205 protein-coding genes, 1 tRNA gene and 20 pseudogenes (1 of these 226 only partly in view) are annotated in these 226,690 nt (G+C 68.5%); 124 read left to right on the plus strand and 102 right to left on the minus strand.

Annotation, left to right across the window (positions count from 1 at the left end):
- Both ACGFW6_RS06110 and ACGFW6_RS06115 read left to right on the plus strand, forming a co-directional pair.
- Window positions 1-636: the 3' portion of a ferredoxin reductase gene (locus ACGFW6_RS06110; RefSeq protein ID WP_393505211.1), read on the plus strand. The gene continues 420 nt to the left of window position 1, outside the view; 636 of the gene's 1,056 nt are visible here — the last part of the coding sequence; its start codon lies beyond the left edge, outside the window; it ends in the stop codon at window positions 634-636.
- A gap of 7 nt (window positions 637-643) precedes the next feature.
- Complete coding sequence (locus tag ACGFW6_RS06115; protein WP_393505213.1) at window positions 644-1,762, plus strand: fatty acid desaturase family protein; 1,119 nt, start codon at window positions 644-646, stop codon at window positions 1,760-1,762.
- A gap of 310 nt (window positions 1,763-2,072) precedes the next feature.
- On the opposite strand, the gene ACGFW6_RS06120 is transcribed toward ACGFW6_RS06115, so the two are convergent.
- A complete protein-coding gene (locus ACGFW6_RS06120) occupies window positions 2,073-2,678 on the minus strand; it encodes a dihydrofolate reductase family protein (protein ID WP_393505215.1) in 606 nt (201 codons plus the stop codon).
- Window positions 2,679-3,063: 385 nt separating this feature from the next.
- Between ACGFW6_RS06120 and ACGFW6_RS06125 the strand changes: the two genes are divergently transcribed.
- Window positions 3,064-3,555 carry a flavin reductase family protein gene (locus ACGFW6_RS06125; protein ID WP_393505217.1) on the plus strand — a complete coding sequence of 164 codons (492 nt, stop codon included), beginning with the start codon at window positions 3,064-3,066 and terminating at the stop codon, window positions 3,553-3,555.
- A 352-nt stretch (window positions 3,556-3,907) separates the two neighbouring features.
- On the opposite strand, the gene ACGFW6_RS06130 is transcribed toward ACGFW6_RS06125, so the two are convergent.
- Window positions 3,908-4,717, minus strand: coding sequence for a universal stress protein (locus ACGFW6_RS06130; protein WP_393505219.1), 810 nt, complete (start codon window positions 4,715-4,717; stop codon window positions 3,908-3,910).
- A gap of 246 nt (window positions 4,718-4,963) precedes the next feature.
- Here ACGFW6_RS06130 and ACGFW6_RS06135 point away from each other — a divergent pair, with 246 nt between their 5' ends.
- The 3 genes and pseudogenes from ACGFW6_RS06135 (at window position 4,964) to ACGFW6_RS06145 (ending at window position 7,486) form a co-directional block, all read left to right on the plus strand.
- The gene (locus tag ACGFW6_RS06135) at window positions 4,964-6,196 is read left to right on the plus strand and encodes a GNAT family N-acetyltransferase (RefSeq protein WP_393506922.1); all 1,233 of its coding nucleotides are present in this window, start codon (window positions 4,964-4,966) and stop codon (window positions 6,194-6,196) included.
- A gap of 7 nt (window positions 6,197-6,203) precedes the next feature.
- Window positions 6,204-6,326: pseudogene (locus ACGFW6_RS06140) on the plus strand (IS630 family transposase); the annotation flags it as partial.
- Between the two features lie 137 nt (window positions 6,327-6,463).
- Window positions 6,464-7,486: a DNA-directed RNA polymerase subunit alpha gene (locus ACGFW6_RS06145; protein WP_093747976.1), complete on the plus strand. Its 1,023-nt coding sequence runs from the start codon at window positions 6,464-6,466 to the stop codon at window positions 7,484-7,486.
- 661 nt (window positions 7,487-8,147) lie between these two features.
- Here the strand turns inward: ACGFW6_RS06145 and ACGFW6_RS06150 are convergent.
- From ACGFW6_RS06150 to ACGFW6_RS06160, 3 genes are read right to left on the minus strand one after another with little or no spacing between them, the layout of a single operon-like run.
- Window positions 8,148-8,408, minus strand: a complete 261-nt coding sequence (locus tag ACGFW6_RS06150) for a DUF1330 domain-containing protein (protein ID WP_393505221.1) — start codon at window positions 8,406-8,408, stop codon at window positions 8,148-8,150.
- A 33-nt stretch (window positions 8,409-8,441) separates the two neighbouring features.
- Window positions 8,442-9,875, minus strand: a complete 1,434-nt coding sequence (locus tag ACGFW6_RS06155; protein WP_393505223.1) for an MFS transporter — start codon at window positions 9,873-9,875, stop codon at window positions 8,442-8,444.
- Window positions 9,872-10,234 (minus strand): MarR family winged helix-turn-helix transcriptional regulator, encoded by a 363-nt coding sequence (locus tag ACGFW6_RS06160; RefSeq protein ID WP_393506924.1) that lies wholly within the window; start codon window positions 10,232-10,234, stop codon window positions 9,872-9,874. Before ACGFW6_RS06160 ends, ACGFW6_RS06155 begins: the two co-directional genes overlap by 4 nt.
- A gap of 209 nt (window positions 10,235-10,443) precedes the next feature.
- On the opposite strand from ACGFW6_RS06160, the gene ACGFW6_RS06165 reads away from it, so the two are divergent.
- The 6 genes from ACGFW6_RS06165 (at window position 10,444) to ACGFW6_RS06190 (ending at window position 15,464) form a co-directional block, all read left to right on the plus strand.
- Window positions 10,444-10,632 (plus strand): hypothetical protein, encoded by a 189-nt coding sequence (locus tag ACGFW6_RS06165; RefSeq protein ID WP_393505225.1) that lies wholly within the window; start codon window positions 10,444-10,446, stop codon window positions 10,630-10,632.
- A gap of 246 nt (window positions 10,633-10,878) precedes the next feature.
- A complete protein-coding gene (locus tag ACGFW6_RS06170) occupies window positions 10,879-11,205 on the plus strand; it encodes a PepSY domain-containing protein (RefSeq protein WP_393505227.1) in 327 nt (108 codons plus the stop codon).
- A 233-nt stretch (window positions 11,206-11,438) separates the two neighbouring features.
- Complete coding sequence (locus ACGFW6_RS06175; RefSeq protein ID WP_393505229.1) at window positions 11,439-12,116, plus strand: response regulator transcription factor; 678 nt, start codon at window positions 11,439-11,441, stop codon at window positions 12,114-12,116.
- Window positions 12,117-12,141: 25 nt separating this feature from the next.
- Complete coding sequence (locus tag ACGFW6_RS06180) at window positions 12,142-13,335, plus strand: sensor histidine kinase (protein ID WP_393505231.1); 1,194 nt, start codon at window positions 12,142-12,144, stop codon at window positions 13,333-13,335.
- 185 nt (window positions 13,336-13,520) lie between these two features.
- A complete protein-coding gene (locus tag ACGFW6_RS06185; protein ID WP_393505233.1) occupies window positions 13,521-14,873 on the plus strand; it encodes a hypothetical protein in 1,353 nt (450 codons plus the stop codon).
- A gap of 48 nt (window positions 14,874-14,921) precedes the next feature.
- Window positions 14,922-15,464: an IS5 family transposase gene (locus ACGFW6_RS06190; RefSeq protein WP_393505235.1), complete on the plus strand. Its 543-nt coding sequence runs from the start codon at window positions 14,922-14,924 to the stop codon at window positions 15,462-15,464.
- Here ACGFW6_RS06190 and ACGFW6_RS06195 read toward each other — a convergent pair.
- Window positions 15,461-16,630: a M48 family metallopeptidase gene (locus ACGFW6_RS06195; protein ID WP_393505237.1), complete on the minus strand. Its 1,170-nt coding sequence runs from the start codon at window positions 16,628-16,630 to the stop codon at window positions 15,461-15,463. The two genes, ACGFW6_RS06190 and ACGFW6_RS06195, sit on opposite strands and share 4 nt — an antisense overlap.
- 1,016 nt (window positions 16,631-17,646) lie before the next feature.
- On the opposite strand from ACGFW6_RS06195, the gene ACGFW6_RS06200 reads away from it, so the two are divergent.
- Window positions 17,647-18,201: a hypothetical protein gene (locus tag ACGFW6_RS06200; protein ID WP_393505239.1), complete on the plus strand. Its 555-nt coding sequence runs from the start codon at window positions 17,647-17,649 to the stop codon at window positions 18,199-18,201.
- 196 nt (window positions 18,202-18,397) lie between these two features.
- Here ACGFW6_RS06200 and ACGFW6_RS06205 read toward each other — a convergent pair whose 3' ends face one another.
- The 3 genes and pseudogenes from ACGFW6_RS06205 to istA form a co-directional block, all read right to left on the minus strand.
- Window positions 18,398-19,510 carry an ABC transporter substrate-binding protein gene (locus tag ACGFW6_RS06205; protein ID WP_393505241.1) on the minus strand — a complete coding sequence of 371 codons (1,113 nt, stop codon included), beginning with the start codon at window positions 19,508-19,510 and terminating at the stop codon, window positions 18,398-18,400.
- A 131-nt stretch (window positions 19,511-19,641) separates the two neighbouring features.
- Window positions 19,642-20,406 carry an IS21-like element helper ATPase IstB gene (istB, locus tag ACGFW6_RS06210; protein WP_393505243.1) on the minus strand — a complete coding sequence of 255 codons (765 nt, stop codon included), beginning with the start codon at window positions 20,404-20,406 and terminating at the stop codon, window positions 19,642-19,644.
- Window positions 20,403-22,006: pseudogene (gene istA, locus ACGFW6_RS06215) on the minus strand (IS21 family transposase). Before istA ends, istB begins: the two are co-directional and overlap by 4 nt.
- Window positions 22,007-22,236: 230 nt before the next feature.
- On the opposite strand from istA, the gene ACGFW6_RS06220 reads away from it, so the two are divergent.
- Window positions 22,237-22,782 carry a hypothetical protein gene (locus ACGFW6_RS06220; RefSeq protein WP_393505245.1) on the plus strand — a complete coding sequence of 182 codons (546 nt, stop codon included), beginning with the start codon at window positions 22,237-22,239 and terminating at the stop codon, window positions 22,780-22,782.
- Window positions 22,783-22,844: 62 nt separating this feature from the next.
- Here the strand turns inward: ACGFW6_RS06220 and ACGFW6_RS06225 are convergent, their stop codons facing one another.
- The 3 genes from ACGFW6_RS06225 to ACGFW6_RS06235 all read right to left on the minus strand — a co-directional run bounded on the left by ACGFW6_RS06225 (window position 22,845) and on the right by ACGFW6_RS06235 (window position 24,236).
- Window positions 22,845-23,027 carry a hypothetical protein gene (locus tag ACGFW6_RS06225; RefSeq protein WP_393505247.1) on the minus strand — a complete coding sequence of 61 codons (183 nt, stop codon included), beginning with the start codon at window positions 23,025-23,027 and terminating at the stop codon, window positions 22,845-22,847.
- 96 nt (window positions 23,028-23,123) lie between these two features.
- Complete coding sequence (locus tag ACGFW6_RS06230; protein WP_393505249.1) at window positions 23,124-23,561, minus strand: DUF4259 domain-containing protein; 438 nt, start codon at window positions 23,559-23,561, stop codon at window positions 23,124-23,126.
- A 57-nt stretch (window positions 23,562-23,618) separates the two neighbouring features.
- Window positions 23,619-24,236, minus strand: coding sequence for a transposase (locus ACGFW6_RS06235; protein WP_393505251.1), 618 nt, complete (start codon window positions 24,234-24,236; stop codon window positions 23,619-23,621).
- Window positions 24,237-24,265: 29 nt separating this feature from the next.
- Here ACGFW6_RS06235 and ACGFW6_RS06240 point away from each other — a divergent pair, with 29 nt between their 5' ends.
- On the plus strand, window positions 24,266-24,397 hold the full coding sequence (locus ACGFW6_RS06240) for a hypothetical protein (protein ID WP_393505253.1): 132 nt from the start codon (window positions 24,266-24,268) through the stop codon (window positions 24,395-24,397).
- A gap of 63 nt (window positions 24,398-24,460) precedes the next feature.
- Here the strand turns inward: ACGFW6_RS06240 and ACGFW6_RS06245 are convergent, their stop codons facing one another.
- The 6 genes from ACGFW6_RS06245 to ACGFW6_RS06270 all read right to left on the minus strand — a co-directional run bounded on the left by ACGFW6_RS06245 (window position 24,461) and on the right by ACGFW6_RS06270 (window position 29,795).
- On the minus strand, window positions 24,461-25,132 hold the full coding sequence (locus ACGFW6_RS06245; RefSeq protein WP_393505255.1) for an ISL3 family transposase: 672 nt from the start codon (window positions 25,130-25,132) through the stop codon (window positions 24,461-24,463).
- A gap of 128 nt (window positions 25,133-25,260) precedes the next feature.
- The gene (locus ACGFW6_RS06250) at window positions 25,261-25,596 is read right to left on the minus strand and encodes a hypothetical protein (protein ID WP_393505257.1); all 336 of its coding nucleotides are present in this window, start codon (window positions 25,594-25,596) and stop codon (window positions 25,261-25,263) included.
- A 12-nt stretch (window positions 25,597-25,608) separates the two neighbouring features.
- The gene (locus ACGFW6_RS06255) at window positions 25,609-25,818 is read right to left on the minus strand and encodes a hypothetical protein (RefSeq protein WP_393505259.1); all 210 of its coding nucleotides are present in this window, start codon (window positions 25,816-25,818) and stop codon (window positions 25,609-25,611) included.
- 52 nt (window positions 25,819-25,870) lie between these two features.
- Entirely contained in the window at window positions 25,871-26,296 is a 426-nt protein-coding gene (locus tag ACGFW6_RS06260; protein ID WP_393505261.1) for a hypothetical protein, read from the minus strand.
- Between the two features lie 1,151 nt (window positions 26,297-27,447).
- Complete coding sequence (locus ACGFW6_RS06265; protein WP_393505263.1) at window positions 27,448-28,140, minus strand: hypothetical protein; 693 nt, start codon at window positions 28,138-28,140, stop codon at window positions 27,448-27,450.
- 323 nt (window positions 28,141-28,463) lie between these two features.
- On the minus strand, window positions 28,464-29,795 hold the full coding sequence (locus ACGFW6_RS06270; protein ID WP_393505265.1) for a lanthionine synthetase LanC family protein: 1,332 nt from the start codon (window positions 29,793-29,795) through the stop codon (window positions 28,464-28,466).
- 109 nt (window positions 29,796-29,904) lie between these two features.
- On the opposite strand from ACGFW6_RS06270, the pseudogene ACGFW6_RS06275 reads away from it, so the two are divergent.
- Together ACGFW6_RS06275 and ACGFW6_RS06280 are read left to right on the plus strand one after the other, a co-directional pair.
- Window positions 29,905-30,000 (plus strand): annotated as a pseudogene (locus ACGFW6_RS06275) (TetR/AcrR family transcriptional regulator); the annotation flags it as partial.
- A 169-nt stretch (window positions 30,001-30,169) separates the two neighbouring features.
- Entirely contained in the window at window positions 30,170-30,361 is a 192-nt protein-coding gene (locus ACGFW6_RS06280; RefSeq protein ID WP_393505267.1) for a hypothetical protein, read from the plus strand.
- 13 nt (window positions 30,362-30,374) lie between these two features.
- Here the strand turns inward: ACGFW6_RS06280 and ACGFW6_RS06285 are convergent.
- Both ACGFW6_RS06285 and ACGFW6_RS06290 read right to left on the minus strand, forming a co-directional pair.
- A pseudogene (locus ACGFW6_RS06285) lies at window positions 30,375-31,254 on the minus strand (IS5 family transposase).
- 45 nt (window positions 31,255-31,299) lie between these two features.
- Window positions 31,300-31,965: a DUF4097 family beta strand repeat-containing protein gene (locus tag ACGFW6_RS06290; RefSeq protein WP_393505269.1), complete on the minus strand. Its 666-nt coding sequence runs from the start codon at window positions 31,963-31,965 to the stop codon at window positions 31,300-31,302.
- A gap of 252 nt (window positions 31,966-32,217) precedes the next feature.
- On the opposite strand from ACGFW6_RS06290, the gene ACGFW6_RS06295 reads away from it, so the two are divergent.
- A complete protein-coding gene (locus ACGFW6_RS06295) occupies window positions 32,218-32,982 on the plus strand; it encodes a helix-turn-helix domain-containing protein (protein WP_393505270.1) in 765 nt (254 codons plus the stop codon).
- 272 nt (window positions 32,983-33,254) lie between these two features.
- On the opposite strand, the gene ACGFW6_RS06300 is transcribed toward ACGFW6_RS06295, so the two are convergent.
- Complete coding sequence (locus ACGFW6_RS06300; protein WP_393505272.1) at window positions 33,255-33,731, minus strand: potassium channel family protein; 477 nt, start codon at window positions 33,729-33,731, stop codon at window positions 33,255-33,257.
- A gap of 350 nt (window positions 33,732-34,081) precedes the next feature.
- Between ACGFW6_RS06300 and ACGFW6_RS06305 the strand changes: the two genes are divergently transcribed.
- Together ACGFW6_RS06305 and ACGFW6_RS06310 are read left to right on the plus strand one after the other, a co-directional pair.
- Window positions 34,082-35,161: a glutamate--cysteine ligase gene (locus ACGFW6_RS06305; RefSeq protein ID WP_393505274.1), complete on the plus strand. Its 1,080-nt coding sequence runs from the start codon at window positions 34,082-34,084 to the stop codon at window positions 35,159-35,161.
- 110 nt (window positions 35,162-35,271) lie between these two features.
- Window positions 35,272-35,472 (plus strand): annotated as a pseudogene (locus tag ACGFW6_RS06310) (IS110 family transposase); the annotation flags it as partial.
- Here the strand turns inward: ACGFW6_RS06310 and ACGFW6_RS06315 are convergent.
- Window positions 35,465-35,950: pseudogene (locus ACGFW6_RS06315) on the minus strand (hypothetical protein). The pseudogenes ACGFW6_RS06310 and ACGFW6_RS06315 sit on opposite strands and share 8 nt — an antisense overlap.
- A 314-nt stretch (window positions 35,951-36,264) precedes the next feature.
- Between ACGFW6_RS06315 and ACGFW6_RS06320 the strand changes: the two are divergent.
- A complete protein-coding gene (locus ACGFW6_RS06320) occupies window positions 36,265-36,651 on the plus strand; it encodes a hypothetical protein (RefSeq protein ID WP_393505276.1) in 387 nt (128 codons plus the stop codon).
- 743 nt (window positions 36,652-37,394) lie between these two features.
- Here ACGFW6_RS06320 and ACGFW6_RS06325 read toward each other — a convergent pair.
- Window positions 37,395-38,060, minus strand: a complete 666-nt coding sequence (locus ACGFW6_RS06325) for an HAD family hydrolase (RefSeq protein ID WP_393505278.1) — start codon at window positions 38,058-38,060, stop codon at window positions 37,395-37,397.
- A 379-nt stretch (window positions 38,061-38,439) separates the two neighbouring features.
- Between ACGFW6_RS06325 and ACGFW6_RS06330 the strand changes: the two genes are divergently transcribed.
- The 4 genes from ACGFW6_RS06330 (at window position 38,440) to ACGFW6_RS06345 (ending at window position 42,196) form a co-directional block, all read left to right on the plus strand.
- Window positions 38,440-38,586 (plus strand): hypothetical protein, encoded by a 147-nt coding sequence (locus tag ACGFW6_RS06330; RefSeq protein ID WP_393505280.1) that lies wholly within the window; start codon window positions 38,440-38,442, stop codon window positions 38,584-38,586.
- Window positions 38,583-39,608 (plus strand): alcohol dehydrogenase, encoded by a 1,026-nt coding sequence (locus tag ACGFW6_RS06335; RefSeq protein ID WP_393505282.1) that lies wholly within the window; start codon window positions 38,583-38,585, stop codon window positions 39,606-39,608. Before ACGFW6_RS06330 ends, ACGFW6_RS06335 begins: the two co-directional genes overlap by 4 nt.
- A 967-nt stretch (window positions 39,609-40,575) precedes the next feature.
- Window positions 40,576-41,349 carry a calcium-binding protein gene (locus tag ACGFW6_RS06340; RefSeq protein WP_393505284.1) on the plus strand — a complete coding sequence of 258 codons (774 nt, stop codon included), beginning with the start codon at window positions 40,576-40,578 and terminating at the stop codon, window positions 41,347-41,349.
- A 64-nt stretch (window positions 41,350-41,413) separates the two neighbouring features.
- A complete protein-coding gene (locus ACGFW6_RS06345) occupies window positions 41,414-42,196 on the plus strand; it encodes a calcium-binding protein (protein WP_393505286.1) in 783 nt (260 codons plus the stop codon).
- Window positions 42,197-42,633: 437 nt separating this feature from the next.
- Here ACGFW6_RS06345 and ACGFW6_RS06350 read toward each other — a convergent pair.
- Window positions 42,634-43,085: pseudogene (locus ACGFW6_RS06350) on the minus strand (transposase family protein); the annotation flags it as partial.
- A gap of 100 nt (window positions 43,086-43,185) precedes the next feature.
- Here ACGFW6_RS06350 and ACGFW6_RS06355 point away from each other — a divergent pair.
- Both ACGFW6_RS06355 and ACGFW6_RS06360 read left to right on the plus strand, forming a co-directional pair.
- A complete protein-coding gene (locus tag ACGFW6_RS06355; protein WP_393505288.1) occupies window positions 43,186-43,515 on the plus strand; it encodes a DUF6422 family protein in 330 nt (109 codons plus the stop codon).
- Between the two features lie 18 nt (window positions 43,516-43,533).
- Window positions 43,534-43,863: a DUF6422 family protein gene (locus ACGFW6_RS06360; protein WP_393505290.1), complete on the plus strand. Its 330-nt coding sequence runs from the start codon at window positions 43,534-43,536 to the stop codon at window positions 43,861-43,863.
- Window positions 43,864-44,191: 328 nt separating this feature from the next.
- Here the strand turns inward: ACGFW6_RS06360 and ACGFW6_RS06365 are convergent, their stop codons facing one another.
- The 3 genes from ACGFW6_RS06365 to ACGFW6_RS06375 form a co-directional block, all read right to left on the minus strand.
- Window positions 44,192-44,854, minus strand: a complete 663-nt coding sequence (locus ACGFW6_RS06365) for an NAD(P)-dependent oxidoreductase (protein WP_393505292.1) — start codon at window positions 44,852-44,854, stop codon at window positions 44,192-44,194.
- Window positions 44,855-44,918: 64 nt separating this feature from the next.
- Window positions 44,919-45,290 (minus strand): DoxX family protein, encoded by a 372-nt coding sequence (locus tag ACGFW6_RS06370; protein WP_393505294.1) that lies wholly within the window; start codon window positions 45,288-45,290, stop codon window positions 44,919-44,921.
- 39 nt (window positions 45,291-45,329) lie between these two features.
- Window positions 45,330-45,980 carry a DsbA family protein gene (locus ACGFW6_RS06375; RefSeq protein ID WP_393505295.1) on the minus strand — a complete coding sequence of 217 codons (651 nt, stop codon included), beginning with the start codon at window positions 45,978-45,980 and terminating at the stop codon, window positions 45,330-45,332.
- Between the two features lie 143 nt (window positions 45,981-46,123).
- Here ACGFW6_RS06375 and ACGFW6_RS06380 point away from each other — a divergent pair, with 143 nt between their 5' ends.
- On the plus strand, window positions 46,124-46,570 hold the full coding sequence (locus ACGFW6_RS06380; RefSeq protein WP_393505297.1) for a winged helix-turn-helix transcriptional regulator: 447 nt from the start codon (window positions 46,124-46,126) through the stop codon (window positions 46,568-46,570).
- Between the two features lie 354 nt (window positions 46,571-46,924).
- Here the strand turns inward: ACGFW6_RS06380 and ACGFW6_RS06385 are convergent, their stop codons facing one another.
- Window positions 46,925-47,878 (minus strand): phytoene/squalene synthase family protein, encoded by a 954-nt coding sequence (locus ACGFW6_RS06385; protein WP_393505299.1) that lies wholly within the window; start codon window positions 47,876-47,878, stop codon window positions 46,925-46,927.
- A 520-nt stretch (window positions 47,879-48,398) separates the two neighbouring features.
- Between ACGFW6_RS06385 and ACGFW6_RS06390 the strand changes: the two genes are divergently transcribed.
- The 4 genes from ACGFW6_RS06390 (at window position 48,399) to ACGFW6_RS06405 (ending at window position 51,354) form a co-directional block, all read left to right on the plus strand.
- Window positions 48,399-48,833, plus strand: a complete 435-nt coding sequence (locus tag ACGFW6_RS06390) for a subtilase-type protease inhibitor (RefSeq protein ID WP_393505301.1) — start codon at window positions 48,399-48,401, stop codon at window positions 48,831-48,833.
- A gap of 496 nt (window positions 48,834-49,329) precedes the next feature.
- Entirely contained in the window at window positions 49,330-49,821 is a 492-nt protein-coding gene (locus tag ACGFW6_RS06395; protein ID WP_393505303.1) for a DUF2975 domain-containing protein, read from the plus strand.
- Window positions 49,821-50,042, plus strand: coding sequence for a helix-turn-helix domain-containing protein (locus tag ACGFW6_RS06400; protein WP_393505305.1), 222 nt, complete (start codon window positions 49,821-49,823; stop codon window positions 50,040-50,042). Before ACGFW6_RS06395 ends, ACGFW6_RS06400 begins: the two co-directional genes overlap by 1 nt.
- Before the next feature lie 337 nt (window positions 50,043-50,379).
- Entirely contained in the window at window positions 50,380-51,354 is a 975-nt protein-coding gene (locus tag ACGFW6_RS06405; protein ID WP_393505307.1) for a GNAT family N-acetyltransferase, read from the plus strand.
- Window positions 51,355-51,626: 272 nt separating this feature from the next.
- On the opposite strand, the gene ACGFW6_RS06410 is transcribed toward ACGFW6_RS06405, so the two are convergent.
- Window positions 51,627-52,004 carry an STAS domain-containing protein gene (locus tag ACGFW6_RS06410; protein WP_393505309.1) on the minus strand — a complete coding sequence of 126 codons (378 nt, stop codon included), beginning with the start codon at window positions 52,002-52,004 and terminating at the stop codon, window positions 51,627-51,629.
- 138 nt (window positions 52,005-52,142) lie between these two features.
- On the opposite strand from ACGFW6_RS06410, the gene ACGFW6_RS06415 reads away from it, so the two are divergent.
- From ACGFW6_RS06415 to ACGFW6_RS06425, 3 genes are all read left to right on the plus strand, one after another.
- Window positions 52,143-52,616 (plus strand): ATP-binding protein, encoded by a 474-nt coding sequence (locus ACGFW6_RS06415; protein ID WP_393505311.1) that lies wholly within the window; start codon window positions 52,143-52,145, stop codon window positions 52,614-52,616.
- Between the two features lie 216 nt (window positions 52,617-52,832).
- Window positions 52,833-53,057: a DUF5133 domain-containing protein gene (locus ACGFW6_RS06420; RefSeq protein WP_393505313.1), complete on the plus strand. Its 225-nt coding sequence runs from the start codon at window positions 52,833-52,835 to the stop codon at window positions 53,055-53,057.
- Window positions 53,058-53,273: 216 nt separating this feature from the next.
- The gene (locus ACGFW6_RS06425) at window positions 53,274-53,438 is read left to right on the plus strand and encodes a hypothetical protein (RefSeq protein ID WP_393505315.1); all 165 of its coding nucleotides are present in this window, start codon (window positions 53,274-53,276) and stop codon (window positions 53,436-53,438) included.
- A gap of 170 nt (window positions 53,439-53,608) precedes the next feature.
- Here the strand turns inward: ACGFW6_RS06425 and ACGFW6_RS06430 are convergent.
- A pseudogene (locus ACGFW6_RS06430) lies at window positions 53,609-54,481 on the minus strand (IS5 family transposase).
- Window positions 54,482-54,760: 279 nt separating this feature from the next.
- Between ACGFW6_RS06430 and ACGFW6_RS06435 the strand changes: the two are divergent.
- Window positions 54,761-55,738 (plus strand): DUF4344 domain-containing metallopeptidase, encoded by a 978-nt coding sequence (locus ACGFW6_RS06435; RefSeq protein WP_393505317.1) that lies wholly within the window; start codon window positions 54,761-54,763, stop codon window positions 55,736-55,738.
- A 1,266-nt stretch (window positions 55,739-57,004) separates the two neighbouring features.
- On the opposite strand, the gene ACGFW6_RS06440 is transcribed toward ACGFW6_RS06435, so the two are convergent.
- Both ACGFW6_RS06440 and ACGFW6_RS06445 read right to left on the minus strand, forming a co-directional pair.
- Entirely contained in the window at window positions 57,005-57,640 is a 636-nt protein-coding gene (locus ACGFW6_RS06440; protein ID WP_393505319.1) for a hypothetical protein, read from the minus strand.
- A gap of 714 nt (window positions 57,641-58,354) precedes the next feature.
- Entirely contained in the window at window positions 58,355-59,044 is a 690-nt protein-coding gene (locus tag ACGFW6_RS06445) for a TetR family transcriptional regulator (protein ID WP_393505321.1), read from the minus strand.
- 99 nt (window positions 59,045-59,143) lie between these two features.
- Here ACGFW6_RS06445 and ACGFW6_RS06450 point away from each other — a divergent pair, with 99 nt between their 5' ends.
- Both ACGFW6_RS06450 and ACGFW6_RS06455 read left to right on the plus strand, forming a co-directional pair.
- Window positions 59,144-60,064, plus strand: coding sequence for an SDR family oxidoreductase (locus ACGFW6_RS06450; protein ID WP_393505323.1), 921 nt, complete (start codon window positions 59,144-59,146; stop codon window positions 60,062-60,064).
- A 295-nt stretch (window positions 60,065-60,359) separates the two neighbouring features.
- Window positions 60,360-61,409: a Ku protein gene (locus ACGFW6_RS06455; protein ID WP_393505325.1), complete on the plus strand. Its 1,050-nt coding sequence runs from the start codon at window positions 60,360-60,362 to the stop codon at window positions 61,407-61,409.
- 186 nt (window positions 61,410-61,595) lie between these two features.
- Here the strand turns inward: ACGFW6_RS06455 and ACGFW6_RS06460 are convergent, their stop codons facing one another.
- Both ACGFW6_RS06460 and ACGFW6_RS06465 read right to left on the minus strand, forming a co-directional pair.
- Window positions 61,596-62,357, minus strand: a complete 762-nt coding sequence (locus tag ACGFW6_RS06460) for a maleylpyruvate isomerase family mycothiol-dependent enzyme (protein WP_393505327.1) — start codon at window positions 62,355-62,357, stop codon at window positions 61,596-61,598.
- A 282-nt stretch (window positions 62,358-62,639) separates the two neighbouring features.
- The gene (locus tag ACGFW6_RS06465) at window positions 62,640-63,335 is read right to left on the minus strand and encodes a response regulator transcription factor (protein ID WP_393505329.1); all 696 of its coding nucleotides are present in this window, start codon (window positions 63,333-63,335) and stop codon (window positions 62,640-62,642) included.
- A 346-nt stretch (window positions 63,336-63,681) separates the two neighbouring features.
- Between ACGFW6_RS06465 and ACGFW6_RS06470 the strand changes: the two genes are divergently transcribed.
- The 8 genes and pseudogenes from ACGFW6_RS06470 (at window position 63,682) to ACGFW6_RS06505 (ending at window position 68,376) form a co-directional block, all read left to right on the plus strand.
- Window positions 63,682-64,371 (plus strand): hypothetical protein, encoded by a 690-nt coding sequence (locus tag ACGFW6_RS06470; protein ID WP_393505331.1) that lies wholly within the window; start codon window positions 63,682-63,684, stop codon window positions 64,369-64,371.
- 69 nt (window positions 64,372-64,440) lie between these two features.
- A complete protein-coding gene (locus ACGFW6_RS06475; protein WP_393505333.1) occupies window positions 64,441-64,707 on the plus strand; it encodes a hypothetical protein in 267 nt (88 codons plus the stop codon).
- 252 nt (window positions 64,708-64,959) lie between these two features.
- A pseudogene (locus ACGFW6_RS06480) lies at window positions 64,960-65,094 on the plus strand (IS5/IS1182 family transposase); the annotation flags it as partial.
- A gap of 139 nt (window positions 65,095-65,233) precedes the next feature.
- Window positions 65,234-65,977: a hypothetical protein gene (locus ACGFW6_RS06485; protein WP_393505335.1), complete on the plus strand. Its 744-nt coding sequence runs from the start codon at window positions 65,234-65,236 to the stop codon at window positions 65,975-65,977.
- 137 nt (window positions 65,978-66,114) lie between these two features.
- On the plus strand, window positions 66,115-66,543 hold the full coding sequence (locus tag ACGFW6_RS06490) for a VOC family protein (protein WP_393505337.1): 429 nt from the start codon (window positions 66,115-66,117) through the stop codon (window positions 66,541-66,543).
- A gap of 69 nt (window positions 66,544-66,612) precedes the next feature.
- Window positions 66,613-67,014 carry a hypothetical protein gene (locus tag ACGFW6_RS06495; protein ID WP_393505339.1) on the plus strand — a complete coding sequence of 134 codons (402 nt, stop codon included), beginning with the start codon at window positions 66,613-66,615 and terminating at the stop codon, window positions 67,012-67,014.
- Between the two features lie 61 nt (window positions 67,015-67,075).
- Complete coding sequence (locus ACGFW6_RS06500) at window positions 67,076-67,528, plus strand: hypothetical protein (RefSeq protein ID WP_393505341.1); 453 nt, start codon at window positions 67,076-67,078, stop codon at window positions 67,526-67,528.
- An 89-nt stretch (window positions 67,529-67,617) separates the two neighbouring features.
- A complete protein-coding gene (locus ACGFW6_RS06505; protein ID WP_393505342.1) occupies window positions 67,618-68,376 on the plus strand; it encodes a nucleotidyltransferase in 759 nt (252 codons plus the stop codon).
- Window positions 68,377-68,435: 59 nt separating this feature from the next.
- On the opposite strand, the gene ACGFW6_RS06510 is transcribed toward ACGFW6_RS06505, so the two are convergent.
- Window positions 68,436-68,993: a LuxR C-terminal-related transcriptional regulator gene (locus ACGFW6_RS06510; RefSeq protein ID WP_393505344.1), complete on the minus strand. Its 558-nt coding sequence runs from the start codon at window positions 68,991-68,993 to the stop codon at window positions 68,436-68,438.
- A 745-nt stretch (window positions 68,994-69,738) separates the two neighbouring features.
- Here ACGFW6_RS06510 and ACGFW6_RS06515 point away from each other — a divergent pair.
- Window positions 69,739-70,764 (plus strand): 6-phosphofructokinase, encoded by a 1,026-nt coding sequence (locus ACGFW6_RS06515; RefSeq protein ID WP_393505346.1) that lies wholly within the window; start codon window positions 69,739-69,741, stop codon window positions 70,762-70,764.
- Window positions 70,765-70,798: 34 nt separating this feature from the next.
- Here ACGFW6_RS06515 and ACGFW6_RS06520 read toward each other — a convergent pair whose 3' ends face one another.
- Window positions 70,799-71,080, minus strand: a complete 282-nt coding sequence (locus ACGFW6_RS06520; protein WP_393505347.1) for a universal stress protein — start codon at window positions 71,078-71,080, stop codon at window positions 70,799-70,801.
- Window positions 71,077-71,688, minus strand: a complete 612-nt coding sequence (locus ACGFW6_RS06525; RefSeq protein ID WP_393505348.1) for a universal stress protein — start codon at window positions 71,686-71,688, stop codon at window positions 71,077-71,079. The genes ACGFW6_RS06520 and ACGFW6_RS06525 overlap by 4 nt, the downstream gene beginning before the upstream one ends.
- 287 nt (window positions 71,689-71,975) lie before the next feature.
- On the opposite strand from ACGFW6_RS06525, the gene ACGFW6_RS06530 reads away from it, so the two are divergent.
- A complete protein-coding gene (locus tag ACGFW6_RS06530) occupies window positions 71,976-72,311 on the plus strand; it encodes an ArsR/SmtB family transcription factor (RefSeq protein WP_393505350.1) in 336 nt (111 codons plus the stop codon).
- Window positions 72,311-73,045 carry a cation transporter gene (locus tag ACGFW6_RS06535; protein ID WP_393505352.1) on the plus strand — a complete coding sequence of 245 codons (735 nt, stop codon included), beginning with the start codon at window positions 72,311-72,313 and terminating at the stop codon, window positions 73,043-73,045. The genes ACGFW6_RS06530 and ACGFW6_RS06535 overlap by 1 nt, the downstream gene beginning before the upstream one ends.
- An 89-nt stretch (window positions 73,046-73,134) precedes the next feature.
- Here ACGFW6_RS06535 and ACGFW6_RS06540 read toward each other — a convergent pair.
- The 3 genes and pseudogenes from ACGFW6_RS06540 to ACGFW6_RS06550 all read right to left on the minus strand — a co-directional run.
- Window positions 73,135-73,371: pseudogene (locus ACGFW6_RS06540) on the minus strand (DUF5133 domain-containing protein); the annotation flags it as partial.
- Between the two features lie 224 nt (window positions 73,372-73,595).
- Window positions 73,596-74,327, minus strand: a complete 732-nt coding sequence (locus tag ACGFW6_RS06545) for a GAF and ANTAR domain-containing protein (RefSeq protein WP_393505354.1) — start codon at window positions 74,325-74,327, stop codon at window positions 73,596-73,598.
- 446 nt (window positions 74,328-74,773) lie between these two features.
- Entirely contained in the window at window positions 74,774-75,406 is a 633-nt protein-coding gene (locus ACGFW6_RS06550; RefSeq protein WP_393505356.1) for a type III effector protein, read from the minus strand.
- Window positions 75,407-75,533: 127 nt separating this feature from the next.
- Between ACGFW6_RS06550 and ACGFW6_RS06555 the strand changes: the two genes are divergently transcribed.
- The 3 genes from ACGFW6_RS06555 to ACGFW6_RS06565 all read left to right on the plus strand — a co-directional run bounded on the left by ACGFW6_RS06555 (window position 75,534) and on the right by ACGFW6_RS06565 (window position 77,371).
- Complete coding sequence (locus tag ACGFW6_RS06555) at window positions 75,534-75,965, plus strand: Hsp20/alpha crystallin family protein (RefSeq protein ID WP_393505358.1); 432 nt, start codon at window positions 75,534-75,536, stop codon at window positions 75,963-75,965.
- 410 nt (window positions 75,966-76,375) lie between these two features.
- Window positions 76,376-76,813: a DUF2267 domain-containing protein gene (locus ACGFW6_RS06560; protein ID WP_393505360.1), complete on the plus strand. Its 438-nt coding sequence runs from the start codon at window positions 76,376-76,378 to the stop codon at window positions 76,811-76,813.
- A gap of 189 nt (window positions 76,814-77,002) precedes the next feature.
- Window positions 77,003-77,371 carry a hypothetical protein gene (locus tag ACGFW6_RS06565; protein ID WP_393505362.1) on the plus strand — a complete coding sequence of 123 codons (369 nt, stop codon included), beginning with the start codon at window positions 77,003-77,005 and terminating at the stop codon, window positions 77,369-77,371.
- Between the two features lie 69 nt (window positions 77,372-77,440).
- Here ACGFW6_RS06565 and ACGFW6_RS06570 read toward each other — a convergent pair whose 3' ends face one another.
- Window positions 77,441-78,685, minus strand: coding sequence for a PucR family transcriptional regulator (locus ACGFW6_RS06570; protein WP_393506926.1), 1,245 nt, complete (start codon window positions 78,683-78,685; stop codon window positions 77,441-77,443).
- 356 nt (window positions 78,686-79,041) lie between these two features.
- Between ACGFW6_RS06570 and ACGFW6_RS06575 the strand changes: the two genes are divergently transcribed.
- Window positions 79,042-79,890: a DUF4394 domain-containing protein gene (locus ACGFW6_RS06575; RefSeq protein ID WP_393506928.1), complete on the plus strand. Its 849-nt coding sequence runs from the start codon at window positions 79,042-79,044 to the stop codon at window positions 79,888-79,890.
- Window positions 79,891-80,463: 573 nt separating this feature from the next.
- Here ACGFW6_RS06575 and ACGFW6_RS06580 read toward each other — a convergent pair.
- The gene (locus tag ACGFW6_RS06580) at window positions 80,464-80,901 is read right to left on the minus strand and encodes a hypothetical protein (protein WP_393505364.1); all 438 of its coding nucleotides are present in this window, start codon (window positions 80,899-80,901) and stop codon (window positions 80,464-80,466) included.
- A gap of 176 nt (window positions 80,902-81,077) precedes the next feature.
- Between ACGFW6_RS06580 and ACGFW6_RS06585 the strand changes: the two genes are divergently transcribed.
- From ACGFW6_RS06585 to ACGFW6_RS06605, 5 genes are all read left to right on the plus strand, one after another.
- Complete coding sequence (locus ACGFW6_RS06585) at window positions 81,078-81,524, plus strand: anthrone oxygenase family protein (protein WP_393505366.1); 447 nt, start codon at window positions 81,078-81,080, stop codon at window positions 81,522-81,524.
- A gap of 345 nt (window positions 81,525-81,869) precedes the next feature.
- Window positions 81,870-82,661, plus strand: coding sequence for a GNAT family N-acetyltransferase (locus tag ACGFW6_RS06590; RefSeq protein WP_393505368.1), 792 nt, complete (start codon window positions 81,870-81,872; stop codon window positions 82,659-82,661).
- Complete coding sequence (gene infA / locus ACGFW6_RS06595) at window positions 82,658-82,882, plus strand: translation initiation factor IF-1 (RefSeq protein ID WP_382530617.1); 225 nt, start codon at window positions 82,658-82,660, stop codon at window positions 82,880-82,882. The genes ACGFW6_RS06590 and infA overlap by 4 nt, the downstream gene beginning before the upstream one ends.
- 759 nt (window positions 82,883-83,641) lie before the next feature.
- Window positions 83,642-84,706 carry a hypothetical protein gene (locus ACGFW6_RS06600; protein WP_393505370.1) on the plus strand — a complete coding sequence of 355 codons (1,065 nt, stop codon included), beginning with the start codon at window positions 83,642-83,644 and terminating at the stop codon, window positions 84,704-84,706.
- 288 nt (window positions 84,707-84,994) lie between these two features.
- A complete protein-coding gene (locus ACGFW6_RS06605; protein ID WP_393506930.1) occupies window positions 84,995-85,321 on the plus strand; it encodes a GYD domain-containing protein in 327 nt (108 codons plus the stop codon).
- Between the two features lie 547 nt (window positions 85,322-85,868).
- Here the strand turns inward: ACGFW6_RS06605 and ACGFW6_RS06610 are convergent.
- A pseudogene (locus tag ACGFW6_RS06610) lies at window positions 85,869-86,682 on the minus strand (IS5 family transposase).
- Window positions 86,683-86,768: 86 nt separating this feature from the next.
- Here ACGFW6_RS06610 and ACGFW6_RS06615 point away from each other — a divergent pair.
- Window positions 86,769-87,580, plus strand: a protein-coding gene (locus tag ACGFW6_RS06615) for an IS5 family transposase (protein WP_393506932.1) whose coding sequence is annotated in 2 segments (ribosomal slippage) — window positions 86,769-87,105 and window positions 87,105-87,580 — 813 coding nt in all. Because the reading frame shifts where the segments join, the coding sequence is not laid out codon by codon here.
- 603 nt (window positions 87,581-88,183) lie between these two features.
- Here the strand turns inward: ACGFW6_RS06615 and ACGFW6_RS06620 are convergent.
- The 3 genes and pseudogenes from ACGFW6_RS06620 to ACGFW6_RS06630 form a co-directional block, all read right to left on the minus strand.
- Window positions 88,184-88,954, minus strand: a complete 771-nt coding sequence (locus tag ACGFW6_RS06620) for a hypothetical protein (RefSeq protein WP_393506934.1) — start codon at window positions 88,952-88,954, stop codon at window positions 88,184-88,186.
- 221 nt (window positions 88,955-89,175) lie between these two features.
- Complete coding sequence (locus tag ACGFW6_RS06625) at window positions 89,176-89,823, minus strand: tetratricopeptide repeat protein (protein WP_393505372.1); 648 nt, start codon at window positions 89,821-89,823, stop codon at window positions 89,176-89,178.
- 187 nt (window positions 89,824-90,010) lie between these two features.
- Window positions 90,011-90,575, minus strand: a pseudogene (locus tag ACGFW6_RS06630) (integrase core domain-containing protein); the annotation flags it as partial.
- A 208-nt stretch (window positions 90,576-90,783) separates the two neighbouring features.
- Here ACGFW6_RS06630 and ACGFW6_RS06635 point away from each other — a divergent pair.
- The 5 genes and pseudogenes from ACGFW6_RS06635 (at window position 90,784) to ACGFW6_RS06655 (ending at window position 94,199) form a co-directional block, all read left to right on the plus strand.
- A complete protein-coding gene (locus ACGFW6_RS06635) occupies window positions 90,784-91,911 on the plus strand; it encodes a GNAT family N-acetyltransferase (protein ID WP_393505374.1) in 1,128 nt (375 codons plus the stop codon).
- A 199-nt stretch (window positions 91,912-92,110) separates the two neighbouring features.
- Complete coding sequence (locus tag ACGFW6_RS06640) at window positions 92,111-92,575, plus strand: hypothetical protein (RefSeq protein ID WP_393505376.1); 465 nt, start codon at window positions 92,111-92,113, stop codon at window positions 92,573-92,575.
- A 309-nt stretch (window positions 92,576-92,884) separates the two neighbouring features.
- Window positions 92,885-93,178 (plus strand): hypothetical protein, encoded by a 294-nt coding sequence (locus ACGFW6_RS06645; protein ID WP_393505378.1) that lies wholly within the window; start codon window positions 92,885-92,887, stop codon window positions 93,176-93,178.
- Window positions 93,175-93,375, plus strand: coding sequence for a dehydrogenase (locus tag ACGFW6_RS06650; protein WP_393505379.1), 201 nt, complete (start codon window positions 93,175-93,177; stop codon window positions 93,373-93,375). Before ACGFW6_RS06645 ends, ACGFW6_RS06650 begins: the two co-directional genes overlap by 4 nt.
- A gap of 289 nt (window positions 93,376-93,664) precedes the next feature.
- A pseudogene (locus tag ACGFW6_RS06655) lies at window positions 93,665-94,199 on the plus strand (transposase).
- 67 nt (window positions 94,200-94,266) lie between these two features.
- Here the strand turns inward: ACGFW6_RS06655 and ACGFW6_RS06660 are convergent.
- Window positions 94,267-96,531 (minus strand): MMPL family transporter, encoded by a 2,265-nt coding sequence (locus tag ACGFW6_RS06660; RefSeq protein WP_393505381.1) that lies wholly within the window; start codon window positions 96,529-96,531, stop codon window positions 94,267-94,269.
- Between the two features lie 175 nt (window positions 96,532-96,706).
- Between ACGFW6_RS06660 and ACGFW6_RS06665 the strand changes: the two genes are divergently transcribed.
- The 3 genes and pseudogenes from ACGFW6_RS06665 to ACGFW6_RS06675 all read left to right on the plus strand — a co-directional run bounded on the left by ACGFW6_RS06665 (window position 96,707) and on the right by ACGFW6_RS06675 (window position 100,233).
- Window positions 96,707-97,879: a sensor histidine kinase gene (locus ACGFW6_RS06665; protein WP_393505383.1), complete on the plus strand. Its 1,173-nt coding sequence runs from the start codon at window positions 96,707-96,709 to the stop codon at window positions 97,877-97,879.
- Window positions 97,854-98,516 (plus strand): response regulator, encoded by a 663-nt coding sequence (locus ACGFW6_RS06670; protein WP_393505384.1) that lies wholly within the window; start codon window positions 97,854-97,856, stop codon window positions 98,514-98,516. Before ACGFW6_RS06665 ends, ACGFW6_RS06670 begins: the two co-directional genes overlap by 26 nt.
- A gap of 346 nt (window positions 98,517-98,862) precedes the next feature.
- Window positions 98,863-100,233, plus strand: a pseudogene (locus tag ACGFW6_RS06675) (IS701 family transposase).
- 191 nt (window positions 100,234-100,424) lie between these two features.
- On the opposite strand, the gene ACGFW6_RS06680 reads toward ACGFW6_RS06675, so the two are convergent.
- The gene (locus ACGFW6_RS06680; protein ID WP_393505385.1) at window positions 100,425-100,829 is read right to left on the minus strand and encodes a type II toxin-antitoxin system PemK/MazF family toxin; all 405 of its coding nucleotides are present in this window, start codon (window positions 100,827-100,829) and stop codon (window positions 100,425-100,427) included.
- Window positions 100,830-101,053: 224 nt separating this feature from the next.
- Window positions 101,054-101,563: a hypothetical protein gene (locus ACGFW6_RS06685; RefSeq protein WP_393505387.1), complete on the minus strand. Its 510-nt coding sequence runs from the start codon at window positions 101,561-101,563 to the stop codon at window positions 101,054-101,056.
- Window positions 101,564-102,039: 476 nt separating this feature from the next.
- Between ACGFW6_RS06685 and ACGFW6_RS06690 the strand changes: the two genes are divergently transcribed.
- Window positions 102,040-102,906: a GNAT family N-acetyltransferase gene (locus tag ACGFW6_RS06690; RefSeq protein WP_393505389.1), complete on the plus strand. Its 867-nt coding sequence runs from the start codon at window positions 102,040-102,042 to the stop codon at window positions 102,904-102,906.
- 286 nt (window positions 102,907-103,192) lie between these two features.
- On the opposite strand, the gene ACGFW6_RS06695 is transcribed toward ACGFW6_RS06690, so the two are convergent.
- Window positions 103,193-103,555, minus strand: a complete 363-nt coding sequence (locus ACGFW6_RS06695) for a VOC family protein (RefSeq protein ID WP_393505391.1) — start codon at window positions 103,553-103,555, stop codon at window positions 103,193-103,195.
- A gap of 654 nt (window positions 103,556-104,209) precedes the next feature.
- On the opposite strand from ACGFW6_RS06695, the gene ACGFW6_RS06700 reads away from it, so the two are divergent.
- Window positions 104,210-104,626 carry a GNAT family N-acetyltransferase gene (locus tag ACGFW6_RS06700; RefSeq protein ID WP_393505393.1) on the plus strand — a complete coding sequence of 139 codons (417 nt, stop codon included), beginning with the start codon at window positions 104,210-104,212 and terminating at the stop codon, window positions 104,624-104,626.
- Window positions 104,627-104,828: 202 nt separating this feature from the next.
- Window positions 104,829-105,392 (plus strand): cysteine hydrolase family protein, encoded by a 564-nt coding sequence (locus ACGFW6_RS06705; RefSeq protein WP_393505395.1) that lies wholly within the window; start codon window positions 104,829-104,831, stop codon window positions 105,390-105,392.
- Window positions 105,393-105,416: 24 nt separating this feature from the next.
- On the opposite strand, the gene ACGFW6_RS06710 is transcribed toward ACGFW6_RS06705, so the two are convergent.
- The 4 genes from ACGFW6_RS06710 to ACGFW6_RS06725 all read right to left on the minus strand — a co-directional run bounded on the left by ACGFW6_RS06710 (window position 105,417) and on the right by ACGFW6_RS06725 (window position 110,497).
- Window positions 105,417-105,644, minus strand: a complete 228-nt coding sequence (locus ACGFW6_RS06710) for a hypothetical protein (protein ID WP_393505396.1) — start codon at window positions 105,642-105,644, stop codon at window positions 105,417-105,419.
- A 367-nt stretch (window positions 105,645-106,011) separates the two neighbouring features.
- The gene (locus tag ACGFW6_RS06715) at window positions 106,012-107,496 is read right to left on the minus strand and encodes an alpha/beta hydrolase (protein ID WP_393505398.1); all 1,485 of its coding nucleotides are present in this window, start codon (window positions 107,494-107,496) and stop codon (window positions 106,012-106,014) included.
- Window positions 107,497-108,535: 1,039 nt separating this feature from the next.
- Window positions 108,536-109,027: a hypothetical protein gene (locus ACGFW6_RS06720; protein ID WP_393505400.1), complete on the minus strand. Its 492-nt coding sequence runs from the start codon at window positions 109,025-109,027 to the stop codon at window positions 108,536-108,538.
- A gap of 18 nt (window positions 109,028-109,045) precedes the next feature.
- On the minus strand, window positions 109,046-110,497 hold the full coding sequence (locus ACGFW6_RS06725; RefSeq protein ID WP_393505402.1) for a helix-turn-helix domain-containing protein: 1,452 nt from the start codon (window positions 110,495-110,497) through the stop codon (window positions 109,046-109,048).
- A 198-nt stretch (window positions 110,498-110,695) separates the two neighbouring features.
- Between ACGFW6_RS06725 and ACGFW6_RS06730 the strand changes: the two genes are divergently transcribed.
- The 3 genes from ACGFW6_RS06730 to ACGFW6_RS06740 all read left to right on the plus strand — a co-directional run bounded on the left by ACGFW6_RS06730 (window position 110,696) and on the right by ACGFW6_RS06740 (window position 111,684).
- Entirely contained in the window at window positions 110,696-111,106 is a 411-nt protein-coding gene (locus ACGFW6_RS06730; RefSeq protein WP_393505404.1) for a hypothetical protein, read from the plus strand.
- A gap of 93 nt (window positions 111,107-111,199) precedes the next feature.
- A complete protein-coding gene (locus ACGFW6_RS06735) occupies window positions 111,200-111,508 on the plus strand; it encodes a DUF2188 domain-containing protein (RefSeq protein ID WP_393505406.1) in 309 nt (102 codons plus the stop codon).
- 5 nt (window positions 111,509-111,513) lie between these two features.
- Window positions 111,514-111,684, plus strand: coding sequence for a hypothetical protein (locus tag ACGFW6_RS06740; RefSeq protein ID WP_393505408.1), 171 nt, complete (start codon window positions 111,514-111,516; stop codon window positions 111,682-111,684).
- Window positions 111,685-111,803: 119 nt separating this feature from the next.
- Here the strand turns inward: ACGFW6_RS06740 and ACGFW6_RS06745 are convergent.
- Window positions 111,804-111,901, minus strand: a tRNA-OTHER gene (locus ACGFW6_RS06745).
- Window positions 111,854-112,324, minus strand: coding sequence for a hypothetical protein (locus tag ACGFW6_RS06750; RefSeq protein ID WP_393505410.1), 471 nt, complete (start codon window positions 112,322-112,324; stop codon window positions 111,854-111,856). The genes ACGFW6_RS06745 and ACGFW6_RS06750 overlap by 48 nt, the downstream gene beginning before the upstream one ends.
- Window positions 112,325-112,391: 67 nt before the next feature.
- Between ACGFW6_RS06750 and ACGFW6_RS06755 the strand changes: the two are divergent.
- Window positions 112,392-112,756 (plus strand): annotated as a pseudogene (locus ACGFW6_RS06755) (cation transporter); the annotation flags it as partial.
- Between the two features lie 45 nt (window positions 112,757-112,801).
- Here ACGFW6_RS06755 and ACGFW6_RS06760 read toward each other — a convergent pair.
- The 4 genes from ACGFW6_RS06760 to ACGFW6_RS06775 are packed head-to-tail and all read right to left on the minus strand — an operon-like array spanning window position 112,802 to window position 117,733.
- Window positions 112,802-114,340 carry an ABC transporter ATP-binding protein gene (locus ACGFW6_RS06760; protein WP_393505411.1) on the minus strand — a complete coding sequence of 513 codons (1,539 nt, stop codon included), beginning with the start codon at window positions 114,338-114,340 and terminating at the stop codon, window positions 112,802-112,804.
- Entirely contained in the window at window positions 114,337-115,191 is an 855-nt protein-coding gene (locus ACGFW6_RS06765; protein WP_393505413.1) for an ABC transporter permease, read from the minus strand. Before ACGFW6_RS06765 ends, ACGFW6_RS06760 begins: the two co-directional genes overlap by 4 nt.
- Window positions 115,188-116,195, minus strand: a complete 1,008-nt coding sequence (locus ACGFW6_RS06770) for an ABC transporter permease (RefSeq protein ID WP_393505415.1) — start codon at window positions 116,193-116,195, stop codon at window positions 115,188-115,190. Before ACGFW6_RS06770 ends, ACGFW6_RS06765 begins: the two co-directional genes overlap by 4 nt.
- Window positions 116,180-117,733, minus strand: a complete 1,554-nt coding sequence (locus tag ACGFW6_RS06775) for an ABC transporter substrate-binding protein (RefSeq protein WP_393505417.1) — start codon at window positions 117,731-117,733, stop codon at window positions 116,180-116,182. Before ACGFW6_RS06775 ends, ACGFW6_RS06770 begins: the two co-directional genes overlap by 16 nt.
- Window positions 117,734-118,035: 302 nt before the next feature.
- Here ACGFW6_RS06775 and ACGFW6_RS06780 point away from each other — a divergent pair, with 302 nt between their 5' ends.
- From ACGFW6_RS06780 to ACGFW6_RS06800, 5 genes are read left to right on the plus strand one after another with little or no spacing between them, the layout of a single operon-like run.
- Window positions 118,036-119,025: a TauD/TfdA family dioxygenase gene (locus ACGFW6_RS06780; protein ID WP_393505418.1), complete on the plus strand. Its 990-nt coding sequence runs from the start codon at window positions 118,036-118,038 to the stop codon at window positions 119,023-119,025.
- 35 nt (window positions 119,026-119,060) lie between these two features.
- The gene (locus ACGFW6_RS06785) at window positions 119,061-120,101 is read left to right on the plus strand and encodes an ornithine cyclodeaminase family protein (protein WP_393505420.1); all 1,041 of its coding nucleotides are present in this window, start codon (window positions 119,061-119,063) and stop codon (window positions 120,099-120,101) included.
- Window positions 120,092-121,444, plus strand: coding sequence for an alanine racemase (locus ACGFW6_RS06790; RefSeq protein WP_393505422.1), 1,353 nt, complete (start codon window positions 120,092-120,094; stop codon window positions 121,442-121,444). Before ACGFW6_RS06785 ends, ACGFW6_RS06790 begins: the two co-directional genes overlap by 10 nt.
- Window positions 121,445-121,475: 31 nt before the next feature.
- Window positions 121,476-122,504 carry a cysteine synthase family protein gene (locus ACGFW6_RS06795; protein WP_393505424.1) on the plus strand — a complete coding sequence of 343 codons (1,029 nt, stop codon included), beginning with the start codon at window positions 121,476-121,478 and terminating at the stop codon, window positions 122,502-122,504.
- Window positions 122,505-122,509: 5 nt separating this feature from the next.
- Window positions 122,510-123,913, plus strand: coding sequence for an MATE family efflux transporter (locus ACGFW6_RS06800; RefSeq protein WP_393505426.1), 1,404 nt, complete (start codon window positions 122,510-122,512; stop codon window positions 123,911-123,913).
- Window positions 123,914-124,046: 133 nt separating this feature from the next.
- Here ACGFW6_RS06800 and ACGFW6_RS06805 read toward each other — a convergent pair whose 3' ends face one another.
- Window positions 124,047-124,286, minus strand: coding sequence for an integrase (locus ACGFW6_RS06805; protein WP_393505428.1), 240 nt, complete (start codon window positions 124,284-124,286; stop codon window positions 124,047-124,049).
- A gap of 20 nt (window positions 124,287-124,306) precedes the next feature.
- Here ACGFW6_RS06805 and ACGFW6_RS06810 point away from each other — a divergent pair, with 20 nt between their 5' ends.
- The 5 genes and pseudogenes from ACGFW6_RS06810 to ACGFW6_RS06830 all read left to right on the plus strand — a co-directional run bounded on the left by ACGFW6_RS06810 (window position 124,307) and on the right by ACGFW6_RS06830 (window position 126,839).
- Window positions 124,307-124,414, plus strand: coding sequence for a winged helix-turn-helix domain-containing protein (locus tag ACGFW6_RS06810; protein WP_393506936.1), 108 nt, complete (start codon window positions 124,307-124,309; stop codon window positions 124,412-124,414).
- 15 nt (window positions 124,415-124,429) lie between these two features.
- On the plus strand, window positions 124,430-125,041 hold the full coding sequence (locus ACGFW6_RS06815) for a transposase (RefSeq protein ID WP_393505430.1): 612 nt from the start codon (window positions 124,430-124,432) through the stop codon (window positions 125,039-125,041).
- A gap of 64 nt (window positions 125,042-125,105) precedes the next feature.
- On the plus strand, window positions 125,106-125,468 hold the full coding sequence (locus tag ACGFW6_RS06820) for a hypothetical protein (RefSeq protein ID WP_393505432.1): 363 nt from the start codon (window positions 125,106-125,108) through the stop codon (window positions 125,466-125,468).
- Window positions 125,469-125,829: 361 nt separating this feature from the next.
- Window positions 125,830-126,198 (plus strand): hypothetical protein, encoded by a 369-nt coding sequence (locus ACGFW6_RS06825; protein ID WP_393505433.1) that lies wholly within the window; start codon window positions 125,830-125,832, stop codon window positions 126,196-126,198.
- A 4-nt stretch (window positions 126,199-126,202) separates the two neighbouring features.
- Window positions 126,203-126,839, plus strand: a pseudogene (locus ACGFW6_RS06830) (hypothetical protein).
- A gap of 239 nt (window positions 126,840-127,078) precedes the next feature.
- On the opposite strand, the gene ACGFW6_RS06835 reads toward ACGFW6_RS06830, so the two are convergent.
- The 3 genes from ACGFW6_RS06835 to ACGFW6_RS06845 all read right to left on the minus strand — a co-directional run bounded on the left by ACGFW6_RS06835 (window position 127,079) and on the right by ACGFW6_RS06845 (window position 128,559).
- Window positions 127,079-127,420 carry a phosphotransferase gene (locus ACGFW6_RS06835; protein ID WP_393505435.1) on the minus strand — a complete coding sequence of 114 codons (342 nt, stop codon included), beginning with the start codon at window positions 127,418-127,420 and terminating at the stop codon, window positions 127,079-127,081.
- Window positions 127,329-127,994, minus strand: a complete 666-nt coding sequence (locus tag ACGFW6_RS06840) for a phosphotransferase (protein WP_393505437.1) — start codon at window positions 127,992-127,994, stop codon at window positions 127,329-127,331. The genes ACGFW6_RS06835 and ACGFW6_RS06840 overlap by 92 nt, the downstream gene beginning before the upstream one ends.
- A gap of 157 nt (window positions 127,995-128,151) precedes the next feature.
- A complete protein-coding gene (locus ACGFW6_RS06845; protein ID WP_393505439.1) occupies window positions 128,152-128,559 on the minus strand; it encodes a cupredoxin domain-containing protein in 408 nt (135 codons plus the stop codon).
- A gap of 263 nt (window positions 128,560-128,822) precedes the next feature.
- Between ACGFW6_RS06845 and ACGFW6_RS06850 the strand changes: the two genes are divergently transcribed.
- The 3 genes from ACGFW6_RS06850 (at window position 128,823) to efeU (ending at window position 130,944) form a co-directional block, all read left to right on the plus strand.
- On the plus strand, window positions 128,823-129,434 hold the full coding sequence (locus ACGFW6_RS06850) for an iron transporter (RefSeq protein WP_393505441.1): 612 nt from the start codon (window positions 128,823-128,825) through the stop codon (window positions 129,432-129,434).
- A 71-nt stretch (window positions 129,435-129,505) separates the two neighbouring features.
- Window positions 129,506-130,063, plus strand: coding sequence for a hypothetical protein (locus ACGFW6_RS06855; protein WP_393505443.1), 558 nt, complete (start codon window positions 129,506-129,508; stop codon window positions 130,061-130,063).
- 47 nt (window positions 130,064-130,110) lie between these two features.
- A complete protein-coding gene (efeU, locus tag ACGFW6_RS06860; RefSeq protein WP_393505445.1) occupies window positions 130,111-130,944 on the plus strand; it encodes an iron uptake transporter permease EfeU in 834 nt (277 codons plus the stop codon).
- Window positions 130,945-131,360: 416 nt separating this feature from the next.
- On the opposite strand, the gene ACGFW6_RS06865 is transcribed toward efeU, so the two are convergent.
- Window positions 131,361-131,717, minus strand: coding sequence for a hypothetical protein (locus tag ACGFW6_RS06865; RefSeq protein WP_393505447.1), 357 nt, complete (start codon window positions 131,715-131,717; stop codon window positions 131,361-131,363).
- 456 nt (window positions 131,718-132,173) lie between these two features.
- Complete coding sequence (locus ACGFW6_RS06870) at window positions 132,174-133,823, minus strand: endonuclease/exonuclease/phosphatase family protein (RefSeq protein ID WP_393505449.1); 1,650 nt, start codon at window positions 133,821-133,823, stop codon at window positions 132,174-132,176.
- A gap of 403 nt (window positions 133,824-134,226) precedes the next feature.
- Here ACGFW6_RS06870 and ACGFW6_RS06875 point away from each other — a divergent pair, with 403 nt between their 5' ends.
- The 5 genes from ACGFW6_RS06875 to ACGFW6_RS06895 all read left to right on the plus strand — a co-directional run bounded on the left by ACGFW6_RS06875 (window position 134,227) and on the right by ACGFW6_RS06895 (window position 140,243).
- Complete coding sequence (locus tag ACGFW6_RS06875; RefSeq protein ID WP_393505451.1) at window positions 134,227-134,796, plus strand: Chromate resistance protein ChrB; 570 nt, start codon at window positions 134,227-134,229, stop codon at window positions 134,794-134,796.
- 17 nt (window positions 134,797-134,813) lie between these two features.
- A complete protein-coding gene (locus ACGFW6_RS06880) occupies window positions 134,814-135,974 on the plus strand; it encodes an MFS transporter (RefSeq protein WP_393506938.1) in 1,161 nt (386 codons plus the stop codon).
- Between the two features lie 491 nt (window positions 135,975-136,465).
- On the plus strand, window positions 136,466-137,665 hold the full coding sequence (locus ACGFW6_RS06885) for a protein kinase (RefSeq protein WP_393505453.1): 1,200 nt from the start codon (window positions 136,466-136,468) through the stop codon (window positions 137,663-137,665).
- Between the two features lie 1,208 nt (window positions 137,666-138,873).
- Window positions 138,874-139,500: an RNA polymerase sigma factor gene (locus tag ACGFW6_RS06890; protein ID WP_393506940.1), complete on the plus strand. Its 627-nt coding sequence runs from the start codon at window positions 138,874-138,876 to the stop codon at window positions 139,498-139,500.
- Window positions 139,501-139,592: 92 nt separating this feature from the next.
- Entirely contained in the window at window positions 139,593-140,243 is a 651-nt protein-coding gene (locus ACGFW6_RS06895) for a hypothetical protein (RefSeq protein ID WP_393505455.1), read from the plus strand.
- Window positions 140,244-140,429: 186 nt separating this feature from the next.
- On the opposite strand, the gene ACGFW6_RS06900 is transcribed toward ACGFW6_RS06895, so the two are convergent.
- The 7 genes and pseudogenes from ACGFW6_RS06900 to ACGFW6_RS06930 form a co-directional block, all read right to left on the minus strand.
- Window positions 140,430-141,236 (minus strand): alpha/beta hydrolase, encoded by an 807-nt coding sequence (locus tag ACGFW6_RS06900; protein WP_393506942.1) that lies wholly within the window; start codon window positions 141,234-141,236, stop codon window positions 140,430-140,432.
- A gap of 329 nt (window positions 141,237-141,565) precedes the next feature.
- Window positions 141,566-141,862 (minus strand): hypothetical protein, encoded by a 297-nt coding sequence (locus tag ACGFW6_RS06905; RefSeq protein WP_393505457.1) that lies wholly within the window; start codon window positions 141,860-141,862, stop codon window positions 141,566-141,568.
- A 1,048-nt stretch (window positions 141,863-142,910) separates the two neighbouring features.
- Entirely contained in the window at window positions 142,911-143,240 is a 330-nt protein-coding gene (locus ACGFW6_RS06910) for a hypothetical protein (RefSeq protein ID WP_393505458.1), read from the minus strand.
- A gap of 170 nt (window positions 143,241-143,410) precedes the next feature.
- On the minus strand, window positions 143,411-143,668 hold the full coding sequence (locus ACGFW6_RS06915; protein ID WP_393505460.1) for a hypothetical protein: 258 nt from the start codon (window positions 143,666-143,668) through the stop codon (window positions 143,411-143,413).
- Complete coding sequence (locus ACGFW6_RS06920) at window positions 143,665-149,520, minus strand: DNRLRE domain-containing protein (RefSeq protein ID WP_393505462.1); 5,856 nt, start codon at window positions 149,518-149,520, stop codon at window positions 143,665-143,667. The genes ACGFW6_RS06915 and ACGFW6_RS06920 overlap by 4 nt, the downstream gene beginning before the upstream one ends.
- Window positions 149,521-150,501: 981 nt before the next feature.
- Window positions 150,502-151,074, minus strand: coding sequence for a S1 RNA-binding domain-containing protein (locus tag ACGFW6_RS06925; protein ID WP_393505464.1), 573 nt, complete (start codon window positions 151,072-151,074; stop codon window positions 150,502-150,504).
- 46 nt (window positions 151,075-151,120) lie between these two features.
- Window positions 151,121-152,252, minus strand: a pseudogene (locus ACGFW6_RS06930) (IS630 family transposase).
- A 395-nt stretch (window positions 152,253-152,647) separates the two neighbouring features.
- Here ACGFW6_RS06930 and ACGFW6_RS06935 point away from each other — a divergent pair.
- Together ACGFW6_RS06935 and ACGFW6_RS06940 are read left to right on the plus strand one after the other, a co-directional pair.
- Window positions 152,648-153,922 carry a M23 family metallopeptidase gene (locus tag ACGFW6_RS06935; RefSeq protein WP_393505466.1) on the plus strand — a complete coding sequence of 425 codons (1,275 nt, stop codon included), beginning with the start codon at window positions 152,648-152,650 and terminating at the stop codon, window positions 153,920-153,922.
- Between the two features lie 637 nt (window positions 153,923-154,559).
- A complete protein-coding gene (locus ACGFW6_RS06940) occupies window positions 154,560-154,886 on the plus strand; it encodes a GYD domain-containing protein (RefSeq protein ID WP_393506944.1) in 327 nt (108 codons plus the stop codon).
- Between the two features lie 602 nt (window positions 154,887-155,488).
- Here ACGFW6_RS06940 and ACGFW6_RS06945 read toward each other — a convergent pair.
- Together ACGFW6_RS06945 and ACGFW6_RS06950 are read right to left on the minus strand one after the other, a co-directional pair.
- On the minus strand, window positions 155,489-156,136 hold the full coding sequence (locus ACGFW6_RS06945; RefSeq protein ID WP_393505468.1) for a response regulator: 648 nt from the start codon (window positions 156,134-156,136) through the stop codon (window positions 155,489-155,491).
- Window positions 156,127-157,347, minus strand: a complete 1,221-nt coding sequence (locus tag ACGFW6_RS06950) for a sensor histidine kinase (protein WP_393505470.1) — start codon at window positions 157,345-157,347, stop codon at window positions 156,127-156,129. Before ACGFW6_RS06950 ends, ACGFW6_RS06945 begins: the two co-directional genes overlap by 10 nt.
- 108 nt (window positions 157,348-157,455) lie before the next feature.
- Here ACGFW6_RS06950 and ACGFW6_RS06955 point away from each other — a divergent pair, with 108 nt between their 5' ends.
- On the plus strand, window positions 157,456-159,018 hold the full coding sequence (locus tag ACGFW6_RS06955; protein ID WP_393505472.1) for a serine hydrolase domain-containing protein: 1,563 nt from the start codon (window positions 157,456-157,458) through the stop codon (window positions 159,016-159,018).
- A 21-nt stretch (window positions 159,019-159,039) separates the two neighbouring features.
- Here ACGFW6_RS06955 and ACGFW6_RS06960 read toward each other — a convergent pair whose 3' ends face one another.
- The 5 genes from ACGFW6_RS06960 to ACGFW6_RS06980 all read right to left on the minus strand — a co-directional run bounded on the left by ACGFW6_RS06960 (window position 159,040) and on the right by ACGFW6_RS06980 (window position 161,945).
- Window positions 159,040-159,306 carry a DUF4235 domain-containing protein gene (locus tag ACGFW6_RS06960; protein ID WP_393505473.1) on the minus strand — a complete coding sequence of 89 codons (267 nt, stop codon included), beginning with the start codon at window positions 159,304-159,306 and terminating at the stop codon, window positions 159,040-159,042.
- Window positions 159,303-159,773, minus strand: a complete 471-nt coding sequence (locus ACGFW6_RS06965) for a DUF3618 domain-containing protein (RefSeq protein WP_393505475.1) — start codon at window positions 159,771-159,773, stop codon at window positions 159,303-159,305. Before ACGFW6_RS06965 ends, ACGFW6_RS06960 begins: the two co-directional genes overlap by 4 nt.
- Entirely contained in the window at window positions 159,770-160,189 is a 420-nt protein-coding gene (locus ACGFW6_RS06970; RefSeq protein WP_393505477.1) for a phage holin family protein, read from the minus strand. Before ACGFW6_RS06970 ends, ACGFW6_RS06965 begins: the two co-directional genes overlap by 4 nt.
- A 245-nt stretch (window positions 160,190-160,434) precedes the next feature.
- Window positions 160,435-160,749, minus strand: a complete 315-nt coding sequence (locus ACGFW6_RS06975; RefSeq protein ID WP_393505479.1) for a phosphatase PAP2 family protein — start codon at window positions 160,747-160,749, stop codon at window positions 160,435-160,437.
- A 134-nt stretch (window positions 160,750-160,883) separates the two neighbouring features.
- The gene (locus ACGFW6_RS06980) at window positions 160,884-161,945 is read right to left on the minus strand and encodes a YihY/virulence factor BrkB family protein (protein ID WP_393505481.1); all 1,062 of its coding nucleotides are present in this window, start codon (window positions 161,943-161,945) and stop codon (window positions 160,884-160,886) included.
- A 503-nt stretch (window positions 161,946-162,448) separates the two neighbouring features.
- On the opposite strand from ACGFW6_RS06980, the gene ACGFW6_RS06985 reads away from it, so the two are divergent.
- The 4 genes from ACGFW6_RS06985 to ACGFW6_RS07000 all read left to right on the plus strand — a co-directional run bounded on the left by ACGFW6_RS06985 (window position 162,449) and on the right by ACGFW6_RS07000 (window position 164,873).
- Window positions 162,449-162,691 (plus strand): hypothetical protein, encoded by a 243-nt coding sequence (locus tag ACGFW6_RS06985; RefSeq protein ID WP_393505483.1) that lies wholly within the window; start codon window positions 162,449-162,451, stop codon window positions 162,689-162,691.
- Window positions 162,692-162,992: 301 nt separating this feature from the next.
- Window positions 162,993-163,229 carry a hypothetical protein gene (locus tag ACGFW6_RS06990; RefSeq protein ID WP_393505485.1) on the plus strand — a complete coding sequence of 79 codons (237 nt, stop codon included), beginning with the start codon at window positions 162,993-162,995 and terminating at the stop codon, window positions 163,227-163,229.
- A gap of 115 nt (window positions 163,230-163,344) precedes the next feature.
- Entirely contained in the window at window positions 163,345-164,187 is an 843-nt protein-coding gene (locus ACGFW6_RS06995; RefSeq protein ID WP_393505487.1) for a helix-turn-helix domain-containing protein, read from the plus strand.
- A 74-nt stretch (window positions 164,188-164,261) separates the two neighbouring features.
- On the plus strand, window positions 164,262-164,873 hold the full coding sequence (locus ACGFW6_RS07000; protein WP_393505489.1) for a dihydrofolate reductase family protein: 612 nt from the start codon (window positions 164,262-164,264) through the stop codon (window positions 164,871-164,873).
- A 58-nt stretch (window positions 164,874-164,931) separates the two neighbouring features.
- On the opposite strand, the gene ACGFW6_RS07005 is transcribed toward ACGFW6_RS07000, so the two are convergent.
- Window positions 164,932-165,939 carry a hypothetical protein gene (locus tag ACGFW6_RS07005; protein WP_393505491.1) on the minus strand — a complete coding sequence of 336 codons (1,008 nt, stop codon included), beginning with the start codon at window positions 165,937-165,939 and terminating at the stop codon, window positions 164,932-164,934.
- Window positions 165,940-166,516: 577 nt separating this feature from the next.
- Between ACGFW6_RS07005 and ACGFW6_RS07010 the strand changes: the two genes are divergently transcribed.
- The 6 genes from ACGFW6_RS07010 to ACGFW6_RS07035 all read left to right on the plus strand — a co-directional run bounded on the left by ACGFW6_RS07010 (window position 166,517) and on the right by ACGFW6_RS07035 (window position 171,013).
- Window positions 166,517-167,011, plus strand: a complete 495-nt coding sequence (locus ACGFW6_RS07010) for an SRPBCC family protein (RefSeq protein ID WP_393505493.1) — start codon at window positions 166,517-166,519, stop codon at window positions 167,009-167,011.
- Window positions 167,004-168,623 carry a phytoene desaturase family protein gene (locus ACGFW6_RS07015; protein ID WP_393505495.1) on the plus strand — a complete coding sequence of 540 codons (1,620 nt, stop codon included), beginning with the start codon at window positions 167,004-167,006 and terminating at the stop codon, window positions 168,621-168,623. Before ACGFW6_RS07010 ends, ACGFW6_RS07015 begins: the two co-directional genes overlap by 8 nt.
- 136 nt (window positions 168,624-168,759) lie before the next feature.
- A complete protein-coding gene (locus ACGFW6_RS07020; protein WP_393505497.1) occupies window positions 168,760-169,641 on the plus strand; it encodes an SDR family oxidoreductase in 882 nt (293 codons plus the stop codon).
- Window positions 169,642-169,673: 32 nt separating this feature from the next.
- Window positions 169,674-169,928 carry a DUF2945 domain-containing protein gene (locus tag ACGFW6_RS07025; RefSeq protein ID WP_393505499.1) on the plus strand — a complete coding sequence of 85 codons (255 nt, stop codon included), beginning with the start codon at window positions 169,674-169,676 and terminating at the stop codon, window positions 169,926-169,928.
- A gap of 11 nt (window positions 169,929-169,939) precedes the next feature.
- The gene (locus ACGFW6_RS07030) at window positions 169,940-170,428 is read left to right on the plus strand and encodes an MSMEG_6728 family protein (RefSeq protein ID WP_393505501.1); all 489 of its coding nucleotides are present in this window, start codon (window positions 169,940-169,942) and stop codon (window positions 170,426-170,428) included.
- A 228-nt stretch (window positions 170,429-170,656) separates the two neighbouring features.
- On the plus strand, window positions 170,657-171,013 hold the full coding sequence (locus tag ACGFW6_RS07035; RefSeq protein WP_393505503.1) for a hypothetical protein: 357 nt from the start codon (window positions 170,657-170,659) through the stop codon (window positions 171,011-171,013).
- A 78-nt stretch (window positions 171,014-171,091) separates the two neighbouring features.
- On the opposite strand, the gene nrfD is transcribed toward ACGFW6_RS07035, so the two are convergent.
- From nrfD to fdh, 3 genes are read right to left on the minus strand one after another with little or no spacing between them, the layout of a single operon-like run.
- On the minus strand, window positions 171,092-172,039 hold the full coding sequence (gene nrfD, locus ACGFW6_RS07040) for an NrfD/PsrC family molybdoenzyme membrane anchor subunit (protein ID WP_393505505.1): 948 nt from the start codon (window positions 172,037-172,039) through the stop codon (window positions 171,092-171,094).
- Window positions 172,036-172,998 carry a 4Fe-4S dicluster domain-containing protein gene (locus ACGFW6_RS07045; RefSeq protein ID WP_393505507.1) on the minus strand — a complete coding sequence of 321 codons (963 nt, stop codon included), beginning with the start codon at window positions 172,996-172,998 and terminating at the stop codon, window positions 172,036-172,038. The genes nrfD and ACGFW6_RS07045 overlap by 4 nt, the downstream gene beginning before the upstream one ends.
- The gene (fdh, locus tag ACGFW6_RS07050; RefSeq protein WP_393505509.1) at window positions 172,995-176,252 is read right to left on the minus strand and encodes a formate dehydrogenase; all 3,258 of its coding nucleotides are present in this window, start codon (window positions 176,250-176,252) and stop codon (window positions 172,995-172,997) included. Before fdh ends, ACGFW6_RS07045 begins: the two co-directional genes overlap by 4 nt.
- 392 nt (window positions 176,253-176,644) lie before the next feature.
- Between fdh and ACGFW6_RS07055 the strand changes: the two genes are divergently transcribed.
- Entirely contained in the window at window positions 176,645-177,433 is a 789-nt protein-coding gene (locus tag ACGFW6_RS07055) for an SAM-dependent methyltransferase (RefSeq protein WP_393505511.1), read from the plus strand.
- A 329-nt stretch (window positions 177,434-177,762) separates the two neighbouring features.
- The gene (locus tag ACGFW6_RS07060; RefSeq protein WP_393505513.1) at window positions 177,763-181,050 is read left to right on the plus strand and encodes a GH92 family glycosyl hydrolase; all 3,288 of its coding nucleotides are present in this window, start codon (window positions 177,763-177,765) and stop codon (window positions 181,048-181,050) included.
- 179 nt (window positions 181,051-181,229) lie between these two features.
- Here the strand turns inward: ACGFW6_RS07060 and ACGFW6_RS07065 are convergent, their stop codons facing one another.
- The gene (locus ACGFW6_RS07065) at window positions 181,230-184,427 is read right to left on the minus strand and encodes a PQQ-binding-like beta-propeller repeat protein (protein ID WP_393505515.1); all 3,198 of its coding nucleotides are present in this window, start codon (window positions 184,425-184,427) and stop codon (window positions 181,230-181,232) included.
- Window positions 184,428-184,728: 301 nt separating this feature from the next.
- Window positions 184,729-185,625: a LysR substrate-binding domain-containing protein gene (locus ACGFW6_RS07070; protein WP_393505516.1), complete on the minus strand. Its 897-nt coding sequence runs from the start codon at window positions 185,623-185,625 to the stop codon at window positions 184,729-184,731.
- 90 nt (window positions 185,626-185,715) lie between these two features.
- On the opposite strand from ACGFW6_RS07070, the gene ACGFW6_RS07075 reads away from it, so the two are divergent.
- The gene (locus ACGFW6_RS07075) at window positions 185,716-187,056 is read left to right on the plus strand and encodes an aspartate aminotransferase family protein (protein ID WP_393505518.1); all 1,341 of its coding nucleotides are present in this window, start codon (window positions 185,716-185,718) and stop codon (window positions 187,054-187,056) included.
- Between the two features lie 100 nt (window positions 187,057-187,156).
- Here the strand turns inward: ACGFW6_RS07075 and ACGFW6_RS07080 are convergent, their stop codons facing one another.
- The 5 genes from ACGFW6_RS07080 to rox all read right to left on the minus strand — a co-directional run bounded on the left by ACGFW6_RS07080 (window position 187,157) and on the right by rox (window position 196,114).
- Entirely contained in the window at window positions 187,157-188,395 is a 1,239-nt protein-coding gene (locus ACGFW6_RS07080) for an alpha/beta hydrolase family protein (RefSeq protein ID WP_393505520.1), read from the minus strand.
- Window positions 188,392-189,231 carry an NAD(P)H-binding protein gene (locus ACGFW6_RS07085; RefSeq protein WP_393505522.1) on the minus strand — a complete coding sequence of 280 codons (840 nt, stop codon included), beginning with the start codon at window positions 189,229-189,231 and terminating at the stop codon, window positions 188,392-188,394. The genes ACGFW6_RS07080 and ACGFW6_RS07085 overlap by 4 nt, the downstream gene beginning before the upstream one ends.
- A 502-nt stretch (window positions 189,232-189,733) precedes the next feature.
- Entirely contained in the window at window positions 189,734-192,823 is a 3,090-nt protein-coding gene (locus ACGFW6_RS07090) for a family 78 glycoside hydrolase catalytic domain (protein WP_393505524.1), read from the minus strand.
- 780 nt (window positions 192,824-193,603) lie between these two features.
- Complete coding sequence (locus tag ACGFW6_RS07095) at window positions 193,604-194,341, minus strand: GNAT family N-acetyltransferase (RefSeq protein WP_393505526.1); 738 nt, start codon at window positions 194,339-194,341, stop codon at window positions 193,604-193,606.
- A 225-nt stretch (window positions 194,342-194,566) separates the two neighbouring features.
- Entirely contained in the window at window positions 194,567-196,114 is a 1,548-nt protein-coding gene (gene rox / locus ACGFW6_RS07100; RefSeq protein ID WP_393505528.1) for a rifampin monooxygenase, read from the minus strand.
- A 255-nt stretch (window positions 196,115-196,369) separates the two neighbouring features.
- Between rox and ACGFW6_RS07105 the strand changes: the two genes are divergently transcribed.
- The 6 genes from ACGFW6_RS07105 (at window position 196,370) to ACGFW6_RS07130 (ending at window position 201,119) form a co-directional block, all read left to right on the plus strand.
- Window positions 196,370-196,732, plus strand: a complete 363-nt coding sequence (locus tag ACGFW6_RS07105; RefSeq protein ID WP_393505530.1) for an ArsR/SmtB family transcription factor — start codon at window positions 196,370-196,372, stop codon at window positions 196,730-196,732.
- Window positions 196,716-197,267 (plus strand): SRPBCC family protein, encoded by a 552-nt coding sequence (locus ACGFW6_RS07110; RefSeq protein WP_393505532.1) that lies wholly within the window; start codon window positions 196,716-196,718, stop codon window positions 197,265-197,267. The genes ACGFW6_RS07105 and ACGFW6_RS07110 overlap by 17 nt, the downstream gene beginning before the upstream one ends.
- Window positions 197,267-197,932: a dihydrofolate reductase family protein gene (locus tag ACGFW6_RS07115; protein ID WP_393505534.1), complete on the plus strand. Its 666-nt coding sequence runs from the start codon at window positions 197,267-197,269 to the stop codon at window positions 197,930-197,932. Before ACGFW6_RS07110 ends, ACGFW6_RS07115 begins: the two co-directional genes overlap by 1 nt.
- Before the next feature lie 338 nt (window positions 197,933-198,270).
- Window positions 198,271-199,239, plus strand: a complete 969-nt coding sequence (locus ACGFW6_RS07120) for an SGNH/GDSL hydrolase family protein (RefSeq protein WP_393505535.1) — start codon at window positions 198,271-198,273, stop codon at window positions 199,237-199,239.
- 408 nt (window positions 199,240-199,647) lie between these two features.
- Window positions 199,648-200,418, plus strand: coding sequence for a tetratricopeptide repeat protein (locus ACGFW6_RS07125; RefSeq protein WP_393505537.1), 771 nt, complete (start codon window positions 199,648-199,650; stop codon window positions 200,416-200,418).
- Window positions 200,419-200,519: 101 nt separating this feature from the next.
- Window positions 200,520-201,119: a hypothetical protein gene (locus ACGFW6_RS07130; protein WP_393505539.1), complete on the plus strand. Its 600-nt coding sequence runs from the start codon at window positions 200,520-200,522 to the stop codon at window positions 201,117-201,119.
- A 30-nt stretch (window positions 201,120-201,149) separates the two neighbouring features.
- On the opposite strand, the gene ACGFW6_RS07135 is transcribed toward ACGFW6_RS07130, so the two are convergent.
- Window positions 201,150-202,796, minus strand: coding sequence for a serine/threonine-protein kinase (locus ACGFW6_RS07135; RefSeq protein WP_393505541.1), 1,647 nt, complete (start codon window positions 202,794-202,796; stop codon window positions 201,150-201,152).
- Between the two features lie 317 nt (window positions 202,797-203,113).
- Here ACGFW6_RS07135 and ACGFW6_RS07140 point away from each other — a divergent pair, with 317 nt between their 5' ends.
- A complete protein-coding gene (locus ACGFW6_RS07140) occupies window positions 203,114-203,632 on the plus strand; it encodes a hypothetical protein (RefSeq protein WP_393505543.1) in 519 nt (172 codons plus the stop codon).
- Window positions 203,633-203,734: 102 nt separating this feature from the next.
- Here the strand turns inward: ACGFW6_RS07140 and ACGFW6_RS07145 are convergent.
- Window positions 203,735-203,901: pseudogene (locus tag ACGFW6_RS07145) on the minus strand (type I restriction endonuclease subunit M); the annotation flags it as partial.
- Window positions 203,902-204,315: 414 nt separating this feature from the next.
- Here ACGFW6_RS07145 and ACGFW6_RS07150 point away from each other — a divergent pair.
- Window positions 204,316-205,257: a GNAT family N-acetyltransferase gene (locus ACGFW6_RS07150; protein WP_393505545.1), complete on the plus strand. Its 942-nt coding sequence runs from the start codon at window positions 204,316-204,318 to the stop codon at window positions 205,255-205,257.
- 116 nt (window positions 205,258-205,373) lie between these two features.
- Here the strand turns inward: ACGFW6_RS07150 and ACGFW6_RS07155 are convergent, their stop codons facing one another.
- Window positions 205,374-205,949 carry a CGNR zinc finger domain-containing protein gene (locus ACGFW6_RS07155; RefSeq protein WP_393505547.1) on the minus strand — a complete coding sequence of 192 codons (576 nt, stop codon included), beginning with the start codon at window positions 205,947-205,949 and terminating at the stop codon, window positions 205,374-205,376.
- A 193-nt stretch (window positions 205,950-206,142) separates the two neighbouring features.
- Between ACGFW6_RS07155 and ACGFW6_RS07160 the strand changes: the two genes are divergently transcribed.
- Window positions 206,143-207,321 carry an epoxide hydrolase family protein gene (locus tag ACGFW6_RS07160; protein ID WP_393505549.1) on the plus strand — a complete coding sequence of 393 codons (1,179 nt, stop codon included), beginning with the start codon at window positions 206,143-206,145 and terminating at the stop codon, window positions 207,319-207,321.
- 116 nt (window positions 207,322-207,437) lie between these two features.
- Here the strand turns inward: ACGFW6_RS07160 and ACGFW6_RS07165 are convergent, their stop codons facing one another.
- Window positions 207,438-207,692 carry a hypothetical protein gene (locus ACGFW6_RS07165; RefSeq protein WP_393505551.1) on the minus strand — a complete coding sequence of 85 codons (255 nt, stop codon included), beginning with the start codon at window positions 207,690-207,692 and terminating at the stop codon, window positions 207,438-207,440.
- A gap of 557 nt (window positions 207,693-208,249) precedes the next feature.
- On the opposite strand from ACGFW6_RS07165, the gene ACGFW6_RS07170 reads away from it, so the two are divergent.
- The 4 genes from ACGFW6_RS07170 to ACGFW6_RS07185 all read left to right on the plus strand — a co-directional run bounded on the left by ACGFW6_RS07170 (window position 208,250) and on the right by ACGFW6_RS07185 (window position 216,454).
- On the plus strand, window positions 208,250-208,375 hold the full coding sequence (locus tag ACGFW6_RS07170) for a hypothetical protein (protein WP_393505553.1): 126 nt from the start codon (window positions 208,250-208,252) through the stop codon (window positions 208,373-208,375).
- A 3-nt stretch (window positions 208,376-208,378) separates the two neighbouring features.
- Complete coding sequence (locus ACGFW6_RS07175) at window positions 208,379-208,555, plus strand: ROK family protein (protein ID WP_393506946.1); 177 nt, start codon at window positions 208,379-208,381, stop codon at window positions 208,553-208,555.
- 519 nt (window positions 208,556-209,074) lie between these two features.
- Complete coding sequence (locus ACGFW6_RS07180; RefSeq protein WP_393505556.1) at window positions 209,075-215,347, plus strand: DNRLRE domain-containing protein; 6,273 nt, start codon at window positions 209,075-209,077, stop codon at window positions 215,345-215,347.
- Between the two features lie 504 nt (window positions 215,348-215,851).
- Entirely contained in the window at window positions 215,852-216,454 is a 603-nt protein-coding gene (locus tag ACGFW6_RS07185; protein ID WP_393505558.1) for a hypothetical protein, read from the plus strand.
- Between the two features lie 386 nt (window positions 216,455-216,840).
- Here ACGFW6_RS07185 and ACGFW6_RS07190 read toward each other — a convergent pair whose 3' ends face one another.
- The 3 genes from ACGFW6_RS07190 to ACGFW6_RS07200 form a co-directional block, all read right to left on the minus strand.
- Complete coding sequence (locus ACGFW6_RS07190) at window positions 216,841-217,431, minus strand: hypothetical protein (RefSeq protein WP_393505560.1); 591 nt, start codon at window positions 217,429-217,431, stop codon at window positions 216,841-216,843.
- Between the two features lie 237 nt (window positions 217,432-217,668).
- Window positions 217,669-218,445, minus strand: a complete 777-nt coding sequence (locus ACGFW6_RS07195; RefSeq protein ID WP_393505562.1) for a hypothetical protein — start codon at window positions 218,443-218,445, stop codon at window positions 217,669-217,671.
- 971 nt (window positions 218,446-219,416) lie between these two features.
- Window positions 219,417-219,713, minus strand: coding sequence for a hypothetical protein (locus ACGFW6_RS07200; RefSeq protein WP_393505563.1), 297 nt, complete (start codon window positions 219,711-219,713; stop codon window positions 219,417-219,419).
- Here ACGFW6_RS07200 and ACGFW6_RS07205 point away from each other — a divergent pair.
- Window positions 219,707-220,069 (plus strand): annotated as a pseudogene (locus ACGFW6_RS07205) (VOC family protein); the annotation flags it as partial. The gene ACGFW6_RS07200 and the pseudogene ACGFW6_RS07205 sit on opposite strands and share 7 nt — an antisense overlap.
- A 150-nt stretch (window positions 220,070-220,219) precedes the next feature.
- Complete coding sequence (locus ACGFW6_RS07210; RefSeq protein ID WP_393505565.1) at window positions 220,220-220,597, plus strand: transposase family protein; 378 nt, start codon at window positions 220,220-220,222, stop codon at window positions 220,595-220,597.
- 163 nt (window positions 220,598-220,760) lie between these two features.
- On the opposite strand, the gene ACGFW6_RS07215 is transcribed toward ACGFW6_RS07210, so the two are convergent.
- Window positions 220,761-221,318 (minus strand): YcxB family protein, encoded by a 558-nt coding sequence (locus ACGFW6_RS07215; protein WP_393505567.1) that lies wholly within the window; start codon window positions 221,316-221,318, stop codon window positions 220,761-220,763.
- A gap of 197 nt (window positions 221,319-221,515) precedes the next feature.
- Window positions 221,516-222,109, minus strand: a complete 594-nt coding sequence (locus tag ACGFW6_RS07220; protein ID WP_393505569.1) for a hypothetical protein — start codon at window positions 222,107-222,109, stop codon at window positions 221,516-221,518.
- Window positions 222,110-222,355: 246 nt separating this feature from the next.
- Here ACGFW6_RS07220 and ACGFW6_RS07225 point away from each other — a divergent pair, with 246 nt between their 5' ends.
- Window positions 222,356-223,810, plus strand: coding sequence for a DUF1996 domain-containing protein (locus ACGFW6_RS07225; RefSeq protein ID WP_393505571.1), 1,455 nt, complete (start codon window positions 222,356-222,358; stop codon window positions 223,808-223,810).
- 1,150 nt (window positions 223,811-224,960) lie between these two features.
- On the opposite strand, the pseudogene ACGFW6_RS07230 reads toward ACGFW6_RS07225, so the two are convergent.
- Window positions 224,961-225,173 (minus strand): annotated as a pseudogene (locus tag ACGFW6_RS07230) (IS5/IS1182 family transposase); the annotation flags it as partial.
- A gap of 875 nt (window positions 225,174-226,048) precedes the next feature.
- On the minus strand, window positions 226,049-226,345 hold the full coding sequence (locus tag ACGFW6_RS07235; protein ID WP_393505573.1) for a hypothetical protein: 297 nt from the start codon (window positions 226,343-226,345) through the stop codon (window positions 226,049-226,051).
- Window positions 226,346-226,690: the final 345 nt, after the last annotated feature.

Raw genomic sequence — 226,690 nt, forward strand, 5'->3', positions numbered from 1 at the left:
GCCAAGCCCGCCAAAGTGCTCTACCTGACGGCCGGCAGCGGCATCACGCCCGTCATGGGCATGCTGCGCGACACCGTCTTCGACGACGTCGTCATGGTCCACTGCGCGCCACAGCCGCAGGACGTGATCTTCCGCAACGAACTGCACGACCTGGTCGCGAACAAGAAGCTGCAGCTCACCGAGGTGCACACCGACACGGACGGCATGCTCGACATCGCCCGTCTCGACGCACTCGTACCCGACTGGGCCGAGCGCGAGACCTGGGCGTGCGGGCCCGCGGGCCTGCTCGACGCCGCCGAAGGGCACTGGACCGAGCACGGCATCCCGGAGCGCCTGCACACCGAACGCTTCCGCCCCAGCGTCGTCGTCGCCGGCGACGGCGGCGAGGTCACTTTCAGCGCCACCGGCAAGACCGTCGACGCGGACGGCGCCACGCCGTTGCTGGACGTCGGCGAAGAGGCCGGCGTGCTCATGCCCTCCGGGTGCCGTATGGGCATCTGCTTCGGCTGCACCTCGCCGCTCAAGGCCGGCGCCGTCCGCGACCTGCGCACCGGCGAGATCACCGAGGCGGAGCCCGGCGTCCTCATCCAGACCTGCGTGTCCGCCGCCGCGGGCCCCTGCGACATCGAACGGTAGGAGCACCTTGACCGCCATCGACCCCACCGCCCACCTGACCGCGGAGCAGATCGAGGAGCTCGGCCGCGAGCTGGACGCGATCCGCGACGAGGTGATCGCCAGCCGCGGCGAGAAGGACGCCGCCTACATCCGCAAGGTGATCTCGGCGCAGCGCAAGCTCGAGCTGGCCAGCAGGGGCGTACTGCTGTTCTCGTTCTTCCCGCCCGCGTGGCTGATCGGCACCGCCGGGCTGTCCGTGGCGAAGATCATGGACAACATGGAGATCGGTCACAACATCCTGCACGGCCAGTGGGACTGGATGCGGGACCCGAAGATCCACTCCACCACCTGGGATTGGGATCACGTCTCGCCGGCCGACCAGTGGAAGCACTCGCACAACGAGCTGCACCACAAGTACACCAACGTGATCGGCAAGGACAACGACCTCGGTTACGGCATCATGCGCGTCGACGAGGACCAGAAGTGGCACCCGATCCACCTGGGCCAGCCGCTGTGGAACTTCATCAACGCCTGCTTCTTCGAGTACGGCATCGCAGCGTACGACCTGGAGCTCGGCAAGAACCTGCACAAGCGACGCCGCAAGAACCCGGAGTTCCGCGCTCGGGCCAGGGCCGTGGGCCGCAAGATCCGCAAGCAGGTCCTCAAGGACTACGTGATCCACCCTCTGCTGTCGGGCCCGTCGTTCCTCACCACGCTCGCCGCCACGTTCACCGCCAACCTGGTCCGCAACATCTGGTCCCACTCGGTGATCATGTGCGGGCACTTCCCCGAAGGTGTGCAGGTCTTCGAGCGCCGGTCGATCAAGGGCGAGACGCGCGGCCAGTGGTACCTGCGCCAGATGATGGGCTCGGCGAACATCAGCGGCAGCAAGGCCATGCACTTCATGACCGGCAACCTCTCGCACCAGATCGAACACCACCTGTTCCCGGACCTGCCGAGCAACCGGTACGCCGAGGTCGCGGTGAAGGTGCGCGCCCTGTTCGAAAAGTACGAGCTGGACTACGTCACCGGCCCGCTGCCCAAGCAGGTGTTCTCCGCGTGGCACAAGGTCTTCCGGCTCTCACTGCCGAACAAGAAGCCCAAGGTCAACACGCCGGACCGCGACCGCGAGCTCGTCGCGGCCTGATTCCAGGTCTTGGTCAAGATCTTTCGGCCGTACCTGCGGCACCGACGGGTGTCACCACCGGGCCGTACTGCTGCACCGCGGGTGGTGACATCCGTCGCGCATCGTGGGCGGCCGCGAGATCAGACCGTACGACATGGCAGCCGGGCACCCCGGTGTCCGGCTGCACTGCCTGGACGTGCGCCAAGAGGTCAAGAGTGACTTCCTCCCGCCGCACGGCTTCCCGCCCGGCCGCCACGCCGTGAGGTTGGATCTTGCTCCGCGCCCCGCCGGCGCCTTCGGGGCGGCGTCCAGACCGGCGGACGGGGCAACGTCACGCAGGGACGGCGAGCGGCGGGTGCTCCAGCACCCGGGGCTTGTACTCGACCAGCTGGATGCGGCCGTCGAAGGTGCGGTGCTCGATCATCTCGAGGGCAACGTCCGGATAACCGTCGTAGATGCGTTCCTCGCCCGTGGCCCCGGTGATCACCGGGAACATCACGACCCGGAAGCGGTCGACCAGGCCGGCTCGCAGCAGGGAGCGGCACAGGCTGAGGCTGCCGATCGTGCTGAGGAGCCCCGAGCCGGTCGACTTCATGGCGCGGACCGCCTCGACGGCGTCGTCGCGGACGAGCGTGCAGTTGGGCCAGGTCAGGGGCTCCTCGAGTGAGGAGGAGAACACCACCTTGGACGCTTGCGTGAGCTCGTCGACGGACGCCTCTTCCTCGGGCCTGAACTCGTCCTGGCCATCCGGGACCTCGCCTGCGGCGAAGCCCGACATCAGGCGGTAGGTGTTCGCTCCCATCAGGTAGGTGACCTCGGGCTGCTTGCCGAGCCAGGCGAGGTACTCCGGTCCTTCGAGGCCCCAGAACCCGGGCCATCCCTCGCCCGATGCGTGGCCGTCGAGGGAGGTGATGAAGTCGACGAGAAGCTCCGACATGGCAGTGTCCTTTCCTGAGGTGTCACGAGCTTGGACCGGCCGGGAGCCACAAACTCATCGGCCGCGCGGTGGAGAAGCTAAAAACCCATGACACTGCAGCCGATCAGGCCGGCGCAGCCACACTGCTTCGAATGGCCGGAGGACCGCCGGCACGGTTGTGCCGACGGCCGTCTTACTGAGGAAGCCTCTGCCGTCGGGCCAGGTAGACGCTTCGCTGCCGCGGGATCTTCCGAAGAGGTGAGGTCGTGACGCGTGGCGGTCTGGCCGTAACGTCCTTCGTGGTCAGACCACCACACGCTGCACCGGCCGGAGATCACACCTCTCTTTCGACGCGGCGAAAAGCGACTCGATCAAACGCCCACTGGGCGTCCCCGCATGCGCCAACATGGCGGTCATGGACGCGTTCACCGACCGACTCAATCCCGACGTGTACGTCGTCACGGCCACCGCAGGCGGCGAGCGTGCCGGCTGCCTCGTCGGGTTCGCCTCACAGTGCTCCATTCAACCGGTGCGGTTCATGGTCTGGCTGTCGAAGGTGAACCGGACCTACGAGGTCGCCTGTGAAGCCGAGTTCCTCGCTGTGCATCTGCTCACCCGGGACGAGCACGAATTGGCTGAGCTGTTCGGTGGCGAGACCGGCCACCAGGTGGACAAGTTCGCCCGCGCGGCGTGGATCCGGGGTCGCGGAGGGGCCGCGTTGCTTCGGGACGCGTGCGCATGGTTCGTCGGCAGGGTGGAGCGGCAGGTCGACGGGGGCGACCACGTCGGCTTCGTCCTGGACCCCGTGGAAAGCGGCGAGCGGGACAGGGCCGACGGTCGGCCGATCCTGCGACTCGGCGATGTGCGCTCGATCAGCCCCGGCCATCCGGTCGAATAGGCGTCGCGGCCGTACGCCCCGTTTCCTGAGCCTTCCAAGCCCGTGGCGCCATCACCGCGTCCACCGGTACCTCCGTGCCTTCGTCGCCTCCGGCCCTCGCACCGGCCACGGCGACGCCCAGCATCTCGGCGACCTCGACCCCGGGCACGCGGGACTCGATGCATGCGCTCTCCGCCCCGGCCAGGAAGGGGCAACCGCGGTCGAGCGAGCGGGCCGATACGGTGCGCCGCCCCGGCACACGGCGTCCTGGTGGGATCCGTCGTACGACGGGGACTTGCGGCGCCTGCCCCTGCCGACGGTGATGACCATCTGAATCGGTGCCCACGCGGTCGGGCGTGGCGAGATGCGCTGGTCACGCCTCGCTGCGGACGACGGTCACCGGGCAGTGTGCGTGGTGGAGAACGGCTTGGCTCACCGAGCCCAGGAGCAGTCCGGCGAATCCGCCACGTCCCCTGGCTCCGACGACCATGAGCTGGGCATTCTTGCTCGCTTCGATCAGCGTCTCGCGGGGCTCGCCGCTCAGCACTTGCTGACTGACCACGACGTCCGGGTACTTTTCCGTGTGGCCGGCGAGCGCCTGGGCCAGCAGACGCTCCACGCTCTCCACACCTGTCCCGGCCGGTGCGTAGTCCGGCAGCCATGCGTGCACGGCGAGGATCGGTGCCTTGCGCAAGGCCGCCTCGGCGAAGGCGAACGTCACTGCCCTCTCGCCCATGGGTGAGCCGTCGACAGCAAGCACGACGCGGCCGGTATCGGTTGGCTCCCCATGGACCACCATCACTGGACACTGCGTGTGGGCGGCCAAGGACACGGCCGTTGAGCCGGGGAGCATCCCGACGATTCCGCCGCTACCTCGTGCACCCACGACGACCAGGTCCGCGGTTTGTGACTCGGCGCTGAGCACGCTGACCGCGCTGCCTGTCACGACTGCCTCGGTGACTTCCACGTCCGGCGCCACGGTACGGGCGTGGTCTGCCGCGTCATGGGTCAGATCATCGAGCGGGGCGGTATCCGTGTGCGTGTACCTGGGCCTGGCCGGCCAGCTGAAGGCGTGCACCACACGCAGCCTCGCTCCACGCCACTGTGCCTCCCGGGCAGCTGCTTCCACCGCGGCCTGGCATGACGACGAGCCGTCCACTCCGACGACGACCTGCTTGCCCACCGGACCTCCTCCGTGACCGCATCCCGACCACACGCGTGTCCAAGCCTCGCCCCGGCAGCCGCCCGCTGCCACTTGGCCGCGCCTCCACTTGCTGATCTTCCGGGCGGTGTGGGACCGCCCGCAGTCGGGGCGCTGTGGTCGGCTGCGGAAGCGGGTCGTAATTCGTTTGCCCTGGCTATCGGTGACGGTTGCACTGGGAGCGGATTGCACGTGTGGTGGTGCTGGTATGCCGAGGGGGCAGCAGTGGTGACGGAGATTCGTTCAGCGACTGATGGGGACCGTGACGTTTTCGTCGACACGGTTCATGCCGCGTTCGGGCGCTTTGCGGAGACCCCGGTCGAGGGTGGCGGGCTGTGGTGGTCGGCGCTGGAGATGGACCGGTGTCTGCTCGCGGCAGCGGCCGGGCGGCCTGTGGGGACGGCTGCTGCGCATTCATTCGAGCTGACCCTGCCGGGTGGCGCGCTCGTTCCGGTCTCCGGGGTGACTGCTGTCGGAGTTCTGCCCTCTCATCGGCGGCAGGGGGTGCTCAGCGCGTTGATGCGGCATCAGCTTGCTGAGCTGCGGGCTCGTGGGGAGGCGTTGTCCGTGCTGCTGGCTTCCGAAGCGCCGATCTATGGCAGGTTCGGCTACGGGCCGGCGACGTATACGGCGCGGTTGACGGTGCCGCGCCACCAGGGTGGCTTCGCCGTTCCCCGGGCGGGTCAGGTAGCCGGCGGGGTGGCGGATGGCGGGGACGGGGGGTCTGTCGAGGTGCTGCGGCGTGCCGAGTGCGGCGAGATCCTTGAGGGGGTCTACGACCGTTATCGGCGTGTCCAGCCCGGCGCGCTGTCGCGGCCGCGTCGCTGGTGGGCGTTGCGCGCGGGTCAACCTCCCCTCTCGCCGGCGCCGCGCTATGTCGCTGTTCACCGTGGCGCGGACGGTGAACCGGACGGGTATGCGAGTTATTCGATCGGTGAGGGCAACACGTTGACGGTTGATGAGACCGTCGCTGTCGACGATGTCGTCTTCACGGCGTTGGCAGGGTTCGTGCTGGGGCACGATCTGGTGTCTCGGGTGGTGTTCAAGCATGTGCCGGCCGGGCATCCGCTGCGCTGGCAGTTCGCGGACTTTCGTGCCGCAGAGGTGAGCGGTGACACCGATTGGCTGTGGGTGCGGCTGCTGGACGTGCCGGCTGCTTTGACGGCGCGTCGCTGGTTCGTGGACGGTGAGCTGGTCCTCGATGTCGAGGACCCTTTCCTGGGCGAGCGCCATCGGTATCAGCTGACCGTCCGGGACGGTAAGGCTGAGTGTGTCCTGACTGACCGGGAGCCTGATCTGTCCTTGGATGTGCGTGATCTCGGTTCGGTCTACCTCGGGGGCACGGCCCCGAGCACGCTCGTGCGTGCGGGCCATGTCCGGGTGCACCGTGCCGGTGTGGACTCCCTTGCTGACGGGCTCTTCCGTGCCGAGCGTGCGCCGCACTGCCTGCACTGGTTCTGAACAATGCGCCGCGAACACACTTGCCGCGCTGAAGCCGATCCGCGCCGCCCGACCCGACGGCGCACCGATCTACGTCATCCTGGACAACCTGTCGGCCGACGAAAACGCCGACATCCGCCGCCGGGCGAAAGCGAGTGGGCCCGAGGCCTACTCGCCGGATGGAGTGTGGCGATTCGGTCTCTTAAAGGCCTTATCGCCACGATCCCCGTACCCTCGTGTACCTACGGCGTCACATAGCGGGCGCCAAACCACTGGAGGCAACACCTCGTGCTGATCGCTCAGCGTCCCTCGTTGACCGAAGAGGTCGTCGACGAGTTCCGCTCCCGGTTCGTGATCGAGCCGCTGGAGCCGGGCTTCGGTTACACCCTCGGCAACTCCCTTCGCCGGACTCTCCTCTCCTCGATTCCGGGTGCGGCGGTCACGTCCATCCGTGTCGACGGCGTGCTGCACGAGTTCACCACCGTGCCGGGCGTCAAGGAGGACGTCACCGACCTGATCCTCAACATCAAGCAGCTGGTCGTCTCCTCGGAGCACGACGAGCCGGTCGTGATGTACCTGCGCAAGCAGGGCCCGGGTCTGGTCACCGCCGCCGACATCGCGCCCCCGGCCGGTGTCGAGGTGCACAACCCCGACCTCGTCCTGGCCACGCTCAACGGCAAGGGCAAGCTGGAGATGGAGCTGACGGTCGAGCGTGGCCGTGGTTACGTCTCCGCCGTGCAGAACAAGCAGGTGGGCCAGGAGATCGGCCGTATCCCGGTCGACTCGATCTACTCGCCGGTTCTGAAGGTCACGTACAAGGTCGAGGCCACGCGTGTCGAGCAGCGCACCGACTTCGACAAGCTGATCGTCGACGTCGAGACCAAGCAGGCGATGCGTCCGCGTGACGCCATGGCCTCCGCCGGTAAGACGCTGGTCGAGCTGTTCGGTCTGGCTCGTGAGCTGAACATCGACGCCGAGGGCATCGACATGGGCCCGTCCCCCACGGACGCCGCCCTTGCCGCTGATCTGGTGCTGCCGATCGAGGAGCTGGAGCTCACCGTTCGGTCGTACAACTGCCTCAAGCGTGAGGGCATCCACTCCGTGGGTGAGCTCGTGGCGCGTTCCGAGGCCGATCTGCTCGACATTCGTAACTTCGGTGCGAAGTCGATCGACGAGGTCAAGGCGAAGCTGGCCGGCATGGGCCTGGCCTTCAAGGACAGCCCGCCCGGATTCGACCCGACGGCGGCGGCCGACGCCTTCGGCGCCGACGACGACGCGGACGCCGGTTTCGTGGAGACCGAACAGTACTGAACGCCGCGCCACGGCGAGGTCAGGCGAGAGCCTGCGCAGCAGAGGGCCACACCCCCTTCTTTCCAGGAAGGGGGATGGTAGACGTGGCGTGCTCAAGCCGGCATCGCGTATAGGCAGGGGCCAGCCGCGTTGACCTCCGCCTGTGCCTCCCCGCCGCTGGGCCTGGCCTTCAGGTTCGGCATGAGCAGGCCGTCACCCCTCCACCACGGCGGGCGAAGCAAGGCCGCCGCCATGTGCGGTTGCCGGACCTGACCGTGGTGGCGGCCTGCGGTCCGCCGCGTAGAGACCAACCCGGTGGTCCGCGGGAGTGTCGCGGGACGGGCGGGGAGGACAGGTCAGCCATGTTGGGGCAGGGCGGCATCCGTTCTGGCATGCCGACGACCAGGCCGTTCGTGCCGTGCGTCAGGAAGCCGCCGCCCCCGTTGGGTTCACCCTCCGGGGGCGTGCGTGCCTCGGCAGCACGCCGAAGATCGCAACGCGACGACGGTCAGGCGGCCCAGGCCGTGTCTTAAGGATCACCGCACAAGTAGTGAGGTGTCGGTGGTGCGCGGGGCACGGCCCCGAGCACGCTCGTGGGGTTCGGGCTGCGTCGCAGAGAGCCATCAGTGAAGATCCGACTGGACCTCGGTCAGTCGATGCCTTCGACGATGCGGAAGTCGCGCTAGACGCCATCGGAGAGGGCGACCAGCGCCTCCTGGGAGGCCGCACTCTCGTACGCCGCGACGGCCTGCTCGAAGCTGTCGAACTCGATCAGGACGGTGCGCTCGGCGATTCCGGCGTCATGCGCCACGACCCGACCGCCACGGACGAAGACCCGGCCGCCCCCGGCCTGGACGGCTGGAGCGGCCAGCTTGTTGTAGGCAGCCAGCTTCTCCGGGTCTGAAATGGTGCGGTAGACGCTGACCCAGTAGCCCTTGGGCATGAAACCTCCAGTGTGGGTATGAGTGCATCCGACTTACGAGCTGGTCTCGGACGAGCGTCGGCGGGCGAGAGCGAGGCTTGTCAGCGTCGTGATCGTCATGGCGCCGATGCCGACCAGCGCCGCGGTGGTGTAGGCACTGTCGTCGGGGAAGAGGTGGCCGGGGCGGGTGCCCGCGGCGAGGATCATGCCGCCGATGGCGCTGCCCAGGGAGTACCCGACGCTGCGGACGACGTAGTTGAGGCTCATGGCGCTCGACGTCTCGCTCTTGGGGGTGACGGCCAGGATGACGCCGGGCATCGCGGCCGAGAAGCCGCCGACGCCGAAGCCGAGCACGCCCATCGCCGCGAACAGTTCGGCCAGGTTCGACCGGGCCGCCGCGAACAGGGCGAACCCGCCGCCGACCACGACGGCGCTGCCGGCCAGGAGCAGGGGGTCGGCGATCCGCGTCCGGACCCGCGGCGTCAGCTTGCCGGCGACGAACCCCAGCACCGAGAACGGGATGAGGACCAGCCCGGCGACAGAGGTCGTCAGCCCGAAGCCGTAGCCGGCGCCCTGCGGCGTCTGCGCGTACCGGGTGATGAGCGTGAGCAGGAGGTACATGCCGATCCCGCCGACGAACATGGCGAGGTTCGCCCCGGCGACCTCCGGGTGCCGCACCGCCCGCACACCGACCAAAGGCGTCGTGCTGCGCAGCTCGATGACGGCCCAGACGCTGAGCAGCGCCACCGCGACGACGGCGAGGCCCGCCGCCACGGCGAGGTGGCGGCTCCACAGACTCCGTTCGCCGGCCAGAAACAGCACCAGGAGCAGCGCAGCGGCCAGGACGACCGCGCCTGCCACGTCGACGCGGGCGGAGCGGCCTTCGGGGGCTTCGGGCATGGAGCGCCACGCGATCAGGAGGGCGGCGGCGGTGACTACCAGGCCGAGGCCGTAGGCGGCCCGTACCCCGCCGAGCTCGGCGAGCAGTGCGGCCAGCGGGTAGCCGACGCCGGCCCCGATGATCGAGACCACCGAGATCAGGGCGATCACGGCGGCGCTGCGCTCCTCGGGGAGGTGGTCCCGGGCCACGCCCATCATCAGCGCCGTCAGCCCGAGCCCGACGCCCTGGGCAGCCCTGCCGGCCAGCAGCCACGCGAACGGCAGCGGCAGCACGGTGAGGGTGCTGCCGGCGACGACGACCGCCAGCGTGGCGAGGATCGTGGTGCGCCGGTGTGGGCCGGCTCCGAGCCGGCCCAGGACCGGCGTGGCGACGGCGCCGCTGAGCAGCGCGACGGTCAGCGTCCACTGGGCGCTGCCGAGCGAGACGTGGAACGAGGTCGCCACGCTGGTGATGAGCGGCGTCCCGAGGCTGGCGACCGCCGCCACGACCAGAGCGATGAACATCAGGGCGGGAACCAGCAGCCGCCCCTCGGAACGCGCCACCGGTAACGCCTTCACCGCGCCCCCGCCGACCGGCTGCCTGGTCACTGCTTCGGCCCCTCGCGGTCCTGGCTTTCTAGCTCCGCCAGATGCTTCAGCGCCGGAAGGGCCGCCAGCAGCGCTTCGACCTCGTCGCCGGTGAGCTCGCCGATCAACCGCTCGAACGCGTACACGCCCGCCTGGCGCCGCGTCCGGACATAGGAGGCGCCGGCCTCGGTCAGGCACACCAGCGTGACCCGCTTGTCGGACGGGTCGCCTCGCCGCTCGACCAGGCCGGACTCCTCCATCACCCGGACCAGGGCGGTCATCGCGGGCTGGGTGACGCCCTCGACCGCGGCCAGATCGGTGATGCGCCGCGGGCCGGTCCGGTCCAGGGTGGCCAGGGTGGCGGCTGACGTCAGGCTCATGTCCCGGGGCAGGCGTCTCGCGGCCCTGGTGGCCAGGCCGTAGAGGGCTGCTCCGATGGCAGCGGACGCGCCAGGAGTGGTGTCTTGACGACTCATGCTTGAAGCATAGCGACTTTATATTCACAGTTTATGGAAATGCCTCGACTGACGCGGAGTGGCCACGACCGCTGCGAGCCGGCGACGTCACGGTGCGCGGCCGAGACGTCGCGGTGCGCGGCCGAATCGACTTCACATACGCCCTCTCCCTGGGGCAGGAAGCCCTCGGCTTCCACCACAGCGTCCTGTCCGACTTCCGCCACCGGCCCGCCGAGCGCGACCGCGCCGGCCGGCTGCGGGGCCTCGCGCTCACCCTGATCCGGCAGGCTGGCTTGCTCAAGGGCCCCGGCACCCCGCGGTGATGCCCAGCTGGCTCAACCCGACGGGCCCGCGCTGTCCGAGGTCAGCCATCTGACCGCGTACCTGACCCGCTTCCCGTGCCGGTGCAACCCGGCATGCTGGTCCGGCAGCACAAGGCGTTCCCACAGGCCACGGATGCTGACAGCTCGTTCAGATTCATTCAGCTTCTGTTCAGCGGGCCTGGCGCACCCTGAAGCAATCAGCTCGGCCGCGCCCGGTGGCCGGGGGTTACGGCGAGGAGGTCCGGCATGAAGCGCAAAGGCAAATGGATCATGGGGGCCGCCCTGTCGGCCGCCCTCATCGGCGGTGGTACCAGCCTCGCTGTGGCCACCACCGGCGGTGAGGACAACGAGACGCCCATCTCGGGACCCGCTCTGGAGAAGGCGAGCGCCGCGGCACTCGCGCACACCGGAGAAGGCAAGGTGACGGACACCGAGGTCGGCGACGAGGAGGGCTACTACGAGGTCGAGGTCACGCTCGACAACGGCAAGCAGGCCGACGTACACCTCGACAAGGACTTCAAGGTCCTCGGCACCGAGGTGGACGGCGGAGACAAGCCGAGCGACAAGGACTGATCCCGGCGCGCCCTGTCGGACCGCACCCATTGCGCGGTGCCGGCGCCAAGCAGGGTTCCGGTCGTGACCACGGCCAAAGTGACCGTGGGGGCTTGGCGGGCTGTGTGAAGTCGAGAGTCATGACGGACTCGGACGGCTATGCCATTCGGGCTCCGCAGCAGGGGCGCCACGGTGCTCCGGCTGTACTACGACATCCGATTGTCCCTGCCCGCGGCTCCCGTAGCGTGGACGGTATGCGCGTGCTGATCATCGAGGACGAGGAGCGGTTCGCGGCCGGGCTCAGGGACGGGTTGGCGGCGGAGGGTTTCGCCGTGGACGTTGCGCTCGACGGGGTGGACGGCCTGTGGCTGGCGCGTGAGCACGCCTACGACGCGATCGTCCTCGACATCATGCTGCCGCGCCTCAACGGCTACCGGGTCTGCCGGACTCTGCGCGGCGAGGGCAACTGGACGCCGATCCTCATGCTCACCGCCAAGGAAGGCGAGTGGGACGAGATCGAGGGTCTCGACACCGGCGCCGACGATTACCTCACCAAGCCCGTCTCGTACGCGGTGCTGCTCGCCCGGCTGCGGGCGCTGCTGCGGCGCGAGGCCCGCGAGCGTCCGGCGGTGGTTGCGGTGGGCGACCTGCGGCTGGATCCGGCGGCGCGCACGGTGACCCGGTCGGGGCGTCAGGTCGAGGTGACAGCACGGGAACTGGCCGTACTGGAGTTCCTGATGCGGCGCACGGGCGAGACCGTGAGCAAGCGGACAATCCTTGACCATGTGTGGGGCGACGATTTCGAGGGCGATCCGAACATCGTCGAGGTGTATGTGCGGCGCCTGCGCAACAAGATCGATCGTCCCTTCGGGCGGGACTCGCTGCGCACCGCCCGCGGGCACGGGTATCGGTTGGTGCCCGATGGCGAGTGAGCGGCGGCGTCTGCGGACGGTGCGCGTGCGAGCCACGGTGATCGCCGCACTGGCCGTGGGGCTCGCGCTGATCGCCGGAGGCACCGCCCTCGTGCTGGGGCTGCGGGTCGAGCTGAGCAACGACGTCCGGGACGCCGCGCGGGGCCGCGCCCAGGAGGTGGCCCAGGTGATCGAGGAGGGGCGGGGCGTGCCCCAGATGAGCGTGGCCGACCCCGCGGAGGAGTTCCTTCAGGTTGTCGACGAGCGGGGGACGGTCGTCGCGGCGAGCTCGAACATCGAGGGACTGCCCGCACTGACCCGGCTCCGGCCCGGCGGCAGCACCCAGATCGACACTCCTATCGACGAGGAAGCGTTCCTGGTGGTGGCGGTCGGGGCGCGGGACGGCGACCGGCGTCTGACCGTCCTGGACGGCCGTGCTCCCGCCGGGGTCGCCGAGGCCACTTCCACGGTCACCCGGATGCTGCTCGTCGGCGTACCCGTGCTGGTGATCGTGGCGTCCGCCGCGACCTGGGTGGCCGTGGGACGCACGCTACGGCGGGTTGCACGGGCCGAGGCGGCGCAACGACGGTTCGTATCGGATGCCTCGCACGAACTGCGCTCACCCGTCGCCACGGTCCGGCAGCACGCCGAAGTGGCCCTCGCCCATCCGGCAGGCGCCGATGCAGGGGTGCTGGCTGGGACGGTCCTGGACGAAGCCGTCCGCATGCAGCGCCTCGTGGACGACCTCCTTCTCCTCGCCCGCGCCGACGAAGACGCGATCCGGCCCCCGCGGCACCCCATCGACCTGGACGACCTGGTCTTCGAGGAGGCCCGACGGCTGCGGGAACAGCCGAAGGGCCCGAGCGTCGACAGCCACGGGGTCTCGGCCGGACGAGTCCGGGGCGATGAGGACGCCCTGCGCCGCGTGGTCCGCAACCTCGGCGAGAACGCCGCCCGCCACGCCCGCTCCCAGGTCGCCCTGACCCTCGGCGAAGTCGGCGGAACCGTACGGCTGGACGTGGACGACGACGGTCCCGGGGTGCCGGAGAATGAGCGGGCCCGGATCTTCGACCGCTTCGTGCGTCTGGACGAGGCACGCGCGAGGAGAGAGGGCGGAGCCGGCCTGGGTCTCGCGATCGTGGCTGAGCTGGTGGCGGCGCACGGGGGGACCGTGGCCGTAGGGACGGCGCCGGAACTGGGCGGGGCGCGCTTCACGGTGAGGCTGCCGACCAGCCACTGAGGAGGGCGGGGCTGTGGCGTTGTGCTGCTTCGCCGCCTGGGCGCGAGACGCACCGCGAACACGCAGCCGCTCACGAACCGAATGCCCCATCCCACGGCCGCCTGACAGCACATTCAGGTGCGTTCAGCGTCCGTTCAGGGGGACGGCGGGACACTCATCGCAGGCCACGTCTCAAGGAGGCCGCCATGAGCACCAACGGCCACATCCTGCTCACCGGGGCAGCCGTAACCGCCGCCGCACTCCTGGCCGGAGGGTGTTCCGGTACCGCCAGCACCGCTGACCGCCCAACTGAACCGAGCGCCTGCGTTCACGTCGTCGACGAGGACACGGGCAAGACCGGCGACGCCTGCCTGCCCACGGCGCCCGCAGCGGACCGCGCCGACCTCACCAAGCCGCGCTTCACTCACCCCACAAAGATCACGAACCCGCTGCACCCCACCAGCGAAGTCACCCAGACGATTTACGGCGGTCAAGTGGACGGCAAACCCTTCCGTACCGAGGTCAGCCTGCTGCCCGGCACCAAGACCATCGAGGTCGACGGAAAACCGGTCGAAGCCCGCATCAGCCAGTACGCGGCCTTCTCCAACGGCCGGATCCAGGAGGTCGCCCTCGACTGGTACGCGCAGGCCGACGACGGTTCCGTGTGGTACCTCGGCGAAGACGTCTTCAACTACGAGAACGGGGTGGTCGCCGACACCGAGGGCACGTGGCAGGCAGGCCGCCGCAACGCACCCCCCGCCATGATCATGCCCTCGGCACCCGAGAAGGGCGATGTCTACCGTCCCGAGAACCTGCCGGGGATCGTCTTCGAGGAAGTCACCGTACGCACCGTGGACCAGACGGTCGACGGGCCGTACGGCAAGATCGACGGTGCGATCACGGTCCGTGAGCTGCACATGGACGGCTCGACCGAGGACAAGGTGTTCGCGCCGGGATACGGGGAGTTCTCGACCGGAACCGAGGGCGGCGACCTGGAGGCGGTGTCGCTCGCGGTGCCCACCGACGCGAAGGCGGGCCCCTTGCCGGCCCCGCTGACCGCCCTGGACCGAGCGGCTGTTGCCGCCCACAAGTCGTCCGGGCCCGCCACCGTCCGCGAGGTCCGCGCCGCGTGGGACGCCTACCGCGCATCCGACGCCGTACCGGAGCTGCTGGAGCGGCAGATGGAACGTGACCTCGCAGCCTTGGAGAAGGCCGGGAGTAATGCGCAGGCGGCGGACCCCGCCCTGCGCGTCGCGCAGAACGTGACGGACCTGCGACTGCGCTACGAACCCGTGCCGTCGGTCGACAGGGACCGACTCGCCCTGTGGACACGCCAGTTGACCATCGACGGGAAGGCCGGAAACGAGGGCGCCGTCGCGGGCGACGTGACAGCTCTGGAGCTTGCATGGGAGCGGTTGCGGCACGAAATCCCGGACGCCGTGCACGTGGACACGGATCTGAAGAAACTCCGTTCGGCAGCCGATCGCAAGGACCTGGCCGAGATACAGCGAATCGCGCCCGAACTCATCCAGCACATTACGCAGGCGGAGGGTGCCTAGGCCGTTCCGTTTGGATCAGCCGGTCGTTGGTCGGGGTGCCGTCGACTGATGCGCAGTGGGCGCGGATCGACCGTTACTCCCGGACCGCACGCCGAAACGGGTGGCCGGTGGAGGGATCACCGGGAGGTGATCGACGCAATCGCGTTCAGGTTCCTGGCCGGAGTGCAGTGGGTCAACCTGCCGGAGAAGTACGGCAACTGGAAAGGCGTCTACAACCGGCTGCGGATGTGGGCTGTCGACGGCACCTGGGAGCGGGTTTTCACCGCGCTGATGGCACAGGCAGACGCGGACGAGGATCTGGACTGGGCCGTCTCGGTGGACTCCACGATCGTGCGTGCTCACCAGCATGCGGCCGGGGCCCACAAACAAGGGGCTCCTGCCGGCGAACCCGCCGACCATGCCATCGGCCGGTCGCGCGGCGGACTGACCACAAAGATCCACCTCGCCGCCGACGGCCACTGCCGCCCCCTGGGGTTGAAGCAGTGGCGAGGGGTTGCCACCCGCTACGAGAAGACCGCAACCATCTACCTGGCCGGACTCCACATCGCAGGCACATTTCTGTGGTCCGCCCGGTGCCGAAGAAGCCACTAGGGGAGGTTCTCTGCGAGTGACACCGCGGCCGCGTGATCGCCTTGGAGAATGGACTCGGTCAGGACATGGGCTGCTTGGCGGAGTTCACCCTGTATGGCGTCTGCTGCGGCCCGGTCAAGGAGCAGCACCCCGGTCTCGGCATCGGGGCCAAGGGACTCGGTTTGTCCCGGCTGCTGGGTCTTTGCGTACCGGCCGACTGCTTCCCAGTAGCCCTCCACGGCATTGTGGCCGTCACGGGGAGGACGGAACGTGCGGAGGGTGACGGCCAGGCGATGCATCTCAGCGGCGACCTTGCGGGCAGGTTCACGGTCCGGCACCGCCGCCATGGCCGCTGAGGGGGAGACGATGCGGCCAGCGAGAACGTCAGCCCGACACTCGGCATCGCGAACCGCAGATCGTGTGGCCTTCAGAAGGAGCCACTTCGTGCCACGAGCGATGAGGCCAGGCACCCACAGCGTCCAGTCCACCACCCGGGTACGAGAGGTGAACTGGCCGGCAGCGGTGGTCATTTCGTCGCCATAGCGAGACAGCGCCGAGGGTCTCAGCAGTTGATCGGCGGCATCGTCCGATGCGGATGGCCTGCTGGCCAGATGCGATGCTCTCCATAGGGTGTCAACGGCAGTGTCGATCACCGCATCGCTACGGATGTCGTGGGCCTGGCGCACCAGGGCGTGTGCGATGGCTGCGACCCGCTGTTGCCATCCGTACACCACCCACAGCGGATAGCCCAGGAATAGCACCCGCCTGCGCCTGACACCGAAGGCGGCGACTCGTAGCGAGAAATGCGTGTCGAGCTGAACGACGTCAATGCGCCGCACACCGGCTGCGTCGGCTATCCGGTCCAGCAGATCGAACAGTTCTGCTGCCTGCTTCCGTTCCAAGACGAGTCGGGTGGCTGCCAGTTTGGCCGGGCGGGGCCACAGGTAGCCGGCGAGAGCAAGCAGGACCACGCCGACCACGGGTTGCACTACGGAGCCCCAGCCAAGGACGATGAAGAGTGCTCCCCCGGCCGCCAGGCCTGCGACTCCGAGGTGCACCCCGGCCGCGATGACGTATGCCGCGGCTGACGCCGCCCGGCGGCGAGCACCCCGAACAGTGAGCAGGGCCACTGCACCCCCTATTGCGAGCACGATCGCCACACCGACGACCGCAAGTACCAGGGCCATGTGCCTCTCCTTGATCGCACCGGTGCAGACGCTCTCACTGGTCCGCCACGCGTCACGATGCCTGGCACCGGCAAAGTGTGCGCACTCAATTTGCCGCAACAGCGCAGGCTGGCGTAGGCATGCGCGCAAACAGTGCAGAACATGGAGCGGTGCATCAACCTCTCGAAGCGTCATGTGGTGACGCCCCGCTACGACGAGACCGCGACCATTCACCTGGCTGTTTGCGGCAGCGGGGGCGCTTTCTGGCGATCCAAACGAAAGGCCCTAGCCGCCTGCGGAAGGTGGAGCCGGCTTGACCGTGGACCGCTGATCCCACAGAGGTGGCCGCCGGGAGTCCCGGCGGCTGCTTCTGCTTCGTGCGGTAGCCGCGCCATGCCCAGTGATCCCCGCCCCAATCACGCCGACCAAGCAACCGACACTGCGGCTGCGACGATCGTGACGGCGGCCAGCGCGACCATCACAGTCCTTACTGCCGTCACCGATCGGCCTCGGCGGGAGTCATGGTCAGCCGATACCACCATCCCGGTGCCGGCCTTTGTTCCTCCGCTGGTGTCGGCGCCTGACGCGCCACGGCGTCCAGCCCTCACAGTTGCCCACACCACGCGGAGGGTGTCCTCTCCTGAGTGGCCGATCGGACGCCGAGGGACGGGGTACGCGCGATTTCCGAAGACCCTCATGCCCGCTCAACGACCCAAGGGCGCTCCGGCAGTCGACATGTCACCCGTTTGCACACCGCTCGGGCACCGCGAGGGCCGGGCACGAAACGGAGTGGAGCCAAGTCCCGTTGCGCCGGGAATGCCCACGCATCACTCGGCCGGCTGGTCCGCCCTCTGGCCCGCGCGAGGTTGCCCGCTGCACCGAGGCGGGGAGAATGGCCTGTCGAACGGGTTGCGCAAGCTGGCTGCGATTTCGTGGTCGCATTGTGTCTGCCGGGGTTGGTCCCGTCGGAGCAGCCGGGTGCAGAGAACGATCGGTGGCTACGCTTCGGTGCGCAGCCGGTGGGGGGCCGGGGGATTATGAGCCGACCGTTGTTGTTCCTTGACGTGGACGGGCCGCTGAACCCGTATGCGGCCAAGCCGGAGAGGCTGCCCGAGGGTTACACCACGCTGAGAGTGCCGCAGAGTGGAGGGGCTGCGGGTGAGGACGGGGTGTTGTCGTCGCGGCGGCGGCCTTTGCGGGTCTGGCTCAATCCGGAGCATGGGCGGTCCCTGCTTCGGCTCGGCTATGAACTGTGTTGGGCCACGACCTGGATGGACGATGCCAACCGGTGGCTTGCTCCGGTGCTGGGCCTTCCCGAACTCCCCTTTGTCGACTTCGGTGAGGCGTTGCTGCAGGAGCGTCCGGACGGGGTGCACTGGAAGACCGGGCCGCTGGTGGAGTACGCCCAGGGGCGGGCGTTTGCGTGGGTGGATGACGAACAGAGCGATCTGGACCGGGCGTATGTGGGCGCCTGCCACCGCGGGGCTGCGCTGTTGCACCATGTCAACCCGCGCATCGGGTTGCGCGAGGACGACTTCGGTGACCTGGCCGGCTTCGCCCGGTTGCTGGACGCTCCCCGAGCCACCGGCTGAACTCGTCGCCCGTCCCGGGTCTCCCGGGGGGGTGTGCGCTCGGTTGTGTGATCGGTGCGGGTCGTGTCGTTGACGGCTGGTGTGCGGTGGTCTCCCGGAGGGCTGTCCGGGCCCGGCCGTGTGCTGGGGGTCTGTGGTGACGTGTGGTCAGGGGGACGGGTTCGGGCCGGGCCGGGTGGTTGGGGTGTGTGTTCCTTCAGCCGGTGTGCAGGATCCGGAAGCTGTCGGGTTGTGCGGGGTCGCGGTCGGCGATCTGGACTGGCGGCCAGGCCCATTGCCAGACGCTGTTGCCCGGTGTGCGGGAGAACCGGATCTGTCCGCGCGTTCCTTTCGCGGTGACGTACTGCCAGGGCGGAGTGGTGTGGGCCCCGTTCTGGTTGTCAGGGTGCAGCAGTTCGGCGAGGACGGTGATCGTGTCGTAGCCCTCGAAGGCGACGAAGGACGGTGCCCGGGCAAGGCGTTCGTGCAGGGTCTTCTCGACGCGTGCGCCGAGGGGGGTGAGGCTGTCGGGCAGGTACCGCAGGAAGGGGATCGCGGTGCCGGCGTCGCCCAGTTGGGTGGCCCAGTCGGTGAACTCGGGTTGGCCGGCCGGAGCGCCGATCAGGATGCCGGTGAGGCGGTGGTCGCGGCGGACGGCGGTGACGATGGGTATGGCCGGGTCCGGGTGGCCGGCCAGGATAAGGAGGGCTGTGGCGCGGCTGTCGGCGAGGGCGTCGCATAGGGCGTGGGGGGTGAGGGTGCGTGCGTCGAGTTCGGTGACGGTGGCGCCGTGGGGGGTGAGGTGGTCGCGCAGGATGCGGGTGCCGCAGGCCCAGTAGAGGCTCGGTTCGGCGGCTACGGCGATGCGGGTGTGCCCGGCGGCCAGGAGGAAGTCGGCGTAGATGCGCCAGCCGTGGGACTGTGCGGGGGCGAGGCGCGCGACCCACGTGGCCGTGTCGTCGGTGAGCGTGTCCAGGACCGCCGAGGAACACAGGAACGGCAGACCCAGGGCCTCGGCTCTGGTGGCGGCGGCGCGGGCGACGACGCTGTGGTACTCCCCCGCCAGAGCTTGCACGCCGAGGCCGGCCAGTTCGTCCACGGCCGCTGCGGCTCGGTGCGGGTCGGCCGCGGTGTCCCGGACGAGCAGTTCGAGGGGGCTACCAGCGGGCCGACGGGTGTCGTTGATGTCGGCGACGGCCAGTTCGAGCCCGGCGAGCAGGTGCCGGCCGGCTTCGGTCCAGCCGGGCCGGGTGAGCGGCACGAGAGCACCGATCCGGATGGGCGTTGCGTCAGCGGGGGTCTGCTGAGGGGGCGTTGAGGACGTGGTCATGCGTGGGTGTCTCCCGTGCCGGGGGTTCGGGTGTGGTCCATCCGGATCGCAGAGGGGGCCGGTGGTGTGGACGATCACGTAATTCCCCAGGGGTTGTGGTCACGTAATTCCCCAACCCCTGGGTGCCGTGATCAGTTGGCTGTCGGCTTGTCGACGGGGTTCCTCGGGCGCTTGTTCGGGCGGTAGCTGGGTCCGTTCATGATGACTTGGTGGCTGGTGTTGATGAGCCGGTCCAGTAGCGACTCGGCGACGACGGGGTTCGGGAAGAGGGGATACCAGTCGCTGGGCGCCCGGTTGCTGGTAATGATCAGCGAGCGTCCCTGACGTTCGGAGACGAGTTCGTAGAGGTCGTCGGCCTGGGCCGCGGTCAGCTGGCGCATGGCGAAGTCGTCGAGGATCAGGACGTCGGGGCGGATCAGCTCGCGCATGCGCTTGTCCCACGTGCGGTCCGCGTGGCCGCCGGCGAGCTCGGCCAGGATCCGGCTGGTCTTCGCAAACCGGACGTTGGCGCCCTGACGGACGGCGAGGTGACCGAGGGCCTGGGCGACGTGTGTCTTGCCGACCACGACCGGACCGAACGAGATCACCGACTCTCCGGCGTGGAGCCAACGCAATGCGGCCAGGTCGCGGATCTGGGCAGCGGGAAGTTTCGACGATGCGGTGAAGTCGAACTCCTCCAGAGTGACCTGTTGCTCGAACTTCGCCCGGGTCAGACGTCGTTGGAAGGCGACGGTCTCGCGGCGGGTGATCTCGTCCTGGCAGAGGACCTGGAGGAAGTCCAGGTGCCCGAGCTCGCCGCCGTGGGCCTGGGCCAGGCGGGCATCCAGGGTCTCCAGCATCCCCGACAGCCGGAGCGTTTTGAGCGATTCACGCAGGGCGGTGTCCAGCACGCTCATCGAGTGGCCTCCTCGGCGGCGTCGGTGTCATCGTGGCCGGGGTCGTCGTGGAGTTCGTCCGAGATCTGGGAGGGGATCCTGGCTGCGAACAAGCTCTCGGGGCCATGCAGGAAGGCCGCGGCGCCGGCGTCGCCGGTCTCCGGCTCGGGATCGGTCTCGGTGCTGGCGATCAGGATGCCCTTGATAGTGCGGTAGGACGGGTCGCCGACCGTGATCGCCTTGGTGCAGGCAGCCTCCAGGCGATGGTCGCCGTACTTCTTCCGCAGGCCGAGGATTCCCTGGGCCTGCGGAGCCGGTAGAGCGCGTTGACCTCCAGCAGCTGGTCGATCACCTCTCGGCAGGCATCGCCGATCTCGGACGCCTGGCAAGGGCACCACATCGGCGTCTTCATCTGGAACGCGATCTTCTCCGGCGGGTAGTCGGCTGGATCGGTGCGTTTCCCCTGGTCAATGGCGGCGTGGGTCTTGACGAGCTCGCCGTCGTGGAAGACCTGGACCATGGTCGCGGTGGAGCGGACGTCGACCTTGCGGCCGATCAGTTTCCAGGGCACCGAGTAGAGGGTGCGGCCGACCTTGATGTGGATGTCCGGGCCCACGGTCGCGCTCGACCAGCGGGCCAGCACGAACGGCTTGTCCGGCAGCGGCAGCAGGGCCACCGACTCGACCGCCTCGAACACTGCCAGCGGCGAGGCCCCTCCCAGCGGCCGGCACCGCCTGCGACCGGCTGTCCCGCTCGCCCAGGTCAGGGCCTCGGACTGCATCTGCTCGACCGAGGTGAACTGCCGCCCGCTCCAGAACGAGTCTCGAACGTAAGGCATCGGTCGTTCGACCCTGGGCTTGTCCTTCGGCTTCGCCGCGCGGGCCGGGTCGACCAGCGTGCCGTAGTAGGTCGCGAGCTCGGCATACGACTTGTTCATCTTCGGGTCGTAGAGGTCCGGCCGATCCACCGCCGTGCGCAGGTTATCCGGCACGAGCCGGCGCGGGACGCCCCCGAAAAACCGAAACGCTTCGATGTGGGCCTGGGTCCAGGCGTGCTGGTCCATGTGAATGACCGGCCGCACGAACATGTGCCGTGAGCTGGGCAGCACCATCACGAACGCCCAGATCCGGTGCCTTTTCCCGGTGGCCGGGTTGATCCATTGGCCAAGGAAGCCGTAATCGATCTGAGCCTCCGAGCCTGGCTCCACGTCGTCACGAAGCACCGTCACCCGGGACCGAGTGGACTCATCTGGCAGGTTCTCGGTCACCCACCGGCGGAACGTCGAGAGCGAGACCGTCAGCTTCCCCCCATCCCGCAGGCGTTGGTGGATCGTGGTAACCGTCGTGGTCCCCAGCAGGCCCTTGACGTACTCGCGGTGCGGCTCGATCTCCGCCCATGTCACCTGGTTCAACCGGCGGCTCGCCAGCTCCGGAAACCAGACCTTGAGCAGCTTTGCCCAGTCCGCCTCGCTCATCGGCGGCCCGCCTGGGATGATCCCGGCCTCCTCCGCCGGCGCCAGATACTTCCTGACCGTCTTGCGGTCCACCCCCAGCGAGGCCGCGAGCTGGTTCTTCGAACGGCCCGCATATCAATGGACGTAGATCTCGACGACGTCGACCACCTTGAATGTTCTCCTTGCCATCCGGAATGTCCGCCGATCTCTCGGCCTTCCGGTCGAGGGACGTGACGCCTCCGCGATGGTCAGGACCCTCAACCCGGCGCGGACATGCCCAAGGGGATCCTGAACGACTCGGGCGGAGGCCTCATTGGTGTTCAAACCACCCAATGCGGGAACGTCCTCGCCGTGAAACAGGGCTGACCAGGGAAGTTGGCTGTGGCATGCTCGCTCGCGTGACTCATGACGCTGATGACGGCTGGTCCTTCGCGACCGCACGGGAGGCAGCCAGCTTCGGCGCCGGCGAGCTGACCAACGTTCCTGGCATCGACCACGCGATGGCCGAGAGCGGGACGCTTTGCGGCATTCCGGAGCAGCAGGTCACCCGCTATATGCACCTCTTCGAACCAGCAGAAGCGCAGGCTTGTCTGGATTGCCGCCAGCAAGCCCAAGCGGCTCCGACAAAGCCGTGCGCTCAGGAGCGACTTCACGACAGGCTCCAGGACGCCGACCCGGGACAGACCCGCGACGACCTCCTCGCCGCCTTGCGCAAAGGGGCGAAAGTGGGCCTGTGGCTCCGAGGTCCTGCCTCTCAGCTGGCCAGACACTACGCAGGCCTGGACTCGCTGACTGAGGGGACCGAGGCCGCCGTCGAGGCCTTCAACACCGCCATGAGCATCGGCCTTGCCCGCGTGGAGGACGGCGCCTGGCGATTTCTCGCTGTCCTGCCCGAAGACGACAGCCGCCCGCTCGTCGCACGTGGGCCCCGCACGCTCAGCTGACAACTCTCAGGTGCCGCGAGACCAGCGTCCCCTTGGGGAAACGTGACCGCGCGGGTGGGGAATTACCTGACGCGAAAGCGGTCACCGATGGGGAAAACGCTGACCGTCGACACCTGCAAGGCGTCATCGTATTGGTGGCGGTCGAACTGGAACGGACCGAATACCACGTAGTCGCGGGTCTTGCGGTGGGGTTGCTCGAAGGCTTCCCAGGTTACGAGAGCCGCTGTCGCGGCGATGCGGGCCATGAGCGGCCAGCAGCCCCACTCACCGCATTCACAACCGAGGACGGGGGTCTTCGGGGTCTGGCTCAGTTCTTGTGGTTGGTGACTGTGCGCTATCGGTCAGATGTCAAAGAGAATTTCCTTCTGTGGCGGGATCCGAGGGGCGAGGACATCGCGCAGGTGTGTGATCACCTGCCGCCATTGGGGGCCTTTCGGAGCTTCGTCCCACTGCTCGGCAAGTTCGGAGGACTCCGCGACGACCTGGTCCAGGGCGTCGACGGTCAGCTTCTTGAAGTCGGCGGGGAACTCCGGCATTGCTTCTGAAGGGCCGTAGTTCGGACAGGCTGGTTCACCACCCGGGTATTGGGCGACGACCAGGGCCGCGGCAGCCACGGCCAGCTCGGCGTCGGGTGTGCTGAGGTAGCCCGTGGCGTTGGCAGCGCGTGTGAGCACGCTGCGGACCAGACTTTCGCGTTCGTCCACGGCGGCCTCGTCCAAGGCAATGGCGAAGTCCGCGGCGTCGTCGTTGTCGAAGGGGCCGACGTCCCAGGTCCCCAAGGTGATCTCCTCCCGTGTGCTGCCCCGGGATCGTCGCATGCGCCACTGACGACGCGCTCAGGAGGTGAGCAAGACCCGTTTGCGGAGGAGGCCGAAGCCGGCGCGGCCGAACATCTGCCGCTTGAGCATCTTGATCCGGTTGACCGCTCCTTCGACCGGACCGGAGTTCCAGTCGGTGGTCAGCCCGGCGGTCACGGCATCGAAGTCAGCGCGTAGGCCGACGGCGAAGCTGCTGATGCCAGGCAGGTTCGCGTCGGACGCCCGGGCGATCCAGCCGGGCAGGCGCGTGCCGCTGAGCGTGGTGAGCATCTCGGCGAACGAACTGGTCAGGTCCGCCGCGGTCGCCAGTTCGGGGCAGCGGTCGAGCACGGCCTTGCGGTGCAGTCTCTCCTCCTCAGTGAGGGTGGCCGGATGCCGGGTGAGCCAGCCGGTCACCTGCCGCACCGACGGCGGTGGCGGGGCGGGCGTGAAGCCCTCCTGCCGGGGCAGGTCACGCCGGGCCCAGTCGCGGACAGTGGAGTAGTGGCCGCGGAAGCCACGGGTGGTGATCTCGCGGTAGAGGTCGAGGATCGTCTCATTCCCGTCGGTTTCGGCCCAGCGTTGTTCGAGGTAAGGCTTGAAGGGTCGAGCTTGCTGGGGCGTTGGCGCTTGCGGCCCTTGACCATGTCCTGCCATTGTGCGGCGCGGGCGTACCGCTGGACGGTGTGCCGTCCCCAGCCCAGGTGGCGGGCGATGTGCCGGAGGCCCATGCCCTGGTCCAGGAGTTCATGGACGAGGGCGTGGTGGACGCGGGCTCGCCCGCGAACTTGCCGACCGGGTCTCCGTCGTCCTCCTGACTGGGGCCGAGCGAGGCGGGTGTCTCCCACGCCGGTTCCGGTTCCGGGGCGGCCGGTCGCAGGTCACGCAGGCTGGAGCGGTGTCGCGGCGACGGTCTTTTCGACCGCGGTGGTGAGGTTCTGCCACAGATGGAATCGGTCGGCGACCTGGAGAGCCTGGGGCGCGGCGGTGGCGGCCGCGTCCGCGTAGGCGCCTGAGCGGTCACGGCAGATGACCTCGATGCCCGGATGGGCCTTCAGCCACGGGGCCAGGGTGGCGGCGTCGCGCTCGGGCAGCAGATCGAGGACCCGGTGGGTCTCGGCGTCGACCACGAGGGTTCCGTAGACATGGCCACGCAGCAGGGCAAAGTCGTCCACCCCGACCGCCCTCGGCTCCGTCGCGGGCGGGTCGGGCAGGTCCACCACTCGGCGCAGCAGCGTACTGCGGCTCGTCATGATCCCCATCAGCTTTGCAAGCCGAGCCCCGGCCCGGCCGGCCAGCGCCAGCCCGATCGTGCCCATCGCCGCACGCAGCCGCGCGGTGACTCGGCCATGACGACGGGTCAGCCCTGGCACCTGCTCCACAAACGTCCTGCGTGGACACGATCGCGTGCTGCAGACGAACCGCCGGACACGCAGGGCCAGGACGACGTGCTGGCCTGCGCTGGGCAGGTCCGCCGAAACCGCAGATAGGAGCTGTGCACCTTCTCCGACCAGCCGCCGCACACCGGGCAGGCCGCACCAGCCACTGTGCACCGGGCCTCGATGCGCATCGATTCGCCGTCCGCGTCGACCGACACCACCGCGACTCCGGAGACCTTCGGGAGCAGCACCTCTTGCAGCTTGCGCGACACCTCGTTCACGGCGACCGAATGTCGGCCCCGTCAGCCGAACGAGGAGCAAATCAAGGCGACTTCCGAATCACGTGACACAAGATCAACAGTGACAACGCGTTGTCGTCGCACGGAACTTGCGCCAGACCCGGTCTTCGGCCCCATCGCGCTAGTGGACAGTCCGAGGAAGTGGTCCTGCATCGGGCCGAACCGGAAGAGCTCCGGAATCAGACCACCGTAGGCATCACCTGCAGGCTGCATCCCGGCCGCGATCTCGTACTCATCGATCAGCTCGGTGAGTGGTGCTCCGTCGATGTGAGGGACGACCACGAGCGGACCCCTGTCGCCACGGTGCTGGCAATCGAACCGGATCTCATTGCTGATCATCCCGCGATTGTCTCAGCGACCCTGCTCCCTCCTTCTGGGCGGGTTGGCCGGGGCCTTGCACGACATGCCGAGGTTGATCGCCACGCTGCCGGGCGCGAAGTCGATCTGGTCGATTCTGGATTCGGCGCCGGCGAGGCTGACGCGCAGGCCCTCGATTTTGCCGAGCCAACCCTCTTTCTCGGCTTCGGCGATCCGGTCGAGGAGGTTGTCGCGGATCTCCACCAGGCGGCCGCGCTGGGCGGGGTCGGGGCGCAGGAGGGAGCGGCGGACAGAGTCAGGAGCGCCCGTGCTCGCGGTTGAGCTCGTGGTAGCCGCGGAAGTCGAAGAACCGCAGGCCGTCGATCACCGCTCCACACAGGATTTCCGGCAAGGTCCAAGGGTGGGGGGTGTAGTCGTCCGTTGCCACGCCTCCATGCTCAAGCAGCAGCGCGATCATTCGGTGAACCTCTGCGGTGCCGTCGATCCGCCCGGAGATGTCGATCCGCACCGCCCAAGTGGGGTGATGTCCGACGGCCGCTTCGAGGATCGCCACATCCTCGGGATCCCAATCGGAGAAGAGGTAGCCGGTCTGCTCATCGTCGATGTCGATGTAGAGGTTGCCGTCCAGAGTCCATGGTTTGCGCTGCTCGGGCAGATGCCGATTGAGCGAGGCGACGGTCGCAGCTCGCTCACCTGCGGGAAACACGAAGACAGTTCGCATGGGTTGGAGCGTAGGCAGTTCAGCTTCGTGGCGACCATGGATTCCAGGGACGGTGCTGGTCCGTCGACGTAGTGGTGGTGCGGATGGCGACGTCGGCGAAGGTCGGCATGCCGAGACGGCCCGGCGGCGGCCAGCTGGCGCAGGCGCGCGAATCCATGCGGGTCCCGGGTCTCGTCCATCACAGAAGCGAGATATCGGTGCGAGCGGGTGAGCATCCACGGCAGAGCCGGACGAATGACGTCTCCGCAGACAAGCATGAGCAGCCCAGAGGCCAGGTCCTCCCGGTCATGCGACGATGAGGGCCCGTGCTCGCTCAGCCACCGCTTGGGGATCTCCACCCAGGCGGCTCCGGACAACTCCTCGGCTCCCGTGGCCATCCAGCGCTGCTGCCAGGTATCCCCGGGCCGGCTCGACAGCCAGCGCAGCAACTTGATCACCCCGCGGCGGCGTCCCGCTCGGGTGCCGTTCGCCACCGGAAGGAACGGCGCCATCGTCAGGTGTCGCAACGTCTCCTCAGACGCCTGCGCGGTCTGGGGCCACCACCGTTGTGACGCCCGAGCCGGGAACTGCTCCCGCAGTCGGCTGTTTCGCGCCTTGGCCTGCTCCGCGCTCGGGTTCGTGATCTCCAACGGCTTGCGCGTCGTGTGCTTGACGACGGCCGTCATGACGAGCGCCCGAACAAGACCTCCAGCGACGCCGGATCGTAGCTTGGTGCTGGCGGCGGTGGCACCGGCTGGATGCTCGGTGCGGGCCTGGCGTGCGTGATGCGCCAGCACGCCGGCCACGACCTCGTCCTTGTGCGGCGTCAGATAGACCTCCGTGGCGGACAGGTGAGCGTGTCCGAGCACCCACTGCACGTCTGACAGCGTCAGCTTCGGGTCGCGCACCATCCGGGCGGCCGCACTGTGCCGCAGGTCATGAAGGGTCCAGTCGGCGCCGAGCGAGGCGTTGACACGCTCGACCATCCAGTGGGCGCCGTGCTAGGTCAGGGGTCGGATCGGATCTCGCCGTGTCCACCACACCGGCTGGGTGCGGCCTCGCACAACCTGGCCTTGTACCTCCTGCTGGTAGAGGCGCAGCCATACGAAAGCCTCCGCAGATGCTGGCACCTGCTGGACCGCCCGCGAGCCCTTGCGCCCCACGCTGATCAACTACTGGCCAGGGTCGACATCGCGCTGACGCATGCCGATCAGTTCCGAAGCCCGTACGCCGGTGGTGATCCAGAAGGCGACCAAGGCCCGGTCGCGGTTGGAGGGCAGCGCCGCGAACAGCTTGTTGAACCATGCTTCCGGAATCGAACGCGGGATTCGCCGCGGCAGGCTCGGCCAGTACCAGCCCACGCGCTCAGGCTTCCAGCCGGCCATCGGATTGTGGTGCGCGTGAGCCCGTCCAGAGCGGCGGGCAAGATCCAGCGGGAACGGGTTGAGCAGCGGGCCGGTCCCCGCATCGCGGTGTACGTCGTAGAACCGGCGCGGGACCGTCTCGCTGTGCACGACGGTGGCCGGAGCGTACCCGGATCCGGCCGACGGCTTCCCGGGCACCGGGTTCGCGGCACCGGCTTCCCCTACCGCCCGCGGCCCCTGGGCCTTGACCTTCCTGGGTTTGACGGTCTGCTGGATCCAGCAGCTCAAATCCCGGGCTTCCCGGCGGGTCGCCCGATCCCAGGGAACATCCACGGCCCGCAGGAACCGCCACCACCGCAACAGATCCATCCCGTAGGAGCGAACCGTTGACGACGCTTTCCCTGCCGCCAGCAACTCCTGGAAGTAGACGGCGACCGGCTCGACGGCCGCTCCGTCGGGATCGATCAGCCGGTACGGCTCGTACCGGTTGCCGGTCTCCATCAGCCGACCCCACTGGGGAACCGCCAGGGCTGCCAAATCTCGTCGGGGAGCATCCTTCATCACGACCGGTGAACGTAGTGCCCAATGACTCCATCCGCCCACTGAACTGGGCAATCTCCAGGCTTCGTTCAGTCAACGGGGCATGGGGGGGCGGACAGGCGCGTGGGCGCGTGAGGCTGGTCGGGGAGAAGTGAGACGGCTGGGTCGCCGGTGTTCGGCGGCCCGGCCGTCTCGGTCGTGGCAGGCCCGCGGGATGGTCCTGGCGCTGCGGGGATGGGGGCGCGCATCGTCGCTTCCAGGCCGTGTGTCGGAAGTGAATCCGCTCATGAGTCCGTGCGAGTACTCCGCAGGTGCGCCGGCACGGCCCACCACTGGTCCGGGCGGTCCACGACCGGGGCGTCGGGGCCGCTCTCGCCGTACCGGGCGAGGCGCAGAAGGTAGGCCGCGATGCCTGCCGCGCCCTGCATCCACGTCGTCTGGGGCGGCAGCAGCGGCGGGTCCTCGCGGTGTTCCAGAAAGCGCCAACGGGCGCCCGCATCATCCATGATGACCCGGTCGACCAGCGCATCGCCCATCCGGTGCGCGGCCCGCAGCAGGGTCTGCCTCCGCTGCGGCGCCCGGCAGTCCTGGGCGGCGTCCAGCAGGACGTCTCCGACGCCTGCCGTTCCGCAGCAGCGGCCGTCGTTGTCCCAGAAGCCGGGACGGAGGCGTTGCGGCAGGCCCGAGGTGAGGATCGAGGTCATACAGCGGTGCCGCAGTTCGTCGACGTCATGGCCCGCCACCTCGGCGACCCCTGCGTGCGCCAGTGCGGTGAACAGGTGCGAGGTGCCCGCCGGGCCGTGGCACCACGTGTACGTCACCGGTTCCACCTCCCGTTTCGACGGCGGGATCGTGTGCGGGACGACGAAACCGACGTCCTCCAAGGACCCCACCGAGAGGACGTGCCGGGCACCTTCCACCGCGGCCTCGATGAAGTCCTGACGGTCCAGGGCGGTGCCCGCGACCGCCAGTGCGGCAGCGATGCCAGCGGTTCCGTGCGAGTAGTTCGGTGCCCTCGACGGCCTCCCCGGCGTCATGCCCCAGTCGAGGCCCGCTTCCGTACGGTCCGCCGCCCGCAGCAGCGCCTCGCCTCCCGTCGTCGCGATCGCCTCTGCGAACTCGCTCTTCGCCCAGACCGCCGTCATCACGACCCCCGCGGTCCCCATGATGACGTCGGTGAGGGGCGCGTCGGAGCCCGGCTCGAAATCGAGGGTGGTCTTCCATCCGTCGCCGGTCGCCAGGGCGGCCAGCCGCCGCAGTGCCACCGCTTCCTCGCCCGGGGCGAGCAGTCTGAGCGCCATCGCGTCGCCTGCGAGGCCGTCGTACAGAGAGGGTTCCGTTCGCTGCCCGGCCTGTGCCGACAGCCTGGTCACGATGCCGGTCGCCAGTGCCGCTTCCCGCGCGCTCAGTTCCCGGTACCGCGCGATCTCGGCCAGCACCGGGGCCAAGCCGGCGATCCCCGCGTACAGCGAATCGCGGTCCTGTGGCGGCGACACGGTATCCGGACCGCCCTCCACCACCGCCTGCACGAGCCATGGGCCCTCGGCCTCGCGCACGTGGTCCAGCACCCACGACCAGGCGGCCTCGCCCACGTCCCGATATACGTCGCTCCTCATCCGGTCACGCTACAACCCCCCGGATGAGCAGGCCCGTTCGGCGGGGTGTCGCTGGTCTGTCGGTTCCGGCGGCCCTGGGTACCGGCTTCCGCGGCCGGTGTGCCCGCGCGCTCTCAACGCGGTCGCCCAACAGACGGGTAGGAGCGGGCACGCGCTCTACCGCTACTTCGCCGGCCGCGACGAGTTGATCACCGAACTCGTTCGACCTAAGGAGGGATGCTGGAGGGCCACCCGTGCAAGCCCGACAATGACATGAAGGTCAGGAGTCTCCAGCGGCAGGCTGAACTGCGTTCCCCTCCACGCCGGTCCATGCGGTTCCCCCCTCCCGCGAGTACCCGGACCAGGCTGCCGGCGCCTTCGGCCCCGTTGAGGTGATGCCTTCCGTGGCCTGCATCGGCGCCTTCCTCTCGACAGCGGTCGCCCCTGAGCTCAACCCGGTCCTGCACCGTTCCGCTCTCACCGCGGTCTGGTTCCAGACCGGCTTGGATGTCCCGTCGGGCATGGACGCCGACCTTGTGCTGCGCAGCATTCGCTGGGAAGAGCCGGCCCAGGACGACGAGCTCTAGCAACGGGTGCCGATCACAGCCACTCGTTGATAGCAGCGATCAGGACGGTCGCCTCGTAGCGGACCGCCAGCTTGTCGTAGCGCGTGGCGACGGCGCGGTGCCACTTGAGGCGGTTGATCCCGCACTCGACCGCGTGGCGCTTGCGGTAGTCGGCCGGGTCGAAACGTGGTGGTCGGCCGCCGCGGGAGCCGAGCTTCTGGCGGTTGCGTGCCTGGTCGGCCTTGTCGGGGTTGGTGCAGCGGATTCCGCGGCGCCGCAGGAAAGCGCGGTTTCTGCGGGAGGCGTACGCCTTGTCGGCGCGCACCCGACGGGGACGGACACGTGGCCGGCCCGGCCCTATGCGAGGCACGCGGACTTTCTCCAGTACGGTTCGAACTGCGGCGAGTCCCCGTGTCTCCCTGCCCGGCCGTGATCACGATCGACATGGGCTTTTGGCCCTGTTCGACGGCGAGGTGCAGCTTGGTGGTGAACCCGCCGCGTGAGCGTCCCAGTCCATGGTCTCCGGGCTCGGCGAAGACACCGCCCGGTGGTTCCTTCCGCAGGCCGCCCTGCCACCGGGCTCCGGCCGCGTGCTGGTGGGCGCGGCAGACCGTGGAGTCGACGCTCAGGTCCCAGGTGATCGCACCCTTCGCGTCGGCCAGGGACTGGAGCCCGGTAAGGATCTGCTGCCAGGTTCCGTTCCGCTGCCACCTGCGGAAGAGGTCACAGACCCGGCCCCACGGTCCGTACTCGACGGGGACGTCCCTCCACGGAACCCCGGTCCGAACTCGGAAGCGTATGCCGTCGATCAACTGCCGCCGGGACCAGACGGGCGGCCGCCCCGCCCTCATCCCCTTCGGTAGCAACGGCTCCAACACCGCCCGCTGCCCGTCCGTGAGATCACCCCGACCCATGAACTGTGATCATTCACATCACGAGATCCACTTTCGATACACGGCCTAGAGGCTGCGGGCGGTGATGTCGCCGTGGGCGGTGGTGGCGTGGATGTCGAGTGCGGTGGTGCCGTCGTTCTTCAGGGAGTTGCTGACGCGGCCGTAGCCGGTGCTGGCATCCAGTGCGGTCGAGACGCCGGTGGCGGCGCCGACGGTGATGTCGCCGGACTGGGTGCGCAGCACGAGGGTGCCGCGTACGGCTTCGGTGATCCGTATGTCGCCGCGGGCGGTGCTGATCTCCGCGGGACCGGTCAGGCGGCCGATCTCGACGTCGCCGTCGGTCGCGGTGAGGCGGACGCCCGACGCTTCGTCGATCTTGATCTGGCGGTAGGCACCGTCGAAGGCGATGTCGCCCAGGCGACCCACGCCGCGCAGTTCGGCTGCGGCGGCCTTCGCCTCGACGCGGGATCCGGCGGGCAGCTGGACGGTGATCTCCACGGATCCGGAGGAGCCGAAGAGCTGATTGCCGGGCTCGGGGGCCTCGATACGCAGGACGCCGTCGACGTAGGCGACCGACGTCCCCTCGGCCGTCTTGACGTCGCCGCTCTTGGAGGGATTGGCGGGCAGGACCTCGACGGTGGTGTCGGCGCGGTCGGCGGCGATGATCTGGAGTCGTCCGGCCGGGATGTTCACAACGGCGGCGATCGGGGCGGGGGTGCTGAACGTCTGCATCGTTTTCTCCTGCACTCACTCGTTGTTTCTGACATTGGAAACGCTACGTTGCTTTCCATTTCATGGCAACGAGTTCGTTGCATAGAGCCACCATTTACACTGCTCAGAGAGCACTTTTCGTTGCAACGGATGTCGGAGCAACGCAACGTCCACCGATCCGATCATTGCAATGAGCGCGTAGTGAACGCTACAGTCAGAGCGGCCAGGAGCCACGGGCCCTCACAACGAACGACGAACCATCAGGAGACGCAGATGCCGGGAGGCAGGCTCACCCAGTCCGAACGCCGGCAGATCGCGCTGGGGCTGGCCGACAGCCTCCCCTACGCCGAGATCGCCCGGCGCCTCGAACGTCCCACCTCGACCATCACACGCGAGGTCATGCGCAACGGCGGCCCCACCGCCTACCGCGCCGACCTCGCCCACCGCGCCACCGAGCAACGCGCCCGCCGACGCCGCGCTACGGCCCCTCGAGGACCGCAGTCAGCGCCCCAGCCGCACGGACGCGACGCCGAAGCCGTGGCCGCATACGAGGAGACACTCACCACCGTCCTCATGGCCTCCGGCCTGCCCAGGATGACCGCCCGCGTACTGACCTGCCTGTTCACCACCGACGCGGGCAGCCTCACCGCATCTCAGCTCGCCCGGCACCTCCAGGTCAGCCCCGCCTCCATCTCCAAGGCCATCACCTTCCTGGAAAGCCAGAGCCTCGTCCGCAGAGAACGGGACGAACACCGCCGCGACCGCTACATCGTCGACGACGAACTCTTCTACCAAGCCACCCTCGCCAGCGCCCGCGCGAACGACCAACTCGTCGCCACCGCACGCCAGGGCGTCACCCTCCTCGGCCCCCACACCCCTGCCGCCACCCGCCTCGAAAACATCGCCCGCTTCCTCGACTTCATCAGCGACAGCATCACCCGCGCCGCCGAGCAAGCCCGCCAGGTCCTCCACACCCCACCCCACCCCTCGACCGGCCCCGACCACACCACCCAGCCACCCCACCCCGACCACGCCTGAACACCCCCAACGAAGTCCCGGCCTCTGGGTCCAAAGGCCGCCATCGAGCGCGCTCACCAGCACGCTGCGAGCACCCGCGAACAGAGGTCCACAGCCGTCGAACCGGACCTGCGCACCCGTCTCGGACGACGTGCGCTCCCTGACGTGATTCAGATCCCGGTCGGCCTGACAGCCCGCCACACGCGACGCGGCAGCAGCAGGACACCTACTGAGTCCGAATCTGCCCCCGTCACGAGAACGCGATGGCACATGCGTCCTGTCTCACGCGTGCGTCACGGCGCCCTGCCGCCCTCGAGCATGCGCTCAAGGCGATCGAAACGCTCGTGCACCGTATGAGCCACCTCCGCGTACGCCTGCTCCACCGCCTGCTCCGCCTGGTGCAGGCGCCGGTGCCGGCGCTCCTCGTCCCGCCCCACGAACCACGTCGCCAGTGCGGCAGTGACCATCCCATAGGCCGTGATTCCCACGACCATCACCACCACCGCGATCAGCCGGCCCCACAACGTCACCGGATAGAAATCGCCGTACCCCACCGTCGTGGCGGTCTCCACCGACCACCACAACGCACGCGGATACGAAGTCAACCGAGCCCCCGGCGCTCCACGCTCGGCGGAGACGACGAGAGCCGAACCCGCCAGGATCACCACCACGAGGACGACCGTCGCCGCTCCAGCCGCCTTCACGTGCAGCGAACGCCCCTGACGGCCCAACAACCGCCCGACCACCCGAGCAAGGAAACCGGGAACCATCCCCCCATCCTGCTCCCCCGCCCAAGCCGGCCCCGCCAGAACGCGCCGCGCGACGTACGAACCCCGACCCGAACAGCCGCCCCCGGCCGACGCACCGCCGCGGTTTCGCCGCATACTGCACCGGCTCTCCGCACACGCCGCCGACGCCACCGCCCCGACAAGAGCATCTCGCCGCTGAGCAGGAGGCGGCGCCGGATACCCAGCCGGTGACCGGATCGGGTGTGTGCGTCCCGGCACCCGTTTCTTCCGCGCCTTCCGCGGCACTCGGTACATGTGAGCGCGCCCCGTCCGCGGGGGCAGCCACGGTGACATCGGGACCCTCGGCGACGGGGCACAACAGAAAGCGATCGATGACGACGATCGGTGTGGAAGAGGAGTACCTGTTGCTCGACCCGGTCACGGGCCTGCCCGTACCTCTGGCCGACAAGGTGCGTGCCTCGGCTGGTCTGACGCCCTTCGTGGCCGACCAGGAAGTGCAGAACGAGCTGCTCCAGGCGCAGGTCGAGGTGGCCACGCCGGTGTGCGACACCCTGGAGGAGGCCAGCGGCCATCTGCTGCGGCTGCGGCACGCCGTCGCGACAGCGGCCGAACGCCACGGATGCCGGCCGGCGCCGTGTGGCACGTCGCCGCAGCGTCACAGCCGCCCCGTGGCCGTGACGGACAAGGCCCGCTACCGGGCGATGCGCTCACAGGCGCCACAACTGGTGGCGGAGCAGCTGGTCAACGGCATGCACGTCCACGTCGGCGTGCCCAGCCGCGAAGAAGGCCTGCAGGTCATGAACCGGGTGCTGGTCTGGTTGCCGACGTTGACGGCCATGTCGGCGAACTCACCACTCTGGGACGGTCACGACACCGGTTTCGCCAGCTGGCGCACGGTGGTCTTCAGCCGCTGGCCGGTCAGCGGCATGCCTCCCTACTTCCACGACGTCGCCGACTACGACCGGCGCGTCCAGCGGCTCCTCAAGAGCGGCCTTATCTCCGACATCGGGCAGCTCTACTGGATGATCCGCCTGTCCGCCCGCTACCCCACCGTCGAAGTGCGCTGCCTGGACGTGCAGTTGCACGCCGACACCGCGGCGAAGTTCGCGGGCCTCATCCGCGCCCTAGTCACCACGGAACTCAGGGCGCTGAACGCCGGCACCCCAGCCCCCGAATCCGCCCCTGAACTGCTGCGGGCCAGCCTGTGGCACGCCGCCCGGCACGGACTCAGTGACACGCTCGTCGACCTTGAGGGCAACACCCGCCCAGCCGCGGACGTGGTGTCCGAACTCCTCCACCACATCACCCCCGCACTCGACGCAGCCGGCGACACCCCACACGTGACAGCCCTCACCCACCAGCTCCTCGACAAGGGAACCGGCGCCGACCAGCAGCGCGCCGCACTCGCCGATGGGGGGCTCCAAGCGGTGACCGACCTCATCGCCGGCTGAAACCCCAACCCAACAGGCCTGCCACCGGGACGCGGCGCGGCCGCCGGGGCGCGCATGCGGCGAAACCACTCACAGCAGCCACCAGGGGGCGGGCCGCACCAACCCAACCACTGCAGCGGGCCTTCTCCCTCTCCGCGTTCGCGGCGCTCGGTGACCCGACCGCGCAGGCCTACTACGACAAGAAGATCGCCCAAGGCAAGCACCACGCCCAAGCCCTGCTCTGCCCGGCCAGACGCCGAGGCGACGTCCTCGTCGCAATGCTCCGCGACAGCACCTTCCATGAATCGCGGCCGTCAGCCCCCGTCACCTGACCAGCGGGTCTGCCAGGAGAACGACTCGATCAGCCTCGACATCGAAGCCGAGAACCGGATGACAGTACTCACCCTCCGGATCCATCAGCACCGGCTTACCCAACCGCCGCCCGATCTCCCGAAGGAAGCCACAGAACACATCAAGTCGATCCTGGCCCTGCAACTCCCGCAGGTCGACGTCGAAGTCGACTTCGTCGGCGGCATGGAAACTGAAGATCGCCTACACATCGGCCGTCGGCCAGACCCGCAGGTCCGGGCACTCAGCGTCCACCGCACGGGACAGCACGGCCTCCGCCCGGGGCACGGGAAGCACCGTCTCCCCCTCGGAGTAGTGGCACTTCCAGCCCTTCTCCGCCACGAGGTCCAGGATCGCCTGCCAATCTTCCACCGAGGTATTCGGGACACGTACGTCGGGCAACGACCCCATCAAGTCCAGGTCGAAGAAACACTTCACGTCATCCCACAGCAGGTCACTCACCCCGTCATACTGCCCGGACCGCCGACCCGACGCCCAACCGATTCCCTTGACCCATGGCATAGGGGCCCCGCGATGCGCTGCGCCGCGTCAGGCTGCTGAGCAGAACAAGAGAGTGCTGACACCTCACACAAGGTCAACAGGAAGGGACCGTGATCCGCAACGCCTCGTCGTAGTCGAGCATGCGCAAAGCGTCCCAGCACACGAACTTTCAATATACGGGCATATCGCTCATATCGTCGGGCACTCGGCGGCGAGGAACAAGCAAAGGCGGATGCCTACATCGACACCGCCTCTCGTCGAAGGCAGGTCACCCCATGGCGAAGAAACCACGCGCATCAGAGCCGACCCATGGTCAGGGCCCCAGCCGCCACCGGGGCACCGGGCAGCACGGCTGGGCCACTGACGTGGACGAGACCCGTCAGCAGGACAACCCGAGCGCCGAGCGCTCATTCCGCACCGCCGAATACGGTGGCGGAAAGGGCCCGGGCCGGACGAAATCCAAGGAAGAGACGAAGCCCGTACCGGGCGACACGGTCAAGAGCAGCAGCACGAGGGGCGAGGAGCACGCCGACGGGGACGAGAAGGGCCGTCGGGACATGGGACGGCGCGGCCGCTCCCAACGCCCCAGCGGTACCAAGGACGCCTCAGCAGTAACCGGCGTCGACCCCCAGGACCCACCCTCCCGGCGCCGCCCCGGTTAGATCCCGACGAAGTCGGCAATCACCCCGACCCGCGACGACCGGCACCGATACCACCTGCTGAGACAACGCATTGAGCACCGCAGGCCCGCCACCACTAGGAGCGCGGTTCCTGCGATGGTCGTCCGCCGAAGTTCGACTGGGAGGACCACGAAGCCAGGCACCCGGTCGAGTGCCGCATCAACCCTCCTCAAGAGTCACCGGGCCGTTGCCACCAGGTACGACAAACTCGACGCCGCTATGAAGCGAGACAGTCCTCATAGCCGCGATCAACTACTGGCTGTGAGCGGCACCGTCGGACCCGGCGCTCGCCGTGATGCTTCGTGTGGTTTGCCAGCAACCACTGCCGCAGCTACTCCGGCAGCCTTAGGCAGCCCATGCGCAATTCGGCTGCGCAGATGGCTGCCTGACTCCCCGGACCGCCGAGAGCAGCGACAGCGTCAGGGGCATGCTGTTCAAGCCATGCCGTCACCCGGCCCCACGCTTGCCGTACGTCTCCAGGCCCCTCATGATCCATGGGAAGACTGTACTCAGCGGCACTGACAGCGCATGGTTTCCACCTGGGCTGTTGTAGGCCGGCCGCGACGCACAGCGCTCCGGCCGCTTCCGATACCCGCTCCCGAGCCGGGGTCCCTCGACCGTCAATCCCATGGACGGGGTCGCTGCCCCTCTCCCGGAATGAACCTGCGGAGGCGGGGGCGTCGACTCACCACGGCCACGCCCCTGCCCGAGAGCCCTTCGGCGGCCTACGCGAGTGGCGTATCGCCGAGCACCTTCGCAAGATCGCCCGGCGTGTCGTAGATGGCGATGGCGCCGGCCTCCCGCAACTCATCGTCGCCGAAGCCGCCGGAACGGACGGCGATCGCCGGCATCCCGGCCCTCTTGGCCGCCTCCACGTCCCAGACCGAGTCACCGACCATCACACTCGCCGCGTCCGGCGGAGCACCCAGCTTCTTCAGCGCCACCTGCAGCAGATCAGGCGCCGGTTTGGAGGACTCGACATCCGCGCTGCTGGTCCAGTCGTCGGCGATGCCACGAGCATCCAGCTTGTCCAGGAAAGCGTCCACATGACGCTGCTGACCGGAGCTGGCCAGTACCAGCCTGTGACCGCGCTCCTTCACGGCCACCAGCAGGTCACGAGCACCGGGCAACGGCGCCATCTCCTCCAGCAGCGCATCGGCCTCCTTGCCCTGCCGCTCGCGCGCCTGCTCGCCCACCCGACGCTCCAGATCCTCCCCTCCCACAGCCGTGACCAGCTGATCCCCGCCCATCCCGATCAGCCGGTGCAGCTGCCACACCGGAAAAGTCTCGCCCAGTGAGCGCAGTGCGCGATACCAAGCGAGCGCATGCTGGTAATTCGAGTCGATGAGCGTGCCATCGATATCGAGGACGGCGATCACGGATTTGGTCACGCCCACCGGCTACCCACCAACGAGGTGCGCACACGGCGTGACCTGAAGGAGTCCCCGGGCGTGATCGGGCAGACTTCCAGGCCCCACTCAGGATGGCGGCCCTGGGCCGTCACCTGGACACGGGCCGCCATCATTGAGACCGTCGCCCCGTTCGACGATGACGGCAGCCGTACGCATTCCTGGCACCTGGCGCAGTCCGAGAAGCCCGGCACCCGCCTGAGTCACCAAGATCCCCACCCGGCCGCTGACTAGTGACCTCTCCCGGTGCGTGCATGTCGTAGCCGCCTGATACTTGTTTCAGGCCCGTCGCGGAGCCGGGCCAGGCTCAGACGGGCGCTGGGAACCCTGTCAGGGCGGCACAACAGACCCCATCACCGCGGTGACGAATGCTGAAGGCATCCGGCCTGCTGCGGTGGCGATGATCAGCCCCGTCACCCGGCTGGTGTTCCGCAACCCCCTCCATGAAGCGCTGCACATCACCGCACTGCCGACGATCGCCGCCGTCACCCATCGGAGAAGCGCATGAACACCTATCGAGCTGCCCAGGTCGACACCGCGAACGGGCCCTTTCACATCGTCGAACGCGAGATACCGCGACCCGGCCCCCGCCACGTACGAATTGCCATCGAGGCATGCGGAATCTGCCACAGTGACGCCGTCTTCGTCAGCGCCGGCATGCCCGGCGTACAGTTCCCGCTCGTTCCGGGCCACGAGGCCGCCGGGCGCATCGAAGAACTCGGCGAAGGAGCCGAGGCACACAACTGGAACGTAGGAGACCGGGTCACCGTGGGCTGGTTCGGAGGAAGCTGCGGCCACTGCACAGCCTGCCGCCAGGGCGACTTCATCGTCTGCGACACCCTCAAGATCCCCGGCTACACCTACGACGGCGGCTTCGCCGAGACCATGATCGCGCCAATCGACGCCCTGGCCAGGATCCCCCAAGGCCTCACAGCGTCCGACGCCGGCCCCATGGCCTGCGCGGGCGTCACGACGTACAACGGCCTGCGGCGCAGCTCCGCCCGGCCCGGCGATCTCGTGGCCGTGCTGGGCATCGGCGGTCTCGGTCACCTCGGGGTGCAATACGCGGCTGCCATGGGGTTCGAAACCGTGGCCATCGCCCGAGGTCAGGAGAAGGCCGAGCTCGCCAAGCAACTGGGAGCCCACCACTACATCGACAGCACGGAGGCGACACCGGTCGCCGAGGCCCTGCAGTCCCTGGGCGGCGCCAAGGCCGTACTGGCCACAGCCGGAAGCTCCGACGCCATCGCCGCAACGGTCGACGGCATGACGCACCGCGGCGAACTCGTCGTCATCGGAGTGAGCACCGACGCCCTGGGAATCAGCCCACTCCAGCTGATCATGCCCGGCAAGATCGTACGTGGCCACCCGTCCGGCACCGCGCAGGATGTGCAGGACACCATGGCCTTCAGCGCTCTGCACGGCATTCGCCCGATGGTGGAGACGCTGCCGCTGGCAGAGGCCGACGGGGCCTACCAGAAGATGCTGTCGGGTGCCGCGCGCTTCCGGATGGTACTCACCACCGGCTAAGCCTGGGGCCGCGGTTGCTGTGATCCACGGCTTCCCGACCGATCCTGCACGCCTGTTGACCCGCTGGAGCAAGTTGCTGCCATAGACCCTCGAACAACCTCACCGGCGCCACGGATGCTTCGGACGTTGGGTGACGCCGCGACCATCTGGAACTTCGGGCCGCCTCATCCCGCCCCTCCTCCCCCACGTCAGGGGGTGCGCTCCTCTCCGTGGCGGGCGGCTTGATCAGACGCTCACCGCACGTCCCGCAGGCGGAGTCCTCGACGGCCCCATTGGCCGGTTGAACCGATCGACCGATCCAAGTCATACCTCGTCGGAGCCGGCGGCAGGCCCAGGATTCCCAGCCCTCACTGGCGGAGTCCGACGCCGCTGGGACACGCCGGCGGAACGCCCTGCTCACGGCCCTTTCAGATCGACTGTGCGGGCCGAATCAGGTTTACCCAGCTGCTAATTGAATGCGGTAAGGGTGAATCGTAAATCGATGCAGCCGGGTAATTTCCACTCAAGGCGGCGATCCACGCGCGGAGACCGCGTATTCGGCAATGGCGCTAATTCGGCTTCAGCACGGCTTCACATCCCGGCATGCTCTGGGTGCCCAGGCGCCGCCAGAGCCAATCAGCGGTCGATCAGGCGTCGGCCATAGCGGGAGGGAAAGGGTCGTTCGAGGACTGAGGACTGTTGAAAGCAGGAAGGGCATCCTCGTCGCGTCGGATGGGCCCAAGCTGGAGGTTCCGCGCTTGCGTCACTTCCCTGCAGTAGGCAGGGGCCGGCTAATTGAGTCCGAGCTGCGGTCGGCAGACCACGCGCCGGAGCCGTCAGTACCCATCTCATCCGGTTGATCCGGCAACCGAGCAAAAGACGCAGTCCTTTTGAGCGAACGCCGGCCGTCACGGCCGAAAAGCATTGCGCACAACCGCGCGATCGAAATTCAGCGCCCTATTGACAGGAGCAGGTCATGAAGCAGGTCATGAAGAGAACGCATCATCGCACCCTGGCACTTCTGGCCACGGTGTGCGGTTTCACTCTGTGCCTCCCGGGCGTGACCGGCGCCGCCGGCGCAGCGACGCCCCACTTTCTCGCCACGACGCTGGTGAACAAGACCGGCACCACCATCACGGTCACCGCCGGAGTCGGACGGGGCAACACGATCAGTGTCTGGCAGTCAGGCAACAGCATCAGAATCAGAGACACCGGAGACACAGTCGCACCATCCGGCGACTGCACCGCCATCAGCACGACCGAAGTCGCCTGCAGGGCCGCCGGCACCACCGAACTCGTGGTCAACGCCGGCGACCAGGACGACAACGTCACCTCCGCGCTGGCTGCCGTCGGCGCCACCCTCATCGGCGGTGCGGGCAACGACAGCCTCTACGGAGGATCCGCCAACGACACCCTCGAAGGCGACGAGGGATCCGACTTCCTCTCGGGCGGCGCAGGCAACGACACGCTGACCGGCGGAGCCGAGGCGGACAGAATCTTCGGCGGCTCCGGCAATGACTCCATAGAGGGACGCGGCGGCTCGGACATCGTGGACGGCGGTACCGGCAACGACGTGATCTACGGCGGCAGCGGCAACGAGCAGATCGTCGCCGGCGCCGGCAATGACTACGCCGACGGCGGCAACGGCCGGGACACGATCGACGCCGTGGACAACATCAGCGGCAACGACTACGTCGAAGGCGGCGCCGACGCGGACGACTGCCGCGCCGACTTGGGTGACAACGTCAGCGGATGCCCCTGACCAGCGCGAGTGAGCAGCACGCAAATACCCGTACACGGCGAGACAACCCGAAAGGCGGGCACCCATGAGAACTCGAACACGAAGTATCTGCGCCACGCTGGTGGCGATCGGCGCACTCGTCTGCGCCCCGCTGACTGCCGCCTCCGCCGCGCCGAACGCGGCCCCCGGCGGAAGCCAGGCCGGCACCACGGTCGTGCAGGAGGTGGGCGACACCCTGGTGGTCACAGCCGACCAGGGTGTGGCCAACGACATCACCATCCGGCGTCAGGGCAACGTCGTCGTGGTGTCGGACGCAGGGGACACCGTGGCTGCCGTCGTTCCGTGTCAGTCGACGGGGACGCACACGGCAGAGTGTCCGCTGCCCGTCACATCGATACGGGTCAACGCGAACGACGCCGATGACGACGTCACCATCTCCCCGAATCTGGAGGCCGCCGGAACGGTGATCGGCGGCGCCGGTGACGACCACCTCAACGGTGGCCCCCGGGCGGACCGACTCATCGGCGACGACCCGGCTGCCACCGGACTGCGGGCCACGCCGGGCAACGACACCATCAACGGCGGTCCCGGCAACGACACGATCTCCGGGCTGGCCGGCAACGACACCATCAACGGCAATGCCGGCAACGACACCCTCAACGGCGACGAGGGCAACGACACTCTCAGGGGTGACCAGGGCAACGACACCCTCACCGGAGGCAGCGGCAACGACACGCACATCGGCGGCGAGGGCAACGACACCCTCAACGCCGTGGACAACATGATCGCCAACGACAGCCTCGACGGCGGCCTCGGCTTCGACACCTGCAACCGTGACACCGGCGACACGGCCATCAACTGCCCCTGATCAACCACCCTTCATACGGCCGGACCTGAAACTCAAGAGGCCACAGGTTCGACTCCCCTGGCCCCGGCAGTTCCTCGGCACTGCGCTGGTTGGGGAAGCGCGGGCGCCCCTGGCGTTAGACCGGGCCTCGCACTACGAGGAAGGCCTCGGTAGAGACCGCCGTGGTGACTCCGGCCGCTGGAACAGAACAGCACCCTATTGATCGCGATTCGCACGGACTTCTCGAACCGCTCGCCCCTCACGCGCTCGTACAGCAATCCAAAGGGACCGATCGGGTCGGAGGCGTCGCCGGACAGCCGTAACAGCTGTCCGGCGGCTGGACGACAGACGGAAGGCACGGCTGAGTAGGTCGTGCACCCCCGAACGGCCCGCACAGCACACGCATCCCTGCAGGGATGCGTGTGCTGTGCCGGTGGATCACTGACTCCGTCTTCCGAGTCCCGGAGTTCGCTCTGGCCGCGCTCCCGGCGGTGCGGGATCACAAGTCCGGTACCCGGATAGCCACCGTCGGCGATCGTGAGATCTTGCAAACGGGGCGGCCCGGGCGCCCGTCTCGTCCCACACTTTGCAGTCGTGGCGGCTGCCGGCGAACGGTCGGCCGACCACAACGACCGGGCGGGTGTCGGCGTCGATGGCGACCTGGTGGTTGGTGGAGCACCGGTAGTTCTTCGACCGCTCGGCGATGGTGTGATCCCGGCTAGCTACTAGGGTGCCGCCCACGATGAGCACGGTGTCCCTGGCGAACCGCTTGCGGGGCTGAAGCGCGAGCATCGGCCCCCAGCTCGTCGGTGATCCGGCCCATCGCCGACTTCGACACCCGGCGCAGTGGCGCGAGCTGCCGCATCGTCAGGTTCGTCCGCCAGTAGGCCGCGACCAGCAGGGCACGGTCCGCTTGCTGTTCGTTCTCTTGGCCCCTTACGGACGGGCCGGAGGAGCCGCGCGGGCGTGCCGCAAGGGCTCGGTCCGCGATCCCTGGTAGGACGGCAGCCGTGAACTGGAATGACAGAACGGAAGCCCAGAACCGGACCCTTGCCGAGGTGGGGGCTCTGCTCGTCGAAGCCCGCCGCAAGGCCGCCGAACTCGTCCGCGCCTCGGGCGCGGACCTGTCCTCTGAGGAACGTGACTGGGTCGGCCGCCCCTGCCTGGCCGAACTGGACCCCCCGCCCACCCCGCACTTCTGCGGCTGCGGCGACTACGGCGGCTCGGGCGGCGAAGAACCCTGCCTCAACACCTGGACCGACTTCACCGGCCCGGACTTCGGCACAGGATCGCCCACCAGGACCTGCGAGCACACGGAATCCGAGCACGCCCAGATCTGACCCACCAGGAGAACGCAGATGTCCGAGTCGAAACGGAACGACAGGACCGACGCGCAGTCACGGATGCTGGCTGAGGCCGCTGCGCTGCTCATCGAAGCGCAGGACAAGGCCGCGGCGATGATCCACGAGTCGGGGTTGGAACTGAGCCCCGCGGAGCGTAATTCGCTCGAATTCAGCTGCTCCGGAGAGCTGCCGCCTCCGCCGACACCGCACTGGTGCCGCTGCCGACGCTACAGGGGCTCGGGAGGCGACGATCCCTGCCGGACGGAGTTCCCCGACCACGGCGGTGTGGGCGGAGACCAGTGGGTGAGATGCGGGCATCTCAAGGAGACCCACGGCGTGTTCTAAGTGGTTTGTCTACGGAAACGCCGACGGCTCCGGGGGCGACTTAGCGCCGGCGCCAGTGACCGGCGCGGCTCCGCTTGGCCGGCCAGCCGGTGGGCGACCTCGATGTGCTGCTGGGGGAGCTGATCGCCGCCTTCCTTGGCGCGGCCGCCGACTCGGCCGATCAACCGCCGGAGATGGTGGTCTGCTCGACGTGTCTCTCAAGCAGCGCGCAGCAGTTGCGGGATCCGCCAGCAGGGCCGGGGACATAGCCCTCCTCGCCCCGGCGACAACCGACCGGGTGGCAAGGGCGGTTCCGTCTTCAGCGACAACCACAAGGGTTCGAGGTGGGTCAGCCCCGGCCGTTCCACACCAGCGGGGCGCGGCGGATCCAGGTCTCCTCGTCGACGGCGTCGAGGAGGAAGCGGGCGAGGTCGGCCCGGTTGATCCAGCGCCCGGGGGCGGTGGTGCCGGGGGCGGCGGCGTGCAGGGGGCCGGTGGCGGGTCTGTCGGTGAGTGCGACGGCGCGGGCGAGGGTCCAGTCGGTGTCGGAGGCGCGCACGACTTGGTCGACGCCGGTGTGGTCGGTGAAGCCGGCCTTGATGTTCGACAGGTTGATGAACGCCTTCACCAGGGGGTTGAGGCAGGCCCAGTCGTCGCCGACGCCCTGTGAGGACGTCAGGGCGATCCGGCGGATGCCCTGTTCGGCCATGACGGTCAGGGTGTTGCGGGCGGCGTCGGTCATGAACATCGGCGGGCTGACCGGCTTGGCCCAGGGGTTGTCGGAGGCGCGGGCGTTGTTCAGCACGCTGATCACCGCCTCGGTGCCCTGGGCGGCCCGGCGGATGTCGTCGATGTTCGCGGGCGTGCCCTGGATCAGCTCGACACCGGCCGGAGCGTGGACGGCGGAGGGATCGCGGACCAGGGCGCGGACGCGGTGGCCGCGTTCGGCGGCCTGTGCCAGGACGTGGATGCCGGTGCGGCCACTGCCGCCGAGGACGAGCAGGTCGGTCATGGGAAGTTATCGCCTTTCGCGGGCGGAGGGCCGACAGCGCCGGCTGGGAATGGATTCGGAAGGGTCAGAAGTAGTACGGGCCGAAGCGGCCCCAGGCCACCACGACGGACAGGGCCAGCAGCACGCCGTTCATGCCGATTGCGCTGTACTCCCGGCGGCGGAGGTGGAAGGTGCCGGCCAGCGCCATCACCACCGCGAGGCCGAGTGCGGCGAGCGGTGTGAGGACCATTGCGATGCCAGCAGTAGCGGGCAGGACCAGTCCGAGTGCGGCGGCCAGCTCGACAGCCCCGATCAGCCGCACCGTGCCCGGCGTGAGGTCCTTGGCGTAGGGGAGGGTGCCGACGAGCTTGTGGATCGGCTGGGTCGTCTTCATGACGCCGGCCATCGCGAACACTGCGGCCAGCAGTCCCTGCAGTACCCACAGCAGGACGTTCATCGGACTCCTGGTTTCTGGATAACGGGGGCTGTGGGGGGATCAGCCGTCCGGGCCGCAGGCCGGGGCGTCGCCACCGGCGGGGGCGAGGGGGTGGGTGTCGTCCCAAGCGGTGCGGAGCAGGTCCAGCAGGGTGTCGCTGTCCTGGGCACCGGGGACGCCGTAGCGGCCGTCGATGACGATGAACGGGGCACCCGTCGCGCCGAGGCGCCGAGCGCGGGCCGCGTCATCGCGGACATGCTCGCGGTAGCGGTGCTGGGCGAGGGCCTGTCGGGTCTGCTCGCGCTCCAGGCCCAGGGCGTCGGTGAGGGCGAGCAGGTCGTCCAGGGAGAAGACGGGCTTGCCCTCGCCGAAGTAGGTGTCGAAGATCGCGTCCCACGCTTCACGGTTCTTGCCCTGGGCGGAGGCGTGGGCGAGGAACTCGTGGGCCAGGTCGGTGTTGCCGACCTGGTTGTCCAGCACCCGGTAGGGGCTCAGACCCTCGCCTGCGGCCAGTGCCTCGACCCGCCGGGTCGACGCCTCGGCCTGACCGCCGCCCACACCGTGCCGTCGCAGCAGAGCCTCGCGGACGGAGAAGGTGCGGTCCTCGGGGAAGCTGCTGCTGAGCGGGAACGAGTGGTGGACCACCTCCACCTCGCCCGCGTGCTCGAACCGCTCGACGGCCCGCTGCCCCGGTGATGGCCCAGCCCGCACCAGGGGCACGTCACCTCGGACCAGATGTCCGCCTTCACCACGAACCTCCAATTCTTACGACTTGTTCGTAACGCCATGGTGGACCAGTATGGAAGGCGATACAAAAGGCACATCCGTGTGCGTGCCGGAGAGGAATGTGCGTCATGGAACAGACCCGCGAAGCGAAGGCGCCCGGTGGGGCGAAGGCGGTTGGGGCGGCGGCGATCGGGCCGTGCGCGGCGATCCCCGCCGAGCACATGACCTTCATCCGCGAGGTCCTGGACCGCGTCGGCGACAAGTGGAGCCTGCTGCTGATCGCCGTCCTGGAGCCGGGCCCGCTGCGCTACACCGACCTGCAGCGCCAAATTCCCGGGATCTCCCAGCGCATGCTCACCCTCACCCTGCGCCAACTCCAGCAGGACGGCCTGATCTCCCGCACCGCCTACGCCGAAGTGCCCCCGCGCGTCGAGTACACCCTGACCCCGCTCGGCCGTGGCCTCCACGAGATCGCCACGTCCCTCGTCGGCTGGGCCGCCGCCCACCATGACGAGATCCGTGAGAACCGGGCCCGCACGACCTCAGCGCAGCCGAGTACGACTGCACGCGCCTGAGCCACCCGAGACCGTCACCGCCTGCAGCGAAACACACGGGCACCCGACTCTCCACCGGTGGCCGCGGCTGGAGGATTCCCACTGACACCGACATGGTGATCAGGGACTCGACACCTCATGACCACTCGGAGGCTGTGCCTGCCTCCGTTCAAACCCGGTCCGCGAATCCCACAGTTACGTCAGCGGCCTGAATCGGCATCAAGAGAGACACATCGCCTGAACGACGCCGCCCTGGTCCGACGCTCTGCATGTGCGACTCGGGCAGAAGGATGCTTCTGTCCGGAAGGGGCGCTCCGGAGCAAAAATCGACCGCTGTCTCGCGAGTCAGAACTGCACGACAATGCTGCGGACGCGCTAGCGCCGCGTTCGGCGTTGCCGGGTCTTCGCGGCGACGTACTGCCTCGCCAGCACCAAGAGGGTGGCTGCGATCGGAGGTCGCGCCTCCTCGTGCAGGAGTGATCCTCCTTTGCCTCGGACGGCCCGGAGTTGCAGCTCCTGTACGGAGATCAAGGCCCGGAGAAAGGGTCGGTACGGCGGCTCGACCATGGCAGGCAGCCCCCGGCACGCCCGGAGCGCGGCCTCGGCGAGATCGGCCTGTGTGCTGACCAACCGTCCCAGAGCGGGAGTGCACTTCTCCGACTTGGTGTGCAGGTCCAAGAGGGTGAGGCCGTGTCGTTCCAGTTCGTCCCGCGCGATGCCGATACGGCCCTGCTCGGCGTCCTCGGACAGGTCAGCGAGGAAGTCGGACCGCTGCCACCCTTCGATCAATGCTCGACATCCTTGATGGAAGCCCTCCTCCTGGCCGCTCTCCGGCCCCGGCGCCATCAGGGACGCGGTGAGCATCAGGGCCGGCAGTGAGTAGCTGTCGATATAGGCCTGGAAGTCGGCCTCGGTCTCGAAGCCGGTCCAGTTCGCCTCGGTTGGCGCCCCGTTCAGGAAGTCGTGCACGCGGACAGCCAGGTGCGGGTGGTGTCGGCGAACGGTGTCGGCGAGGGCCAGGAGCAAGGAGTTGTCGCAAGTGCCGGCACCAGAGGCGACGTCGAGTGCCTCTCTCACCTGTCGGTCCCACTCGCTCAGCGCCTTGCTCCGGATGTCGGGGTCCCCGGTGTCGATCCGGTCGTCGGTCTCGTGCATGAAGGCGACCATGGCGACAACGGGCGGGAGAAGCCGCGCAGGGAGCAACAGCCGGGCGGCGAGGTACTGCGGGAACGCGAATTTCCGCACCAGCTCTCGCTGTGAGTCGTAGGCGCGCCTCAAGGTCTGATCAGTGATGCCGGCCTCGGTCAGGGCGGCGGTCCAACGGGGCACTGTTCTCCTTGAGTTGATCGTCCTGGGACGGACTCGACGACGCCTGGCGAAACGCAGCGGCTGAAGGGCGGGTCCAACGGACCCCCGGCCGCCGACGCCGGCCAAGCTCATTGCCACAGCATGGAACTCACTCCCCTGACCAGTCAAAACTCTGCAGTAGCTCTAGCAGTCGGCACGAGAAGGATCGGGCCTGCCGCAAGCCCGGTAGCTGACCCGTGCCTCATGGTCCTGCGCTCTACGGAGCGCATTACGGCACCCCAGCCACGCTCACCCCATTCAGGCCGTTTCGCACCCTCGGCACCCCGGGTTCCTCGGCCACACCGGCAACCGGCCGAAAGCACCAAAGGCTGCTCACCTCCCCAACTGCGAAGACTGCCCCGCCGATCAAGCCACTGATTGAATGGGCAATTTGGTCTGAATTGCAGCGGTGAGGCCGGTTCATTCTTGTCCGCCCTGAAAGGGAGGTAATAGGACGGGTACTTCGAAGCCTTCAGCACCACCGAGAGAAGGGAGACACACCATGCGACGAATGGCACGCTGGGCACTGTCAGGAGCTCTGCTCACCGCAGCCGTAGCGGGACCCCTGAGCACACCCGCGCACAGCGCCCCCGCCTCGCTGTACGCCCCCTCGGCCCTGGTCTTCACCACGGGCCACGGCGAGACGGCCATGACCGCGACACCGGAGCGCGCGGTGACCCTGAACTGCGCCTACACCACCTCGGGGACGCACCCCGACCCGCGGCAGGCCTGTGCGGAATTGGATCGCGTGAACGGGGACCTCGGACGCCTGGCCACACTCCGCGGAAACGAGGCGGGGCGGCCCTGCACGAAGGAGTACCGGCCCGTCGTCGTCACCATCCAAGGTGCATGGCGAGGGACCCGCGTGAATTACGAGCACACGTTCGCCAATTCATGCATCAAGGAAACTCAGGGAGCGGCGGCATTCGCCTTCTGAGCGTGACGGCCCCGTAGACCCCTATCGGGCGGGACCTGGTGGCCGGCCGCTATCGCCAGGCGCAGCCTCTGCGCCAGGCGACGGAACCGGCCACAAGGTCCCCTCGCTCGCTCCTGCGTCACAGCTCGACCGGCGCCATGCGACACAAACCCCCACACCGGCCGCGCAGTCCGAATACCTCGGCGACGCCCCTTCCGGCGGCGGATCTGTCGCCATGATCGTCGGCACACTGGTGGATGCAGACCACGCTCCAGCCACCGGCCGCACCACCACGCGGTCCGGGCCAGCCCCACTCCGACCGAAGGAGCCGTTCGACACGCGAAGCCAACATCCGCATGAAGGCGGCCCGGCCGCGCGACGCGCAACCGCCACGACAGGGACAGCGGCGGACCAGTCCCACCACTCCCGTGCAGAATTGCTGCCCCCTACAGCCCTCACTTGCCCTGGCTATCGATTTTCGATAGATTCCCATCGCGATTCGATGGAAGGGTGAGGTATGGGAAAGTTGACCGTGCGTGCACTGCGCGCCGTACTCGTGATCGTGCTCGCCGGCACCGCGGGCTTGCAGGTACTGATGCTCTGGACACTGATCAGCGGCAACGACCCCGAGGACGGGACTCTCCCGCTGACCGCACTGCGCCTGATCACGATTTTCGGCATGGTGTCGGTCCAGGTCGCCCTGGTCTGCGTATGGCGGCTGGTGACGATGGTGCGACGCAGAACCGTGTTCTCCCACGCCGCCTTCCGGTACGTGGACGGCGTGATCGGCGCGATCGTGACCGCTGCCCTCCTGTGGTTCACCGTCACGGCCATCAACGCTCCGAGCCAACGGGACGACCCGGGCGTCACCGTCATCATGGGCGGGGTCGGCCTGGCCATCCTGGGAGTCGCCCTCATCGTGCTCGTACTGCGGATGCTGCTCGCCCAAGCCGTCGACCGTGACGTCGAAGCCACCCAGATGCAGGCCGAGTTGGACGAGGTGATCTGATGCCGATCGCCGTCGACATCGACGTCATGCTCGCCAAACGGAAGATGTCCGTGGGTGAACTCGCCGAACGCGTGGGGATCACTCCCGCCAACCTCGCCGTACTCAAGAATGGCCGCGCCAAAGCCGTACGCTTCACCACACTCGCCGCGCTCTGCGAAGTCCTCGAATGTCAGCCCGGGGACCTGCTGCGCTGGGAGACGGAGAACACCGCAGCCTTGTGACAGGAGCGCACACCACTCCGGCGGGCGATGGATGCCGTCCAGGCTCAGTTCCGGGTGGCAGCCGCCACGAAGGCGCAGCAAGGCGGCATGAGCGGGGATTCATTTCCGCCGGGTGGCCGCAACGGCCGTTGCCAGGGAAGGGCTGCCGAGCCTCGGGAGGTCGAAGCAGCCCTTCCCTTTCCTTTGCCCCGCCGGCCGTCGGCGTGACGGGCTCGTGGCGCGTGCGGGCCATCAGGAAACGCGGCGGCTCGAGTCCTGAGATACCGCAGGACCGGTCGCTTCGACTGCGGCGCACGGCCGTGGTGCGATGGAAGTGGGGGCGGAAAGGAGAACGATCATGCCCGCAGCGAAGCGACCGAGTGTCGCCACCTCGGTGTCGGTCCGCCCGCTGGTCGAGTCGGACCTGGATCGGGCCGACGAGATCTTCCGGGTCGCCTTCGGGACCTTCCTCGGTATCCCTGAGCCGGCGACGTTCTTCGAGACCGCCGACTACGTCCGCACGCGCTGGGCGGCAGATCCACACGCGGCCTTCGCGGCGACCGTCGACGGCGACGTCGTCGGATCGAACTTCGCCGCGAACTGGGGCAGCGTCGGGTACTTCGGTCCGCTGACCGTGCATCCGGACCTGTGGGACCAGGGCATCGGCAGGCGGCTCATGGACCCGGTCATGGCATGCTTCGACACCTGGCAGAACCGCCACCTCGGCCTGTTCACCTTCTCGCACAGTCCCAAGCACCTCGAGCTCTACCGCCGGTACGGTTTCTGGCCCCGCTTCCTGACAGCCATCATGAAGAAGCGGGTCGCCGCCAGTGCCGCAGTCCCCGGCCGAGTGCTGTACAGCGAGATCACCGCCGGCGAGCGGCCCGACGCACTGAGGCTCAGTCGCGCGCTGACGGGGACCGTGTACGAGGGCCTGAGCTTGGAGCGCGAGATCACGGCCACCCAGGCGCAAGGGCTCGGTGACACCATCCTCCTCAAGGGCGACGACGCCGACCTCGACGGTCTGGCTGTCTGCCACTGCGGAGCGGGGTCGGAGGCCGGTGAGGACGTCTGCTTCGTCAAATTCGGTGCCGTACGCCCCGGCCCGGGCGCCGCCGACCGGTTCGAACGTCTACTGACCGCCTGCGAACAGTTGGCCGCCGAGAAGGGACTGGAGCACCTGGATGCCGGAATGAACCTGGCCCGCCAGGATGCCTACCGGCGCATGATCGACCGCGGTTTCCGTACCTGGCTTCAAGGCGTGACCATGCACAGCCCCAGCGAACCTGGCTACAGCCACCCGGACGCCTACGTGATCGACGACTGGCGATGAGTCCACCGTCAAACCGGACCTTCGTGAAGAATCAATGATGCCGTCAGGAAAGGACTGACACATCCGAACCGATCGACACCGGAAGGTGGTTTCGCCCGTACGGTCTGCCGTGGCCCTGTTGCGGCCGGGGACCGGCACAGCATCCAGGAGGGGAAAGGGACCCGGCACAGCTACCGGGCCCCTCTTCCCGCGGTGCGATCTGAGAGGCCTCGCCGCAGATCGATCAGAAGGCCAGGCTCCAGGCGGACGCGAGGAGCCGCTGACTGCGGACCTCAGGCGTTGAGCGCTTGGTCAAGGGTTTCGTAGCAATCGATGACGGTGTCGAGGCCGACGAGCTGCAGGGCGCGCTTGGCAGCGCCCGTGGGTCCGGCCAGGCGCAACCAGCCGCCGGCCGTGCTGTGGGTGCGGTAGGCGGCGAGGAGGACGTTGATGCCACTGGAGTCCATGAACGTGACCTGGTGCATGTCGACGACCACACGCGCAGGCCCAGGGGTGGAGGGTTCGAGGTTCTGCTGGAGCTCTTCGCAGGTGTCGTAGTCGATCTCCCCGGCTACGGTGAGCACGCGAATGCCGTCGCTGACGGTCGCGTCGACGGACAGCCGTCCCGGCAGCCCAGCTCGTTCGCTGTGTTTTTCTCGTCCGTCAGTCATGCTGGTGATCCTGGCACACCCGGCCGCTCGCCCGTAGAGGCGAGCCACTGGATGGCCGGTGCAACAAGAACAAGGAGTGCCTGACCGGTTGCCGGGGCGGGCGTCGGAGTCCAAGACGGGGAATGGGGACACACCGCGATGGGACCAGAGGCGAGAGGAAACGACACTGCGGCGGCAGGCTGTCGTGCCTGGCAGACTTCCCTGGCCTTGGAGGGGACCGGCACCAGCATCGCCCAAGCCCGCCTCCGGGCCACGGAGTTCCTCACCCACGCGCAGGACCAGTACGGCCTGCCGGTCTCACAACAGGTCCTGGAGATCACCCAGTTGGTGGTGAGTGAGCTGGTCACCAATGCCCGCAAGTACGCGCCCGGGCCGGTATTGATGGAGCTGCGCATCACCGCTCACGCCATCGACATCGTGGTGTGGGACAGCGACCCCACCTTCCCCGCCGCTCGGGCCGCGGATCCCGGCAGGATCGGCGAGCACGGCCTGGAGATCGTCCAGGCCGTGACCCAGGACCTGTCCATGGACCCCGAGCCGGTCGGCAAACGCATTACCGCCCGCATCGCGCTCCGCGAGAACTGCGACGCGTCCGGACGCGACCTTCAGTAGAAGGCTCGTTGCTCTCTGCGGTTCCTGACCTTGGTGACCGGTGGGCCTCTCCGACCTGACGACCGCGGCTGACAGCACGGCCAAGCGACCGCTCAGGCGACGAAAGGCCAGGTCACAGCCGGGGACGCTCCTGCTCAGGATGCGACGGGACCCAAGGGCTGCCACCGTATGGGTGAACCGGAGGCCGTCCACTCGGGAGGATGCAGGGAGGAAGCCATGCTGACGGCAAGCCCCTCACTCCTGCGGGAGCTCATCGAACGGTGCGAGACACTCCAGCGCCGGTTAGCGACCCAGCACACCGCCGACATCGCCCGCCAGCTCGACAACGCGACCTACACACTGTGTGTGATCACAGGCACCCGCCAGCTGGACACGGCACTGTTCGTCGCCCGCCGGCAGGTGGCCGAAGCCATGCGAAGACAGCAGCCGCTGCGCCGCTGAAAACACCATCCACCCGTTGCCCTGGGCGCTGGGGCAACGGGGCCCCAAAAAGGCCGACCCTGCTGGCGCCGAGCACACGGCAGGGTCCGGCCTATCGACCTGCAGGCACTGGCTTTACGCCACATCTACGCGCGTGGACGTAACGTTGATATTAACCGAGCGCTGTTAGCGATCTAGCGGCCACGCAAGACAGGGCCAGCGAAGTGAGATCGGATCATGGACGAAACAACATGCCGGCGCCTGGTCGCCCGTGAGGTGGAGATGCCCGGCGGCGAGCGGGAGTGGATGCACGGCGTCGTATGCGGCAAACCATCGCTGGTGCACTGGGCCGGCCACGACGCTTGCGCCGATCACGTCCCGATGGCCTGGCCCCTGCCCTGACCCGACACAAGGGACCAGGACACGTCGGCCAACCTGGCGCCCCCGGGCTGCCGCGGCTGGCCAGGAGGCACCTCGCTCCCCCGCGGCGCATGGCCGACCAGCCCGCCGGACAGTGGCCCATGCAGGTTCAGCCCCCGTGAACGGCACTGGGTCTGTTGCGAAAGTGCTGGTCAGAGCCATTCGTTGATGGCCGCGACGAGCACGGTCGCTTCGTAGCGGACGGCCAGTTTGTCGTACCTCGTGGCTACTGCGCGGTGCCTCTTGAGGCGGTTGATACCGCACTCGACGGCGTGTCGTTGTTTGTAGTCTTCCTTGTCGAACTTCGGTGGTCTGCCGCCGCGGGAGCCGAGGTCTTTGCGGTTGCGGATCTGGTCCGCCTTCTGCGGGATGGTGCAGCGATCCCGCGCTTCCGCATGTAGGCGCGGTTCGCGCGGGAACCGTAAGCCTTGTCGCCCCGGACCTTGCCGGGTCTCGTGCGCGGCCGGCCGGGTCCTTGGCGGGGCACTCGAATCTTCTCCAGGACCAGCCGGAAGTAGGGACTGTCGTGCCGGTGGCCGGCGGTGATGTTCAGGGACAGGGCTTTTTGGCCCTGCTCGGTGGCCAGGTGGATTTTCGTGGTCAGGCCGCCGCGGGAGCGTCCGAGTCCGTGGTCGTCGGGTTCGGCTGTGTTGCCGCCGGGCGGTTCCTTTTGCAGCTCCCCTTTTACGTGCTCCCGCGGCGTGCTGGTGGGCACGGCGGACGGTGGAATCCACGCTGACGTCCCAGGTGATCAGGCCTTTCGCATCGGCGTCAGCCTGCACCTGCTCCAGGATCCGGTGGCAGGCGCCGTTGCGCTGCCACCTGCGGACGAGGTCGTAGATCCGGTCCCACGGTCCGTACCGCTCGGGCACATCCCGCCACGGCGTCCCTGCCCACGTCCGCCACCGAATCCCGTCTATCAGCTGCCGCCTGGACCAGCTCGGAGGTCTCCCCGGCTCCCTCCCCTTGGGCAGCAGAGGCTCAAGCCGGACCCATTGCGCATCTGCCAGATCTCCACGCATCACAACGCGTGATCATCACCGATCAAGATCCCCTTTGCGACACGCCCTCTGGCGCAAAACCGGCATAAATGGGTCATTGCGGACACCGGGTCCGTTGGGCATAATCCGCGTGTCAGGTTCGAGTCCTGCCTCCGGCCGTCGGCACGATCGAACATGCGATACCGCTAGCCGTCCCGGCTCGCTACGTTCGTGTCCCCCTCCCGCAACGCGAAGTGGCACCGGAGACCACGAAAGTGCAACCGCCGGCCCCAACACCTCAACCAAGGAAGAGAGCTGACCAGGGTGCTGAGCAATGGTGGGCACTGGGCCATGTTGAGGACTGCTGCTATCGCGGGGGCGTTGCTCGTCGCCGGCTTCGCAGTCGCCTCGTGCAACGGCAACGGCAACGGCAACGGCAACGGCAGCAAGGCTGACGCAAACGGCAAGGTCACGGTCGTCTACGAGGCCAACACCATCAAGCCGGAGGACCGGCAGGCCGTAACGGTGATCCGGAAGTCCCGTGTGCTCGAGCAGGCCGCCGACTGGGTGAACAAGTCGGTCGCCCTCCCGCATGACCTGGTCGTGAAAGTCACCGACAAGGTCCCACCGGGGGTTACGGATGCGGTCACCCAGCCCGACGGCAGGACGATTTTCGTGCCCCCGCCGTTCCTGACTCAGATCCAAGAGGCCCTCAGTAATGTGGTCAAGACCGTCAAGCGTCCCGCCCTGTTCCCCCAGTCCAGCTACAACGCCGACGACCTGACCGCGTTGTCGACCCAGTTCATCTTCGGTCACGAGATGGGCCATGCTCTGCAACGTCAGCTTCTACTTCCGAACCTCGGCCTTGAGGAGGACGCCGCCGACGGTTTCGCGTCGTTCTACACCGTCAACGAGGTTGGTCCGGGTCCGTCGTTGGCAGCCGCCATCCTTTTCGACGAGATCGCCCGCAAGGAAGGCAAGCTGACGCTGGAAGGGCTCTCGAGCGATCACCCCGTCACCCAGCAACGGGTCTTCAACTTCCTTTGCTACCTGGAGGGGAGCGACCAGAAAAGGTTCTACGAGTCCCTGGTCGGTGCGGGCTACCTGCCGAAAACCCGCGCCCCGTTGTGTCCGCAAGCATGGGCGATGCTGAACTACGGCTGGTGGAGCCAACTCCAGCCACATTTCAGCAGGGAATTCAAGGACCAGGGCGACAAGGCACAGGAGAGTGCACGCGACCAGCTGATCGCGGAGACGAAGGCCTTCGAGGAGAATCTCGACGAGATCCGCAGTGGGCAATGAGCCTTGGGCAGCAGAGACACAAGCCGGCCACGGTGCATCCGTCAGACCTCCACGCACCACAACGCGTGATCATGACCGATCGAGATCCACTTTCGGCAGCGTGCGCTCGAGGTACCGGACGTCCAGGGCACGTACTCGGTTCCTGAGCTCGGCCAGTAGCCTGGATGGCAGTTGCCGCAAGACTTCCTCAAGTACGTCGCGGGCGTGTCGAACGTCCTCGAAGGAACACCCACGGCATGAACACCCCGTTTCCTGCGGATACAGGGGTCGTCTGCCCGGTGGCTCCAGGAACGCTCCATATCGCCTCAGCGCGCGGTCGGTGGCACCGGGGTAGAGGTAATAGTCGTCCGAGAGTCGCTCCACCCGGTCAATCGCAACGCTGGTTCGCGACGAGAGACCGTGGATGCGGTCGGGAGGCAGACTCCAAGGAACTCGAGGAGATCGTTCAGCGCGTAGCGCGCCAGGCCGTCTACGCGGCATTGGCCTTTCGGGACAAGGTCATTTGCATCATCATGCCAGCATCTGCTGCCCGATGAAGGCGAGAAATGCGCGTACGAGATCGGGGCCCATCGCGCCGCGCTTCCATCCCCTTCCTGCCCAGGAGCGGCCGGCCACCCTTCACGCGACGCCGCACCGCTCACCAAGCCCGAAATGCGAGTTGTGTGAGAACCGCGGGGTAGGGAACTCGGCCGAAATGCCTGTTGCTCACGCTGACCCAGTACGAGCCCGCGGCTGCGACGTGTGCCGTGGCTGGGGAAGTGTGATCAGTGCCCGGGGCAAGTACGAACTGTGCCCGCAGTGCCAGACAGGCACGGACGAGGATGCGATGTTCCGGGCGCAACAAAAGCGGCCTGCCTCGCACTGAGAACGCGTCGCGACGCCCCACCACTCGCCAGGAGGGCCCGAAGCCCGGCCAGCCCAGGCACTCACTTCGCCCTGCGGCAGGCCGAGCCGTCCTTGCGTCCCCGCAGAGATCGCCCCGGACATCGACTGTCTAGACGCGAGAGCGCGCGGACCCAGGCAAAGTACTCCCGTCCAGAGGGGTCCGAACAGGAGCATGGCTGGGACAGTGGAAGGAAGCGGCCGCGCCGCGCCTGAGGTCGGCGCTCGCCAGCAAGCCTCCCGCGCGAGGACACACGCTTCCCCCGGCGTGACGGCCTCGCGCGGGCTCCTGGCGGCCGAGGACCGCGGGCACGCCGGCAGATCTCCGGTGCGACCTGGCCAACCCTCCGGCCGGGACACGCCAAGGCCAAGAACGACGGATGCTCAGTAACGCTGGGCCTTGGCCAGCCGGGGCGTTAGTTCGGCATCCTGAGGCTGTCGGCTGAAGGCAATGGGCTGCTCCATCTTGCCCGGCTCGAGATCCTCCGCACCCACGAATCTCGTCTCCACTACTTTGCCACTGCTGTCTTCGAAATCGACCTGTGCCGCGTACGAAGCCGTGGTGTCGGTCTTGTTGGTGATCGTGACAAGGACGGCGAGCAGACCACTGGTCTCGTTCCTGGGCAGGCCCTTCATGCCGACCTCCGATAGGGCGTTCCCACGTCCCTGGACGTTCTTCAGCTCCTTCTCGGCCGCACTGCTGGCGCGGGCGGCCTCCGCCTCGACGGAGGCTTCGAACTCCGAGGCGCGGGCCGATGCGGAGGATGCGGCTGCCGAAGCGGAAGCGTGCGCGGAGGCGATCGCTGAAGCTGCACGTGAGGCCAGCGCAGATGGCGGCACTCCGGAGAACGACGCAGCATCGGGACTACTGGGCGTGGGCTGGGGCGACGGGCCGGCGTCCTGGTCGCTGTCGCTGTCGCTGCAGCCAACGAGTACGCAGGCACCCAGGGTCAGACCGAGTGTGGCGATGATCGCGCGGTGACGGGACGCGATGGTCCGGCCGGCGGGCCTTCGGGGCATCTACCTATCCTTTGCGCCTTGCCTTGTCAGTCGTGTCCATGGTCCGCGTCGAGTTCAAGATCCGCGAGTTGGCTGTGGGCCGTTCGGACGGACGCCCCTGGTGGGGAGTAGTTCATGGGCGCAGTCAGCTGTGGACGACCAGGCGCAGGTTGTCGTCATGCCCGGAGCGTTCGGCAGGGCGACGCGACGTGTTCCACCTTCGGGCACCGGAGGAAGGAGGTGTCAGCACACCGCGCGGGCCATCTGGTCGCGGCCGCGCGGCCGTTGCAGAGGCGGATCGCGCCGTCGCGCAGGGCGGCCACTGGGCGAGCATGCGGCAGAGGGCCCGGTGATCCTTCGCCCCGCGAATGCCGGACGCTCGTAGCGGGTCGCCTCCCCACCGGATCAGGGTCTTGGGCAGTGTCGTTGTCGCGGGCTGGCCTGCGCGATGCTCGGGCGGCTCCTTGGCGGGGCGATCCCTCGCCGAGCCGCACGCGTCGTGGTGGTGCTGACGTGGACGGGCTTGAGCGGCGTCAACCTCGTCGTCGAGGCGGACCGGCCTCGCCGCAGGCCGAGACGGCGTACTCCTGTTGATGACTGCCGGCTTCAGCTCGCTCTCGGCACAGTCCCCCGTACCTACAAGCATCGGCCCATCGAATCCGCCCGCTCGTTGCCGCGCCCGCCGCGCCCGTCGTGTGCGGCGCCACGTCCCGTGCGGTGCGAAGCGGTCGTCGTTCAGCTGGCGGCGTCGGTGCCGGCCGGTGCTGTCTGTCGGGCCAGCAGACCAGAGGCCGTGACTGCCGTAGTGCGGCGGACCAGGTCGGTGAAGTCCAGGCGCATGGCTTCCAGGGTGGGGTCAGAGGCGTAGGCGGCGAGCATCGCCTCCGAAGGGCGACTGCACTGCCAGGCCGACATGGCCATGAGCAGGTTCGACTCCATGAGGGCGGCAGCGCCGTCGGGGCCGAGTTCGGGCAGGTGGCGCAAGGTGAGCTGGACCAGGGTGTGGAGTGACTGGCGGGCGGCGTGTTTGTGCCGGATGGCGGCCTCGGTGGAGATGTTCTGCTCCAGGACCGCGCCTTGGGCGCTGAACAGGTCGCACAGCACCGGACGTCTCGCCAGCGAGGAGGCCAGGACGTCGGCCAGGCGGTCTCCGCGCTGTCGGGCCATGGCCCCGTCGGACGGCTGCGCCTGCTCCAGTTCGGCGATCCAGTCCTGGATCTCGGCGTCGAGCAGTTCGAGCAGGACCGCCTCACGCGACTCGAAGTAGCGCAGCACGTTCGCCTTCGCCAGGCCGACGCGTCGGCTCAGTTCGTTCAGGCTCAGCTTGGCGACCGGCATCTCGGTCAGCATCGCCGCCGCGGTGTCGAGGATCTGGCGTCGTCGCTGGCTGCGTTGCTCGTCGGTTCGGGCGCGCTGGAAGGTCACACGGACATATTACAAACCGGCGGTACTTTGATAAGTGACCGGTGGTACGTTACCGTGGAAACGGAGACAAGATACCGGCAGTACTTAATGAGGTTCGACATGTACCAGGTCCCTGATCAGCACGGAAAGCTCGCCGTCGTGACCGGCGCGAACAGCGGCACCGGCAAGGAGGCCGCCAAACGACTCGCCGGAGCCGGAGCCCATGTCGTGCTCGCCGTGCGCACCCCCGCCAAGGGCGAGCAGGCCCGCTCCGAGATCCTCGCCGCGCACCCCACAGCCCAGGTCGAGGTCCGCCGCCTGGACCTCGCCGACCTGGCCTCGGTCCGTGAGTTCGTCGACGGCCTCCACTCCGACGGCACACCCCTCGACCTGCTGCTGAACAACGCCGGAGTGATGAACGTGCCCCAGCGCACGGAAACCGCCGATGGCTTCGAGCTCCAGCTGGGCAGCAACTTCCTCGGCCCCTTCGCCCTCACCGTCCAACTGCTGCCACTGCTGCTGGCCGCCCCCGCACCTCGGGTGGCGACGATGAGCAGCGGCACCGCCAACCGGGCCCGCATCGACTTCGACGACCTCCAGGCCACCCGCAACTACAGCCCCACCCGGGTCTACGGCCAGTCCAAGCTCGCCGACATGCTCATGATGCTGCACCTGGCCGAACTCGCCGCCGACCGCGGCTGGCCCCTGCTGTCCGCCGGCGCCCACCCCGGCTACACCCGCACCAACCTCATGACCTCCGGGCCGACCCTGAACGGCGGCCGCCCCGGCATGCTGGAATCACTCCTGTACAAGATCGTGCCGTCGCAGGGACCGGAACAGGGCACCGAACCGCTGCTGTACGCAGCCACCAGCCCCCAAGCCGTGGCCGGCGGCTACTACGGCCCCCGTTGGGCAGTGGTCGGCCCCACCACAACCACGCGGCTGCCGCGCAGCGCCCATAACAAGGACGTCGCGGCACGGCTCTGGACCAAAGCCGAGCGCCTCACCAACGTCTCCTTGCCGACCCGAGACCTGACCTGACCGGACCTGATCGGGTCGTCCCGGCACGGTTCCACGGAGGCCGGTGGGCCTTCCGCCGGTCGGACTGGGCATCCGACGAACGCTGAGCGGGCACCCCGGGGCGCTCACTACCCAGTGGCAGGCGCGCACACCACGCCGACCAGGCGATACCGCGCGGACCGTCCGCGCCGCTACCTGTACTCGCCCCAGCGCTCGCAGCCCCGACCACGCCCGGCGCGTTACGCGCCCCCGTGCCAGCATGGGTACTTGTCTCGGGTGCGCCGATGCAGCACAGGCGGGATGGGAGTGGTCGGTCATGGCACGTGCGATATGGACCGGCGTCATCACCTTCGGCATGGTCAGCGTCCCGGTCGGCCTGTTCACCGCGGTCAAGGAGCACACGATCCACTTTCACCAGCTCCAGCGCGGCACCGCCGACCGGATCCGCAACCGGCGGGTCAACGAGCGCACCGGCAAGGAGGTGACCGGCAAGAACATCGTCAAGGCATACGAGGCCGCCGACGGCGAATACATCGTCGTGGAGCCCGATGAACTGGACGAGATCGCACCGGGCCGGTCCCGGACCATCGACATCAGCGACTTCGTCGACCTCGCCGACATCGAACAGGCCTTTTTCGATCGCACCTACTACATCGGCCCGCGAGGCAAGGAGTACACCAAGGTCTACGAGCTGCTGCGGGCGGCCCTGGCCGACGCGGGCAAGGTCGGGATCGCCACGTTCGTGATGCGCGGCAAGCAGTACCTGACCGCGCTGCGCGCGCAGGAGAAGGTCCTCGTGCTCCAGACGCTCCACTGGGCCGACGAGGTCCGCGACCCCAGCAAGGAACTGCCGGACCTGCCTTCCGGCCGCTCGGCCAAGGGCAGGGGCAGGGGCAAGGAGCTGGACACCGCGGTCCAGCTCATCGACGCCCTCAGCACCTCCTGGGACCCGGCCCGCTACCGCGACACCTACCAGGACAGCGTCCGGAAACTCGTCAAGGCGAAGGCCAAGGGCAAGGAAATCGCCCACGCCGATGAGGCGCCGCAGGCCACCAACGTCATCGACCTGATGTCAGTGCTGGAGACGAGTCTCGAACAGGCCGGCAGCGCCGGCCGTACGAAGCGTGCCAGCAAGCGGAGCCAGTCCACACGCGAGACACAGTCGAAGCAGTCCGCCGCCAAGAAGTCCCCGCCGAAGCCGGAGCACGGCCGCGCCGGCAAGAGTGAACTACGGCGACTGAGCAAGTCAGAACTCTATGAACAGGCCACCGAACAGAACATCTCCGGCCGCTCCAAGATGAGCCGAGACGAACTGGTCGACGCCCTCCGCCGCGCAGGCCGCCGCCGCAAGAAGAGCGCTGCCTGAGAGCACCCGACAGAAGGCTTGGCCGTAGCCATGTCCCCTTCCAGGCTGAGTCGGCGGTACTGCGGTAGGCACTTGAACCCGAGCTGTACGAGGCCGTACCGGCCGTCCGCCGCGCGGAGGCGGAGCCGCTCACGATGTTCACTGACGCGGACGTCATCCAGACCGTCCGCCGGGGGTATCGACTGGCTATTCCTCGGGCTCCCAGGCGATCAGCTGCTCGAACACCCGCTGGTCGCCCTCGATCTCCAGGTCGCTCAGCGTGAGGCGGCCCCAGACGAAGAGGAGCAGTTGCTCGGCCGTGCCCGTGGCCGAAGCGGAGGCGGGCGCGGCGTCGTCCGTGAGGGGTGCGGGCCAGGCGCCGGTGCCGTCCAGCGCGAGGAGCCAGGAGCGGCCCTCGGTGGCGTGGTAGTGGATGGTGGCGGCCTCGTGCGGCCAGGCCGCCGGGGTGGAGTTGCAGGTGTCGAGAAACTCGGCCACGCCGTCGATCGCGATGTCCGCCAGCATCGGCTGCACGGCGCCTGCGGCGAGCTGGGCGTCGTAGGTGTGCACCAGTACCTCGTGCACCCGTCGCCGGGCAACGCCCCAGGCATTCGCCGGCGAAACGCCGGCCGCCCACCACGTCCAGCACTCGCGCTCCGGACCGGCCTCACGCAGCGCACTCAGCAGCAGTTCGTTCGACTCGGCGTACCAGGCCAGCAGCGCCTCGAGGTCGCGCGGCACCTCTGCGGCGTCCTTGGCCGGCGGCGCCTCGGCCGGGCCCGCGGCGACGATCGCGGCCCACCAGCGCTGGCCCGTACCCAGGTGCTGCACCAGATCGAACAAGGTCCACTCGGGGCAGGACGGCACCGGGGCGTCAAGGCTGGGCGCGGCGGCAACCGCACTCCGGAACGCGGCCGACCGCTCGTCGATCAGTTGCAGCAGGGCGGAAAACTCAAGACTCTTCGTCACATCGCTTAGCTATCACTCCAGCTCAGCCGACCGCACCGTATTTTCCCGGCCGTCCGCTGCGGGAGTGGGAGCACGTGATGGAAAGCCTGATCGTAGTCATATCCCGTTCCTGGCTGGCTTATTGAGTGTCTTCCAGTTGGCCACCGATCGGGTGATGGCCCGTGAAGCGCAACGAGCGAGGCCTCCCGACTGTTGATCGAGATGTCTGACGTCTCAATCACCTTGCTCGGAGGCCTCGTTGGTCATTCATCCTGCCGCATACGCTCGTGGAGCTGACGACGCTCACCGATCAGGCGATACCGACCGGTGAGCGCGAGGCGGACCCGTGGGCACCAACCCCAGTTCCTGAGCCACCAGCACGGTGGTGATCCGATCGTGGGAGCCGAGCTTGCGGTACAGGTTCTCCCGATGCTTGGTCACCGTATGCACACTGATGTTCAGCCGGCGTGCCGTGGCAACGGCGGTCAGCCCCTCGGTCAGCAAGCCCAGCACAGTCAGTTCCCGTGGCGTGATCCCGTATTCGGCTGCTCGCTGTTGAGGTGTCAGGTCCGGCACCGAGGCCGGGGCGGGCAGCGCCGCGCGGAGAGAATCCAACTCCCGCAAGTGGCAGTCGAGCCCTACGAGCAGAGGCTGGACGCGTCGTGCGAAGGCACGGTCCCGGTCATTGAAGTCATGGCCGTCACGTCCGATGACGAAAGTGCGGATGACACCGGCCGGGGCGCGCAGCGGGAGCGCGAGCTGTCGGGTGACCCCGAGGGCTTCTCGTCCGGCCTGGTAGGCAGTGCTGCGCCGCCAGGTCTCATCAGCGATGTCGTCGAGTGTCAGCGGCGAGCGGTCACCGTGTGCCGCGTACAGTCGCATGAGTGGATGGGCTCGCATATGCGTGCAGATCAACGAGTCCATACGCTCCTGGCCAAGCCAGTCCGGGGCACCTGCGAGCATCTGGCCCACGCGTGTCTCCCACTGCAGGACGGCCATGACACTCATGGTGCCGTGAAGTGACTCGACAAGTCCGTCAACGATTTGCGACCAAGGCGACGCGGAGTCCGAGCTGTTCAGCAGAGTGGTGGCAAGGTCAAGCATGTGCTCGTAGTCCCTCGCTGACAGAGTCCCCATGACTACAGCTTCCACCGCCAAGAAGATCGATTCTACTGAGTTCTTCTAATATCGCCCTTTGCCTCGTGGCGCGACTATCTCCTTGCGAGCCAATCAGGAATCACCCGCTAGTGCCTTGCGGGTGATCTCCCGAAAGGAGATTACGTTGAAAAGGCGAACGGTTTTCCGATGTCTGGCTGGGATAGCAGTGACGGCAGCGACCGCGAGCATGGCACGCGGACAGGAAACGGCCGTTGCCGCGTCCGAACTCAACAGCCCTGCTCTGCCGTACAGGGAGGGGCCGTTCGTCGAATGGCGCCCTGCCGTGCAGATCGTGGGTCAGTCCGTACTGCTGGGTCCGTCGAGGCGGCTCAGGGTGGTGCCGCCAGGCCCAGGTTCGGCTGGATGGCCGGCCTACGGTGTCTTCGACAAGCCCGCGACCTCTGAACTCCTCTGTCAGCCGGTGGGTTTCGCAACCCTCACGGGCTCGGGGCCCGCCCTGGGCGGGGCGGGGTTCAGCCAAACGGGATCCCTCGGCATCGCCCTCGCCGTCCTGCAACCACATACCCCGGGATACGCCGGCAACATCCTCTTCCGCTTCGCGGCACTACCCTCACCTGCCACGCAGTCGACAGACGTCGAGGGATTCCTCACCACGCCGAATTCGACCGTCAGCCCGCGCATTTGGCTCGATCCGGCAGAGCGACTCGCCGTGGTCGTGGACGCCAACCGTTTCGGAGGCCACGTCGCGAACCCCGGCCGCGCTCGACTGCTCGATCTTTCACGCGGTGCGCGCGTCTTGGCAGCCTTCGAATTCGACGGAAAGACGGTCTTCGCGGCGATCGCCAAGAGTGCCGCCGGTTTCGAAGCGGTCGTCACAACGAACGTCGAGAGCCGCCGAGTGAGGCTTCCTCTCTGACGGACGAACTACAGCACCGCTACAAGTGCGATCCGCACACCACGCCCCACACCACAAAGGAGGTTCAACATGAAAACAGCACTGATCCGGACCATTTTGGCAGTGGTCGCCGCAACCACGATGGCCACGGTCGTCGGTTCGAACTCCGCATCCGCCACTCCCGCAGTCAAGCCAAGCACGGCTCTCGCCGACGCGCCGGTCACCCCAGCAAGCTGGACTCCCATCGCGTCCTTCGCCACGCGGCGCGAGTGCGAGGCAGCCAGGAGCCAGGTTCCTTATCCGAGCTTCTGCGTAGGCGCGATCACGGGCGGCTACGTTCTGTGGGCCGACATCTGAGTCGCAGTCGTCCTCCGAGGGCCGGATCTCATCCGGCCCTCGGGTTTGTGCTGCCGACAGAACCTGGACCGGCGGAGCGGACAGGTATCCACGGCCTGCTGCGGAAGTGCTCGGCGGATGCCCGGTCACGCCTCCCTCCCCGACGATGGGACAGCACCGGCATCGACCGCCACGGCCATCGAGACCAGGTGATACACTGATCAATCCGGCCTGGGCCGCGTTCAGGAACGGCCCTGTACACGGCGTGGCTCGGCTACGGCACGGGCACCGGTCGAGTGCGGCGTCGCACGCTTGAAGTCCTGGCGGAACTTCCGCAGGTCTCGGTGCAGTCCGAACCTCATGACGTCGATCGCGAAAGCCGTCCTCACCCAGGAGCTGCAACGCTGAAGAAGCTCATTGAACGAGTCATGGGGAAGAGGAACGGTCATCTATGGATGGTGCCGAAGGACCTGTGGGGGTGGATCGAGCCGTTGCTGGCGCCTGAAGCACGCGGCTCATGTACGCGGCGTCCTGATGAGATCCCTCGGTGACCTCAGCTCTCACCACCTCTATGATCACGGCCGGGGGTGGGACGTTGAAGCTGCGATGGGGACGATTTGCGAGGGCCGCCGTTCTCGCAACGATAGTGATATCGACGTGCGGGTGCAGCACTGCGGTGCCAGTCGCCAAGGAGGCCGATCTGACACCCGGCACGACAGCCACACCGCAGATCACGAAGGCAGCGCCGCCGACCGGGCCAGGCGTGCCGGAGGAGTCGGCGCGAATCACCGCGGAGGACGGCAAGCTGCTCGAACGGTTCCGTGAGAACGAGCTGCCCCGTGGCTACGAAGAGCCGTCTGTGGACGTCCTCGCGGTGATCCACCGCGAGGCCGACGGCGTCGGCCACCTGGGCTGGATGCCGGATGAGCAGACGTACTGCTCCGCTTCAGTCCGCCCCAGGACCTTCTCCACCAGGTGTGAGCCGCTCCCTGCCCGGCACGCCCCACACATCGCGGCCGGCCCGCTCCTCGACGGCACCGGCATCGGGGAGGAGTACAGCTACGGGTTCGCACTCGTCCTCGACGGGCAGGGTCGATTCTCCTTCACCGGCCCCAGCCGAGGCTTCGGACCGGTGCAGCAGGCCACACTCGTCTTTCCCTCGGGTAGGACTGCCACCCTCCTCGTCTACGAGGTCGTCGGCCAGAACCTCGACGACGCCGAGATCTGCGACGAAGGGCGCGCTCACTGCTTCAAGGCGACGGCCATGATGCAGGACCCGGACACTCCTTGACCGCGCATAGCCGTGTCCGCTCCTACCGAGAGATCCTTTACGCGACAGCCTCCAAGGTCGTCCCGCAACCCGTCGCGGCCTGAAAGACGTTGATCCGCCAGGGGAAACGAACCACAGGGTCCTGCTAAGGTGCGCCGATGTCAGCGATCAAGAAGTTCCAAGTCACCTTTGACTGCGCAGAACCCGAGCGTCTGGCTCGCTTCTGGTGCGAGGTGTTGGGGTACGTCGTACCGCCGCCACCGGAAGGGTTTGCTACTTGGGACGACTTCCATCGTTCGCAGCCGGCTGAGCAGCGCGATTCATGGTTCGCCTGCGTGGACCCCTCGGGAGTGGGTCCGCGGCTGTACTTCCAGCGCGTCCCCGAGGGCAAGGCCGCAAAGAACCGGGTGCATCTTGATGTGCGGGTCGGCACCGGACTCGTAGGCGAAGAGCGCCTCGCCGCGCTAGAGGCCGAGTGCGCGCGACTGGTCCCGCTCGGCGCCGTACACGTGCGGACGCTGTACGACGGCGAAGATGCGTGCATCCCGATGCTCGACATCGAAGGCAATGAGTTCTGTATCGACTGAGCTTGCTCGGACAGTCTCCTAAGTTTCGACGGGATCGGCAGGTAGTGCTGTTCACGTCAGAGGAGGGGCATGAGCGTTACTTGGGCGGCGACGGCACTTGAATCAGGCCGGTTCTCGGCCCTGGAGAGAAGTTCCACCGTCAGCGAGTTGACGGCTCACTTCAACGAACTACGCTCCCGCGGCAGAGGCCACCTCGAAGTCCGTCTGACAGACCGTGAGTTTCCTTGGCTTGCCATGGGCTTCCAAGGAAATCAGGCCGTCATCCATCTGTTCGATGAGGCTGGTGGGTCCGCACTGCTCGCAGGAGACGACTCCAGCGCGGTGGATGCCATCGTCGACGTCCCGGTCATGGACGACCTGGCTTCGTTCAGTGGTGACTTCGTCCTGAATGTCGATCGCGCCTGGGCCCTCATGCTTGCCTTCATACAGACAAGGACGCATGACGGACTGGGCGAGTGGTGTGAGCTATAGCCGCACTCGGTTGAGTATCGGTACTCAGGCCCCTGGCCAACCATCAGGGAAGGCTGTAGGCGTGAGCACCTCCCGTCCAGAACCACGTCCTGTTATTCCGCAACTGTCTGCAGTGGCCGTGATCGGTGCGGTTCTGGCCGCCGGTGCCGCGTACTTCGTGGCCTGGGTCAAGCGGCAGAGCGACCAGGCATGCAGTCAGACGGACGGCCTCTGCTGGACCTGGTGGGAGTGGGCGGCCGTACCTCTCACCTTTACAACTGCCCTGATCACCCTGACCATCGCCTACAAGCGGCTGGACATCAAGCCGCTGCTCGTGGTCGTCCCACTGACGATTCTTCTGGCGCCGCTCCCTGTACTCGCCTCGCAAGGGACTGGCGGCTGGTGGGCTGCCGCCATCACGGGTGGGGCTTGGTCGTGCTCCGTCGCGCTGATCGCTCGGCGCCGCTATCGGAGCCTGGGGGTCGCAGCTTCAGCCACGCTCCTGCTTGCGTCCCTCGTCGTTCTCTACCACTGAGATCGTGGGGGGCACCCCTCTTCACTCCCCGCGAGTTTCGCCCACTCACGCCACCTTGATAGCTGTCACTGTTTGGACAGACTGTCCCCATGGCCGATCAGATCACGCAACAGCTTCTCGACCGCTTCGTCAGTGCCCTTCAGCCGGCCGTGCCGCTGATCGCAGCATGGGCACACGGGTCGTTGGCCGGCGGCGACTACCAGCCGGGGCGTAGCGACCTCGATCTCATCGCCGTTCTCGGCCGACCGTGCACGGCAGCGGAGGAACAGCAACTCGGTGAGGTGCACGAGTCCCTGGGCAGGGTCTTCCCGCTCGCGTCGAAGCTGCACTGCAGTTATCCGGCAGTGACCCAACTAGATGATCCCGAACGCTCCCACCTCACATGGGCTCACGAGGAGTTGATGCGTCGACCGATCACACCCGTGACCCGGCGGGAACTGCACGGCTTCGGACTCGTCCTGTACGGCCGGACACCCGCGGACCTCCTTCCACCGGTGACCGGCAGGCAGCTCGTGGATTTCATCGTCCGGGACCTGCAGACCTTTTGGCGGCCGGCCTTGGACCATCCGGAGCGGTGGACGCGCGACATCTGGGTCGACCTCGGCTTACTGACGATGGCCAGAGCAGCCGCGACCTTGCAGGAAGGCAAACTGATCACCAAGGCCGAAGCTCTCGACGCACTCGCTCGCATGGGAGCCCCTATGGACGTCGTGGACGACATAAGGCAGCGCCGCTATGGCACCCCCGGTCCTGCCAACGAACAGTGGATCAATCGACGGGCGGAACTGACACTCGCCTTTCTCAGGCCCTCGATCGACAAGGTTGTCACTTCCGCTCTGTCGGACTGACGGCGCGGGATGCGACTCGAAGTGCCTTTGCTAAGGCCGCCACATCACCCGCTTCATCTTCACCGACCGACTGCGCACCGCGAGCGACGCCTGCCCGATGCCGCAGCTGCAAGCTTGGTGAAGACCTTCTGTAGGTCGTACTGCACGGTGCGGGCACTGATGAACAAGCGCGTGCCGATCTCAGGGTTGGACAGCCCGTCCCGCGACATGTGTGCAATCTGGGCTTCCTGGGCGGTCAGCTCCTCGTGCCGCCCTGCGGCGCCACGGGCGCCGACTGTGCCGCCGGCGGCCCGTAGTTCGCGGCCTGCCCGTTCTGCGAGCCTCGTCATGCCGTTCTTCCGCCCTCCGTGCTGGCCGAGGCCTTCCGGGACGGACACGGCGAGCGCGCCGCCGTCGTCCTTCACGGCACCGCCTTCTGTCTCCTGGCCGTTCTGTTCAACCTCATCTGGGGTGCGTGTGCCGTGGCCGACGGCTTCTCGCCCCGACCATCGATCCGGCAGGGGTCGCTCGCGGCGATCACTCGGCGCTTCCGGTTCGCCGTAGCCTGGCTCGCTACGGGGACCGCCCTCGGCGTCCTGCTCCCCCGTCGCGGGAACGGCCTTGATCGCCGCCTTCATCGCCTTCTACTGCCCTCCGATCACGGGCGAGCTCGCCGGTGCGGGACGTCGGCACCGACTCAACCATCGGAACCGCGCGTGCGCGGAGGCACCGCCGACGCCGAGTTCGGTGTAACCGCGTGAGAGCAGCCGCGTTCTGCCATGTGCATGCCCCGGCCCGTCGGCACCGGCGCGAGGCACGGCCCCGGCAACGCCGGGAGGCGACCACCCGCTCCAGCGTGCTTTTGAGGCGCCTGAGCCCGTTCTCGAACAGGTTCGTACAGATCGCCCAGCAACTCGGTCACCCGCGACGGAAGACCTTGCCGCGCTCCGGCAGACCTACGCCCCCACCGTCGGCACACACCAGACCAGGGTCGTCCCGACACTCCCGGGACATGTGGCCTGTTATGGGCCGCTGGCCCTCGGCCACAGAGCCGCGGGGCGGGTCGCCGACGGGGCCGCCGTCGCTCATGCTGGAAGGAGAGTCGCACGGCTCTTCGAGTTCACGTCCGCGGAGGTGAGCCGATAACTCTGCCCTTCGACATGGGCCGGAATCCCTGCCGGATCGGTCCCCCTCCCCCGTATGAGCCGATCACCGCCGAGTGCGGCGAACTTTTGGAGTGGTTGAACCGTCGCCTTGAGTCTGCCTCGCTGTCGTGGACCGGGTGATGCCGCAGCACGCGCCGTATCGGGCGCTGCTGCCCGTCTGAGCGAGGGCCTGGCGCAGGTCGGCCGATGGCAGATCCGCAGAAGGGAGGAAGTCATCATGAAGGTCGGTGTGCTGACCGGCGGCGGCGACTGCCCCGGCCTCAACGCCGTGATCCGCAGTGTCGTCCGCAAGGGTGTCCAGGAGTACGGCTTCGACTTCGTCGGCCTCCGGGACGGCTGGCTCGGGGCGCTGCAGGGCAAGGTCGTGCCCTTGGACATCTCCAGCGTGCGGGGCATCCTCCCGCGCGGCGGGACCATCCTCGGTTCCTCCCGCACCAATCCGTTCAAACACGAGGACGGAGTGCGGCGCATCCGGGACACCCTTGCCACGCATGAGGTGGACGCTCTCGTCGTCATCGGCGGCGAGGACACGCTAGGGGTGGCCACCGAGTTGAGCCGTCAGGGGGTCGATCTGGTCGGCGTGCCGAAAACCATCGACAACGACGTGTCCGGCACCGACTACACCTTCGGCTTCGACACAGCCGTAGGCATCGCGACGGAGGCCATCGACCGCCTCCACACCACCGCGGAGTCGCACATGCGCACCCTGGTGGTGGAGGTGATGGGGCGGCACTCGGGATGGATCGCCCTGCACGCCGGCGTTGCGGGCGGCGCCAACGTGATCCTGATCCCGGAGCGGCCGTTCGACATCGATCAGGTCTGTGCGTGGGTGAAGGGCCGGTTCAAGATCCATTACGCGCCGATCGTCGTCGCCGCCGAGGGAGCGGTCCCGCTGGAGGGGCAGATGGTTCTCAAGGACCGGACGCTGGACGAGTTCGGTCACGTGCGGCTCTCAGGTATCGGCGAATGGCTCGCCCAGGAGATCGAGGAACGCACGGGGACGGATGCCCGTACGACCGTTCTCGGACACGTCCAGCGCGGTGGCACTCCGAGCGCCTTCGACCGTTGGCTGGCCACGCGCTTCGGGCTGCACGCCGTCGACGCGGTCAAGGATGGCGACTACGGCAAGATGGTGGCCCTGCGCGGCACGCAGATCATCCGTATCCCTCTCGACGGCACCAGGGAGAAGACCAAGCTGGTGGATCCGTCGCTGTACGACGAGTTCGAGGTGTTCTTCGGCTGACCACTCCGCCGTCAGCCTTCAGGGGGAACGACTGTCAGCCTCCATGGGGCACGACCGCCACGGGACAGCGGACGTGGTGCAGCACGGCGTGGGTCACCGGTCCCAGCCGGCCCTCGGCCGCCCGCGGGTCGGCGCGGCGGCCCACGACCAACAGCTCCGCTGCTCTGGATGTGTTCAGGAGCGCTTGCGCGGGGTGGAGCAGCACGACATCGGTCCGTGTGGTCACCTCGGGATACTCGGCCTGCCGGGCGCGCAGGGCGTCGGACAGTTGCAGGACCTCCTGGTCCTCCCAGGTGGCCCGGTCCTCCTCGGTCACGAACGGCTTCTGGGGAGAGACCGCCTCGGCGGGGAGGGCCCAAGCCTGGACCCCCGCAGTCGCGCCCCGCGCGCCTGAGCCGCTGAGAACGCGAATTCCACCACCTCCTCGACCGGACGGTGCGCGTCGAACCCGACCACCACCTGGGCCGCATCGCCTGCCGCCCGGGACGCGCCTCCGAAGCCCTCGACCGGGCGTTCGGGCACGACCACAACGGGGCAATCGGCGGCCGCTGAGACACGAAGCGCCACTGAACCGACCGCGAGTCCGTCGAAGCCGCCCGAGCCCCGTGCTCCGACCACGACAAGACCGGCGTCCCGTGCCGCGGCGAGGAGGGCGATGGCCGGGGCGTCTTCCGCTTGCTCGCCTCCCACTTCGAGGTCCGGGTGGCGGGCGCCGAGTTCGGCGAGCGCCCGATGGACAATGTGCTCACCCAAGTGATGCAGCGTTTCCGTGGCCGGGGCCGGGACGGCACCTCCCGGAAGCGGTGGCAGGGCGCGCACGAGAAGCAGTGGAACGCCGCGCAGCAGTGCCTCCCGCGCGGCCCAGTCGGCCGCGGCCAGGCTGCGTTCGGATCCGTCGATACCCGCCACCACAGGGTGAGTCATCGCGTCCTCCTCGGCCCGCCGTGCGCCTCCGCGGGCGCGGCACGTCCCGCGACTCCTTCGCCCCTTTCCCACTGTTCCACGGCAGGTCCCGACGGTCCCGGCGAAAGGCCGCCCGGCCCGCTCCGGTGCGCGCCGCGTCGGCCGACGCCGACCGAACCTGCGCAAGCCGGGGTGCCAGGTCGACCGTGACCGTCGCGCCGTTCAACCTGCGCTCGACAGTGCGGCCGACGACCCGCTCACATCAGTTCACTATTCCATGAATTCAGGGATTACTGTACTGTCCTGCCATGCTGACCGTTGCCTCCGACGTCGAGGTGCTCGCCCGGTTCGGTCGTGCGCTCGCCGATCCGATCCGCTGCCGCATCCTGCTCGCTCTGCGCGACGCCCCCGCCTACCCGGCCGATCTCGCCGACAGGCTCGAGATTTCACGGACCCGGCTGTCGAACCACCTGGCATGCCTGCGTGACTGCGGTCTCGTCATCACCGTGCCCGACGGCCGCCGCACCCGCTATGAGCTGGCCGACCCCCGTCTGGGCCACGCCCTGGACGACCTGCGCTCGGCCGTAGTCGCGGTCGAGACCGACCGGACCTGCCCGGACGCGGAGACGAAGGACTGCTGCTGATGACCACAGGGATACCCCTCGCCCTCGGCCCCAGCCCGGCCCGGCGCGAGGCACTGGCCCGCCGTATACGCCTGCTGGTCGCCGCGACCATCGCCTACAACGTCATCGAGGCCGTCGTCGCCATCACCGCAGGGAGACTGGCCTCCTCGGCCGCGCTGATCGGCTTCGGCCTGGACTCGGTCATCGAGGTCTCCTCGGCCGCCGCGGTGGCCTGGCAGTTCTCCGCCCGCGAGCAGGCCGTGCGCGATTCCCGCGAGCGGACGGCCCTGCGGTTCATCGCCATCTCCTTCTTCGTACTCGCCGTCTACGTCACCTTCGACGCCGTCCGTGCCCTGACCGGAACCGGTGAAGCCGAACGTTCCCTCCCTGGCATCGTGCTGGCCGCCCTGTCACTCGCCGTGATGCCGTTCCTGTCCGCCGCCCAGCGCCGCGCCGGCCGCGAACTCGGATCCGCCTCCGCGGTCGCGGACTCCAAGCAGACCCTGCTGTGCACGTACCTCTCCGCCGTACTGCTGGTCGGACTGGTGCTGAACGCCACCCTCGGCTGGTCCTGGGCCGACCCGATCGCCGCCCTCGCCATCGCCGGCATCGCCGTCAAGGAAGGACGCGACGCCTGGCTCGGTAAGGGCTGCTGCGCCACCCCGGCCACCCCAGCCACCCCGAGGGTGCCCTCGCCCGGCCGGGAAAGCGGCGTCGGATGCGACTGCCGACCGGGGTGCGACTGCTGCGACTGAATCCGCGCTGCGCCTCACATGGGGGACGAATCCAGCCGCGAGGCGTACTCGGGCCGCTCGGCAGGACGCCCGATTCCCGCCGCGTCCACGAGCGTCTCGTCCCGCTGCGCGGGGGTCTCACGGTCGGCGCAGTACCGCTGCAGCAATGCATCCGCTGCGAGCAGAGCTTCCTGGGCGTTACGGGACGAGGTCATCACACAGAGCGTGTATGTAGCGTCTTCCAGAGCACGGCTCGTACTACCCGTGGGGCGTACGTCGTGATCGATGCGCGCGGAAGCGAACCGGGCCAGCGCGGCACGCAGTTCCTTCTCAGCCGGAAGGATCATGGCGATTCCTCTTTCCCGAAGCACAGCTCGTCCCCGACAGGTGCGACCGCGAGGAGGGCTGCAAGCACAATTCCCAACGTCGCTGCTTTCTGCCGAACAACGACGAGCAGAGCTCCAAGTGCCCCAAGTTGACGGGTCTACGCCTGCAGGCGGCAGTGCTCAGCGGTGCGTGCGGGTGAAGGGGAGCCACCCTCGGCCGCCCGCGCAGGACGCGCGGCGCCGCCTCAAGGGTGCCGCGCCAAGTCAGGCGCGGTCGGGCGCCGGCCCGAAATCCCGGTGACCAGTTCGATGCACACGTCACGGAGTTTGATGTTGCGGTGCTGGGAGAGTGAACGCAAAATCCCGAACGCCTCCTCAGCTGTGCAGCGGCGTTGCCCCATCAGCACCCCGATGGCCTGGTCGATGACGCTACGGGACTGCATGGCCGCCTTCATCTGTCCGGCGAATTCCTCCGCCTCGATGATGCGCTGCGCCAGGGCTATTCCTCCCGTGGCCTGTGCCGCCAGTGATCGCAAGGCGGCGAGATCGGTATGCGTGAAGGCGCCGGACGGCCCGGCATACAGGTTGAGTGCCCCGGCCGTACGGCTGTGCGCAGCCCCGATCGGCAAAGACACAGAGGAGCGGATCCCGCAGGCCGCCGCGTAGGCGGGATAGTCGCCCCAGCGGGTCTCGTCCAGCATGTCCTCGACATGGACTTCCTCGCCGTTGCGGGCCGACTGCAGACAGGGGCCGTCGTCCTGGCCATACTGCTTCTCATCGAGTTCCGGCGCCGCACGACCGGCGCTGGCCACCGTCAAGGGGCGTTCCTCGCGTTCCAGGGTCACCCCCGCGCCCTCGGCGTGGGACACCTCCAGCGCGGCATCGGCCAGGGTCTGCAGGAATTCTTCCAGCGTCCTGGTTTCCAGCAGCCACTGTGTGATGGGAGGGCTGCCGCCCCAGGCATATCCAGCACTCATCGCGTGTTCCTTCGCAGGGCACAGGCCCCAGATCTCGGCAACATGTCGTGCCACTGGGGCGACGGAGCTCCAGATCCGAGGGAACATCTCCAGCGAAGCCAACACCTGACGCCGAGAAAGCGACGGCGCGGTACGGCCCATCACTGCCACCCTACGCCCGGCCACGCCACGCAGACCGCAACGATCCGGAATGCTTACAGGAGCGGCCGAGCACCTCGTTCGACGTCGGCGCCTGGGCATGCCTGACACCCACCCGGTAGAGCCTTCACCTCAACGCCGCCGTTGTTTCCAAGTCACCGTCCGACCGACTGTGCCGCGCCGGTCGATACCACGGGCGAATTGAGGACAGGCGCCCCGCTCTCCGAGTACTCGTGCGTAGCGCACGAGCGCAGAGTTGCGTGACGTGACCGCAAGAGGGTCTCGCGTCGTTCGGTCGACAGGTGGGTTCAGGGGGGTGTGAGTTTGTCGAGTTGGGCGACGAGGTCAGGGTGGGTCTTGGTCAGGTGGGGGCGCGTGGCGCTGAGGGGGCGGATGAGTTCGGTGGGGTCGTCGTGGGCGAGGGCCGCGCGCAGTTGGCTGAGCGGGAAGCGGGCGTCGGTGGGCAGGTCGGTGAGTGCGGTGATCCGGCCGGCGATGCCACGCAGGTCGGCGGCGTGGCGACGGGCCCAGGAAGCGGTGGTGCGTTCGGCGGCGCGGCGCTCACGGGTGGCCTGGACCCGCTGCTCGCCGGTGGTTCCGGCGGGGCCCGGGCGGTTGCGCAGGTAGCGGCGTTCGGCGGCCTGACGACTGGCGACACCGAGGGGGTGGGCGAGATCGGCCCAGCTGGCACCAGCCTGGCGGGCGGTTTCAATGAGGCCGGATTCCCATCCGGCGAGCTGCTCGCGCACGTGCCGCAGCAGGAGAAGCGAGGCCAGGGCCTGTTCCGAGCCGACGTCGTCGGCCTCGGCAGCGCCGGGGGCGTCCTGACGCGCGGCATGCAAGGCGTCGTCTATGGCCTGCAGGGCTGCCGCGGCGGCGAGAAAGGACGCCGGGCTCTGGCTCTCGGCGCTGGACGACGCCGGTTGGTCAGCAAAGGTCATGAGCACCTGCCTCTCGTTGTCATCGCTTGGACGACACAGTGTTTGTCATCCATTGGATGACATGCTACAACGGTTCCAGTGAGGCGCATTGGCAGCCACTGCCCAAACCTTCTGGAGGTGTTTCACGATGTTGATGCGCACTGACCCCTTCCGTGAGCTCGACCGACTGGCGCAGCAGCTGATGGGCCCGGGTACCTGGTCACGGCCGTCCCCGATGCCGATGGACGCCTACCGCCAGGGCGACATGTACGTGGTCGCCCTCGACCTCCCCGGCGTCAGCGCGGACGCGATCGACATCGACGTCGAGCGGAACATGCTGACCGTCAAGGCCGAGCGCCGGCCGGCGGCGAAGGCCGACGACGTACAGATGGAGCTCTCGGAAAGGCCGCTCGGAGTCTTCTCCCGCCAGATCGTGCTCGCCGACACTCTGGACACCGAGCACATCCAGGCCGACTACGACGCAGGCGTGCTCACCCTGCGCATCCCGATCGCCGAGCGCGCCAAGCCTCGCAAGATCGCCATCGGCGTCGGATCCGGCCGCCAGGAGATCTCCGGCTGAGCCGCACGGAGGAGAGCAGAACGGCGGCGGAGGACGGGCATCCGATCTCCCCCTCACCCGTCCTCCCCGCGCCGTGACCCGAGGAAGACCGGCGGTCACCACGCCTGCGTACTGACCCGCGGTCACCACGCATGCGTACTGAACCGCCGCCACCGGTGCTGCTCGTACGCGCCAAGGCTGCTGGGCCAGGAGCCGAACAGGCTACGGCCGGGGCACCATTCCCGGCGGCGGCCCGCCTCGGGCACCGTCGACGGCACCTTCGGCAAGATCCTCTTCAAGCTGATCCCGCTCCAGCAGACTGCCGGCCGCCCTCCCCCGTCGGGCGTCCCCCGGCCCACTCGACCACACCCACTCGCGGCCACACCCCCGGCCGCCACAACCCTGGTGACAGAAAGGCAATCACCGCAGTGATGTCCGACCAGAGCGCACCGCTTCCGCAGCAGCCCTGCGACAGGGCGTACGAACAGATGCTGGAGCAGGTCCGCTACGACGGCGCCTATCCAACCCGCGAGGAGGCCGAGAAGGCCGTCCGCCTCGTCCTCTCGGGACTTGGACGCCAGCTGACCGGCGACGAACGCGTCGAACTGGCCGCCTGTCTCCCCCACGAAGCCGCCCGCATCCTCAGCTCGCAAATCCCCGAGAACCAGCGGCTGACCGGCTGGGCCTTCGTCAAGGACCTCGCCGGCCGCACCGGCGCCTCCCTCGCCACCACTCGCTGGCACACCGGATCTGTCTTCTCCGCCGTGGCGGCCTACGCCGGCCCCGACCTCCTGACCCGCATCCTCCGGCAACTCCCCTCCGGATACGCGCTCCTGTTCGGCCGCGCCGAACTCACCTCCGCCGCGTAGACAGCCGGCGGCACAAGGAGCCCGAGAACCTGAGACGCGGACACGGATGACACTCATCAAGTCCCGATCCGACAGGCCGACGCTGCCCCACGGGCCGCACGCCGCTGACGTGGGCGCGCGGCCGTGGTGCTGGTCGTACGGCGAGGAAACCCATGGCGCTGCTCGTTCGTGATCGCCAGTATCTGAATCGTGCATGAGCAATCGAAGTGGGCGACCGACAAGTTGACCGCGCTGCGCCTGGGGCGCCGTCTGGTCGCCGAGGTTTCGGCCTCGCGACCCGATCGGCGGGCCTTCGTGGACATCACTCCCGATCGCGACCCGCGTGATGCTCAGGCAGCACGGGAGGGCTGGGTACGTGGTGCCGGGTCACGTAACTTCCGCCTGGAGCACTGGGAGTACGACGCCAGTCGGATCGACGGCTTCGACTACGACATCGGAGCTGTGCTGGTGCGCGCTGCCTCGGCAGCGGGTGAGTCGGCGCTGGAGGGCGTGATCACCCTCTGGGGGCTGCGGCCGGACTGCTTCGGCTACGCGTGGGAAAGCGATGATCCCAGGTAGAGCGAGGTACCCCCGGTACCTCGCAGGCCCGGCCCCATGACTGTCACCGCTCCGGCGCGCACGACGCGTTCAGCGCCACGCTCCGGACTGGCGCCGTGTGACGACCGCACTGAGTGTGCGTACGCCCCGTGTCGAGCCCGGGTCGATACCCGTGAGTTCGCGGACCCGGCGCAGACGGTAGTCCAGAGTACGGGTGTGGACGTTGAGCGCCGTCGCCGTGGCACCGCGGTGCATGTCGTGGCGGTAGTACGCGTCAAGGGTGGCGAGGAGATCGGGGCCCTTCTCCAGGCGACGGGCCACCGAGTGGAGCCAGTCGTCGAGGAACGGCACGTCTGATATGGCGAGTTCGACGAACACATCCGCCAAGGTGTGTGGCCGGAGCCGGGCGGACGCCCGCTGCAGCGGGGCTGCCCGGCTGACCCGTCGGGCGCGCTCCAGGGCTTCGGCCAGCTCCGGCAGCGCCGCGATGGACGTGCCGACCGCGCAAGGGCGGCTGAGGGCGTGCCCGAAGTCCCGTACAAGTGCGGGTAGGTGGCCAGGGATGAGGTCGGGTAAGAGGTCGGGAACCACTGGCGGCGGAGCGTTTTCCGCCGCCTTGGCATTGTTGAACAGAGGAAGCAGCGCGATCAGCTCACCGCTTCCGTCGCCACCTTCCGGTCCCCACATGACCGGGGACTGGTGGCTTTTGGCCAGTGCTCCGATCTCGTTCTCCAGGAATCGATCGACGTCGGGCCGGCCTGGAAGCCGGAATACCGTCACCGCGTACCGATAGGGAAGTTCCATGTCGACGGATTCAGCGAGCTCTGCCGAGATCGGATCTGCGTTCACCAGTGACCGGGCCAGCAGGGCGACCTGTTCGGAATACGGAATTCGGCGGCGCAGTACGCGCACGAACCCCTGACGGTAGGCACTGATGCCGCGTTCGCCCTGCGGGGCGAACCAGGTCATCATCCGCATGATTTCGTCGACACCTCCCCCGCGCTGGGCCTCGGTGGCCTCGTTGATCTCACGCAGCATGAGGGCGGTGTGCACGCGCAGGACCCGCTGCCGCGCGTCGAGCGACAGCCCGGCGCCTGCCCGCAGCTCCCCCATGGACGCGATGTATCCGAGATCGGCATGAGTCAACTCGTCGTTGTCCGGCGACAGTTCGACGGTACGACGCCGGAACCACATCGAGTGTTCCAGCGTCTCGGCCCGCGCCCGGGGGTCCTTGTCCAGGAACCCGAACTCGGGGATGTCTCGCGTGTATGTCTCGACCTCACGGCGGGCGTTGGTCGACGCCTGCCGGGCCAGCTCGGCGAAGAGGCTCCCCATGAACGCGAGCATGCCATTGGGGTCGAATGCCTGACAGAGGGGATCCGGACGGCGTTCATCACTTCACGCAAAGGGCGTTAAGCACGCCGACAGCCCATTTGTCACTGTGCGCAAAATTCCCGGATCAGGGCGTTCTCGTCAACCCTTCGACTTGTGGAGGAGCTGTGAAGCGGCCTTAATGAGAACCGCATACCCGCCCGCAAGAACATCGCCACCGGAGTCATTCCCGCGCAACGCCGACATGACTCCGGTAATCAGTGCGGGCGGTGTAGGGGGATTCTCAGCCAGGCGCCTCGAATGGCGCTCACCCAAACGGGAGGGAAACTTCGATGAAAGCAGGCACGCGCAAGAGAATCATGGCGGCGGTCGCGGTCGTGACCACGTCGACGGCGCTCATGCTGGGCACGCCGGGCACCGGCTCGGCCGCCCCCGCCGCCACACCCAGCCTGCGCGCGTTCGGGATCAGCGGCGACGGCACCCTGATGGCCACATTCACCACGGACCGGCCGCAAGTCCTCGACTGGGTCAGGGTCGTCACCGGCCTCAGCGGCGACACGGGCCTGATCGGGATCGACTTCCGTGTGCAGGACGGCCTGATGTACGGCGTCGGCAACAAGGGCGGCATCTACACGATCAAGACCCCGCCGGCCACCACGGACGTCGTGGTCACCAAGGTGTCCCAGCTCCAGTACGCACTCAACGGAGCGAACTTCGGCGTCGACTTCAACCCCGCGGCCGACCGCCTGCGCGTGATCAGCGACAACGGCCAGAACCTGCGACACAACCTCAACGACCACAGCACGATCCAGGACCTGAACCTGACCACCCCGCCCACCGAGGGCACCACCAAGGGAGTCTCCGCAGCCGCCTACACGAACAACGATCTCAACGCGGCCACGGCAACCACGCTGGTCGACATCAACACGACCACCGACCAGGTCGTCCTCCAGTCCCCGGCGAACAACGGCACCCTCGCCCCGACAGGCAGCCTCGGCATCGACGCCGGGATCAACGCCGGCATGGACATCTACAGCACTCTGTCCGGCGGGAAGACGGTCGACAACGCCGCCTTCGCCTCCCTCACTCCGTATGGCGCCAGCACACCCTCGCTGTACAGCATCAACGTCTTCACCGGCCAGGCCACCTCCATCGGCCAGTTCCCGCTGAACATCACGGACCTGGCCATCTCCCTCACCGGGTCCTGATCTCCGGCCGTCGGCAGGTTCGCCGCGACCCGGCCACCGCCGGACCGCGGCGAACCTGCGCCACCGCGGACGGAACTGTCCAGACCTCCCCGGACAGTGAGCTTCTGCCACCTGCCGGAGGCTGACGTCAAACCACAGGCGATGAGCCGCCGCTCTCCCCGCTGGCCAGGCGCGCTACACGAGCGCGTGCCCGCGAGGTACCACCGCCCAACAGCTCCCGAGACACCGACCGGTCGTCAACGCGGCCTTGAAGACCGCGTCAGTGGGTTGCGACCATCCCCGCATGGACTCGCGTGTCATCGGAATACCCGATGTGGACGGCACCGAGCACGCGGCCGCCGTGATCGATGTGACGTGGGCATTCACCACCGCCGCATGGACTTTCCACCGCGGCGCAGACAAGATCGTTCTCGCTGGCGACGAGGGCGAGGCACTGGCGATCAAATCGGGTCACCCAGGCTGGCTCTCTGCGGCCGCTCCGGACTCGACCGGATGCCGTACGCCGCACAGGCCCGCGGTGACTCGTCGGCCCTTCCCGCCTGACGACGGGACGCGTTTGCCGGGAGCCGGCAGTCAGTCTGCGGCAAGGATGTCGGAGAGGCTGACGGCGGGGCGGTCAAGCATTGCAGTCAGCACGCGCCGCTGCCGTTCGGTCAAGAGGGCTACGAAGATCACCGCGTCAGCATCGGCCTGGTCGCACGCCTCAGCCACCTCGCGAACCTTTCCGTAGCTCAGCAGCGTCCGCGAGGAGTAGGGCAGTCCCATCTTCCGGGCTCCGCCGTCCGAGACACCTCGCCGCTGCACCTTCTGATCGACAACCCGAACGCCGCGCGCTGCGAGTTCCGCGGCTGCCGACGCCATGAGCGCTTCGAAGTCCTTCTGTTTGGCCGAGAAGTAGCCGACCAGAAGCACATCAGCCCCGGCGGCCGTGAACTGCAAAGGCTGGCGACGATCCGGTGCCAGCGGGACGCGCCGAGCGACGCGCCGGTCGCGCCTTCGGGACTGATGCATGGCCCACAGGCTAGGAGACCGCCCGCCTGCAGCGATACGGGGTTTCTCGGAGGCCGGGGTCGGCCGGGGAGATCAGAGCCCTCTTGCCTCACGCCTAGCACTGCTAGACAATCGAGCAGCAGTAGAGCTAGCGTTGACTCGTCGACTAGCAGCGCTAGATCCCAGGAGAGGTCACCATGCTCAACGCACTCGAGATCTTCACCACCGTGGTCGTCGGCGTGATGGTGGGGGTGGAGTTCTCCGTCGCCTTCTTCGTCAAAGCGATCCTCGACGGCCTCCCCGACGACAGTGCTCAACGCGGCCGTAGCCACGGAGGCCGACTGCTCGGCGCCGTGATGCCGGTCTGGTACTTCACCTCGCTCGCCCTCGTCGCGGTCTGGGCCGTCGCCGGATGGCAGGACCATGGCGCCGGCCTCGTCGTCACCGCCGCGGCGCTGCTGATCCTCAGCGTGATCATGTCGATCGTGCTGCTCGTCCCGATCAACAACCGGGGCAAGACGTGGACCGTCGACAACCGGCCCGCCGACTGGAAGCAGCAGATGAACCGCTGGGACCGCTTCCACTACGTCCGCGTCGCCGTCATCATCGCCGCCTTCGCCCTGCTGGTCGCCGCCCTCACCTGAGCCTGTGGACGGATGCCGCGCCGGTGGCGGACACCCCACTCCCCGAGCGGCAGTGGCAGCCGCCGCCGAAACCCGGGCATCTTCGAATAGGGCTGCCGCCAGGTGCCCACAACTGCGAACTCGCCCCCGACCACCTGCGCGGCCCTCGGCTCCGGTTCGGAAAAAGATTTGAGCTAGGCGGAGCCCCGCTGCTACGTTCCTGACGGATCGTGAAATCGTCGTATGGAGGTGAGCCCCGTGAACACAGTTACCCGTGGGTGCTCCCGCAATCCGTCACGGTCCGGCGGCTGACATTCGGTGTCGCCAGGAGCGCCTGAGATCGAGGCACTCCTGAAGGAGACTCCGATGAACATGAAGCCTTTCCCATCTGGCCTGGGCGAGAACGCCGTGATGATCACGCGTGTCGCAGACAGGCAATGGCATGCACTGGAAGACGACTTGGTGGTCGGCCGCGGGCATGCGCAGCACCGGCCCGACGGACGCCTGTTCGTCAGCATCGACGCCTGGCACGACGCCACGTTCAACCGACTCGCCGAGGCAATGCTGACGGAACTACCCGCGCCGCTGTACACGGTGGTCGACGAAGCCGATGTCGAGTTGACGGCCGCCTGGCAGGGGGCCGGTTTAACGATCCGGCGGCGCGAGTGGGAGTACGTCGTACCGACCGATCCACAAGTCACCGGCATCGAGAAAGTGGTGCCACCCTCGGGCGTGACGATCGTTCCCGCAGGCGAGGCGGACGAGGGCCTCCTGCGGACGGTGGACCGCGAGATCCGTGACGAGGTCCGGGCGACCGTCGGGTGGGAGTCGATGCCCGCCGAGGTGATTCGCCTCCCCGAAGGCGACACCATCGTCGACCCGTCGAAGTACGCGGTCGCAGCGGCGCCGGACCGCTACCTGGGCCTGATCCGGGTGGTGACGGTGAACCGCCCGCGGATCGGGCTGATCGCGGTCCGAGCCGGCGAGCAGCGCCGCGGCATCGCTCGGGCGCTACTGACCCACGCCCTCGGAGCGCTGCACCACTCCGGGTTCACCACGGCCTGGGCCGAAGTCCAGGAGTCCAATCAAGCGGCCACGGCACTCTTCGAGAGCTTTGGCGCCCGGCCGATGAGCAGCAACCTGGAGCTGGTGCGATGACCAAGCACAAGAACGTCATCGAGGTCGAGGGCAAGGTCGTCGAGTGCCTGCGCAGCGCCATGTTCACCGTGGAACTCGAGAACGGCCACCACGTGCTCGCGCACATCAGCGGGAAGATCCGCAAGAACTACATCAAGATCATGCTGGAAGACCGGGTACTGGTGGAGCTCCCGCCGTACGACCTGACGCGCGGCCGGATCGTCTTCCGGTACCGGAACTAGCGGCGGTCGGCACCTTCCGCGGAAGGTGATCGCGGGCCCCGGTCGCGGCGCTATACGTGACCGGGGCCCCAGCCCCATGACGAAGGACGCAGCACCAACCTCCTTCAGTGGTGCCCTCACGGGCGGCCTGCAGGGCCCAGTGCGTCCAGCGAGGTTGCGGAGCCGCAGCAGGGAAGCGTCACGGCGAGGGTGGCGAAGCCGTCATCGCAGTGGGCTTCGAGTAGGTTCGCGAGCGGGCCGGCTTGGGCTCCAGGCTGCTGCACTTCAACACCCTCCGACCTGCGCGATCGTGTTAAAGAGCGGGGGCGGCCGGCCCTATGCGAATCTTCGCGCCGTCACTCTCGAGTGCCCGGGCAAGCTGCGTGCCAGTTGCCGGTGAACGACGATGGAGAGACCGACAGGGGCTGGCCGGCTCTGTAGCTTCCGCCCCCTGTGCGCAAACCGCCGTAGCGCGCCAAGGATCGCGGCGGAGGGAGGTTCGCTGTGGACCCACCCTCTGGCCCGCAGGAACATGGCCGGCGTAACCAGAGCGGCCCGTTGGACAATGCCGAACGAGCGGAGTACGAGCGACTCCGGCGCACCCTCGGCGTACGTCACCGTCGTCTGCGACTCTGCGGAGCTTCCCTGCTCCTCACCCTGGCTGTTCTGCTTGCACCCATCAGCGTTGTCGCCACATGGGTGAATTCCCAGGTCACCGATGTTGATCGGTATGTACAAACCGTGTCGCCTCTCGCCAGGGACCCCGCAGTCCAAAATCTGGTGATCGATCGTGTCACCGCCGGACTGGTCGAGAAGTTTGACGCTCGCGAGATCAGCGACGCGCTCGCCGACACTCTGGCCGACCGTGATGCCCCCCGCTTCCTTGTCGACGCGGCCAGGTCGCTGGACGAAGAGCTCGAGGGCGGACTGACGACCGGCGTGCGCTTCGCGGTCGAGAAGGTGGTGACGAGCGACGCCTTTGCCAAAGCCTGGGACAGCATCAACCGCGGCGCGCACACCGTAGCGACGAATATCCTCACTGGGGAGGGAGGCGGAGCCCTCGAGGTCAAGGGCGACACCATCACGCTGAACGTGGGCACGGTGATTGCAGATTTGCAGAAGCAGCTGATCGGCGTGACGCTTGTCAAGGCAGAGGACATTCCCGGGGCGGACAAGCCCATAGTGCTTGTCCGGCAGGAAAATCTTAGTGAGGCCCGGGATGGTGCCCGCTGGCTTGGTGCTGTCGGCCCGTGGTTGCCCCTGGCGGTGGTTGTGCTCGGCGGGCTGGGTATCTGGGCGGCACCGTCACGCCGGGTTGCACTGATGGCCGGCGGCATCGGCGCCGGCAGCATGATGTGCGGCCTTCTCGTCGGACTCGTCATCATGCGCCAGATCTATCTGGATGCGGTAACCCAGGTATCCCAGTCGCAGGATGCCGCACCAGCCGTCTTCGACACCCTGGTGAGGTTCCTCCGGCAGAGCATCATCACAGCGCTCCTCACGGCCCTGCTCACCGTGATCGCGGGATATCTGTACGGTCAAGGCCGTGGTGCGGTCGCTGTGCGCGCGGCCGCGGCCCGAAGTACCGAAGCCGCCGGGCACGCGCTAGCCCGGACGGGGGTGACGACAGGGGCCGTCGGACAGTGGCTGCGCGCGCACCAGCCCCTGACTACAGGCGCCGTCGTCGGCGCCGGGGGCCTCACCCTCTTCCTGTGGGACTACCCCACGCCCGCCACCGTGGCCCTTCTCCTCCTGCTCGTCGTGGTTGTCCTGGTGCTCCTGGGCGTCCTGGCGGCTGCGGACGACTCGGAGCAACGCCCTACAGACGCCACGCCGCCGCGATAGCAGGGCATCCGAAACCCGGCGGCCGGTTCCGCCTCGGCTTCAGTGACCCGAGTCGCGGGCGAAGGCAGGGTTCGCGCGTGCCTGGCCTGCAAACTACAGCGTGTACACCACACACGATCGCAGCTTCCCAAGCTGAGGCTTGAGGCCTTAGTTCCGAGGCGGGTTGGGCCACTCGCCGGCAGTGGCGAGGCCTGGCATCATCCGGGCCGTTCGGGGGATACGAGGGCGGCCTCGGAGACGTATCCCACCCCGCGGGGGCATCCCTTGCTGGGACGAAAGGGAGACATGATGCCGCTCTATCTATCGAGGTTCAGCTACACGCCGGAGACCTGGGCGAGACTGATCGGCCACCCCGAGGACCGCGCAAAGGCCGCTCAGTCGTACATCGAGTCCGTCGGCGGCAAGCTCCACGGCTTCTGGTACGCGTTCGGCACCCGCGACGGCTACAACTTGTGGGAAGCCCCCAATAACGTCTCCATGGCAGCTGTCGCCCTGGCGATCAGCGGCGGCGGCGCACTCAGCTCGTTTGAGACGACCGTTCTCCTGACCGTCGACGAAACCATGGATGCCCTGCGTGAAGCCGGGCAAATCCAGTACCGGGCTCCCGGCGCATAGCCGTCTGTGTGGCCTACAGCGACCGGGTTCAGGCATCGGGCAGCAGTACAGCAGCGAGGTGCAGCCACCCCAGCAACCCTCCGCGCCCAGTGGTGATCGCTGAAGACCGCATAGCGTCCTGTATGACCGACCGCAATGGACCGGTCTCTGTCGGGTTACGGATCAGACATTCCCCGCGCCGCACCCGTGCTCCCTTGTTGAGGCTTCACGCACGTGTCACACAGTTGATAGGCGTGGTGACTGAGAGGGGCTCTGCCTGTCCGTGCTGGGTGGCAACCGCGGTGAGCCGTCGGACTGGGCCGTGGAGCGGTGTGGGCGTCATGCCGCAAGCTCGTCCCAGCGATTCCGGAGCAACTGGCTAGGGTCCACGCACGGGCTCATGCGGGTCACCTCACCGCGAGGCTGAAGAAGCACAGTCCGTACGGCGCCACCCTGGCCGAGGCAGTGCGCGAGAACCTCGCGGATAGGGCTCGCGAGTTGGACGAAGCCGCGCGGGACGTGCGCGGGTACGAGTACGCCGTCTTCAACGACCACGCGCACTTCCCTTTTAGACGTCATCGCATTTGGTAAGTCTGCGGTAGCAGATGAGGGTGCACGCGATGCTGGTAAAGGCCAGGAAGTGCTCGGCTTTGCGCTCGTAGCGGCGGTGCAGTCGGCGGCATCCGCCGAGCCAGGACATCGTGCGCTCTACGGTCCAGCGGTGGCGGCCCAGCCGGGTTGAGGACTCGACGCCCTTGCGGGCGATGCGATGCCTGATGCCGCGGCCACGTAACCATCGCCGCAGGTGGTCATAGTCGTATCCCTTGTCGGCGTGGAGCTTTGCCGGTCTGCGCCGCCGGCGTCCACGCCGGGAGCGGATGGGCGGTATGCCCTTCACCAGCGGGATCAGCGCCTGGCTGTCGTGAAGATTCGCTCCCGAGATTCCGACGGACAGGGGCAGACCGGTCCGCTCGGTGATCAGGTGGATCTTCGAGCCGTACTTGCCCCGGTCCACAGGATTCGGACCTGTCAGCTCCCCCTTTTCAGGGCCCGCATGTTCACCGAGTCGATCGCGCAGCGGGACCAGTCCAGCTCACCGCGGGCGCCGAGCTCGTCGAGGACCAGGCGGTGGAGCTTGGCCCACACCCTTGCCTTCGACCACTCGGCAAAGCGCCGGTGGGCCGTCGCTCCCGACGGGCCGAACGACGCGGCCGGCAACTGCTGCCACGTGCAGCCCGACGTTGCCACGAACACGATCGCAGCCAGCACCTCCCGGTCACCGTGCCTGCGCGTCGGCCGCCGCCCTGAGGCCGCGACGGAGCCTCCGGAACCACCCGCTGGAACAGCTCCCACAACTCATCCGGCACCAGACGCTCAACGATCGAAGCCACGACCGACAGCCTACCGAGCCAAATGAGATGGCTTCTAAGACCGTGTCCTACGTGGTCAGGTGGTCGTTGACTTCGCTATGGGGCGGGGTACTTGGAGTTGGATTGTTCCTGACGGGCTGTGGGAGATCGCAAAGCCGCTGATCGTGCCGCCGAGAGTGCGGCCGCAGGGCGGCGGAACGCCGGATACACCTGATGAGACGTTGTTCGCAGCGATCGTCTACGTCCTGGTCAGCGGCTGCGCCTGGCGCGCTCTGCCGCCTTGCTTCGGCATATCGAAGTCGACCGCCCACCGCCGGTTCCTGATCTGGTCGAGAGCCGGCGTCTGGGGCCGCCTGCACGAAGCGGTCCTGCATCGCCTCGACGATGCCATCGACGTCACCCGCGTCGTGCTCGACACCGCCCACGTCCGGGCTAAAAAGGGGGCGAACACACAGGTCCGAGCCCCGTGGACCGGGGCAAGCCGGGTTCCAAGATACACGTCCTGTCGGACGCGAACGGACTGCCCCTTCTCGTCGGCATCTCGGCTGGCAACGTCCACGACAGCGAAGGGCTGAAGCCCATGATCGAGGGCCACCAATCGAAACACGACCCTCACTGCGGCCGGTACTTCAAGCCCCAGCGCCTACACGCAGACAAAGCCTACGACCGCGCCGACCTGCGTAGATGGCTCCGATGGAAGCGAATCGGAGTACGCATCGCCCGGAAAGGCATCGAATCCAGCGAGCGATTAGGGCGCCGAAGGTGGGTGATCGAGCGCACGATGTCGTGGCTCTCCGGCTACCGCAGACTCAGTCCCCGCTACGAACGCCATCCCCGCAACTACCTGGCATTTCTCGGACTTGCTGCCGCCCTCTGCTGCTACAAGCGACTCGTCCGCCTGACCACGTAGGACACGGTCTAAGTACGCCGACCGCCCCAAGCCCCTCGAACGTGCGCGGCTGGCAGCCAACGCTTCCCATACGCGTGGGCGAATGCTCGTGAGCCACGGGCCGGAGCTGCAAGACGGCCTCTCCCCCGGACGATGAGCTCACGACCGAGGAGTACGAGGAAACTGCACGAGACCTTCGAGACTCTCGACGGAACAGCGGGGACCAGGCCACAGATCCGCCGAGGCTGGAAGGCCCTTCCGCCGCTCGTCAAGCCGTCAATGCCGCCCTGAAGAACCCAAGCTTCCGTGCTAAGAGCGCGAGTTCGATTCTCGTCACCCGCTCCATGCGAAACCCCCGGGCCAGAGGCCCGGGGGTTCTTTGTAGTGCCGTACCGGGTCGGGCACGAGCCCGGTGAACACCCGGAGCTCGTGGGCTCGTTGTCGGACCAGCCCCAGGGCAGCGGCTCGCGCAGCCGTCGCGTCAGCTCCTCCTCCAGCAGCGGCAGCATCTCGCGTGGCCCCGGTGGCCGGCCGGTCTCTGCAGCTCAGCCATGGCGCGGACCGGCGCCGAGGTCGCGTCGGAGCCGGACGTGCAGCCCCGGGAGCCGTCGCGCCCGCTCGTCGTCAGTAGCGGTGGCCTGGCCAGTGCGGATCCGTCCAGCGGGCCTCGTCGGCGAGTCCGAGCAGCCGTATCCGGTGCTGCAGCTCCGCCGATGCGCCCGACTCGCGGAGCCGCACCGCGGCGTGGCCGAGGAGCCAGGCGACCAGTTCGGCGCGCATCTCCTCCTCGTCGTGCTCGTACCAGCCGACGTGCCACGGCAGGCTGTCTCCCAGGAGCTCGTACTCCCATTCCGCCGCTGCCTCGGTGAGACGGCGGTCGCTGAGGTGCCCGGTCTGCTTCTCCCATTCGGCAAGCCAGGGGCCGACCGATCCGGATGCCTCGGCACACATCACGAAGACCTGATGCGCGGGGACGACCGCATCCGGATCGGTGAGGCTGTTCTCCCACCAGGCATGCAGGAACTCGCGTACCGCACCGGCGCGATGGTCGGGCCACTGCTGCCAGCGGCCGCGGGCGAAGGAGGAACCGGCCTCTTCCAGGCCGCCGAACAGGGGTTCCGCGCGACCGGCGACCAGGACCTGGGCGAACTGCGGCAGGACGCGCCGCAGCACGGCCGCGTGATCGGTCCAGTCGGTGGCCTGCCACGCCCGGCGCAGGAGATCCGGATCCAGCTCCACGTCCGGTGTCTTCAGAAGGGACAGCTCCTCCGCGCTGCCCCAGTGGCATGCGCAGTTGTGCTCGTCCGGACGCGCGGTCATGCCGCGGAAAGTGACGGCGAGATTGCCCAGGGCGGCGCTGAGGCGGCGGCGTGCCGGATGGTCGGCGAGATGCATCATGTGCCCGGCCTTCGATGACTCCGTACGGCTTCCGCCGGCCGAAGATCGCCACCTTACCGGGTGACGCGGACCTGTGGACGGCCGCCCCGGGACGGGTGCGGTCTCAAGCGCCACCGGGCCGTGGCCACGAGGTACGGCAAGCTCGCCGTCTGCTACGGGGCGCCGTGCTGGTCGCAGGCCTCAACGAATGGTTGTGCCCGGCACTTCCGAGTCAGAGCCTAGGAGCGGATGTGCGTGCGGGCTTGCTCGATCCACCCCAGCACGGCCTTGGCACCGCAGCTCTCGGCGACTGACTGCGCCTCGTCAAGGTGGTGGAACGCCGCCGCTGGGTCGCCGGTTTCGGCGGCGAGGTAGGCCAGTGCCACCAGGCCGGCCGCTTCGCCGGGCCTGAAGCCGATCTCACGGCGCAGAGTCACCGATTCGGTCAACCTCTCGCGGGCCTGATCGCAGCGGCCTGCATCCTTGTCGGTGAAGCCGAGATGCCGAATCGCATAGGACATCGTCATCCGATCGTCGACGGTCTTCGCCAGCGCGTACGACCGCTCGAAGTACGGCCTGCCGGCGACGCCGTCGCCCTTGACCACCTGGTGCCAGCAGCCGACCCAGAACAACGCGTCCGCCTCGCCCGAGGTATCCCCCAGCCGCTCGTACAACTCGGCCGCGCGCTCGAACAGCACCAGTTCCTGGGGGTTCTCTTCGCGGTCGTTCAGGAAGCGGACGTGCAGCACCTTGCCCCGCGCCATGGCAAGCGGCGCCTCGACCGAGTCCAGCACCTCGTCGGACCGATCCAGCGCGGCCGCGTCCCCGCCGAACATCGCCGCTTCGAACAGCTCCCCCGCACGTTCAATCCAGTCCTGCCCTGCCATACCCCTACCCCTCCCCGTCGGACGATGACAGCGCCGAGGCTATCCCCGCGCTGCCGGCGGAACGCGGGAATTGTGGGACGGCGACTCTCGAACACCCCAGTCGCCTGCGAGCTGGGAGTGCCAGCAGGCCGACCTCAGCCCGTCAGCTCCTCCAAGAAAGCCTGGCCTGGGCGGTCGAGCCAGGCGCCTACGGCTTTCGCAACAGGCCGTAGGTGTATTGACCCGCAGGGTTGTTGACTCGGGTGCTGGGTGGCTGGCCTCCGAGTGCGGTGTGGCAGCGATGGTAGTTGTAGGCGTGCAGGAAGTCGGTCAGGCCTCCGGTGCGCTCGTGGTTGCTGGTGAAGGGCCTTAGGCAGGCCCACTCGTCGAGCAGGGTGCGGTGGAAGCGTTCGACCTTGCCGTTGGTCTGAGGGCGGTAGATGCGGGTCAGCTTGCCGGTGGCGCCGATCTCGGCGAGGGCTTGCTTCCAGGCCAGGCCCTTGCGGTAGGCCCAGGCGTTGTCGGTCAGAATGCGTTCGATGCGGGTGATGCCGTGGGCGTGGAAGAAGGCGGCTGCGCGGGTGAGGAAGCCGGCGCAGGTGGCGACCTTCTCGTCCGCGTAGATCTCGCTGTAGGCGAGGCGGGAGTGGTCGTCGAGGGGGCCGGCTGGAGCGGTCGTGCAGCCCCGGCTCGCCCTCCGCCCGCCAGCGGCGCATCCATTTGTGGGCCGTGACGCGCGAGATGCCCACTTCCGCTGCGACGTGCGCGACGGGCGTGTATCGGAATTAAATCTCGATGCCTGTGGGACGACAACGAATCCTGAGGCCTCGTTTCTGTGCGCCGTGCTGCGGGTGAGCCCAGGCGAGCACGGCCTGGAGCAGGTTTCAGCGGCGGCGAGCAGGTAAGAGTCTCGCCTGGGCTCCGCGGCGAACAACGCGGCGCCACCCGATGCTGTGCGACCAGGAGCGCCGAGGAACACCCGTGTCGGAACATGAGCCAGCCATCCGCTACAGCGAGGTCGCGGACCAGGATGTGCGCAGCCTGCGGACGCGCTACTGCCGGTTGCGCACCGAGGCAGGCGCACCGGTCGCCGAACTCGAAGCGGTCTCCTTCCGCGTCCGCTTCGGCGCGGTAGCCGTCGCCGCGGAGGGCATCGGCGGCGTGGAGACCGAGCCCGAGTTCCGGCGGCGGGGACACATGAGCCGGCTCCTGCGCCAGGCGCTGGCCGGCGTGGCACAGCGGGTGGATGTCGCGTTCGTGTCCGACGGTGTCGAGGGAGTGTACGAGAAATTCGGTTTTGTCGGCGCTGTGGCAGAAGGGGCTCTGATCGTCCCCGTGCGCAACGTGGAACGCGCAGCTGGGGACGATCCGAGGGCTGCCGTCCCGGGTGTCCGCAGCGGCTCGGCGGCGGATCTGCCGGCGATGGTCCGTCTGTACAACACCGCACACGCTCAGCGGCCCTGGACCCATGAACGGCACGTCGGCTGGAACCGGCTCGTTCCCCAGGCCACGTGGAAGCCCGGGTCACAGACCCTGGTCCTGCACACTCACGGCACTCTCGCGGGCTATGCCGTGCTGGAGGGCCGGGCCTTCGGTGACCCCGTGGGGTCGGTGGTCGTGGACGAGTTGGTGGCCGAGGACGCGGCTGCGACGGCCCTGCTGCTCACGGCCCTCGCCCGGCTGTGCTGGCAGAGGCGCTTGAGCGAGTTCACGGTCCGGGAGCCGGCCGACAGCCTGGTGGGCCGCGTGGCACGTCACATGGGCTGCACCGATCAGCGCGGGTTTCGGCCCAGCGGCGGGATGATGGCGGCCGTTCTGAATCGGTCGGCGCTGGTGCGCAAGCTCGAGCCCGAACTGCGCCGCCGGGCCGACGGACAGCAGCCGGACCAGGTTTACGACACGGCGCTGGCCGCACTGCGGCGCGGCGATCTGATCCCCGATGACACGGCGCTCGTCCGGCTCCTTCTCGGCCACTGGTCGACCGGTGACGCCGATGCGGCGAGCGCGGCGATGCCCGACCAGTACCGCGACCTTTGCGCAGCTTGGTTTCCCGGAGGAGGCACTCCGTCCCTGCCGACCCCGTACGCCCACCGCCTGGACCGCTACTAGCGCAGCATCGAATGTACTGGTCATAGCCACTCAGACGTGACCAGAAGCCCACTCCTGCGCCGGCCACCGGACCATGGACGCAGATGAGCGCTCTTGAACAATGCCCATCACCCCACCGCACGGTTGGAGATGGTGTGGGGTTGGCCTCGGAGTCGGCGCACGGCCCACGGAGGACAGCGATGCATGATCAACTTGGGGCGTGGAGACCATAATCGCCAGCGGCATAGCCGTCCTGGGAACGCTGCTTGGTTCGGGGATCACCCTGGCGTTCCAGCAGCGCACCGCCGACAGGAGCCACCAGTTCACCCGCCAGGAGAAACTGCGGCAGGAACGACTCGATGCCTACTCCGCCTACGCCGGCGCATTGGTCAACTACCGCCGCTGCCTGGTCCACCTCTGGTTCTGCGAACACGAACAGCCACCACCGGAAGACCCCGACACGGTACGGATCCGCGCCTACGACCTACGCTCCAACGCCCAAGAGGCGCTGTTCCGGGTACAGATGCTCACCGATGACGAAACGCTGAGCCAGGCCGCGGAGGACGTGCTCGCAGACATTACGACGCTGTCCAAGACAGACGGCCGGACCGAACTCGACGGTGCCAGAGTTCGGACCCGTGACGACATCAGCCAACTGGTCCGAGCAGCCAAGCAACACCTCTGAGCCACGTGCCGACGCACTGGTGACGCGTCTGCCGGTCAAAGCCGCAGCACGGTGGCATGACGCACATGATGAGGTACGAGCCATGAGGCGAGGGCCTGGGGTGGATGGTCCGCCTGTGGGCCGTGCAAGCTGCCCGAGGCGCACCGACGGTGACCGACGGAGGCAGTCGCACGCCTGGCCCTCACGGTGCCCCCGCCCAGATCAAAGGCCCCCAGGTATACGGGTTACCAACCAAGGGTGGACCTCAGGCAAGATGGGCTGCTTCTTTACGCTTGGCCGCGGTTGTGGCAGGCACCTTGGGGGGTTTCAGTGATCATCGCGGTATCGGACGGCCATGACCCCGTCTCCCAGCTCCAGACGAGCGTGCTCACCCTGATCTTTGGCATAGCCCTCATCAGCGCCGGACGGATGCTTCAGCGGAACGGCCGGTTGCCCGGTCCCCTGGATCTCGGGCAAAAGATCTCAGGCTCGCTGGTAGCGGAAGAGGGCAAGAGCGCCGGTGTCGTCAGGCTGGGGGCCGTCATGATCGGCTTCGGCTGTTTCTTCCTCTTCGGCACGGCGTGCCTCGTACTCGGCGCGATGGGTGTTTTGGCTCCGGCATGACCAGCAGTTCCGTGATCTGTCCCGAGTGCAACCAGCTCATGAAGCAGGGCGGCCTCGTGCTCTCCCGGCGGGAGGACGACGGCAAACGGGGCTGCCGATCGCTGTGGGGGTGCACCAGTGGGCATGTCTGGTGGAAGTGGGCGGACCGGCCAGGCGAGCCCGTGGAGGCATGCCCGGTGCCGGAGCTGTTCCGCTGACATCCAACGCCGCCATCGCTGTTGCGAATGCTCGTCGTCACCGGCCAACAGGTTCTCCAGCGCACGCCGTTCCCATGGCCAGTCCCGCCGGGAACTGCGGTACAGCAGCCAGGTACAGAACCCCAGCAATCGTCGCGGCTGCAGCTCACCCAATTCCCGCGCATCTCGCTCTAGGCCCCTGGCGTTCTATGGCGAGTTCGCCGGAGCGATGACCGAGTGCAGAAGATGCCAGTACGGCCGATGGGGCGGTGATCACTCAGCGACCGATGACAACCAACGACTGGCGTGCATCCGACCCGACGACGTCCCTCGAGGCGTGCGAGTGCAACTGACCGATCCGGATGGGGAGTTCATCGGGCCGTACCCGCCGATCGGCAAGTACGGCCCGTACCCGGAGCGACTGCGGCAGCAGTTCGAGGGCGTGATCTGGCGGTTCAAGACCGGCGGGCAGTGGCGGGAGATGCCGACGGAGTTCGGCGCCTGGTCGACCGTACACAACCGCTTCCGGCAGTGGCGTGACGCCAGCGTCTTCGAGGCCTTGCTGGAGGGCCTGATCACGGAAGCCGCGAAGCGGGGTGAGGTGGGCCGGTCCCTGGTCAGCGTCGCCCAACCGGAAGAAGAAGGGCTCCAGAGGTGGCCGACCCGTCAGCCACGACACCGATCTCTACAAGGAGCCGAACACCGCCGAACGCCTGATCAACAAGCTCAGAGCATGGCGAGGCATCGCCACCCGATACGACAGGACTCCCGCCAGCTACCTCGCCGGTCTCCACCTGCGCGCCTCGATGATCTGGATCAAGGACCTCACCAGCGCCACCCGATGATCACGACTCGATATGCCCATACGTGACGCGCTGAGGTGCCGGACGCCAAGGGCGGGCAGGAGTTGAGTCAACGGTCAACCAGCCGTGGACGCGGGGCTTCACCCACGGATTCGGCGTCGTCGGTGCCGACCGGGCCGCGGGGAAGCATCCGGTCCAGCCACTTCGGCAGCCACCAGTTGGTCCGGCCGAGGAGTGTCATGGTCGCCGGTACCAGCACCATGCGGACGACCGTCGCGTCGATGAAGATCGCGGTGGCCAGGCCCAGCCCGAACATCTTGGTGGACGGGTCCTCGGCGACGGCGAAGGACAGGAAGACCGCCACCATGATGAGCGCGGCCGAGGTGATGATGCGGGCGGTGCCCGAGACGCCCTGGACGATCGCCTTGCCGTTGTCGCCGGTGCGCACGTATTCCTCGCGCACGCGGGACAGGAGGAACACCTCGTAGTCCATCGACAGGCCGAAGAGGATGGCGAAGAGGAACATCGGGATGAACGACACGATCGGAACCGTCGCTTCCAGACCGATGAGTGCCCCTCCCCAGCCCCACTGGAACACCGCGACCATGATGCCGTAGGCCGCGCCGATGCTCAGCAGGTTCAGCAGCACCGCCTTGAGCGGTACGAGTATCGAGCGGAAGACCAGCATCAGCAGCAGGAACGACATCGCCAGCACGGCGGCGACGAACAACGGCAGGCGTTCGCTGGTGCGTCGTCCCACATCGGACAGGCTCGCGGCCGCGCCGCCGACGTGAGCCCTGGCCGGGCCGTGCCCGATCGCCGTGGGCAGCACGTCGGTGCGCAGCCGGGCGATGGTGTCGGCCGTGGCCTTCTCCTGCGGGCTGGTGGTCGGGAACACCACGAGGGTCGCGATGCCCGTGGCTCGATCGATCTGCGTCGGCGCGACGGATGCGATGCCCGGGTCCGCCGCGACCGCCCCGACGAGCCGGTCCAGCACTCCCTGATCGCCGGCGGGGTCCGCGGCGATGACGAGGGGACCGTTGGTGCCCGGACCGAACCCCTCGGCGACGAGGTCGTAGGCGCGGCGCTCGGTGCGGCTGGGGGGAAGTGAGCCGTCGTCGGGCAGACCGACGCGTAGGCCGAGCACCGGCAGTGTCGCGGTCAGCAACAGCCCGGCCGCGCCGATCGCGTACGGCACCGGGTGCCGGCTGACGTGCCCGATCCAACGCCGCCACCCGGCGGCGTCGGCGGCGCCGGCCGCCGTGACCCGCCGTCGTGCAAGTCGGCCCAGCTTCCGCCTCTGAAGAGCCCTGCCGATCCGACCGGCCCGGGCCAGGCGCATGCCGGCGACGCCGAGAAAGGCCGGCAACAATGTCACCGATGCGACCACCATGATCAGGACGACGATCGAGACGGCGACCCCGCCCACCGTCATGAACGGCACGTTCGCGACCGCCAGTCCGAGGATCGACACGACGACGGTGCCGCCGGCGAAGACCACCGGCCGCCCCGCCGTTGCCACCGCTCGTCCGGCCGCCGCCTGCGGATCGAGCCCGCACGCGAGGTACTCCCGGTGGCGGGCCAACACGAACAGCGCGTAGTCGATGCCCACTCCGAGCCCGACCATGCTGCCCAGGACCGGTGCGAAGGTCGGGACGTCCGTCATCCCCGCGAGCACCGTCATCGTGGCGACTCCCACGGTCAGCCCGAAGATCGCCATGCCGATCGGCAGTGCGGCGGCGACGAGCGAACCGAACGCCAGGAACAGGATCGCGGCCGCGGCGAGAAGGCCGATCAGCTCGCTCACGCCGCCGTTGGGGTCGGAGAAGGCGTAGAAGAGGTTCCCGCCCATCTCGATGCGCAGGGGCAGTTCGGCGCGCAGCCGGTCGCCGAGATCGACGAGGGCGTCGAGGTCTTCGGCCGACAACCGGCTCTGGTCGGGGTACTGCACCCGGACGACCGCGATCCGCCCGTCGGCCGAGACGAGGCCGCCGCGCACGGCGGTGTCCCGGCCTGCGTCGAGTGCCCCCGCCGGGTCGCTCGTGCCGAGCACGTGCGGCAGCCGCTTCACCTCGGTCTGCAGCCGCGTGAGGGCGGTGCGCGCGCTGTCGTCGTCGAAGAACGTCGCACCGTCGTCGAGCGGAGTGACGACCACTTGGGCGGTCATCCCGTCCTGGCCGGTGCCGGCCCGCTCGATCAGTTCCGCGGCCCGCTGGGAGTCCAGTCCCGGAGCGGTCATCGAGTCCGCGGTACGCCCGCCGAAGGCGACGGCGGCGAGGACGGCGAGCGTGGCGGCGATCAGCCATGCCGCGATCACCCGCCAGGGATGGCGGGCGGCGCTTGTGCCCAGGCGCAACAGGGCTTTCGAGAGCATCGGGTCCTCCAACCACCTCGTCGGCCGTCCTTGTACGGCCTCCGGTGCCGAGGCTCGTCGCCACGGCGTTCCGCGGCATCGGCCCGCGGGCCGCGGATCGGTCGGCCCCGGGGCGGAGTGACGAACCGTCCTTTCGGCCGATGCGCGGCACGCCGCGGTCCCTAGGCTGAGAAGCGTGCTCCAAGACGACCTGCGAACCCTGTGGACCGAACCCCGGCCGCCCGACGCGCCCGCCCGGGTGTGGCGGGACGGGGCGCTGCTCGCCGCGGGCCTTGCGGGTGTGGCGCTGGAGGCCACCCTGCGCGAGAACGTCGTGTGGCGGCCGGTGGCGGTGGTGTTCGCCGTATGGCTGTGCCTGCTGCCCCTGTGGCGCCGGACCCGCCCGCTGGCGGTGGTGACGCTGGCGTTCGGCTCGGTGACCCTGCTTCAGGTGGCCTCGCTCGTCGCCGCACCGCGCGAGTCCGTCGGGCTGTACACCGGCGCGGTCGTGCTCGTGCTGGTGTACGCGCTGCCCCGGTGGGGATCGGGGCGCGAGATCGTGCTGGGCGGCGCGGTGATCCTCGCGACCGGCGCGCTGTGTGTCGTCGCGGACGAGACCCCGGTCGTCGAAAAGGTCGTGGGCCTCGTCTTCCTGCTGCTGCCCGGCGTGGTCGGGGCAGCCGTGCGGTTCTGGGTGACCGCTCGCGAGCGGCAGTTGGAGCAGGTGCGCTCCCGCGAGCGCGAGCAGCTCGCCCGGGAACTGCACGACACGGTGGCCCACCACGTGTCGGCCATGGTGATCATCGCCCAGGCGGGCCGGGTGCTCGCGGGCGCCGACCCGTCCGCCGCCGTCGAGGCGCTGGAGGGGGTCGAGGAGGAAGGGGCGCGCACGCTGGAGGAAATGCGCGCCATGGTCGCCACGCTGCGCGACCGCGGGGTCGGCGCCGAGCTGGCGCCCCCTGCCGGAGTCGCGGATCTGGAGCGCCTGGTGCGTACCCCGGGTGGTCGCCTCAGGGTCGACCTGGGGCTCGACGGCGAACTGGACGCGCTGCCGCCGGCCGTGGACGCGGCCGTCTACCGGATCGTGCAGGAGTCGGTGACCAACGCGCTGCGCCATGCGGTCGACGCGACCAAGCTCGTCGTTCGGGTCGCCGCGGATCGGCACACGGTACGAGTGAGCGTGCGCGACAACGGCCGGCGCATCGGCCGGGGTCGCGACGGATACGGACTGACCGGACTGCGCGAGCGTGCGACCCTGCTCGGCGGCACACTACGGGCCGGCCCGGGTACTGACCGGGGCTGGCATGTCGAAGCCGAACTGCCGAGAGCGAGGAGCGAGAGCGTTGTCCATTCGCGTCCTCGTCGCTGACGACCAGACGATCATCCGCACCGGGTTGCGGATCATGCTGAACGCCCAGCCCGGCATCGAGGTGGTCGGCGAGGCCGCCGACGGACAGGAAGCGGTACGTCTGGCCCACGAACTGCGTCCCGACGTCTGCCTGTTCGACATCCGCATGCCTGGGCTCGACGGGCTCGAGGCCACCCGGCTGGTCGCCGGCCCCGGCGTCGCCGACCCGCTGGCCGTGGTCGTCATCACCACGTTCGACCTCGACGAGTACGTCTATGGCTCACTGCGTGCCGGCGCCCGCGGATTCCTGCTCAAGGACACGGGACCGGACCTTCTGGCGCAGGCCGTACGGTCGGCGTCCGACGGTGAGGCGCTCATCGCGCCCAGCGTCACTGTCCGTCTGCTGCAGACATTCGCGGACCTTCCCGCCGGCCGGCCCGCCGCCCAGCCCGTCTCCCCCGTCACCGCCCGCGAGGAGCAGGTGCTCCTCGCGGTCGCGCGCGGGCTGACCAACACCGAAATCGCCGATGCACTGCACATCAGCCTGAGCACGGTGAAAACGCACCTGGCCAGCCTGATGGCCAAACTCGGCGCCCGCAACCGGGTCGAGATCGCGATGTGGGCCTACGAAACGCGCCGTATCCTCCCCGGCACCTGAGCCAGGTGCAGGCCATGTCCCATGAGTCCCCGCCCGGACATCAGTGCACCGGTCGGCTCACGTCGGCTCCACGTACCTCACCCGCCCCAGAGGGTGACGTACCAGGAGGCCGGAACTGGAACGGTGAGACACCCGATAGGACAAGACTCCCGACAGCTACCTCGCCAGTCTCCACCTGCACGCCTCGATGATCTGGATCAAAGACCTCACCAGGACCACCCGATGATCACGACTCGATACGCGCCCTAGTACTCCAGTCGCATTTCGCTATTCCTGCTGGTCAGAAGCGTGTTCCTGAGTGTACTTGGCTGATGTGCCGTCAGGCGGCGGGAGTTCGTGACTTCGGATGCGGCGAGCCGTTGTGCTTGTTGTGCAAGATGATGTGCGGCCTGATGTCTGGTCGGCGGAACTGGAAGAGCTGCTGGTGCGGATCGGTCACCGCTTCAGGCGGGTGGATCTGCGACGGCGGATGCGGGCCTACGTGCACGGCCTGCTCGGAGCGGTGGGCCGCAAGAACAGCTGGCAGCTGGCAGCTGGCAGCTGGCCGAGCATGCTGGTCACCACACCCCCGCAGGGCTGCAGCACCTGCTGAGCCGAGCCTGCTGGAACCCCGACGAGGTCCGCGACGACCTGCAGGAATACGTCGCCGAGAAGCTCGGTGACCCGGCGGGTGTGCTGATCATCGACGACACCGGGTTCATCAAGAAGGGCACCGTCTCGGCCGGGGTGCAACGGCAGTACTCCGGCACCGCCGGCCGCACCGAGAACTGCCAGATCGGCGTGTTCGCCGCCTATACCTCTTCCAGAGGCCGCGCGCTGGTGGACCGGGAGCTGTATCTGCCCAAGTCCTGGACCACCGATCCGGCCCGCTGCGCCCAGGCGAAGATTCCCGGCGAGCGCGCGTTCGCCACCAAGGGCGATCTTGCGAAGACCGTCATCATGCGAGCCCTGGCCTCACCGCTGCCGATCGCCTGGGTGACCGCGGACTCGGCCTACGGCCAGGAGTGGCGGCTACGCCGCATGCTGGAGGAGGCCGGCGTCAGCTACGTCCTGGCGGTGCCGAAGTCCCAGCACGTGCACACCATCGGCCGCATCGACTTCGCCATCACCCAGGCACCCGAGGACGCCTGGGAACGCTACTCCTGCGGCAACGGCGCGAAAGGGCCGCGCGTCTACGACTGGGCCGCCGCCCGACTGCCCGCGATCGACGACTTCGACGGCGATGCGCGCACCCACGAGCGGTGGGTGCTGGCCCGCCGCAGCCTCGCCCGCCCGGACGAGATCGCCTACTACCTCGCCTATGCGCCAGGCGGCACCGATGTCGCCGAACTAGTACGGATCGCCGGGACCCGCTGGGCGATCGAGGAAGCCTTCCAGGCTGCGAAGAACGAGTGCGGCCTGGATCAGTACGAGGTCCGCCGGTATCCGGGCTGGTACCGGCACATCACCCTGGCCATGCTCGCCCACGCCTTCCTCGCCGCCATGGCCGCCGCCGCGGGGACGCAAAGGGGGGCCGCAGAATCGGTTCCGACGCTCTCGCCCCGCTCACCGTGGCGGAAATCCGGCGACTCCTGGCAGCTGGCCGCCCGACGCTGACACACATACGGCGCACCCGCCACGCACTGAACTGGTCCCGCTGGCGCCGCCGTCACCAGGCCACCGCACGCCGCTGTCACTATCGGCGCCGCATCCGAAGTCACGAACTCCCGCCGCCTGACGGCACATCAGCGAAGTACACTCAGGAACACGCTTCTGACCAGCAGGAATAGCGAACTGCGACTGGAGTACTAGTACTCCACCCGTAGATCGTGATCTCGATGGTGAGGGGCGTCGAGGCGACAGGTGTCCAGCGTGGATCATCTCGCCCGAGATCGACCGTGCCCTCGAGGGCGTCGTCTCCTTCTCCGTCTACCCGAGTTCACCGCGACGGAGGGCGTCCCTTATCTCGCTGAGCTTCGCGGTCGCTGCCGGGGTCCGCTCCTGTGCTTGTTCAGCGAGTCGCAGGGCATCGTCGATCTCGCTGAGCTTCCCGGAGGACAGGACGGCCGCCCGCTCTATCAGGTCGTCCCGGGACACGGTGGTCAACCACGTGCACGGCGTAAAGCCTGGACGCGGGAACGCGAGCCGCAGCACGCCTTCGAACGGCAGCCCTTCACCGGCGCCGACCGTCACTTCGATGCCCAGACCGCTGATGTCGACGCCCGCCGGAGCGACGACCTGCATTACCTGGAACCCGGACGCGTCGTCGCCTGACAGCAGTACGACCAACCTCCGCTCGTCGAACTGGACCCACCAGACTTCGCCACGTTGCACAAGCCCTCCGATACACAGGGACGGCAGGCAGACGCTGCGCGACCTGACGCGGTGTGGAGACGGGTGCGGCCACCGTTGATCATCGGCGTGTTAAGACGAACGATACTCGGAACGGCGGTCACCTGTCCCCAGCACTCCATCAGGTCATGAGTCTGCTCCGCAGCAAGTCACCAAGCCGATCGATCCTGTAGAACCCCAGGTTCCCAAGCTGAAAACGCGCGCGCTCAGGTAGCGCTGTCAGCGTGGTGTCCTGCCCGCATGCTCTTGCCTATCGTCAGGTCCGAGCGGGCCGCCTTCTGGAGTTCGCACAGTGTCTCAATGATCGAAAGGCTCAGATCCCGGCGCACATCAGCCGAAGCGCCGGCCGGGTCCCGAGCACATCGGAGCAGAGCCCACAGCCGCTCGTTCACAACATCCGCAGTCTGAGTGGCTGCCTCATCTCCCAGCAGCATGAGGCCCTCGAAGAGGATGGAGCGCCGAGCCTCTGCGGCTTCCATCTCCTCCAGCAGTCCGGCGGTGTCCTCGCCACGCTCACGTGCCTCCAACGTCTGCCTGGCTGCGCGATTCGCCTCTTTCACGCTGGAGATGTACTCGATATACGTGTCGAGCTTCCGTTCGTCCCACCGCGTGGCCAGGGTCTGCCTGAACTTGGCACGCTCCGCCAGGCTCGTGGCGAAGAACGAAGTCATGGCGCCCAGCAAGACGCCCACAAGAGTGATGGCCTGACTGGCCATGAGGGCCCCCCGTCTCAGTTTCCGTTTCATTCGGCAGCGTTCATCGTCGTGCCGACAGAGCCCCGAGCGGTGATGGTCCCGCCGGCCGCGGAATCATGAACGCAGGTGAACTCTCCCGTACACAGCCCACCACCCCACCACCACAGTTGGACAGCGTGCGTTCGTCTTCGGCGGACAACGGAGGCTTGCTAGGTCTCGGATGCCGACCAGCCGTCCAAGAGCCCAACCATGGTGGACAGCCTGCCCAGCTCTGACATCCACGTTCCGTCGCCCCGGACGCGGCGAGGGTGTTGCCCGTGTCCGCCTGATCACCGCTGTCAGCCGAGGAATACGCCGGCTCCGGTACCGCCATGACGTCCTCCCCGGCTTGCTCGCCGGGACTGGACTCGCGATCCGCCTCCCGCCACCATCGCCCTGAAGCGCTTGGTCAGTTAATCGGTTGCACGCCACCGAGACGGGGATGTCAGATCCCGGCTATGACGATTGTGCTGAGTAGGCCGAGGCCCGACGAGGTATGCGAGGCTGTTGCGGCACTGCGGGAGTGGCAGCACGACGAAGCGCCGATGCAGTTGCATCCCGGGGACATCGGCTGGAACTACCGGTTCGGAACGGCCGAGACGGCCGCCGCGGTTCGGACCTGGAGCCGGAACGGACGGATCATCGCTGTCGGGATGCTGGATTCGCCGACGCTGGTGCGGATGACCGTCGCTCCCGACGCTGTCCAGGACGAGGGCTTGGCGCGGCGGCTCGTCGAGGACTTCTCGCTGCCTGAGCGCGGTGTGCTGCCTCAAGGAGCGGTATCCATCGAGGCGCCGCAGGGTCTTCTGCTCCACGACCTGTTGACCAAGGAGGGCTGGGGTGTCGACGAGCCGTGGACACCCCTCTTCCGCGACCTCACCGAGGCCGTGGAGGACCCCGGGGTGCAGATCAGGGCGATCGGCCTGGAGCAGGCACAGGACTTCGCCGATGTCCTGCGGTCCGCGTTCAACACCACGAAGCCCACGCGCGAGTACCGGCACGAGATGTCCGCGGCACCGTTCTACGCCGAGGCCCGATGCCTGGGCGTCTACGACGACCAGGGCAACCCCGCGGCAGTGGTGACGGTCTGGTCGGCCGGCCCGGGGAAGCCGGGACTGGTCGAGCCGATGGGCGTCCACGCGGACCATCGCGGCCGCGGCTATGGCAGGGCGATCACCGTCGCCGGGGCGGCCGCACTACGGACGATGGGCTCGTCGAGCGTGCGCGTGTGCACGCCGAGCTCCAACGTCGGCGGCGTCGCGACGTACAAGGCGGCCGGGTTCGCGGCGAGGCCGGAGATCGCCGACCGGATCCGGAAGGTCTGACGTCGGGGTCGCCGGACCTTCTGCACCGTCATGACAGTCTCGTGAAAGAGCGCCTGCGCTGACATCAACCGCCGACGCCAACAGGGGCGAACGCCGGCTGTCGGCAGCGAATGTCGATGGACGACCGATAGAGGCAGGAAGCGGGCTGACCAACGTCCACGAAGCCACGTGATCGACCCGATAAGGATGAGGTTCGAACCTGCGCTGGGCGTGGCGCTGCTCTCAAACGATGGGCGGCGCCACGCTAGCTCGACTCGGCCATCAACGCTCCACGGCCGCGTGGGTACTAGACCGGCCGCTTGGTCAGGCAGAAGGGATGGCCGGCTGGGTCATTGAGCACCCGCCACCTTCCTCCACCCGGCTGATATTCTGGCTTGGTCGCGCCCAACTCCAGCAACAGAGCTTCCGCCTCATCAAGGTCGTCGACCGCGAAGTCGAGGTGGAGTTGTTGCGGTACGGCTCGATCGGGCCAACACGGAGCCCGATGGTCATCGACCCGCTGGAAGCCGATGAGGAGCCCATCGTCGCCGCTGATGCCAGCGAAGTCACTGTTGGACTTGGGGTGAACCTCAAGCCCGGTTGCCTGCCGATAGAACGCGGCAAGCGCCTCAGGATCAGAGCAGTCGAGCGTTATCGCGGTCAGTTTCATACGCAGGGGCATAACATTAGACCCTAGCGATCAACTCCCACACACCACGGCCTGAAACGCACCGGCCACTCACCTCGAAGGGCCGCCTCGGATCCATGAGAGGGCGCCCAACGACCCCACACTTTTTCACTACTGACCGCACGTCGACGTTGCTTGAGTCGCTCATCCACCGGCCCAAATGAGGCGCGATCACCGTACGAGGCTGAATCGCTACCTACTGCGATCCAGTCAGATTGACGCACACTCGAACACATGGGGGCATTGAGGGATCAAGAGTGGTTATGCCATCACTGCGGTGAGGCACGCCCAACCGTGTGCGATCGAGGCCGAATCGACCTCTGAGTTCAGCTGAGTCGGTCTCTGAGGTGCCCAGTGGCGTTCGGGCAGCGCTAGTGGGCGAACCAGCGAGTTCGCTGAATCTGAACGTTGAAGCAGCGGGAATCTGCTGGCCGGGTAGGTGTCCAGCGTTGGGATGGCTGTGGGTTCGTTATCGGCAATTGCGTTGTCGATTTAGTGAGGCTGAGGCAGCATCCCGGTCATGGGACACCCTGCTGATGTGCTTCGCTTTGATCAGGTCGAACTGCGCCGATGGCGTGGCGACGACATCGAGACCCTGCATCGGGTAATCACTGAGTCGCCTGATCACCTGCTGCCGTGGATGCCCTTTGCGGCCACCCACGACCGGAAGCAGGGGGAGGGTTTCTGGCCCACTCCGCGGAGGCGTGGGCCTCGGGGCAGGAATACAACTACGCGATCACCTCGGGTGGGATAGTGGTTGGCAGCTGCGGACTGCATCGCCGGATCGGACCTGGCGGTCTGGACATCGGGTACTGGCTCCACCACGCGTGGACTGGGAAGGGGCTGGCAACGATGGCCGCGGCTGCCCTCGCGCAGGCGGGGCGGGAGCTGCCGGGCATCGACCGCATCGAAATCCACCACGACGAGGCCAATTCCGCGAGTGGCGCCATCGCCCGCCGCTTGGGCTTCAGGAAGTTTGACCGCGTGCGGGTGCCGGATGGACCCGAAGCCCCCGGCGAGACAGGCATCCATGTGATACGGCGCCTTCAGTGACTTCGCAACTGACAGGTGACACCGCTTGTCACGGAGCTGGGCCAGCTCTTGGCGATCACAGGGCAAGAGGTGTCCAAGAGAACTGCCACCGGTCATGGGCGCACTGCGGCACGACGCTGATAAGGATCTCCGAAACCTCCACCGCGGCTTGGCTGCCCCACCAGACTTGCTTCTATTTCCCAATGGAGAAGGGACGGCACGCATGGCGAACAGCGCACTTCTGGTGATGGACGTCCAACGGGACGTCGTGGCCATCGCCGACGATGGTTCCGGATATCTGCCGCGCTTGCGCAGGGCGATCGACGGTGCCCGGGCTGCCGGCATCCCCGTGATCTACGTGGTGATGGGGTTACGGCCGGGTGATCCAGTAGTCAGCCCTCGCAACAAGGTGATCACGAACGCGGTGCGGGCCGGCCTGTTCACCGAGGGCGCGCCTGGCACCGAGATCCATGACGACGTTGCGCCCCAGCAGGGCGACATCGTGGTTACCAAGAGGCGGGGGAGCGCGTTCTCGGGCAGCGACCTCGACTTGGTACTCAGGGCTCGCGATATCAACAGCCTCGTTCTCACCGGCATCGCCACCAGCGCTGTAGTGCTGTCCACCCTGTGGCACGCCATCGACCTGGACTTCGGCCTCACCGTCCTGGCGGATGCCTGCCTCGACACCGACCTCGAGGTGCACCAGGTCCTCACCGAAAGACTGTTCCCGCAGTGGGCAGATGTCGTCACCATCGAGGACTGGCTCAAAGCCATCGCACCGCAATAGCGGGAGGCCGTCCTTTCGCGGTCCCTATGCCTGGGTGGGATCGATGATGAAGTGCTCGGGATGGGCGGAGCCGACGTAGTGGATCGCGGTGTGCGAGGTGATGCCGAACAAGCACATCAGCCGGACCGGGTCCGCGGTCTCTCGTGCCTCATCGAGGAACCGGTCCCGCCGAAGCTGCGTGGCGTTGATCCCGACCCGGTCGTGCATCGCCTGGAAGTTGGAGATGCCGACCTCCGGGCGATCGACGTGCATGGCGGTGATGGGGCTGACGATCAGGGTCTGTGCAAACAGCTCGCCGCTGAAGCACCTGGACATCGGCCGGGCCGCTGTCTTCAGGCTCGTCGGCGCCGCGTGCACCGCCGTCGTCGCGCTGACCGGTGAGCAACGTCAGATCGGGTTCGACTCCCCTAGGCCCTAGGTGTCCTGTCCGGCGAGTCAGGTCGTCGCGCGAGTGGCGACCGGCCGACCAGGGCTTCCAAGCGAATGGTGCGGCAGTCGATGTGGAGAGTGCGGGCCTTCGCCTGCCACGCCGGCATGGCGGCGAACCGCGAGGAAGTGCGGGCCCATCAGTCTTGCCGATCCGGGTCCGTACGGGGGGTGGATCCGGATCGGCACGCTGTCAGAACGGCATGGCGGGGCAGCTGGTGCCCTCTGGTGGGACTGCCAGGTCGGTGAGATAGCTATCCACGGCGCCCTCCATACACGGGCCCCTGGTGACGCTGCCGTGCCCGTGGCCCTTATAGGTGAGGAGCACGCCGCTGCGGCCGAGCTGCCGGGTCACCGAGACCGCCCACGGGTAGCCGGTGGCGGGGTCGTGCAGTGCGTTGGACAGCAGGATCGGCGGGGCGCCGTCTGCGTCCAGGCGGTGCTGCGGGTTGGCGGTCGGCGCGCCCAGGCACGCCGCTGCCATGTGGATCGGCAGCAGGTATGGCAGGTCGGGCGCGGTCTTGTCCAGCATCGCGACGAGCGAGGCGTACTCCTGGTAGTCGCGCACCGGCAAGAGCCAGTCCGAGCAGAAGACCGGGGTGGCCGGATGCAGCGGTGCTATCGAGGTGGGCGACGCGGGCAGCGGCTTGCTCGCGTCCATCCCCGCGATCGCCATGGCCAGGCCTGCGTAGTCGGCCACGTAGAACTTCTTGAACGCGATCTTGTTGACCAGGTCCGAAGACGGCAGCGAGGTGCCCAGCTTCTTCGGGTCCTCCAGCTCGCCGCGCCCGGCCCGGGCCAACAGGCTCTGCCAGACGGCGCGGACGTCGCGGCCGTGCAGCGCGCAGTCCGCGGCGCCGGCGCACCACTTCACGAACTCCTGGAATGAATCCTGTGCCGTGGCCGCCTCGGACTGCAGGAAGTCCCGGGTGGTCGGGACGCTGTGGTCCATGACGCTCTCCAGCACCATCGCACGCACGCGGCGCGGGTAGGTCTCGGCGTACTGAGCCCCGAGCAGCGTGCCGTACGAGCTGCCGTGGAAGGTCAGTTTCCGCTCGCCGAGGGCGGCCCGGAGGGCGTCCAGGTCCCGAACCGTCTGGGCGATGTCGAGATGGTCGAACACGGGGCCGGTACGGGCCCGGCAGTCGGCACGGAGCCGCTTGTTGTACGCCGTAGTGGCCTCGAAGTCCGCCTGGCCCTTCAGCTCCGGTGACGGCCGCTCAGCAAGCAGGTCGCCAGAGCAGGTCACCGGGTTGCTGTTGCCCACGCCGCGCGGGTCGAAGCTGACGATGTCGAACCTGCGGTGGACCTCGGGGCTGAACCGGCTGATACGGCCCACCACCATCTCCACACCCGAGTCGCCCGGCCCGCCCGGGCCGAATACCATCGAGCCAACGCGTGCGCCGGACTCGGTGGCCTTGCGGCGGGCCACGGCCAGGTCGAGTCTCGGCCCCTCCGGGTGGGCCCAGTCGACCGGCACCGAAAGAGTGGCGCACTCGGCTCCCGGCTTCACCGGGTCGTCACACGGCGCCCACCGCAGGGCTCCGGTAGAAGACGCCGACGCGTGGACCGCGGGAGCGGCGGCCAGGCCGGTGATGACGGCCATGGCGGCTCCCACGGCCATGGCCCTGCCCCGCGCCGCGATGCGCCGCAGTGCAGATCTACCCCTTAACGGCATGGATCCTCCTCGTGGAGAGAGCGGTTGTGTCAGGCGTGCGGACCCGGCCGAGGCACCGTCGTCACGTTAGGGGCACTGTCGCCCATGGGTCGCCCTTGTCAGGGGCTTTCCGGGTCGGGTCGGGGACCACTCAGGGGCGACCCGGGCGCAGAGCGAGAAATGGTCAGGGTCGGGTCAGGGGCCACACCTGTCGTGTGTGCAGGCGCATGCGGAATTCCGGAAGTAGGGCTCTGTCTGGATTCAGCGCGCATCGAACTCGGCATACAAGCGTTCTTCGAAGACGAGTCGCTACGCGAGGAGATCAACCGTCGAGCCGCGCGCATGAGGGCGTCAGTCACCGTTGAACCAGTGCGGGCCGCGACGGCGGTCGTCTCACTTGAGGGCCCTGAGCACCATTGCCGATCTTGCTGAGACAATCGCCTTCCGCGCTGATCAGACCCGTAGGCAACCGATTGGCACCAGTCTCCTTGAGCTCATCGCCGGGGGAGCCGCTCCCTTCGACTCCTCCTGCACGTGCCCAACTGCTGGATACTATTGATGAGTTCACGCGGGCGGCTCGCTCCCATCTGAATGGCCATGCCCCGCGTGCGGATTGACCTGCGATCTGACCGGACGCGGCAGCTGCCGGTACTACCAGATGCCATGGAAGCCCTGCCCGCCGACAGCCGGGGTTGGCCCTCGATGGCCGTCAAAGAGAAGGCGGCCTGTCGTGCTCGCCGAGGTATCTCAGCTCCTCGCGGCGCCCCCTCCCGACCCGCAGGAATCCGCTCCCCAGCGGTTGCAGTTCTGGTTGCATTCACCGCCGTTCAGCACCGTCCGCCAGCTACCACCGGCACCGCTCCATCGCGGGTCAGGACACTCCTGATCACCCTCGAACCCTCAGACGAACATTTGGAAAGCGTGCGTCTGCTTTCGCGCGGCGCCCTGCTCGGTGCGCGGCTGGCGTTGGCAGGCCTCTCCTTAGAGGTCGTTTTCACCCGTTGCTTCACCCCGTAATATGGCTTTGATTCGGTGACACTTCGAACATCACCCTCAGAGCTCAGCCCCTGCGAGCCGCCCCCTCAGGCCAGACCACGTCTACGGGGAGACCTGCGGCCTGCGCTTCGACGACGGTGTCGGCCGTGCCACCACCCTTGCCGGTGGGTGGTTCGCCGTTCCATACGGCGACGAGGCGATCGGCGCGTTCGATGAGGACGGCGTTGGCAGCTTCGTACGCCTGCCTGTTGGCGGTCTCGTGGGGTAGGACCAAGACCTCGTGGGCGGCTTCTGCGAGACGGTCGAATAGGGCGGCGTGGTCGGGCTTGACCTTGTTCTCGCGGTAGTCCTGGGAGGGGATGACGACGGTCAAGCGTCCGCCTGCAGCAAGGACGGCTTCGGCGAAGAGTGAGTCGGATCCCTTGGCGATGCAGGAGACGCCGACGAGATCGCTGTCTTCGGCGTATTGCTTGAGCAGGTCGTCCAGGGCGGTGCGGACCAGAGGGATGCTGTCCTCGGTCAGGTCCATGTGCCCGGTCACCGCGATGGTCGTCACGGTCCTCGTTCTCCTCTTTCAGGTCGACAGCAGGTCGCGGATCCTATCGCGAGCCTCGCGCACGGGTCGCGCCGTGTTGTTGCCCACGGTGTACGTGTAGAGCTCGCCGAGCTGGGCGCGCACGCGGCTGGAGCGTGTGGCACGCGCGGCGTCCACGGCGCGCTGGGTTTCCTCCACCGCCGCGTTCACGTCGCCGAGCAGGAAGTGGCACTGGGCCAGGCCGATGCGGTCCAGGGCGTGGCTGCGGCTGGCTTCGGGGCCGCGTCGGTCGAGGGCCTGACGGATCTCCGTGGCTGCGGCTTCGGCGTGTCGTTTGGGGTCCTGGCGGGCCAGGTCGAGGAGTCGGCCGCCGGTGGTGCCGGCGAGCTCGGCCTCGTTGAAGTAGGCGATCCAGTACGGCTCTTCGCCCGGCTGGGCATCCACCAGTGCTTCGGCTGCCTGGGTGGTGGCTCGTTGGAAGGCGGCGGTGCGGGACATTCCCGCGTACGCCCACGCCTCGCGGGTGTGGAGCATGGACCGCACTCTGGGCCCCGCGACATGCCGAGCACCGTCCTGTGCGAGGCGGATGAGTTCGAGGGCATCCTGGGGCTGGTCGCGGTAGAGCATCTGGCGTGCCATACCCGCCAGGACATTGGCTCCGAAGACCATGTCACCGCCGGCGTGGGCCGCGCGCAGGGCCAGCAGGTAGTACTTCTGGGCGCGGTGCTGGAGACCCGTGTCCCAGGCCATGGTGGCTGCCGTGCCCGCGAGCTGGGCCATGACCTGGTAGAGACGCTGTTCGACCCGGGGTGCCTGGTGTTCGTCGAGGTGGGCGGCCACTTCGCTGAGCTGGCCCAACACGGCCTTGCGGCGCAGGCCGCCGCCGTACTTGTGGTCCCAGGCGCGAAACGCGCGGGCAGTGGACTCCAGCTCCTCGACCTCGCGTGCGCCGAGTCGGCCGCGTCGACGCGGTCGTGCGGCGGATGCTGCGGGCTGGAGCCACCCCTCCAGCGGGTCGAGCAGGGCGGCGCCGGTGATGGCGGCCCCGGCCAGTGCGCGGGTCGCCGCGCGTCGGTCCATCACGAGATCGCTCCTCGTCAGGTTCGCGGCCAGGTCCACGGTGGCATCGGGCCGCCAGGGGACCTCATCAGTGCTGGGCCGCTCGCCCTCAGGCTCCGGCGAGGGATCGGCCTGGACCGGCCGGGTTTCCCAGGCACGCGGACCGAGTCCAAGAAGATGGCCCGGGATCCGGAGCCCGTCGGCGATACGGCAGATGACCTCGAAGCTGGTGACCTGCTGCTGACCGCTGATGATCGTGGAGATCTTGCCGGGGGTGAGGTGGCAGGCCGAGGCGATGCGGTTCTGCGACAGGCCGCCGTATTTCTTGATCAGGGCGAAGGCGGCTGCGAAGTCGTGCTCTGCCAGGGCTTGGCGGACATCCTCGCGTTCGAGGATGTCGCGAGCGAGCGTGCCGGGGGTGGTGGCGTCCATGTGGCCAACTTCCGGATTCGATCCTAGGCGCGATCAAGCTTCGTACGAAGCCGGAAACGAGTGTATTCCCGCCTCGGTAACACCCACTGGTCATACCGCAGTTGCCCATGGCCGACCACGCTTGGTGAGCGCCCGACCCCCACCGGTGACCGACCCCGAGGGACAGGGCGGCCTGACCCCAGCGGACGGAGGAGAGCCATGACCACGCACTCGCATCAGTCCCGCCTGCCTCAGGCGACATGGGCCCGGTGCCTGAACGAGCCGCGGCTCTTCGCCGCCGGCCAGGAATGGGACGCCATCCGTGTCGAAGCCGGCATGGGAGTACGGGCGGTGCGCTTCCTAGAAGCCGCAGGCACTCCTGTGGGACCGGTTCTGCACGACCAGGGCAGCGGCCAGGCGTACTTCCTCACCCCACCCGGCACCGCACAGAGATGGCGGCGGGAGCGGACGCGTGCGCTTGGCGAGGGATCGTGGGTGGTTCTCGCTCCGCCGGGCTGGGAGAGCGGGCTGCTGCGCTGGGTGGTTGATCCCACCGACGGCCCTGCTCACACGGCAGTCACCGACCTCACGATCGCGCTCACTGTCGCCGCGCTCGGGGAGGCCAGCTGATGAACCCGCGTATCCGGCACGCCTGGAAGCGGCCGTGATGGGCCGGGCGGTGGAGACTGGCTGGCCCGTTTCACAGGGCCGCTCCTGATCGTGATGGTCTCCGCGTCGTGCCGCTTCTCCAAGGTGCGGGGTCAGGCGGTCCGCCTCGGAAACGGAGATTTAATATCCGGACAGGCGAACTCCCGGGACGTGACGCAGCGGGACGATGGATGGGCAGTCACCAAGCCCGGCTCCGATCGCGCAAGCGCCGTACTCCCCACACAGGCCGAGGCCATCACTCGGGCCACGGAGATCCTGACCAACGACGGAGGCGGCGAATTGCGCGTCCACGGCAGGAACGGCCAGTTGCGGGATCAGCGCACGATCGCTCCCGGCAACGACCCGCACCCGCCGAAGGGCTGATCAACATGGCCCACTTCTGGATCAACCGTGATGTGTCCGGCAGCACAGAGCGCCAGGTACACGCCGACTCCTACAAGGCCCAGGACGAGTACACCCACTTCCTCAACGAGGAAGGGCGCATCGTGATGAGCATCCGTAAGGAGATCACGTTCCTCATCGAGCGCAGCGACGGATGACCCTCATGCCCCATGCGTGCCCGATCGAACGGGAAACGGCGGGGAACAGCGGTAATTGACAGGCAACGCCCATCGCAACGGCCCCTGACCGATTTACCTGGTCAGGGGCCGTTCACAAGCGGTGGGTGTGGGATTTGAACCCACGGTGACATCGCTGCCACGACGGTTTTCAAGACCGTGTACGGATCGAATTCCCCAAGGCGTCGAGTGCACCCACGGCCGCGTGGATATGAGCCGGGCCGCGATGCAACCGTTCCCCCGCGCACCACCAGGACAATTGCCCCTCTGCATCGCTTGGATGCATGCCCAGGCCATGCTCGGGACACAGGGGCCACGCCTGCCACAGACGCTCGATGACGGTCTCCTGCACGGCATCGGCAACGCTCGCCAGCGCAAAGCCAAGGCCGTCCTGCGAGTTCGGGTCCAGGTGATTGCCGTGCCACTCGCCGTTGGCCAGGGCGACGTAGACATTCTCCGGCTCATCCGCATCGTAAGGCGGAAGGGCCAGCAGTTGCAGGGGTCCCAGGTGGGGAAGTGTCACCGCCACGTCCCGGTTCAGAAGGGCGAGAGCCTGGTCCCACAATGGGTACTCGCCCGGCGCGACGTGGCGGGGCTCGGGAGGGTCGAAAAGAGCGCACATGAGCACCATCCTCCGCCACGCCAGGGACAGCCCTTATCGCATAACAGCGTCTCCCCTCCCGGTAAGCTCCATCCCCGGCATCGTGCTCGCCGCCCTGTCGCTGGCCGTGATGCCGTTCCTGTCCGCCGCCCAGCGCCGCGCCGGACGCGAACTCGGCTCCGCCTCCGCGGTCGCGGACTCCAAGCAGACCCCCTGTTGTGCACCTATCTCTCGGCCGTGCTCCTGATCGGTCTGGTCCTCAATGCCACCCTCGGCTGGTCCTGGGCCGACTCGATCGCTGGCCTGGTCATCGCCGCGATCGCCGTCAAGGAAGGCCGCGATGCCTGGCGGGGTGAAGGCTGCTGCGCCCCAACTGCCGCTTCAGCAGGGCCGTCGGACAAGACGGATGATGACGCGTGCGGGTGCCGCCCCGGATGCGACTGCTGCGGCTGACGAACCGGGAGCGCGAGCACCAGGTACCTCGCGGAGGACAGTTCATCAGCCACCGAGCGGAATGCCCGTCGCCAGCGCGGCCGTCACCGGATGCGTCGGTGAGCTGAACAACTGTGCGGTGGGGCCCGACTCGACCACGTGCCCCTCGGACATCACGATCAGCGAGTCTGTCCGGTCGGCGACGAGGCGCAGGTCGTGGCTGACGAGGACGAGGGACAGGCCGCGGCGGTCGCGGAGGTCTGTCAGTAGGTCCATGACGGCTACGGCGGTGTCTGCGTCGAGTGCGGAGGTGAGCTCGTCGCAGAACAGCACGTCGGGGTCGGCCGCCAACGCGCGGGCGATCGCCACGCGTTGGCGCTGTCCGCCGGACAGTTCGTGGGGGTAGCGGTCGGCTGACGCGGCAGGTAGGCCGACCTGTTCCAGGAGTTCCAGGACGCGGGCGGGGGCCTCGGCGCGTGCGGTCCGGTGGTGCAGCAGGAGAGGGCGGCGCAGTGCGGTGCCGACCGTGCGGCTGGGGTTGAGGGTGCCGAGCGGGTCCTGCGGCACGAGTTGGAGGCGGCGACGCTGGTTGCGGGAGCGGCGGTGCGCGGCGGGGGCGAGGCGTGCGCCGTCCAGCCCGATGCTGCCGTCAGTGGGGCGGTGCAGGCCGACGAGGGTGCGCAGCAGGGTGGTCTTGCCGGAGCCCGAGGCGCCGACGATGCCCAGGCTGCTTCCGGTGGCGAGGGTGAGGTCGATGCCGTGGAGCACGGGGAGGCGTCGGCCCCGGTGGGTGTGGGCGGCGTGCAGGCCGGATGCCGTGAGGGTGGGCGGGCTGTCCGACGCGGTGCGGGCGGGTTCCCCCGCGGTGCGCGGGCTGGCCAGGGTTGCCTTGGGGCGCGGGCCGGTCAGGTCCACGACCTCGTCGGCGAGGCGGGCGACCAGGTCGGTGTCGTGGCAGGACAGAGCGATGGCTATTCGGTGGTGCTCTGCGAGGTGCCGCAGGAGGTCGGCGATCTCGTCGCGTAGCGCCGGGTCGAGTCCGGCGGTGGGCTCGTCGAGGAGGAGGACGGCGGGGCGGCGGGCCAGGGCGCGGGCGAGTGCGACTCGTCGCTGCTGGCCGCCCGACAGCCCGCCGATACGGCGGTCGGGCAGGCCGTCGTCGATGGGCAGCCGCACTTCGGCGAGCTGTGCCTGGATCGCGTCCCGGCTCGGGTCCACTGCGACTTCGGCGAGCAGGCGCCGCACGCTCATGCGCGGGTTGAGCCCGGAGCCGGGGTCCTGGCCGACGTAGGCGAGGCGGTGTCGGCGTAGAGCGCGCAGGTTGGGGGCGGGCAGGGTGAGGGGGTCCTGGCCGAGGACGGTGATGGTGCCGGTGGTGCGTTCGGTGCCCGGGGGGAGGGCGCCCGTCACGGCCCGCAGCAGGGTGGTCTTGCCGCAGCCGGAGGGGCCCACTACGGCGGTGACGCGGCCAGGGGCCAGTTCCAGGTCGGCCCCCTCCAGCAGGAGGCGGCCGTTCGGGGCGGTGACGGTCAGGCCCTCGACCCGGACCGCCATCTCCCCTTCCGCTGCCTGGCTGTCGGAGTACCAGTCGGGCATGTGGTTCACAGTGCGGGTACCGCCTTCCGGCCGGTTGTGGGGACCAGGGCGGCTGCCGCCAGGTTGACGCTCATGGCGAGCAGGCCGATGGCGATGCTGGGGGCGAGGACGGCCCAGGGGTTGAGGAGGATGCCGGCGGAGTTCTCGCGGATCATCAACGCCCAGTCGGCGGCGGGCGGTTGGGGACCGACCTGGAGGAAGCCGGCGGTGGCGACGAGGTATACGGCGGCGACGAAACGTAGTCCGAAGAGCGCGAGGAGGGTGGCCCGTAGGTTGGGGAGCACCTCCCGTACGACGAGGTACCCGAGGCGTTCGCCGCCGACGGCCGCCGCTTCCACGTATCCGGAGGCGGCAACGGGCGCGGCTGCGCTCGCGACCAGGCGGACCGCGTAGGGGACGCCCAGGACGACGGACGCGGTGACGACGGCGAGCCGTCCGCCGTCCGGCCAGGACAGGGTGACGAGGAGGATGCCGAGGACGGCCGGCAGCAGCATCAGGACGTCTGCGGTGCGTTCGACGATCCGTCCGACGGCCGGGCGCAGGGCGCTGACCGCGCCCAGCGCAGCGGCCGCCGCCGTGACCAGGACGGCTACGAGCAGGGAAGTGACGACGAGTTCGCGCCCTCCGGCCAGTACCCGGCTGAGCACGTCACGGCCCAGCTGGTCGCCGCCGAGGGGTGCGTCGCCGCCGGGTTCGGCGTAGGGGACGGTGAGCGGGGCGTCGATGGCGTGCGGGGCGAGCCATGGTCCGGCCAGGGCGAGGGCGGTGAGCAGCAGGGCCGGGAGCACACGGAGTGCGACCCGGCGGCGAGAGCGGCGCGCGGACGGAGCCGGTTTCACGGTGGCTGTGGTCACGGTCATGTCCGGCCTCCGGAGGCCCAGGCGCGTACGAGATCGGCGAGCAGCAGGACGCCGGTGATGACGGCCCCGGTGACGGCGACGACGCCGGCGATGACGGGGCTGTCCCGGTCGGTGACCGCTCCGGCGAGGACGGAGCCGATGCCGGGGTAGTTGAAGATGGTCTCCACGACGACCGCGCCGCCCAGCAGCATGCCAGTGGAGGTGGCGATCCCGGCCGCGATGGTCGGCAGTGCGCCGGGCAGCAGATGGTGGGTGAGGATCCGGTGCCGCGGGAGACCGTCGAGCACGGCGGTCTCGATGTGCGGCGCCTTCGCCTCGTCGGCGAGCGCGGCCCGCACGATGCGGGTGTTCCAGCCGATCTGCGGGATCGCCAGCGCGAGCACCGGCAGCACGAGCATGTCCCAGGAGGCGGGCGAGCCGTCGGCGTCGGTGAGGGTGACGGCGGGCAACCAGTCCGTCCACAGGGCGAAGACCAGGACGAGGGCGACGGCGACCACGAACTCGGGCAGGGCGAGTACGCCGGTGGCGCTCGCCGACACGGCCCGGTCGGCCCTTCCTCCGGACCGGGCCGCGGCCCAGCAGCCGAGGGCGACGGAGGCGACGAGCGTCACCAGCAGGGCGAGCCCGCCGAGCAGCAGGGTGTTGGGGAAGGGCCGGTCGAGCAGGTCGGCGACCGGCTCTCCGTGTGCGGAGGTACCGAGGTCTCCGGTGGGCAGCCCGGTCATCCACTCCCAGAAGCGTTCCAGGACCGGCCGGTCCAGGCCGAGCAGCCGTCGCCGCTCGGCGATGTCGGCCGCACTCTCCCCTCGCTCGGAGGTGGCGGTGGCCGCGTCGCCCGGCAGCAGCTCCACGGCGGCGAACACGAACGCGAGCAGTACGGCCAGCAGCAGGACCCGGCGCGTGAGCACACCGGCCGCGTGAGCGGCCGTACGTACGACGGCCGGAACCGGCCGGGGCGAGTCGATGCCCCCGGCCGGTTCCTCCTTGGTCAGCGAGCCAGCCATGCCGTCTCAAGCTGGACGCGCCCATAGCCCGGCAGGGTGGGCAGATCGCGCACGGCGGCGCCGGCCAGGTCGATGCCGTCAGCCATGCCCCACAGCAGGTAGCCGGACTCGTCGTACTCGATCTGCTGGAGCTCGTGCAGCACCTTGGCGCGCTCCGCCGCGTCCTTGGTCGCCATCGCCTTCTTGTACGCGGCGTCGAACTCGGTGTTCTTCCAACCGGCCTCGTTCTGACCGGAGTCGGAGACCAGGGTCTTGCTGGCGAAGAACACCACGGAGTCGTTGGTGCCCCAGTAGGTGGTGTACAGGTCGCCCTTGAGCCAGGTCTTCTCCCAGAAGGTGGCCGACTCCTGCTTGACCACCTCGACCTTCACCCCGGCCTCGCGGACCTGGGAGGCGAACAGGGTGGCCGACTCGGCGAGGCCCGCGATGTCCTCGGTGGTCAGCAGCTTGTACGTCTTCGACAGGTCGAACTTGGCTTCCTTCAGCAGCGACTTGGCCTTGGCCAGATCCCGCTTACGCTGCGCGATGTCCTTGGCGTAGGCGGGGTCGCCGGTGCCGAGGATGTCGTTGCCGACCGTGCCGTAGCCGGACAGCACCTGCTTGACCATGGCCTCGCGGTCCACGGCCAGCCGCAGCGCCTCCCGCACCTTCGCGTCCGCGAACGGTCCGTCGGTGGTGCGCATGACGATCGGCATCGCCATGTCGTTGGGGCGGCGCACGATCTGGATGTCCTCGCGCTTCTCGGCCGTACGGGCCGCCACCGCACCGACATTGGAGGCCACGTCGATCTGCCCGGCGAGCAACGCGTTGGCCATCGCCTGCGGGCTTTCGAAGATCTTGACCTCGATGGCGTCGAGGTACACGTCACCGCCGTACCAGTCCTCGTTGCGCACCAGGCGAGCATTGCCCGAGCGGAACCAGTCCAGCTTGAACGGGCCCGTGCCGGGAGCCTTGCCAAGGTCCTTCTCCGCCGTGTCCTTCTTCAGCACGAAGGTCGTCAGGCGGGTCAGCTGCGGCAGTTCGGCATTGGCGTAGTCGGACACCAGCACCACAGTGTCGTCGCCGTCGGCCTTGATGTTCTCCGGCTTGATGCCCGGCAGGCGGGAAGCGCCCGAGGGAGTGTTGCGCAGCCGCTTCAGCGACCAGACGACATCCTCGGCGGTGACCGGAGTACCGTCGTGGAATTTCGCTCCCTTGGCGAGAGTGAAGCTCCAGGTCTTCAGGTCGTCCGATGCCTTCCAGGAGGCGGCCAGGCGGGGGACGGTGTTGGGCTTGGTGCCGGGGACGGTGAGCGTGTCGTACACCAGCGAGATGACCAGGTAGTCGCTCTCGTTCGCTTGGGTGCCGTGCGGGTCACGGGTGATGGCCGAGGCGCGGCCCAGCGCGCCGACCCGGAGGGTGCCCCCGGGCCGCGGCTTCTCGCCCGCCTTCGCCGGCGACTTGGACGAGGTCTCGTCACCGCCGCCGCAGGCGGCCAGGAGCCCGGCCGCGCCTATCGCGCCGCCGGCCCACAGTACTTGCCGTCTGTTCCAGTTCACGTACGACCTCGTTCCACTCACACGGGGCAGATTGCTTAGGTGTGCCTACCCTAAGAAGATCCCTATGCGCAAGCTGTGAAGCGGCTTTTCCGCGTTTCTGTCGGTGCGTCATATCGGCGCACGGAAGCACGGGTCGGCGCGTGAAACGCGACATCGACCCAATGGGAGCACAGCACTCCAGTAAGGATTGCCTTACCTAATCTCTGCTGTTACGTTCGGCGGGCCGAGGCACAGCAAGTCCACAGGAAACGCGTCCTGTCGCACCCGCACCCCACACCCGGACCCGAACGGATGACTCCGCCATGCCCACGGGAGCCGCACCCATACGGCAGCTCGCCCCGCACGCCGTCGACGAGCTGACCACCACCGCCCAGAAGATCCTTGCCGACTTCGGCAGTTCGGCCGCGCGCCCCGAACTGCTCCGCAAGATCGCCGCCTCCGCCACTCATCTAGGCGAAACGATTCGCCACGACTGTCGCCCGGTCGACACCGACGACGGCCTGTTCGTCCTGCGCGGCCTGCCCATCGACGACGGCGGCATCGGCCCCACCCCCGCCAGCTGGGCCACGGCGGGAGACGACGCGGCCGAGTGGGACGTGATCCTGCTGCTGCTCGCCATGGCCATGGGCCACCCGATAGCCTGGGAGGGGCAGCAGGAGGGCCGGTTCGTGCACAACATCGTGCCCTCGCCCGGCCACGAGGTGGAGCAGACCGGCGCGAGCAGCACGGTGCTCCTCAGCCCGCACACCGAGGACGCCTTCCACCCCGGCCGCGCCCACCTGCTGCTGCTCGCCTGCATGCGCAACCACGACGCCGTCGCCACCACCGCCGCAAGCATCCGCAAGGTCCGGCTCGACGCGGACGACGCGGCGCTGCTGTCCCGCCCCGTGCTGCCGATCCTCCCCGACGACGCCTACGCCGAGGCGCAGGGGTTCGCGGGTGAGCCGCCGAAGGTCCCCGTCCTGTGGCATACCGGCAACGGGCCGACCCTGCGCTACGACCCCGCCTACACCCCGCTCGACGAGGCGCCCGCCGACCACCGCGCCGCCTACGACCGGCTGACCGCCGAACTGGAACGCGTGTCGGTCGCCGTCGCCCTGGAGCCCGGCGACGTCCTGGTAGTCGACAACGACCTGGTCGTCCACGGCCGGGTGCCCTTCAAGGCCCGCTACGACGGCACCGACCGCTGGCTCAAGCGCGCCTCGGTGCGCGTCCCCGGCCGCCGCAGCCGCCCGCTCGCCGAGGCAGACGAACACGGCTACGGCCAGGCCGCCCTCGTGGCCCACCTCTGATCCCCTCCCATCACCTTCGTACGAAGGGACCAGCCGTGACCGGCACCCCCGCAAGCACGGACAACACCCCGGGCGACATACCCGCCATATCCGCGGACGACAAGACCCTGCGCATCCTCAGCACCAGCGACGTCGCGGGCCTCGACATCTCCCTCGCCGACGTGGTCGACGTGGTCGAACAGGCGTACCGCACCCTGGCCGACGGCAAGTCGGCCAACCCGCGCAAACTCACCGTGAAGCCCGAGGACGGCCACTCCGTCTCGTACGCCATGCTCGGCCGCGACGGCGTCCGCAACGTCGTCGCGATCAAGACGTCGTACAAGCACGGCCTGGACAAGGGCCGCGACGAGCAGCACTACTACACGACCCTCACCATCTACGACGACGTCACCGGCCTGCCGGTCGCGATGATGGACTGCTCTCGCGTGGGTTCGCTGCGCACCCCGGCCGTCTCGGCGCTGCTCGCCCGTGAGCTGGCGGCGCCCGACAGTCGCAGTGCGCTGGTCATCGGTACCGGAACCCAGGGCCGGCTCGCCCTGCCGTTCCTGCTCACCACCCTCCCGGATCTCGAACGGCTCATGGTCTACGGCACCCACCCCGACGGCCTCGCGGCGGTCCGCGAGCGGCTCCACCACTACTTCCCCGACCGCGAGTTGGAGGTCGCCGACGACGTACGGGCCGCCGCGGCCGAAGCCGACTTGGTGGTCGCCACCGCCGGCCAGCACACCCCGGCCGCCGTGGAGTCCGACGACCTGAAGCCGGGCGCCGTGTCGATCCTGGTCGGCCACGGCATCGCGCCCTCCACGCTCCAGCGGGCGGACCGGGTGATCGCCACCAGCGAGGCGCAGATGAAGGTCACCGGCACGGACATGGCCGACGCGGACGGCAACTTCCCCGCTGTGGACGCCGAGTTCCCGGAGGTAGTGGCGGGACGCGCGCGTGGGCGTCTTGCGCCGGACGAGCGGATCTTCGCGTACAACAGCGGCCTGGTCGTCACCGATATCGCCCTCGGGCACCGGTTCGCGCAGCTGGCCGTCGAACAGGGCCTGGGAACACGGGTGTCGCTGTGGCAGTGACCCACACCCCCGCGGCTGCCCCGCCGCTGCCCGCCCACCCGGATCCACAGCTCGACGCGATCCTGAGCAGCGGGCTGCCGCACGAGCTGTCGTACGCGTTCGACGGCCCGTTCCACCTGCTGCTGCCGGACCGCTTCGACGCCAATGTGGCCTCATTCACCCAGGTGTTGAACGAGGCCGGTGTCGAAGGCCGGGTGTACTACGCGAAGAAGGCCAACAAGGCTGCCGCCTGGATGGATTGCTGCGCGCTGTCCGGTACGGGCGTGGACGTGGCCAGCGCCGGGGAGCTGCGCGACGCGCTCAGTCACGGGGTACGCGGCGAGCACGTCGTGGTCACCGGGCCCGCCAAGACCGACGGCCTGCTCCGGGTCGCCGTCCTGCAGGGCTGCCTGATCGCCGTGGACGCGCTCGACGAACTCGAACGCATCCTCGCACAGGCGCGCGCCGCGACCCGCCCGGCGCGCATTCTGCTGCGGCGGCTTCCGGCGGCCCAGCCGCACAGCCGCTTCGGCCTCGACGATACGGAACTGGAGGCCGCCCTCGCCCGGTGCGCGCAGGCCCAGGACGCCGTCGTGATGGAGGGTTTCTCCTTCCACCTGTCCGGCTACGATCCTTTGTTGCGTGCCGAGTTGGCGGGCGAACTCGTCGAGCTCTGTCTGAAGGCCCGGGCCCTGGGGCTGCAGGCCGACCGGATCAGCATCGGCGGCGGCTTCGCCGTCGACTACACCGACGCGGAGCACTGGGAACGCTTCCTACGCGAGCAACGGCCCGAGCACTATCACGCGGGCAAGTCCTTCAACCCGGGCGACTTCTACCCGTACCACTCGCCGGTGGCGGGCCCCGACGCCCTGCGCACGATCCTCACCACGGACGGTCTCGCCGGGCGACTGCGTGAGGCGGGCGTGAAGCTCTTGTTGGAGCCGGGCCGCGCATTGCTGGACCGCGCCGGCTGCACGGTCTTCCGCGTGCAGGGGGTCAAGGACCGTAGCGGCTACGGCATCGTCACCGTGGACGGCAGCAGCCTGAGCCTGTCCGAGCAGTGGTTCAACAGCGAGTACCTCCCGGATCCGGTGCTGCTGCCCGCCCACGAGCCGCAAGGTGAGCCGTACGCCGCCTGCGTCGGCGGTGCCACCTGCCTGGAGTCCGACATGGTCACCTGGCGCAAGGTACGGTTCCCCACCCGCCCGGCCGTCGGCGACCTGCTCGTCTACCCCAACACCGCCGGATACCAGATGGACTCCAACGAGTCCCCCTTCCACGACCTTCCGCTCCCCCCGAAGGTCGTCCTCGACACCGCCGGCGGTACGACCCACTGGCGGCTCGACCGCCATCCACTCGCCTGACTCTCTCCCCTCCCCAAACTGGAGCCATCCGATGGACAAGGCGCTTTCGCGTCCCGCCGTGGTCAGCCGTGTCTCCGACCTGATAGGTCACACCCCGCTCTTCGAACTGTGTCGCACCGACACCGGCAGCCGACTGCTGCTCAAACTGGAGCAGTTCAACCCGACCGGCACCGCGAAGATCCGCATGGCCCGGCAAATGGTCCTCGACGCCGAGGACCGCGGACTGCTGCGCCCCGGCGGCCGTGTCGTCGAGTCCACCTCCGGCAACACCGGACTTGGCCTCGCCGTCATCGCGGCCGAGCGCGGCTACACCTTCACCGCGGTCGTCGACCACCACGCCGCCGCCGACAAACTACGCGGCATGAAGGCGCTCGGCGCCGAACTCATCTACGTCGCCGAGGAGGGCGACGAGGAGCTGGCCACCGCCGCCCGCGAGGAGTTCGCCGAGAAGCTGGCGGCCGAGAGCGACAACGCCTACTTCACCGAACAGCACAACAACATGGCGAACGGGGACGGATACCGGCCCGTGGCACATGAACTCGACGCGGCCCTGGACGGCCGTATCGACATCCTGATCGGTGCCGTAGGGACCGGCGGTGGGCTCTTCGGAACCGGCGGGGAACTACGCAAGACCGTGCCGGACGTGCAGATCGTCGGGGTCGAGCCGAAGGGGTCGATCGCCTTCGGGCCGCCCGCCCACGACTACTACCAGTCCGGCACCGGCACGCCCGAGGGCGCCACCATCGGCGCCATGGTCGACTATGGCCTGCTGGACGAGGGCGCCAAGGTCGGCGACGTCGAGGCGTTCGCCACCGCGCGGGTGCTGGCCCGCCGTCTCGGCCTCCTCATCGGCGGCTCCGCGGGCGGGGTGGTGTACGAGGCGCTGACCCGGATGTCCTCCCTCGCACCGGGCACGACTATGGTCGCGCTGATCAACGACGGAGGCGAGAAGTACATGGACACCGTCTTCGACGACGACTGGATGAACGCCCGCAACCTGATCGATCCGGCCGTCGAGCGTGAGATCGACGAGCTGCTGACCAAACTCCGCGAGAACTGACACCGATGCCGATACCGTTCACCACCCTGCTCCGCGACAGCCGCGCCCTGGCGACCCTGGCCGTCCCCCTCGCCCTGACCCAGCTCGCCCAGGTCGCCCTCACCACCACCGACACGGTGATGATGGGCCTCATGGGCGCCGAGGCACTGGCCGGCGGCGGCCTGGCGCTGGTCATCTTCAATCAGCTGCGCACCATGGGCGTCGGTATGGTCACGGCCGTGGGCAACCAGGTCTCCGCCGCCTCCGCCCGCGCCGACGAGGACGACGAACTCACCGATGAGGCACGCGAGGAGGTCCGGGACATCGTCCGCGCCGCGCTGGCGCTGGCCACCCTGTCCGGCATCGTCGGCGCGATCGTCATCCTGCTGATCGGACAGGCCGTCGCCTTCCTCGGCCAGGACCCGGAGGTGGTGGACACAGCCTGGCCGGTGCTGCTCGCGCTCGCGCCCGGCCTGATCCCCTGCCTCTGGTTCCAGGCGATACGGCAGTTCACGGTCGGTATGCGTCGCCCGCAGGCTCTACTGCAGATCACGATCGCTTCGGTGGCCGTGAATGCCGCCCTCAACTGGGGCCTGATCCACGGCACATGGGTCCTGCCGGAGCTGGGGCTGCCCGGCATCGGCGTCTCCACCTCGCTGGTGTACACACTCACCTGCGTGGCTCTCTACGTCTCGGCCCGCCGTGATCCCCGGCTGGCCCCACTGCTGGACGTTCGGATCTGGAAAGCCCGGCCGGCCCTCCTGCGTCGACTCAACGGCCTCGGCCTCCCCATCGCCGCAACCTATGGCTCCGAGGCCGGCTTCTTCTCCGTCGTCGCCCTGATCATCGGTACCTTCGGCAGCGCCGCCCTGGCCGCGCACACCGCCGTCAACCAGCTCATCTACATCGTCTTCCAGATCGCCGTCGGCCTGTCCCACGCCGCCTCCCTCAACGTCAGCAGGGAACTCGCCCTGGACCGGATCGCGGCGGCCCGGCGCATCAAGAACACGGCGCTGGCGTGCGCGGCGGCAGTGATGGCGGTGGTCGGCATCGTCTACCTGACCGTCCCCAGCCTGGTGCTGCGTCCCTTCCTGGACCCGTCGACCCACGAGGGGTCCAACGCGACGGACATTGCCACGAACCTCCTGCTGGTCGCCGCAGTGCTGCAGTTCTTCGACTGCGCCCAGAACATCGGCGTCGGCCTGCTGCGCGGCCTGGACGACACCAAGAGCGGCTTCCGCATCACCCTCATCGGCTACTGGCTGATCGGCCTCCCCGCCGCCTGGCTGCTCGGCAGCCTCGCCGACCTGCAGACCACCGGCGTCTGGCTCGGCCTCCTCACCGGCCTCGCTGCCACTGCCGTGCTCCTGCTGCGCCGCTACAACCAGGGACTTTCCCATCCCCCTGCTGAGAAGGCGGCCGTTGCTTGAGCTCCTCCGGCTGAGACCTTCAGCGGGCCGGTACACCACCAGAGGGCCGGCTGACGGGACTGCCACCGCACGATGACTGCATGGCGGACCCGACCGGCATGGCCGCCGGCCGGGTCCGAACGCCAAGGCGCCGTCATGCCTCCGTGGCTCGCCGCTGCACGGGAGCCGACTCGCGTAGTTGCTGCCGGACCTCGGCGTCGATGCCTTGAGCCAGTCGGCGCTGATGCTTCACCGTCGAGTGCTGATGGAGCAGCTGGGCTCGCTCGGAGGACTGGCCGGCGCGGACCATGAGGTCCTTCAGCTTGGCGCCGGTGTCGGCTGCGAGGGTGTTGCCGGTGTGCCGGAGGTCGTAGAAGCGGAAGTTGTCCGGCATCCCGACCTTCGCAGACGCTGATCGGGCGGCTCTTCCACGTCTCCTACACGGTCGAGGGCACCTGGCGGCGCCTGAAGCGCCACGGCTGGAGCTGGCAGCAGCCCACCAGGCGCGATCGAGCGCGATGAAGACGCGGTCGAGGTGTGGAAGAAGGAGACCTGGCCGCGGGTAAGAGCACCGCGGCGGAGCGCAACGCCTGGATCGTCTTCGAGGACGAGGCCGGGCAGTCGATGACTCCGCGCGCCAGGACCTGGGGCCGGATCGGCCAGACCCCGGTCGTGAGGGTGAGGGGCCGAGGCTCGGGCCGCGTGTCGATGGCGGGGATGGCCTGCTACAAGCAAGGCCAGCGGTCCCGGCTGATCTACGCGATCCGCGAGTACCGGGGCCGCAAGGACGAGCCGAAGGGCTTTGGCTGGCGCGACTTCCGCGACCTGATCGTCCGCGCTCGCATCCAGCTCGGCGGACCGATCGTGCTGGTCTGGGACAACGTCCGCCTGCACCTGACGGCCGGCATACGCGAGTTCATCGACGCGAACGCCGAGTGGCTCACCGTGTTCCAGCTGCCCACCTACGCCCCGGACCTCAACCCGACCGAGGGCGTCTGGTCGCTGGTCAAGCGGGACATCGGCAACCTCGCCGCGGCCGACCTCGGCCAGATCACCCGCGCCGTGAAGCGCAAACTGAAGATGCTGCAGTACCGACCGGAGGCCATCGACGGCTGCTTCGCCGACACCAACCTGGCCCTGGACCTGTGAGCGTGGGGTCGACCGACCCGAAATTGGTCGAAGCCCAAAGCTGCTGGTCAGCTACGGTGGCGGCATGACTGACACCCTGCCCGAGGACGTAGCCGACGTGCTTGACCTCGTCCTGAACCCGGACGAGCCCGTTCACGTCGCCCTCCGACGACAGGTGCCCCAACTCAGGGTGCAATCCCGCTGTGAGTGCGGTTGCGGCACTGCCTACTTCGACCTTGACGCCGACGCGGTGGAGCCCGCGTCAACGGGCCCCGGCACCGTCGTGGTTGCCGACGTGCAGCTGTTCACCGAAACCGGCGAGTGCCCTGGCGAGGTCCTGGTCTTCGCGCAAGGCGGCTACCTCTCATGGCTGGAGGTCTGCTCTTGGAGCGATGACGTCGAGGTGAATCTCGCCGCGGCGCGGCGCTGGCTACAGCCATCGTCCTGAACCCGAGCGGGTAACAGCCGGCGGTCTCGGACCCTGACGCCGTCACCACGAGTCGACCGACATCACGAGTTCAAGTTCAGTAGTGCAGCTCGCCGACCGCAAAGGGCCGCGGGGAGAGACGTACTACTGCCTCCCGGTCGCCGCCCGGTTCCTCGCCGAACCAGCGACGGAGGGGGACCGGACTCCGGCCCCAGAGGGGGGTCACGTTCCGACCCTCGGGGGGTCGGAATCCGACTCTGCCGAGCACTTCGAGGGGGGATCGGAATCCGACCCCGGGGAACGGAATCCGGCCCCCAGGGGGGTCAGATTCCGACCCGAAGGGGGTACGGATTCCGACCCCCAGAACAGAAATAAACCGAAGGTGAACGGTAAGAGCAGCAGCAGCAGCTCTGCCCCGCTCATCTCCGCCACCGAGTGGCAGATCGACGACGACGCCCGTGCCTGGCTCCAGCACCACGGCCACCTCGACCGACTGGGCGAGCACGCCCTGCAGGCCGCAGACGAGAAGTGGCGCACCTACCGGGCCGCATGGGCGCCCCGCAACGCTGCCGCCTGGGGCGCCGACTGGCGTGCGTGGATCGCCCGGGAGCACACCCCCACCCCTGGCCGCCCCAACCTCTACGCCCTGCCCGGCGGCACGCCCGCCCCGCCGACGCCCGGCATGACCCGCACCGAGGCACATACGGCCGCTCTGCTCGCTGCCCTCGACGAACCGACCGGAACGGAATAGCCCCCTGGAACGAAACGAAGTCGCCGCCGTCCTGGCCTGCATCGGCCGTCTCGACCCCCGCACCATCGGCACCGGCACGGGCGAGGCCCGTGACCAGATCGCCCAGTGGCACGAGCTGCTCCACGACGTGCCCTTCGCCACCGCCCACGGCTGGGACGTCCGGGAAGCGATACGGGTTCACGTCCTGGACTCTCCGTACCCGATCCTCACCGTGGACATCGCCCGCAAGTGGCGCGCCTACCGACGCGACCGCCTCGATCGGCACACCGACCCCACGCCGACTGCCGACCCGGACGATCCGGTCGCCTGGCGAACCGAGCTGCTCCGTGCCCGGAACGCGGTCGCCTCGGGTGTGGCTGCGCCTTCGACACACCGGCAGATCACCAAGGGTGGCCCATCTCGCCACGTCGAGGAGCGCCTGCGTGCGATCGGTTCATCCATCCCGCCGGCCGTCAGCGCCGAGCCGGCCCCACTACCGTCCGACCCGCGCCGCGCGGTGCCACGCACCCGTGGGTACCCCGTGCCGTCAGCGGAGGGCGACCCCTGACGGTGCCGCCAGGGGAAATGCCGTACGTGCCACTCCCCATCCGTCGCGCGTCGACTTGGCCACTGCCCGGGTGGGTCGACGCTGGCCGGCGTGACGCCGCCCGGTCGTTGCTCCTCGTCGTAGCTGCGTAGTCCTACGAGCGTCGGTCCCCAACCACGTCGTATACACCGGAGGGGACGGTCCCAACGACCACCTTGGGGACCGCGTCCCGGGGGCCGGTCCCCGCTGAAACCGCAGCTCAAGTGGCCTTTTGTGCCGGTCCCCGAAGCGTCTCCGGTATCGAGGACCGTCCCTGCAACAGCCCGTCCCGGTCCCCCCGTCCAAGATCACACCTCACAGCCGCTGCATCGCTCCGACCACTGCCCGAGCGCCATCCAGCAGCGCGGATGACTCCAATGGCACGACAGACCGGTACCCGCCGACGAAGGCCGACACCCTGGCAAGGTCGAATTCCCCGTTCACACCGAACGGCACCTGGGCCGTCCGTACAACCTCTTCCGCGTACGGGCGAACCCCGACCCGGTCCCAGTCCAGGACGGCGGCAAGCTCCCCGCCTTGCCAGAGCACATTCCGGTACTGCACATCACCATGGGTCCACCCGTAGCCTCCGACGGGCGTCGCAGATCGCGGACGACGATCGGCGCACTCGAAGACGAGGCTCCGCCGGTGATCCAAGGCTGCAATGGCCGCCTGGTCGAAGCCGCTGCCTGTGCCCTTGCCGAGCCGCAGCCGCAGACAGCCGCTCGGCCTTCTCCAGCGCGCGTTCCGGCGACGTGATCTCTGCCATGATCATCTCAGGAAGACCTGGCAGCAGGCTTTGACCGCAAGCCCGGCCGAGGCCCAGGTGCAGGCGTCCAAGATGCGCGCCCAGCGAGGCCACCTGGGACAGGCCGAGGTCGACACCCCGGACGTGGGAGCCCTCGACCCAGGGGAACAGGCACCAGGCGCCACCACCGACCCTCGCTACGAGCGGCCCGGAGGTGGTGGGGGTGGGTGCGCTCACCGGGACGCCATCGGCGGCAAGGGCCGCCAGCATCCCGAGATTGCGCTGCAGTCGATCAAGCGAGACGTCCGTGACCCGCTTCAGAGCAAACCTCCCCGCGGGGGTGTCCAATCTCCAGTTCGCATTCATCAGCCCGTCAGCGAGATAGCGGCGCTCCTGCACTTCTCGAAGGTCAAAGACGTCGATCAGCTCAGCGAGGATCCGATCGGCGATGGCACTCCGGGCAGCCACGGTCGCATCAATCACCCCCCCGGACGATACGTGAGCGCACCGCACCCCGGCGCGAGGATCACTTTTGGGCCCAGGGCTGATCGTCTTCGCGGCGCAGGAGCAGGAGGCGCCCAAAGCCCGCACAGGTACTGCTCTGCCCTCCTGACACCTGACTCGTTACCCCCTCAGATCGCTACTGCTTGGCCTTGGCCACCGCCACCGTGAACTCGCCGCGGATCCCGTCGCCCACCATGCCCGGCTTGCAGGCGGTCGTGTATGCACCGGGCTCGGTGACCTTCACTGTCATGGTGCGCGAGGTGGCGGGGCCGATGCCCTCGACCTCGCTGACGACCTTCTTGCCCGGGCTGTAGAGGTAGAACTCCGTGATCTTGCTGCCTTCGTTGGCGACCTCGAAGGCGATGGAACCAGCGGGCGCGGAGGTCCGGGAAAGCTCGCAGGCGTCGTCGGTCGCGCGGACCTCGATGGCCCCCGACGCGCCGTCGCCGTTGCTGCTGCCCTTCTGGGTGCACGCGGTCAAGAGGGTGACCGGGGTGACGGCGAGCAGGGCGAGGGCGGCGGGGCGGATCAGGGGAGAGAACACAACAGGCTCCTGAGGGCGATACGGGCGGGGCGCCAGGCAGGCCAGGTGATGACAGCCCATGCGATGTCCAGATAGTGAGCATCCAGGTGCCGGTTCCTGCACTCGTCATGACAGTTGACGGCACATCAACTTTCCTGCGTTCCAGCGCAATCCGCTGCGTCCGCCCGATATGTCACGTGCGTCTGCATTGTGAGATGTCTTGACGGGCACACAGCGAACTCTTAGGTTCGCCTTACCTTACCTCCGACCGAAAGATTTCGGCCATGCCCAGGCTCTCGCTGCGCCCGCTCCTCCTGACCGCCCCGCTCGCTCTCGCCCTGACGGCGTGCGGCGGCGCCGACGCCGACAGCGACGGCAAAGCGCCTGCCGCTGCTCAGGCGAAGGAAACCGCACCGGCTGGCGTGGCGCACCAGCACACCGTGCTCGAGGCGGAGATAGCGGCCCGGGGCGGGGAGACCAAGGCCGGGGAGTACCGCATCGGCTACATCGTCGAGGCCGCCGAGCCGTGGTTCCAGTCCGAGCACGGCGCCCACGGGAAGCTGGTCAACCGTGAGCCGGCGAAGAACGAGACGCATCACATCGAGATCATTCCGATGGAGGCCAAGACCGGCCGCATCGTGCCGAACGTTCCGATCAAGCTTGAGGTCGTCGACGCCAAGGGCAAGGTCGTCCAGGCCCAGGAGCTGAACTTCTACCACGCCGAGTTCTTCCACTACGCGAACAACTTCTCCATCCCCGAGGCCGGCAAGTACACCCTGCGCGCCACGCTGCAGCCTCCGACCTTCCTGCGGCACGGCGCCAGTGGCGAGAAGCCAGCGCTGAGTGAGACAGTCACCGCCACGTTCAACGACGTGACCCTGAAGGCCGAGAGCTGACGATGACCGCCACCCCGGGCAGAGCCATGGCCGCTCCGGCATCCCCGCGCGCCGGGGCCACGGAGCGGCCGATGGCCACCGACCGCGACGCCCTCCAGTCCACGGAACACGCGTACACGCCGCTGTGGGTCCTTGTCGCTACGGGGCTGCTGAGCTCCGTAGTCCTGGCCTCCGCGTGCTGGACGGCCGGTCACGTCCACGCCGATGCGACGCTGCAGACCGTGGCCCGTTTCCTGCACGTCGCCGCCCTCGTCGTCGGCCTGGGCGCCGTACTCGCCGTCGACTGGTTCGCCCTGCTGTGGCTGCTCGGACGCCGCCGCCTGGCCGACATCCTGAACACGGCCTGCGCTCTGCAGGTCCCGATCTGGATCGGGCTCGCCGGGCTGGTCGTCACCGGCATGTTCCTGCGGCCCGATCTGACCTCGACGCTGACCCTCGTCAAGCTCGGACTCATCCTGGCCATCACCCTCAACGGCCTGTACGCCCACCGGCTCGGCGAACACCTCGACCGCTACCGAGACGAGCGGGTGCCCCGCAGCCTCCTCGTCCAGTCGGGTGTGGCCGCCGCCGTCAGCCAGCTCGGCTGGTGGGGCGCCAGCCTGATCGGCTTCCTCAACAGCCAGTCCTGAGCCAGTGCCCTGAGCCTGCTCCGGAGCCAGTCCCCCAAGGAGACCGTGTGTTCGCCAATTACCTCATCGGCCTGCGCGAGGGCCTGGAGGCCAGCCTCGTCGTGTGCATCCTGGTCGCGTACCTGGTCAAGACCGACAACCGGAGCAAGCTGCCGCCGATCTGGCTCGGCGTGGGCATCGCAGTCGCCCTCAGCCTGGGCGTGGGCGCGGCGCTGCAGTTCGGCTCCACCCAACTGACCTTCGAGGCCCAGGAGATACTCGGCGGCAGCCTGTCCATCCTCGCCGTGGCCCTGGTGACCTGGATGATCTTCTGGATGCGCCGCACCGCCCGGCACCTCAAGGCCGAACTGCACGGCAAACTCGACCAGGCCCTCGCCATCGGCACCGGTGCACTTGTGGCGACCGCCTTCCTCGCCGTCGGGCGGGAGGGACTGGAAACCGCCCTCTTCGTCTGGTCCGCCGTACAAGCCACGGACGACGGAGCCCGCCCGCTCACCGGCGCCGTCCTCGGCCTGCTCACGGCCGTCGCGCTCGGCTGGCTGTTCTACCGCGGGGTGCTGCGGATCAACCTCGCGAAGTTCTTCACCTGGACCGGTGCCCTGCTCGTCGTGGTCGCAGCGGGCGTACTCGCCTACGGCATCCACGATCTCCAGGAGGCCGACATCCTGCCCGGCCTGGACAACCGGCTCTTCGACATCAGCGCGACCATCCCACCGGACAGCTGGTACGGCACCCTGCTGAAGGGCATCTTCAACTTCCAGCCCAACCCCAGCGTGCTGCAAGCCCTCTTCTGGGCCCTCTACCTCACCCCCGTCCTGCTTCTCTTCCTGCGCCCGGCTCGGGTCGAGCCAGCAGCAACGGCGGCGTCACCGAAGCCTTGATCATTCTAATCGCCTCGGCTCGGCGGGGCCCCGATCGGCCCGTTCACAGGCCGCTCCTTCTGGTGGGTCCAGCTAACATCCCTCGCAGGGAACGTGGCCATGCAGTTCTCGCTCCCAGCTGCCCGAAGCAGTCCCGACGTTGTTATCCGAATCCTGGCCCTGGCTGCCCCGCATCGTGTCTGCTCAACAGTTCAGCCGCCTGGTGCTGCATGCGTTCCGCCGCTGTCCGGGCTTCTGCTACGGCGTCACCGCGTTCACGTACCAAGTCCTCATAGATCGGCGGGTGATCGTTCTCGGTGGCAGCGTGTGTCACAGTGCCGGTTCCCTCCGTAAAGTTCTTGCCCGCACCCGGGAACAGCGCAAAGCCGCTGGCCACAGCTGAACTCCGGGCTTATGGGCAGGTGCGCGGAATACTGTCAGGACCGATTGAGGCGGGCGGCGATCCCGTGGCCGATCAGCAAATACATAACGGCCGGCAGACCGTAATTGAGGACAACGCGTAGGCCCTCTGTGTCCATCGTGGAAATATCCTGTGACCACCACGCCAGCCAGTCCGCCAACCCCTGCACGAACTCGACGAATACATTGGCCCGGTTCGCATCGAGCAGGAAGAGCAAGATCCAGAGGCCCAGCGAAGCAGCCGCGATGTCGGCGATCGTACAGATCGCAAGGGCTACCCGCCGTGCACCGGCCTGGCTGCGCACGGACCGCTCGGGCCTGGAAGGCTGCTGGTCGTACGTCGGATATCCGGAAACCGGGTCGATGTTGCTCACGAGAAATCCAATCTGACGCATTCCGCTGTCGATGGGTTGCCCGGGCTATGCGATTCGACCTCGGAGACAACCCCGCTTCTCCCTGCTTCTGCGTCGTGCACTCACCCGCGCGTTACACCCCGTCTGCGTTATCCCAAACATGGTCGCCATTTGGGTATTTACCCAGTTGTTTTCCCTGTCTGGGTACATCGACGGATGATGTGGATGAGGCGCCGTATGGCCAACTGGAAGGGGAGAAGGCTCGTATTTCACACCCATGGTCAACGCGTGGGCCGCTACTGAAGGCCGAGTCGCCGCACAGCCGGTTGAGGATTGGCATGGAGATCCTGCGGGCAGCGCCGACCGGCCGCACGGGGCGGCCCACAGCGAGCGTCTTACCTCCCGGCCGGGACATGGCGGACGCCTCGGCCCGCACAGGCGCGGGCCGAGGCGTCGGTGGTGTCGGAACAGGGGCCGTCAGGGGATGAGGCGGACGACCTGCGGGTCGTGATCGCTGGCCTGGTCGGCGAACTCAGCGTTGGTGTGGACGATCTCGTAGTCGTACCAAGTCAGGGAGGGGCTGGTCAGGATGTGGTCCAGGACCTGGGAGTTGCCCTGGTAGACGTACGTGTAGCGCTCGGGCGCGGGCAGCGTGTTCACGAGCGGCGTCAGGACGCTTCCGCTGGTGAGTGTGGAGAGGGTGTTCGAGAACTCGAAGTCGTTGAGGTCTCCGAGGACGACCACGCGTGCGCTGGGCTGCACGTTCAGCAGTTGCTTGACGAACGTGTTGACCTGAGTGGCCTGCTGGCCGCGCTGGGTCTCCGAGCTGCGCGTCGGCGGCTGGAAGCGGGCGTGCAGGGGCTGGTCGCCGCCCTTGGAGGTGAAGTGGTTGGCGATGACGAACACCGTCTTGCCCTGGAAGGTGAACTCACCGGCGAGCGGCTTGCGGCTGCTGTTCCAGGCCGAGTTGATGGGGTTGATGCGGCCGGGCGAGGCGGACAGGGCGGCGGTGCCGCTGTTGTTGATCACGGAGACGGCCGTCGTGGAAGTGCCGCCGGGGCGGTCCGTGAAGCCGACGCGGGCCGGGTTGTAGAGGAAGCCGACGCGGATGTTGCCGCCGGGCTCGCCGCCGTCCTGGTCGTCGACGGGGTTGATCTGGCGGTATGCGTACGTGGGGCCGCCGGCCGCCGTGATGGCGTTGATCAGCTTGGTGTACGTCTGGTCGGCGGCGACCGCGGTGTTGTTGGTGGCGCCGTTGTTGTCCTGGACCTCCTCCAGGGCGACGACGTCCGGTGACGCGAGGTTGGTGACGATCCCGGCGGCGAGCCGGTCGAACTTGGACTGCGGGTCGGTCGGGTCCAGGTTCTCCACGTTGTACGTGGCGACCGCGAGTTCACCTGCGTTCTGCGCACGCGTGGTCTCGGCGGCGAGCGTGTTGCCGGTGAGGGTGCCGAGGGTGGTGGCCTGGATGCCGTAGCCGCCGAACTCGTCGTAGTCGAGCGGGCCGGCGGTGGCGCCGGAAAGCGTCGCGCCGACGTCGGCGACGGGGAAGTTGGTTCCGGTCAGCGACTCCACCTTGATGCGGCCACCGTTCTGGGAGGCGTACGAGCCGTAGACGGCGCCGCCGCGCAGACTGGGGTTCTCGTTGGGCTTGGCGGTGACGAAGAGTTCGTCGTACTGGTTGGAGGCGCCAACCACGCGGGCGTCGGCAACCTGGACACGCATGCCCTCCAGGGACTCGTAGAGGTCGAGGGCGTAGGTGGTGGGCTTGAGGGTCAGGCCCTCGATGCTGCCGCCGCCCGCCTCGGGGGTGTACGCGGCCGGTATGGAGGAGGCGTTCAGGGCGAACGCGGCGGGCAGCGGGTTGCCGGTGGAGACGGTGGCAGTGATCTCCGCGTTGGTGAGCTCGGTGACCGACTGACCGCCGTCCGCCGAGCCGCCCGGGTAGTACTCGCTGACCTTGCCCTTGACCGTCACCTTGTTGCCGACCTTGGTGGACGGGGTGCTCCCGGTGTAGACGAAGAGCGCGTCACTGGTGGCGGCGTTGCCGTCGCCGGCCGCGTCCTGGATCCAGAAGCCATCGGACGAGGCGGTGCGGATGCCGGTGACGATGCCGGTGACCGTCACTTCCTACCCGTTGTACGGGGACTTGCGGGTGCTGCCCTGGACGGCGGAGACGTTGACCGTGGCCGCGGCCGCCGGGTTGGGGGCGGCGATCAGCCCCGCCGTCAGTGTTCCGGTGAGGAGTGCGGCGGCGAGCAGGCCGCTGCGGGAGACCCCGTGGCGTACCGATTACATGCGGAGGCCCCTTTCCGGGGTGGTGGAGGGATGGGCAGTGGGGGGTGGCTGAGCGTGAACGCACCTTGTGAGCAGGGCTGTTGTAGTGGCGGCAGGTTTCCGGCGGGAGGCTGAGAGGTGTTCGAGGCATGTCATCTACGCGGGTGGTGAGCCCTGGACGGGATGCCCCTGCCATGACGGGCTCCCTCGCCCGCCATTCCGCTCGGATGTAACAGATGTTACTCTCGCCGCCGTGACAATCGATTCATCCGATGACATACGCTGGCTCGTCCTCGTCATCAAGATCGCAGCCGAACCCTCCCGGCACCGCGTCGCCGTCTGGCGGGAGTTGCGCAAGCTCGGTGCCCTCTCCCTGGGACAGGCCGTCTGGGCCGTACCGGATCTGCCCGTGTTCGCCGACGGCATCGCCCGCGCGCTGACGCTGACGGAGCGGGCTGACGGTGAGTCCCTCGCGCTGGCCGCCGACGGGCGCGGCGCACAGGACAGCGAGCGGCTGCAGGCGCTGTTCACGGCTGCGCGCTCCGCGGACTGGAACGAATTCCTCGCCGACTGCGGCAAGTTCGAGGAGGAACTGGCGAAGGAGATCCGGATCGGCAAGTTCACGCTTGCCGAACTGGAGGAAGAGGAGCAGAGCCTGGAGCGGCTGCGGCGCTGGCACCGGGACCTGACGGCGCGGGATGTGTTCGGGGCGCCGGAGGCGGCCGAGGCCGGTCAGCGGCTCAAGGGCTGTGGGGCGGCTTGTGAGGACTACGCGGAGCGGGTGTTCGCCGCGCTGCACCAGCCCGAGGGAGAGACCAAGTGACCGCACCGCGCAGGCAGATGTGGCCGCTGTACGCGGCCGGCTTCACCACCGCGTTCGGCGCGCACGGCATCGCCGCCAACCTCGGCGGCTTCTCCGAGGACGCGGTGACGTCACTGCTGGTCCTGGGCGGGCTGCTCGCACTCTACGACGGAGCGGAGGTGCTGCTCAAGCCGCTCTTCGGGACGCTGGCAGACCGGATCGGGGCCAAGCCGGTCCTGTTGGGCGGACTGGTCGCGTTCGCCGCCGCCTCCGCGCTGTACGTCATCGCGGACAGCCCCGGCTGGGTATGGGCCGCCCGACTCGGGCAAGGCGCGGCGGCGTCCGCGTTCTCGCCGTCCGCCTCGGCTCTCGTCTCACGGCTGAATCCGGCGGCCAAGCAGGGGCGGGCGTTTGGCAGTTACGGCTTCTACAAGTCCATCGGCTACACGCTCGGACCGCTGCTCGGCGGTGTGCTGGTGTGGGCCGGTGACCTGCGGCTGCTGTTCGCCGTGCTGGCCCTGCTCGGGGCCGCGGTGGCGGTGTGGGCGGCGGTTGCGGTTCCGCGCGTACCGCCGCTGCCCAAGCGGCGCCAGACGGTGCTCGACCTGGCTCGGCGGCTGGCCGACCCCGCGTTCCTCGCCCCGACGGCGGCACTCGCCGGAGCGACGGCGGCGCTGTCGGTGGGCGTGGGCTTCCTGCCGGTGTCGGGAGCGGCGGCCGGCCTGGGCACGGTGGCCACGGGAGCCGCGGTGTCGGTGCTGGCCGCCTGCGCGGCATTCGTCCAGCCGACAGCCGGGCGGGCACTGGACGGCGGCCGTCTCACCGTACGCTCCGGTCTGATCGCAGGGCTGCTGATCACTGCGGTGGGGCTTGCGGCCGCCATGCTTCCCGGCGTGCTGGGCGTCCTGACGGCTGCCGCTCTCATCGGCGTCGGCACCGGCCTGATCACCCCCCTCGGCTTCGCCGCCCTCGCCGCCTCCACCCCGCCCGAACGCCTGGGCCAGACCATGGGATCCGCCGAACTGGGCCGCGAACTCGGCGACGCGGGGGGACCATTGCTCGTCGCAGGTGTGGCCACGCTCGCCACACTGACGTACGGCTTCGCCGCCCTCGCGCTCCTCCTGGCCGCAGGTCCCCTGCTCGCGTTTGCCGCAAGCCGTCGTAGGGCGCCCGTGGAGGAGGATTCGACAGCGCGGTGACCGGTACCGCGTCGTTTCTCCGATTGGGCGTCGGCTTAGGGATCCCTCGACCGCGCGCCGAAGGATCGCGTAACGGGGCCCGGTTCCGCCTCGCTCAGATCATGGGCCTGACCACGCGCGTCCGGTGGCTGCGGTGCTGTACACCGGCGCCTTGTTAGTCGATGCCCGTTGACTTGCTGCGCAGCGCTCGGATCGATCTCCTGGCTCGGGCGCTGCTCCGTCACGGGTGTGACATTCGCGGGTCGCGGCGCGCTGTATCCGGTGGACCGCCATGGTCCCGTGGCGTTCGCTTCCCGCCGTAAGCGAGCACGCACGCTGGGGCGGGCAGGTGCACTCCCTCGTCATCTGCCCGCTCCGCGCGAATCCGCCTGCGGACCGGCACAGCCTTTACCGCTTCGGTAGGCTCGCCCGGAAGCATCACAATTGCGCCGAAAACCACAGGCATTGAGCGCAATGGTGAGGGCTGTTCGGGTTTAAGGGTGGGCGTGCCAGTGCTTCTGACTGATCGCTACCACTTGGAGGAGCCACTGGGGCGCGGAGCCATGGGTGAGGTCTGGCGTGCCACGGACCAGGCTCTCGATCGCGCGGTGGCCGTGAAGCTCCTGCGGGCGGACGAGACGGCGGATGCCGATCGCTTCCGGCTGGAGGCGCAAACGGCCGCCCGCCTCAATCACCCGCACTTGGTGAGCGTTTACGACTTCGGGTCGCACCACGACTGGCTCTACCTGGTCATGGAGCTCATCGACGGCTGGACTCTGGCCCAGGAGCGCTCCCTGCGCCGAGCTCTGCCTACGCACGAGGCGACCGGCATCGCGGCGCAGATGGCTGCGGGCCTGGCCGCGGCGCACAGCGAAGGCGTGGTCCACCGGGACATCAAACCTGCCAACGTCATGCTCACCGCCGACCGCACGGTGAAGGTCACCGACTTCAGCATTGCCCGTTTCGCCGATACGGCCGCTAGTACGCTCACCGCCTCGGGCAAGATCCTCGGTTCCGCCGACTACCTGGCCCCGGAACGCGCCTTGGGGCGCCCCGCGCACACCGCCTCCGACGTCTATTCGCTGGGTTGCGTCCTGTACGAACTGCTCACCGGCCGACCGCCGTTCCTCGGCGCGACCACGCTGGCTGTGGTGAAGCAGCATGTCGACGCCGCCCAGGTTCCACCCACCCGGCTGCGCCCCGAGATACAAGGCCCGCTGGGCGACTACCTCATGCGCCTGCTGGCAAAGGACCCCGCGCAGCGGCCCACTGCTGGGGAGGCCGCCGCCTGGCTGACGGGGCCGTTGCCCGAGGAGCGGCCGTCCGGCACCACCTTCGTTCCCCCGCACCCCGCACCGCGGTCGTCCCCGACTCACCTCGCAGGAGGGCGAGCAGCGCACTCCCGGCCTCGCGGTCGCCGCCTGGCCGCGTCGAAGGCCGCGTTGGGCGGCTCGGGAATCCTGCTGTTCGCGGCAGCAGCAGCTCTCGGTGCTTCGCTGAACTCCGGCGGCGACCCTTCCGCCCCTGCTACGGACGGCACTGCCCCCTCCCCTTCCGCACCCGCCCGTGAGGCTCCTCCCTCCGGCGCACCGTCGGTGACGCCGCCGCCTTCTTTGCCCTCGCCGACGCTTGAGGACCCCCGGGACGACCCCGAGGAGCAGTGGTCCGGCGAGCACCAGAGGAAAGGAAAGGGACAGCAGGAACACGACTGAGGAACCACGCGTGAACACGCAACGCACACGCCAGGCCCAGCCGATCCACACGGGAGCATCACGTCGGATGCGCACAGCCTTTCCAAAGCCTCGTTAGCGTTGCTCGCCGTTCGATCCCCCAGGCGAACGGGACCAGGCCGCGGCCGAACAGGACCGATGGCGCAGTCAACCCAGGAAGACCACCGATGGACTACTGCTCGTCGTGCCGTCGGCATCTCAACGGTGCCCCGGTGTGTCCCGGGTGCGGCGCCTGCTCCCCGGACATCGCTCCGTCCCTCGCCGGCGATCGCATCAGGCGGGCCCGATCCGCCGTCGCGACCCCGATGAGCGACGCACCCGGCGCCATGGTTACCACCGGGGACTCCACCGCCCCGCGCGCATGGCATGACGACGCGGTGACGGGCGAGGAAGCATTCGGGGCCGTCCCGGGCGAGGAGCCGTTGGTCGGCCCCTCCGACGAACTCGACGGCGTACCCCTGTCGCGGGACGGGCGGGCGGCACGCCGTCGCCAGCGGGCCCGTTGGAAGAAGACCCAGCGCCGGGCCGTGGTCGCGACCGCCGTCGCCTTCGTCGGAGGCGGCCTGACCATTGCCACGATGGACCGGCACTCCACCGACCGTACACGCGCGCAGCCACGGCTCCGGACGACAGGACCATGGGCGCTTTCGCGGATCCATCGACAGAGCCCACCCACCCGGCGTCGAGACCGCGCAACACTGACCGGCCGTTGCGCACCGCCACTCGCCCGTCGCAGCCGCCGGAGGCCAACGCCCCACGCCAGCAGTCCCTCACGGCCGTACCCCAGGCGACGCCGCCGGTCGCCCGACCGGAAGCCGCTGCCTCTCCCTCACCGACTACGTCGTCGGCCCCGAAGTCACAGACCCCTGCCTCTGACTCCGGCGATGTCGTACCCGAGGCCCCCGCACCCACCGCAGAGCAGCCGTCCGCTCCCGCAACCGCTGACAGCGCGAACTCGGACACGTCCCAGACCAGCACCGCTCCCGCTCCGACGTCGCCGACGGAGATCTGCCTGCTCGTGGTGTGCCTCAGCTGACCGCCACTCAGTCCCCGTCCGTGAATTCGAGCACGGGACTTCCCTATACCTTGAGCGGGGAGCCTGTGAGCGGTGTTTTGTCGGTCATGTCGAGTGGCCACCGCATACTTAGGAGGCTGGTGTCGTGTCTTACGCTGCCAGGCGTGACCGACCCATGGGGGGATGCATCGTGGAGTGGGGATGGCGTGATCAGCGCGTTCCGGCCGACGATCTTGCCCTGAGCTCGGCGGTCGCTCGGGCCCAGGACGGGGACGAGGCAGCGTTCGCCGCGCTGTATCGGCATGTCCAGCCCGGTCTGCTCGGCTACCTTCGCGGGACCGTGAGGGAGAGTGCCGAGGACGTTGCCGCCGCCGTCTGGGGGGAAATCGCCCGCGACCTGCCACGGTTTCGCGGCGACGGGCACGGCTTCCGCGGCTGGACGGCGGACATTGCCCGGCGGCACGCACTCGACTGTCTCAAGCGTCGCCGCGCATCGACCCGTCCGCCCAACAGGCTCGGCCATGCGCCGCTCCTGGACGGCACCGACCTCACCGCGTCAGCAGAAGCTCTGTCCGTGGCGACTGCCCAGGCCCTGATCGCCCGGCTTCCACGAGCCCAGGCTGAGGCGGTACTCCTGCGCCATGTCGTGCGCCTCGACGAGGCCGCGACCGCCCGAGTGATGCGCCGGCCCGGCACCGTCGTACGGGTCCTGGCCCGTCGCGGCCTGAGCGGTCTGGACCGCTTGCTGGCTCCCCACGATCTGACCCATGATGTCGTGCGCGTGCTGGGGGAACCAGGATGAGCACCCACCGAAACGGAGGCGAACGGTCCAGCGGCGAGGGCAGACAGCCCAAAGCCGCTCCGAGCCGCGGAGTACTCCAGGAGGCCCGCGCTGTGAGCGACTTTGACGACACATCCGCCCTGGGCAGGACGGCCGAGCGGATCGGCGAGGCCCTGCGGCAGGAGCCCGTGGGCGACAGCGGAGAGCAAGGAGCCATCGCCGCCTTCCGCGGCGCGCGCACGGTTGGTGACCAGGCCCTGCGCACCCGCCGTCGGGACGACTGGCGCCCCAGAACCCAGAAGCAACGCTGGGTGCGGGGCGGAGCAGTCGCCCTCGCTACGAGTACGCTGTTCGGAGGCATCGCCTTCGCCTCCATCGGCGTGGTGGACCGCCACACGCCCAACACCCCGGATACCGGCACCAGCCACAGCACGCGCCAGCCACCGTCGCATACGCCCCGCGACCAGACCCCTGCGCCTGCCGAGCCCAGCGCCGAACCGACCGAGCCTGCCGAACACCCCGACACGGCAAAGAACGTTCAAGCACACTGCCGCGCCTACGAACAGATCAAGAATCGTGGCAACGCCGTGAACGCCACGGCATGGCACCGTCTCGTCGAGGCCGCGGGCGGCAAGGAGCATGTGGCTGCCTACTGCGCCCAGGTGACCACCTCAGAGGTCAACGCCACCCCGGCGCCGACGAAGGCGAAAAAGACCCCTAATGGCCAGGCCAGGGCAAGCGCAACGGCCAAGCCGTCGAAGTAGCGTTCGAGCCGGAGCCAGGGCACGGCCGCCAAGACTCCGGCGGCCGCTTCTGCTTCGTACGGTGGCCGCTCGATGCCCGGTCGTCCCCGGTTCGATCACCTCGCCCACACCGCGAAGCAGGGTCATGCACCATTGCACCGGGCGGGCCGGCTGATCCGCGGGCCCAGGACACCGTGCAGCGCACAGTCACCGGGGTGCCGTGTGCCGTGCGTAGGCCGCGCATTCCTCAGTGAATGCCAGGGCCTTGAGGTGGTAGGCGCGCGCGGTCCAGCCGAGGCTGATGTTGTGGCCGGCGTGAGGCAGGCGGTCGACGACGATGCGTGGAGCCGCGGACAGCCGCGCGGTCAGATCCGCGATCGCGTCATCGTCGTGACGCCACCAAGCCTCATGCTCGGCGAAAGTCAGCCGCACGGGGACTTGGACGCGCGGCAGGATCACGGCCGAGAGCCGCGCCCAGCCCTCCACCGTGCCGACTTCACGCTCGGGCATCGGCGCCACGACTGTACGACTCACCTGGAATGTCTCCATTGGGTACAAGCCCAATGGCCCCCAGTTCAACCGCCGCAGGGCCCGCCCCGCGCCCCGGTCGGCAGCTCCGGGATTCATCGCGAGCCTGCGTCCGCAACCCGAGACATCCACGCCCAGCAACTCCCGCACGCCGCTGTCCGCGGCGACAGCGAGGGCGACCTTGGCCCCGAAGGAGTGCCCCAGCAGCAAGGTGCCGGCACCGGGTGCGTGGCGGGCAGTGAAGGCGGCCACTGCGGCGCGCACGGTCGCGGCCTGCGCGGCAAGTCCCTGCCCGCGGGGAAAGCAGCCCAGCGACGCACCGTAGCCGGGGCGGTCGAGCGCCAGCACCGTGTAGCCGAGGCGCGCGCCTAACGCCAACAACGACACGTCCGGGTGCGCCTGGCCATCGAAGTACCCGGCATTCATCCCCGCGCCGTGCAGCGCGACGATCACCGCGCGAACGGAGCCGTCCGCTGGCTCACTCATCAGACCGGACAGCGTGACACCGTCCGCATCGACGCTGACAGGCCGTACTCCCAGGGAGAGCTTCCTGTCGCGCACTTCCAGGACAGCCCCTGTTTGGCCGTTCGTCTGCAGCGGGGCATCACCCACGGCGCAACACCCGACCCGAGCGAGACAGGGAAGGCAACCACGCCGCCCCGCAAGCCGCACACAGCACGTAGACCGCTCCGCAATTCTCCCAAGTCGAACGCATGGGCAGCGCCCCGCTCCTCACCCTCCAATGCGCGCCCAATCCCGCCACGACAGCCGGCCTCTCGAGCTTGGCTGTCACGGCGGGACCGGTCGCTGTCGCCCTAGTGGCCGCCGACGCTGTTGTCGCAGCCCATCGTCGAGCCCACGTGGGTGCCCTGCGCGCCCGGGTCGCCCTCGCCGTTGAGCGCGCTGCCCAACAGGCCATTGAGCACGCCGACCTGGCCGAGGACGTCGACGTTCAGGTCGTGCGATCTGCACTTGGAGCTCTGCAGGGCGCTGAAGTCGCCCCCGTCCTTGCCGCCGTGACCGCCCTGGTAGGCGGTGGCGGTGCCGGTGCTCAGGAGTCCTGCGCTGCCGAGGGCGACGACCAGGAAGGCAGCCTTGCAAAGCTTGTGCATGTCATCTCCGATGGAGTGAAGGGTGCGATCTGTGAGGGTTCACCTTCATACGATTACGTGACATTAATATATATACATTCTGTTATGTCCTGATGACGCGCCGAGGTTCGTGATCTCGCAGCGCAAGCACTACGGCACGCCACCTACAAGGGGTCGCCGGCCCGCAGTCTCTGGCGCGCTCAAGCAGGTAGCCGGACTCGATACGTGTGGGCAACCGCGCCTCAGGCGTGGCGCGCTAAGCCGCCATCAGATCGTTTCGACCCGCGAGACATGATCAGCGCCCGACCGGCAGCGCGGTCTTAGGGAGAAGCGTCGGCCCCCGGGTCCACACGATCTGGTCACCCCTCAGCGTGCTGCACATCCCGGCGACCTCTGATACGCGCAACGGAATGCAGACACAAGGCGGTGCTGCCGGGGCAGGGGCGACGGACTCGTCGTCGATCCGCGGCTCGAAACGTCCCGCGCGGGCACCTCAGCCCGTCCGTTCACACGAGGACTGATGCGGTAGAGCACGAGTGGCTGGCCGCGTGGATGCAGCGCACGCGACTCGCGGCGAACCTACGCATCACTCTGCACAGATGTATGGGCCTCGTGAGGATGGATAGCCGCCCGTGACGCCTGAAGATCACTGTGCGCTGGAGAGAGTGCCCCTGGCGAGGTCAGGTCGCCTGCTCTCCGGGGGGAGGTACGCGGGCAACCTCGTGCAGGGGCAGGCTCGTTTACTCTCCGTGGCGGGCCTGCCTCTGCTCATGTCTCAGCAGTTCGCCGGGTCGATCGAGATCAGCTACCAGCCGGACGTCAAGGATGCGCACCCGGAATGGCCCGACACCATCCCGCGGCACCGGAATCAGGGCACAGCCCTCCCCACCGAGACTGCCGTTTGCACCGCCCCTATGGCGTCGTGGCCGTAGAAGCGCGCTTCGCCCACGGTGCCGGTGACCGCGGCGGATGGCCCGAAGCCGAGACCGCGGCGGTCAGCCATCCGTGAGCGCTCACCTGGGCAGGAGCAACCGCTCGTCCGGTCGCCTCCGTCTGAATTCCATCTCATTCAGCGCCGTTCGCGGAGATTCAGGCGAGACCAGAGGCCCACTTCCTGCACACCGACCAGCCGCTCATGAACCCAGGTGAACGCCCCCGAACGCACCCCACCACCACAGTTGGAAAGCGTGTGGGGGCAACCCCTCACGAGTTCGAATCTCGCATCCTCCGCCAGTGCCTCACCGGGCACGTTGCCAAAGGCGAGGACTCGGTCGTCGATGCGGCTGGACAGGTGCAGTTCGGCACCTGACTCCGGCGCCCTCCGCCCGGAGCGGCGCGCCGCCGGATTAGAGCTTGCCCTGATCCGGCGAACGTCGCCTTCATCGTGATCAAACATCACGGCATGACGGTATGGAGGGCCAACGGCCCCCGGGGTGACTGTGAAACGGGCTGTCTCGGCGCAGGGCAAGGAGACGAGGTGTGCCGGCCTCCGGGTAGCCGACGCCTCGTTTCCGGGTGACGTCAAAGGGCCGGAACCTGGTGGTTCCGGCCCTTTGTCATACCGGTGCGTCAGGGGCGCCGATGGCGCAGCACGCGTCTGCGGGTGTATGTCGCGGCGGCGACACCGACGGCCCCGGCCCCGGCGAGCAGGAGGACGCTGTACGTCGTGTCGATCACCACCGGAGACTTCACCAGTAGGACGCCGGCCAGAACGAGCGCGGTCACGGCCACGGTGACGGCGAGGAACACGGCGATCTCCAGCGGGAGCATCCAGGACGGCACGCTGTCCGGACCGACGGTCTCGCCGCGGCCTTCGTCGTCGCTCACCTGATGATGTTGATGCATGTCACTTCCCTTCGCTTGCCCGCGACGAACAGGTGCGCACACGCCTTTCCGTAGTGCGGCAGAGTGTGGTCCGTCTCCCGCTTGCGGATCAGGTCGCCGTAAGCGCACGTGTTGTGCATGGCCCCCTTGTTGATCGAGTAGGTGCGCCCGTTGGTGTCGGCGTAGTGGAAGTCGACCCGCCAGTTGCAGAACTTGGTGTAGATGGAGGCGGGCGGATAGCAGTCGGCGCTGCCGTCCTGGTAAGTGATCTTCCGGCCGCTGCCCTTGATCAGTTGGCTCCAGAAGCACCCGGTGGGAATCCTGATGGTGGCCCCGCCGACCGCGTATTCGAAGGTGCTGACCGGGGTGGCGCTCACCGCGGTCATGGGTGAGACGCTCAGGTCGTCACCGGACCCACCGTCGACCACCGGCGGCTGCGACGTGTCGAGCGGCAGCTGTACGGCGGCCACGCCGTCGAGGTCGTTGAGGGACAGGACCACCGCGCCGTCGGCCGAGGTGGTGGCCAGGAACTCCTGGGTGAGGTCCCTGACATGCCGGGTGACGGAGGTGTTCTCCTCCCAGGCGACCTGGCCGCTCTGGCCGTTGTAGTGGTACTCGGTGGTGCCCCCTGCGGTCCACGCGCCGTCCTTCAGGGTCTCCTGCTGTACGGAGGCGGCCCGGGAGGCGGCGTCGTAGGTGAAGGTCCGCCGGCTGTCGGCGACCGTGCGGCGGCGCACGGTGCTGTCCGCGAAGTAGGCGAAGGACGTGCCGTCCGCGAGGGCGGTGGAGCGGCCCAGGGCGTCGTAGGCGTAGCCGGTGCCGGTGGTGCGCCCCGCGCTGTCGTAGGTGCGCGTCGTGGTCGTGGTCGTCCGCTCTGTGGAAAGGCAGGAGCCGGTCGCGGTGGTGACCTTCTTCAGGCTGCTGTTGTCGTCGTAGTCGTAGGACTCGTCGACGCACCGGAACCAGTTGCTCGAGTGCATGGCGGCCGAGCGGCCGAGGGCGTCGAAGCTGTAGTCGGCGCTGACCGTTGATCCCTTCGTCTGGCTTCGGGTCGCGTTCTGGTGGTGAATGTTGACGTCGGCGTTGTCGGCGAACGCCACCACGCCCGAGCTGTCGGTGTAGGTCTTGGACAGGGTGTTGCCGGCCGTGTCACGGTCCCAGTCGACGGTGACGCCGCCCGGCAGTAGCTCGCTCGCGATCGCACCGTCGGCGTCGTAGACCGCAGTGACCTCGCCGGCCACGGAGTCGGTGACGGCGGTCGCCAGTCCTCGGGCGTCCTTGGCGCTGTCGTAGGTGTACGTCGTCGTCGACGGTACCGAGTCGGTGACCTTGACCGGGCGGTCCAGGGTGTCGTACAGGGTGGCCGTCGTGTTGCCCGTCCCGTCCTTGACCGCGGTCTGGCGGCCCAGCTTGTCGCGGGTGTAGGTGATCGTGCCGCTGTCGGAGGCGACCGTGGCCGGCTTGCCGTCGGACAAGTCGTACGTCCGGGTGACGGTCGGCACCGTCTGGTCGCCGTTTCCGGTGACGACCGTCTTGAGGGCCCGGCCTGCATCGTCGGCGGTGACCGTGGTGGTGCGGGTCTCAGAGCCGCCGGTGACGACGGTCTTCGCCGTCTGGCCCAGACGGTCGTACTCGACGGTCGTGGTGCTGCCCGCGTCGGCGGGGCCGGAGGAGCAGAGCAGGTCGGCCCATTCGGGGCGGCCCTGGCAGGTGCCCGAGCCGGTGGCGGTCCAGTAGCGGCGGGTCGTCGTACCGGCATCGGATCCGGTCGACAGCGGCTCGGGCTCGGAGATCACCCGGCCCTGTGCGTCGTAGCCGGTGGTGCGGCTGATGTTCTTGCCACTCGGGTCCTCGGTCTCCTTGGTGGACAGTCCCTTCACCCAGTCGTAGCTCGTCCTGGTCGTGCGGGCGTCGGCACCTGCCGGGTAGCCATCGACGTATCCGCTGGTGACGGTGGTGGTGAGCTTGCGGGCCACGGTCGCGGTGCCGTCGGCCGGGCGGCCCTCGTCATAGGTGTTGGCGATGTGCTGACGTGCGGGAACCTGCGAACCCGCGGCCAGATCGGTGCCACCGGTGCCTCCCTTCAGCGCGTTCTGGAGGGTCACCAGGTGCAGCGGACCGTACTCGTCGAGCAGCGAGCCGTCGGCGGAGTAGGTGGACACGGTGGACAGCTGCTGGGCACGGTCGGCCGTGGACAGTCCGTCGATGCCGAGGACGGTGAGCCGGTCGAGACCGTCGCCTCCGGTGGCGAAGGCCAGTTCACGGTTGGCGGCGGTGAGTTCGCGCACCACGTCGCCGTTCTCGCCGTACTCGGTGGTCGAGATGTGACCGCCCGGCTCGGCGGTGTCGACCTCTCTGCCGGACGCGGAGAAATAGGTGACGGTCGCCCGGGTGAAGTCACCACTCGCTGCGTCGGCGCCGTCGTTGGACGAGGGCGCCTTGGTGGCGGCGTCGGCCGGGAAGACCGCGGTGCCCCGTACCGGGAGCTGGGTCTGGCCCCATGCGGCCACGCCGGAGGCGGACAGATCGTAGGGGGCATGGCTGCCGGTGACGGCCACGTTGTAGACGACATTGGTGACCGCTGTGCCGTCGGTCTCCGTGTTGCTGCCCGGCTTCAGCGTCGGCCGCGAGACCGAGAGCAGCATGCCGGGGCCCGCGGGAACGGCGGTGCCGACCTGACCGTAGGTGTAGGTCCACGGCAGTTCACCGGGCGGGGCGAGGGCGGTGATCCGGCCTGCGCTGGTATAGGTGTATTCCGTCTTCAGCGCCGGAGAGATCCGCGGGTCCCATGCCTCGCGCAGGCGGCCGTCCGTGTCGTAGACGTACGAGGCGACCACCGTGGCGGTGGCCTCGTCGGCGCCAGGATCGGTGGCCCAGAGCCTGATCTGCTTTACCTGGCCGGTGAAGTCGCCGAGGGTGCCGCTCGCCGCCGTCGTGGTGTCGGCGTAGACGTACTCCAGCGCCCGGCAGCCCCTGGTCGCCGGGGTCGTCTGACAGGTGTCGGCGGAGACGGCGGTGGTGGGGGCGATCAGGTACTTCGGGCGGGCAAGCGTCTTGCCCGCCGCCGTCGTCTTCTCCCACAGGTAGGTGGTGGTCGAGTTGTCGGTCGGCATCGCCGTGGACGTCACCTGCCAGGCGGTCGCGTCCGAAGCGACCTTGGCGAACTTCGTCAGCGAGCCGTCGCTGTGCTTCAGCGTGAAGCTCGTGGTGAGCGACCCGCTCAAGGTGAGGCCCTGCGCACCGGGTTCGGCGTTCCAGCCGCCCACGGCGGTGGCTGTGAAACCGACAGCCGAACCGTCCCCTCGTACCGCGGCCACCGAGGTCGCGGACGTCTTGTACAAGTACACCCAGCTGGTGCCAGTGCGGTCGGCGCTGAAGCCCGCGCTCCACTGAGGACCGTAGACCGGCGCCTGACCGTCCTGCTCCTTGCCCAGGTCGGGACGGCGAGAGGAGGCCGTACGCGTCGCGCTCAGGCCGAAGACGGTGGCGTCGGTGGCGCTGAAAGTCTGGTCGCCGGTGACGGCGTTCACGCCGCCCGGCGCGATGTCCTCGCCGATGTCAGCACCGCCCCACCGGTCCACGGTGACGGTGTTGACCGGGGAGTACACGGTGGCACTGCCGGTGAACTTGGCGCGGAGGTCGACCGGACCGTCTGCCGTCAGGGTCTTGGTGATGTCCCAGGTGAGGCTGGCAGGGGTCACGTCGCTCATCGTCAGCGGCCAGGCCGCGAGCGCCGAGGCGTCTGCTGACTTGGTGACGTCGGAGACGGGAACGTCCTGCCAGGTGTCCGTCTCGCCGCGCCGATACTGGTAGGTCACACCGGTGCTGCCGCTGCCGCCGCGCGAGGTCAGCGAGACGGACGAATGGGGCCGGTCGCCCTGGGCCGGCGTCAGCAGCGCGGCGCCGCCGACACCGAAGGCGTACTCGGTAGCGCCGGTGGAGACGTTCCCGCCGGAGTCGACGGTCTTGGCGTACAGCGTGTGCCAGCCGGCGGCGGGCTTGACGGTGACGGACAGCGGGTCACCGCCCGTGCCGTTGGTCGTGTCGTCGATCCGCTGCGGGGTGTTGGGGTCGTCCAGACCCCAGTAGTAGCCCTGGCCGTCGCTGGAGGAGGTGTCGAGCACACAGGTCGCACCCGCGTCGGCCTTGTCGGTCCAAACCTCTTTGGTGTACGGCGTGCAGGTCACGGCTGGTGCGGCGGGCTTAGCCGTGTTGAGGGTGAAGTTCGTGTACGCCGACCAGGTGCCGTAGTCGGTGCCGTCGTAGGCACGCACGCGTACCCGCAGGTGGGAGCCGGCCGGGAAGGCACTGGCCGACGGAACGGTGAGCTTGGCCGTGGCGCCGGAGGCCACGCCCGCGCTGGTGCCGGTGTATGTGTAGGTGCCGGCGTCGTTGTAGGTCGGGTTCGGGGTCACCTCGAACTGCGCCTTGACGGTGCTGCCGTCGGTGTCCGTCACCTTGGCGCTCAGCAACGGGGTGAGCGAGGTGACGTAGCGGGAGCCGTTGTAGGCGTTGACCGTCGACGGGGAGACCGCGAGGGCCGAAGCCGTGCCGTAGGAGTTGTACGTCACCTGCAGATGCGGCTCGGAGGTCTCGTCACCCGAGGCGTGGTTGGCGGAGCGGAAACGTCGCCAGGTGAGCGAGTCCGTCTCGTTGGCGCCCCGGACCTGGACACCGTAGTTGGCCGAGCCGTCGGCCCACGCCTGCACGATCCCGTCGACATCGAAGTTCATGTACCCGGCCGGGCAGGACGAGCTGTAACCGAGCGCGGCCGTGTTCGTCTTGGCATCGGTCGTGGTGGTCGCGGGCTGGGCGCTCCAGGCCACCGTGTCCGGATCCCAGTCGGCGGTGATCCGGCGGACCTGCACGCCCGCACCCGTGGTGGCGCAGGTCGAGGAGTAATTCGAGTACAGCGCCAGATTGGTGTCGGTGATGTGCTTGCCCTTGAACCTGGACACATCGAACTTCACATAGCTGCGGGCCACCGTGCCACCGGCGTCGTACGTGCCGGCCTTCAGTTCGGTCGAACCACGCTGTGAGTCCGGGTAGTTGGTCGCGACCCAGGTGTCGGTCGACGCCGCGAGCGTCGAGACCGGGTCGACCGTCAGGGGGTACGACACGTCCGGGTCGGCCAGGAATTCCGTATCCGGCTTGAGCACCAGGACGGTGCCGCCGTCGGCGTCGTGCTCGATCGCAGTGTCCACCTCAGCGATGTGCGCCGGGTCGCCGGACGCCTTGTCCTTGTCCGCGCCCCACATCGTCGGGGCGGACGCCTCGGCGACCACGTCACCACCGGCGGACTTCAGGAACAGGTGGCCGTTGTCGGCCTTGGAGAGCTGCAGCCCCTTCAGGTCGAGGGGGATGCGATACGACACCCCGCCCTCGGGTCGCTCGCTGAGCACGACCGACTGCTCGAAGCCCTGCGGCAGCGCCTGCACCGTGAGGTCGGCGCCGTCGCCCAGCGCGTAGGTGGCGGTGCCGCCCTTCAGGGTCGGCGCGGGGAGGCTGGTGGACCAGCCCATCGCGAACAGGTGCTTGCCCTGCTGGACCGAGGCGAGTGTCCCCGCCCCGCCGTCGGAGAGGGTGACCTCGGCCGCTGTCGCCTTTGGCGTCACAGCCGAGCCCGTGTCGGACAGGGTGGTGTCGATGTCGTGCCAGTCGTCGTCGGCGTCCTGGACGCGAACGGGCCCGGAGAACGCGTCCGTGGTGAGCGAGCCGTCCGGGTTCGCCCACGTCGTCGAGTCCTCCGTGCGTTCGGAAAGGATCTCGATCTTTCGGTCCTGGAGCCGCGCCATCAGCCGTGCAGACGCCTCGTCCTCCGCTTGTGCCGGTCCGCTGCGCTCATCGCTCACCACGGACGCCCCCACGTCCCTCGCGGCTTCGGCCGACGCCGGGCCTGCCCCTGCCGCGACCAGCGCGGACTGTGTGACGAGCGTGAGCGACACGGCTATGGCCGCAGCTCTGAACCGCTGCGACCGGCTCTGCGGCCGCACGGCTTCCGGCACCCCTGGAGGTGCCCCCACCCCTTGCTTTCTCAATTCACTCTCCGTGACAGGCCCCCGAAAATCGGGAGGCAGGGAGGAGAGATGTATCAACAGAGAAGACACGTGATCTTCACAGGGGGTTCAGATACGAGCTCGAGCTCACTGATTCAGGGGGGTTGGATGCCCGATTAATGGATACATAAGATCATCAGGGGCGCACTTTTACGCCTCGCGGGAGAGGGTTCCGGTATCGAGATTTCGTGACAGAAACGTAATGAGAGCGTCCGCTTCTCTGACTAAGGGTCACGTTGCCGATCGAAGCCGCCTACGGGTGTGGGTATATGACGGTTCGTTGAAAGATCGGCGCAGGTTCGGCGTCGGAAGGACGCTGCCGTGCGCAGCGGCACTCTCAGCTCTAACCGCTCCAGGCTGCCGGGTCTGCGACCAGAGGACGGACATCTGGAGATCACACCTGGGTGGGCCAACGGCGGCAGGTCCGTGTCGTCGGCGCCACGCAGAAGAAGATGATCGCCGTCGCGATTCACCGCCACGGGGTATCGGGGACCACGACAACCTGGGCTGTGAGGCTGTCAGCGCCATGATCGCCCCCTCTGCTCGCTGAGCTGCGTCATGGCCCCGGGGCCCTCGGCAGGCATCGTGGGACTGGGGAACACGGTCACCGCCGCCGCCAACGGCTACGGGCGTTCCGCTTTCGCGGACACCACCACAACCGTCGCTAGTCCTCTGACCGCATAGGTTCGCGGGGTTGGAGCGGTGCTTCCCTTGCGCCGAGCGGGCGCTCAGGCGTTCAGGAACTCGCGCGCGAGGAGCCGTCGCGGGAGCGTAGAGGAGTCACCGGTGGTCAGATGAGCCTTGTCGTCGAGAGAGAACGAGCCTGCGTCGCTCCCGGTCGATCTCAGTGACGACGACCGTGACCTCGTCGCCGGCCTGGACGACATCTGACGGACTTTCCACAGGCGTCGCTGTGAGCTCTCGCAGGTGGACCAGTCCCTCGATCCCGTCGGTGACCTGGACGAAGGCGCCGAACGGGACCAGCTTGGTGACCCGTCCGTGCAGTTTCTGCCCCACCGCAGTGCGGTCGGCGAATGTTTGAAAGGGGTCTGGCTGTGTCGCCCGCAAGGACAGTCTGGCCTCCAGGTTCCATGTGTCGAACTGAAGGAACTCGGCTGAGACGCGCTGTCCGACCTGCACAACGTCGAAGGCGGATTCGATGCGCCGCCAGGGCAGTTCGGGGATCGTGATGAACCCAACGCCGGGGAAGACCGGGTGGTCGGGGCCGTCGTCCAGCGCCACGAACACGCCAAACCGCTCAATCGCCGTGACGGTGCCGGAAAGGATCTCGCCGCAGTGCAGTGATTCCAAGAACGCCCAGAGTTCTGGGTTCTCGGACGGTCCGCCCATCATGCTCCCAGCCTTTCATGAGGAGTTGCGCACTCGGCGGGAAGGGCGGTCACGCTGCAGTCTTGAGGGGACGGCCGCCCCAGCGGATGCCCTTCTCGCTTCGGATGCGGGCGCATTCCTTGCGTTCGGCGGCCAGGACGTCGCGGTGGCGGGCGTTGGCGTTGCGCCACCGCAGGTACGCGTGCAGGGCCCGGGTCTGGACGGTGTGGTTGGGGTGGTTGGAGTTGGCGATGGTGAACTGCCTCAGCGGTCCGAAGTGGGCCTCGATGGGGTTCGCCCACGAGGCGTAGGTCGGGGTGAAGCACAGCTCGACCTTGTGTTTCTTTGCCCAGCGGCGGATGTCGGCGCTCTTGTGGGCGGACAGGTTGTCCAGGATGACGTAGATCGGGGCGCCGTCGGGCCGGGCAGCGCGGATCGATTTCAGCCCGGCCAGCGTGTTCGCGGCCCCTTTCTTGCGGCGGTTGACGCCCCAGAGGGTGTCGTCGCCGACCGAGTAGCGGCCGTGGAAGTAGCGCACTCCGTGGGTGCGGTGGTAGGTGGCCGGTACTCGGTCGGGATGTTTGCGTTGCGCCCAGCCCGAGCCTGCGGTGGGACGGATTCCGAGCGGTCCGAACTCGTCGAAGGCGAACACCCGGTCGGGGAAGCGGTCAAGGACCTCCTCGATCCGGTCCAGCTTCGCCTCGCGGTCCGGGTCGGGGGATTCCTTCCATGTCTTGGTGCGCTGGAAGGTGACACCGCGGCGGGCGAGTAGGCTGCGTAACGCCTCGCGGCCGATGCGAATCACTCGGCCGTGGACTCTCCGCAGGTAGGCGACGAGTTTTGCGCAGTGACCAGCGGGTGAAGGGCTGTCCGAGCTTGGTGGGGCGGGTGATGGCCGTCTGGACGACGAAGTCCTCGTCGTCAGGTTTGAGCAGGCGGGGACGGCCTCCCGCCCACCGAGGGTCCAAGCAGGCCAGGCCGATCTCGTTGAACCGGTGGATCACATGGATCACACCGCGCACGGTGTCCTCGTCGGCCTGCACCAGCTGGGCGATCACCGGCACCCGATTCCCGCCGGCCGAGGCCAACAGCATCATCGCGCGCCGGTAGCGCACCGAGTTGGTGCTGCCACGACGCACGATCTGCTGCAGTTTTTGCCCCTCCTGGTCGGTCAGTCTGCGCACACGCACAGGCTCGGCCACCGCGCCTCCAGTGGTCGGATCGGATGTCACCCACATCCAACCGCCGCGACCACCGACCCGGCGAACCTATGCGGTCAGAGCAACTAGGGCGTCGGCAACTACGCCGACACGAAGTCGCCGGTAGAACACCGGCAGTGGAAACGGCAGCCACACCAGGACGGCTGCCGGGCACCGGCAGTGAGACGGCTTGCGGAGGGCAGTGGCCGAGGTGGCGCAGGCCCTCTTCGAGGGTGGCGTGGGCTCGGGGGCGATGCGGCTGGACGGGTGCAGTTCGGCACCTGACTCCGGCGCCCTCCGCCCGGAGAGGCGCGCCGCCGGATTACATGGGCCTGCGCCTCGGCGCGGGGCGTGCCGACGTCCTTCACGGCCCCGGATCCGACGAATGGAAGAGCGCAATGACAGAGCGCGACCCTCGCAACCGCACAGGCCGCAGCCCGCTACTTCGCGGGCTCGCCGCTGCCGTGCTAGCGGCCGGCATGCTGGTGGCCTCAGCGGGAGCCGGACACGGAACCGGCGCGGCCACTCCGGCGCCCGGCGCACAGTTCACGCCGTTGACGGCGGCCGTGATGACCCACCCGACGCCGTTCGTCGCCACGGACGGCAAGACGCACCTCTCGTACGAACTGCTCACCACGAGCTCACTGCCCAGCAGTACGCCGCTGCGGCTCGACCGTGTCGATGTCCGGGACGCCCGCACGCACCGGGTCATCGGCTCGCTGCGCGGGCGGGCGCTGGCCGAGGCCGCCAATCCGGTGGGCGACCCCCTGCCGGGTGCGGACGGGTACACCCCGGCGCCCCCGGCGCCGACGCCGACCGTCATCCAGGGCTCCCAGAAGTGGATCATCTGGCTCGACCTGGTCCTCGGTCGCGGTCAGCCGGTGCCCCAAGTCCTCGAACACCATCTCTCGGGTGCCGTCCTGGCCCCCTCCGGCCCCTCCTCCTTCGAGGAGACGGTGCAGGCCACGCGGACCGCCGATACCCCGCCGTTGAACCTGAGCCCGCCGGTCCGCCCCGGCACCTGGTACTCCAGCGAGTCGTGCTGCGGCAACACCCACCACCGGCGCGGCCTCGCCCCGGTCAACGGTCGCTTCGATGTGCCGCAGCGCTTCGGGATCGACTGGTACCGGGTCGGCGAGCGAGGGCAGGCGTGGGAAGGCGACCCCACACGGCTCTCCAGCTACCTGAGCTACCGTCATCCGGTAGTGGCCTCAGCCGGCGGCAGAGTGGTGGAAGTCCAGGACGGACTCCCGGACAACCCGCCGCCCATCACGCCGCCTGTCCCGCCGATCGAGAACACTGTCGGCAACCACGTCACCGTGCAAGTCGCGCCGGGCCGCTATCTGCTCTACGCCCACCTGAAGCCCGGCTCGCTCAGGGTCCGGGAGGGCGACCGCGTCGAAGCCGGCCAAGTCCTCGGGCTGATCGGCAACAGCGGCTACTCCAGCACGCCACACCTGCACTTCTCCGTGATGACCACACCCGAGTTCTTCCCGACCGACAGCCCGCCGTTCACCTTCCGGCACTTCCGCGTCCTCGGACAGGTCGAACCCCGGCTCTGGGACGACAACTTGGGTCGGCAGCCGACCGGCGTCCTGCCGATCACACGCTCGCCGTACGCGGGTCCTCACCGTGCACGGTATCCGCTCGACCGCGAGGTGCTGAGGTTCTGACCGGACTCCGGTCAGGCCGACGGCCGGGCGCGGCGTCAAGCATCAGCCGGTCGAAGGGGTGATCAGGCCCTGCCGTCCTCCCAGTCCCCTTTGTCCGGGGCACGGTCAGGTCCTCGGTCAGGTCCTCGTTGGGGCACCCACCATCGCATCCCCATCCACCGATGCCCCGGCTTCCGCAAGTCCATTGCAGAAGCCGGGGCATTGCGCCCCCGGTGCGCAGGGGACCAGGCACTTTCACGACATCGATGTGTGCAGTCGCGATGACGCCGCTCAGCCGACCCCCAAGTCGAGACGTCCCCAGCCTGGAGGACGCCTACCCAACCGCCGTCGGCGTTCCATCTCGGCACCGTGCCCAAAGCGTGCCCTTAAGAGCGGACAGCAACGGTCAACAGCGGTGCGAACCCGCTCTTGAGTAGTCGGCTATGAGCCACATAAGCACAGGTCACAAGCCATGTAGCCTTTCAAGCGCCGTCACTTCCCAAACTGAGGGCTTCGATGCCGCTGTTCCGGGGTGACCTGGGTCGCTCACCGGCAGCCACGCGGTCACCATCCCGGCCGTTCGGGGAATACGCAGGCGGTCTCGGGGGCGCACCCCACCCATCGGTGGCATCCCTTGATGGGACGAAAGGAAGACTTGATGCCGCTCTATCTATCAAGGTTCAGCTACACGCCGGAGACCTGGGCGAGACCCATCGGCCACCCCGAGGACCGCGCACATGCCGCTCAGTCGTACATCGAGTCCGTCGGCGGCAAGCTCCACGGCTTCTGGTACGCGTTCGGTACCCGCGACGGCTACAACCTCTGGGAAGCCCCCGACAATGTCTCCATGGCCGCGGTCGCCGTGGCGATCAGCGGAGGCGGCGCACTCAGCTCGTTCGAGACGACCGTGCTCCTCACCGTCGACGAAACCATGGATGCCCTGCGCAAAGCCGGGCAAGTCCAGTACCGAACTCCCGGCGCGTAGCGGTCCAGGCGGCACGCAGCTACCAGGTTCAGGCATCAGGCTGCACAGCAGCGAGGTACAGCAAGCACAGCAACGGTCCTCGTCGGGTAGCGGTCGTTGAAGCCCTCATAGCGTCCTGCCTGCCCGCAATCGACCGACCTCTGTAGGGCTATGGATCAGGAGGCTTCTGACATCCACGACTGACATCAACGACGCCTGACAGGGACACACACTCGCGGCTCCGTCCGGCCGTCGCATCAGCCGACGGCAGCAGCCGGAGCGAACTTGGATCGAACTCCTAAAGCGGTGTTCCCACAAGCCTCGTCCAGCCCCGTCCTCGAGCTGCGGAAGGGCGTTCAATAGCGGCCGAAGCTGCCGACTGCCGACAGGTCAGTAGCAGGGCAGCGCATCGATCGAGCCGGCGGCTGCAGGTCACGGCTGCGGGTGATCAGTGCAGGACGCACGAGGTTGTGTAGGCAGACGCTTCGGGCATGGATCTGGCCGGTGGCGCCCCGCGCCAAGGGGGCGAGGAACCACTTGCCGGGTGAGCAGTGCCAAGGAGGGGGTCGGATCGCCGAGGCTCGGAACGTCGCCGTTGCCTGCGGCCCGGATCGGTCCAGTGGTCATGCACGGAGGTAGGTGAGGACGGCGAGGACGCGGCGGTGTCCCTCGCCGTCGATGTGCAGGTCCAGTTTCTGCAGGATGTTGCTGACGTGCTTGTTCACCGCTGCCCCGGTGACGTACAGCTTGCCGGCGATCTCGTTGTTGCTACGGCCCTCGGCCATCAGAGCGAGAACCTCGCGCTCGCGTGGAGTGAGGCGCTGCAGGGGGTCGTGGCGGCGGTTGAGGAGTTGGCGGACCACTTCGGGGTCCACGACCGTCGCGCCCGCGGCGACCTGGGCGACCGCGTCGACGAACTCGCTGACGGCGCTGACCCGGTCCTTGAGGAGGTAGCCGATCCCGGCGTCGCTGCCCAGGTCGAGCAGGTGGGCGGCGTAGGACTGCTCGATGTACTGGCTGAGGACCAGGATCGGCAGGGTGGGGTGCTCCTGGCGTAGGGCCACGGCGGCGCGCAGGCCGTCGTCGGTGTTCTCCGGTGGCATGCGGACGTCGGTGACGACGATGTCGGGACGATGCTTTCGTACGGCGGTGATCAGGTCGCCCGCGTCGCCCACGGCGGCGAGCACCTGGTGGCCGAAGCGAGTGAGCACCCCGACGAGGCCGTCCCGCATCAGCGGGGAGTCCTCGGCGACTACGACGGTCAGCGGCATGGCAGCTCCACGTGCAGCAGCGTAGGCCCGCCGTTCGGGCTGGAGATCCGGAGTCGGCCATCCGCAGCGGCGACGCGGTCGGCCAGGCCGGTCAGGCCGGTTCCCCCCTCCGGTGTGGCGCCGCCGACGCCGTTGTCTCCGACGGACAGCGTGAGCAGGTCGGTGTGCAGGCGGGCGTGCACCTCCACCCGCGTCGCCTCGCTGTGCTTGGTGGCATTCGTCAGCGCTTCGGCGATCACGAAGTACGCCGTGGTCTCAGCGGAGATGGGCACACGGTGGGGCAGGCTGATGTCGACCGTCACCGGCAGAACCGAGCGGCCCGCGAGGTTTTCGACCGCCGCGGCCAGGCCGTGATCGGTGAGGGCCTTCGGGTGCACGCCACGACTGAGTTCACGCAACTCGTCGACGGCGAGGGCGACTTGCTCCTGGGCCTTTTCAAGTTGCCCGACCAGAGCGGAGTCCGGCTCGGCGTCGAGGCGGGCCAGCCCGAGCATCACGTTGAGGGAGACCAACCGCTGCTGCGCCCCGTCGTGCAGATCCCGCTCGATACGGCGGCGTTCCGCGTCGAAGGCGTCGACCAGACGGGCTCTGGAGGCCCGCACGTCGGTGAGCCGACGGCCGAGTTCGCTGTCGCGCGGGGCCAGCATGAGGCGCGTGATCGCAGCCCTGGCGCCCGCCCATGCGGTGATGGTGTACGGCGCGGCGGCGAGCAGGCAGAGTCCGACGAACACCAGTGGCCAGGCGCCGGGATCGTCCAGGGGCGACATCATCACCAGTACGGGGACGGCCAGGGCGAAGCCCAGGACGAGGAGATCCATCCACCACAGTGCGGTCACGGACACGGCCGTGAAGCCGAGTTCGCGCCAGGTCGCCGGCTCCCGCAGCCGGGTCCGAAGCCAACCGACGAGTCCCGGGCGCTCAGCGGCCCGGTGCGGGTCCGGCACCGGGTCCAGGTCCACCAACCGCAGACGCCACCGTTCGAGGCGCGTGACCACGACGCCGGACAGTGCGACGCCGAGAAGAATCACCGCCCCCACCAGTACGACCAGCGAGACGATCCCCGCGACCAGCGCTGCCACCAGAACGGCACTGGTGACCGCACCGAAGACGACGCCGGACAGCAGATAGGCGAGGGACCTCCAGGGCCAGCTGGAACCGAGCACTTTCAGCGGGTTCTGGCCGAGCGCCTGCCAGGCGGTTCGATGTCGCATCCTTCGACCGTAGCGAGCTCAGGATCTTGAAGCAGTAGTGCCCGCACTACCTTGCGACTCCCGTGCACGCCAGTGCGTCGGCGGGGGACGGACCGGTGCACTGTCCCCATGAAGCTGTTCACCGTCAGCACCCGCCTCCGTCGTGGATTGGCTGCCCTCACGGTCGCGCTCGGTCTCGCCGTGGCGGCCGTGCCCACCTCCACGGCCGCGCAGTCCACCGCCACCTTGAATCCGGCCTCGATCGACCGTTTCGTGCACGACTACCTGCAGCAGACCCGCCTGCCGGGTGCGGTGGTCGCCGTGACCAAGGGTGACCGGGTCGTGCACACCGCGGGGTACGGGCACACCGCGTCCGGCCAGGCCATGACACCGAGGACGCGTCTGCCCGTGGCGTCGCTGTCGAAGTCCATGACCGCGCTCGCCGTCATGCAGCTGGTCGAGACGGGCAAGGTCGACCTCGATCAGCCCGTGCACCGCTACCTGCCCGAATTCACCATGGCCGACCGTCGCTTCGAGGAGATCACCGTCCGGCAGCTGCTGACCCAGACCTCCGGCATGGCCGACTCCGCTTACCCGGATCTGACCCGCGCCCAACCGCACACCCTTGAACAGGCGGTCGCCGCGATGCGCCAGGCGCACCTCGCCTCCACGCCGGGTTCCAAGTACAGCTACCACAACCCCAATTACTTTGTTGCGGCTCGGCTGGTCGAGGTCGTGAGCGGCCGCCCCTTCGCCGACTACATGTCCGCCCATCTCTTCGAACCGCTGCGGATGACGCGCACCACCTCCGTCAACTCCACCACCGAGATGCCCGACCAGGCGCGCGGGTATGTCCGCGCCTACGGCGGGACGTTCGCCCGGCCACACCCTCGCTGGTTCGCCGCGGGCGGACACGGTGTCGTGACCACCGCCGACGACTTCGCCCAGTGGCTGATCGCCCAGAACCACCAGGGCGTGTCCGCCAACGGTCGACGTATCGCCACCGCGCAGACCATCAAGCTCACGCACACCCCGCCGACGGCGCCGAAGGACAGCGACTACGCAATGGGCTGGCGGGTGACCCCGGCCGAGGAAGGGCGCCCTGACGGGCCCCAGGAGATCCAGCACACGGGACAGCTTCTGACCCACAACTCGATGGCGGTTCTACTGCCCGACAGCGAGATCGGGATCGCAGTCGTCACCAACACCGGCCTGATTGCCGGAGACGACGCCCCTCAGATCGCGCAGGGTCTCATCGACCTGGCCCAGGGCACAAGCCCCGAGGTGGCCAAGCCCTTTTCGATGACAGCCGACTGGGTTCTGGCGGCCTTCACACTGCTGGCGGTGGGCCTCGGCATCCGCGGCGTGCTCCGCGCAGGACGCTGGGCGCGGCACACCGTACGGCGACGCTGGTGGAGTGTGGCGCTACGACTGCTGCCCCACGCCCTTCCGATCCTCTTCCTGGTGCAACTCGCCTCGCTCCTGGGCCTGCTGATGAACCGCTCCGGAACCCTTGTCCAGACCGCCTACGCCTGGCCCGCCCTGGTCATCTTCGCGGGCGCCGGCGCACTCGCCTCCACCGCGGTCGTCACCGCACGGGCCCTCGCTCTGCTTCGGCACCGCATCGGCCATCGCGCCCGGCACGAAGCGCCTAGTGCAAAGGACGAGTACCAGACCACCCAGCCCGGCTGACAGAACGAGGAGGAAGAGCGGTCAACCGGGCCACGTGCCGGTCAGGCGTCGGGTCGCGACGGCCCCTCCCCGGTCGACTGCTGCTTTCACGCCCGCGAATATCGCGCCTTGGAGCACCGCTGCCGACAGGATCTCGCGCCATGTGCGCTCCTCGTCGGTGGCATCAGGGGCGTCCTCGTCGTGACCGAGCTTTTTCCAGACCTGTTTGAAGACTCCGCCGGCCACGACACCGCTGACGGCTCCGAGGGCCAGACCGATCGGTTTGTAGGCGACCTTCGAGGCTTTCATCGCTGCCTCCTGACACGCCGTACGAGCAGCAGCGCGAGCAGCGCGCCACCCGCGGCGATCAGCGGTGTCCGGTTGGCGCGCGCCAACCGCCTGCCCTGGTCGGCCTTCTCACGCACCGGCTCCGGAGCCTTCTCACGGGCCAGCTCTGCGGCGTGCGCAGCCGTGTCACGGACCTGCCCGGTGGCAGCGGCGGCCTTGGTGCGTACCGGCTCAGGGGTCCTGTCCTGCACCGCGTGAGCGGCGTGCGTCGCCTTGTCCCGCAGCTGAGTCCGGAGGTGGCCGGCCTGCTCGGTGACCTGCTGCCTGACGGCCGTCGTCTTCTCCTGGGCTCGGGTCTTCACATCGGCCTTCGCCGCGAGCGCTTCCACGGTCTCGCCGAGCTCCTCGCGCGTGGCCTCGACCTGCTCGCGCATTTGCTCGGGGGTCGGTGTTGTGTCATCACCGGTGCGCTGCTTGTCCTGGGTCATCGCTGCGCCTTCTCCTTGATCTCGACCACATCAGCCCTGACGCTGTCCAGCGTCTGCTCGGGTTTCGGCGGGGTCGCCTTGCGGATCTGCTGCTTGCCGAAAGCGGCCATCAGGGCGGTAATGACGGCCAGCGCGCCGGTGACGATCAGTGCCGCCACCCACACGTCCAGGGTCAGGGCCAGCGCGGCGATCACAGTGGCCACGAGCGCCTGCAGGGTGAGGACACCCACCAGGCCGGCGCCGCCGAACAGTCCGCCGCCCTTGCCGAACCTCTTGCCCTTCTCGGTCATCTCCGCCTGCGCCAGCCGCATTTCGTCGCGCACCAGCTGCGACAGTTGCTGCGACGCACGCTGAACCAGGTCACCGACCGGTTCCTGCGCCTTGTCGCCGGTGCGGGTGGAACCGTCCGCTGTCATGAGTCCTCACCATTCCTTCGTCGGTGTTGAGGGGATTGACGGGATTGACGGGATGTTCGGTGGCATTCGCGAACGATCCGCTCGCCGAGAACGACCAGCAGCGATCTCTCCTTCCCACGTCGGATTCCCTATCCGGAACCCGGGTCTCAGCACTCGGGTCTCAGGACCGGGTCCGAGGGCTCGGGTCTCAGGACTTCGGGTCCAGGTCCCGGCCCCAAGTACCCCATGACGGCTCATCACCACCGTCAGAGCACCCGTCTCCCCAGCAGATGCGGTGCAGCCCGTACGAGGGCGGCCGCAGCAAGACCGAGCACTGCGCCGGCGGCCACGTCAGAGGGGTAGTGGGCACCGCTGTGCACCCGCTCCCCCGCCACCAGCACCGCCCACGCCCCGCAGACGACTCCGGCGGCGGGCCAACCCGGCGCCACGGCGCCTGGGAAGGCGAAGGCCGCGACCGTGTGCCTGAGGGGAAGGCCGAACTGTGCCCACACCGGCCCTCGGGCGATCGCCTTCCTGGCCAGTCGGCGGTCCCCTTCACGCAGACTCGCTATCGTGCCCATGCCCAGTCGACTTTCCGTCCGCAGTCCTGGCGGACCTGACCCGTCCATACGTCGGCCTCAGGTGGCGCTGAGCCGCTGAGTCGCTGCGAGGCGCCCTGGAACGAAGCCGGAACGCGAGCGGTGTTCCCGTGCCCTCAGGACTCAAGACGGCGACGGTCCTCCTCGTCCCACTTCTTGGTGTCACGCGGCTCGACGTAGGGCTCCTCGTCGGCAGGATGTCCGCCTGCGACGGCGCGCTGGCGTGCCAACTCCGCGTCAAACTCCAGACCGAGCAGGATCGCCAGGTTGGTGATCCACAGCCACACCAGGAAAATGATCACGCCGGCGAAGGTGCCGTAGGTCTTGTTGTAGGAAGCGAAGTTCGCCACGTACAAGGCGAATCCCGCCGAGGCGATCAGCCAGATCACCAACGCCAGGAAACTGCCCGGCGTGATCCAGCGGAAGCCACGGACCTTGGCGTTCGGCGTCGCCCAGTACAGGATCGCGATCATGATCGTGACCAGAACCACCAGCACCGGCCACTTCGCGATCGCCCACACCGTCAAAGCCGTGTCGCCGACGCCGAGCGTCTCGCCCACCTGTTGAGCCAGCCCGCCCGTGAAAACGACGATCACTGCGCTGACCACGGCCAGGACCATCAGGACGACGGTCACGCCGACGCGGACCGGCAGCACCTTCCACACCGAGCGGCCCTCGGGAACGTCGTAGACAGCGTTCGCGGTCCGGATGAACGCGGCGACATAGCCGGAGGCCGACCACACCGCCAACACCAGTCCCACGATCGCCATGATCGAGCCGATCCCGGCCTTGCCCTGCATCTGCTGTACCGCGCTGCGCAGGACGTCCTGGGCCGCACCCGGGGCGAGCTTCTGGATGTTGTCCAGCACCTGCTGCGTCGCCGACTGCCCGACGACCCCGAGCAACGAGATCAGCGCCAGCAGCGCCGGGAACATCGCCAGGATCGAGTAGTACGTCAACGCCGCAGCCCGGTCGGTGAGCTCGTCCTTCTTGAACTCCTTCAGGGTGCCTTTCAGTGCCGTCCCCCAGGAGCGCTTGGGCAGATCCGTCGGAGTGTCCGGCGCCCGCTGCTCCACCTTCTCGTCCGGCCCGGCCTCGGGTTCGTCCACGGCCTGCTCGTTCCGAGCAACCGCTGCGCGCCCGCCGTGCCTACCATTCAGTTTCAACGTCCGTACCATTCCGGCCGGGTAACCGACTCGCGTCGACCTATGCCCGCATAAGCGACAAAACGGTCTGCGTTGTCGATTCGCCGTGCCGACGGACGTGAGCATCGGTGTCCACGGAGGCGCGCAGACCACGACGCGCCCGGTCGGCCGGACGCCGGCCCGGCCGAACCCTCATCACAGCATCGGGCCGATCGACCGAGTGAGGGAACGCCGGGGGCGCTGACCACTCGCATAGGGTCCCCCATCCAAAAGGCGCTCTGACCTGGGCAGAGCCGCGTGGCGATCACTTGGCGGGATGCGCGGCCGAGGGAGCCGCGGCAGTGTGCCTGATCAGCACACTTGATCACGGCAGAGCACGAAGATGATCCGGCGCTCGCAACTGCACTGAGGAGAAATGAGACGACATGTCCACCATACGGCCCACCGTTTGACATGCCTCAGGGGCACTACAAGCGTTGCCGAGGACAAGCGATGGAGGACTCTATCGCGCAGCCAAAAGGGGAGGCTGAGTCAAGATGTCGAGCACCCTGACAGCCAAGCGGCTGGGAGCTGCACTCGCCGCGGCCGCCGCAGCGTTCGCGCTGGGTATCGGCGGGGCAGGTGTCGCTGACGCCAAGATCCAGCCGGTTGACACCCAGTGCACCAATAACGGCGGTCAGCAGCCGGGCGGCCAGCAGCCGAGCTGCACGGGTGGCGGGCTCACGCAGGAGAGCGAGAACCAGAACCCGGCCGGCCACGCCCCGCGCGGTCAGAACTGAGATCACACGACAGAGGAGGGGAATACCCTCCGTGGCAGCGGGTCTCGACGACCCGCTGCTTCTTTTTACGCGCCTGAAGCTCGCTGAGGGGGCACATCGGCGGCATCATCCTCCTCCTCAACCCACCTCTCGCCCCCACTCCCCTCCCGTCCGCCGTCGACCCACACACCGTGGAACGGACGTAGTTCCTGGCGTCCAGGTGGGGCGCGCCGCTGTACGAAGGCCGAGCAGGATCTCCTCCCCTCCTGGAAGTCACCCGAACCGGTGACGATAGGCGCTCGCAGAGCGGGTACGCGATGGCATGCGCAGACAGCCAGCAGTACCACTCGTCGACAGTCACCCCGTCCAGGAACCGGCACGCGCCCTCATCGATGACATCGTGATCGCCGTGCGTACCGGGGACGACACCGTGATCCCGGGACTCCTGACGCGGCTGGCGCCTCTCGCCGACACCACCGCCCTGCTCCTGCTGCGATACCGCCTCGGACTGACTCCGGACCTGCGCGAGGCCGCGCCTTCCGATCCGGAGACCGAATAGCCTCGCAGCGGCGTTGCTCGCGATTTTCAACGGCACAGGTCACGGCGGAGAGGTGACCGACGGCAGGGTCGGCGACCCCCTCGCACACCGAATCCGCGTCGGCCACACTGAACCCATGGAATACGTCGGCCGGGTGCCCGCCCCGCCGCTCGACCGCTTCATCGACGACATCTACTGCCTGACGGGTGTGCCGCGCCACCGGCGGATGAACGTCCCGCCAATGCCGTCGGCACATCTGTTCCTCAATCTGGGTGACCCTGTCCGCCTGTGGGATTCGATCCCTTCGGTGCCGCCGGCCGTCTTCACCGACGGGTGGTTCATGGGTGTATGGACCAGGCGTTTCGTCGTCGAGTACCCCGCATGTGTGCGCGTCGTCGGCGTGCATTTCAAGCCCTGGGGGATATCGCCGTTCGTCGAGATGCCGGCGACCGAGCTGCGGGACCGATGGGTGCCGGTCGACGCCGTCTGGCGAGGGTCGGTGGATCGGATCCGAAATCAGGTCGGCGGCATCGCATCGGCCGATGAAATGCTGCAGGCATTGGAAGAGGAGCTGCGAGCGCGGCTCCCCGACGCACCGGCTCGCGGTCTCGATCTGGTCCAGTACACAGGTGGGCGTTTGGAGACCACCTACGGCGCGGTCCCGGTCGGTGCGCTGACCGATGCCGCCGGAGTGAGTGGCAATCACCTGGCCACGCAGTTCAAGTCTCACGTCGGGGTCACCCCGAAACGCGTGGCACGGATCTACCGCTTCGCACGCCTGATCCTTTCCGTGGACGCCCCGCACCCGGTCGACTGGGCCGGCCTCGCGCAAACGGCGGGCTACTTCGACCAGGCCCACTTCACCAGGGAATTCAAGGACTTCACCGGCCACACCCCCACGCAATACCTGGCTCTGCGGCGCCGATTCCCCGCCGATCCGGGGTTCCCGCCGGACAGCGGTCCGATGCCCGCCGATTGATTTTTTACAAGCCCGATCGCCGTTGCGACGGCACGATCCGGGAGTAACCGCGCGAGAAGACTCGAGGAGAACCCGTGAGCACCGTGATCATGCACAGCGTCGTATCGGTGGACGGCTTCATCGCCGACGAGAACGACCAGGTCGGGCCACTCCACGACTGGTACTTCAACGGTGACACTCCGATCACCGAAGACATGAGCCAGAAATACGATCATTCAGGCGCTCAAAGCGGCTTCAAAGTCTCGAGTGCCTCGGCGGAGTATGTCCGGCCGATGTGGAAGGCGATCGGCGCCATTGTGATGGGCCGCAATCTGTTCGACCTGGTGAACGGTTGGGAGGGTCAGCCACCCGCGGGCGACCACGTGGTTGTGGTGTCCCACCGGCCCAAGCCCGAGGGCTGGCATCCCGAGGCGTCGTACCACTTCGTCGATGACGTGACAGCTGCGATCGCCCAAGCCCAGAAGCTCGCCGGGGACCGAACCGTCGGCGTGAATGCCGGTGACGTGGGCGGACAGATCTTCGCGGCCGGTCTCGTGGACGAGGTGGCGATGGACGTGGTGCCGGTGGTGTTCGGGGCGGGTAAACGCTATTTCGGCGGCATCGACGGGCAGCAGCTGCTGGAGGATCCCCACGTGGTCCTCCAGGGCGACGGAGTCCTTCACCTGAGGTTCAAGGTGCGCCGCTAGAGATCCTTCATCTCCGCTTGTGTTCACGGCCGTTGGAGGTCGAACCGGGTCACTTGTGTCATGAGGCCCGGCGGAAGACCGCGGCGGGGCCGATGACGCGGGCACCGAACTTGTCCCGGACGCGGTCGGCGACTTCCTCGGCCACCAGCCGGGCTTCGCGGGCGTCGTCGAGGGTGATCTGCTGGGCGACCTGGTCGGCGCCGATGAGGTCCTCTCCCTTCAGCGTCAGCGCCGTCAGACGGCCGCGTTGGAGACCGGCGGCGTCCATCATCCGGTAGGCGACCAGGCGCAGGTCGTCGTCGTGTGCGGACGGCTCGGCGAGGCGGCGGGTCTTCTCCCACGTGCCGCCGCCGGCGAAGGCCAGCTTCAGGGTCAGGGCGCGAGCCGCCTGGTCGCGGCCGCGGAGCAGCAGCCCGAGCCGGACCACGACTTCGAGCAGGGCCGCTCGGGCCTCGGCACCGTCCAGGGTGTGCCGGGGGAAGGTGTGGCGGACGGTCGCGGCGGCGGGCAGGTCCCGCGGGACGACGGGGCGGGGGTCGATGCCGCGGGCCCGGTCGACGGCCGTGCGGCCGGCGCGCCCGCCCAGCAGGCGCTGCACGGTCGCGGGCGGGACAGCCGCGAGCAGGCCCACGCTGTGGATGCCGTAGTCGGTCAGGACCGCGGTCTGGGCGTGCCCGATGCCGTGCAGGGCGTCGACCGGCAGGGCGCTCAGCCAGGCCGTGACCTGGTCGGGGGCGATGGCAAGGACGCCGCCGGGCTCCTCGACCTGGGCGGAGGCCGTTGCCGCGACCGTGATCGACGTTCCGATGCCGATCCGTACGTCGACCCCGAGGCGGGAGAGGGTGCGTACCCGCAGCATCTCCCCCAGGTGTCGGGCGTCGGTGCCGTGGTAGCGCAACGCGCCCTTCAGCTCCACCAGCGCGGCGCTCGGTGGCAGGGCCTGCACGACCGGTGAAAGCTCCGCGAGCAGGTCGAGGACCTGTCGGTAGGTCTCCTCTGGCAGCCGGTCCGGGCAGCGCACATGCATCACCGTGGCCCTCTGGCGCACAGGCATGTCCTCGGTCATCAGCCTCACCTCCCACACCCCACATTATCGAACGATAATTCGAACACGCGAGGGAGGTGGGCGTAGATCACGGCGCTGGTTCACATCTCACTGGGGGCGACAGGTGGGCCGCAGCTTGGCCTCCCGGGGCATCCACGTCACGACCGGCTGCGCGGTCGCGATCACGCCGCGGGCGCGGTGACCTGCGGTGACGGGCCATGACGCGGTCCTGGCATGTCCAGCAGCGCCGCCTACCCCGGCTTCCGGACTCCGGATCCCGCACTCCCCTGCGCACCGCGCGCCGTCACGTGGAGTTCGGTCGCCGCGGTGCTCCAGGGTCTGCGCATACGCCGAGTTCGCTTCCGTCGCCGCAGTGCGGCGTATGCAGCGTCAGCGTCGACGGCCGCCCACTGCGGGAGCCGTACGCGCACTGGCTGGCGGAGCAGGCGGGTCTCACGGTCATCGGGTCCGGGCAGCGGTGCTGCAGCCCTCGATCGAGCGACCCGATCGGGGCCAGTGGTGCTGGTTGGGCCCGTGAGGTGCGGGCACTCGGCTCGGGGCCGACGGACAAAACCGGACGAGGCACCTGGAGGTCTCCGTGGCCGTTCGTCATCGTCTGATACACGCCAGCCCCAGCACCGTATGGGCCGTCCTCGCCGACGGCCGGCGGTATGCGCAGTGGGTGGTGGGAACCTCGCGGTCCCGCCCGGCGCGCGGGCAATGGCCGCACCTCGACTCGGCGATCCGTTACGAAGTGCGGATCGGTCCGTTCCAGCTGGTCAACGAGACGGTCGTGCGCCGCCATGAGGAAGGCGTCTGCCTGGAGCTGGAGGCCCATGCCGGCGCGCTGGGCACGGCACGGATCTTCATCGAGTTGCGGCCGTGGGGCGAGCAGTGCCTGGTGATCGTGGACGAACACCCCCTCCAGGGGGCGGGCGGCCGACTGCACAACGTCGGTTTCGAACCGCTGATCCACCTGCGCCACCGCGCCATGCTCGCCCGCCTCGCCCGGCTGTGTGAGAACGAGGAGCAGGGCGAGAGGTCGGCGGTCGCGGATGCCGTGCGGCGCGCGGAGGGAGCCGGCCATGCCTGACGCCGTGGTGATCGGCGCCGGCCCCAACGGCCTGGTGGCCGCCAACCTGCTCGCGGACGCCGGATGGAGCGTCGACGTACTGGAGGAACAGCCGGAACCGGGCGGCGCCGTGCGCCACGACCGCGGTGTCGACCCTGCCTTCGTCAACGACCTCTTCAGCTCCTTCTACCCGCTCGCGGCCGCCTCGCCGGTCCTGGCGGCGCTGCGCCTGTCCGACCACGGGCTGCGGTGGAGCCACGCGCCCAGCGTGCTGGCACACCCCCTGACCGACGGCAGTTGTGCCGTGCTGGACCGGGACGTCGACATCACCGCGGCCTCCCTCGACGCCTTCGCACCGGGCGACGGAGCCGCCTGGCGTCGGCTCCACGGCCTGTGGCAGCGCCTGCACCCGGACCTGCTGAACTCCCTGTTCACCCCGTTCCCGCCGGTCCGCTCGGCGGCGCGGCTGCTCTTCCGGCTGCGGGCCGCGGGCGGACTGCGCATGGCTCGCTCCCTTGTGCTACCGGTGCGCCGACTGGGAGAGGAGGAGTTCCGCGGCCAGGGCGGACGCCTGCTGCTGGCCGGGAACGCCCTGCATGCCGACCTCGCCCCCGAGGCGGCGGGCAGCGGCGGCTTCGGCTGGCTGATGTCCATGCTGGGGCAGACGTACGGCTTCCCGGTCCCCGTCGGCGGCTCCGGGGCACTGACCCAGGCACTGGCCCTGCGCCTGAGGACGCGGGGCGGGCACATTCGCTGCGGGCAGCGCGTCGAGCGGATCGACGTCCGCGGCGGGCGGGCTGTCGGTGTGAGGACAGCGGCCGGCGACACGGTGCGGGCCCGCCGGGCGGTCCTGGCCGACGTGTCCGTGCCCGCCCTGTACGGCGAACTCCTCGACCGGGAGCACGTGCCGGCCCAGTTCCTGGACGATCTGCGCCGCTTCCAGTGGGACTTCGCCACCTTCAAGGTGGACTGGGCGCTCGACGGCCCGGTGCCCTGGCAGGCGGACCAGGCCTCGCGGGCGGGGACCGTGCACCTCGCCGACGGCATGGACGAACTCACGCGCTTCGCCGCGCAGATCGCGATGCGGCAGGTGCCGGATCGCCCGTTCCTGCTGTTCGGCCAGATGACCACCGCCGACACCACCCGCTCCCCGCTGGGCACGGAGTCGGCGTGGGCCTACACCCACGTGCCCCGGGAGACCGCCGCCGACGCCGCGGAAGAGGGCATCACCGGCCGCTGGGACACCAGGGACCAGGAAGTCATGGCCGACCGGGTCGAGCGTCAGGTGGAACGCTTCGCCCCCGGCTTCCGCTCGCTGATCCGCGCCCGCCGCGTCCTGGCACCCCCCACCCTCGAAGCGCTCGACGCCAATCTGTGCGGCGGTGCCATCAACGGGGGCACGACCGCCATCCACCAGCAACTCGTCTTCCGCCCCGTGCCCGGCACCGGACGCCCGGAGACTCCCGTACCGGGTCTCTTCCTGGCTTCCGCAGGGGCCCACCCGGGCGGCGGCGTGCACGGCGCGCCGGGCGCCAACGCCGCACGAGCCGCGTTGCACCGTCACCGGCCTCCGGGCCTCGCCCGCGCCCAGCAGCTCCTGACCCACCGCGACCGCACCGGAGCCAGGCGGTGACGACCCAGACAACGCACCCGGGCAGGGACGGCCCGCGCAATCGCCGACACAGTCGGAGCGACCCGCAACCGAACAGCACCCTCACAGGGAAGTGACTGACAGGACGGCCGCTCGAACCGGAAGGAAGGGGCAGCAGGTGCGTATCAGTCCGCTGGCCGACCGTACGGTCGTCGTCACCGGGGCCGCCCGCGGCCTGGGCGCGGCGCTGGCCCACGAAATCGCCCGACGGGGCGCCCGAGTGGCCCTGCTCGGCCACGAGCGTGCCGCCCTGGAGGCGGTGGCCGCATCCCTGCCGGGCCCGGCTCTGGCCGTCGAGGTCGACGTCACCGACCCCACCGCACTGGACACCGCGGCCCGTACGGTGCGGGCAGAACTGGGCAGGCCCTCCGCGGTGGTGGCGAACGCGGGCATCGCGGAAGGCGGCCCGTTCCTCATCTCGGACCCGGCCTCCTGGAGCCGCGTCATCGACGTCAACCTCACCGGCAGCGCCCACACGGCCCGCGCCTTCCTCCCGGACCTCCTCGACACCGCCGGGTACTTCCTCCAGATCGCCTCGCTGGCGTCGATCGGGGCCTCCCCCTTGATGAGCGCCTACTGCGCCTCCAAGGCGGGCGTGGAGTCCTTCGCGCACGCGATGCGGGCAGAGGTGGCGCATCGAGGGGTCGGCGTGGGCATCGCCTACATCAACTGGACGGACACCGACATGATCCGCGACGCCGACCAGTACCCGGTCCTGCGCGAACTGCGCGCCCACATGCCCCCGCCGGCGCGTCGGGTGTACCCGGTGGACACGGTTGCCGCCCGCCTGGTGCGGGGCCTGGAGTGCCGTCGTACGGCCGTGTACGCCCCGGCGTGGCTGCGTCTGATCCAGCCGGTGCGCGCGGCTCTGCCATCCGTGGTGCTGCGCGTGTCACGCCGCGCACTCCCTCGCATGGAGGCCCAGCAGGCATGCCAGTACACCGGACCACTCGGCGCCGGTGGCCTGGCCGACCGTGCGGCATCCGCCGGCAATCGGTGAAGCCGCCGAAACCGAGAGAGTGAGCGATCACGATGACGAAGAAGGCCAAGAAGGCAAAGGGAACGAGCGGACAGGACAAGGGCCGACGGCTCACCCAAGGGGACGAGGTCACCTGGAACAGCCACGGCAGCACCACCGAAGGCACGGTGGAGCGGAAGATCACCCGACGCACCGAGGCCGCGGGCCGCACCGTGGACGCCTCGCCCGATGACCCGCAGTACCAGGTACGCAGCGACCGCTCCGGCAGGTCGGCGGTGCACAAGCCGTCCGCGCTGCGCAAGAAGTGAGCGGGCGACCGATGCAGACGTTCCTGCCCCATCCCGACTTCCGGGAGACCGCCCTGCTCCTCGACCGGCGCCGACTGGGCAAACAGCGGGTCGAGGCCCTGCAGGTCCTGCGCGGACTGACCGTCCCTGGCTACGGGTGGCGCCGGCACCCGGCGGTACGGATGTGGACCGGGTACGAGGAGGCACTCGTACGCTACGGCCTGGACATCTGCCGGGTCTGGCGGGACCAAGGACACCAGGACAGTTGCGCGGCCTCCCTGGTCGCCGGATTCGCCGCGCATCGGCCGGGCGCCGTGGTCCGCGACCAGGCGGAGCTGGCGGCCGTCGGCGAACTGCCGCCCTGGCTCGGCGACGAGCCCTTCCACGAGAGCCACCGCTCCGCACTGGTCCGCAAGGACCGCGACGTGTACGCCGCCCTCTTTCCCGGCGTCCCCGACGACCTGCCCTACGTGTGGCCGGCATCGGACCGCGAACCAGGCCACGTGCCCGCCGAGAGGTGAAACGTGCGGGCGTCGCGAGCCTTGAGCGACAAGAGAGGCAGACGTGCCTCCACAAGCAGCACCTGCCGCCTCATGATGCAGCGTCAGCTGGCTCCAGCCTGCGCACGTCGTCGCCGAGGTGGCACGCCGTTCCCCAAGTCCCGCCGTCGCGATGGCCGCGTCGCATTCAATGCCGAATACCGGGTAGTTCGCTTATGGGCGGGTACCGTATGGAAAGGACCGAACGTGATGATGTCTCACACGATCGAGCGAGGTGTGCTCGTCATCACGATGCACGGCAACCCCGGCATCGCCATGCGAGCCACCCTGCTTGCTCGGATCAACGATCTCGTGCATGTGCACAAGCCGGCGTCCGTTGTCGTCGTCCTCGACCAGCCCTCGCCCACCCCGACGGCGCTCAGTTTGGTGCTCCGCACCCACCACCTCTGCAGTCACCTCGGCCTGGTGATGTCCGTGGCCGCTCGTAGCGCCCCCGTACGGCGCCTCCTCGCCGCCGGCACCGACGCCACAGACATCGGGCTGGTCATCCCTGCCCGCGCCGACACGGCCATCGCGACGGCCACCGCACTGACCACGGCGGCTTGAGGAACGGCCGGCGCCACGGTACTCAGCCGGAATCCGTACGCCGACTTGTGAAGCATCGACGTCCTTCACACGGAACGGCTATCGCTCCTGCGGCCGGTCACCCGCGTCCAAGCGGGCGCGTTGCGGTACGACGACGTACTTGGGGTCCTGGGCCGAGGCGACGCCGGCGGCGAAGACGCCGAAGCGGGTGCAGGCGGAAGCCGCGAGGAGGGTGAGGCCGGACGCCACGGCGGCGGGACGGCCGCGTCCGGCGAGGAGCGCGGCGCCCGCTCCACCGGCCAGGGTCAGCACGCGTGCGGCCCGCAGCAGCCGGCCCGCGCGTCCCTGTCGCCAGGTCTCCGCGACCAGCGGTCCCAGGTCGCGCTCGGCCGCCATGGCCGCGAGCGTGTCCCCCGCGGCCGCGAGGACGGCAGCCCACCGCGCGGGCGCGTTCTCTGCGCGCGGTGCGGCGACCAGTGCCATGCCGGAGGCGGCCGCGGTCGCGGACGCGGCGAACAGGTACGGCAGTTGCCGGTGGGCGCCGTGCCAGGCGGGAACGGCGGTGTCGGCGGCCAGCACGGCGGTGTACGCGGCGACGGCCGGGCCCAGGGCCGCCGCGAGCCCCGTGGCGGCGGCTCCCGTCCTGGGCGCGCGACCGGTCACCGCGCTCAGGGCGGCGGCCCCCGCGGCGGGTCCGTACGCGGCGAGCAGCCAGGACCCCACGCTCATCGGGGACGTCGGTTTGACGACCCGGAGCATGTGGGAGAAGCGGGCCGGGCGTCCCAGGTCGTGCACCAGGGCCGCCGCGGAGAGGGACACCGCGGTCACCGACGACAGTTTCATCGCGGCGGCGGTCCTACGGCGGCCGGTGAGCTGGGCCCCGGCGGCCAGCACCGAGCCGGCGCCGGCGAGTCCGCCGAGGAAGAAGTAGCCGGCGATGTCCCGTGCCGACCAGGACGGGGCCTTGATGACCGGGCGGCCGTAGTACGAGGTGAACTCGGCCCGGTCCACCATCAGTTGTTCGCCGCTTCGCTTGCGGGGGCTCATCGGCCGCGCCCCTTCCGGGCCAGGGCGGGCAGCACGAAGGAGGCCGCGCAGCCGGCAGTGAGGGACAGGGCCGCCAGGGCGGCGTGCTTCCACATGGCGGGCAGGTCGCGCGTGGTGACCTGCGCGTCGGGCGGCAGGCCGTAGGCCTCGGGTTCGGCGAGAAGGAGAAAGAACGCTCCCGCACCGCCCACACCGTCGTCGGGGTCGGCGCCGTAGAGGCGGGCACCGGGCACTCCGTCGGCCTTGAGCTGTTCGACGCGGGCGGCGGCCCGCTCCCGCAGTTCGTCCAGGGGGCCGTACTGGATGGATTCGGTGGGGCATGCCTTGGCGCAGGCAGGTTCCTGCCCGGCGCCCAGCCGGTCGTAGCACAGGGTGCACTTGAACGCCCTGCCGTCATCGGGGCGTTGTTCGATGACGCCGTAGGGGCAGGCGGGGACGCAGTAACCGCAGCCGTTGCAGATGTCCTCCTGGACGACGACCGTGCCGAACTCCGTGCGGAAGAGGGAGCCGGTCGGGCAGACGTCGAGGCAGGCGGCGTGGGTGCAGTGCTTGCACACGTCGGACGACATCAGCCAGCGCAGTTCGCCGGTGTCCGAGCCGGCCGGTCCGGCGCCGGACGCGTCGGCCAGGGGCAACTCGGTGCGGCCGTCGGGCGCGGGCGGCGCCGGTTCCGGCGCCCGCTCCACCTTCTCCTCGATGAAGGCCACATGCCGCCACGTGGACGCGCCGAGTTCTTGCGTGTTGTCGTACGACATCCCGGTCAGGGCCATTCCGTCGTCGGGGATGGCGTTCCACTCCTTGCAGGCGACCTCGCACGCCTTGCAGCCGATGCAGACGGACGTGTCGGTGAAGAAGCCGACGCGGGGCGGGGGGTCAAGGTGGCCGGCGTCGGCCGCCGGATCGGGTTCCGGACCGCTGAGCTGGTGGCCGGTGTACAGATCTCGGTCGAAGAGGTTCATCGTCCCCGCTCCGTTCCGGTGGCGGCGGTGATGCCGGCGCGGCGCCGGTAGTCGGCGACCAGCGCGGGCAGCGCGGGTCCCCTCGGGCGGCGGCCGGGGCGGATATCGGCGGTGAGCGCCTTGTCCTCCTGGATGTGGGAGTCGGGGTCGAGTGCGATGGCGACGAGCTCGTTGGCGGCGTCGCCGGGGGCGACCCCGTTGGGCCCCCAGTGGAAGGGCAGCCCGATCTGGTGGACGGTGCGGCCCTGCACGGTCAGCGGGACGATCCGCTCGGTGACCAGGACCCGGGCCTCGACGGCGTTGCGGGCGGTGATGACGGTCGCCCAGCCGCCGTGTTCCAGGCCGCGTTCGGCGGCGAGGGCCGGGGAGACCTCGCAGAAGAACTCCGGTTGGAGTTCGGACAGATACGTCGACCAGCGGCTCATCCCACCCGCCGTGAAGTGCTCGGTGAGCCGGTGCGTGGTGACGAGGTAGGGGTAGACGTCGGCGCCGGGTTCGTCGCCGCTGGGGTGGTACCGGTTGCCCTCGCGCGGCAGCAACTGCCGTACCGGGGAGCGGGAGCGGGCCGGGTACAGGGCGTTGGTGAAGGGTGAGTCCTGCGGCTCGTAGTGCGTCGGCAGCGGGCCGTCCTCCAGGACGGCCGGAGCGTACAGCCAGCCCTTGCCGTCGGCCTGCATGATGAACGGGTCATCGCCGCGCAGGGCGTCCGGCCCGGTGGCGTCGTCGGCGGGCACATGACCCGGCGGGCGGTCGGGGATGAAGTCGGGGATGTCGTGCCCGGTCCATTTCCCGGCGTCGGAGTCCCACCACACATATGCCTTGCGGGGGCTCCAGGGAGTTCCGTCGGGTGCGGCGGATGCCCGGTTGTAGAGGATGCGCCGGTTGGCGGGCCAGGCCCAGGCCCAGTCCGCGGCGACCCAGTCCTGCTCCGTGTGCGGGGTGCGGCGGGCGGCATGGTTGACGCCGTCGGCGTAGACACCGCAGTAGATCCAGCAGCCGCAGCGGGTGGAGCCGTCGTCCTTCAGCTCGGTGTAGGCGGTCAGGGGGGCGCCGTCGGGGCCGTGGCCGTTGATCTCGGCGAGGACGGCGGCGGCGATCGGCTCGGCCAGCGGGCCGTCCACCGGATAGTCCCAGGTCAGGTCCTGTACGGGGCGGTCCATCGGGTCGGTGGAGGCGGCGAGGCGCTCCTTCAGGCGGCGGCCGAGGTGATACATGAACCACAGGTCGCTGCGGGCGTCGCCCTCGGGTTCGACGGCGGCGTGGTGCCACTGGAGCCAGCGGTTGGTGTTGGTGAAGGAGCCGGACTTCTCGGTGTGCGCGGCGGCGGGGAAGAAGAACACTTCCGTGCCGATCTCCTCGGTGCGCAGTTCGCCGGTCTCTATCTCGGGGCCGTCCTGCCACCAGGTCGCGGACTCGATCAGGGAGAAGTCGCGGACGACCAGCCAGTCCAGGTGGGCCATGGCCAGGCGTTGCAGGCGGGTGTTGGCGGAGCCGACGGCGGGGTTCTCCCCCATCAGGAAGTAGCCCTTGCACACGTCGTCGAGCTGGGCCATGACGGTGTCGTACGTGCTGTGGGAGCCGGTGAGACGGGGCAGGTGGTCGAAGCAGTAGTCGTTGGCGGCGGTGGCGGCGTCGCCGTAGTAGGCCTTGAGCAGGGACACGAAGTAGGCGCGCATGTCGCCCCAGAAGCCCTTGCCCGTGCGGCTGGCGGCCATGAAGTCGTCGAACGTCTCATGAGCGTGGGCGTGTGGCATCGGCAGGTAGCCGGGCAGCAGGTTGAACAGGGTGGGGATGTCGCTCGAGCCCTGGATGGAGGCGTGTCCGCGCAGGGCCTGGATGCCGCCGCCGGGCCGGCCGATGTTGCCCAGGAGCAGCTGGAGGACGCTCGCGGCACGGATGTACTGCGAACCGGTGGAGTGCTGGGTCCAGCCGACCGCGTAGACGAAGGCGCTGGTGCGGTCGCGGCCGGAGTTGGACGTGAGGGCGTCGCAGACCCGGCGGAAGGTCTCCTTGGGGACGCCGCAGACCTGTTCCACGAGGTCGGGGGTGTAGCGGGCGTAGTGCCGTTTGAGGATCTGGTACACGCAGCGAGGGTGTTGGAGCGTCTCGTCGCGATCGGGCGCCGGATGGGCCTGCGCGCCGCCGGAGCCGTGGGTCTCCGAGCCCCCGGGGGTGTGGGCATCGCGGCCGACGCGTTCCTCGTACTGCTCGTCCACCTCGCCCGTCGGCTGCTGGAGCAGCTCGCCTTCGTAGCGCCAGCTCGACGGGTCGTAGTGCCGGTTCTCCTCGTCGAGGCCGGAGAAGACGCCGTCCAGGTCCTCGGTGTCGCGGAAGTCCTCGCTGACGATCGTGGCCGCGTTGGTGTAGGCGACGACGTACTCGCGGAAGTCCTTCTCCTCGTTCAGGACGTGGTGGATGATCCCGCCGAGGAAGGCGATGTCGCTTCCGGCGCGGAGGGGGACGTGCAGGTCGGCGAGGGCGCTGGTGCGCGTGTAGCGCGGGTCGACGTGGATGACGGTGGCGCCGCGCGTCTTGGCCTCCATCACCCACTGGAAGCCGACGGGGTGGGCCTCGGCGAAGTTGGAGCCCTGGATGACGATGCAGTCGGCGTGCTGGAGGTCCTGCATGAACGTGGTCGCGCCGCCGCGTCCGAAGCTGGTGCCGAGCCCGGCGACGGTCGAGCTGTGGCAGACCCGGGCCTGGTTCTCCACCTGCACCACGCCGAGCCCCGTGAGCAGCTTCTTGATGAGGTAGTTCTCCTCGTTGTCGAGGGTCGCGCCGCCCAGGCTGGCGATGCCGAGGGTGCGGGCGGTGCGCAGCCCTTCGTGCTCCCACTCCCAGGTGCGCCGCCGGGTCTCGATCACCCGGTCGGCGACCATGTCCATCGCCGTCTCGAGGTCGAGCGGCTCCCACTCCCTGCCGTACGGGCGCCGGTACAGGACCTGGTGGCGGCGGCCGGAGCCGGTGGTGAGCTGGAGCGTCGCCGACCCCTTGGGGCACAGCCGTCCCCGGCTGATGGGGGAGTCGGGGTCGCCCTCGATCTGTACGACCCGGTCGTCCTTGACGTAGACCTGCTGTCCGCAGCCGACCGCGCAGTAGGGGCAGACGGACTTCACCACCCGGTCGGCGTCGGCCGTGCGAGGGCGGAGCGACTCGGTGCGCCGGGACGAGGCGGCCCGGCCGCGCCCCAGCGGGTCACCGCCGGTGAGCTGACGGTAGACAGGCCAGCGACGCAACGGTTCGAAGGCGTTCATGGCTCGAGGTCCTGTCCCTTTCTCGCTCCCGCGTGTGGCGGGTGTCGCGGCTCTCGCCGTGACGGCGGGCGTCCGGGCAGACGCCGACGGTCAGCGCCCTCCACCTGGGCAATCGTTCAGAGCGCTTCGCGGGTATCCCCGGCCTGTGCCCGTCAAACGCCGGTCTCCCCGGTCCCCTCGGAGGCCACGGCGGGCAGGACCCTCGGGAGCCTGTCCCTCGGGATGGCCACTGAGCGGCCGAGGCCGGCCCGGTTGCGTGCGGGGCGCCCTGCGACCACTGAGGCGAGCCGGCTTCCTCGCCCCGTCGCGAGCCCAAGTCGCCCTGCACGCAGGGCAGATGTCGAACCCGAGTACGATCATCGAACCTCCCCCACCGGCGCGATGGAGCTGCGATGACGACCAACCCCCAGCCGTCCCTGCCGATCGACACCAGCAAGGCACACCCTGCGCGGGTCTACGACTGGCTGCTCGGCGGCAAGGACAACTACCCGGTCGACGAGGCGGTCGGCGAGATGCTGCCGCCCGAGGCCCGAGCCGCCGCTCGGCAGAACCGGCAGTTCATGCACCGGGCAGCCGCATGGCTCGCGGCGCAGGGCATCGACCAGTTCCTGGACATAGGCACGGGAATTCCGACGGAGCCGAATCTCCACCAGATCGTGCAGAACGTCGTGCCGTCGGCCAAGGTCGTCTACACCGACAACGACCCGATCGTGCTGCGTCACGCCGAGGCGCTGCTGATCAGCCACCCCTCCGGAGCGACCGACTACATCCAGGCCGATGTGCGTGACCCGGAAGCCATCGTGCGGCATGCCCGGCACGTTCTGGAGTTCGACCGCCCCATCGCGCTGTCACTCATCGCGCTGATGCACTTCATCCCCGATGAACAGGACGCCCACGGCATCGTCCGTGCCCTGGTCGACACGCTGCCGTCGGGCAGCTATCTGATCCTGTCGCACGCCGCGTCCGACCTGTTTCCGGAACTCGTCGAACTGGTCGTCGCCGAGTACGCCAAGGGCGGCATCCAGCTCGCCTTCCGCCCGCGCGGAGAAGTCGAGCGCTTCTTCGACGGCCTGGACCTCGTGGCACCCGGCCTGGTGACGGCGACGGACTGGTTCGCCTCCGCCCCGGCCAACGTGTCGGAGGAAAGCGGCATCTACGCGGGTGTGGCTCGCATCCGCTGAACCGCTCTCTCCCGGAGCCGAGCACGATGTGCGCGGATCAGTGCGCGAACTGCGTGGCCGGCGCCGCGTGTTGCCTCAGGAGGGTCCGTCCCTGGCAACCGGCGGCGCCGGCTCGTTCCTTCTCGGTGACTATCGGCCATGCGGCTTCCGCCCACTCCTGCCAGAAGCATTGACAACGATGTCAGGCGCGTGATCTAGTCCGCTTCCATCCAGGCCCCGACCCCTGGCCCGCACGTGCGGCCGAGCGAACGCGGCCGCGGTGCCGGCCACTTGGAGATCACCTCTCATGCCCGCAGTACAGGACGGCTGAGGAAGAGGAGACCGCTTCCATGCACAGACCCCTGCACCGACTACGCAGCCGCGCATCGACCGTGCTGGCCGCACTGCTCGTCGCCGGCGGGGCCCTGAGCCCGGCGCCGGCCGTCGCCCAGGGCACCACGACCCCCGACGACCAACTCACCTCCCTGGTCAACCCGTTCATCGGAACCCAGAACTTCGGCAACACGTTTCCCGGCGCGAGTGCCCCGTTCGGCATGGTCCAGGTCAGCCCGGACACCGGCGGCCAGGGAGGCTACGACTACCAGCAGGACAAGATCCACGGTTTCAGCCAGACCCACCTCTCCGGCGTCGGCTGCTCCGTCATGGGCGAGCTGCCGATCATGCCGACGACCGGAGCCGTCGACAGCGTCGACCCCGACGTCTACCGCTCGGCCTACTCGCACGACGACGAGGACGCCGAACCCGGCTACTACCGCGTCGGGTTGAAAACGTACGGCATCGACGCCGAGCTGACCGCCACACCCCGCACGGGATGGCAGCGCTACACCTTCCCCTCGACCGACCGGGCCAACGTCCTGTTCAACACGGGCAAGGCCAACCAGAAGGTGTACGGCTCGGAGGTGCACGTCGTCGGTGACCGTACCGTCGAGGGCCGTGTCGAGGCGGGCAACTTCTGCGCGGGCAAGGACCGGCACACCGTCTACTTCACGGCGACCTTCGACAGGCCCTTCACCTCGCACGGCACCTGGCGCGGGACCAATCCCACCCCCGGTGAGCGCGACGCGGCCGGCGAGGGCGGCAACGGCGCCTGGGTGACGTTCGACGCCGGCACCGACCGCCATGTCGTCGTCAAGGTGGGTCTCTCCTACACGGGCGTCGAGGGCGCCCGGAAGAACCTGAAGGCGGAGACGGACGACTCCTACGACTTCGACGCCACCCGCGCGGCCCTGCACGCGACCTGGGAGCGGCAGCTCGGCACCGTCCGGATCGGCGGCGGGCAGACCGAGCGCCGACGCGCGTTCTACAGCGCCCTCTATCACGCTCAGCTGCACCCGAACCTCGCCGGGGACGTCGACGGCCGGTACGCGGGCTTCGACGGGAAGACCCATCTCGCCTCGGACTTCACGCCGTATCAGAACCTGTCGCTGTGGGACACCCACCGGCCGCAGAACCAGCTGCTCCAGATGCTGCAGCCGAAGGTCGCCCGTGATGTCGCGTTGTCGGTCGTCGCGATCGGGCGGGACGGCGGCTGGCTGCCGCGCTGGTCGCTCGCCAACAGCGAGACGAACATCATGACCGGCGACCCGGTCACTCCCTTCCTGGTCGAGGCGTGGTCCAAGGGCCTCCTCGCGGGCTACGAGAAGGAGGCGTACGCGCTCCTGCGGAAGAACGCGCTCAGCACGCCGCCGGACGACTCCCCCTACAACGGCCGTGCGGGGGTGGCCGCCTACCAGGAACGCGGCTACATCCCCAGCGGGCTCGAACCGGGCAAGGACTGTGCGGACAAGGGCGGCGACAACGACTGCCGTCACCCCGCATCGGCGACCCTGGAATACGCGGCGGCGGACGCCTCACTGGCGCTGATGGCCAAGGCACTGGGGCACACCGCGGACGCCCGCGTCTTCGCGGCACGCGGCCAGTGGTACCGCAACCTGTGGGATTCGTCCATCCAGCAGTTCCGTCCGCGCACGGCCGACGGCACCTGGCTGACGCCCTATGACCCCGTCGAAGCGGGCCACCAGTTCCATGAGGGCGGCGCCTACCAGTACCAGTGGCTGGTGCCCCAGGACCCGGCCGGGCTCGTCTCCCTGATGGGCGGCAAGCGTGAGACGGAGAAGCGGCTCGACGCCTTCTTCGCCTACGACAAGCTCCTCGCGGACCCGGCCGGGGCCGCTCGCGAGGACTGGATCTCGGCACCGTACGACTATTACGGGAAGCCCACCTACAACCCGAACAACGAACCCGATCTGCACTCCCCGTACATGTACTTGTGGGCCGGCGCACCCGCCAAGGCCGCCACCGTCGTCCGTGCCGCGATGACGCTCTTCACCGACGGGCCCGACGGCATGACCGGCAACGACGACCTGGGCACCATGTCGGCCTGGTACGTCTTCTCCTCGCTCGGTCTGTACCCGACGACGAACGGCGGCGACTTCCTGGCCGTCTCCAGTCCGCAGTTCCCCTCCGCGGTCATCCGCATCGGCGCCTACGGCAAGCTGCAGGGCGGCACGCTGACCGTCACGGCACCGGGCACCAGCGACACCCAACGCCATGTGCGGCAGGCGAAGTTCGACGGAAGGGACCTGCGGGCCACCTGGCTGGACTGGGACGCCGTTGCCAAGGGCGGGAACCTCGCCTTCCAGATGGCCGACAACCCCTCGGCCTGGGGCACGGGCAAGGGCGCCGAGCCCCCGTCCGTCAACCGCGCGGCAGCCGATTCCCGCCGCCACCTCGACGCCTCGCTGCGCACCGCCTCCGACGTCCTGCCCACGGCTGACAGCACTCAGAGCGTCCGTCTGCAGCTGGACGTACTGGGCCAGTCCCCCGGCACGCTGCGGGTGAACGTCGCAGCGAAGGCTCCCAGCGGCTGGAGTACGAAGGCGTCCGCGCCGTTCTCGCTCACCTCCCATCGGCTGCCCACCCAGCGGACCGCGACGGTGGACGTGAGCGTGCCGGCCAACACCCCGCCGGGGTCGTACCCCGTGAGCGTCACGGCGAGCGCGAAGGGAGTGAAACCCGTGGAACGCCTCGCGACCATCGAGGTGCGCGCCGCGGCCCGCTGCGCGGCCGGCGCCGGTGAGCAGTGCGCCGTCGCCCTGGGCAGTCAGGTCAACCACGACGGAACCGCAACGGTCGCGGCGTCCGGCGAGGGCGACTTCGACGGCTCGGGATGGAGCTTCGACGCCGATCTGCTGCCCCCGGCGGGCCCGGTCGTCTGGGACGGCGTGACGTACGAGGCCCCCGATCCGTCCGGGACGGCCCTCAACTTCGTCGAGGCCCGCGGCCAGGCCCTGCTGCTCCCGGCCGGGTCGTACAGCACGCTGCGCCTGGTCGCTGTCGCCCACCACGGTCCGGTGACGACCGCACTCACGGTCCGCTACACCGACGGAACCACCGCCGAGGTGCCGGTGACCGTGGGCGACTGGGCAGGGTCGGCCCCACAGGGCAGCTCCGTGGCCCTGGAGATGCCGCACCGGATCAAGCGCGGACAGGGCGTGGACGGCCCGCCGGTACGGCTGTTCGGGGCGTCCGCAGACCTCGACGCGTCGAAGACGGTCCGGTCGGTCGGCCTGCAGAACGACCCTCGGGTACAGATCTACGCGATCACGCTCCAGTAGGACGAGGCGGGCCCCCAGGGTCTCGCGTCCCCACGGTGGTGCCCACCGCCTGCGCGTTCAGGAGCGACGGAGCCCCGAAGGGGTGCGCCCGCGCCGTCCCCGCGCTGCCGAGCGGCAGCGCGGGGACGGCCGCCAGGAGCATCACCGGGTGGGCGGTGCTCGCACGGTGTCGCTTCGCCTCAGTGCCGGCGTGCGGCGAGCGCGTGGACGGTGCCGTCGTCGGTGAGGGCGAAGACCCAGTCACCGCTCACGGACAGGGCCGAAGTCACACCGGCGCCCAGGTCGTACGAGGTGACCTGCGCGCCGGTCGCCCGGTCGAGGACGAGCAGGCGGCCGTCCCAGGTCCCCACGTACACATGGGACTTGGTGACCAGCGGGTGCATGGTCGGCGAACCGGCACCCGCCGTGCAGCCCATGGCCACCCGCCACGCGTCGTCCAGCGGGCTCTCCCCCGCCAGGTAGCCGGACTTCGACTCCCACACGGGCTTGGACGGATCGGCCGCGCCGGTGTCATACGCGCGTACGACACCGTCCCGGCCCGCGACGTACGCGGTGCCGCCCCACACGGCCGGGCTGGTGAGCGGTGCGCGACCCGGCTCGCAGACGCTGCCGCCGCCCAGCTTGGACTCCCAGGCCACCGCACCGGTCCTCGGGTCGTGCCCGCGGACGCCGTACGCCGTGAACGTCACCAGCTTCGCCTCACCCGTGGCCGGGTGGGTCAGCACGGGCGACGAGTGGCTGTCGATGTCGCCCGCGGTGTCCTTCACCCACAGCTGCTTGCAGGTCGCGAGGTCCATCGCGATGACGGTGTTGCTGGACATGGAGTGCAGATAGGCGGTGTCGGTGCCGGGCTGACGAATCGCGGTGCTGTGGGCCTGGCCCCAGGAGAAGGCCGCTGCGAAGCCGCCGGGGAGCAGGCCGCCGGTCTCGGCGTCACGGCAGCGGATCGTACTCGCGTCCTGGTAGACGGCGACCGTACGGTCGTTCCCGCCCGCGAGGGCGAAGACGCTGACGGGTCCGCCCGCGCGGCCGTAGCGGCGCACGGTGTACCCGTGCGTCTCCTCGCGGTCGATCGACTGCCAGGCGATACGGCCGGTTTCGGCGTCCAGTGCGTAGATCCGGCCCACACCGGTGGTCAGATAGACCTTGCCGTCGTGGAGCGTGGGCGCCGATTCGGCGTCGCCGTCCAGGTAGGTGCGCCAGAGCTCGCGGCCGGTGGCTATGTCGTAGGCGAGCATCATGCTGTACGGCGAGTCGAAGGCGCGGGAGGAGACGATGAGCCTGCCGCCCGCGACGACCGAGCCGTTGAGGTTGAACTGCTCGCCGGTGTGCCGGGCCCACTTGAGGTCGAGCTCGGCGCCCGGCTCGTCGCCGCTTGCGGACCGGCCTGTCTCGTCGCCGCCCTGCCGGAGCCAGTCCCGGCCGGTGCTCGGCCGCGCGAGTTCCGCGTCCCGGACGACCTCGAAGGTGTTCCTGATCTGCGGGAACGCCCTGCCCCGGGTGTCGTACGCGACCGATTGGGCGGTGTACGTCCCGGGCCGCAGCCGGTTCAGCCGCTCGCTCGCCCGGGTCCACGCGCCGCGCGCGTCGGGACAGGGCTCGGGCGTGCCGCCGGGCGGGGTGTAGCAGTTCTCGGTGCCGGGCCGGGCCGCCCTCTTCGCGAAGCGGACGTCCTTGCGCTGCACCAGGTGCCCGCGGCGGTCGCGGACGGTGAGCACCGCCCGTGCGGGGGTGCGGCCGTCGTCCTCCGCGTACACCTCGACGGGCACTCCGGCCTTCGCGCCGTGGACGCTGCCCTGTGCGGGGCTGACCAGCGCGGTGTCGTCATCGATGTCGAACTGGCGGTGGATGCCGGTCACATGGCCGGTGTCCTCGTTGCGGTGGGTGCGCGGGTCGTCCGTGATGGCGCTGAAGTCCAGGACCTTGTAGTCGGGGTGGGCGCCGTCGATGCCGTAGGTGCCCTGGTTGTTGATCTCGACGGACCGCTTGAAGGCGCCGCGCCGGAACTCCGCCTGCTGGTTGTGGCCCGCGGCGACCATCCGTACGTCGTACTTCGCCAGTTCGTCGATCGTGGGCTGCATGCCGGCGCCCGGACCCCACTGGGTGAACAGCGAGCGGTGCGCGAAGACGAACACCTGCTTTCCGGCCGCGTGCCGGGCGAGGTCCTCGCGCAGCCACTCCAGTTGCGGCTTCAGCCCGCTCGCGTCGTAGTTGTCCTCCAGGACGACGACGTGGCGGCCGTTGCGGTCGAAGCTGTACCACTCGGGGCCGAGGTTGCGGCGGTAGTACTCCAGGCTGCCTCCGTAGCCCTGGGAGGTGGCCGTGCCGCCGAAGTCGTGGTTGCCCATCACCGGATAGAAGGGGTGACCGAGCCGCCCTTCCTTCAGGCCCTTGCTGAACAGGTCGTAGCCGCCCTGCCGGCGGTTCTCGGCCGCGTAGTCCGTGACGGTGAGGTCGCCGGTCGCGATCTGCATCGTGGCGCCGTCGACCTCGGACATCGCCTCGACCTGGCCGGTCCACTGGGGCAGGGCGCGGCGGGCCTCGTCGTCGGTGCGGTTGCCGACCTCGGTGTCCGAGTTCATGACCCACTTCTCGGTGGGGTTCGAGGCGTTGCGGTCGGGGACGAGCGCGAAATCGACGCCCGTCGCGCCGGTTTCGGGGACCGTACGGAAGTACCGCGGGATGTAGTCGTCCCGCAGTGCGGGCGTGTAGCCGTCGGGAGACACGATGCTGACGAGGTCGGTCTCCCGCCGCTTCGGGTCGATGCGCAGGCTGTACGAGCCGTCCGCGCCGGTCGTGGTCCACGCGGCGCCGTCGGTCACGTCGACGCCGCGCATGGGCCGCTCACCCTTGTCCCTGCGGCCGTTGCCGTTGCGGTCCTTGAAGACGGTGCCGCGGACGGTGACGGTGGCGTCCTGTTCCGGGACGCCGTCGGCAAGGGCCGCCTGGGGCGCGAGGAAGGACGCGGCAACCGCGCCGGCGGTTGCCAGCCGCAACCGCCGCCGGGTGCGGAGCGACGCGCGCAGGAGTGCCGGCAGTCGCCGCAGGGCGAGCAGCAGCGCGGCACCGGCCGCCGTGCAGAGCGTGACGGTCAGCCAGGGAAACGAGGGCGGCGCGTGCGCGCCCCTGCTGTCGACGAGCGGGGTGGCGGCGGACGCGTCTGCCACCGTGCCGTCGAACTCGACGACGACGCGGGCCAGTCCCGCCCGGTCGATCAGGGGGCCGAGATCGATCGCGGTGACCTGGCAGCTCCACGCCAGTTCGATGACGACACCGTCGGGAACGCCGCCGTGGTCCCCGGCGACGCCGGAGCCGGTCGCGGGGCACGCGGCACCGAGCAGGTGCGACGCCCAGTCACCCGCCTTCCGCGGTGACACGACGTCATGATGGACGATCAGCCGTCCACTCGTGACCCCCGCACCGGTCCTGACGACGAGTTCGGCGTGCTCCCGCGACACATGCGCGGCGGCAGGCTGCGCACCAAGGCCGAGTGTGATGACGAGCAGGACAAGCCCAAGACCTGCTGCTCTTCTAAGGAACCTCATAGGCAAGCAAGCTAGCTTGACTAGACAGGTTCTCGATCTGGCGCGAGTTCGTCTTCACCGAACCGTCCGCCGGAGTTCAGGTCACCTCATGGCGGGACCAGGCGGACCTCACCCGCACACCGGACGCCGTTGTTCACGCGTTTCCGGTCGCGGGCGGGCGCAGCGCGTCGAGCACCACCCGCACCGCCGCCCGTGGCGGCACACCCCTGCGGATCGCGGCGGTGATCGTACGGGTCACCGGGTCGGCCAATTCCCGGGTCACGACGCGATAGCGGCCGGCGTCGACGGCGAGCCCGGGGAGCAGCGCAACCGCGTGCCCGGCCTCGATGAGCTCCAGGGTCAGCATGTAGTTGCTGAACCGGGCGACCACCCGGGGCTCGAACCGCGCCTGCCGGCACAGTCGTAGGGCGAGATTCGCCATGTACGACTGGGGGATGTCTAAGGCCCACGGTTCATCGGCGACGGCGGTCAGGTCCACCGGATCGCGCCCGGCGGCCGGGTGGCCGGGCGGCAGCACCAGAAGGATCGGATCCGTCGCCAGCGGCAGGAGGTCGAGGTCCGGCCCGAGCGGCAGCTCGGCGAAGTCGGTGGTCGTGATCACGACGTCCACGTCGCCGACCCGCAGCGCCGGCAGACTCTCATGTGGCTCCAGCTCCAGGAGCTGGACGTCGAGGTGGGGGTACTCGCGGGCCAGGCGTGTCACCGCCGGTACGGCCATGGTGTGCACCACGCTCTGGAACGACCCGAGCCGCACCAGGCCCGACGGCTCCTCGCCGAATCCGCGCAGCTCCGCCTCGACGGTGTCCATGTGGTCGAGGATCGCCCGTGCGCGCCGCGCGAGGATCAGCCCGGCCGAGGTGAGTCGTACCCGGCGCCCCGTGCGTTCGAGCAGCTGTGTGCCCGTCTCGGTCTCGAGCACACCGAGCTGCTGCGACACACTCGACGGGCTCAGGCTGGCGGCCTGGGCGACCGCCCGGACCGTGCCGAGCGTGTCCAGCTGAGTGAGCAGGCGCAGCCTCCAGGGATTCATCACCGGCTCATTATTGTGCGGTTCTTCCGAACAGCACAGCCGGAATTGTGTGATGGACGTGGCGCTCGGCGCTGTCCTACCGTCAGGGCCATGGCTGCTGAGACCCCCACGTCCACTGTCCTTACGGCTTCCGAGTCCACGTTCTGGGCCGATGCGGACCGGCACCTCGTCCGCTACGGAGGCGGGTTCACCCGCGCGATCATCGAGCGTGCCGCCGGCAGCTTCGTGTACACCGCGGACGGCCGGAAGATCCTCGACTTCACCTCCGGCCAGATGAGCGCGATCCTCGGGCACTCGCACCCGGCGATCGTGGAGACGGTCCAGCGCCAGGTGGCCCACCTCGACCATCTGTACAGCGGCATGCTCAGCCGCCCCGTGGTCGACCTGGCCCGACGCCTCGCCGAAACCCTGCCCGCGCCCCTGGAGAAGGCGCTGCTCCTGACCACCGGTGCCGAGTCGAACGAGGCCGCGATCCGGATGGCCAAGCTGGTCACCGGCAAGCACGAGATCGTGTCGTTCGCCCGGTCCTGGCACGGCATGACCCAGGCCGCCGCGTCCGCCACGTACAGCACGGGCCGCAAGGGCTACGGTCCGTCCGCTCCCGGCAACTTCGCGATTCCCGTCCCCAACTCCTACCGCCCCGACTTCACCACGCCCGACGGTGAGCTCGACTGGCGCCGCCAGCTGGACTTCGCCTTCGACCTCATCGACGCCCAGTCCACCGGCAGCCTCGCCGCCTGCCTCGTGGAGCCGATCCTCAGCTCCGGCGGCATCATCGAACCGCCGCCCGGCTACTTCGCGGCCCTCCACACCAAGTGCCGTGAGCGCGGCATGCTCCTGATCCTCGACGAGGCCCAGACCGGCCTGTGCCGCACCGGCACCTGGTACGCCTTCGAACGCGACGGCGTCGTCCCCGACATCCTGACCCTCTCCAAGACACTCGGCGCGGGTCTGCCTCTGGCGGCCGTCCTCACCAGCGCCGAGATCGAGCAGGAGGCCTACGAGCGCGGCTTCCTCTTCTTCACCACGCATGTCTCCGACCCGCTGGTGGCCGCCGTGGGCAACTCCGTGCTCGACGTGCTGGTCAGGGACCGACTGGACGAGCGCGCCCGCGAGCTCGGCGCCTTCCTGCGCACCGGCCTGGAGGACATGGCCACCCGCCACGAGGTCATCGGCGACATCCGCGGCCGGGGTCTGCTGGCCGGCCTGGAACTCGTGGTCGACCGCGAGACCAAGCAGAGCTCCGACAGGCTGGGCGCCCAGGTCACCAGCCGCTGCCTGCAACTCGGTCTGCACATGAACATCGTCCAACTCCCCGGCATGGGCGGCGTCTTCCGTATCGCACCCCCGCTCACGGCGACCGAGGACGAGCTGGCCCTCGGCCTGTCGATCCTGGACACCGCGATCGGCGAGGTGAGCGCGGCACTGTGAGCGGGACTGCGCACTCAGTCCGGCGCGGGCGCTGACGCGGCGGAAGAGGGCGTCGGCGGCAGCCCGTACGGCCCGCCGGTCGAGCAGGGCGTCCGCAGGGTCACGGGAATTCCGGGGAAGGGGGCACGGGGCCGCCTCGGAGGGTGTCGTCGAGCCAGTCGAAGACGCGTGCTGTGGCGAGGCGGACCGCGCCCGGGTGGCAGTGGGCGTCGGCGCCCTCTTCCTCGGTGAAGGTCAGCAGAGTCCTGGGCGAGGCGAGGTGCCGGAACAGCCGGCGCGGATCCGACTCCTCGGCGGCGGAGTAGTACAGGTCGTCGGCGGCCTCGCACACCAGCACGGGGCAGGTGATCCGCCCGGCGCTGCCGTTCTTGAAGCTGTAGCGCGCGTACTCGGCGAGGAACTCCCGGTCGGTCGAGGTCTTCGTGACATAGCGGCCGTGGTCGCAGGCCCAGCGCATGATCGGGCTGCGTTCGCGGGCGTCGGCGATCATCCGGTCGAGTTCCTCGTCGTGCTCGGCCGCAGCCCGCCGGACGGCCTCCTCGTGCGGCAGCGGGAGGTGCGCGGTCAGCGCGGACACGGCGTCGAACACTCCGTCGAGGGCGACGACGGCCGCGAGGCGGGGCTCGTAGGCCGCGGCGCGGGGCGCGAGGTAGCCGCCGAGACTGACGCCGAGCAGCGCGACGCGGGCCGGATCGACGCCCGGGTCCTCGAGAAGGAAGTCCAGGACCGGGCCGACCACATGCTCCCAGTCCGGCCGGAAGGGCAGCCCGTCGCGGTGGATGGCCGCGGGCTGGCCGGGGCCGTCGAACGTCAGGACGTGGTAGCCGCGTTCCTGTCCGCCGAGCGCGCCGAAGAAGTGCAGCTCCTCGGCGGCGCCGTCGAATCCGCTGTGCATGACCAGCGCCGGCCTCGGTCCCTCGCCCGCCGCCCGGTAGAAGTAGCCGTGCAGGAAGGTGTCCTCGTAGGGGATCTCCACCGGTGAGACGTCGGAGAGGTGGGCGACGGCGTCACGGAAGCAGGCGACACCGCGTCCGTAGGCCTGGTCGATCCGCGGGTCATCGGGATGGCCGTGCAGGAAGAACTCGGCCGCGCGGTAGTAGCTGGAGGCGCGGAGCAGCCCGTCGCGGGCGCTGACAGGACGGCCGGCGCGTGCCTCGGTCTCCAGCCGCCGCGCGGTGGACCACCACGCGTCGTGCCAGCCGTCGTAGTCGCCGGCGGTGACGCGGGCGGCGGTGGCGACCACTTCGCCGACGTCCGAGCCCCCGTACGCGGCCAGGCCGAGGTTGCGCAGCGTCTCGAACCAGAAAGCCGGGTCGTCCTGGAACATCAGCGGCTTCATGACACCTCGCGTTCGACGAACGCGCGGAACGTGCCGGGCGCGCGGCCGGTGAGGCGCTCGACGGTGTCCGTGGTCCGGTCCTCGGCGCCACCGGCGATGGCGCGGTCCATGCCGGCCAGCATCGTCGCGAACTCCAGCGGGATCTCGGCCGCCCAGCGGTCGCGCAGTTCCTCGAAGGTCAGGTGCCGGTGCGCGACGGGCCGGCCGGTGACCTCGGTGAGGGTGTCGGCGACGTCGCCGTAGCTCAGCGCTTGGGGCCCGGTCAGGATCAGATCGGTGTCGGGGGCGTGCTCGTCGGTCAGGGCACGCACGGCGACGGCCGCGATGTCCTCGGCGTCGACGAACCCCACGCGGCCCTCCCCCGAGGCCGTCCAGATCTCTCCGCTCTCGCGGATGGTTCGGGCGTGAGGCGTGTGGCCGGTGAAGTTCTGCATGAACCAGGACGGCCGTAGCACCGCCCATTCGTCGAACAGGCCCGGCAGTTCCTCGTGCACCGTTCCCACCGACGGACCGCCGACCGGGATGGCGGAGGAGCTGAGCAGTACCGCGCGGCGCGTCCCTGCCGCGCGGGCCTTGCGCAGGAAGGGCAGCATGACGGCGGCCGGCTCCGAGGAGCCGATGGGCGGGACGAGATAGGCGCGGTCGACGTCCGCCACGGCCTCGCCCCAGGTCGTGGGCTCGTGCCAGTCGAAGCGGACGGCCTCCGCGCCGTCCACCGGGGTGGCCGTGCGGCCGGCGGCCTTGACGCGGCGGCCTTCCGCGACGAGTCGGGCGGTGACCCTTCGACCGGTGGTGCCGGTGGCCCCGATGACCAGCGTGGTGTCGCGGTCGTTCATCAGTTGACCCCTACGGGTACGAAGTCCGCCCGGGCGGGAATGTCCCTCGCCGGCAGCAGGTCCCACCCGCGGGGATGGACCTCTGGGGCCGTGATGGAGCTTGTCATGATCAAGGTTTCCGTTTCTGCGCGAAGACGCGACGATCCAGGCCCGTAGGGCACGGCCGACCGTCCCCATCGCGGAGCACTGGAACCAAAACGGACCCGCAGTCCGTATAAATGGAGAATACGGACCGCAGGTCCGCTTCGCAAGGTCGGGCGCACCGCCCCTGCGATCGGCCTAGCAGTCACCTGCGTCGCCCACGAGCCCGAGCGGCTCACCGCGCCATCGAAGCGCCGCCATGCCCCGCCGAGGAACTGACGGCGGCGGAACCGCGATCTGGGTCTTCGCCCTCGCCTCCCCGGCGAGCGCCGGCTCCCGACCACTCCTCCGCTGCGGCTCGGCGTCCGGCCGCGCGTGCGCCCTCGCGCCGGCCCGCCCCCGGCGCGCTACCGGCCTGCCATCAACTCGAGAAGCGCCACGTCCCGTGCGCCACGCGGTAGACGGCGAATCCGCGATCCATGCGCAGATGCCGGGCGCCTTCAGGTGCCGTCACCTCCCCGGGGCCGGCTGCCGGAACATGGACCTCCGCGACCGCGCCCACCGGCACCCGTACGTCCATCGTGAAGCCGGCCGCCGTCTGCGCCCAGGCGACACCCGCGGTTCCCCGGACGGTGCGGATCGACGTCCGAGCCCAGTCCACGCCGGTCCGGGCATCCGGTCGCACGGTGAACGTCGCGTATCCGGCGTCGCGCGGACGCAGTCCCGCCACGTTCTCGTAGAGCCACTGGGCCGCGGTGCCCTGGAAGTAGTGGTCGCGGGAGCGGGAGTCGAGCGGCCACATCTCCCACATGGTGTCCGCGCCGTTGTCGTGCCAGTAGCCCCAACCGGGGTAGGTGCGCTGCGTCGCCACGGCATGGGCCAGGTCCGGCCTTCCGTGCGCGCACAGCACGCGGAGCAGCACGCTGGTGCCCAGCGCACCGGTGTTCAGGTGGTTTCCGCGGCTTTCGACATCCCGCACCAGGCTGTCAAAGACCGAGGCACGGGCGCTGTCCGGTACGAGGCCGAAGGCGAGCGGAATCGCGTTGGAGGTCTGCCGGTAGCCTGGGTCCTTGGCGGTCCGGTAGTGGCCGTCCGCCCCGAGGAACTCCGCGTTGAGCGCTGCTCTCAGCTGTGCGGCGGCCTCTCGATAGCGGGTGACCACGTCGTCGGCGTGGAGGACCTCGCCCATCTCGGCGGTGTCCAGCAGCGCCCGGTAGAGGTAGGCGGTCGCGGTCAGCCGGGTGTCCTCCGGGGGGTTGCCGCCGTATCCGGGGGCCAGGTAGTCGCCGAGGGCCGTGACGGCGAGGCCGTCACGCAACCGGGACAGTTCCCAATCCAGATAGCGGGTGAGCGTGGTCCAGTGCTCGCGCGCCGCCCGCTCGTCGCCGTACACCCGGTAGAACTCCCGGATGAGGAACGGGTACACGGTCGTCCACTCGGGCGAGGGTCCGAGGTCGCCGTAGCCCCAGCCGCCGCTCGGCACGATGACGGGCAGTTGACCGTCGTTCGTCTGGCTGTCGGCGAGGTCGTCCAGCCATTTGGAGAGCATGCGGTGCATGGCGAACGCGTAGGTCATCACCGGTGTCCCGAGCTGGGCGTCGCCGGTCCAGCCGTTCTTCTCGTACATCGGGGTGTCGGTCGGAATGCCGTGCATGTTGTTCAGCACGGTCCTCCGCATGGCCCGGTCGAGCCATTCATAGAAGGGCTCGGAACACGCGAAGGAGCTGACCTCGTCCAGCGGGGTGTGCACCAGCCGGCCGAGGATCCGCCACGAGTCGGCCGTCTCGGGCAGGCCGCTGATCTGGACGTATCGGAAGCCCTTGTAGGAGAAGGAGGGCTCCCAGCTCTCCTCCTCGCGGCCGGCGCAGATGTATTCGTCGCGTTGGAAGCGGCCGGGCACGTGTGATGTCTCGGCGGACACGTTTCCGTCGGCTTTCAGCTTCTCGCCGTAGGTGAGTTGGAGGCGTGTGCCCGCGGGGAGGTTCCTGACCGTGATCCGGGCCCATCCGGCCATGGTGCGGCCCATGTCCACCAGGTGCTCCCCGGAGCCGAGCCGGGTGATTGACTCGGGCTGGAAGGAGTCGATGACCTCGATTCCGTCGTGAGGCTGCGCCCGCAGGCGTCCCTTCGGCGCGCTCTGCTCCTTGGCGGCGCGCCAGGAGGAGTCGTCGAAGCCGGGGCTGGTCCAGGAGTCCGGTTCGCGGCGGGCGTCGTAGGTCTCTCCGGCGTAGAGGGAGTTGGAGAGTGTGGGTCCCTCGGTGATCCGCCACCGCTCGTCGGTGACGAGTGCGGTGCGGGAGCCGTCGGGGTGCTCGACCTCCAGGCGGGCGACGAGACGCGGCTCCGAGTGCCACGGTGGCCGATGCCAGTTCCAGACGTTCGGGGTGGTCATGCCGAAGAAGCCGCGGCCCAGGGTCACCCCGATCGCGTTGCGGCCGCGGCGCAGAAGTTCCGTGACGTCGTGGACGGTGTACAGCACGGTCTCGTCGTAGTCGGTGAATCCGGGATCGAGCACCTGACGCCCTACGCGCCGGCCGTTGATCCGCGCCTCGTAGTACGCCAGTCCGCTGATGTAGAGCCGGGCGCGGCTGACGCGGCCCGGTACGTCGAACTCCCTGCGCAGGAGCGGTGCCGGCTCCTCCGGCACGGTGACGCTCACGCCGGTGCCCCAGGGGCCTTGGCCGTACGGGGCGAGCACCACTGCCGGTGACCACGCGGAGTCGTCGAACTCCGGCTCCTGCCAGCCTTGTTGCTCCTCGTCCACCACACGCCATCCGGCGTCGCTGAGTAGTTCGTACGTCCGGCCCGTCGACGTCTCCACCCGCAGCCGGACCAGCAACCCCGCGGGGTTGACCGAGGCGCCGGCGCGGTTCGTGGCCCTGACCGCGAGGACGACACCCGCACCGGCGGCCACGGCCTCCCGCACCTCGCGTGTCACGTCGGCGGTCCGGCCGCTCCGCCAGCCGTCCTGTTGCTGCGGAGCCTGCACTGTCTGGTGGCCGTTGAGGTACAGGTCGAAGTCGTCGTCCGCGGTGGCCACGACGGTCGCCTTGACCACGTCGGTCCCGCCCGGCAGGTCCAGGCGGGACCGGAACCACCTGGTGCCCACGGGGGCGTTCTCCAAGGTCGCCCCGGTTCCCCAGATCCATGACGCGCCGGTGAAGTCGAGGGGCGCGGCGTTGTCCACGCCGATCCAACGGGCGCCCCACTTCTCGGGCGACAACGTTGTCTCCCACCAGCGGGGCTCGCTCCATCCCGACGCTTTGCCCTGTCCGTCCCACACCTTGACCCGCCAGGCGTACCGGGTACGCGGCTCCAGCGCTGGCCCGCCGTAGGCAACGCCCACGCTGTTGGCGGAGGTCACCTTGCCCGAGTCCCACACCAGCGAGCGATCCCACGCCGCCCGGTCGTCGGTTCTGACCTGGATGCGGTAAGCGGTCTGCCGCGCACCATGCCCTGAGGACGCCAACTCCCAGGCGAGCCGGGGGTGGGGTACGTCGGTTCCGAGCACGTTCTCCGCGTACTCGACGGTCGTGCGGGTGACGCGGAGGCCGCGGGCGCTGTCTCCGCCGGGGCCTTGCGGGCCTCCGATGCCGGCGCCTCGCGGTCCTTCAATCGGCGTTCCCAATGCGGGAGTTGCGGCCGAGAGGGCAGGGATTCCGGCACCTACCGTCCCTGCGGTGGCGCGTAGAAAGGTCCTGCGGTCCCATTTTCCGGGCATGTCCACTCCCCTGCTCGCCGGGTCAGACTTCAGCGGATTGAAACGATTCAACCCGCCTTCATTCGAATCCTATGAGCGGGCCATGTGCGCCTACAAGACTCCGGACGCGCTCTGTCGGAGATCGGAGCTCGGCGAACGGGCGGACGGTCGGACAGAGTTCGGAGATCCGGCGCATGTTCCCCCTGGGGCTTGCGGGGCGTCCATCGGAGCGGGGACAGGTGCGGCACAAGACCCTGTGCACTTGGTTCGGATGGCGTGACCGCCGCCAACCGCATCTGGCGGTGACGTTGTTCAGCAGGCAGCGTCGCCGACCGAGCTGCGAGCGGGCGGAGAGTGTGGCGTGCACGAGGAGGACCAGGCCGAAGAGCCGCTCCCTACGCCGGGCCTCCGACAACTCAGCTTCGCGCCCGGCGTCCGGCGCAGGCACCGTGCCGTCGTCCTCGCGCACTATTTCCCGTAGTTACGGTCGTGAGCAAGGCACCACCACACCGGCACGGCATAGCGAACTGGAGCCAACAGACCCGCAGGAAGGAGCGCTTGCGGCTTCGTCTTGCCGCGCGTGACCATCCGTCACATGTGTTGCATCCACACGTTGGGCTCCACATAAATGCCCTGATCGCTGTCCTTGTCGACGCGTAGCAGACTGAGCCCCTGCGGGATGACGTAGTCGCCCGACTCCGGGAAGGCCATGTCCGTCCACTGCTCCCACTCGGAGACCGTGCCGGTCATCGTCTGTGAGGCAGGGGCGGCGGCGATGATGCGCGCGCCGAGCCGTTGGTGGGTGCGGATCCACGGATCGAGAGAGGTGCCGTCCGGGCGGGTCCACCCCATGAACGACTCGATGGGCGCAAGCGGGTACCGCGACTTCAGGGTGGGGCGGACCGGGGCGACCACCCGCGGCCAACTCCGCTCCACGGCGAGTTGCCGCAACGCCCTGAGCAGCTCCCCGGCCAGGCCGCGGCCCTTCAGGGACGGAGTGACCACGGCGCCGCAGATCACCAGGGTGTCGGGCTGGACCCCCTGCTCGCGGTTCTCAACCGCGCGAATGGCCGCGTCCGTGTAGCCGAAAGGCAGCGTCTCCGCCTTCCCGTCCCAGCGGATCGGTATCCCCCAGCCGGTGGCCACGGGCACGCCGTGCTCGTCGACCAGGATGAGGTTCAGCTCGCTGAACCATTCCCGGATGCGGCCGATGTACTGCTTGGCCAGACGATCCGCGGTGATGAACTCCGGAAACCCCTCGCTGAAGAGCTCCTCCAACTGCTCGTCGGGCCACTCGCGCGCGTCAAACCGCTCTGCGATCAACTTCATGGGCTGTTTTGTAGCTCATGTCAGCTCACACCGGCCAGGCGGACCAGCACCGCGACGCGCTGCCACGACGCCTGGATGTCTGGATGTCTGACCGACTGGGGCCCCTTTCGGACAGGTCCATTGGCGTAGGAGCATCACGGCTTGATGCCGGCTGCAGCCTTCGTACGGTCCGTCGCTCCTGGGCGTTCGATCGTCGTCACGGGACTTGCGGTTCTCAGGGCGAGATCAGTTTGAGGGCTTGCCGAACCAGCGGGACAAGTGGTCGTCCAGGTCCTGCTGATCGTCGCCGATCCAGGCGACGTGGCCGTCGGGGCGTAGCAGGACGCAGGGAACGTCCAGTGCCGCAGTGGGGTCGGCCAGGTAATCGACCCGGTCGGACCAGCCGTCGCCGACGGTCAGGCGTTCGGTGCGGTCCAGCAGGAGGCCGCGGCCGCGGTGCAGGAGACCGTAGAGGCGGCTGTGTTTGACGGCGAGGTCGGGCAGGCGGCGGCCGAGCAGGTCGGGGCCTTCGCCGAAGTCGTAGCGGATGCCGATCGCGGTGATCTTCTCGATGAGGTGGCGGTTCACCTCGTCGAAGTCCATCAGTTCGGTGAGCAGTCTGCGCAGGGCCTGCGGGCCCGGTTCGGTGGAGTGAAGTTCCATCTGGGCGCGGGTGTTGTCCAGTACGTCCTCTGCGACGGGGTGGCGTTCGGTCTGGTAGGTGTCCAGCAGCGTCTCCGGCGCCCAGCCGCGTATTTGTGCGGCCAGTTTCCAGCCGAGGTTGAAGGCGTCCTGAACTCCCAGGTTGACGCCCTGTCCGCCGGTGGGTGGATGGATGTGTGCCGCATCGCCGGCCAGCAGCACCCGCCCGACCCGATACCGTTCGGCCAGCCGTGTGGCGTCCCCGAAGCGGGACAACCAGCGCGGCGAGTGCACGCCGAAATCGGTTCCGGCGATGGCCCGCAACTGCTGCTTGAAATCCTCGAGCGTGGGCGGTTCCGCCCGATCACTGACACCGGCAGCGGGGACTACGACGCTGTACGCGGCCTCGCCGAAGGGCCTGAGCCAGAATCGCTTGTTGGTCTCCCCGATTTCGGCCACCTTCGCGGCGATCTCCTCACGCGGCACGCCCACTTCCATCTCGCCCATCAGCGTCTCGGTCCGCGAGGGCTCACCGGGGAAGCCGACGCCGAGCAGTTTGCGGACCGTGCTGCGGCCGCCGTCGCAGCCGACGAGATAGCGCGTACGCAGCCGTTCGCCGTCGGACAGCTCGACCGTCACGCCGTCGACGTCCTGCTCGACATCGGACACCTCGCAGCCACGCCGAATCCGCGCACCCAGCCAGCTCGCATGCTCTTCGAGCAGACGGACGAGCACCGGCTGCGGAATGCCCAGCAGATAGGCGTACGTGGAATCCAGGCCGTGGGGCGCCGGTTTGTTGATGGCGGCGAAGAATCCGGCCGCTGGACGCTGCCTTCCGTGCTCGCGGATGCGTTCCAGCAGTCCGCGCATCGCCATCAGCTCGAGACTGCGGATGTGCAGGCCCACGATGCGGACGGAGGAGACCGGCTCGGTTTCCTTCTCCAGAACGAGAACCCGTACATCGTGCAGCCGTAGTTCGGCGGCCAGCGTCGCGCCCGTCGGCCCGCACCCGGCAATGATCACGTCGTACGTGACGGGTGCGCGATCGGTGGCGGACGTCGACGACTCGAGTCCGGGGACGTCGCCCCCGCTGAAGTCGCGCTCTACGGCGGCTGCCGACGACGGCTCGGCGGTGAACTGTGAAGACTCCATAGGTGTTGCCTTTCGGGAGTGCCTTGTTGTGGAGGCGCTCCCGGCGACACCTACGTCAGTCGCCGGCCGTGACGGGAAGAGGGAGCACCCACGTCGATACAGCGTTCATGGGTCTCACCTCCTCCGGCGATGTCGCGGTCGTCCGCAAGGTACAAGCCCTCGCATCGTGCCGTCCAATGATTTCCCGGCCACGTGATCACGACGCTGTGCGGTGCCCGCCGTTGACGCATGCCGATATAGGCATATGATGATGCCATGGCACGAGCGGCGACGACCTCGGACGCGTTCAACGCGATCGCCGAACCGCAGCGGCGGGAGATTCTGATGCTGCTGCGGGGCGGCGAGCGGCCCGTGACCGACCTGGCGCGGGAGCTCGGCATGACCCAGCCGCAGGCGTCCAAGCACCTGCGGGTCCTCCGGGAGGTCGGGCTCGTGCGGGTCCGCGGGGCGGGCAAGCAGCGGCTGTACGGCCTCGACGCCCACGGGCTGCGGCCGGTCCACGAGTGGGTGGGCGGTTTCGAGCGCTTCTGGAGCGAGAGCTTCGACCGGCTGGACGAGTACGTGCAGGAGCTGAAGCAGGCAAGGCAGGAGGAACCACATGATGGCGACGACCAGTAGCAACGGCGAGCCCGCGCACGCGACCGCGGACCGAGAGATCGTGATCTCCCGGGTGATCGACGCACCGCGGGAGCTGGTGTTCGAGGCGTTCACACGAGTCCGGCACCTGTCGCGGTGGTGGGGGCCCGAGGGCTTCAGCACCACCACGCGATCCTTCGAGTTCCGGGTCGGCGGGGTCTGGGACTTCGTGATGCACGGGCCGGACGGGACCGACTACCAGGAGTGGATCACCTGGCGGGAGATCGTCCCGCCGGAGCGGATCGCGCTGCTGCACGGTGAGTCCAGCGACGACCCCAATGCCTTCGAGTCGGTCCTGGCCTTCGAGCCGGCCGGCGACGAGACCCGGATCGTGATGCGCACGGTGTTCCCCACCAGGCAACTCCGTGACGAGGCGGTGGAGAAGTACCACGCGATCGAGGGCGGCGAGCAGACCCTGCGCAACCTGGCGGCGTACGTCACCGAACTCATTCGGAACGACCCAGTACGGAACGAAACCGACCGGAACGAGGCCACCTCGAAGGGAGGGGAAAGCTGATGACCGGGAAGGTGTTCTTCAGCGTGACGATGTCACTCGACGGTTTCATGGCACCCGAGGCCGTGCCGGCCGAGGACGCCTTCTCGCCCGAGAAGCAGGACGACCCGGGCGTCAGGCGCTGGAACGCGAAGTGGTCGGAACTGCAGGCTTGGGCGTTCCCACTGCGGTGGTTCCGGGAGAACCTCAAACTCGGCGAGGGCGGCGAGGAAGGCATCGACAACGACACCGCACGGGCGACGTACGAGCGCACCGGCGCGAGCGTCATGGGCAAGCGGATGTTCGACCTCGGCGAGAAGTCCTGGCCGGAGGACGCCCCGTTCCACACCCCGGTCTTCGTCGTGACCCATGAGAAGCGGGACCCGTGGGAGCGGCCGGGCGGCACGACCTTCCACTTCGTCAACGACGGCATCGAGAGCGCGCTGCTCCAGGCCCGCGAGGCCGCCGGCGACCGCGACGTGCGTATCGCCGGCGGCGCCGAGACGATCCAGGAGTACCTGGACGGCGGCCTGATCGACGAATTCTCCATCACGCTCGCGCCCGTACTGCTCGACACCGGCATCCGCCTGTTCGACCGCGTGGAGCCCGACCGCATCGCGCTGGGCCAGGTGCGCGCGGACGCGTCGTCCCGGGTGACCCACCTGACCTACACCGCCGTCAAACGCTAGCCCGGGTTCCCGCAGCGTACGGTGCCGGCGCATCCCTGGAGGACGAGGTGCCGGTCAGTCAGGTCAGGCTGAGCTTGCCGGTGATCGAGAACAAGACAGCCACCACGAACGTGCCCTCAAGCTGGGATCACCCAGTCAGTCAAAGGCCTCTCCGAATTGGGCGAGTGTCGCGTCAAGACGGTCACGAACACAGCGCGCCCGGTCGACACCTCGAACCCATGTCCCCCACACAGACGCATCCTCCGATCCTTCGACTACTGACCGTATTGAATCTAGTGCGCTAAGTGACCATCTCTTTATGGTCAAAGCGTCGCCAACAACCCATCCATGGAGGATTCGTGGCACGCTTGCGCACTCGTCTGGCCCTGCTCGGCTCGGCCGTAGCTCTCGCCGCCGGCGCTCTTGTCCCCGCACAGCTCGCCGGGGCCCAACCCGCCGCCGCGGCCGAGGAGAAGCAGTGGGTCGCCCTGGGTGACTCCTACACCGCCGGGGTGATCCGGGCCGCGGGCAACACCTTCGAAGTCCCGCGCGACGGCTGCGAGCGCACCGACCGGTCCTACCCCCAGGTCATCGACCGGGACCTCGGCGGTCTCTTCGAGCTGACCAACGTCAGCTGCGGCGCCGCCACCATCGAGAACGTCACCGACGCACCGCAGGACCCGATCGGCCGTCACCTGCCGCCCATCTCCGAGGACCCGGACTACCCCTTCCCCCCGGTGCCCCCTCAGTCCGAGGCGGTGGGCCCCGACACCGACGTCATCACCGTCGGCGCGGGCGGAAACACCCTCGGCTTCGCCGACCTCCTCCTCAAGTGCCCGCAGCTGGGCGGCGAGAACGATGGCAAGGGCACGCCGTGCAAGGACGCCCATGCCGACGGCATCGCGGCCCGGCTGAAGAAGGTGCGCCAGGAATACGACCGGATGCTCAGCGTGCTCCACGAACGCGCCCCGCACGCAAAGATCCTGGCCGTCGGCTACCCCACGATCATCCCCCAGGACACCTCCAACTGCAGCTACGGCGACCTGACGCAGTTCGGCACCATCACCCAGGGCGACCTGGCCTGGCTGCGCCACGACGTCCTGGAATCCCTCAACAAGGCCATCAACGACTCGACCGGCACACAGGACGCCGCCAGCTTCGTCGATCTCTACACCCCCTCCCAGCACCACAGCGTCTGCGACGACAGCAAGTGGGTCGAAGGCTTCGTCACCCTCCCCGACCAGCTGTCCTTCGTGCACCCCAACGCCCTCGGCCACCGCAACGCCGCCGACCACGTCGAAGAAGCGATGCTGAACACCATCAGCTGAGCCGTCCGCACCCGGCACCCCGCCGACGACCCACAGCCAACTGGCCTGCGGCACCAGCCGGAGGCCAGTTCCGCGTGCCTACGCACACCCACCCTCGGCACCCCAGAGGCAGGCGGGAGGAACCGGCGGCAATTCCAGACGATGGCCTCCAGCGTCCGGCGGTGGTCGGCCCATCGCCGCCCAGGGACCGGGTCGGCCGACATCAGCGGCGCGATCCGGTCCCCCATCGCGACAGTGATCGCTGTCCAGGCAGGAACGTCCGATCGACTAACCATCGGCCAGAGAGGCACGCTCTCGTCAGTCGGCGCACCCCCTTCTTCACACGTGCGGAGCCGTCCGTACGATCCGGCCATGAGACTCTTCCGGCAACGCAGCCTGCGGAGCCAAGGGCGGACAGCGAGATCTCCCTTGGCCCAGGCCGTTGCGCTGTACGAAGCGGGGCGGTTCGCCGACGCGGAGGTCGAAGCCCGCGCGGTGGCCGCAGCCCGCTCGCGCGACGACGCGTACGCACCGCTGGCGTTGAGCCTCGCCGCGCTCGCGATGGGCGCCCAGGGCCGTCATGCCGAGGCCGCCGCCGAATACGACGCACTGCTCGCGGTCTTCGGAAGAGTCTTCGGCGCCGAGCACCCGCAGACGCTGAAACTGCGCTCGGACCGCGCCCAGGCGCTCAGCGCGCTGGCCCGATACGCCGAAAGCGAGTCGGAGTGCGCGGCGGTGGCCCGGGCCGCGACCCGCGGCACAGGTCCTGAGTTGACGCTTGTCGCGACGGCCGCCCGCAACGGACTGGTCTACGCCCTCAACGCGCAGGACCGGCACACGGAGGCCGAGGCACTGGCCCGCGAGGCCCTCGCCGTCCATCCCGCACAGGACCGGCTCGCGCTGGTCCTGCACCTCGGACTGGCCCGGAGTCTCAACGGGCAGGGGCGCCACGAGGAGGCTCTCGCCGAGGCGGAGCGCGCCGATGACCTGAGCCGCAAACTGTCGGAGGGGCAGCGCCGCCCGGAAACCGGAGCCGTCGAACTGGCCATGGCCAACGCCCTCCTTGGACTGGGACGCGGGACCGAAGCCCACACCGTAGCCACAGCCGCCCACGCGGCCTGCCTGGACGCCTTCGGCCCGGACCACCGCCGCACCGTCGAAGCGCGCATGCTGCTGGACCGTATCGACGGGGCCTCCTGACGGGTGGACGGGATCGCTTGGAGGCTCATGAGTACGCGTACTCAGCCCTCCCCCGCGAAACAGCCCACATGAACACGCGATCTGAATGCCAGACTCGCCGCATGTCCTCCTCAACGGCGGCCCGCCGCAAGGTCTTTGCCGGAGCCTGTCTCCTGCTCACCGGTGCATTCACGCTCACTGCCTGCGGTGAGATGCGAGCCCCGGACTCGACGGCCGGAGCCAGGGCCACACCCAGCCCTTCTGCGAGTGCCGCGGGCGCCTCACCGTACGTCGAACCGGGGGCCGGTGACGGCGCCCCGCACTACAACGAGAACAACGCCTACCGGCAGTCCGGCGACATGTCGCCCGCACATGCGAAAGACGCCGAGCGGGAAGCTGCGCGCATCAGGCCGGTACTCAAGCGGCTGTGGGAGCAGCGAAGTTGGGACCCCTCAGCCGTGCGCTCGGCGCTTCTCCGGCTCGGGTACGAGGAGGAACGGATCACGAAGGACGGAAAGCGGCTCGGCGGCACACTCACCGTCCGCGAGATGTTCTCGCGCTACGAGAACGACGGTTACGTCACGCCCGAGGGTTCGTTGGTCGCCCTGCGCGTGCATGACGACGCCTGCGTCTCGGCGTTCGTGCAGAAATCCAACTACGGCGTCCAGACCAACGGCCCGTACCCGGAGACAGGCTGCTTCGAGCCACCTTATGGCCACTGAACGGCGATCCATCGGCGATCCATCGGGTCCTTACGACGAGCGCGTCAACCGCGCGGGCGAACCCGACGTCTGACTGCCCTCGTCGCCCAAGGTCAGGGTGTCGACGCCGGATTTCGTCAAGGTGTAGACGTTGCCTCGCACACACAGCACGCCGGTGGACGGATCGGTGGGAGTACTCGAAACGGCCTCGAAGACCATGGACGTCCCACGCGTCTCCTGCAGACGCAGTGTCTCGGTACAACCTATGTCCCGGCCGCTTCCGGCCTCGATCACGTGGCTGATCTGCCGACCGACGATGTCACCCCGGGCCGCCGTGTGGAGTGTGACGGTCACGGACACCTTGGTCGTGCGCGCGTTGACGACGCCGTCGCCGGAGGTGCTGCCGGGGCCCGTCCCCTTCCAGGTGCCCATCCAGGAGGAAGGCAAGGCATCATCCGACGCTGTCGAACGCGACGAGGATGACGAAGCGGACGGCGACGACGTGGGTCCGGCGCCGTCCTTCCCGTCACCGGTGCCGTATTGCCAGGCCAGGGCGGCAACGATCGCCGTCGCCGCGGCACCCGCCACGACACCGACGGCCGTACGCAGCCTCGTGGATCGCCGAGAGGGCGCGGCGCCGGTGTTCGTGCCGCGTGGACCGACCGAGGTGGGGCCCGGAGGGCCCGCGGGTGGGGAGGCTGGAGGGTGCGGGTACAGGGTGGGTTGCTCGGCGTAGGCGATAGGCAGCCCGAACCCTGTCTGAGGTGCCTGGTGCGGGGGCGCCGGGACAGACGCCGGGCGCTGCAACAGCTCCGCCAGTTCGGCTTCCCTGGCGGCCATGTCAGCAGTCAGGGCCGGTGGCAGAGCGGCTGTCCAGCTGCCAGGAGCGGCACCGATCCGCTCCATCAACTCGTCCGCGGTGGGCCGGGCTTGCGGCGACTTGTGGAGGCAGGCTGCCAGCAGCGGCGCCAGCGAGGACGGCACGCCATGGAGTGTCGGCTCCTCATGCACGATCCGGTAGAGCAGCTGCGCCGCCGACGGGGTCTCGCCGGGGTTCAGGAAGGGACCGTTGCCGGTTGCGGCGTACACCAGCGTCGCCCCCAGGGAGAAGACATCGCCGGGGCCGGCCGAGATCCCTCCGGAGGCCTGCTCCGGTGCCATGTATCCCGGGGAGCCGATCACACCACCGGTCCTGGTGTGCCGGGTGTCGTCGACGGCACGGGCGATACCGAAGTCGATGAGCAGCGGGTGACGGCGGGCCAGCAGTACGTTGGACGGCTTCACGTCACGGTGCGCGAAGCCTGCGCGGTGCACCGCCCGCAGCCCTTCGGCGAGTTCCGCTGCCAGGGCCCGGAGGGCCGGCTCGGGCAGCGGGCCGTGACGCTCCACCCATTCGGCGAGCGAGGGTGCGGCGGCGTACTCGGTGGCCAGCCACTGTGGCTTCTGCCCGGGAGGGCTGTAGTCGACGACCGCGACCGTCCAGGCGGAGCGTGCACGGTCGCTGCTGGCGATCTCGCGCGCGAACCGCTCTTCGAAGCCGGGGTCCAGACCGAACTCGGTCCGCAGGGTCTTCAGCGCCAACGGCCGCCCGGAAGCCGTATGGGACAGGTACACCTGCCCCATTCCCCCGGCTCCGAGCACAGCCAGCAGCGGGTAGCCACCGATCGCCGGCGGATCCCCAGGCTCCAGACTCCTCATGGTGTTCTCTCCGGGCGGTACTCGGGCCGCAGCAGGGCGGTCAACCGCGGGCGGGGAGCATGGGCTCCGCCCGGCATTTCGGGTGCGCTCAATCTACACGCGACGCGTTCACACCGGCTTCACAGGGGGCGGACCGGCATCTGCCGGACGCGAGTTCAGCCGGCCGGGGAAGCGTCAGCGCCGCCAACGGGAGATGTGCAGGCAGAGTGTGTTCGTGTTGAAGGGGTTGGTTGGCGCTTGGCCACCTGGGCGAGTGCCCCAAGTGGCCTCAAGGCGCTGGCGGTCTGTCAGTCGTACACCCCATCTATGCTCCTTCGATGACGTCTTACGAAGGCACGCACCCCACCGTTCTCGTCCGGGTGGGTGGGCGCCACGCTCAGATCGACGAACAGCTCGCCCCTACGATCCAGGCGATCTGGGAGTGCGGGTTCGACACCTTCACCTGCTGTCAAGATCTCGCAGAGAGCAACGCGGACTGGCCGCAGAAGCTGCCGCACATGGCGGAGTGGGTGGAGTCCCAACGTGGCTGGATGCTCATCGACTTCCCGGTCGACAGCGGGCTCGCCTTCCTGTCCGCCGTGGCGAACGCCGGCCCGCGTGACGCGTTCTACGTGCGGATGACGCATTGGGCGGCCCCGGACGCGTGGGACGTGAGGATCAAGCCGATGGATGCGGCGATGTTCAAGGAGGAGCTTCCGTCGCAGTTCCGCCTGCAGCTGCTCCAGGTGAGCTTTCCAGCCTCCGACTTGCCGGAACTGACCCGCCGCCTCCATGAGCATGCCGCGGGCCGCTCGGTACCCCCGGCCCCTGCGGACTGGAGCACAGTCGGCCGTTAGGTCCAGCCAACTCCCAAAGTCCATGAGAAAGCAGGAACTTCGATAGATCAGCACCGACGACCGACACACGCCGAACGAACATCAAGTCACGTGAGACAACATCTAAGCCTTGATTGCCGCGGCCGACCTGGCGGCCTGCTCGATCTTCGCGCAGTAGGCCGCACGGGCTTCCCCGTCGATCGGCTGCTCGTTCTCGGCGCGCAGCCCGGTCCGGCCGTCGAGGCCTCGCGCAGGATGTCGGCGTGCCCGGCATGGCACTCGGACAAGCCGTCGAGTCTTCCAGAGCAATGCCTCGCGGTCCCTCCGCAGTCTCCGGTGCAGGTTGTCCCTCGCGAATTCATCGATCATGCGGCATGAGCCGCCATGGGCTACTTGTGCTCTCAAGATCCCGTAGGCGCTCCGCAACGACTGATGGCCGAGGCCTCGCCATGGCCGCCGCCCCGACCCGCTACCTGCAACTCGCGGAACTTGCCCTGCTAGCCGTCCTCTAAATCACGTGCGGATGAGAAGTTGATCGTCTATACCTCGACAGCGGGTGCCCTCTCGGGATCGCACGTGGGACCTCGGCCCACGTAGCCGCGTGGTCGGGTCAGAACCACGGTCGCCGCGTAGGTCAGCCAGAGGGAGACAGAACGGTCTCGTGCACCTTGGCCACCCAAGCGACGGCAACCGTGGAGCCATACGTGACCTCTGACCTGATCTTCCGCCCCATCACCGGCCTGGAGGAGATCGATCTTTTCAATGCTCTGCCGGGCCCGTACAACGACAGCCTCGCGGACGATCTCCGGAATGGTCGCTGCCGAGCCGAGTGGATGTGGGTGGCCCTGCGGGAGAGCACCCCGGTGGCACGGGTCGGTTGGTGGTCTCGCAGCGGCTCCAGACCTGAAGTCCTGGAAACCCTCGACATCGACGACACTTGCGAGGACATCTCCCGGATCGACGTAGGCGCGCGCCTCCTGCGTACCGCGCTGACGACGCTCTTCCCCGCGGGGACCCTGCCGCCCCCGTACGTGCTCCAGCCCGTCCCGCCGACGTGGCGGGACGACTCCACCACTGGGCATCGAATCAAAGACCGGATGGAGGTGGTGCAACGTACCGGCGGCAAGATTTTCGTCGAAAGGCTCCGCTACCGCTGGACGTCCAGCACGCCCTTGCCCCCGCAGCCCGGTCGGCTTACCTTCCGGACAGTGCGGAGCGATGAGGAGGCGATCGATCTCCTCACCCGCATCCTTCCGGGCACGCTCGACGCCTACAGCCAAGCCGACGTCGCCCGTTCCTCAACCGCGGACTACGCCCGCGTGCAGTACCACGACGAACTCCTCAGCTATTCCAGCCCCCGTACATGGTGGCGGATCGGAATCCGGAGCGACGGCGAACCGGTCGGGATGGTCGTCCCGGCCCAAAGCCCGAACGGATTCGTGATCGCCTACCTCGGGGTCGTCGAAGGTCACCGGGGCCACGGTTTCGTCCACGACCTTCTCGCCGAAGGCACCCGCATCCTGACTGCCCAGGGCGCCGAGCGCATCACCGCCGACACCGACCTGGCAAACCAGCCGATGGCCAGGGCTTTTCAGCACGCCGGGTACGACAACTTCGCTCGGCGCATTGACATGCGCTGGGACTGATTGGCCGCCGCCTCCTCACGGCAAAGACGGCATGGCTCGTAGCCCCTCAAACTCGGGCCGGCTCACGAAGGATCACGGCCGCGGGCCCTCTATCTGGGACTACCCGGGATCGACGACTACTTCGCCGATCTGGCGCTGTGCCGACTGTTGGCATTGAATCGCGCCTTCTTCTCACGATTCCCGCACGTGTTCATGTCGCACCATCTTCGAGTGCGGCTTTGGCTGGTGTCGAAGAAGGCGGCTTGGCAGGTCGGCGACGCGCACAGGGCCAACTTTCCGTCGCGTTCGCCTGAGATGATGCTGATCGCGTCGGCGGCGATCACGCCCAGGGCATCCTCCACTGAGGAAGTCGAGCTCAGCCGCCATTGGCGATCGCCTTCGGGCGTCAGGACAGCCGCGGCCCGCCCCTGAATGCTGCAGTCATTGATGATCTGGACAGCAGGCTCAGGGAGAGGGTCCCGCCGTGCGGCCGCTGTCGCAGCTGCGTGAATTGCTTCCCTCAGTTCCCGAGCACGTACGAGCTGGGCGGTGGTGCAGGACTCCACAGCGAGGCCACTCACCGCGAGCCAGTCGACGAGTCGGTGCGGCGTGGGGATGCGCTCCACGGCATCGCCATGACGCTCCGACAGGGTCCCGGTGAAGCTGGTCGCCAGCACCTTACCGAGACGGAAGTCAGGGAACCGAACACTCATAGAACCACCTTAGCCGGTTGCACGTCGACCTCGACGCCTGTTAGAACCGTCTTAGCCGGTTCTGACAGGCGTCGAGCCAGTTCCACCGATGACCAGGAGGTCTCATGTCCCCGCACTGGTGCGTCACCGAAACTGCGGCCGCCCTTGATCGTGGAATTGTCACCACATCAGCTGACCCCTGCGGGGGAGCCTCATGAACCCTCCGACCAGCGACGTGCAACCCCTCGAAGCCCGCGCAACCGACACCGACCTCGACGACCTGCGCGCCCGATTGGCCGCAGCACGGCTACCGGAGGCCGAGACGGTCTACCGCGCCGCACCCGACCCTCGCCGATGGGAACAGGGCGTCCCTCTGGCCGACCTCGTGGACGTCGTGACCTACTGGCGCACCGAGTACGACTGGCGGTCGTTCGAAACGCGCCTCGACCAGATCGGCCAGTTCCGCACGATCATTGACGATCTGGGAATCCACTTCCTGCACCGTCGATCCTCCCGTGCGGACGCCACCCCACTGATCCTGACTCACGGCTGGCCGGGCAGCATTGCCGAGTTCACCCATGTCATAGACGAACTGGCGGAGCCGAATAGCGCAGACGCTCCGGCGTTCCACGTCGTGGCCCCGTCGCTGCCAGGTTTTGGTTACAGCGACAAGCCAGCCACCACCGGGTGGGGTATCGAGAAGATCGCGGCCGCATGGGTCGAGCTGATGGCAAGGCTCGGCTACGGCAAATTCGTGGCCCACGGCGGCGACTGGGGCGGTGTGATCACCACGGTGCTTGGCGGCAGGTTCCCGGAGCACGTTCTCGGCATCCACACAGTGACCGCGCAGGCGCCTCCCGGATTGACCACGGACGGGCTGACGGAGGCCGAGCGCGCATGGACCGAGGAAACCAGCGATTTCTGGAGCCACCGCGCCGCGTACGCGAAGCAGCAGGCGACCCGACCGCAGACCATCGGATACTCGCTCGTCGACTCACCGGTCGGGCTTCTCGCCTGGATCCTCGACAAGTTCGCCGAGTGGACCGATACCGAGGACAGCCCGTTCGAGACGATTTCCAGAGACAGGATTCTCGACGACGTCACCCTGTATTGGCTGACGCGAACCGGTGCCTCTGCAGCCCGCATCTACTACGAAAGCCACAACTCGCTCGACCCCGAACTTCGGGTCGACGTGCCTTCAGCGATCAGCGTGTATCCCCGCGACATCGAGAAGTGTCCCCGCGCCTGGGCACAGGAGCGGTTCCGCCGGATCGTCCGATGGAGGTCGCCCGAAACCGGGGGACATTTCCCCTCGCTGGAGGTTCCTGAGTATTTCGTCAAGGACCTCCAGGAGGGACTCGCGGCAGTGCTGGCCGCCAACCGTGGTTCGTAGAGCCGGCGGTCTCCCTGTTCGGGCGCCGTCGGGTCACGGTTCGAGACGTGCCTGAGGGCTGGACATACCCCGCCGGCGGGCAGCAGCCGATGTCGGCAGCCGGCCGGCCCCGGGACTCACGACCCAGCTGGCCACGTACCCGGGGCCACCGGGCCTATCCGGCTCACAACGTCTGAGGCCAACTCCGGGTCCTCCGCCAAACACGTAGTCAGATAGTCCCGGACGGCCTCCGCGACGGATTCACGCACCTCAACATTGCCCAGGGTGTTGCGGGTCGCACCTTCGAACTCGGGTCGGTCGAGTTTCACCGAGACGACCGCGGTCAGGCCGTCGCAGAGCCGGTCCAGGCTGAGAGAGGCGTCGTCCTTCAACAGCAGGTTCCGTGGCCAGGAGTTCCTCGGCGCCCAGGCCCAGCGGGATCTGCACCGTGTAGATCGCGGCGGCCATACCGGCCATGCCGATGATCGAGGTGGTAGGCGTCGATGGCGAGGCGGGCACGGAAGCGCAGGCTGGAACTCGAGGCCGAGTACTGGCGGCTGCACCGAGCCAAGTAGGTGCCCATCCGGGTGATCGCCCGACATCTGGGCATCGAAGAACACCGTCAAGCGGGCCCTGGCGAACGACCGGCCGCCGCAACCGGCGGCCGGCCAACGGTTCGGCCGTGGACGCGGGCCAGGTGCAGATCCGGGAACTGTTGCGGGAGACCTCGACGAGCTGTGATCCAGGGCCGGGCGCGCGGTGGACTCTTTCGTGTACGTCTTGTTCGGGAACGTCCTCGGCGCCGCCGTGGTCGTTGACCGCTCCGTGCACAGCGGGCCCGCGGCGGCGGCCGGCGGCATCGAGCATCTGCCGGTGAGCGGGGTAGAGGGCACGGTGTGCGGGTGCTGCGTCTGCCTGCCTGTCGGCCGTCGCCAGCGACGCCGCACTGGTGGAACGTGCCCGCGCCGAGGGCGTCCCGGCGTCGGGGAACGCGCACCTGTCGCTTCCGCTGGAGGGCCTGATCGCCGCCGCACGCCCCGCCGGGACCGGTTCCGGCGACGCGAGCGCACAGTGACTCCTGGGCACCCGGGCCGAGTACGCGGGACGTTCCGTCGCGACCATCGCCAACCTGCTCAACCCCAGCCGGGTCGTCCTTGCGGGCGGCATCGTCGTCGCCGACGAGTACCTGCCCGACCTGCGCGCGGCCGTCACCGACGGGGTGCGCCGGGGTGGAGCACCGAAGAACGCATCGTGACCAGTACCTGCGACTCGGGCACGCTGGTCGTCGCCTCTGCGATGCCGTCGGCGGTAGTCAGAGGGCAGCGCGGCCTCATCGGGTGTCTTGCCACAGTGCGGCATCAGCGGGACCGCCCTCCCCGCCCTGATCAGCTAGCCAGCGGGAACGGGTTGACCGGAGGGCCGGCTCCCATCTGCAGGTGAAGGTGCATAAGCCGTGGGCGTGCCGGCAGGCGACGGTGGCGCAAATCAACCTCTATGGCTGAAATACAACCTTCCCGCTTGACCAAGATCGGCAAAATCTTATCCAAGGTGCAAACGTTGAATTGGCGACTATTTCGCCAACTACACCCTCACCGCATTTCCACGCGATAGTAAAGCCCATATGCCACCAATCATGAAATAGAGAGCATATGGCTATATCAAGGAGGCGTAATTGGTCAAGTGCTGCCCATAGAGAGGGTCATGACAGGTTGTTGGTTGCGTGTGAAGATCTCCCGCTGTCGCAGAGAGGCAACTGCGCCAGAGAGGAATTCGCATGCCATCCCTGTTCAGCAGACCCACGCGCCACAGACCCGTCGGGTCCGAGCAGCCCTATCTGCCGCTGTCCTCCATGCGTCGTCTGCGCTCGATCGCTGCGGCGTTGACGCTGCTGATGGCCGTCGAAGCCGCAGTGGTCATCGACTCGACCGGCCAGGCCGTCGCCCTGCCGCAGGAAGCGGCCGTCAAGAGCACGGCAGCCTCCGGCAAGAAGCCCAAAAGGCTGGGACCCGCCACTGCCGCTTCCGTTGCCGCCGCGCGACTGAAGGCCAAGATCCAGAACCGCCGCATCGAGGCCACCGATGCTCGCACGGAGACCTCCACCACCTACGTGAACCCGGACGGCACGGTCACGGAGGAGGCGTATGCCGGACCGATCCGTTTCAAGGATGACGACGGCAAGTGGCACGGTGTCGATCCGTCGCTGGAACAGGCGAGTGACGGATCGATCAGGGCGAAGGGGCACCCCCACGGGCTGACCCTCGCAGGTAAGCATGCTGCCCCGAAGGGCCTGAAGGCGGCCGGTGAGAAGAGTGCGTCTGCCGCGGTGCCGCTGGTCACGGTGGAAGACCAAAAGGGTCGGCAGCTGCAGCTCGGCTGGTACGGGGCTCTGCCGGCGCCCACGATCGAGGGGGCCGAAGACACGGTCGCCCGGTACAAGGACGCACTGCCGGCCACCGATCTACTCATCGAGTCGACACGGACCGGTTACGAGCAGTTCCTGGAACTAAAGAATCGTTCCGCCATCGACTCCAACGGTGAGGTCACGTACAGCCTGCAGGCCAAGGGGCTGACCGCGAAGGCGCACGCGGACGGGTCGGTCACGTTCACCGACGCCAAGGGCAAGACCACGGGAGTCCTGCCCTCGCCGGTGATGTGGGACGCCCAGACCGACAAGAACTCGGGCGAGCACACCCACACCGCGAAGGTCGGGGTGAAGGTCGCGCAGGACGGCGACACGGTCACGATCACCTTGACCCCGGATGCCGAGTTCCTGACGGACGACAAGACTCAGTTCCCGGTCACCATCGACCCGTCCATCAATGTCGGCAGCAGCTTCGACACGTTCGTCGAGCAGGGCTACACCACCGACCAGTCGGCCGCGACCGAGCTGAAGATCGGCAACAACGGGTCGGACCAGATAGCCCGTTCGTTCCTGTCGTTCCCGATGAAGAACATCACCGGAAAGCAGATCACCGCGGCGAAGCTGAACCTGTACGAGTTCCATTCCTGGTCGTGCACGGCCAAGGGCTGGGACGTGTACGGCACGGGGGCCGCCTCCACCAGCACCCGCTGGACGAGCCAGCCGAGCTGGGGCAGCAAGTACGCCACCAGCACCCAGACCAAGGGCTTCTCCAGCTCCTGCAACGACGGCTGGGTCAGCACGGACATCAAGTCGCTGGCGCAGATCTGGGCCGACAACGGCAACGCCACCAACCACCTGGGTCTGCGGGCCTCGGACGAGACGGACCCGTACGGCTGGAAGCGGTTCAACTCCGGTAACGCCGCCTCCAATACGCCGTATGTGTCGGTGACCTACAACTCCATCCCCGGCGTGCCGACGCTGATATCCCCGGCGGCCGCGGCCGCCACCAACGACACCACTCCGACGCTGTCGGCGAAGGCGCTCGACGGCGACGGCTCCCAGGTCACGCTCGACTACGAGGTCTGGGCCTCCAACGGCACCGCCGCGCTGCGCTCCGGCTCCAGCGCCTCCGTCGCCTCGGGGGCGACGGCCACCTGGACTCCCACGGCGCTGCCCGCCGGCAGCTACAAGTGGCGTACGCGCTCTGGAGACGGCAGCGCGAACAGCGCCTGGTCGGCCTTCCGTACGCTCACCGTCGACACCACCGCACCGGCCACGACGGCCGTGTCCTCCACCAGTTTCCCGGCCGGTCAGTGGTCCGGTACGCCGGACGACAACGGTGACTTCACGGGCACCTTCACCTTCACCCCGCCGACCAGCGACGTGAAGGAAGTCCAGTGGAACCTCGACGGCGCCGCCTGGCAGTCGGTCGCCACCACTGGTACCGCGGTCACCGGCAAGCCGGTGTTCCGCGCGGGCAAGCACACCCTGACCGCGCGCACCAAGGACGCGGCAGGCAACGTGTCCGCGGGCACGGCCTACACCTTCTACGCGGGTAGCGGCGCCGCTCTGCTCACCCCGGGCAGCGGGGACCGTCCGGCCCGCCGCGCGGAGCTGACGGGTCAGGGCAAGACGAGCGACACCGGGGTGCGCTACCAGTACCGTCGCGGTGAGACCGACACCTGGAAGGACATCCCGGTCGGGGACGTGCGCCGCAAGGCTGACGGCTCGACGCCGACCGCCTGGCCGGCGACGGTCACCAGCGGCAACGCCGAGGCACTGACCTGGAACATCACCGACACCCTCAGCGAAAACGGCCCGGTGGACGTCCGCGCGGTGTTCACCGACGGATCCACCACGGACGCCTCCCCGGCCACCACCATCACGGTGGACCGCAACGCGGGCGAGGCACCCACGGAGAATGTCGGCCCAGGCAGCGTGAACACCCTGACCGGTGACTTCAGCCTGTCGGCCACCGACGCCTCGGCCTTCGACCTGACAGCCACACGGTCCTTCTCCTCGCGCCGCCCCACCAACGGGGCCAATCAGGAGGGGCAGGCCGCGATCTTCGGGCCGCAGTGGACCGCCGGCACGGTCGCTGAGATCTCCGACAGCGACTGGACCTACGTGCGCAAGACTTCGGCCACGTCGGTGGCGGTCGTGGACGTGGATGGCGAGGAGACCGGTTTCGCCGCCACCAGCAGCGGCGGCTGGAAGCCGGAGGCCGGTTCCGAGGACCTGACGCTGACCGGCAGCCTAACCGGCTCCTTCACTCTGAAGGACACCGAGGGCACCACCTCGGTGTTCAGCAAGGTCGACTCCACTGCCACCACCTGGCAGCTGGCGACCACGCTCCTGCCCACGGACCAGTCCACCACCACCGTGATCTCCCAGAAGACCACGGTGGACGGCAAGACACTGGCCCGGCCCACATACGTGATTGCTCCCACCTCGGCAGTCTCCGCCGCCACGTGCGCGGCCACGCCGTCCACCAAGGGCTGCCGGATCCTGGAGTACCAGTACGCCTCCACGACCACGGCCACCAGCACCACGCTGGGCAACATTGCCGGGCAGGTGACGAGTATCCGTCTGTGGGCCACCGACCCGGGCGCCTCGGCCGCGACAGCCACCGTCATCTCGCAGTACGCCTACGACGACCAGGGCCGCCTGCGCGAGCAGTGGGACCCGCGCATCTCCCCGGCGCTGAAGACGGCCTACACCTACGACAGTGCCGGTCGCATCACCACACTCACCCCGCCGGGCGAGCTGCCCTGGACGTTCGAGTACGGCAAGGCCGGTTCCAGCACGGTGGCCGGGGACGGCATGCTGCTGACCGCCTCCCGCCCGACCCTGACGGCAGGCAGCAAGAACACGCAGGACGGCGGCAAGGCGACCACCTCCGTCGTCTACGACGTGCCCCTGTCCGGCGACAAGGCCCCCAACCAGGTCGCACCCAGCGACACCGCCACCTGGGGCCAGACGGACGCGCCCACCGACGCCACCGCCGTCTTCCCCGCCGACCAGGTCCCTTCCTCCCACACCGGCAGTGACCTGACCGCGACCGACTACGACAAGGCGAGCATCACCTACACCAACGCCTCCGGGCGCGAGGTCAACACCGGCCTGCCCGGCCGGCACCTGACCGTCAAGCAGTACGACCGGTTCGGCAACACCACCTTCGACCTGACCGCCACCAACCGCGAACTGGCCCTGGGCAGCGCCGACTACCAGGTCAACACCCAAAGCGAACTCGGCATTCTGTCCGCCTCCACGGCCGAGCGCGCCCGCCAACTGGGCACCGTCTCGGTCTACTCAACCGATGGCAAGCGGGAACTGGAGGAGTTCGGGCCGCTGCACCTGATCACCCTCACCAAAGCCCTCACCGGCGACACAGACAGCCCCGACCTTCCGGCCGGAGTCCAGGTCGCCGCCCGCGAGCACACCGTCAACAGCTACGACGAAGGCCGGCCCACCGACGGCACCGCCACGGTGACCGACCAGGTCACCACCACCAAGGTGGGCGCCTCGATCGACGGCTACCCCACGGACGGGGACGTACGCACCACGGCCACCGCCTACGACTGGGTCAAGGGCCTGCCCACCAGCGTGACGACCGACCCGAACGGGCTGAAGCTGGCCAAGACCACGAGCTACGACGCCCAGGGCCGGGTCATCAAGACCACGCTGCCCAAGTCGACCGGCACCGACGCCGGAGCCACCGTCACCCAGTACTGGTCCGCGACCGGCGCCGGCACGTGCGCCGGCCGCCCAGAGTGGGCCGACCTGGAATGCTCCACCGGCCCCGCCGGCGCGATCACCGGTGGCGGCACCAACCCCAGCGAACTGCCGGTGAAAACCACCGAGTACGACCGCTGGGGCAACCCCGCGAAGCTCACCGAGACCGCCAACGGCGTCACCCGCACCTCGACGAACGCCTACGACGCGGCCGGCCGTCTGAAGCAGACTCAGGTCACCGGCGGGGTCGGCACCGCGGTACCGGCACAGACCACCACCTACGACTCGGCCAGCGGCGCCGTGGCAACCGTGTCCAACGGCACCGCCACCATCACCCACACCACCGACCAACTCGGCCGGGAAATCACCTACGACGACGGTGCGGGCAACACCACCCGCACCGAATACGACAACCGCGACCGCAAGGTCCGCGTCACCGACTCGGCCCCGTCAACCGTCACCTACGACTACGACAACCCGGCCGGCCTGCCCACCCGGGTGCATGACTCGGTGATGGGCACCATCGGCGACGTCACCGGCTCCTACGACTCCGACGGCCGCCTGTACAAGGAGGTGCTGCCCTGGAACATGGACGTCGAGTTCAACCTCGACCCCACCGGCAGCGAGACCTCCCGCTACTGGCACTACGAGTCCGGCTGGACCGTCCAGGGTGAATCCACCAGCGACTCCATCCACGACCAGGTCGTCTCCCGCACCACCTACACCGGAGGCGGCGCCTACCAGGAATACACCTACGACGCGGCAGGCCGCCTGACCAAGGTCGACGACTCCCAGGCGGGCGTCACCACACACCGCGCCTACGGCTTCGACGACAACACCAACCGCACCTCCCTGACCACCACGATCGACGACGTCGACGGAGGCGACCCCACCACCAACACCGTCAACTCCGCCTACGACAGCGCCGACCGGCTGATCGCCTCCGGCACCGTCTACGACGCCTTCGGCCGCACCACCGCACAGGCCAACGGCACCCAGAACGCCTACTACGCCAACGACCTCGTCCGCCAGATCACCGCCAACTCCAAGCGCACCACCTGGAGCCTGGACGCCGGCGGACGCCTCGCCTCCTGGGGCACAGAAGAGCAGGCCGAGGACGGCACCTGGGGAGCAGCCACCACCACCACGAACCACTACGGCGGCGACAGCGACAGCCCCGACTGGACCTCGACGAGCAACGGCATCAGCCGCAGCCTCGAAGACCTGGCCGGCAACCTGATCGCCACCACCAGCGCGACCGGCGACGTCGTCCTGCAACTGTCCAACCTGCACGGCGACATCGCCACCCAGATCCCGCTCGTGGACAGCACCACCCCGGTGGTCAACAACTACGACGAATACGGCAACCTCCTGCCCGGCACCGACCCCACCCGCTACGGCTGGCTCGGCGGCAAGCAGCGCTCCACCGAAACCCCCAGCGGCGCCACCCTCATGGGCGTCCGCCTCTACGACCCGACCACCGGACGCTTCCTCTCCGTCGACCCCATCCCGGGCGGCAACGCCAACGCCTACGACTACGTCAACGGCGACCCGCTCAACCGCTACGACCTCGACGGCAAATGGGGCTTCCATTGGCGCCGCTGGGCCCGCCGGGCCGGTAATTTCGTGTCGCACCACCAAACGGCGATCTCGGTCGGCCTGGCCTTTGGCTGCTCGTTCGCCTCGGGAGGGTGGGGAGCAGCAGGATGCGCAGCCGGCGCCGGCGCTGTCACCGGCTGGATCTCCTACCGCTACAGCACCCCGAAACGCAAGCGCCACATCGGCGGCTACTGGGCGAGCAGCTGGCGCGGAGCTCGCGACGGAGTGCTCGGCTGGGGCGCCGGAAACGGCAGGAAATACTACACCGGCGTCCGTAGCGCCTACCGAAGTTTCCGCACATGGCGGCGCGGCGGTCACGGCGGGTACACACACATATGGCCCCACTACTGACAGATGGGAACGGAATGGTCTCAGACCCGCGCGTACACACACGCAGATGGGCGTCGAAGCATCCGATCTACACGGGATTGATCTTCGGGACACTGTTCTACCTCGTAGAAATCCTGGCAACCGGAGAGCCCATCGGGGCCATACCGTTCGCCATAGCGATCGGAGCGATTTTCACTCTGACCGCCTTCGGCGAGCGGCGACGCCAACGCAAAGCGGAGCAGGTCCGCAAATAGCGGATACCCTCGATTGAGTCGCCAAGAAGACCGTCTTCGGGCTATAGCCCGAAGACGGTCTCTCATTGCCTATTTCCCGCGATGCCGACTAGTTCGAGGCGGGAGATGCAACAAGAAGCGATGACCAGGAAGTGAGCAGGGCGACCTCTTGGAGACCGCCCCCTGTCAACTCGTATGGCGCTCGAGAGCGATACTGCCGCTCGGGAGACAACGGCGACGGACAGACAGCTTATCCTCCTTTTGTAAAATCACGACAAGTTAACGTAAAGGAGTGGCTGGCGAGGTCAGTCCGCGAAAGCGCTTGCGCTACACTTCAGAAACGCTTGACTCCTGCGTTATCGACAAGGGCGCGGAACGGCTGGACACCAAGCGGCATTCAGTCCCCCGCATAAACCCTTCCGGGAGTGGATCGATGCGCCGACGTCGACGAGAACACCCTCAAGAACCCTTGGTGCCAATCAGCCCAGACGCGATTGCAATCACGATCCGGGAAGCAGTCACCCTCATAGAAATTCTTGAACATGCCCATGCTCGAATTGCCGAGTTGAGCGATGCAGATGAAGAGGCAATCGCCAGGGGCAGCGGGTCCAGTCTGATACCGCTACTTTATGCACGAGCCGGATTCACCTCAATCCACGGGCGCCGGAATGTCCCCCTGCTCGCCGACGAGATTGGCCTGCTTGAGGCCGCGGTAATTAACCTGGAATCGTACCAAGGTAATGAAGTCGCCCTATGTGCCGGATATCAATTGTTGGATGACTTCGCGAACCGCGATAGGAACTCCTACCCGTTGTGCCGTGTGTACGGAATCCTGGCCTTCACCGGCGAGGTGGGGGACACGGCCAGCGGCGCAGCAACACCTTCCCTGACATAACGGAGAAAGCCAGGCGTGCACCTTCGCCGAAGGGCCGCCTAGGAGTGCCCAGAGGAGGCTCACGCGGCGGGCAAGGGCACGGACGGGCGGCGTTCCCAAATGGCGGGGCACCGAGGCCCGTGGCCTGTCGTACGCCCTGCCCCGCGCCATGCGATGCTCTGCACTGATCCCGATGTCCACCCACCCTCGCTTCGCCCCTGGGTAATCTCCCCGGCCCCGTGCTGCGCCCCACCGACGATTCCAGCCCGGAGCCCCGGGGCGGTCGCTCGTCAGCCGAACGGTTCAGTGGGCGCACTCACCTGAGCCCAAGAGTTCGGGTACGCGGCTGTTTCCCTGGTAGATGGCGACGGACCAGCGGGTGTAATTCCAGGTCTCGTTGCTGGCTGTCAGCTTCTGGCAGACGGTTTTGGACACGGCGTCTTGGAAGTTCTCTGGGCGCGGCCCATGAGCACTCCGTCGGTGTCCTGGGCCCACACGTAGGCGGCTTTCTCGACCGGGTCGAATCCGAGGTCGATGGCGTCGCTCGCGGCAAAGGGCTCCAGGCCGTTGCCTTCGGCGATCCTGGCCTGCCAAGCGGCAGTTACGGCCCTGTCGGTGGCGTCAGCGACACGGATCTCGTCCCTGTCGCTGCTGGGTATCCCGGCGGTCGCGATGCCGGCCTCGTCTCCCTGCCACTGCCCGGCGATCACGGTGTAACACCCGTCGGTGGCCTCACCGAAGCCGAGGATGCTCGGCTCGATATCGCCGTCGAAGCTCTTCCATGAGGGGGAGAAGCGTCCGTAGGGCCAGGTGGTGGGGTGGTCCTTGAGGTGCTGGGCGAGGGCGGTGCAGGCTGCCATGTCCCCGGCCCTGCGGAACACTTCCTGGTGCTCCTCGGGAATCTGCGAGATCGGACCCCCGGTCACCATCACCGTCTGTGCCCGTTTGTTGAACGTGACCGTGGGCGTCATGAAGTCCATGTCCTTGGTGGCGAGCATGGACGCCACATGTCCCACCCCTGGCGTCGAACGTGAATGGCGTCCATTCGACAGGTGAAGGAGCTGTGAGGTTGCCTGGATCGCGGCGACAGTCATCTGATCGTGATCAAAAACGACGACGGCGAGGGACCGCACGGGCGCCTGCGCGCCATCGCGACCACCTCCGGCGCGACGCGCGAGGTCCGGAGTACACGCAGGCGGTGGAGCTGAGGACGACGACGCGGTACCCGATGCCGGTCAATCGGTCAGCTGCAGTACCCGGTTGTCGGCCGTCACCTCATACACCTCGATCCGCAGGAGCTGCCGGACATGGGCCGGCACGCGTGAGGCGGCCTTGACGGAGGAGGACGGCACGACGAGGGCGTAGCGAGTGCGCGGGTCGTGGCCCGTCATGCGGCGCAGCAGTTGACCGTAGGCGATGTCGGCGTCGATGCCCTTCTCGCTGGTGCGGCCCTTGGCCTCGCAGATCAGCCGGTCCTCTCCGCGCACGGCTTCCAGGTCGGTCCACCGGTCCGTGGGATCGACCGGTGTCCAGCCTTCGGCCAGCAGCCACGTGCGGAAGGTGTCAGTCACCCGGTCCTCGTCACTGCCACGGGTCAGGATCTTCGCCAGTGCCGCCAGATCGGCCTCTTCGTTGCGGCGCAGCCGTCCACGGCCGTCCGCATCCAAGTCCCCGGGGCGGATGACGACCAGACGCAGCCCGTGCGCGGGAATCTGCGTGTCGCGACGGGCGTCGTACAGGGCCCGCTGCTCGCCGCGGTGGACACCGCTGACGGTCAGCCGGTCCGGCTTGTCGAAGTGGGGCATCGGCTGGTCATGCTGCAGTTCGCGGTACTCGACCACGAGTTGGTGGCCCGGCCAGTAGGCATCGACCGGCAGTTTGACCCGCCGGCCACCCGCTCCGGGATCTCCCAGCAGCCAGTCGAACTTGTGCTGCGCCAGGGCGCTCTCCCCGAGGATCCGGTTGCACAGCCCGACGACGTACGCCTCATCACTGTCATCTCTCGCACCCATGACCGGGCATCCTGCCACCACCTAATGACAACAGCGCCGGACCGACGAACCACGCCTCGGCGCAGCCGAGGCAAACAGCGCCAGTCCGCGCCCACCGTCCGCCGCCACCCGTCCGTTCCTCACAGCGGCCGTACCGCAAAGGGCCCCGGCCGTACATCAGCTGCGCACGCTCGCGGCCTGCTGTGGAGCCCGAACTGCCCTCGCCGAGGCCGAGCACCCGATCTTCCTGCGTTGATTGTGGGTCTCGTGCCCAGTCCCGGCCAGAATCCGGAGTCTCTACGTCGGCCTAGGCCCAGCCCCGCCCAGGCGTTCGGCTTGTCCAGGCCGAAGAGCCACGACCTTGTTCGCCGCGGGGGTTCCCCTCCCGCGTGCTGCCGATAGGCCGCACTATCCGCGTCGTCACCGCCTCGCTCCTCCGAGCGCTTGAGAGCGGCGAGCCGGAGTACAACGGAGCCTCCGCTGCAGCCCTAATCCATCCTGACCAACTACACGACGACGTCCCGCCGGAGCAGGCCGGCGGGGTCGTCGTATCAGGTCCTCGTCTACGCAGGCCCACCTCGGAGCAAGCCGACCGGGCTCCTCACGGGTCACGCGCGATCACAGGTTTGTCACCAACCCCGTGGATGCCCTCACGCCACAACGCCCTGACCTGGACTTATGCGCTCCCCCTGCACCAGTTGGACGCCCGTGGACGGTCTCTACAACCTGTGCCAGGTGGTACCGAGCGAGGGGCCCAGGATGAGGACCGGGGCATCTTCCGGGCCGCCGAAGCGGTACTGGAGGGCGGGGGTCTTCGTCTCACTCACCGCTCCACGCTAACGTCCGCATCCGAACACCGGCCCCACGGACCCCACGTCCTCACACCTGGCTCCCGCAGATCAGCGAGGAACTCTCACACGGCCTTCACGGGACGGAGGTTCGGCTCAGCCGCGGACCGTGACGCCGTACCGGGTGCGCAGCCGCCACATCTCTCACGCCGAGACGGCGGTCACCGACAGCGGGCCGCCGAGCAGGGAGCAGAACTGCGCCACCGGCGGACCCGCGGGCATGCCACTGCCGATCAGGTGGAAGAGGGCGAGCACCCACACCAGTACGCCGGTGACCACCGGCGGCAGCATCGGGTGGACATGGGCGGTGTTGAAGGCGCTGCGGGCGGAGTACAGCGACGCCAGGAACAGGAAGGGCAGGCCCCAGAAGATCGCGACGATCACGACGAGCGCGAACGGCACCACCGTCCAGCCATGCAGGCTGTCCTTGGTCGGGGACACCCGTGGTGTTGGCCTTCGACCGGCACGCGGACTGGCCCGCCATGCCGAGCCTTCTGCGCGTATTCGTCGCCGACGCGGACAAGACGTTCTCACATGCCGTCGAAGCCGGTGGCCAGGTTGTCACTGCTCTGGCGGATGATGCCTTCGGACAGCGCGGAGGGCGCATCAAGGACCCCTTCGGCAACATCTGGTGGGTTGTCAGCTGTGTTGAGGACGTCTCTGAGTCCGACATGTGGAAGCGGCTGGAGGACCCCGTGTATGCCGAGGCCATGCGTGTGGCACAGGAGACGCTGGACGCCGAGCTCAGCGGTCAACCCCACGGACGCAGCAGCGCACCTGTCAGGGCAACCAGCTGACCAAATGCTGTCCAGAGTTCGCATGTGCCAGACCGGTGGTTAACGACGGGCTCAACCTGCCCGGCAGTCGGCCAGTTGGCCTGACATCGGAGTGAAGCCCCTGGTAGATGGGTTTTCGACCAAGAGAACCGTCTCCACCAGAGGCTTCGCATGCTTGTCTACCCGTCCGGCGTCGACGTGTCCAGCTCCGCCCTCCGCTTCCTCGCCGTCCGTCTGAGGGAACGTCGGCGCGCTCTCGGCACCCGATGGCGGCGTCTGAGCGCGGGCCGGCCGGCGCCCTGTTGGGCAGGCAATGGCTACCAGGGCGCAGGCGGCACGGTCCGCCTCCCCTACCGCGGCCGATGGGCCGACCTCTCCGTCGGTCAGCAGGCCGTCAACCGGGCCCATGCAAAGGTCCGGGCACTGGTCGAACAAGCCGTCGCCACCCTCAAGTCCTGGCGACTCCTGCGCAAGCTCCGCTGCTCGACAACCCGGATCACGAGCCTCGTCCGAGCCGTCCTCACCCTCCACCTCGCCAACTCGGACTGAGGACGGAAAGGGCTCAATGTCTGCGCCAGATTTGGTAGTCATCGGCCGCGGTCCGGACAGCGTCCGCAGGGTCCCGGCCGTCTCACCCGCGGCGGGCCGACGGTTCTGCCGGGCCCTGCGATCCTGGGGGCGGCCGTACGGGACGCTCGCAGGTGGGCGTAGGTCAGACGCGGGTGGAGTGGCGGTCCAGGAGGGCACGCAGCCGGTCCACGTCGTCGGGCGTGCTCAATCCGTGCTTCGGGATGACCTCGATGTACATGATGTTGGGATCCCGACTCAGCAACACGAAGTGACCGCGCGTCTCGCGATAGCCCTGCAGGACCGACCACTTCTGTATGAGCGTGCTGTGGTCACTGCTGGTGGTGATGCCGGCAGCGGACACGACGGTGCGGTACTCCCCCTGCCACCCGACGAGCCGCTGCACCTGGGCGGCCTGCAGCCGGGGATAGCCGGCCACCACCGCGACGACGAACAGGAACAGAACGGTGGAGACCACGTCGACGCTGCCCCGGTTGATGGTGCCCAGCAGCCACTGCCCCACCCACAGTACGAGGAACACGGTTCTCAGCAGCAGGCCCCACCGCTTGATCCGCTGGCGGACCTGTAGACCGACCAATGTGTCGGCGGGCTTTGGACGGTACGCGAGCTCCACCGCCTGCTCGTCCACGACGTCGGCGGTTCTTTCCGCTCTGCTGTCGGCGCTTTCGTGACCTTCGGCCATGACCCCTCCCCGGTAAGACAACCTGCGGATCGTACCGGGCCGGCGTCGGCGCACTTCAAGCAAGTACTGGGCCACGGCCGGGTGAGAGCCTGATACGGCGCGAGGAGTCCGGCCGCGGCGCGTGGACTGCGGACCTGGCCCCAGCGCCGGCGTGGAATTGCTTCGCCGGCGTTCGTGTCCGCAGCAGCCCTCCGGCGTCAGGGCTTCGCCGACCGCGCCAACTTCCGCACGCCCTCGGCGGATCGGGTCGACGCCGCCGACAGCAGGGCGAACGCCAGGGCGAAGCCCAGCATGGTGAACACGCCCCTCGGCCAGAAGATGTGGCTGTCGACGAACGACCAGCAGGCGGCGAGCAGGACCGCGGCGCCCGGCAGCACCCGCACACCATGGCGACGGAAGAGCACGGCACAGGTGGCCAGCGACGCCACGGCCAGCCCGTACACCCCGATCCGGCCCAACTCATCGCCGGTGACGAACAGTCGACCTGCCGCCCCTCGCACTCCCCCGTCCACCACGACGCCGGCGGATATACCGGCCACCGCATCGAGGCCCGAGTAGTACGCGGCAAAGCAGAGACATCCGGCCCAGGACAGCACCGTCAACGCTCCCTCGGCGTCACGGCGCGGCCGTCCCCACAAGGGCACCACCAGTCCGAGCACGAGGAGGGGGAAGACGGGCAGCAGGGCTATGTGCAGTACGGCCCAGTGGCCCGCCGTCATCGACGTCAGATGCCGCGGGTGCATCCAGCCGGCGACCGCCAACAGCAGCGGAGCCGTGGTCACCAGAACCATCACACGCAAGGTACGCAGGGATCGCATCGGCTCACGCTAGGCAGGCACCCCGCACCGCGCGGCTCCCATCGGCCACGCGTAAGACATCCGTAAGGCGCGACCGGGAACGCCTCATCCCTGAGCGCCTCAAGTTCTTACGTAGGCATGACACGACGCCCAAAGACCCGGCCTCACACCGACACCACCCGCAACTCTGGCCCCTCCAGGGCATCAGCGCACCTGACGCCCCACCCCCAGAGGAGCCCCATGCGACACAACACCCGCAAGCGATCGAAGACAACACATCGCGTCATCGCCGCGACGGCAGGCCTGGCTCTCGGAGCAGGAGGGCTGATCGCGGTCAACGTGTACGCCTCCGCCCACGAGAGCACGAACAGCAACTCGACGAAGAGCGCCACCGACGGGTCGGCCGTGCCGTCCGGCGGGGCCACCATCAGCTGCCCGGATGTCGGTGCCAAGCTGACCTCGGTCCCAGGCCAGGCCAGGGCGCAGGTCGCCCAGGAACTCGCGCTGCTCGACAAACAGGTGGCCGAGGCCTATCAGCGACTGCGAAGTTCGACCAAGGCCATCCAGCAGGACAGCGACTTCGCCACCAACGCGATCATGACGCCGCTGAAGGACAAGCGCGTGGCGACCATCGACCGAATCACGATCGCGATCGGCCGGTCGGGCACCAGCCCACAGGGCCTCGAATCCCTCGCCACCTGCAGCCTGCGCGCCACCGGAGCCGAACAGCCCGCGCAGGAACAGGGGCAGGAGCAGGGCGACGCTGCCAGCCAGGGCGGCAACGGCCCCGTAGCCGCAGACTTCGTGGACATCACCACCGTCCGGCCCAATGTGAAGAGTCCTCGCAAGCAGCGCGGCGCATCCGTCGGAACCTTCACCACCCGATGCGGCGTCAACGCGAACAAGCTCTACAACTCCGACAACATCATCGTCGCCCCCGGCGTCGACAACGGCGCGCACCACACGCACGACTACGTCGGCAACCAGGACAACGACGCGTTCACCACCAACGAGGAGTTCGCCGCAGCCGCGACCAGCTGCCGCAACCAGGGCGACAAGTCCACGTACTACTGGCCGGTGCTCCGTCTGCAGGGCGGGGCGCAGGAGTTCGACGCCCAGGAGCTCGGCGGCGGCGCCGAGGGGAACACCGGCACGATCCTGACCGCCTCCAAGGTCACCTTGAACTTCGTCGGCAGTCCGCGCGGCAAGGTCGTGGCGATGCCCAAGTTCCTGCGGATCATCACCGGTGACGCCAAGGCCTTCACCAACGGCACCGCGAACGCGAACGCCTCGTGGAGCTGCACCGGCTTCGAGAACCGGCAGCTCACGGACAAGTACCCGACCTGCCCGCAAGGGAGCAGCCTGGTGCGTACGTCCAAGTTCCAGAGCTGCTGGGACGGCCGAAGCACCGACAGCGCCAACCACCGCTCGCACGTGGCGTTCGCGGACCCGAGGACCGGCGCCTGCCCGAGCGGCATGAAGGCCATCCCCCAGCTGGTCCAGCGCCTGATCTACGACGTGGACGCACCCAGCCTCGCCGACAATGGGAAGTCCAGCCCGTTCTACGCGGTGGACGGCTTCCCCGAGCAGATGCACAAGCCGATCACGGACCACGGCGACTTCATCAACGTCTTCGACGAGCGCCTGATGAACCGGATGGTGCAGTGCATCAACACCGGCCGCACGTGCCGGTGATCACCTGACCGCCGAGGAACCCTGCGGCCTGTCCATCGGCCGGTCCGGGACGACACCGGGCCGGCCACCGATCGAACGCATGCTGATCCATCCGTGAAAGCCGAGCCGCATGGACCGAGCGTGGGAAGAACGCAGCGTCCGCGAGGGAAGCGGAGGGGTCGACGGGTGCCCAGGGGGTGTTCTCAGGCACCAGTGGGGCACAACCGTCATGCGGCCACGGGCCCTGGCGTCGCCTGCTGCCAGGCCAGCTCGAACATCCGGCGAAGAGCGTCGATCCAGTCTCCCGCGGGGCACGGGTCGGCACTCCAGTTCCGGCGCCCACGTCCAGCACGACGCGCGCAGCGTTGGGCAGTTCACTACGGAAGCTGGAGCGCGATGCTCGCACGGACTGCTCGTCGTAGCGCGCTGACGCGGCGTAGCGGTCTGCGAGGGCCGTGGCAGCCGGAGTTCTGAAGCCCTCAGCGCGACGAGTTGGCCCAGTGTCCCGACGTTCGACCGGAGGGCCGGGTGAGGCGTCAACCCCGTGAACGCGACGCCGTTGACCACTCGTGTCGGTGCACGCCACCCTCGCGCCGTGCTGACCCCGGTGGCGCCCCTTCGTTCGGGTGACGCCTGGCATCCATCGATCCGGCTACGGGCAGTCACGCCTCGATGCTTGTCGTAGCTCTCTGAAAGGATCGCACATGCGCTTCCGTACCGCCCTGGCCGCCGCCGGGGTGCCCTGACCCTGATCGTCAGCCTGCCCACGTCGGCCTCCGCAGCCGAGGGTCAATTCGCGTACACGTACATCGCCGTGGACGGGAGTCCCCGAACCGCCACGCTCGACGACCCGGCGAGCGGGGAGTGTCACACCCTGCCCGAGGTGGCGAACCCAGCGGCCAGTTCGCCCGCCCACTCTCCGCGCAACCGGACCGACGCTACCGCAGTGGTCTTCACGGAGCCCGACTGCGAGGGCGACTGGTTCTCCCTGCGACCGCACACCGGATACGGCAGCGAGCGCCTCAAGCTCCGCTCGGTCGTCTTCTCCTGACTCCGCCCGGCGCACAGCACGGCCCGCGCCTCTCATCGCGCGCGGGCCGCTCTGCGCGGAGGTCAGCACGGAAGGGCGCGTGGACTGGCTGAGTACGTTCGAGCAGCTTGGATTTCTTCGTCACCCGGCGAGGGCGAGGTTGTGCAGGCGTGCGATGCCGAGCATGGCATGGTGCGCGCCGTCGCCTTTGAGGCGGCAGTCACGCAGGATCTTCCAGGACCTCATCCGGGCGACGGTGTGCTCGACGCAGGCGCGGACTTTGCGGTGGGAGCCGTTGTGTCCCTGTTTACAAGCCGGGAGTTCAACCTCGCCGCGTTCGCGGCGGTGCGGGATGAACGGGGCTATCCAAGAGGGCTCCGACGCCGAGATCACGCCAGACACGCCAAGATCATCTCACTCCTGAGCAGAGGCTCCGACGTATCTCTTCAGTCGTCGCGCGCCTTCCTCCACGGATAGCCGTAGTGGTCCAAGCGCTTCCGTTCGCCGATGGCAAGAAGGCCTGAAAACGCAGCCATTGCCAAGCTGTAAAGGGCGACCGGCAGGTCCACCCTCCCAAGGGCCACAGCACAGATGCCGCCGAAAAAGAGAGCGCCGACGAGACCACAGAGCACCGGATGGCGCAGGAACCGCCCGCCTGGCCGCAGGGGCGGCCGATCACCCCCAAACCAGCGATCGACTGCCCAAAATGCCCGCTTGAGTGCCCCCATCACTACGCCCCCTATCGCTGACATTCCCCGCTCGGGTGGAGTGATCGTAGAGGTCTGGGACCAACGCCGTCACGAGACCGGCGGTGAGTGAGCGAAGCCTCCCCTGTGCGCTGCTCCTTCGCCTCCCGCCCAACGCGGATCTAGGACGTAGGGGTGCCCCGCGGCTTATGACCAAGGGTTACACCGGCCTGCCTGATGGCCGGCTGGCGGCGGAGAGGAACAGCGGAACGATCGGGGGTGGGGTGCTCTCCCTGTCCGCATCGGCCCGGGCACGACGACCGTCGGATGGAACCTGCAGTACAGGAATGCCGCGGAACCGCGTTCCGCAGCATGGGCTATTGCCGTTTTGACTCCGACGCGCCGGCCGCCGATGGTAGATCACTGTCGCCCACGACGCCGACTATCGGTTGGGCCCAGCCTGCGCAGAGGTGAGATCAGGGACGAGTGTCCCCGTATCCGCGCGGGCCGGGCCCGGAACCGACAAGGACTTTCCGGCAGGGTCTAGAAGGCGCTGTTGTTGCAACCCATCGTCGAGCCCAGGTGCGTCTTCTGCGCGCCGGCGTCGCCTTCACCGTTGAGCCCGTTGCCCAGCAGCCCATTGAGCAGGCCGACCTGGCCGAGGATGTCGAGGTTCAGGTCGTGGGACTTGCAGTTGCTGCTCTGCAGGACGCTGTAGCTGTTTCCGCCCTTCTTGTCGCCGTGGCCGTCGAGACCCTGGGCGGTGGCGGTACCGGCGCTCAGGACGCCGACGCTGCCGAGGGCGACGACCAGGAGCGCGGCCTTACGAAGCTTGTGCATGTCATCTCCGATGAGAACGAGGTGTCGATCAGCGAGAGATCGACTTCATACGATCACGGAGAATTGAAATAGGAAATCTCCAAATGCACCCAGGGACACACCGAGGGCTCTCATTTACCGCGAGCACCGTCAGGCGAACGGCCGGTTCTGATTTCTTCGACAACTACCTTCTGACATTGCCCTCTGAGCGAGCGCCTCGCCACGACTCACGGGCCCCTGTCTCCGCCTGCGCCTGCGCCTGCGCCGGCGCCGGCGCCCAAGACTTCCGGCCAAGCGTGAGGCCGACGTCGAGCCGGAAGGCACATAGCGTCCGCAAAACGCTTCAGGGGCACACAGGCAGGCGAC

Origin of the sequence: Streptomyces sp. Y7 (assembly GCF_043195415.1) — a bacterium.
Classification (GTDB): domain Bacteria; phylum Actinomycetota; class Actinomycetes; order Streptomycetales; family Streptomycetaceae; genus Streptomyces.

Bases quoted from the DNA above. Each gene is read 5' to 3' on its own strand.
- ACGFW6_RS06120 (WP_393505215.1), bottom strand. From the start codon at position 2,678: ATGTCGGAGCTTCTCGTCGACTTCATCACCTCCCTCGACGGCCACGCA.
- ACGFW6_RS06125 (WP_393505217.1), top strand. From the start codon at position 3,064: ATGGCGGTCATGGACGCGTTCACCGACCGACTCAATCCCGACGTGTAC.
- ACGFW6_RS06150 (WP_393505221.1), bottom strand. From the start codon at position 8,408: ATGCCCAAGGGCTACTGGGTCAGCGTCTACCGCACCATTTCAGACCCG.
- ACGFW6_RS06160 (WP_393506924.1), bottom strand. From the start codon at position 10,234: ATGAGCCTGACGTCAGCCGCCACCCTGGCCACCCTGGACCGGACCGGC.
- ACGFW6_RS06170 (WP_393505227.1), top strand. From the start codon at position 10,879: ATGAAGCGCAAAGGCAAATGGATCATGGGGGCCGCCCTGTCGGCCGCC.
- ACGFW6_RS06175 (WP_393505229.1), top strand. From the start codon at position 11,439: ATGCGCGTGCTGATCATCGAGGACGAGGAGCGGTTCGCGGCCGGGCTC.
- ACGFW6_RS06185 (WP_393505233.1), top strand. From the start codon at position 13,521: ATGAGCACCAACGGCCACATCCTGCTCACCGGGGCAGCCGTAACCGCC.
- ACGFW6_RS06190 (WP_393505235.1), top strand. From the start codon at position 14,922: ATGCGCAGTGGGCGCGGATCGACCGTTACTCCCGGACCGCACGCCGAA.
- ACGFW6_RS06195 (WP_393505237.1), bottom strand. From the start codon at position 16,630: ATGGCCCTGGTACTTGCGGTCGTCGGTGTGGCGATCGTGCTCGCAATA.
- ACGFW6_RS06200 (WP_393505239.1), top strand. From the start codon at position 17,647: ATGAGCCGACCGTTGTTGTTCCTTGACGTGGACGGGCCGCTGAACCCG.
- ACGFW6_RS06205 (WP_393505241.1), bottom strand. From the start codon at position 19,510: ATGACCACGTCCTCAACGCCCCCTCAGCAGACCCCCGCTGACGCAACG.
- istB (WP_393505243.1), bottom strand. From the start codon at position 20,406: ATGAGCGTGCTGGACACCGCCCTGCGTGAATCGCTCAAAACGCTCCGG.
- ACGFW6_RS06225 (WP_393505247.1), bottom strand. From the start codon at position 23,027: ATGGCCCGCATCGCCGCGACAGCGGCTCTCGTAACCTGGGAAGCCTTC.
- ACGFW6_RS06235 (WP_393505251.1), bottom strand. From the start codon at position 24,236: ATGGCAGGACATGGTCAAGGGCCGCAAGCGCCAACGCCCCAGCAAGCT.
- ACGFW6_RS06250 (WP_393505257.1), bottom strand. From the start codon at position 25,596: ATGATCAGCAATGAGATCCGGTTCGATTGCCAGCACCGTGGCGACAGG.
- ACGFW6_RS06260 (WP_393505261.1), bottom strand. From the start codon at position 26,296: ATGCGAACTGTCTTCGTGTTTCCCGCAGGTGAGCGAGCTGCGACCGTC.
- ACGFW6_RS06265 (WP_393505263.1), bottom strand. From the start codon at position 28,140: ATGGAGACCGGCAACCGGTACGAGCCGTACCGGCTGATCGATCCCGAC.
- ACGFW6_RS06270 (WP_393505265.1), bottom strand. From the start codon at position 29,795: ATGAGGAGCGACGTATATCGGGACGTGGGCGAGGCCGCCTGGTCGTGG.
- ACGFW6_RS06280 (WP_393505267.1), top strand. From the start codon at position 30,170: ATGCCTTCCGTGGCCTGCATCGGCGCCTTCCTCTCGACAGCGGTCGCC.
- ACGFW6_RS06290 (WP_393505269.1), bottom strand. From the start codon at position 31,965: ATGCAGACGTTCAGCACCCCCGCCCCGATCGCCGCCGTTGTGAACATC.
- ACGFW6_RS06295 (WP_393505270.1), top strand. From the start codon at position 32,218: ATGCCGGGAGGCAGGCTCACCCAGTCCGAACGCCGGCAGATCGCGCTG.
- ACGFW6_RS06300 (WP_393505272.1), bottom strand. From the start codon at position 33,731: ATGGTTCCCGGTTTCCTTGCTCGGGTGGTCGGGCGGTTGTTGGGCCGT.
- ACGFW6_RS06305 (WP_393505274.1), top strand. From the start codon at position 34,082: ATGACGACGATCGGTGTGGAAGAGGAGTACCTGTTGCTCGACCCGGTC.
- ACGFW6_RS06320 (WP_393505276.1), top strand. From the start codon at position 36,265: ATGGCGAAGAAACCACGCGCATCAGAGCCGACCCATGGTCAGGGCCCC.
- ACGFW6_RS06335 (WP_393505282.1), top strand. From the start codon at position 38,583: ATGAACACCTATCGAGCTGCCCAGGTCGACACCGCGAACGGGCCCTTT.
- ACGFW6_RS06340 (WP_393505284.1), top strand. From the start codon at position 40,576: ATGAAGAGAACGCATCATCGCACCCTGGCACTTCTGGCCACGGTGTGC.
- ACGFW6_RS06345 (WP_393505286.1), top strand. From the start codon at position 41,414: ATGAGAACTCGAACACGAAGTATCTGCGCCACGCTGGTGGCGATCGGC.
- ACGFW6_RS06360 (WP_393505290.1), top strand. From the start codon at position 43,534: ATGTCCGAGTCGAAACGGAACGACAGGACCGACGCGCAGTCACGGATG.
- ACGFW6_RS06365 (WP_393505292.1), bottom strand. From the start codon at position 44,854: ATGACCGACCTGCTCGTCCTCGGCGGCAGTGGCCGCACCGGCATCCAC.
- ACGFW6_RS06370 (WP_393505294.1), bottom strand. From the start codon at position 45,290: ATGAACGTCCTGCTGTGGGTACTGCAGGGACTGCTGGCCGCAGTGTTC.
- ACGFW6_RS06380 (WP_393505297.1), top strand. From the start codon at position 46,124: ATGGAACAGACCCGCGAAGCGAAGGCGCCCGGTGGGGCGAAGGCGGTT.
- ACGFW6_RS06390 (WP_393505301.1), top strand. From the start codon at position 48,399: ATGCGACGAATGGCACGCTGGGCACTGTCAGGAGCTCTGCTCACCGCA.
- ACGFW6_RS06395 (WP_393505303.1), top strand. From the start codon at position 49,330: ATGGGAAAGTTGACCGTGCGTGCACTGCGCGCCGTACTCGTGATCGTG.
- ACGFW6_RS06400 (WP_393505305.1), top strand. From the start codon at position 49,821: ATGCCGATCGCCGTCGACATCGACGTCATGCTCGCCAAACGGAAGATG.
- ACGFW6_RS06405 (WP_393505307.1), top strand. From the start codon at position 50,380: ATGCCCGCAGCGAAGCGACCGAGTGTCGCCACCTCGGTGTCGGTCCGC.
- ACGFW6_RS06410 (WP_393505309.1), bottom strand. From the start codon at position 52,004: ATGACTGACGGACGAGAAAAACACAGCGAACGAGCTGGGCTGCCGGGA.
- ACGFW6_RS06415 (WP_393505311.1), top strand. From the start codon at position 52,143: ATGGGACCAGAGGCGAGAGGAAACGACACTGCGGCGGCAGGCTGTCGT.
- ACGFW6_RS06420 (WP_393505313.1), top strand. From the start codon at position 52,833: ATGCTGACGGCAAGCCCCTCACTCCTGCGGGAGCTCATCGAACGGTGC.
- ACGFW6_RS06425 (WP_393505315.1), top strand. From the start codon at position 53,274: ATGGACGAAACAACATGCCGGCGCCTGGTCGCCCGTGAGGTGGAGATG.
- ACGFW6_RS06440 (WP_393505319.1), bottom strand. From the start codon at position 57,640: ATGCCCCGAAGGCCCGCCGGCCGGACCATCGCGTCCCGTCACCGCGCG.
- ACGFW6_RS06450 (WP_393505323.1), top strand. From the start codon at position 59,144: ATGTACCAGGTCCCTGATCAGCACGGAAAGCTCGCCGTCGTGACCGGC.
- ACGFW6_RS06455 (WP_393505325.1), top strand. From the start codon at position 60,360: ATGGCACGTGCGATATGGACCGGCGTCATCACCTTCGGCATGGTCAGC.
- ACGFW6_RS06465 (WP_393505329.1), bottom strand. From the start codon at position 63,335: ATGGCCGTCCTGCAGTGGGAGACACGCGTGGGCCAGATGCTCGCAGGT.
- ACGFW6_RS06470 (WP_393505331.1), top strand. From the start codon at position 63,682: ATGGCACGCGGACAGGAAACGGCCGTTGCCGCGTCCGAACTCAACAGC.
- ACGFW6_RS06475 (WP_393505333.1), top strand. From the start codon at position 64,441: ATGAAAACAGCACTGATCCGGACCATTTTGGCAGTGGTCGCCGCAACC.
- ACGFW6_RS06490 (WP_393505337.1), top strand. From the start codon at position 66,115: ATGTCAGCGATCAAGAAGTTCCAAGTCACCTTTGACTGCGCAGAACCC.
- ACGFW6_RS06495 (WP_393505339.1), top strand. From the start codon at position 66,613: ATGAGCGTTACTTGGGCGGCGACGGCACTTGAATCAGGCCGGTTCTCG.
- ACGFW6_RS06505 (WP_393505342.1), top strand. From the start codon at position 67,618: ATGGCCGATCAGATCACGCAACAGCTTCTCGACCGCTTCGTCAGTGCC.
- ACGFW6_RS06510 (WP_393505344.1), bottom strand. From the start codon at position 68,993: ATGAAGGCGGCGATCAAGGCCGTTCCCGCGACGGGGGAGCAGGACGCC.
- ACGFW6_RS06515 (WP_393505346.1), top strand. From the start codon at position 69,739: ATGAAGGTCGGTGTGCTGACCGGCGGCGGCGACTGCCCCGGCCTCAAC.
- ACGFW6_RS06525 (WP_393505348.1), bottom strand. From the start codon at position 71,688: ATGACTCACCCTGTGGTGGCGGGTATCGACGGATCCGAACGCAGCCTG.
- ACGFW6_RS06530 (WP_393505350.1), top strand. From the start codon at position 71,976: ATGCTGACCGTTGCCTCCGACGTCGAGGTGCTCGCCCGGTTCGGTCGT.
- ACGFW6_RS06535 (WP_393505352.1), top strand. From the start codon at position 72,311: ATGACCACAGGGATACCCCTCGCCCTCGGCCCCAGCCCGGCCCGGCGC.
- ACGFW6_RS06545 (WP_393505354.1), bottom strand. From the start codon at position 74,327: ATGAGTGCTGGATATGCCTGGGGCGGCAGCCCTCCCATCACACAGTGG.
- ACGFW6_RS06550 (WP_393505356.1), bottom strand. From the start codon at position 75,406: ATGACCTTTGCTGACCAACCGGCGTCGTCCAGCGCCGAGAGCCAGAGC.
- ACGFW6_RS06555 (WP_393505358.1), top strand. From the start codon at position 75,534: ATGTTGATGCGCACTGACCCCTTCCGTGAGCTCGACCGACTGGCGCAG.
- ACGFW6_RS06560 (WP_393505360.1), top strand. From the start codon at position 76,376: ATGTCCGACCAGAGCGCACCGCTTCCGCAGCAGCCCTGCGACAGGGCG.
- ACGFW6_RS06570 (WP_393506926.1), bottom strand. From the start codon at position 78,685: ATGGGGAGCCTCTTCGCCGAGCTGGCCCGGCAGGCGTCGACCAACGCC.
- ACGFW6_RS06575 (WP_393506928.1), top strand. From the start codon at position 79,042: ATGGCGGCGGTCGCGGTCGTGACCACGTCGACGGCGCTCATGCTGGGC.
- ACGFW6_RS06580 (WP_393505364.1), bottom strand. From the start codon at position 80,901: ATGCATCAGTCCCGAAGGCGCGACCGGCGCGTCGCTCGGCGCGTCCCG.
- ACGFW6_RS06585 (WP_393505366.1), top strand. From the start codon at position 81,078: ATGCTCAACGCACTCGAGATCTTCACCACCGTGGTCGTCGGCGTGATG.
- ACGFW6_RS06590 (WP_393505368.1), top strand. From the start codon at position 81,870: ATGAACATGAAGCCTTTCCCATCTGGCCTGGGCGAGAACGCCGTGATG.
- infA (WP_382530617.1), top strand. From the start codon at position 82,658: ATGACCAAGCACAAGAACGTCATCGAGGTCGAGGGCAAGGTCGTCGAG.
- ACGFW6_RS06605 (WP_393506930.1), top strand. From the start codon at position 84,995: ATGCCGCTCTATCTATCGAGGTTCAGCTACACGCCGGAGACCTGGGCG.
- ACGFW6_RS06620 (WP_393506934.1), bottom strand. From the start codon at position 88,954: ATGCATCTCGCCGACCATCCGGCACGCCGCCGCCTCAGCGCCGCCCTG.
- ACGFW6_RS06625 (WP_393505372.1), bottom strand. From the start codon at position 89,823: ATGGCAGGGCAGGACTGGATTGAACGTGCGGGGGAGCTGTTCGAAGCG.
- ACGFW6_RS06650 (WP_393505379.1), top strand. From the start codon at position 93,175: ATGACCAGCAGTTCCGTGATCTGTCCCGAGTGCAACCAGCTCATGAAG.
- ACGFW6_RS06660 (WP_393505381.1), bottom strand. From the start codon at position 96,531: ATGCTCTCGAAAGCCCTGTTGCGCCTGGGCACAAGCGCCGCCCGCCAT.
- ACGFW6_RS06685 (WP_393505387.1), bottom strand. From the start codon at position 101,563: ATGGCCAGTCAGGCCATCACTCTTGTGGGCGTCTTGCTGGGCGCCATG.
- ACGFW6_RS06690 (WP_393505389.1), top strand. From the start codon at position 102,040: ATGACGATTGTGCTGAGTAGGCCGAGGCCCGACGAGGTATGCGAGGCT.
- ACGFW6_RS06695 (WP_393505391.1), bottom strand. From the start codon at position 103,555: ATGAAACTGACCGCGATAACGCTCGACTGCTCTGATCCTGAGGCGCTT.
- ACGFW6_RS06705 (WP_393505395.1), top strand. From the start codon at position 104,829: ATGGCGAACAGCGCACTTCTGGTGATGGACGTCCAACGGGACGTCGTG.
- ACGFW6_RS06710 (WP_393505396.1), bottom strand. From the start codon at position 105,644: ATGCACGTCGATCGCCCGGAGGTCGGCATCTCCAACTTCCAGGCGATG.
- ACGFW6_RS06715 (WP_393505398.1), bottom strand. From the start codon at position 107,496: ATGCCGTTAAGGGGTAGATCTGCACTGCGGCGCATCGCGGCGCGGGGC.
- ACGFW6_RS06725 (WP_393505402.1), bottom strand. From the start codon at position 110,497: ATGGACGCCACCACCCCCGGCACGCTCGCTCGCGACATCCTCGAACGC.
- ACGFW6_RS06730 (WP_393505404.1), top strand. From the start codon at position 110,696: ATGACCACGCACTCGCATCAGTCCCGCCTGCCTCAGGCGACATGGGCC.
- ACGFW6_RS06735 (WP_393505406.1), top strand. From the start codon at position 111,200: ATGGTCTCCGCGTCGTGCCGCTTCTCCAAGGTGCGGGGTCAGGCGGTC.
- ACGFW6_RS06740 (WP_393505408.1), top strand. From the start codon at position 111,514: ATGGCCCACTTCTGGATCAACCGTGATGTGTCCGGCAGCACAGAGCGC.
- ACGFW6_RS06750 (WP_393505410.1), bottom strand. From the start codon at position 112,324: ATGTGCGCTCTTTTCGACCCTCCCGAGCCCCGCCACGTCGCGCCGGGC.
- ACGFW6_RS06765 (WP_393505413.1), bottom strand. From the start codon at position 115,191: ATGACCGTGACCACAGCCACCGTGAAACCGGCTCCGTCCGCGCGCCGC.
- ACGFW6_RS06770 (WP_393505415.1), bottom strand. From the start codon at position 116,195: ATGGCTGGCTCGCTGACCAAGGAGGAACCGGCCGGGGGCATCGACTCG.
- ACGFW6_RS06780 (WP_393505418.1), top strand. From the start codon at position 118,036: ATGCCCACGGGAGCCGCACCCATACGGCAGCTCGCCCCGCACGCCGTC.
- ACGFW6_RS06795 (WP_393505424.1), top strand. From the start codon at position 121,476: ATGGACAAGGCGCTTTCGCGTCCCGCCGTGGTCAGCCGTGTCTCCGAC.
- ACGFW6_RS06800 (WP_393505426.1), top strand. From the start codon at position 122,510: ATGCCGATACCGTTCACCACCCTGCTCCGCGACAGCCGCGCCCTGGCG.
- ACGFW6_RS06805 (WP_393505428.1), bottom strand. From the start codon at position 124,286: ATGCCGGACAACTTCCGCTTCTACGACCTCCGGCACACCGGCAACACC.
- ACGFW6_RS06820 (WP_393505432.1), top strand. From the start codon at position 125,106: ATGACTGACACCCTGCCCGAGGACGTAGCCGACGTGCTTGACCTCGTC.
- ACGFW6_RS06850 (WP_393505441.1), top strand. From the start codon at position 128,823: ATGCCCAGGCTCTCGCTGCGCCCGCTCCTCCTGACCGCCCCGCTCGCT.
- ACGFW6_RS06855 (WP_393505443.1), top strand. From the start codon at position 129,506: ATGGCCACCGACCGCGACGCCCTCCAGTCCACGGAACACGCGTACACG.
- ACGFW6_RS06880 (WP_393506938.1), top strand. From the start codon at position 134,814: ATGTGGCCGCTGTACGCGGCCGGCTTCACCACCGCGTTCGGCGCGCAC.
- ACGFW6_RS06890 (WP_393506940.1), top strand. From the start codon at position 138,874: ATGGGGGGATGCATCGTGGAGTGGGGATGGCGTGATCAGCGCGTTCCG.
- ACGFW6_RS06900 (WP_393506942.1), bottom strand. From the start codon at position 141,236: ATGAGTGAGCCAGCGGACGGCTCCGTTCGCGCGGTGATCGTCGCGCTG.
- ACGFW6_RS06905 (WP_393505457.1), bottom strand. From the start codon at position 141,862: ATGCACAAGCTTTGCAAGGCTGCCTTCCTGGTCGTCGCCCTCGGCAGC.
- ACGFW6_RS06925 (WP_393505464.1), bottom strand. From the start codon at position 151,074: ATGATGGGCGGACCGTCCGAGAACCCAGAACTCTGGGCGTTCTTGGAA.
- ACGFW6_RS06935 (WP_393505466.1), top strand. From the start codon at position 152,648: ATGACAGAGCGCGACCCTCGCAACCGCACAGGCCGCAGCCCGCTACTT.
- ACGFW6_RS06940 (WP_393506944.1), top strand. From the start codon at position 154,560: ATGCCGCTCTATCTATCAAGGTTCAGCTACACGCCGGAGACCTGGGCG.
- ACGFW6_RS06945 (WP_393505468.1), bottom strand. From the start codon at position 156,136: ATGCCGCTGACCGTCGTAGTCGCCGAGGACTCCCCGCTGATGCGGGAC.
- ACGFW6_RS06950 (WP_393505470.1), bottom strand. From the start codon at position 157,347: ATGCGACATCGAACCGCCTGGCAGGCGCTCGGCCAGAACCCGCTGAAA.
- ACGFW6_RS06955 (WP_393505472.1), top strand. From the start codon at position 157,456: ATGAAGCTGTTCACCGTCAGCACCCGCCTCCGTCGTGGATTGGCTGCC.
- ACGFW6_RS06960 (WP_393505473.1), bottom strand. From the start codon at position 159,306: ATGAAAGCCTCGAAGGTCGCCTACAAACCGATCGGTCTGGCCCTCGGA.
- ACGFW6_RS06965 (WP_393505475.1), bottom strand. From the start codon at position 159,773: ATGACCCAGGACAAGCAGCGCACCGGTGATGACACAACACCGACCCCC.
- ACGFW6_RS06970 (WP_393505477.1), bottom strand. From the start codon at position 160,189: ATGACAGCGGACGGTTCCACCCGCACCGGCGACAAGGCGCAGGAACCG.
- ACGFW6_RS06975 (WP_393505479.1), bottom strand. From the start codon at position 160,749: ATGGGCACGATAGCGAGTCTGCGTGAAGGGGACCGCCGACTGGCCAGG.
- ACGFW6_RS06980 (WP_393505481.1), bottom strand. From the start codon at position 161,945: ATGGTACGGACGTTGAAACTGAATGGTAGGCACGGCGGGCGCGCAGCG.
- ACGFW6_RS06985 (WP_393505483.1), top strand. From the start codon at position 162,449: ATGTCGAGCACCCTGACAGCCAAGCGGCTGGGAGCTGCACTCGCCGCG.
- ACGFW6_RS06990 (WP_393505485.1), top strand. From the start codon at position 162,993: ATGCGCAGACAGCCAGCAGTACCACTCGTCGACAGTCACCCCGTCCAG.
- ACGFW6_RS06995 (WP_393505487.1), top strand. From the start codon at position 163,345: ATGGAATACGTCGGCCGGGTGCCCGCCCCGCCGCTCGACCGCTTCATC.
- ACGFW6_RS07005 (WP_393505491.1), bottom strand. From the start codon at position 165,939: ATGACCGAGGACATGCCTGTGCGCCAGAGGGCCACGGTGATGCATGTG.
- ACGFW6_RS07015 (WP_393505495.1), top strand. From the start codon at position 167,004: ATGCCTGACGCCGTGGTGATCGGCGCCGGCCCCAACGGCCTGGTGGCC.
- ACGFW6_RS07025 (WP_393505499.1), top strand. From the start codon at position 169,674: ATGACGAAGAAGGCCAAGAAGGCAAAGGGAACGAGCGGACAGGACAAG.
- ACGFW6_RS07030 (WP_393505501.1), top strand. From the start codon at position 169,940: ATGCAGACGTTCCTGCCCCATCCCGACTTCCGGGAGACCGCCCTGCTC.
- ACGFW6_RS07035 (WP_393505503.1), top strand. From the start codon at position 170,657: ATGATGTCTCACACGATCGAGCGAGGTGTGCTCGTCATCACGATGCAC.
- nrfD (WP_393505505.1), bottom strand. From the start codon at position 172,039: ATGAGCCCCCGCAAGCGAAGCGGCGAACAACTGATGGTGGACCGGGCC.
- ACGFW6_RS07045 (WP_393505507.1), bottom strand. From the start codon at position 172,998: ATGAACCTCTTCGACCGAGATCTGTACACCGGCCACCAGCTCAGCGGT.
- fdh (WP_393505509.1), bottom strand. From the start codon at position 176,252: ATGAACGCCTTCGAACCGTTGCGTCGCTGGCCTGTCTACCGTCAGCTC.
- ACGFW6_RS07055 (WP_393505511.1), top strand. From the start codon at position 176,645: ATGACGACCAACCCCCAGCCGTCCCTGCCGATCGACACCAGCAAGGCA.
- ACGFW6_RS07060 (WP_393505513.1), top strand. From the start codon at position 177,763: ATGCACAGACCCCTGCACCGACTACGCAGCCGCGCATCGACCGTGCTG.
- ACGFW6_RS07070 (WP_393505516.1), bottom strand. From the start codon at position 185,625: ATGAATCCCTGGAGGCTGCGCCTGCTCACTCAGCTGGACACGCTCGGC.
- ACGFW6_RS07075 (WP_393505518.1), top strand. From the start codon at position 185,716: ATGGCTGCTGAGACCCCCACGTCCACTGTCCTTACGGCTTCCGAGTCC.
- ACGFW6_RS07080 (WP_393505520.1), bottom strand. From the start codon at position 188,395: ATGAAGCCGCTGATGTTCCAGGACGACCCGGCTTTCTGGTTCGAGACG.
- ACGFW6_RS07085 (WP_393505522.1), bottom strand. From the start codon at position 189,231: ATGAACGACCGCGACACCACGCTGGTCATCGGGGCCACCGGCACCACC.
- ACGFW6_RS07095 (WP_393505526.1), bottom strand. From the start codon at position 194,341: ATGAAGTTGATCGCAGAGCGGTTTGACGCGCGCGAGTGGCCCGACGAG.
- rox (WP_393505528.1), bottom strand. From the start codon at position 196,114: ATGGAGTCTTCACAGTTCACCGCCGAGCCGTCGTCGGCAGCCGCCGTA.
- ACGFW6_RS07105 (WP_393505530.1), top strand. From the start codon at position 196,370: ATGGCACGAGCGGCGACGACCTCGGACGCGTTCAACGCGATCGCCGAA.
- ACGFW6_RS07110 (WP_393505532.1), top strand. From the start codon at position 196,716: ATGGCGACGACCAGTAGCAACGGCGAGCCCGCGCACGCGACCGCGGAC.
- ACGFW6_RS07115 (WP_393505534.1), top strand. From the start codon at position 197,267: ATGACCGGGAAGGTGTTCTTCAGCGTGACGATGTCACTCGACGGTTTC.
- ACGFW6_RS07130 (WP_393505539.1), top strand. From the start codon at position 200,520: ATGTCCTCCTCAACGGCGGCCCGCCGCAAGGTCTTTGCCGGAGCCTGT.
- ACGFW6_RS07135 (WP_393505541.1), bottom strand. From the start codon at position 202,796: ATGAGGAGTCTGGAGCCTGGGGATCCGCCGGCGATCGGTGGCTACCCG.
- ACGFW6_RS07140 (WP_393505543.1), top strand. From the start codon at position 203,114: ATGACGTCTTACGAAGGCACGCACCCCACCGTTCTCGTCCGGGTGGGT.
- ACGFW6_RS07155 (WP_393505547.1), bottom strand. From the start codon at position 205,949: ATGAGTGTTCGGTTCCCTGACTTCCGTCTCGGTAAGGTGCTGGCGACC.
- ACGFW6_RS07160 (WP_393505549.1), top strand. From the start codon at position 206,143: ATGAACCCTCCGACCAGCGACGTGCAACCCCTCGAAGCCCGCGCAACC.
- ACGFW6_RS07180 (WP_393505556.1), top strand. From the start codon at position 209,075: ATGCCATCCCTGTTCAGCAGACCCACGCGCCACAGACCCGTCGGGTCC.
- ACGFW6_RS07190 (WP_393505560.1), bottom strand. From the start codon at position 217,431: ATGCTCGCCACCAAGGACATGGACTTCATGACGCCCACGGTCACGTTC.
- ACGFW6_RS07195 (WP_393505562.1), bottom strand. From the start codon at position 218,445: ATGGGTGCGAGAGATGACAGTGATGAGGCGTACGTCGTCGGGCTGTGC.
- ACGFW6_RS07210 (WP_393505565.1), top strand. From the start codon at position 220,220: ATGCTTGTCTACCCGTCCGGCGTCGACGTGTCCAGCTCCGCCCTCCGC.
- ACGFW6_RS07215 (WP_393505567.1), bottom strand. From the start codon at position 221,318: ATGGCCGAAGGTCACGAAAGCGCCGACAGCAGAGCGGAAAGAACCGCC.
- ACGFW6_RS07220 (WP_393505569.1), bottom strand. From the start codon at position 222,109: ATGGTTCTGGTGACCACGGCTCCGCTGCTGTTGGCGGTCGCCGGCTGG.
- ACGFW6_RS07225 (WP_393505571.1), top strand. From the start codon at position 222,356: ATGCGACACAACACCCGCAAGCGATCGAAGACAACACATCGCGTCATC.
- ACGFW6_RS07235 (WP_393505573.1), bottom strand. From the start codon at position 226,345: ATGCACAAGCTTCGTAAGGCCGCGCTCCTGGTCGTCGCCCTCGGCAGC.